At 65.6% G+C, this 164,687-nt stretch carries 150 protein-coding genes and 7 tRNA genes; 92 read left to right on the top strand and 65 right to left on the bottom strand.

What is annotated here, in order from left to right:
- From B447_RS04190 to B447_RS04180, 3 genes are all read right to left on the bottom strand, one after another.
- A partial coding sequence (locus B447_RS04190) for an acetyl-CoA carboxylase biotin carboxyl carrier protein subunit (RefSeq protein WP_002936835.1) occupies nucleotides 1–313 on the bottom strand: 313 nt, incomplete at its 3' end.
- A 20-nt stretch (nucleotides 314–333) separates the two neighbouring features.
- Nucleotides 334–3,015: a pyruvate dehydrogenase (acetyl-transferring), homodimeric type gene (gene aceE / locus B447_RS04185; RefSeq protein ID WP_002936832.1), complete on the bottom strand. Its 2,682-nt coding sequence runs from the start codon at nucleotides 3,013–3,015 to the stop codon at nucleotides 334–336.
- Between the two features lie 172 nt (nucleotides 3,016–3,187).
- Complete coding sequence (locus B447_RS04180) at nucleotides 3,188–4,465, bottom strand: ABC transporter substrate-binding protein (RefSeq protein ID WP_037982304.1); 1,278 nt, start codon at nucleotides 4,463–4,465, stop codon at nucleotides 3,188–3,190.
- Nucleotides 4,466–4,657: 192 nt separating this feature from the next.
- Here B447_RS04180 and B447_RS04175 point away from each other — a divergent pair, with 192 nt between their 5' ends.
- The 12 genes from B447_RS04175 (at nucleotide 4,658) to arfB (ending at nucleotide 15,701) form a co-directional block, all read left to right on the top strand.
- The gene (locus B447_RS04175; protein ID WP_002926692.1) at nucleotides 4,658–7,363 is read left to right on the top strand and encodes a PAS domain-containing sensor histidine kinase; all 2,706 of its coding nucleotides are present in this window, start codon (nucleotides 4,658–4,660) and stop codon (nucleotides 7,361–7,363) included.
- Nucleotides 7,338–7,973: a response regulator transcription factor gene (locus tag B447_RS04170; protein WP_002926691.1), complete on the top strand. Its 636-nt coding sequence runs from the start codon at nucleotides 7,338–7,340 to the stop codon at nucleotides 7,971–7,973. The genes B447_RS04175 and B447_RS04170 overlap by 26 nt, the downstream gene beginning before the upstream one ends.
- Before the next feature lie 132 nt (nucleotides 7,974–8,105).
- Nucleotides 8,106–9,848 (top strand): potassium/proton antiporter, encoded by a 1,743-nt coding sequence (locus B447_RS04165; protein ID WP_002926689.1) that lies wholly within the window; start codon nucleotides 8,106–8,108, stop codon nucleotides 9,846–9,848.
- A gap of 95 nt (nucleotides 9,849–9,943) precedes the next feature.
- A complete protein-coding gene (folD, locus tag B447_RS04160) occupies nucleotides 9,944–10,810 on the top strand; it encodes a bifunctional methylenetetrahydrofolate dehydrogenase/methenyltetrahydrofolate cyclohydrolase FolD (protein WP_002936826.1) in 867 nt (288 codons plus the stop codon).
- Between the two features lie 10 nt (nucleotides 10,811–10,820).
- Nucleotides 10,821–11,312, top strand: coding sequence for a 5-(carboxyamino)imidazole ribonucleotide mutase (gene purE, locus B447_RS04155; RefSeq protein WP_002926686.1), 492 nt, complete (start codon nucleotides 10,821–10,823; stop codon nucleotides 11,310–11,312).
- A 10-nt stretch (nucleotides 11,313–11,322) separates the two neighbouring features.
- Nucleotides 11,323–12,477 (top strand): 5-(carboxyamino)imidazole ribonucleotide synthase, encoded by a 1,155-nt coding sequence (locus tag B447_RS04150; RefSeq protein WP_002936823.1) that lies wholly within the window; start codon nucleotides 11,323–11,325, stop codon nucleotides 12,475–12,477.
- Between the two features lie 11 nt (nucleotides 12,478–12,488).
- Nucleotides 12,489–13,610 (top strand): L-threonylcarbamoyladenylate synthase, encoded by a 1,122-nt coding sequence (locus B447_RS04145; RefSeq protein ID WP_002936820.1) that lies wholly within the window; start codon nucleotides 12,489–12,491, stop codon nucleotides 13,608–13,610.
- Between the two features lie 109 nt (nucleotides 13,611–13,719).
- Nucleotides 13,720–13,795 (top strand) — tRNA-Ala (locus tag B447_RS04140).
- A gap of 243 nt (nucleotides 13,796–14,038) precedes the next feature.
- Entirely contained in the window at nucleotides 14,039–14,251 is a 213-nt protein-coding gene (locus tag B447_RS04135) for a FitA-like ribbon-helix-helix domain-containing protein (RefSeq protein WP_002936817.1), read from the top strand.
- Nucleotides 14,251–14,676 carry a type II toxin-antitoxin system VapC family toxin gene (locus B447_RS04130; RefSeq protein WP_002936815.1) on the top strand — a complete coding sequence of 142 codons (426 nt, stop codon included), beginning with the start codon at nucleotides 14,251–14,253 and terminating at the stop codon, nucleotides 14,674–14,676. The genes B447_RS04135 and B447_RS04130 overlap by 1 nt, the downstream gene beginning before the upstream one ends.
- Before the next feature lie 366 nt (nucleotides 14,677–15,042).
- Nucleotides 15,043–15,300 (top strand): hypothetical protein, encoded by a 258-nt coding sequence (locus B447_RS04125; RefSeq protein WP_002936809.1) that lies wholly within the window; start codon nucleotides 15,043–15,045, stop codon nucleotides 15,298–15,300.
- Complete coding sequence (gene arfB / locus B447_RS04120; protein ID WP_002936807.1) at nucleotides 15,297–15,701, top strand: alternative ribosome rescue aminoacyl-tRNA hydrolase ArfB; 405 nt, start codon at nucleotides 15,297–15,299, stop codon at nucleotides 15,699–15,701. Before B447_RS04125 ends, arfB begins: the two co-directional genes overlap by 4 nt.
- 136 nt (nucleotides 15,702–15,837) lie before the next feature.
- Here arfB and thpD read toward each other — a convergent pair whose 3' ends face one another.
- From thpD to B447_RS04095, 5 genes are all read right to left on the bottom strand, one after another.
- Nucleotides 15,838–16,830: an ectoine hydroxylase gene (gene thpD / locus B447_RS04115; RefSeq protein WP_232431520.1), complete on the bottom strand. Its 993-nt coding sequence runs from the start codon at nucleotides 16,828–16,830 to the stop codon at nucleotides 15,838–15,840.
- Nucleotides 16,831–16,846: 16 nt separating this feature from the next.
- Entirely contained in the window at nucleotides 16,847–17,236 is a 390-nt protein-coding gene (locus tag B447_RS04110; RefSeq protein WP_002936796.1) for an ectoine synthase, read from the bottom strand.
- Between the two features lie 82 nt (nucleotides 17,237–17,318).
- Nucleotides 17,319–18,602: a diaminobutyrate--2-oxoglutarate transaminase gene (gene ectB / locus B447_RS04105; protein ID WP_002936795.1), complete on the bottom strand. Its 1,284-nt coding sequence runs from the start codon at nucleotides 18,600–18,602 to the stop codon at nucleotides 17,319–17,321.
- Nucleotides 18,603–18,704: 102 nt separating this feature from the next.
- On the bottom strand, nucleotides 18,705–19,337 hold the full coding sequence (gene ectA, locus B447_RS04100) for a diaminobutyrate acetyltransferase (RefSeq protein ID WP_002936794.1): 633 nt from the start codon (nucleotides 19,335–19,337) through the stop codon (nucleotides 18,705–18,707).
- 497 nt (nucleotides 19,338–19,834) lie between these two features.
- Nucleotides 19,835–20,719 (bottom strand): pirin family protein, encoded by an 885-nt coding sequence (locus tag B447_RS04095; protein ID WP_002936793.1) that lies wholly within the window; start codon nucleotides 20,717–20,719, stop codon nucleotides 19,835–19,837.
- Nucleotides 20,720–20,932: 213 nt separating this feature from the next.
- Here B447_RS04095 and B447_RS04090 point away from each other — a divergent pair, with 213 nt between their 5' ends.
- The 4 genes from B447_RS04090 (at nucleotide 20,933) to B447_RS04075 (ending at nucleotide 23,976) form a co-directional block, all read left to right on the top strand.
- Nucleotides 20,933–21,553 carry a 3'-5' exonuclease gene (locus tag B447_RS04090; protein ID WP_002936791.1) on the top strand — a complete coding sequence of 207 codons (621 nt, stop codon included), beginning with the start codon at nucleotides 20,933–20,935 and terminating at the stop codon, nucleotides 21,551–21,553.
- Between the two features lie 306 nt (nucleotides 21,554–21,859).
- Nucleotides 21,860–23,098 (top strand): tyrosine--tRNA ligase, encoded by a 1,239-nt coding sequence (gene tyrS, locus B447_RS04085; RefSeq protein ID WP_002936787.1) that lies wholly within the window; start codon nucleotides 21,860–21,862, stop codon nucleotides 23,096–23,098.
- A 128-nt stretch (nucleotides 23,099–23,226) separates the two neighbouring features.
- Nucleotides 23,227–23,562, top strand: a complete 336-nt coding sequence (locus B447_RS04080) for a hypothetical protein (RefSeq protein ID WP_002936783.1) — start codon at nucleotides 23,227–23,229, stop codon at nucleotides 23,560–23,562.
- An 84-nt stretch (nucleotides 23,563–23,646) separates the two neighbouring features.
- The gene (locus B447_RS04075; RefSeq protein ID WP_002936776.1) at nucleotides 23,647–23,976 is read left to right on the top strand and encodes a DUF5710 domain-containing protein; all 330 of its coding nucleotides are present in this window, start codon (nucleotides 23,647–23,649) and stop codon (nucleotides 23,974–23,976) included.
- 72 nt (nucleotides 23,977–24,048) lie between these two features.
- Here B447_RS04075 and B447_RS04070 read toward each other — a convergent pair whose 3' ends face one another.
- Entirely contained in the window at nucleotides 24,049–25,017 is a 969-nt protein-coding gene (locus tag B447_RS04070) for a DMT family transporter (protein ID WP_002936771.1), read from the bottom strand.
- An 82-nt stretch (nucleotides 25,018–25,099) separates the two neighbouring features.
- Nucleotides 25,100–25,927 carry an AraC family transcriptional regulator gene (locus B447_RS04065; protein ID WP_002936770.1) on the bottom strand — a complete coding sequence of 276 codons (828 nt, stop codon included), beginning with the start codon at nucleotides 25,925–25,927 and terminating at the stop codon, nucleotides 25,100–25,102.
- Between the two features lie 193 nt (nucleotides 25,928–26,120).
- On the opposite strand from B447_RS04065, the gene B447_RS04060 reads away from it, so the two are divergent.
- Nucleotides 26,121–26,492, top strand: coding sequence for an H-NS family nucleoid-associated regulatory protein (locus B447_RS04060; protein ID WP_002936768.1), 372 nt, complete (start codon nucleotides 26,121–26,123; stop codon nucleotides 26,490–26,492).
- A gap of 63 nt (nucleotides 26,493–26,555) precedes the next feature.
- Here the strand turns inward: B447_RS04060 and B447_RS04055 are convergent, their stop codons facing one another.
- Nucleotides 26,556–28,415 carry a GGDEF domain-containing protein gene (locus B447_RS04055; RefSeq protein ID WP_002936766.1) on the bottom strand — a complete coding sequence of 620 codons (1,860 nt, stop codon included), beginning with the start codon at nucleotides 28,413–28,415 and terminating at the stop codon, nucleotides 26,556–26,558.
- Between the two features lie 129 nt (nucleotides 28,416–28,544).
- On the bottom strand, nucleotides 28,545–28,880 hold the full coding sequence (locus B447_RS04050; protein WP_002926637.1) for a hypothetical protein: 336 nt from the start codon (nucleotides 28,878–28,880) through the stop codon (nucleotides 28,545–28,547).
- A gap of 240 nt (nucleotides 28,881–29,120) precedes the next feature.
- Between B447_RS04050 and B447_RS04045 the strand changes: the two genes are divergently transcribed.
- Nucleotides 29,121–29,549 (top strand): ProQ/FINO family protein, encoded by a 429-nt coding sequence (locus tag B447_RS04045; RefSeq protein WP_002926635.1) that lies wholly within the window; start codon nucleotides 29,121–29,123, stop codon nucleotides 29,547–29,549.
- 15 nt (nucleotides 29,550–29,564) lie between these two features.
- Here the strand turns inward: B447_RS04045 and B447_RS22700 are convergent, their stop codons facing one another.
- Nucleotides 29,565–29,723, bottom strand: a complete 159-nt coding sequence (locus B447_RS22700) for a hypothetical protein (protein ID WP_198291742.1) — start codon at nucleotides 29,721–29,723, stop codon at nucleotides 29,565–29,567.
- Nucleotides 29,724–29,833: 110 nt separating this feature from the next.
- Between B447_RS22700 and B447_RS04040 the strand changes: the two genes are divergently transcribed.
- The 4 genes from B447_RS04040 to B447_RS04025 all read left to right on the top strand — a co-directional run bounded on the left by B447_RS04040 (nucleotide 29,834) and on the right by B447_RS04025 (nucleotide 31,241).
- Nucleotides 29,834–29,909, top strand: a tRNA-Thr gene (locus B447_RS04040).
- A 98-nt stretch (nucleotides 29,910–30,007) separates the two neighbouring features.
- A tRNA-Met gene (locus B447_RS04035) sits at nucleotides 30,008–30,084 on the top strand.
- 87 nt (nucleotides 30,085–30,171) lie between these two features.
- Nucleotides 30,172–30,606, top strand: coding sequence for a YqaA family protein (locus B447_RS04030; protein WP_002926633.1), 435 nt, complete (start codon nucleotides 30,172–30,174; stop codon nucleotides 30,604–30,606).
- A gap of 83 nt (nucleotides 30,607–30,689) precedes the next feature.
- A complete protein-coding gene (locus B447_RS04025; RefSeq protein ID WP_232431518.1) occupies nucleotides 30,690–31,241 on the top strand; it encodes a GrpB family protein in 552 nt (183 codons plus the stop codon).
- 48 nt (nucleotides 31,242–31,289) lie between these two features.
- Here the strand turns inward: B447_RS04025 and B447_RS04020 are convergent, their stop codons facing one another.
- Nucleotides 31,290–32,927, bottom strand: a complete 1,638-nt coding sequence (locus B447_RS04020; RefSeq protein ID WP_002936764.1) for an electron transfer flavoprotein-ubiquinone oxidoreductase — start codon at nucleotides 32,925–32,927, stop codon at nucleotides 31,290–31,292.
- Nucleotides 32,928–33,092: 165 nt separating this feature from the next.
- Here B447_RS04020 and B447_RS04015 point away from each other — a divergent pair, with 165 nt between their 5' ends.
- The 3 genes from B447_RS04015 (at nucleotide 33,093) to B447_RS04005 (ending at nucleotide 36,132) form a co-directional block, all read left to right on the top strand.
- Nucleotides 33,093–33,500: an acyl-CoA thioesterase gene (locus B447_RS04015; RefSeq protein WP_002926627.1), complete on the top strand. Its 408-nt coding sequence runs from the start codon at nucleotides 33,093–33,095 to the stop codon at nucleotides 33,498–33,500.
- A gap of 86 nt (nucleotides 33,501–33,586) precedes the next feature.
- Nucleotides 33,587–35,575, top strand: a complete 1,989-nt coding sequence (locus B447_RS04010; RefSeq protein ID WP_002936763.1) for an acetoacetate--CoA ligase — start codon at nucleotides 33,587–33,589, stop codon at nucleotides 35,573–35,575.
- A gap of 14 nt (nucleotides 35,576–35,589) precedes the next feature.
- A complete protein-coding gene (locus B447_RS04005) occupies nucleotides 35,590–36,132 on the top strand; it encodes a hydrolase (protein ID WP_002936761.1) in 543 nt (180 codons plus the stop codon).
- 88 nt (nucleotides 36,133–36,220) lie between these two features.
- On the opposite strand, the gene B447_RS04000 is transcribed toward B447_RS04005, so the two are convergent.
- On the bottom strand, nucleotides 36,221–37,117 hold the full coding sequence (locus tag B447_RS04000) for a DUF4394 domain-containing protein (protein WP_002936760.1): 897 nt from the start codon (nucleotides 37,115–37,117) through the stop codon (nucleotides 36,221–36,223).
- 69 nt (nucleotides 37,118–37,186) lie between these two features.
- Between B447_RS04000 and B447_RS03995 the strand changes: the two genes are divergently transcribed.
- From B447_RS03995 to ftsB, 7 genes are all read left to right on the top strand, one after another.
- Complete coding sequence (locus tag B447_RS03995) at nucleotides 37,187–37,801, top strand: methylamine utilization protein (protein ID WP_232431510.1); 615 nt, start codon at nucleotides 37,187–37,189, stop codon at nucleotides 37,799–37,801.
- Nucleotides 37,801–40,197: a bifunctional diguanylate cyclase/phosphodiesterase gene (locus B447_RS03990; protein WP_002936756.1), complete on the top strand. Its 2,397-nt coding sequence runs from the start codon at nucleotides 37,801–37,803 to the stop codon at nucleotides 40,195–40,197. The genes B447_RS03995 and B447_RS03990 overlap by 1 nt, the downstream gene beginning before the upstream one ends.
- Nucleotides 40,198–40,362: 165 nt before the next feature.
- Entirely contained in the window at nucleotides 40,363–45,186 is a 4,824-nt protein-coding gene (locus B447_RS03985) for an NAD-glutamate dehydrogenase (RefSeq protein ID WP_002936750.1), read from the top strand.
- A 161-nt stretch (nucleotides 45,187–45,347) separates the two neighbouring features.
- Entirely contained in the window at nucleotides 45,348–46,985 is a 1,638-nt protein-coding gene (locus B447_RS03980) for a CTP synthase (RefSeq protein WP_002926615.1), read from the top strand.
- Between the two features lie 11 nt (nucleotides 46,986–46,996).
- Entirely contained in the window at nucleotides 46,997–47,836 is an 840-nt protein-coding gene (kdsA, locus tag B447_RS03975) for a 3-deoxy-8-phosphooctulonate synthase (protein ID WP_002936749.1), read from the top strand.
- Between the two features lie 156 nt (nucleotides 47,837–47,992).
- Nucleotides 47,993–49,276 carry a phosphopyruvate hydratase gene (gene eno / locus B447_RS03970; protein WP_002926611.1) on the top strand — a complete coding sequence of 428 codons (1,284 nt, stop codon included), beginning with the start codon at nucleotides 47,993–47,995 and terminating at the stop codon, nucleotides 49,274–49,276.
- Nucleotides 49,277–49,459: 183 nt separating this feature from the next.
- Nucleotides 49,460–49,732 carry a cell division protein FtsB gene (ftsB, locus tag B447_RS03965; RefSeq protein WP_002926610.1) on the top strand — a complete coding sequence of 91 codons (273 nt, stop codon included), beginning with the start codon at nucleotides 49,460–49,462 and terminating at the stop codon, nucleotides 49,730–49,732.
- Nucleotides 49,733–49,756: 24 nt separating this feature from the next.
- Here the strand turns inward: ftsB and B447_RS03960 are convergent, their stop codons facing one another.
- The 3 genes from B447_RS03960 to B447_RS03950 form a co-directional block, all read right to left on the bottom strand.
- Nucleotides 49,757–50,365 carry a C40 family peptidase gene (locus tag B447_RS03960; protein ID WP_002936746.1) on the bottom strand — a complete coding sequence of 203 codons (609 nt, stop codon included), beginning with the start codon at nucleotides 50,363–50,365 and terminating at the stop codon, nucleotides 49,757–49,759.
- Between the two features lie 55 nt (nucleotides 50,366–50,420).
- Complete coding sequence (locus B447_RS03955; RefSeq protein ID WP_002936745.1) at nucleotides 50,421–51,212, bottom strand: SIMPL domain-containing protein; 792 nt, start codon at nucleotides 51,210–51,212, stop codon at nucleotides 50,421–50,423.
- A gap of 103 nt (nucleotides 51,213–51,315) precedes the next feature.
- A complete protein-coding gene (locus B447_RS03950; RefSeq protein ID WP_002926605.1) occupies nucleotides 51,316–51,870 on the bottom strand; it encodes a gamma carbonic anhydrase family protein in 555 nt (184 codons plus the stop codon).
- A 175-nt stretch (nucleotides 51,871–52,045) separates the two neighbouring features.
- Between B447_RS03950 and B447_RS03945 the strand changes: the two genes are divergently transcribed.
- The 4 genes from B447_RS03945 to B447_RS03930 all read left to right on the top strand — a co-directional run bounded on the left by B447_RS03945 (nucleotide 52,046) and on the right by B447_RS03930 (nucleotide 55,371).
- Nucleotides 52,046–52,891 carry a 23S rRNA (adenine(2030)-N(6))-methyltransferase RlmJ gene (locus tag B447_RS03945; protein ID WP_002926603.1) on the top strand — a complete coding sequence of 282 codons (846 nt, stop codon included), beginning with the start codon at nucleotides 52,046–52,048 and terminating at the stop codon, nucleotides 52,889–52,891.
- A 7-nt stretch (nucleotides 52,892–52,898) separates the two neighbouring features.
- The gene (locus B447_RS03940; RefSeq protein WP_002936742.1) at nucleotides 52,899–53,267 is read left to right on the top strand and encodes a nucleotide pyrophosphohydrolase; all 369 of its coding nucleotides are present in this window, start codon (nucleotides 52,899–52,901) and stop codon (nucleotides 53,265–53,267) included.
- 126 nt (nucleotides 53,268–53,393) lie between these two features.
- Nucleotides 53,394–54,974 (top strand): inorganic phosphate transporter, encoded by a 1,581-nt coding sequence (locus B447_RS03935; protein ID WP_002936740.1) that lies wholly within the window; start codon nucleotides 53,394–53,396, stop codon nucleotides 54,972–54,974.
- A 55-nt stretch (nucleotides 54,975–55,029) separates the two neighbouring features.
- Nucleotides 55,030–55,371, top strand: a complete 342-nt coding sequence (locus tag B447_RS03930) for a DUF3301 domain-containing protein (RefSeq protein WP_037982297.1) — start codon at nucleotides 55,030–55,032, stop codon at nucleotides 55,369–55,371.
- A 16-nt stretch (nucleotides 55,372–55,387) separates the two neighbouring features.
- Here the strand turns inward: B447_RS03930 and folE are convergent, their stop codons facing one another.
- The 3 genes from folE to fabI form a co-directional block, all read right to left on the bottom strand.
- Entirely contained in the window at nucleotides 55,388–56,026 is a 639-nt protein-coding gene (folE, locus tag B447_RS03925) for a GTP cyclohydrolase I FolE (RefSeq protein ID WP_002926595.1), read from the bottom strand.
- Nucleotides 56,027–56,099: 73 nt separating this feature from the next.
- Nucleotides 56,100–56,696, bottom strand: coding sequence for a hypothetical protein (locus B447_RS03920; protein WP_002926593.1), 597 nt, complete (start codon nucleotides 56,694–56,696; stop codon nucleotides 56,100–56,102).
- Nucleotides 56,697–56,711: 15 nt separating this feature from the next.
- Nucleotides 56,712–57,491: an enoyl-ACP reductase FabI gene (fabI, locus tag B447_RS03915; RefSeq protein WP_002936728.1), complete on the bottom strand. Its 780-nt coding sequence runs from the start codon at nucleotides 57,489–57,491 to the stop codon at nucleotides 56,712–56,714.
- Nucleotides 57,492–57,679: 188 nt separating this feature from the next.
- Between fabI and B447_RS03910 the strand changes: the two genes are divergently transcribed.
- From B447_RS03910 to B447_RS03900, 3 genes are all read left to right on the top strand, one after another.
- Nucleotides 57,680–58,189, top strand: a complete 510-nt coding sequence (locus tag B447_RS03910; protein ID WP_002926591.1) for an HAD domain-containing protein — start codon at nucleotides 57,680–57,682, stop codon at nucleotides 58,187–58,189.
- An 87-nt stretch (nucleotides 58,190–58,276) separates the two neighbouring features.
- On the top strand, nucleotides 58,277–59,047 hold the full coding sequence (locus tag B447_RS03905; RefSeq protein ID WP_002926590.1) for a hypothetical protein: 771 nt from the start codon (nucleotides 58,277–58,279) through the stop codon (nucleotides 59,045–59,047).
- Nucleotides 59,047–59,586: a YaeQ family protein gene (locus B447_RS03900; protein ID WP_002936725.1), complete on the top strand. Its 540-nt coding sequence runs from the start codon at nucleotides 59,047–59,049 to the stop codon at nucleotides 59,584–59,586. The genes B447_RS03905 and B447_RS03900 overlap by 1 nt, the downstream gene beginning before the upstream one ends.
- A 21-nt stretch (nucleotides 59,587–59,607) precedes the next feature.
- Here B447_RS03900 and B447_RS03895 read toward each other — a convergent pair whose 3' ends face one another.
- The 4 genes from B447_RS03895 to cspE all read right to left on the bottom strand — a co-directional run bounded on the left by B447_RS03895 (nucleotide 59,608) and on the right by cspE (nucleotide 66,198).
- Nucleotides 59,608–62,739: an EAL domain-containing protein gene (locus B447_RS03895; RefSeq protein WP_002936722.1), complete on the bottom strand. Its 3,132-nt coding sequence runs from the start codon at nucleotides 62,737–62,739 to the stop codon at nucleotides 59,608–59,610.
- A gap of 121 nt (nucleotides 62,740–62,860) precedes the next feature.
- Complete coding sequence (locus B447_RS03890; RefSeq protein ID WP_002936719.1) at nucleotides 62,861–63,787, bottom strand: alpha/beta fold hydrolase; 927 nt, start codon at nucleotides 63,785–63,787, stop codon at nucleotides 62,861–62,863.
- Between the two features lie 22 nt (nucleotides 63,788–63,809).
- A complete protein-coding gene (locus tag B447_RS03885) occupies nucleotides 63,810–65,780 on the bottom strand; it encodes a DEAD/DEAH box helicase (RefSeq protein ID WP_002936713.1) in 1,971 nt (656 codons plus the stop codon).
- A gap of 208 nt (nucleotides 65,781–65,988) precedes the next feature.
- Nucleotides 65,989–66,198 (bottom strand): transcription antiterminator/RNA stability regulator CspE, encoded by a 210-nt coding sequence (gene cspE / locus B447_RS03880; RefSeq protein ID WP_002926583.1) that lies wholly within the window; start codon nucleotides 66,196–66,198, stop codon nucleotides 65,989–65,991.
- Between the two features lie 279 nt (nucleotides 66,199–66,477).
- Between cspE and ylqF the strand changes: the two genes are divergently transcribed.
- On the top strand, nucleotides 66,478–67,401 hold the full coding sequence (gene ylqF, locus B447_RS03875; RefSeq protein WP_002926579.1) for a ribosome biogenesis GTPase YlqF: 924 nt from the start codon (nucleotides 66,478–66,480) through the stop codon (nucleotides 67,399–67,401).
- Here ylqF and B447_RS03870 read toward each other — a convergent pair.
- On the bottom strand, nucleotides 67,398–67,955 hold the full coding sequence (locus B447_RS03870) for a YitT family protein (RefSeq protein WP_002936710.1): 558 nt from the start codon (nucleotides 67,953–67,955) through the stop codon (nucleotides 67,398–67,400). The two genes, ylqF and B447_RS03870, sit on opposite strands and share 4 nt — an antisense overlap.
- A gap of 279 nt (nucleotides 67,956–68,234) precedes the next feature.
- On the opposite strand from B447_RS03870, the gene B447_RS03865 reads away from it, so the two are divergent.
- The 14 genes from B447_RS03865 to pnp all read left to right on the top strand — a co-directional run bounded on the left by B447_RS03865 (nucleotide 68,235) and on the right by pnp (nucleotide 83,442).
- Nucleotides 68,235–69,098, top strand: a complete 864-nt coding sequence (locus B447_RS03865) for a 3',5'-nucleoside bisphosphate phosphatase (protein ID WP_198291741.1) — start codon at nucleotides 68,235–68,237, stop codon at nucleotides 69,096–69,098.
- A gap of 91 nt (nucleotides 69,099–69,189) precedes the next feature.
- The gene (locus B447_RS03860) at nucleotides 69,190–69,813 is read left to right on the top strand and encodes an L-threonylcarbamoyladenylate synthase (protein WP_002936701.1); all 624 of its coding nucleotides are present in this window, start codon (nucleotides 69,190–69,192) and stop codon (nucleotides 69,811–69,813) included.
- 27 nt (nucleotides 69,814–69,840) lie between these two features.
- A complete protein-coding gene (locus tag B447_RS03855) occupies nucleotides 69,841–70,500 on the top strand; it encodes a site-2 protease family protein (protein WP_002926570.1) in 660 nt (219 codons plus the stop codon).
- A gap of 5 nt (nucleotides 70,501–70,505) precedes the next feature.
- On the top strand, nucleotides 70,506–71,708 hold the full coding sequence (locus B447_RS03850) for a tryptophan--tRNA ligase (RefSeq protein ID WP_002926569.1): 1,203 nt from the start codon (nucleotides 70,506–70,508) through the stop codon (nucleotides 71,706–71,708).
- A 34-nt stretch (nucleotides 71,709–71,742) separates the two neighbouring features.
- The gene (locus tag B447_RS03845) at nucleotides 71,743–72,573 is read left to right on the top strand and encodes a segregation and condensation protein A (protein WP_002936689.1); all 831 of its coding nucleotides are present in this window, start codon (nucleotides 71,743–71,745) and stop codon (nucleotides 72,571–72,573) included.
- Nucleotides 72,551–73,153 carry an SMC-Scp complex subunit ScpB gene (gene scpB, locus B447_RS03840; RefSeq protein ID WP_002936686.1) on the top strand — a complete coding sequence of 201 codons (603 nt, stop codon included), beginning with the start codon at nucleotides 72,551–72,553 and terminating at the stop codon, nucleotides 73,151–73,153. Before B447_RS03845 ends, scpB begins: the two co-directional genes overlap by 23 nt.
- Nucleotides 73,101–74,240 (top strand): 23S rRNA pseudouridine(2605) synthase RluB, encoded by a 1,140-nt coding sequence (gene rluB, locus B447_RS03835; RefSeq protein ID WP_002936683.1) that lies wholly within the window; start codon nucleotides 73,101–73,103, stop codon nucleotides 74,238–74,240. Before scpB ends, rluB begins: the two co-directional genes overlap by 53 nt.
- A 316-nt stretch (nucleotides 74,241–74,556) precedes the next feature.
- A complete protein-coding gene (rimP, locus tag B447_RS03830) occupies nucleotides 74,557–74,991 on the top strand; it encodes a ribosome maturation factor RimP (protein WP_002926560.1) in 435 nt (144 codons plus the stop codon).
- Between the two features lie 27 nt (nucleotides 74,992–75,018).
- On the top strand, nucleotides 75,019–76,494 hold the full coding sequence (nusA, locus tag B447_RS03825) for a transcription termination factor NusA (RefSeq protein ID WP_002926557.1): 1,476 nt from the start codon (nucleotides 75,019–75,021) through the stop codon (nucleotides 76,492–76,494).
- A 13-nt stretch (nucleotides 76,495–76,507) separates the two neighbouring features.
- Entirely contained in the window at nucleotides 76,508–79,387 is a 2,880-nt protein-coding gene (gene infB / locus B447_RS03820) for a translation initiation factor IF-2 (protein ID WP_002936680.1), read from the top strand.
- A gap of 3 nt (nucleotides 79,388–79,390) precedes the next feature.
- The gene (gene rbfA, locus B447_RS03815; protein ID WP_002936678.1) at nucleotides 79,391–79,831 is read left to right on the top strand and encodes a 30S ribosome-binding factor RbfA; all 441 of its coding nucleotides are present in this window, start codon (nucleotides 79,391–79,393) and stop codon (nucleotides 79,829–79,831) included.
- Nucleotides 79,812–80,792 (top strand): tRNA pseudouridine(55) synthase TruB, encoded by a 981-nt coding sequence (gene truB / locus B447_RS03810; RefSeq protein ID WP_002936677.1) that lies wholly within the window; start codon nucleotides 79,812–79,814, stop codon nucleotides 80,790–80,792. Before rbfA ends, truB begins: the two co-directional genes overlap by 20 nt.
- A gap of 78 nt (nucleotides 80,793–80,870) precedes the next feature.
- Nucleotides 80,871–81,140 carry a 30S ribosomal protein S15 gene (rpsO, locus tag B447_RS03805; protein ID WP_002926549.1) on the top strand — a complete coding sequence of 90 codons (270 nt, stop codon included), beginning with the start codon at nucleotides 80,871–80,873 and terminating at the stop codon, nucleotides 81,138–81,140.
- 202 nt (nucleotides 81,141–81,342) lie between these two features.
- On the top strand, nucleotides 81,343–83,442 hold the full coding sequence (pnp, locus tag B447_RS03800; RefSeq protein WP_002936676.1) for a polyribonucleotide nucleotidyltransferase: 2,100 nt from the start codon (nucleotides 81,343–81,345) through the stop codon (nucleotides 83,440–83,442).
- Between the two features lie 164 nt (nucleotides 83,443–83,606).
- On the opposite strand, the gene dksA is transcribed toward pnp, so the two are convergent.
- Nucleotides 83,607–84,032: an RNA polymerase-binding protein DksA gene (gene dksA, locus B447_RS03795; RefSeq protein ID WP_002926542.1), complete on the bottom strand. Its 426-nt coding sequence runs from the start codon at nucleotides 84,030–84,032 to the stop codon at nucleotides 83,607–83,609.
- A 281-nt stretch (nucleotides 84,033–84,313) separates the two neighbouring features.
- On the opposite strand from dksA, the gene tpiA reads away from it, so the two are divergent.
- The 18 genes from tpiA to B447_RS03705 all read left to right on the top strand — a co-directional run bounded on the left by tpiA (nucleotide 84,314) and on the right by B447_RS03705 (nucleotide 101,000).
- Nucleotides 84,314–85,051, top strand: a complete 738-nt coding sequence (tpiA, locus tag B447_RS03790; protein ID WP_002936672.1) for a triose-phosphate isomerase — start codon at nucleotides 84,314–84,316, stop codon at nucleotides 85,049–85,051.
- A gap of 42 nt (nucleotides 85,052–85,093) precedes the next feature.
- On the top strand, nucleotides 85,094–85,444 hold the full coding sequence (gene secG / locus B447_RS03785; RefSeq protein ID WP_002926533.1) for a preprotein translocase subunit SecG: 351 nt from the start codon (nucleotides 85,094–85,096) through the stop codon (nucleotides 85,442–85,444).
- 66 nt (nucleotides 85,445–85,510) lie between these two features.
- Nucleotides 85,511–85,595 (top strand) — tRNA-Leu (locus B447_RS03780).
- A 104-nt stretch (nucleotides 85,596–85,699) separates the two neighbouring features.
- A complete protein-coding gene (ndhC, locus tag B447_RS22425; RefSeq protein WP_002936657.1) occupies nucleotides 85,700–86,074 on the top strand; it encodes an NADH-quinone oxidoreductase subunit A in 375 nt (124 codons plus the stop codon).
- A gap of 3 nt (nucleotides 86,075–86,077) precedes the next feature.
- Nucleotides 86,078–86,554: a NuoB/complex I 20 kDa subunit family protein gene (locus B447_RS22420; RefSeq protein ID WP_002926530.1), complete on the top strand. Its 477-nt coding sequence runs from the start codon at nucleotides 86,078–86,080 to the stop codon at nucleotides 86,552–86,554.
- A 14-nt stretch (nucleotides 86,555–86,568) separates the two neighbouring features.
- Nucleotides 86,569–87,174 carry an NADH-quinone oxidoreductase subunit C gene (locus B447_RS03765; protein ID WP_002936654.1) on the top strand — a complete coding sequence of 202 codons (606 nt, stop codon included), beginning with the start codon at nucleotides 86,569–86,571 and terminating at the stop codon, nucleotides 87,172–87,174.
- Nucleotides 87,167–88,420, top strand: coding sequence for an NADH-quinone oxidoreductase subunit D (locus tag B447_RS03760; protein WP_002936650.1), 1,254 nt, complete (start codon nucleotides 87,167–87,169; stop codon nucleotides 88,418–88,420). The genes B447_RS03765 and B447_RS03760 overlap by 8 nt, the downstream gene beginning before the upstream one ends.
- Nucleotides 88,421–88,511: 91 nt before the next feature.
- Nucleotides 88,512–88,991: an NADH-quinone oxidoreductase subunit NuoE gene (gene nuoE, locus B447_RS03755; protein ID WP_002926519.1), complete on the top strand. Its 480-nt coding sequence runs from the start codon at nucleotides 88,512–88,514 to the stop codon at nucleotides 88,989–88,991.
- An 11-nt stretch (nucleotides 88,992–89,002) separates the two neighbouring features.
- On the top strand, nucleotides 89,003–90,307 hold the full coding sequence (gene nuoF, locus B447_RS03750; protein ID WP_002926517.1) for an NADH-quinone oxidoreductase subunit NuoF: 1,305 nt from the start codon (nucleotides 89,003–89,005) through the stop codon (nucleotides 90,305–90,307).
- A complete protein-coding gene (nuoG, locus tag B447_RS03745; protein WP_002936648.1) occupies nucleotides 90,301–92,640 on the top strand; it encodes an NADH-quinone oxidoreductase subunit NuoG in 2,340 nt (779 codons plus the stop codon). Before nuoF ends, nuoG begins: the two co-directional genes overlap by 7 nt.
- On the top strand, nucleotides 92,640–93,689 hold the full coding sequence (gene nuoH, locus B447_RS03740) for an NADH-quinone oxidoreductase subunit NuoH (protein WP_037982292.1): 1,050 nt from the start codon (nucleotides 92,640–92,642) through the stop codon (nucleotides 93,687–93,689). Before nuoG ends, nuoH begins: the two co-directional genes overlap by 1 nt.
- A gap of 7 nt (nucleotides 93,690–93,696) precedes the next feature.
- Nucleotides 93,697–94,182, top strand: coding sequence for an NADH-quinone oxidoreductase subunit NuoI (nuoI, locus tag B447_RS03735; protein WP_002936645.1), 486 nt, complete (start codon nucleotides 93,697–93,699; stop codon nucleotides 94,180–94,182).
- A gap of 33 nt (nucleotides 94,183–94,215) precedes the next feature.
- Entirely contained in the window at nucleotides 94,216–94,821 is a 606-nt protein-coding gene (locus tag B447_RS03730; RefSeq protein WP_002936642.1) for an NADH-quinone oxidoreductase subunit J, read from the top strand.
- A 58-nt stretch (nucleotides 94,822–94,879) separates the two neighbouring features.
- The gene (nuoK, locus tag B447_RS03725) at nucleotides 94,880–95,185 is read left to right on the top strand and encodes an NADH-quinone oxidoreductase subunit NuoK (RefSeq protein ID WP_002926502.1); all 306 of its coding nucleotides are present in this window, start codon (nucleotides 94,880–94,882) and stop codon (nucleotides 95,183–95,185) included.
- 12 nt (nucleotides 95,186–95,197) lie between these two features.
- Nucleotides 95,198–97,234 carry an NADH-quinone oxidoreductase subunit L gene (gene nuoL, locus B447_RS03720; RefSeq protein WP_002936634.1) on the top strand — a complete coding sequence of 679 codons (2,037 nt, stop codon included), beginning with the start codon at nucleotides 95,198–95,200 and terminating at the stop codon, nucleotides 97,232–97,234.
- Between the two features lie 86 nt (nucleotides 97,235–97,320).
- Entirely contained in the window at nucleotides 97,321–98,802 is a 1,482-nt protein-coding gene (locus B447_RS03715) for an NADH-quinone oxidoreductase subunit M (protein WP_002926498.1), read from the top strand.
- 50 nt (nucleotides 98,803–98,852) lie between these two features.
- Nucleotides 98,853–100,322, top strand: a complete 1,470-nt coding sequence (gene nuoN, locus B447_RS03710) for an NADH-quinone oxidoreductase subunit NuoN (protein ID WP_002936631.1) — start codon at nucleotides 98,853–98,855, stop codon at nucleotides 100,320–100,322.
- 111 nt (nucleotides 100,323–100,433) lie between these two features.
- Complete coding sequence (locus B447_RS03705) at nucleotides 100,434–101,000, top strand: NUDIX domain-containing protein (protein ID WP_002936628.1); 567 nt, start codon at nucleotides 100,434–100,436, stop codon at nucleotides 100,998–101,000.
- A 13-nt stretch (nucleotides 101,001–101,013) separates the two neighbouring features.
- Here the strand turns inward: B447_RS03705 and B447_RS03700 are convergent, their stop codons facing one another.
- Entirely contained in the window at nucleotides 101,014–102,231 is a 1,218-nt protein-coding gene (locus B447_RS03700; protein WP_002936625.1) for a GNAT family N-acetyltransferase, read from the bottom strand.
- 197 nt (nucleotides 102,232–102,428) lie between these two features.
- Here B447_RS03700 and B447_RS03695 point away from each other — a divergent pair, with 197 nt between their 5' ends.
- Together B447_RS03695 and B447_RS03690 are read left to right on the top strand one after the other, a co-directional pair.
- On the top strand, nucleotides 102,429–104,057 hold the full coding sequence (locus B447_RS03695; protein WP_002926492.1) for an NAD+ synthase: 1,629 nt from the start codon (nucleotides 102,429–102,431) through the stop codon (nucleotides 104,055–104,057).
- Between the two features lie 17 nt (nucleotides 104,058–104,074).
- Complete coding sequence (locus tag B447_RS03690) at nucleotides 104,075–104,413, top strand: P-II family nitrogen regulator (protein WP_002926491.1); 339 nt, start codon at nucleotides 104,075–104,077, stop codon at nucleotides 104,411–104,413.
- A gap of 4 nt (nucleotides 104,414–104,417) precedes the next feature.
- Here the strand turns inward: B447_RS03690 and B447_RS03685 are convergent, their stop codons facing one another.
- Together B447_RS03685 and trxB are read right to left on the bottom strand one after the other, a co-directional pair.
- Nucleotides 104,418–105,491 (bottom strand): Smr/MutS family protein, encoded by a 1,074-nt coding sequence (locus B447_RS03685; protein ID WP_002936624.1) that lies wholly within the window; start codon nucleotides 105,489–105,491, stop codon nucleotides 104,418–104,420.
- Between the two features lie 18 nt (nucleotides 105,492–105,509).
- Nucleotides 105,510–106,463 (bottom strand): thioredoxin-disulfide reductase, encoded by a 954-nt coding sequence (gene trxB, locus B447_RS03680; RefSeq protein ID WP_002926473.1) that lies wholly within the window; start codon nucleotides 106,461–106,463, stop codon nucleotides 105,510–105,512.
- Between the two features lie 228 nt (nucleotides 106,464–106,691).
- On the opposite strand from trxB, the gene B447_RS03675 reads away from it, so the two are divergent.
- From B447_RS03675 to B447_RS03660, 4 genes are all read left to right on the top strand, one after another.
- On the top strand, nucleotides 106,692–107,363 hold the full coding sequence (locus tag B447_RS03675) for a Crp/Fnr family transcriptional regulator (protein WP_002926470.1): 672 nt from the start codon (nucleotides 106,692–106,694) through the stop codon (nucleotides 107,361–107,363).
- Between the two features lie 120 nt (nucleotides 107,364–107,483).
- Nucleotides 107,484–109,772, top strand: a complete 2,289-nt coding sequence (locus B447_RS03670) for a DNA translocase FtsK (protein WP_002926468.1) — start codon at nucleotides 107,484–107,486, stop codon at nucleotides 109,770–109,772.
- On the top strand, nucleotides 109,769–110,455 hold the full coding sequence (lolA, locus tag B447_RS03665) for an outer membrane lipoprotein chaperone LolA (protein WP_037982291.1): 687 nt from the start codon (nucleotides 109,769–109,771) through the stop codon (nucleotides 110,453–110,455). Before B447_RS03670 ends, lolA begins: the two co-directional genes overlap by 4 nt.
- A gap of 70 nt (nucleotides 110,456–110,525) precedes the next feature.
- Nucleotides 110,526–111,950, top strand: coding sequence for a replication-associated recombination protein A (locus B447_RS03660; RefSeq protein WP_002936620.1), 1,425 nt, complete (start codon nucleotides 110,526–110,528; stop codon nucleotides 111,948–111,950).
- Here B447_RS03660 and B447_RS03655 read toward each other — a convergent pair.
- Nucleotides 111,944–112,207, bottom strand: a complete 264-nt coding sequence (locus tag B447_RS03655) for a hypothetical protein (protein WP_002926463.1) — start codon at nucleotides 112,205–112,207, stop codon at nucleotides 111,944–111,946. The genes B447_RS03660 and B447_RS03655 overlap by 7 nt on opposite strands.
- Nucleotides 112,208–112,470: 263 nt before the next feature.
- Between B447_RS03655 and serS the strand changes: the two genes are divergently transcribed.
- On the top strand, nucleotides 112,471–113,763 hold the full coding sequence (gene serS / locus B447_RS03650) for a serine--tRNA ligase (RefSeq protein WP_002936619.1): 1,293 nt from the start codon (nucleotides 112,471–112,473) through the stop codon (nucleotides 113,761–113,763).
- A 35-nt stretch (nucleotides 113,764–113,798) separates the two neighbouring features.
- Here the strand turns inward: serS and B447_RS03645 are convergent, their stop codons facing one another.
- From B447_RS03645 to B447_RS03595, 11 genes are all read right to left on the bottom strand, one after another.
- Complete coding sequence (locus B447_RS03645) at nucleotides 113,799–116,912, bottom strand: efflux RND transporter permease subunit (protein WP_002936617.1); 3,114 nt, start codon at nucleotides 116,910–116,912, stop codon at nucleotides 113,799–113,801.
- On the bottom strand, nucleotides 116,909–118,093 hold the full coding sequence (locus B447_RS03640) for an efflux RND transporter periplasmic adaptor subunit (protein ID WP_002936616.1): 1,185 nt from the start codon (nucleotides 118,091–118,093) through the stop codon (nucleotides 116,909–116,911). The genes B447_RS03645 and B447_RS03640 overlap by 4 nt, the downstream gene beginning before the upstream one ends.
- 105 nt (nucleotides 118,094–118,198) lie before the next feature.
- Nucleotides 118,199–119,212, bottom strand: a complete 1,014-nt coding sequence (locus B447_RS03635) for a DnaJ C-terminal domain-containing protein (protein WP_002936615.1) — start codon at nucleotides 119,210–119,212, stop codon at nucleotides 118,199–118,201.
- 100 nt (nucleotides 119,213–119,312) lie between these two features.
- Nucleotides 119,313–119,389, bottom strand: a tRNA-Arg gene (locus B447_RS03630).
- A 41-nt stretch (nucleotides 119,390–119,430) separates the two neighbouring features.
- Nucleotides 119,431–119,507, bottom strand: a tRNA-Arg gene (locus B447_RS03625).
- A gap of 62 nt (nucleotides 119,508–119,569) precedes the next feature.
- Nucleotides 119,570–119,659: transfer RNA gene (locus B447_RS03620), tRNA-Ser, on the bottom strand.
- Between the two features lie 63 nt (nucleotides 119,660–119,722).
- On the bottom strand, nucleotides 119,723–120,073 hold the full coding sequence (locus B447_RS03615) for a carboxymuconolactone decarboxylase family protein (protein ID WP_002936614.1): 351 nt from the start codon (nucleotides 120,071–120,073) through the stop codon (nucleotides 119,723–119,725).
- A gap of 100 nt (nucleotides 120,074–120,173) precedes the next feature.
- On the bottom strand, nucleotides 120,174–120,989 hold the full coding sequence (gene folE2, locus B447_RS03610; protein ID WP_002926451.1) for a GTP cyclohydrolase FolE2: 816 nt from the start codon (nucleotides 120,987–120,989) through the stop codon (nucleotides 120,174–120,176).
- A gap of 85 nt (nucleotides 120,990–121,074) precedes the next feature.
- Nucleotides 121,075–122,949: a 1-deoxy-D-xylulose-5-phosphate synthase gene (dxs, locus tag B447_RS03605; RefSeq protein ID WP_002936612.1), complete on the bottom strand. Its 1,875-nt coding sequence runs from the start codon at nucleotides 122,947–122,949 to the stop codon at nucleotides 121,075–121,077.
- Between the two features lie 45 nt (nucleotides 122,950–122,994).
- Nucleotides 122,995–123,903: a polyprenyl synthetase family protein gene (locus B447_RS03600; RefSeq protein WP_002926447.1), complete on the bottom strand. Its 909-nt coding sequence runs from the start codon at nucleotides 123,901–123,903 to the stop codon at nucleotides 122,995–122,997.
- Entirely contained in the window at nucleotides 123,900–124,157 is a 258-nt protein-coding gene (locus B447_RS03595; protein ID WP_002936610.1) for an exodeoxyribonuclease VII small subunit, read from the bottom strand. The genes B447_RS03600 and B447_RS03595 overlap by 4 nt, the downstream gene beginning before the upstream one ends.
- 125 nt (nucleotides 124,158–124,282) lie before the next feature.
- Between B447_RS03595 and B447_RS03590 the strand changes: the two genes are divergently transcribed.
- Nucleotides 124,283–125,389 carry an aromatic ring-hydroxylating oxygenase subunit alpha gene (locus B447_RS03590; RefSeq protein ID WP_002936609.1) on the top strand — a complete coding sequence of 369 codons (1,107 nt, stop codon included), beginning with the start codon at nucleotides 124,283–124,285 and terminating at the stop codon, nucleotides 125,387–125,389.
- Between the two features lie 83 nt (nucleotides 125,390–125,472).
- Here the strand turns inward: B447_RS03590 and ispH are convergent, their stop codons facing one another.
- The 7 genes from ispH to tsaE form a co-directional block, all read right to left on the bottom strand.
- Nucleotides 125,473–126,411, bottom strand: a complete 939-nt coding sequence (gene ispH / locus B447_RS03585) for a 4-hydroxy-3-methylbut-2-enyl diphosphate reductase (protein ID WP_002936607.1) — start codon at nucleotides 126,409–126,411, stop codon at nucleotides 125,473–125,475.
- 38 nt (nucleotides 126,412–126,449) lie between these two features.
- Entirely contained in the window at nucleotides 126,450–126,878 is a 429-nt protein-coding gene (locus B447_RS03580; RefSeq protein ID WP_002926431.1) for an FKBP-type peptidyl-prolyl cis-trans isomerase, read from the bottom strand.
- Nucleotides 126,879–126,898: 20 nt separating this feature from the next.
- The gene (lspA, locus tag B447_RS03575; RefSeq protein WP_002936604.1) at nucleotides 126,899–127,402 is read right to left on the bottom strand and encodes a signal peptidase II; all 504 of its coding nucleotides are present in this window, start codon (nucleotides 127,400–127,402) and stop codon (nucleotides 126,899–126,901) included.
- A 13-nt stretch (nucleotides 127,403–127,415) separates the two neighbouring features.
- Nucleotides 127,416–130,226, bottom strand: coding sequence for an isoleucine--tRNA ligase (gene ileS, locus B447_RS03570; RefSeq protein WP_002936601.1), 2,811 nt, complete (start codon nucleotides 130,224–130,226; stop codon nucleotides 127,416–127,418).
- Between the two features lie 53 nt (nucleotides 130,227–130,279).
- Nucleotides 130,280–131,221 (bottom strand): bifunctional riboflavin kinase/FAD synthetase, encoded by a 942-nt coding sequence (locus B447_RS03565; RefSeq protein ID WP_002936598.1) that lies wholly within the window; start codon nucleotides 131,219–131,221, stop codon nucleotides 130,280–130,282.
- A gap of 106 nt (nucleotides 131,222–131,327) precedes the next feature.
- Nucleotides 131,328–132,725, bottom strand: coding sequence for an N-acetylmuramoyl-L-alanine amidase (locus B447_RS03560; protein ID WP_051018745.1), 1,398 nt, complete (start codon nucleotides 132,723–132,725; stop codon nucleotides 131,328–131,330).
- On the bottom strand, nucleotides 132,665–133,195 hold the full coding sequence (gene tsaE / locus B447_RS03555) for a tRNA (adenosine(37)-N6)-threonylcarbamoyltransferase complex ATPase subunit type 1 TsaE (protein WP_002936594.1): 531 nt from the start codon (nucleotides 133,193–133,195) through the stop codon (nucleotides 132,665–132,667). The genes B447_RS03560 and tsaE overlap by 61 nt, the downstream gene beginning before the upstream one ends.
- A 60-nt stretch (nucleotides 133,196–133,255) precedes the next feature.
- Between tsaE and queG the strand changes: the two genes are divergently transcribed.
- Complete coding sequence (gene queG / locus B447_RS03550; RefSeq protein WP_002936592.1) at nucleotides 133,256–134,359, top strand: tRNA epoxyqueuosine(34) reductase QueG; 1,104 nt, start codon at nucleotides 133,256–133,258, stop codon at nucleotides 134,357–134,359.
- A gap of 80 nt (nucleotides 134,360–134,439) precedes the next feature.
- Nucleotides 134,440–134,652, top strand: a complete 213-nt coding sequence (locus B447_RS03545; RefSeq protein WP_002926420.1) for a SlyX family protein — start codon at nucleotides 134,440–134,442, stop codon at nucleotides 134,650–134,652.
- A gap of 6 nt (nucleotides 134,653–134,658) precedes the next feature.
- Here B447_RS03545 and B447_RS03540 read toward each other — a convergent pair whose 3' ends face one another.
- The gene (locus B447_RS03540) at nucleotides 134,659–134,952 is read right to left on the bottom strand and encodes a cytochrome C oxidase subunit IV family protein (protein ID WP_002926419.1); all 294 of its coding nucleotides are present in this window, start codon (nucleotides 134,950–134,952) and stop codon (nucleotides 134,659–134,661) included.
- 28 nt (nucleotides 134,953–134,980) lie between these two features.
- The gene (locus B447_RS03535) at nucleotides 134,981–135,508 is read right to left on the bottom strand and encodes a cytochrome c oxidase subunit 3 family protein (protein ID WP_037982309.1); all 528 of its coding nucleotides are present in this window, start codon (nucleotides 135,506–135,508) and stop codon (nucleotides 134,981–134,983) included.
- 237 nt (nucleotides 135,509–135,745) lie between these two features.
- Here B447_RS03535 and B447_RS03530 point away from each other — a divergent pair, with 237 nt between their 5' ends.
- A complete protein-coding gene (locus tag B447_RS03530) occupies nucleotides 135,746–136,216 on the top strand; it encodes a CreA family protein (protein ID WP_002926417.1) in 471 nt (156 codons plus the stop codon).
- 35 nt (nucleotides 136,217–136,251) lie between these two features.
- Here B447_RS03530 and B447_RS03525 read toward each other — a convergent pair whose 3' ends face one another.
- The 5 genes from B447_RS03525 to B447_RS03505 all read right to left on the bottom strand — a co-directional run bounded on the left by B447_RS03525 (nucleotide 136,252) and on the right by B447_RS03505 (nucleotide 141,611).
- Entirely contained in the window at nucleotides 136,252–136,521 is a 270-nt protein-coding gene (locus B447_RS03525) for a hypothetical protein (RefSeq protein WP_002926416.1), read from the bottom strand.
- A gap of 189 nt (nucleotides 136,522–136,710) precedes the next feature.
- Complete coding sequence (locus B447_RS03520) at nucleotides 136,711–137,232, bottom strand: DUF3617 domain-containing protein (protein WP_002936587.1); 522 nt, start codon at nucleotides 137,230–137,232, stop codon at nucleotides 136,711–136,713.
- A 470-nt stretch (nucleotides 137,233–137,702) separates the two neighbouring features.
- The gene (locus B447_RS03515) at nucleotides 137,703–138,806 is read right to left on the bottom strand and encodes an ADP-ribosylglycohydrolase family protein (RefSeq protein ID WP_002936586.1); all 1,104 of its coding nucleotides are present in this window, start codon (nucleotides 138,804–138,806) and stop codon (nucleotides 137,703–137,705) included.
- Nucleotides 138,803–140,920, bottom strand: a complete 2,118-nt coding sequence (ovoA, locus tag B447_RS03510; RefSeq protein WP_002936584.1) for a 5-histidylcysteine sulfoxide synthase — start codon at nucleotides 140,918–140,920, stop codon at nucleotides 138,803–138,805. Before ovoA ends, B447_RS03515 begins: the two co-directional genes overlap by 4 nt.
- Before the next feature lie 301 nt (nucleotides 140,921–141,221).
- On the bottom strand, nucleotides 141,222–141,611 hold the full coding sequence (locus B447_RS03505; RefSeq protein WP_002936582.1) for a thioredoxin family protein: 390 nt from the start codon (nucleotides 141,609–141,611) through the stop codon (nucleotides 141,222–141,224).
- Nucleotides 141,612–141,881: 270 nt separating this feature from the next.
- On the opposite strand from B447_RS03505, the gene B447_RS03500 reads away from it, so the two are divergent.
- The 4 genes from B447_RS03500 to B447_RS03485 all read left to right on the top strand — a co-directional run bounded on the left by B447_RS03500 (nucleotide 141,882) and on the right by B447_RS03485 (nucleotide 146,369).
- Entirely contained in the window at nucleotides 141,882–142,265 is a 384-nt protein-coding gene (locus B447_RS03500; RefSeq protein WP_002936577.1) for a DUF2946 family protein, read from the top strand.
- Between the two features lie 215 nt (nucleotides 142,266–142,480).
- Entirely contained in the window at nucleotides 142,481–144,613 is a 2,133-nt protein-coding gene (locus B447_RS03495; protein WP_002936567.1) for a TonB-dependent receptor, read from the top strand.
- Nucleotides 144,613–145,878 (top strand): sialidase family protein, encoded by a 1,266-nt coding sequence (locus tag B447_RS03490; protein WP_002936563.1) that lies wholly within the window; start codon nucleotides 144,613–144,615, stop codon nucleotides 145,876–145,878. Before B447_RS03495 ends, B447_RS03490 begins: the two co-directional genes overlap by 1 nt.
- Nucleotides 145,878–146,369, top strand: coding sequence for a TlpA family protein disulfide reductase (locus tag B447_RS03485; protein WP_002936561.1), 492 nt, complete (start codon nucleotides 145,878–145,880; stop codon nucleotides 146,367–146,369). The genes B447_RS03490 and B447_RS03485 overlap by 1 nt, the downstream gene beginning before the upstream one ends.
- A gap of 22 nt (nucleotides 146,370–146,391) precedes the next feature.
- Here B447_RS03485 and B447_RS03480 read toward each other — a convergent pair whose 3' ends face one another.
- Together B447_RS03480 and B447_RS03475 are read right to left on the bottom strand one after the other, a co-directional pair.
- Nucleotides 146,392–148,371, bottom strand: coding sequence for a peptidase U32 family protein (locus tag B447_RS03480; protein ID WP_002936558.1), 1,980 nt, complete (start codon nucleotides 148,369–148,371; stop codon nucleotides 146,392–146,394).
- 76 nt (nucleotides 148,372–148,447) lie between these two features.
- Nucleotides 148,448–148,798: a VanZ family protein gene (locus tag B447_RS03475; protein ID WP_002926397.1), complete on the bottom strand. Its 351-nt coding sequence runs from the start codon at nucleotides 148,796–148,798 to the stop codon at nucleotides 148,448–148,450.
- Nucleotides 148,799–148,913: 115 nt separating this feature from the next.
- On the opposite strand from B447_RS03475, the gene B447_RS03470 reads away from it, so the two are divergent.
- Complete coding sequence (locus tag B447_RS03470) at nucleotides 148,914–150,068, top strand: PQQ-dependent sugar dehydrogenase (RefSeq protein WP_232431500.1); 1,155 nt, start codon at nucleotides 148,914–148,916, stop codon at nucleotides 150,066–150,068.
- Nucleotides 150,069–150,100: 32 nt separating this feature from the next.
- Here B447_RS03470 and B447_RS03465 read toward each other — a convergent pair whose 3' ends face one another.
- Nucleotides 150,101–152,473 carry a serine/threonine protein kinase gene (locus B447_RS03465; protein ID WP_002936555.1) on the bottom strand — a complete coding sequence of 791 codons (2,373 nt, stop codon included), beginning with the start codon at nucleotides 152,471–152,473 and terminating at the stop codon, nucleotides 150,101–150,103.
- Between the two features lie 174 nt (nucleotides 152,474–152,647).
- Here B447_RS03465 and B447_RS03460 point away from each other — a divergent pair, with 174 nt between their 5' ends.
- Entirely contained in the window at nucleotides 152,648–153,016 is a 369-nt protein-coding gene (locus B447_RS03460) for a diacylglycerol kinase (RefSeq protein WP_002936554.1), read from the top strand.
- Nucleotides 153,017–153,024: 8 nt separating this feature from the next.
- Here the strand turns inward: B447_RS03460 and B447_RS03455 are convergent, their stop codons facing one another.
- Nucleotides 153,025–153,591 (bottom strand): YcbK family protein, encoded by a 567-nt coding sequence (locus tag B447_RS03455; protein WP_002926386.1) that lies wholly within the window; start codon nucleotides 153,589–153,591, stop codon nucleotides 153,025–153,027.
- A 130-nt stretch (nucleotides 153,592–153,721) separates the two neighbouring features.
- On the opposite strand from B447_RS03455, the gene B447_RS03450 reads away from it, so the two are divergent.
- The 3 genes from B447_RS03450 (at nucleotide 153,722) to B447_RS03440 (ending at nucleotide 157,496) form a co-directional block, all read left to right on the top strand.
- Nucleotides 153,722–155,332 (top strand): L,D-transpeptidase family protein, encoded by a 1,611-nt coding sequence (locus tag B447_RS03450; RefSeq protein ID WP_232431494.1) that lies wholly within the window; start codon nucleotides 153,722–153,724, stop codon nucleotides 155,330–155,332.
- A 68-nt stretch (nucleotides 155,333–155,400) separates the two neighbouring features.
- Nucleotides 155,401–156,633, top strand: coding sequence for a glycosyltransferase family 4 protein (locus B447_RS03445; RefSeq protein WP_002936552.1), 1,233 nt, complete (start codon nucleotides 155,401–155,403; stop codon nucleotides 156,631–156,633).
- Complete coding sequence (locus tag B447_RS03440) at nucleotides 156,633–157,496, top strand: UDP-2,3-diacylglucosamine diphosphatase (protein ID WP_002926383.1); 864 nt, start codon at nucleotides 156,633–156,635, stop codon at nucleotides 157,494–157,496. Before B447_RS03445 ends, B447_RS03440 begins: the two co-directional genes overlap by 1 nt.
- A 10-nt stretch (nucleotides 157,497–157,506) precedes the next feature.
- On the opposite strand, the gene B447_RS03435 is transcribed toward B447_RS03440, so the two are convergent.
- From B447_RS03435 to B447_RS03415, 5 genes are all read right to left on the bottom strand, one after another.
- A complete protein-coding gene (locus tag B447_RS03435) occupies nucleotides 157,507–157,776 on the bottom strand; it encodes a hypothetical protein (protein ID WP_002936551.1) in 270 nt (89 codons plus the stop codon).
- Nucleotides 157,773–159,080, bottom strand: coding sequence for an MFS transporter (locus B447_RS03430; protein ID WP_002936533.1), 1,308 nt, complete (start codon nucleotides 159,078–159,080; stop codon nucleotides 157,773–157,775). The genes B447_RS03435 and B447_RS03430 overlap by 4 nt, the downstream gene beginning before the upstream one ends.
- Before the next feature lie 234 nt (nucleotides 159,081–159,314).
- Nucleotides 159,315–160,496 carry an ABC transporter permease gene (locus B447_RS03425; protein WP_002936531.1) on the bottom strand — a complete coding sequence of 394 codons (1,182 nt, stop codon included), beginning with the start codon at nucleotides 160,494–160,496 and terminating at the stop codon, nucleotides 159,315–159,317.
- Between the two features lie 11 nt (nucleotides 160,497–160,507).
- Nucleotides 160,508–163,288 (bottom strand): ribosome-associated ATPase/putative transporter RbbA, encoded by a 2,781-nt coding sequence (rbbA, locus tag B447_RS03420; protein WP_002936526.1) that lies wholly within the window; start codon nucleotides 163,286–163,288, stop codon nucleotides 160,508–160,510.
- Entirely contained in the window at nucleotides 163,285–164,355 is a 1,071-nt protein-coding gene (locus B447_RS03415) for an HlyD family secretion protein (RefSeq protein WP_002936523.1), read from the bottom strand. Before B447_RS03415 ends, rbbA begins: the two co-directional genes overlap by 4 nt.
- Nucleotides 164,356–164,687: the final 332 nt, after the last annotated feature.

Below are 164,687 nucleotides of genomic sequence, written 5' to 3'. Positions count from 1 at the left end.
TTTGCTCCGCGGCGGCGCTTGCGGGGGCTCCCGAAAGGCTCGCGGCGGGCGCCGCTCCTACAGAGGCGGATGCGGCGGATTCGAGCTTGATCAGCACGGTGCCTTCGGCAACCTTGTCGCCGATGCCGACGAGGATTTCCTTGACCACGCCTGCGGCGGACGACGGCACATCCATCGTGGCCTTGTCGGACTCCAGTGTGGCGATCGCGTCGTCGATGGCGATGGTGTCACCGACCTTCACGAACAGTTCGATCACCGGTACGGCGTCGAAGTCGCCGATATCCGGAACCTTCACTTCAATGAGTTGGCTCATGTTCTTGTCTCCTTGCGCGCTCAGACCGACATCGGGTTCGGCTTGGACGGGTCGAGGTTGTACTTGACCATCGCCGCGGCGACCTTGTCGCGGCCGATCACGCCGTCATCGGCCAGCGCCTTCAGCGCAGCCAGCGTGACCCAGTGGCGATCCACCTCGAAGAAGTGGCGCAACTGCTCGCGGGTGTCGGAGCGGCCGAAGCCGTCCGTGCCCAGCGTGACGTAGCTGCGGTCGAGCTGCGAGCGGATCTGCTCGGGGAACATGCGGATGTAGTCGGTGGCGGCGATGACCGGGCCTTCGAAGCCGGCCAGCTTCTGTTGCACGTGGGTCTTCTTCGGCTCTTCCATCGGGTGCAGCAGGTTCCAGCGCTCGATGTCGTGGCCGTTGCGGGCCAGTTCGTTGAAGCTGGGCGCACCCCAGATGTCGGCTTCGACGCCCCAGTCGGCCTTGAGCAGCTCGGCGGCGGCGATCACCTCGCGGAAGATCGTGCCCGAACCCATCAGCTGCACGCGCGGTGCCTTGGCTTCGGCGCCCTTGCGGAACAGGTACAGGCCCTTGAGGATGTCGCTTTCGGCGCCGGCGGGCATCTCGGGATGTTCGTAGTTCTCGTTCATCACCGTGATGTAGTAATAGATGTCCTCCTGCTCGGCGAACATCCGGCGCATGCCGTCCTGCACGACCACCGCGACCTCGTACTGGAAGGTCGGGTCGTAGCTGATGCAGTTCGGGATCATGTTGGCCATCAACAGGCTGTGGCCGTCCTCGTGCTGCAGGCCTTCGCCGTTCAGCGTGGTGCGACCGGCGGTACCGCCGATCATGAAGCCGCGGGTGCGCTGGTCGGCTGCCGCCCAGCACAGGTCCATGGTGCGCTGCAGGCCGAACATCGAATAGAAGATGTAGAACGGCACCATCTGCACGCCATGCACGCTGTAGGCGGTGCCGGCAGCGATCCAGTCAGCCATGGCGCCGGCTTCGTTGATGCCTTCCTGCAGCACCTGGCCGGTCTGGCTTTCCTTGTAGAACATGAGCTGGTCATGGTCTTCCGGCACGTACTTCTGGCCTTCCTGGTTCCAGATGCCGTACTGGCGGAACATGCCTTCCATGCCGAAGGTGCGGCTTTCGTCCGGCACGATCGGCACGATGTGCTTGCCGATCTGCTTGTCCTTGAGCAGCGTGTTCATGATGCGCACGATGGCCATCGTGGTCGACAGCTCGCGGCCTTCGCCCGAGGCCTTCAGCAGCGCGGCAAAGGCATCCAGCGCGGGCACGGCCAGCGGCGCGGCCTTGGTGCGGCGCTGCGGCAGGAAGCCGCCGAGGTCCATGCGGCGCTGCATCATGTACTTGTATTCGGGCGAGCCTTCGTCGAACTTCAGGTAGGGCAGCTCTTCGAGCTTGTCGTCCGGCACCGGCAGGCCGAAGCGGTCGCGGAAGCGGCGGATGGCGTCGACGTCCATCTTCTTCTGCTGGTGCGAGATGTTCATCGCCTCGCCGGCCTGACCCATGCCGAAGCCCTTGATGGTCTTGGCCAGGATCAGCGTGGGCTGGCCCTTGTGCTCGGAGGCGGCCTTGTAGGCGGAGAAGATCTTGAACAGGTCGTGGCCGCCACGGTTCAGGTTCCACACCTGGTCGTCGGTCCAGTCGGCGACCAGGGCGCGCAGCTCGGGGGTGTTGAAGAAGTGCTCGCGCACGTAGGCGCCGTCCTTGGCCTTGAAGGTCTGATACTCGCCGTCGCACAACTCCATCATGCGCTGCTTGAGGATGCCCTTCTTGTCGCGCGCAAAGAGCGCATCCCAGGCCGTGCCCCAGATCACCTTGATGACGTTCCAGCCCGCACCGCGGAAGCCCGATTCGAGCTCCTGGATGATCTTGCCGTTGCCACGTACCGGGCCGTCGAGGCGCTGCAGGTTGCAGTTGATGACGAACACGAGGTTGTCGAGCTTCTCGCGGCCGGCCATGCCGATCGCGCCCAGCGACTCGACCTCGTCGGTCTCGCCGTCACCGAGGAAGGCCCACACCTTGCGCTGCTCGGCGCGCGTGGCGTCGATCATGCCGCGGCTGGCCATGTACTTCATGAAGCGCGCCTGATAGATCGCGCACAGCGGGCCCAGGCCCATCGATACGGTGGGGAACTGCCAGAAGTCGGGCATCAGCCAGGGGTGCGGATAGGACGAGATGCCCTTGCCGCCCACTTCCTGGCGGAAGCTGTCCATCTGCTCTTCGCTCAGGCGGCCGAGCATGAAGGCGCGTGCGTACACACCGGGGACCGAGTGGCCCTGGAAGAAGATCATGTCGCCGTCGTGCTGCTCGGAGGGCGCGTGCCAGAAGTGCGAGAAGCCGACGTCGTAGAGTGCGGCGGCCGAGGCGAACGAGGCGATGTGGCCGCCGACGTTGGTGTTCTTGTTCGCGCGCACGACCATCGCCATCGCGTTCCAGCGGATGTAGGAGTGCAGCTTGATCTCCATGTCCGGATCGCCCGGGTAGGGCGGCTGCTGCTCGGCGGGAATGGTGTTGATGTACTCGGTGGTGGCCGAGTAGGGGATGTTCACCCCTTCCTGGCGCGCGGTGGCGATCAGGGTCTCGATCAGGTAGTGGGCACGCTGCGGGCCTTCGTGTTCGACGACGGCCGCGAGCGCTTCCAGCCATTCCCGCGTTTCCTGGGCATCCGTGTCGGGTTGCTGGAGCGCGTTGCTGATTCCGGTCATGGTTTGTCTCCTCATGACGTTCGGTTGGCGATGACTGCCTGGTAAGGCAGGACGATTTTGCTTGCGAGCGAGACCATGCCGATTGCCGCACGGCCATCTTTTCGAACTATAAAACGGTATTTCGCAATGTGCAATATGATTTCAGAAATTCGGTGAATCAGGCGGTGGCTCCTCATGCTTCGGTTGGAGGGGGCACAATCCGGGGCGCAGCAGGTGGCTCGATTGCCTGCACCACCCGCCCGCCGCGCACCTCGCCGAGCAGGATCTGTCGCGCTGTGCGCAGCGATTCGTGGTTGTCGCGCGAGAACGGTGTGCGGTAGGTCATGACCACGCCGTCGATCTCCTCCCGCAGCGCTTCCAGGGCGGTGCGGATGGATGGCCCCTCAAGGTTGCCGGCCTGCCGGATCGCAGCGGCCAGCAGCAGCATCGAGTCGTAGCCCTGCGCGGCGGCTGGCGGCACGGGAATGCGGTCGCTGCCTGTCGCCTGCACCCAGGCATCGAGAAATGCTTGCTGGCGTGGTGTGCGTGCGCCCTGGATGAAGGTCTGCGGCATGCGCGCCCCCTCTGCATTGCGGCCGGCGATCTCGATGAAGTTCGGCATCGCCAGTGTCCAGCTGCCGATGATCGGCACCGGCCAGTGCATGTCTGCGCGACCGTTTGCGATATGGGCGAGTTCGGGGCCGATGCCGTAGGTGAGCAGGGCCTGGGCGCCGGCGGCGCGGGCGCGCTCCAGCATGGGTTTCATGTCCGTCTGCCGCAACTGGAAGCGTTCCAGCGCCACCGCTGCGATCCCGCGTTGCGCCAGCGCGGCCACCAGGTCCTGGCTGCCGAGCACGCCGTAGTTGGTGGCGTCATGCAGGATGGCGAGGCGGGTCAGGCCGCGGCGCAGCACGGCCTCCTCGACGATGACCTGAGCCTGTAGCGTGTCGTTGGCCGAGACACGGAAAACGTAGTTGTCCGGGTGTTCCGGGGGCAGGAACTGGCGGGTGATCAGCGAGCCGGTTGCCACCGAGGTGATGACCGGCACGCGTGCAAGCTGGTAGTGGCGCTGACAGGCAAGCGCGACGCCGGTGTTGACGATGCCAAGCCCTGCGACGATGCGGTCGCGGTTGATGAACTCGCGCACGATGCGTGCGCCGAGCGCGTTGCTTGCTTCGTCGTCGCCCTCCAGGAGCTGGATGCGGCGCCCCAGGATGCCCCCCGTGGCGTTGAGCTCGGCTGCGGCGATACGGATGCCGGTGCGCATCGACAGGCCCATTGGTGCGGAGGGGCCGGTAAAGGGGCCTGAGACGCCGATGCGGATGGGTTCGCGCTCACCTCCCGGGGTGCTGCGCAGGGGCGTCGCGGGCGCGGCGGCCAGGCATGCGCCGACGCCCGCCCGACCGAGCGAAAGCAGGACTAGTGCACGGGCGAGAAGGGCGCGCCGCCTTTGCGCGATCGGCAAACTCATGAACTCACTGTAGGCAGTGCGCCTCGGCGGACAAATTGGCGAAAACCCGGACGGTGGCGGCGCAGTCGCGATCCGCCTTGGCGGTTGCAGTGGTGCGCGCAGCGTGGGTAAGGGTTAGACCGGATGACCGCTGGGGCGCCAATCGACAAGAATGCAGGATTCATCCCACGTGCGTTGCACCCGTCCAGTCCCATGCATGCTCCGCCGTCCGACCCCGCGCCGCCACGCTGGTACTGGGCTGTCCCCTATGTTGTCGTGACGCTGTTCGCGGTGTCGATGCTCGCGCTCGTGTGGTTGCTGCAGCAGCGCGAGTCCGATGTCGAACGCGGTGCGTTGGCACGCGACCTGCAATGGACGGAGCAGGCCATCCGTCGGGTGGTGCTCGGGACGGAGGAGTTCCTGGGGCAGCTGGCACGAGACATGGCAGCCGGCACGCTTGAGCACGACGGCTTCCAGCAGCGCGCGAACGAACATCTGGCGGTCAACCCTGCGCTCACCAACATCGCCTGGGTGGGCCGTGACCAGGCGGTGAGGTGGACGGCGCCGTTCGATGCACTCGACTGGCTTGCCGGCGACACGCTGCTCGGGCCGCAGGTGCAGGGCTTTCAGCACAGTGCGCTGTCGTCGCGGCTGACCTACGGGGCGGCGTATCGGAATGCGCGCGGGGACGCCGTGCTCGAGGTCTTCGTGCCCGTGCATCGCCAGGGCGAGTTCTTCGGCGCTCTGGTTGCGGCCTACTCGGTCGAGCGTATGATCAGCCGGCTGGTGCCGGACTGGTTCACCGAGAAGTACCGGCTCGCCGTACTCGATACCGATGGTGTTGCGCTGGCACTCAGTTCTGCGTTGCCGGATCGCGAGCATCATCTTGCGCTCGAGCTCGTTCTCGAGCCGCCACGCAACGGCATGCGCTTGCAGGCCATGGCCTTCAGGCCGGGTGGCGACGTGATGCACGCCTTGCCCGCGGTCATCATCGTTGGCCTGTCGCTGCTTGTGCTCTGGGGTCTCTGGATGCTGCGCGGCCATATGCAGCGCCGCGTCCAGGTGGAGCGCGAGCGCGACCGCTTGTTCAACCTGTCGCTCGATCTGTTGTGTATCGTCGATCTCGAGGGGCGCTTTCGCCGCTGCAATCCGGCTTTCGAGCGCGTGCTCGGGCATGATCCGGCGACGCTGCCCGGCGCCCTGATGATCGATTTCGTGCATGCCGAGGACGTGGCGTCCACACTCGACAACATGCGCCGGCTTGCAGGCGGCGAGCCGGTGAGCTTCGAGAACCGTTGCCGTTGTGCGGACGGCAGCTACAAGTGGCTGGCGTGGAGCGTGAACCCGGTACGTGGCGAGGGCCTGGTGTATGCGGTGGCCCACGACGTGACCGGCCGCAAGGCGGCCGAGGATGCGCTGCGGGCCGAGTCCGCGTTCCGCAAGGCGATGGAGGACTCGGTCGTCACGGGCTTGCGCGCCATCGATCTGAGCGGGCGCATCATCTACGTGAACTCGGCGTTCTGCCGCATGGTCGGCTTCGCGGAGAGCGAGCTGGTCGGCACGGTGGCGCCGTTCCCGTACTGGCCGCCCGAGCAGCTGGCGATCTGCGAGCGCAACCTGGCGATGACGCTGTCCGGGCAGGCGCCGCGCAGCGGTTTCGAGATGCGCATCCAGCGCAAGAATGGCGAGCGCTTCGATGCCCGCTTCTACCTGTCGCCGCTGATCGACCTGACGGGCCGGCAGACCGGCTGGATGGCATCGATCACCGACATTACCGAGCCCAAGCGCGTACGCGCCGCGCTCGAGGCCGCGCATGAGCGCTTCGAGGCGGTGCTCGATGGCCTGGATGCGGCGGTGTTCGTTGCCGATGCCCGCACCGACGAGATCCTGTTCGCCAACCTTGCCTTCAAGCGCATCCACGGTTTCGACGCCGTTGGCCGCACGGTGCGCGGAGTGGCGGTGCCACAGCCCGAGCGCGGTGACTACCGTGTCGATCCGCGCAACCTGGCGCCGGCCGACTTGCCGCGCGAACTCTTCGACGGCGAACTGCAGCACCCGCTGTCGGGGCGCTGGTACCACGTGCGCGAGCAGGCCACGCGCTGGGTCGATGGGCGGGTGGTGCGCATGGGCATTGCCACCGACATCACCGACCGCAAGCAGACGGCGGAGGTGGCCCGTCAGCAGGAAGAGCGCCTGCAGCGCACCTCGCGCCTGATCACCATGGGGGAAATGGCGTCGACGCTGGCGCACGAGCTCAACCAGCCGCTCTCGGCGATCGCCAACTACTGCGCCGGTTCGGTGACCCGCCTGCAAGCGGGCAATGCGAAGCAGGAGGACATCCTGGCGGCAATGCAGAAGGCCAGCTTCCAGGCCGAGCGTGCGGGCAAGATCATCCGCCGCGTGCGCGAGTTCGTTAAGAAGAGCGAGCCGCGGCGCGCGGCCGTGAGCATCGTCGATATCCTCGAAGACGCCATCGGCTTTGCCGATATCGATGCCCGCCGCACCGGCATCCGCATCGTGACGGCTGTCGAACCTGGCCTGCCCGCGGTGTACGCCGACCGGATCATGATCGAGCAGGTGCTGCTCAATCTTGTCCGCAACGGCATCGATGCGATGGCTGACGCGCTTCCCGAACGCCGCGTGCTGACGGTGCGCGTGCGTGGTTGCGGGCCGGGGCAGGTCGAAGTGGCCGTCATCGACCAGGGCCACGGCATCAGCGAGGAGGGGCGCAGCCGCTTGTTTACCCCCTTCTACACGACCAAGGCCGAGGGAATGGGCATGGGGCTGAACATCTGCCGGTCGATCGTCGAGTTCCACGATGGCCGCTTGATTGTCGACGACAACCCCGAAGGCGGTACCATATTCTCCTTTATCCTGCCCACGGAGATCGCGAGTGAGCGAGTTGCCCGCAGCGCCTGACCAGATTGTCCACATCGTCGATGACGACGAGGCCTTGCGCGATTCGCTCGTCTGGATGCTCGAGGCCAATGGCTACCACGTGGTCGCCTACGAGTCGGCCGAGTCCTTCCTTGCGGCATGCGACCCCGACATGACCGGCTGCATCGTGCTGGACGTGCGCATGCCAGGCATGAGCGGCCTGGAACTGTTCGAGGAACTGGGGCGTCGCCGCTGTGGCTTGCCGGTGGTGTTCATTACCGGCCATGGCGACGTGCCGATGGCGGTGTCGGCGCTCAAGAAGGGGGCAGTCGATTTCATCGAGAAGCCCTTCGGCGAGCGCGACATGCTGCGTCTTGTCGAGCAGTGCCTGCAGCTCGAGCGCGACAGCCGCGGCAAGCGCCGTCTCGAGGCCGATACCTCGCGTCGGCTGCAGCACCTGACTCAGCGCGAGCGCGAGGTGCTCGAGCTGATCATCGTCGGCAAGCTCAACAAGCAGATCGCCGACGTGCTCGGGATCAGCATCAAGACGGTCGAGGTCCATCGCGCGCGCGTGATGGAAAAGATGGGGGTCAACTCGCTCGCCGAGCTTGTCCAGCACGTTGTCTCGGTAGATTCTTTGGCTCCGCGCTGAACTCTGCGTTGAGAGGCTGCTCAAAGCAGCCCCCGAGATGGTGCGCATAATGACATGCGAGTGATGTCTGCGGCTCGCTGGCCGTAGCCTCTTGGCCGACCCCCATACATAACTTAACCACTGGCTGTCCGAATGACCGGCATCAACGCACTCTTCCTGCTCACCGGCCTGCTGCTGTTCATCAGCGTTCTGGCCAGCACCGTGTCGGCTCGCCTCGGCCTGCCGCTGCTGCTGCTGTTCCTGGGGGTGGGGATGCTGGCCGGCGAGGATGGGCCGGGCGGGATCGTCTTCGAGGACTTCTTCTTTGCGTCGATGATCGGACAGGCGGCGCTTGCCGTCATCCTGCTCGATGGCGGCCTGCGCACGCGGGTCAGCAGTTTCCGGGTCGCGCTCAAGCCGGCGGCGGTGCTGGCGACCTGGGGGGTGGTTGGCACGGCGGCACTGCTTGGCGTCTTCGCGACCTGGCTGCTCGATGTGGATTGGCGCCTGGGCTTGCTGCTTGCGGCCATCGTGGGTTCGACCGATGCGGCTGCGGTGTTCGCGTTGCTGCGCAATAGCGGCGTACGCCTCAACGAACGCGTGCAGGCAACGCTCGAGATCGAGTCCGGCGCCAACGATCCGATGGCGATCCTGCTCGTGACCGCCCTGGTCGGCATGTTGCTGCAGCCGGAGTCGGCCAGCGTCGGTGGTTTCGCCTGGTTGCTGACGACCCAGCTTGGGCTCGGCGCGGTACTGGGTCTGGCCGGGGGCTGGGTGCTGTCGCGCTTGATGGCTCGACTCAGTCTCCCCGAGGGGCTGTATGCGCTGCTGATCCTGTCTGGTGGCATGCTCGTCTTTGCGGCGACCAACCTGCTCAACGGCAGCGGCTTCCTGGCTGTCTATCTCGCTGGGGTCGTGGTCGGCAATCGGCGCAGCCACGCTACCGAGCACGTGCTGCGTGTCATGGACGGCCTGGCCTGGCTCGCGCAGGCGGGCATGTTCGTGGTGCTGGGAATGCTGGTGGTGCCGTCCGAACTGCTCGATCACGCATGGGAGTCGGTGGCAATGGCCGTCTTCCTGATGCTGGTGGCGCGCCCGCTGGCGGTTGCCATTGGTTTGTGGCCGTTCCGTTACAAGCGCAACGAGCTTGCGTATGTAAGCTGGGTTGGCCTGCGCGGTGCGGTGCCGGTCGTGCTGGCGATCTTCCCTGTGGTGATGGGGGTGCCGGATTCGCGCCTGCTGTTCGATGTCGCCTTTGCGGTCGTGTTGCTGTCATTGCTGGTGCAGGGGGCGACGGTGCCGATGGCGGCGCGCTGGCTCAAGGTGGAAGTGCCGCCGCGCGATGAGCCGCGCGACAAGCGCGAGGTGTGGGTCGATGAGGAGGCTGCGGTCGACCTGCTGGAGTACCGCGTCGCTGCAGGCTCGCGTGCCGAGGGCAGGCATCCGGACGAGGTCGCCGACGACTTCGAGGGCATCGGTGTGCGCTGCGTTGCACTCGTGCGCAGCGGGCATCTGCACCGGCTCACCCTGGATACGCGCATGATCCCGGGTGATTCCGTGTGGTTCGTCGCACCCGACGAACTGGCCGAGCGCATCGCCAGGGTGTTCGGGGGCACGGGCGGCGAACTGTCGGCCAATGCCAGCTTCTTCGGCGAGTTCGTCGTCGATCCGTCCTGCCTGGCGAGCGATCTGGCCGATGCCTATGGGCTCGACATCGGCGCCGACGAGCGCGTGAAACCGGTGGGCACTTTGCTCGAGCACCGCCTTGGCCGCGCCGCCGTGGTCGGCGACCGGGTGCAGATCGGCGCCTTCACGCTGACCGTGCGCGAGATGACGGACAAGGGCGTGATCACCGCAATCGGCCTCAAATGCCCCGCGCTGGGCCTGATACGCTGAGAAGCCAGCGCACTCGCCAGTCCGAAGACGCTGGGCAGGCGAGCGCGGGCGGCGCGTGATGCTGTAAAATCCCCGGTTTTTTAGGGGCTCTACCGATGACCGCTCGCATCATCGACGGCAACGCGCTCTCGGCGCAGGTTCGTGGCGAAATCGCTGAACGCGCTGCAGCATTGACGGCGCGTGGTGTGCAACCTTGCCTGGCGGTCATTCTGGTAGGAGGGGATCCGGCCTCCGCAGTCTATGTGCGTAACAAGGTTGCGGGTTGCGAGAAGGCCGGCATCCGCTCGCTGCGCTTCGATTACCCCGAAACGGCCACCCAGGACGAGGTGATGGCCAGGCTCGCCGAACTCAACGCCGACCCGTCGGTGCACGGCATTCTCGTGCAGCTGCCGCTGCCCAGGCATCTGGATGAGACGGCCGTGCTCGAAGCGATCGATATCAAGAAGGATGTCGATGGCTTCCATGCGGAGAACGTTGGCCGCCTGTCGCAGAACCGCGAAGCCTTCATTCCCTGCACGCCGCATGGCGTCATGAAGATGCTCGAGAGCACCGGCACGACAGTGCAGGGCGCAGAGGCCGTGGTGATCGGACGTTCGAACATCGTCGGCAAGCCGATGGCGATGCTGCTGACCAACGCTGGTGCCACTGTCACCGTCTGCCACTCGAGGACGAAGGATCTGGCCTTCCACACCCGCCGCGCCGACATCCTGGTCGCGGCCATCGGCAAGCCGCGCTTCGTCACTGGCGACATGGTCAAGCCTGGCGCCACCGTCATCGACGTCGGCATCAATCGCCTGCAGGACGGCCCCGACGCCGGCAAGCTGTGCGGCGACGTGGATTTCGACTCGGCCAAGACCGTGGCCGGTGCCATCACCCCGGTGCCGGGCGGCGTGGGCCCGATGACGATCACCATGCTGCTCGAGAACACCGTGATTTCCGCCGAGCGCGCCGCTGGCAAATAAGGACAGTGAGATGAGCGAAACCAAACCCGTCGTCGGCATCATCATGGGCTCCAACTCCGACTGGCCCACGATGAAGGCGGCTGCAAAGATGCTGGAAGACTTCGGCGTGGCCTACGAGGCCAAGGTCGTCTCCGCCCACCGCACGCCCGACCTGATGTTCGAGTACGCCGAGGCCGCGCGCGGCCGCGGGCTCAAGGCCATCATCGCCGGCGCGGGCGGCGCGGCCCACCTGCCGGGCATGGTTGCGGCCAAGACCACGCTGCCGGTGCTCGGTGTGCCGGTGCAGTCGAAGGCGCTGTCGGGGCAGGATTCGCTGCTCTCCATCGTGCAGATGCCCAAGGGCATCCCGGTCGCCACCTTCGCCATCGGCGAGGCGGGCGCAGCCAATGCCGGTCTGTTCGCGGTGGCGCTGCTCGCGGTCGAGGACGCCGTGCTGGCGCAGAAACTTGCCGACTTCCGTGCCCGCCAGACCCAGGCGGTGCTCGACATGACCCTGGATTGAGAGCCGCATCATGATCCTCCCGCCTGCCACCCTTGGCATGCTCGGCGGCGGCCAGCTCGGCCGCTTTTTCGTTTCGGCCGCGCACGAGCTGGGCTACAAGGTCTGGGTGCTCGACCCCGACCCTCACAGCCCGGCCGGCCTCGTCGCCGACCGCCATCTGGTCGCCGCCTACGACGACTATGTTGCGCTCGACACCCTCGGCAACGAATGCGCTGCGGTGACCACCGAGTTCGAGAACGTCCCCGCCGACACCCTGGACTACCTGACCAAGTTCATCCCGGTGCACCCGGCGGCGAGCGCGGTGGCGGTATGCCAGAACCGCATCGCCGAGAAGAGCTTCCTGGCCGACAACGGCTTGCCGCACGGCCCCTTTGCCGCAATCCGCAGCGAGGACGACATCCGCAATGCCAACGCCGGCCTGTTCCCCGCCGTGCTCAAGGTGGCGCGCTTCGGCTACGACGGCAAGGGCCAGGCCCGCGTCGCCGACCGCGACGAGGCAGTGGCCGCCTTCCAGCACTTCAAGGGCGAACCCTGCGTGCTGGAGAAGATGCTGACGCTGGACTTTGAGGTGTCGGTGGTGCTGGCGCGTGACGAGGCGGGTAACGTGCGCTGCTTCCCGACCGGCGAGAACCGCCACCGCAACGGCATCCTCGACGTCACCATCGCGCCGGCGCAGGCGTCGGCCTGTCTGAGGGACAACGCCCAGGAAATCGCCGAGCGCATCGCCGACAAGCTCGGTTACGTCGGCACGCTCGGGGTGGAGTTCTTCGTATGTCGTGGCGAGCTGTTCGTCAACGAGATGGCGCCGCGCCCGCACAACAGCGGCCACCACACCATCGACGCCTGTGATGTCAGCCAGTACGAACAACAGGTGAGGGCGCTGTGCGGCTTGCCGCTGGCCACGCCGCGCCAGCATTCCGCGGCGGTCATGGTCAATCTGCTTGGCGAGCTGTGGTACGAGGACGGCAAGGGCCACGGCACCTACCGCGAGCCCGACTGGTCGGTGCTGCATGCCGTGCCCGGCCTGCGCCTGCACCTGTACGGCAAGCATCACGCCCGCCCGGGGCGCAAGATGGGCCACTTCGTGGTGACGGGGGCCAATGCCGAGGCCGTACTCGGGCACGCCCTCGCCGCACGTGCCGCGATCGGCATCCGCGACGAGTGAGCACGGGGCCGATGACCACGTCCGGGGCTGGGCCGCGCGGCCGTATCGAGTCCGCCACGGCGGCGTCGATTGCCGAGGCTGTCGCGCTGCTGCGCGCAGGTGACATCGTCGGCATGCCGACGGAAACCGTCTATGGCCTGGCGGCCGATGCGCTCGACGTGCAGGCCGTCGGCAGGATCTTCGCCGCCAAGGGACGCCCCGCCGATCATCCGCTGATCGTGCATCTGCCCTCGGCCGATCACCTGCCGCAATGGGCTGCTGCGATCCCCAAGGATGCGCTCGCGCTCGCGCGTGCGTTCTGGCCCGGCCCGCTGACCTTGATCCTCAAGCGTTCGCCGGACGTGCCCGATGAGGTCACCGGTGGCCAGGACACGGTCGGCCTGCGCGTACCCTCGCACCCTGTGGCGCTTGCGCTGCTGCGTGCTTTCGACGGCGGTCTGGCTGCGCCCAGCGCCAACCGTTTCGGCCGCATCAGCCCGACCACCGCGGCACATGTGCGCGAAGAGCTGGGCGAACGTGTGGCCATGATCCTAGATGGTGGCGCCTGCGAGGTCGGCATCGAATCCACCATTCTGGACTTCTCGCGCGATGTGCCGGAGATCTTGCGCCCAGGGGCGATCGGCCCCGAGGAGATCGCGCGCGTCATCGGCCGCCGGCCGCGGGTGCGGGGTGAGGCCCTACCGGAGGCCGATGAGACGGCTGCCGGGCATGAACGTGCAGGTGCTGCAGCTGTCGTGGGCAATGACGTGGTTGCGCCTGCCTCAGCCGATGCCGCCAAGCCCGCCCCGCGAGTCTCTGGCGCGCTCGCCGCCCACTACGCTCCGCGCACCCCGCTGCGCCTGGTCGAACCCGCGCTGCTCGCCGACGAAGCCGCCGCACTCGCCGGCGAGGGCAGTCGCGTCGCCGTGCTCGCCCACTCCACGCCCGACCCGCGCGATGCCCGCCTGACCTGGCGCAGCCTGCCGGTCGAACCTGCCGCCTACGCCCAGGGCCTGTACGCCAGCCTGCGCGCGCTCGACGCCGTCGGCGCCGATTTCATCCTGATCGAGGCGCTGCCCGGCGGTCCCGGGTGGCGCGCTGTCGCCGACCGCCTTGGCCGCGCGGCAGTTGGCTCTGGCGGCGCCGAGACGTAGGCGCGAGCCCGCTCCGCCGGTCGCGGCGGAAAGGTCGTGGAGCCCCCATGGGAAGCAGGGATGGGGCTTCCATTTAGATCGTCCGCTCTCTATAATGCCGGCTCTTCTAGGGCCGATAGCTCAGCTGGGAGAGCGCTGCGTTCGCAATGCAGAGGTCGGGAGTTCGATCCTCCTTCGGTCCACCAAAATTCAGCGCCCAACTGCTCTCAGTTGGGCGTTTTCATTTGTGCTTCCCGCATGACTGAGCTACCTAGTATGGGTTCGGTGAGCTAAAGCGTGACGTACGGGGACACGGAGTGCGGCTACATTTTCTTCCCCTCGCGTTTGTAAGTGATTTCAGCGTCCTGACGAACCTGTGGCCTTGATGGTGATTGCAATGATTGCGGTATTCGCTACAATGCAATCATTGCAATCATCAGGAGAGCGCGATGGCGACTAATCTTGTCGTTCGTAACATCGACCCTTCGGTCGCGCAGGCTTTGAAAGAGGCTGCGGCGCGGCACGGTCGAAGCGCTGAGGCGGAGCATCGGGAAATCCTGCGGGCAGCGCTTGCGCGACCTGCGCGGCGGAGCTTCAAAGACGTTCTGGCCAGCATGCCGGACGTGGGTGCCGATGAAGACTTCAACCTCAGGCAGGGCTGATGTACCTGCTCGACACCAACATCATCAGCGAGCTGCGAAAAGGTGGGCGTGCCGATCCGGGCGTGACCGCCTTTTTCGCCACCCTGGCCGCGGAGGACATCTATCTGTCGGTCCTGACAATCGGTGAGATTCGCCGGGGCCTAGAGAACATCCGTAACCGCGGTGACCGCGAGCAGGCCGCGCGACTCGAAGCCTGGCTGGATATGGTGGTCGCTGACTATGCAGACCGTATTCTGGGCTTTGACCTCGACTGTGCTCAGCTCTGGGGCCGACTGATGTCACCGAGTCCTCAGCATCCCATCGACAAGCAGATTGCAGCCATCGCCCTCATCTACGACCTAACCGTCGTTACGCGCAACACGGAAGACTTCAAGTCGACCGGGGTGCGGTGCATCAATCCGTTTAGCCCGCCCTTGGTGACCTGAGAGGCGAGCGGCCGCGTTCCACTCGCCTCGGTGCCTAGCCTCAGGAGCGCCGAGAATCGGGAACCCTGCTCGTCGGCAGACCTTCGGGAGTGGTGTCTCATGCCACCGAGTGCCGAGAACGGCAAAAAGTGCCTGAGGTTCCGCGAGATTCTTTTGGCCACGAATTGCTTTATTTCGTGCTGTTTGGCCAAGAAATGCTTTTCTGGCTGCAGCGGACGGCTGGAAGAGGCGTCCGTACGAACAGGCGTGATTGCCGAAGCGGATACCTGCCGCGAGTCGTCACGCCTTGGCTGATCGAGGCGGGTTGGGGGAGCGGCTCCTCATGTGATCGGTGAGTAGCGGACCTTCACCAACGGCCGCATCGTCGTGGCGGGCGGTAAGGCGCAGCGAGGCGAACAGAAGCGGGCCGACTACCTGCCGTACTTCTGTCGCGATTTTCCGCTTGCCGTGGTCGAGGCAAAGGACGCAGGGCTGCCCGCGGAGACAGGGGTGCAGCAGACGCGTGAATACGCGGAGATCCTCGGGCTCAAGTTCGCGTCGTTGCGCCTGTCGCCGATCGGAATCATGATGCTTCGGATCTGCAGCGACTGCCTTCCGAATGACCTTATCCTGCCCGAGCGATGACCTCCCGCTTCCCCCTTTCTCCTGACGAAATCGAGATCACCGCGATTCGCGCGCAAGGCGCGGGCGGACAGAACGTCAACAAGGTGTCGAACGCCGTGCATTTGCGCTTCGACATCACGGCATCGAGCCTTCCGGAGGACATCCGCGCGCGACTGCTCGCCCTGCACGACCATCGGATCAGCAAGGAAGGCGTGGTGATCATCAAGGCGCAGAAGTTTCGCAGCCTGGAGAAGAACCGCACCGAGGCGCTGCGCCGGCTGGAAGAGTTGATCGAGCGTGTCGCGACGCCCCCGAAGGCGCGCCGTGCGACCCGGCCGACGCGTGCGTCGGTCACCCGCAGGCTGGAGGGGAAGGCGCAGCGGGCGTCGATCAAGGCCGCGCGCGGAAGGGTGAGCGACTGATCGGCTTGTCCCGTCGAGGCTCAGTCAGTGTCCCGCATCAATCAGCGTCCAGCAGGCGTGCGCACTCGTCCATCATCGAGCGCGCCAATTCCAACGCCGGCTTGCCTTTCGGCATCACCGATGCAAACGCGGCGCTTCAGGCTGGCGTGAGAGCCCTGGCCTCCGCGTCGCACGGGTCGCCCCCGTCAGTCCCTTGCCCCACGGGGGTGAAGTCCTCCCGTTCGGCGATGAAGTTGGGACGTGGCTCCAGTCCACAGAAGGGGGCGACTGGCGTGTTGTTCACGCTGTTGAACACCATGAACAGGTTGCTGCGCGGCAAGGGGGTGATGTTCGAGCTGGATCCGTGCATCACGTTGCACTCGAAGAAGGTGACCGCGCCCGCTGGGCCCGTCGGCGCGACGATGCCGAAGTCCTCGACCAGCCGACTCAGGCTGGTCTCGTCCGGCACGCCGATGTCCTGCTGCCTGAGCGAGGCCTTGTAGTGGTTCTCGGGGGTGGCGCCCACGCAGCGCACATAGCGATGGTGGGAGCCGGGGATGATCATCAGCGGGCCGTTGTGCGGCGTGTTGGCCGTGAGCGCGATCGAGCAACTCACCATGCGCATGGCGGGGATGCCGTCCTCCACGTGCCAGGTCTCGAAGTCGGAATGCCAGTAGAATTCCTTGCCCCGAAAGCCGCCCTTGTAGTTCACGCGCGACTGGTGGATGTACACCTTGCTGCCGAGCAGCTGCTCGGCGATCGCAACCAACCTGGGATGGTTAGCCAGGCGTGCGAGCACTGCGCTGCTGCGATGCACGGCGAAGATCGAGCGCAACTCCCGGCTGCCGGGCTCGATGACTGCCTCATCGAGGTCCTTGACCGATTCATCGGTGCGCAGGCGCGCCAGCTCATTCAGGCAGTCCTGCACCTCGCCGGCATCGAGCAATTGATCGAAGTGCAGATAGCCGTTCTCTTCGTAGAAACGCAGCGCTTCGGCGTTCAGCGGCCCCGCAGTGGCATGCGGGTAGGTCACCGGATCCAGGCGCGGGCCGATCTGCGGCTCGGGGTCGAAGCGCGAGGGGTAGCGGTCATCTGCGCGCGGACGCGTCAGCGTGGGGCGGGCGGCGTTCATGCCGGTCATGCTCATCATTGCCTTGCCCATCCACTCAGTCGGCGAGCGCGTAAGCGCCGGTCTGGTCATGCACCTCGCGCCCGGTCAGCGGCGGATTGAACACGCACACCATGCGCATGTGGCGGCCCTTGTTGGCGCGCAGGACATGGCGGTCGTGCTGGTTCAGGCAGTACAGGGTGCCGGGGCGGATGGCGTGGGTCACGCCGGTGGCAAGGTCGATGATCTCGCCTTCGCCTTCGATGCAGTACACCGTCTCGAAGTGGTTCCGGTACTCGAACTCATGCTCGGTGCCGGGCTTGATGATGGTGTCGTTGATGGAATAGCCGACGCCAGCATCCTTGTAGATCAGGCGACGGCTGTTCCAGCCTTCGGTATCCACGTCAGCGACGGTGCCGATGACGTCGTCCAGGTGCTTCACGATCATTGGGGTGTCCTCGCATGTAGGGTGTGCCCCGCCTTTAAGGGGGCGCGGGAGGTGAAAGAAGGGGGCAGGGCTGCCGGTAGCCTCAGGCCGCGGCTTCGATCGCCGGCGAGGCGTTGTCGACGCTCAGGGCTTCGCGCAAGCCGGCTTCGATCACATCCAGACCGTGCCGCAGTTCTTCCTCGGCGATGGTCAGGCTCGGGAGCAGCTTGAGCACCTGGTCGTCGATGCCCGCGGTCTCGATGATCAGCCCGCGCTTGAAGCACGCCTGTGAGATGCGCGCAGCCAGTTGCGTGTCATCGAACTCGATGCCCCAGATCAACCCGCGCCCGCGCACCCGCGCACCGGGAGCATGCTTTGCGACGATGTCGGTCAGGCGCTTTTCGACCAGCCCGGCCTTGCGTGCCACATCCTCTGCGAGCAAGCCGTCCTGCCAGAACCTGAGCGCGGCAGTGGCGGTGACGAAGGCCGGGTTGTGTCCGCGGAAGGTGCCGTTGTGCTCGCCCGGCGCCCATTGGTCGAGTTCGGGCTTGATCAGCACCAGCGCCAGCGGCAGGCCATAGCCGGACAAGGACTTGGACAGCGTGACGATGTCAGGCACGATCCCTGCGTCCTCGAAGCTGAAGAAGGCTCCGGTGCGGCCGCAGCCGACCTGGATGTCGTCGACGATGAGCAGAACGCCGTGTTCTTCGGTGATGCGGCGCAGACGCTGAAGCCACTCGATGCTGGCGACGTTCACGCCACCCTCGGCCTGCACGGTCTCAACGATGACCGCGGCAGGCTTGTCCATCCCGCTGCCCTCGTCCTTGAGCAGCGCCTCGAAGTAGTCGAGCGTGTCCGTGCCTTCGCCAAGATAGCCATCGAACGGAACGGAGGCGGTGTGGCCGAGCGGCACGCCGGCACCGGCGCGCTTGAACCCGTTTCCGGTCACCGCCAGCGCGCCCAGCGTCATGCCGTGGAAGGCATTGGTGAAGCCGACCACCTGCTCGCGTCCGGTCACCTTGCGCGCCAGCTTGAGCGCAGCTTCGACCGCATTGGTGCCGGTCGGCCCGGGAAACTGGAACTTGTAGCGCAGGCCCCGCGGTTGCAGGATGACGTCGTTGAAGCGGGCGATGAAGGCTTGCTTCGCCTCGGTGTACATGTCCAGCGAGTGCGTAATGCCGTCGCGCATCAGGTAGGCCAGCAGGGCCTGCTTGATCTTGTCGGGGTTGTGACCGTAGTTCAGCACGCCCGCGCCGCAGAAGAAGTCGAGGTAGCGGCGGCCCTCGGCGTCTATCATCCACGCGCCCTTGGCGCTGGTGAACATCGCGGGAAAGCTGCGGCAGTAGCCGCGGACTTCGGATTCGTACTGTTCGAATGTGTTCATCATGAGATAGCTCCTCTGGTCGAAATGGGCGGGTCTGCGCTCGATATAGGACGAGCGACATCCGGGCGCTCGCGCCTGCGAGTGCCCTGTACGGCACGAAGCCGGTCAGACCGGAATGGGGTTCTCGAGCTGGGACTGAACGCCGCGGGCGGGCGTATGGCGCGCAATCGGACCCACGCGCAGCATCGGCTCGGCGGGGTGGCCTGATGGAAACAGGTCGGCGGTGAAGTGGGGGGTCACCTGGCAGCCGGTGTCATGTTCGCGCGCCAGGCGTTGGAACAGGGCACGCGAGGCCTTGTTGTCGTCCGCTACCGTGGCTGTCACCCAGCGGCAGCGGGCGTTGGCCGGCAGGCTCAACCATTGCTGCAGCAGCTGCAGGCCGAGGCCCTGGCCGCGCTGCTCGGGCAGCACCCCCACCTGCCAGACGAAGGCGGTGTCGGCCTCGCGCGGCGGATGAAAGCCGATGACGGCGCCGACGATGCGGCCGTCCTGCTCGGCCACAAGGCAGGTGTCGCCGAAGTCGGCGGCGAACAGAACGTAGAAATAGACCGAATTCGGCTCCAGCGTGCCGGTGGACTGGACGAATTGCCAGAGAGCGGTGCCATCGCTCGGGCGCGTGCTACGGAAACGGATGCGAGATTGGGGGGCGGAGCGGATGGGCGAAGGCGTGTCGGTACGGTTCATGTCGTGGGTTGTTCTGGTGGCATGCCGCACCCACAGCGGGGTGAAGTGCGACATGTCAGACCACGTCAGCGCCTTGGGGCGGGCACCGCGGTCGGTCGGCCCAGGTGAGGGCCCTCAAAAAACTCAAGCGACGCATTGGCCGTTGAACGATCGCCCGCTGCACGGCATGAATGGCCGATCAATCGGCCCCTTGAGCAGCGGGAGGGATTTAGTGCATTTGCGCAAATCCTTTTTTACCTTACCTGAGCATCCCGTTCACATCAAGCCTGCGATGTCGGGCGAATGCAGTCGCTGGACCAGGGCATGGAATCGGTGGCCGTCGGCTGCGAATATCGGCCAGTCCGTGGCAAGTGATGCCCGCAAGCTCCGTCCGAGCCTGTCGCGCTTGTCCCCAGCCGATGGGGACAGGGTTGTGGGAGGAGTTGTGGATAACCCGGCTGAGCCGTTGAAACTCGGCCTGATTCGAGCACTGCCCAATTTTTGAGCGACACCAGAGATCGAGGGCCCGTCGACGTCGGCGGTGTCGTGCCTGCGGCTGAGTCCGAGTGTGGTCAACTGCCGTTTCGCCACGGCAGGGGCGGTGCAACGAGTCGCGGTGCCTGGCCGTCGCCGATCGTTCCGAATCGGGCGGCTCCTTGTTCCCACTCGGTCTGTGCCTGCGCGATGTCTTCCTTGCTGAAGCCCACAAAATTCCACCACATCAGCACTGGTTCCTCGAACGGCTCGCCCCCCAGGAACAGCACCCGAGCGCCTGCGGGTAGCGCAAGCTGAAGTTCGCTGCGTCCCTTGCCGAGGTAGGCGAGTTCGTCCGCGCTGATGGTTTCGCCGTCGACCATTGCGTCGCCAACGAGGGGCATCAGGCCGTACTCGAAACCGGGGTCCAGTTGGAGCGTGATGTTGCTGGTGCTGTCGCAGGCGATGTCGATGCCGACCAGCGGGGAGTGGATGCGCGCCGCTGCGGTTCGCTCACCGTAGCGGCCGGCGAGCAGGGTCAGTTCTGCGCTGCCTTCGCGCCAGTGCGGCAGTTCGGCGTAGTGCTCGAAGGCGGGCGGGCAATCCTTGTGTTCCGGCGGCAGGGCGATCCACAGCTGTGCCGCGTGCAGCCGCTCGCCGTCATGCAGCGAATCCTCGGTATGGGCGATGCCGTGCCCAGCGGTCATCAGATTGACCTGGCCAGGGCGGATGATCTGCTCGTTGCCCAGGCTGTCGCGGTGCAGGACCTCGCCCTCGATCAGCCAGGTGAAGGTCTGCAGGGCGATGTGCGGGTGCGCGCCGACGTGCATGCCTTTGCCGGGCTCGAACTGCACTGGGCCGGCGTGATCGAGGAAGCACCACGCGCCAATCATGCGCTGCTGGCGATTGGGGAGCGCACGGCGCACGAGCATGCCGTCGCCGAGGTCGGCGCTGCGCGGTTGGATGCGGACGATCGGATTCATGGTCGGTGTCCTTGATGGTGAGCCTGCCGAGCGCTGGCGAAAATTCTAACCGCCGAAGTGATGCCGGCGCTTGGCTGATGTGCGAGTCGATGCAATGTGCTGTCTTGGCGGGTTGCGCTGGACTGCTCCGGCAGTGCTTACTCTGCCTATAATCCGGCCCGGTCGCCAAGGTGCGCATGCCCTCATGCGCCGCGGCCTGAAAAGGTGCTGAGCATGGAAGCGGTGGCAGTGATTGATTTCGAGACCACGGGGTTGTCGCCCGCACAGGGTGACCGCGCCACGGAGATCGCAGCGGTCATCGTGGAGGATGGGCGTGTGGTCGATCGCTACCAGAGTCTGATGAACGCAGGAGTGCGGATTCCGGCCTACATCGAGGCGCTGACCGGTATCACGAACGCGATGATCCGCAGCGCGCCGGCGGCGGGCGAGGTCATGCGCGAGGTGTCCGATTTCGTCGGCAACATGCCGATCGTCGCCCACAACGCCTCGTTCGACGCCAAGTTCTGGGATGCGGAGCTGGCGCGCATCGAGCGCAGCAGGGAGCAGGACTTCGTATGCTCGCTGCTGCTGTCGCGGCGTCTGCTGCCCGCTGCACCCAGCCATAAGCTGGGCGTGCTGGTCCAGTACGCCAACTTGCCGGTTGCGGGGCGCTACCACCGTGCGCTGGCCGATGCCGAGATGGCGGCGAGCCTGCTGCTTAGGCTGGAGGATGAACTGCGGCTTCGCCATCAGGTGCCAAGGGTGTCGGTCGATCTGCTGCGGCAGATCCAGCGCACGTCGAAGGCGCAGCTGCCTAGATGCCTGGCGGCTGCCCGCGGCAAGACCAGCGGCTGACGGGCGGTGCTGGCGCGGGCTGGAGACCGGGCGGCTTGAGCAGGCTGCCATGACCTAGCGGTCGGCGCATGCGCGCGCGGCGGCGGCCAAGAGCCCTCGCGACTGCTCGGCCCGCCTCCCCAGGCGATGCAAACCTTGATACGATGCAACCATGCTCCGCAGCAATCTCGTTTCCCGCGTTCGTTATTACGGCTACCGCTTACCACGGCGGTAGCGGCGCGCGCGCCCAGTCCGCCCGAGGCGGACTGGTTGAGCTGATTGGCGGTCTCCCTCGGGCTATTTGCCCCGTCCTCATCAGGAGACCCCATGCATCACGATACTTTCGACGTCTTCCACCTTCTGGAAGAGCGCGGCTTCATCCATCAATGCACCGACGCCGACGGCCTGCGTAGAGCGCTGGCCAGTGGGGCGCGCAGCATCTATCTCGGGTTCGACGGTACAGCAGACAGCCTGCACGTTGGCCATCTGCAGGGCCTGATGCTGATGCGCTGGATGCAGCGCGCAGGGCATCGGCCAATACTGTTGATGGGCGGTGCCACGACTCGTATCGGCGATCCGAGCTTCAGGGACACGAGCCGGCCGATGCTCGACGCGGCGACCATTGCGGCCAACTTTCGCGGAATCAGCACGGCCTTCACCCGGTACTTGCGGATGGACGACAGCGCCGACGGCGCGCTCGTGGTCGACAACGCGGAATGGCTCGATGGGCTCGGCTACCTGGATTTTCTTGGCCGGGTGGGACGGCATTTCAGCGTGAATCGGCTGTTGAGCTTCGACGCTGTGCGCACCCGCCTGGCGCATTCGCTGAGCTTCCAGGAGTTCGGCTATACCTTGCTGCAGGCGTTCGACTTCACTCAGTTGGCTGAACGCTACGGCTGCACGATCCAGGTCGGTGGCGCCGACCAGTGGGCGAACATCATCAACGGTGTAGAGCTCTCACGGCGGCAAGGCGGAGGCGAACTGTTCGGGCTGACGATGCCGTTGCTGGTGACTGCGGACGGACGCAAGATGGGCAAGTCTGCCGCGGGTGCGGTGTGGCTCAACGCTGACCGGCTGGCACCGTTCGAGTTCTGGCAGTTCTGGCGCAATGTGGATGACCGCGATGTTGGCCGCTTCCTCGCGCTGTTCACCGAGCTCCCCATGACCGAGGTTCGACGCCTGGGGGGGCTGCAGGGTGCAGAACTGAATGAGGCGAAAGTCCTTCTCGCCACGGAGGCGACGCGGCTTGCGCACGGCGATGGTGCTGCCGAGCGCGCCGCAAGGACCGCTGCGGGGCTTTTTGGTGGCGGTGAAAGCGACGACGGGCTCGCTACCCTGGTCGTCGATCCGGTCCGCGTCAGCGCTGGACTTACGCTTGCCGAGCTTGCGGTGGAGGGTGGGCTGACGCCGTCCCGCAGTGCTGCCCGGAGACTGGCGGCTGGAGGCGGTTTGCGCCTGGACGGCATCCAGGTCACGAATGCGGATCTGCCTTTGCCCTCGGCCGCAGGTGAGTGGCGCCTGGCCGCCGGACGCAAGCAGCACCTGCGTATCGTCGTGTCGGCCTAGCAGACGGGGTCGAGCCTGTCCTTGGTTGTTGCGCGCAGCGCTGAGGACGGGCTTGAGCTGTCGCAAGTTGCTGACGCGTTGGTCGGTGCATGATGCGGGAACAACGAGGTTTGCGAATGAGGTCGTCTATGAAACGCGTGGCAGTCATCGTGCTTGGCATTTGGGTTTGCCTGTCGGCGGGCGTTGTCCGGGCAGAAACCCCGCCGGAGCCTGCGGCAAGGACAAGCACGCAGGTGCCCGTTCAACAGAGTGGGCAAGAGACCAAGGATGGCGTGGGTGCGATGCAGGCCAGCCCGGACAATCGGGCCTCCTTGTTGTCGATCGTGCTCGTTGCCGGGGTGATGATCGTGGTGGGAAGAGCGGCCATTGCCTTCGCCAAGAACAAGATGGACGCGGAGTTGCTGGCTGCCAAGGCACAGGCCGATCTCGATCAGGCGGACCGGGACGCGCAGGCAAAGGGGTGACTGGCGCTGTGCCTGGATGCAAGAGTGATACCCGGCCCGGCGCGCCTATAATGCGCCCCCTGTCATGAATACAGTGATGCCGCCATGCGCCACAACCTGAAGGTTCCGTTCGCAGAGAAGGACGAGGCGAAGAGGCTGGGTGCGCGCTGGGATGCTGCGCGCAAGCTCTGGTACCTTGGCGACGGCGTCGATGTGGCGCCGTTCTTGCGCTGGCAGCCGACGCCCCACGACGCATCGTCTCCGCCACCGTCGCCTGTGCCGCGCCGTGATCCGGCTTCATCTCGGACGCAGGAGGGCAAGGTGCAGGTAGGCAGCCGCTATGTTGCGCTGCCGCGGGTGTGTGACTGCCTGCCTTGGGACGACTGCGAGAAGTGCCGCTTGCAGACGTGGCCCGAACCCCAGCGCGGGCGTTGAGCGGGACAAGGCTGTTGCGTCGCCGAGTACGCGTGCAGCGGCGATAGACGCTTGCGCAGGGTGGATCAATGGCTACCGCCGCGGTTCGCTGCTGACCCTGCGAACCGGCTTGATCCGCAGTGCGGACAGGACGCCGGCGAGGACGAGGCCAATGCCGGTCAGCGTCAGGGCGTCCGGCCACTGCTCCTTCCAGATGAATGCATAGGTCAGTGCCGCGAGCATCTCGAAGACGATGAGTTGCCCCACCACTGCGGTCGGCATGCGCTGGCTGGCTTCGTTCCAGCACAGGGTGCCGAGCCAGGATGCGAACAGGCCGATGCTCACCATCAGGCCAATGAACACCTCCGGACGTGGGCCGAAGGGCATGGGCATGGGGTTGCCATCGATGATGAGCCAGGCCCAGAAGCCGATGTATCCGGTCAAGGCCAGCGGCAGGGTGACGAGGCCCTGCGCCGTTGCCCAAGCGCGCGGGTTGCGATCCGGATGCGCACGCAGCCAGTCGGCGTTACGCAGCGGGTACCAGGTCCAGCAGGCGACGGCGCCGATGGCAAGCGCGGCGCCGCTCAGGTAGCGCGTGTTGCCGTCGCTGCCTTGCGCGGCGAGCGCGGACATTTCCACCTGATTCACACAAGCCAGGCCTAGGGCGATGAGGATGAGCGCTGGCCCAAGCCGCGGCCAGGGCAGCATGCCGTCGCGCTCGCGGTTGCGCCAGTTGGCGCTGATGGCGATGACCACCGGCAGGGTGCCGATGATCATGGTGGGCAGCGGGGCGCCTGCACGCTGGATGGCACTTGCAAGAAACAGGTAATAGAGCAGGTTGCCGATGAGTGCGAGCTTGAGCGCCTCGATCCAGTCGCTGCGGTGGAGACGGCCCAGTTCGCCGCGGTCGAGCCAGGCCAGGGGCAGGGCGATCAGCCCGAAGGCGAGGTAGCGCCCGAACGACTGCAGGGCCGCCGGATAGTCGGGCAACAGCAGTGGGCCGACGAACACCAGACCCCAAAGCATGCCCGCCGCAAGCGCGAATCCGATACCCACCCACATGAAACGTGCTCCCGATGACGATGCGGGAGTTTCATCGCCCGCCCTGATGCGTGTCTTGTACCATCTTGCGCCTGCCGGGGGCTCAGGGCCGAACCTGGCGCTGGTAACGTGCGGGGGTGACACCGTAGCGGCGCGCGAAGGCGCGTGTCAGGTGGGCCTGATCGGCGAGGCCGACGTCAGCCGCCACCTCGGCAGGTGCTTTGCCGGCAGCCAGGCCTTGCTTGGCCTCGAACAGGCGGAGTGCCATCAACATCTGCTGCGGGGTGACATGGTGCTGATCCCGGAAGCAGCGCAGGAAATGAAAAGGGCTGAGTCCGGCGACGCTTGCGAGCGCCTCGAGCGTTATGCGCTCGCCCAGATGCGCGCGCATGTAGTCGATGACGCGGTTGAAGCAGTGGGCTTTTTCGGCGCGCGCCGGCGCAGGCGAGCGGGCATGGGGCTGCAGCTCGCGTACGAGCAGCAACAGCAGGCTGTCGATGGCGAGTGGGTCGGCCTCCCGCCACAGTGCATGAAGCAGTGCGGTGAGGCGACGCGCGCGTACAGGGTCGTCGTCCACGACGGCACTCGAGAACCACCACTGCGTGTCGCCGCTTGCTCGCGCCAGAAGGTCCGGATCGATGTAGATCATGCTGTAGGCCCAACCCTGCTCGGTTTCGGCGCGGCCCGTGTGCAGTGCGTCGGGGTTCATCAGCACAATGGAGCCGGGAGCCGCGAGGTGATCCGAGCCGGCGAGACGAAAGCGCTCGACCCCATGCTCGATGACGCCGAAGCCATACGCCTCATGGGTATGGGCGTCGAAGTGGTGGCGAACGATATGGGCGCGATACAGCTCGATGCCCGCTCTGCCCGGTGGACGGCGGAACTCGGCCTTGTCTGTGATGTGTTCGAAGTGTTCGGGGACGCCTTGCATGGGAGTCGTCAGGGCCGGGAGGCACGGGCCTGAAGTCTAGCCGCATGCCCTGTGTTTGCGGGGGGGAGGATGGTGGCGCGGTAGGCCGCGGCTGACTGCTGCGGGGTCTGATGCGATTGGGCGCGGTAACCCACTGCCCGAGAACGGGGTGCGCCGAGTATGATGGCGACCCCGTCTTCCGAAGAGCTTTCCAATGTCGATCGACCTGACCGAGCACTCCCTGCAAGAGTTGGAGGCCATGCTTGTCGAGGTCTGCAATGAGATCTCGGTTCGCGAGGAGCGTGCCCGGTGCGATGAAGCCGTCGTGGAGGTCGTGCCTGAGCCTGTCGTGCCGCCCGAGTCGACCCAGGGGGGCGAAGAGCTTGCTTCACCAGCACAGCCAGCCAGCGTCGCCGAAGAGGTGACGATTCGCTATGTGCATCCGGCCAGTCGTTCCCTGTGCTGGTCCGGCGAGGGCGCGGCGCCGGAGTGGGTAACGGCCTATCTCGCGCATGGCGGATCCTGGAGTGCGATGGAGAACGCGGCCGAGCAGCTGCTGCGCAGCCGGCCGAGACGAAAGTTCTAAACCAGTGGTGCTGAGGTAGAGGAACTGGGGCAGGGGCGCTGAGGCGACCCGTCAGGCACGCGCTCAGCTCCCCATGATTCCTTTTTCGGTGGGCGCCGGCGCTACCACGACACGATTGCGACCTGCCTGCTTGGCTTGGTACATGGCGCCGTCGGCGCGATCGAGCGCGACCTCGAATGCTTCTCCCGGCAAGAGCGGGGTCACGCCGGCGCTGAAAGTGATGACGACCTTCTGGTGGTCGGCCATGAAGAACTCCCGCGTCAGTTCGCGCTGCAGGCGCACGAGCGCCTGATAGGCCTCATCGTCCGAGGTTTCCGGGAGCAGGATCACGAACTCCTCGCCGCCGAAGCGCGCGAGCACGTCCTGCGGGCGCAGGTGCTGTCTGACGATGCGCGACAGGTGGACGAGGGCGTCGTCGCCCACCTTGTGGCCGAGGCTGTCATTGAGCTTCTTGAAGTGATCGATGTCGAGCAGGGCCACGGCTAGTCGCGTGCCACGGCGCACTGCCCGTGCGGCCTCCTTCTGGAACATCTCGTCCAGGCCTCGGCGGTTGAGGGCACCGGTGAGCTGGTCGTGGCGCATGAGCCGGCTCGACTCATCGAGTTCGGCCTGCAGGGCGGTGATACGCGCCTGTGCGGCGCTGGCCTCCTCGCGTGCGGCGAGCAGTTCGCTGCGTGATCGGCGCGCCTCGTCCTGCATGCTGCGGGTTTCCTGCATGACCTCGTCGAGCAAGGGGCCGATCTCCGCGATACTGCCAGCCTGGGCGATGCGTTGGGCGCAGGTGCCGATGCGGTCGTGGTAGGTGCCTGTGCTCTCGGAGAAGCGCGCCAGCTGGTCGACGAAGCCCGCCAGCATGTCGCGCAGGTGGCGTTGGCTGGCAACCAGGTTGCTCTTGAGCTGACCTTGCTTGGAGATCAGTTCGCGCAGACGCTGTCCTGCGTCGTCTATCTTGCGGGCGTCGAGTTTGCTCTCGGTGATCTCGCGCAGCATCTCGACCTGGCCGCTGAGCCAGGCGTCGTCGAGGACGAGGTCATCGATGTTGCGAAGGAGCAGGCGGAGCAATTCGAGCAGGCCGCTGCGCACTTCGGCGTCGTCGGCGGCGGTGATCTCGATCTCGTGCGTGAGCTTGCGCAGACGGTCGCGCAGTTGGGTGAGTGCTGGGGTATCGAGCTGTTCGCCGAGTTCTGATGCGATCGATCTCGCCTCGGCGGCCAGATCGGCGTGTTCGGTCAGCAGGGCGGGGATGGCCTGGTGCAGGCTCAGCTCGAGCAACTCGCGTACAGCGTCCAGGTGTCCAGGTCTGGACTCGTCGTGGGCCGATACGGGGTCCGCCTGCTCGAGCGGATGTGGTGCGTTCGCCGCTGGGATGGATGCGAGGGGGCGAGCCGAGGGGCGCTCCTGGGCAAACGCGTCCTGAGTGCCGTGCATGCTGTCAGCGTCGGAGTCGGTTCCGGCCTGGGTCCAGCCGCGCAGAAGCCCCTGCAGGCGGCTGTAAAGCGTGGCGGCGTCCGAGGCGTTGAGTACCCGGTCCAGCGCCTCGCGCTTGCGTGCAGTCGTCCAGCCGTTCTGGCGCGCTTCCCACTGGCGGACCAGATTTGCGATGACCTCGTTCCAGGCCGGTTGCTCGGACTGCTTCAGGCCGTCCAGGTAGCGCTCCAGGGCTGCGTCTGCCGCCTTGGCGTCGTTCTCCGCGAGCGCCTGATCGAGCTGGCGCAGTTGTCGCTGGCGTTCTGGCGTATCCCGTGGGAGGCGACGGGCGATCCTACGCAGATCGGACTCGGGGGGGGCATCCTCCGAGGTGCTGGTGCCTGCGATTTCGTGATAGAGCTTGCGGTAGTTGTCGGGCGTCGGAGCAACGCGCCGCATCGCCAGCTGGCGTAGAGTCTCACGGGCGATTTCGGACGGGTTGCCATTCGTGGTCATGTCGAGGAGGGCCTGAGCTGCGCAAGGATGCAGCCCGATTATAGGCTCGCCTGGATATCACGAGCGAGCCGGTGGTGAGCCTCTTTCGAGCGCGAGCAGGCTTTTGTCTGTTTCCTGTGTTTCGGGGCCTCAGCGTGGGTGGTTTTCGTCTGGAAGGTCGTATCGGTCTGCGATATACGCCGGTCCCTTCATGACGAAGACGATGGTGCACCCAATGGCTAGGGTGAGCATGACCGTCCAGTGCAGCACGACTGCCGCGATCACCCAGATGTCGATCATCTGCAAGGCACGGGCGGTTTCGATGCTGGTGTCACCCCACCACAACAGCCTGGCCAGCAGGGATGCGGCGATACAGCCCATCGTTCCGGCAAGCGTAACCATGGGTAGACGGCGCAGTATGGCGCGCTCTACGCCGGCAGGGGCAGTCTGTGAGCCGGGCAACCGTTTCCAGCGCTTGAGCGTCATGATGGTGGTCCTCGCGGTGATGGTGGTTCAGCTGTTGCAAATGCGTCGCAGGGGCAGGTCGATGCAGCGGGCGGGCGGACTGCTTCAATCGCGACGCGTTAGAATGCAAGCTTTGCGGTGTGAAGCGGGCCTGTCGTCGGCTCACTCCGCTCCGCTTACCTGCACGCGTGTATAGACGCGTGCCGCTTATTCCGAGTTCTCAAACTGATGACTTCTGCGCAAACACCCCCCGCCACCACGATGCCCGAGACCGGGCTGGACGCCACGCCCGCCCAAGCGAAGCCCGGCATCGAGCCACGTGCGATGATCAAGCGCCTCGAGGCGGAGTGTGCCGCATTTCGTGACTGCAAGCCGCTCGCGCTGCGCATTGACAACGCGATTCTCGAGCGTTTCCCTGAGTTCGAACGCAAGGTGCTGCGTGTCGCGTTGAGGATGCATACGGCCTCGACGCGTTACCTCAAGGCGGTTGAGCGCAGCGCACAGCGCTTCGATCTGGATGGCAACCCGGCGGGCGAGGTCACCGACGAGCAGCGCGCGCACGCTGCGCAATTGCTCAAGGAGCGGTTTGCGGCGGTTGCCAAGCAGCAGCGCGAGAAGCGCGAGGCTGAAGAGGCTGAGCGGCGCAAACAGGAAAAGCTGCAGCAACTGATGAGCAAGTTTGGCCGTTGAGTGTGCCGCCCAGGCCTAGCCTGGGTCGTGGTCGGCAGTGCCAGCTCGTGCGAGCCAGGCCGCCGCAGTCGCCGCAACCGACACGGCGAGCCCGCCGCCGATGTGACCAGTGCCGATCATCAGCCCCGAGATCAAGCCGAGAGCCAAGAGTGCGCGCGTACCAATCGTTGCCATGATCCATGCTCCTCGTTGTTTGTTTTGAATACTGTATATTTAAACAGTTGTTGGCGCAAGCGCCCAACAGCAGCGTTGCGGCTGCGCTTGGGCTATAATCCGCGTCCGTTGCCGGCATAGCTCAGTTGGTAGAGCAGCTGATTTGTAATCAGAAGGTCGTGGGTTCGATTCCTATTGCCGGCACCAAGTCTTTCCTGCAGTCGCGGCTTACACGGTCAGAAGTTTTGCAGCGCAAAAAAACTTTGACTTTCCTGCAGCGATTGTTTATAGTTCTGTTTCTCCGACGCGGGGTGGAGCAGTCTGGCAGCTCGTCGGGCTCATAACCCGAAGGTCGCAGGTTCAAATCCTGCCCCCGCAACCAAACAAACAAAAAGGCCCACGTCCGCGTGGGCCTTTTTGTTTGTGTTTCCGATATCAGGGGCCGGCATACAAGCCGGCCAAGCCTTTCATGCTGTCCGCTGCCTACATCGGCTTGTTCGTTGCCGCCTTTGGCGCGGCCACACTGTTACCGCTGCAATCCGAGGCGGTGCTCGTCGGCTTGTTGGTCAATGCGGCTCATCCGCCGTGGGCGCTGGTTATCGTTGCCAGTGCCGGTAATGTCCTGGGCTCTGTCGTCAACTGGCTGCTGGGTCGCTACCTCGAGCGCTGGCGTGCGTATCGCTGGTTTCCGGTGCGTTCAGATCAGCTCGAGAAGGCCCAGGCGCGCTACCATCGCTATGGCCGCTGGTCGCTGCTCCTGAGTTGGGTGCCCGTCATCGGGGACCCGCTTACAGTACTCGCCGGGGTAATGCGAGAGCCGCTGTGGAGCTTCGTTCTCATCGTCGCCGTGGCGAAGGCGGGGCGCTATATCTTTATCGCTGCGCTTACGTTGGGTTTACGGTGAGCCTTGGCGAGTACGCTTGACGGACGATGTAACACGCAGGAGGTTGGCCAGCGATGGCTGGGTACTTGCGGCAACCAGAACATGTGTCCCGCGCGCTTGGCGAGCGTATCGAGATCGTGCCTTACGATCCCGGCTGGCCGCGCGCGTTCGAGGAGGAGGCTGCGCGGCTGCGGGCCTGCCTGCCACCAGACATGATTGGGCGTATCGAGCATTTCGGCAGCACCGCGGTGCCGGGGCTGCATGCCAAGCCTATCGTCGATATGCTGGTGGAGGTGCGTTCGATGAGCGACGTTGCGCAGCATATTGCGCCGCTATTGCAGGCGCAGGGCTGCGAGTTCTTCTGGCGGGCGAGCCAGCCGGGTTTGCCCGGCATCGAGTACGCGTGGTTCATTCGCCGTGATGCCAGCGGACGGCGCACGCACCACATTCACTTCCTTGAGAGGGGGTCTTCGGAATGGGAGCGCCTGCTGTTTCGCGACTACCTGCGCGCGCATCCCGAGGCTGCGAGGGAGTACGGTGCGCTCAAATGCCGCATCGCTGCCGCCTGCCCGGACGATCGCAGGGCTTACGCGCAAGCCAAGGGTGATTTCATCGCCCGCATCATGCGTGCGGCGAGGGCGGGGCGGGAGGGCTGAATCGATACCGGCAGAGGGCGCGCTGTCGTGCCCTCTGCCGGTGTGGTCTTACATCCCTTGGTAGATCGGTCCTTCGCCGCCCTGCGGCACGACCCAGTTGATGTTCTGGGTCGGGTCCTTGATGTCGCAGGTCTTGCAGTGCACACAGTTCTGGGCGTTGATCTGCAGGCGCGGCCCAGCCTCCTCATTGACGATCTCATACACCCCGGCCGGGCAGTAGCGCTGCTCGGGGGCGTCGTACCTGGCCAGGTTGATTGCGATCGGCACCGCGCCGTCCTTCAACTGCAGGTGGCAGGGCTGCTCTTCCTCGTGGTTGGTGTTGGACAGGAACACCGAGGACAGGCGATCGAAGGTGAGCACGCCGTCGGGCTTGGGGTAATTGATCTTCGCGCAGTCGGCCGCCGGCTTGAGCTTGTCATGGTCGGCGCTGTTGCGCAGCGTCCACGGCGCCTTGCCGCGGAACACCACCTGGTCGATGCCGAACAGCAGCGAACCCAGGTACAGGCCCTTCTTCATGTAGGGCTTGAAGTTGCGCGTCTTGTGCAACTCGGCGTACAGCCAGGAGTCGCGGAAGGCGGCCGGGTAGGCGGTGAGCGCGTCGCGCTCGCGTTCCTTGGCGAGCGCCTCGAAGGCGGCCTCGGCGGCGAGCATGCCCGACTTGATCGCGGCGTGGCTGCCCTTGATGCGCGCGGCGTTGAGAAAGCCCGCATCGTCGCCGATCAGCGCGCCGCCCGGGAAGATTAGCCGCGGCAGGCTCTGCAGGCCGCCGGCGGCAATGGCGCGCGCGCCGTAGGCCAGGCGCTTGCCGCCTTCGAGATACTTGCGGATCTCGGGGTGCGTCTTGTAGCGCTGCATCTCCTCGAAGGGCGACAGGTGCGGGTTCTCGTAGTTGAGGCCGACCACGTAGCCCACCGCCACCAGGTTGTCCTCGAGGTGATAGACGAAGCCACCGCCGTAGGTGGCGTTGTCCATCGGCCAGCCGGCGGTGTGCACCACCAGGCCGGGGCGATGGTTCTCGGGCCTGACCTCCCACAGCTCCTTGATGCCGATGCCGTAGGTCTGCGGGTCGGCGCCCTCGCGCAGATTGAACTTCGCCTCGAGCTGCTTGCCCAGATGGCCGCGACAGCCTTCGGCAAAGAGCGTGTACTTGGCGTGCAGCTCCATGCCCGGCTGGTGGTGCGGGCCGGGCGTGCCGTCACGGTTCAGGCCCATGTCGCCAGTGGCCACGCCCTTGACCGCGCCTTTTTCATCGAACAGGATCTCGGCGCCGGCAAAGCCGGGATAGACCTCGACGCCGGCCGCCTCGGCCTGCTCGCCGAGCCATTTCACCACATTGCCCAGGCGCACGATGTAGTTGCCGTGGTTCACGAAACAGTCGGGCAGCAGGCCGTTGGGGGCCTGGCGAGCCCCGGTCTCGGACAGGAACAGCACGCGGTCTTCGGTGACCTCGGTGTTGAGCGGGGCGCCCTGTTCCTTCCAGTCGGGGATGAGCTCGGTGAGCGCCTTGGGGTCCATCACCGCGCCCGACAGGATGTGGGCACCGATCTCGGCGGCCTTCTCGATCAGGCACACCGACAGCTCCTGGCCCTTGGCCGTGGCGAGCTGTTTCAAGCGGATCGCTGCCGCCAGCCCGGCCGGGCCGCCGCCGACGATCAGCACGTCGAATTCCATCGATTCTCTTTCCATCCTGTTCTCCTGTTCCCGTGTGGGAGGTGGCGCCCCTCTTGTGTGGCGATTGTATACCCTTGCGCTTATGCAGACGGCTGGCCCGCAGTCTGCACAACATACGGATGCGTATGTTACATTAGCTCGCTGCACATACAACAGCAAACTACAACAGGAGACTGCGGCATGAACGAACGTGCGAAGCTCATCCATACCAGCCGGATCCCCGTGCGCTGGGGCGACATGGACGCCTACGGCCACGTTAACAACACGGTATATTTCCGCTACTTCGAACAGACGCGCGTTGAATGGCTCGAGGCCATGGGATGTCGGGTCAGCGTCGAAGAGGCCGTCGGGCCGGTGATCATCAATGCCAGCTGCACTTTCCTGGCGCCGGTGAACTACCCGGCAACCGTCGTCATCAAGATGTATGCCGGTGAGCCAGGGCGCTCCAGCGTGATGACCTGGTACGAGTTGTTTGTCGAGGGCGAGGACAGGCTCTATGCCGAAGGGGCGGCAAAGACGGTGTGGATGGACACCCGCAGCGGCAAGTCGTCGCCGATGCCCGATTTCGTTCGTGCCGTGTTCGAATAGCGAACGCGCTGATTCAATCGTCACAAAAACAAACGGGCGCGCCGTCGGGCAGTCGGCGGAGCGTCGATTGATGGAGAGGAGACAACGTGAATTCTGCTGAACAGAGCCCGCTGTGGACACCGTCGCCCGAGCGCGTCGCTGCCGCCAACGTGACCGCTTTTCGCCTGGCCGCCGAGCAGCGCTGGGGCGTGAGCCTGCCTGACTATGAGGCCTTGTATGCCTGGTCGGTGGCGCACCCGGAGCAGTTCTGGGTGAGCGTCTGGGAGGGTGACGGCATCGGTGGTGGCGTCATCGGCAGCCGTGGCGAGCGCGTGCTCGTGGACGCCGAGCGCATGCCGGGTGCGAAGTGGTTCCCCGATGCGCGATTGAACTTCGCCCGCAACCTGCTGCGTTCGCGCGACGCGCATGACGCGATCGTGTTCTGGGGCGAAGACAGGGTGAAGAACCGCATGAGCCACGGCGAGCTGTATCGCGCTGTGGCCCACTTCGTCGCTGCGTTGCGCGAGATGGGTGTGGGAGAGGGCGATCGTGTTGCCGCCTACATGCCCAACATGCCGGAGACGGTGGTCGCGATGCTTGCCGCGGCGAGCATCGGTGCGATCTTCACCTCGGCCTCGCCGGACTTTGGCGTGCAGGGCGTGCTCGATCGTTTCGGCCAGACCGAGCCCAAGGTGCTCATTGCCTGCGACGGCTACTACTACGGCGGCAAGACGGTGGACGTGCTGGGCAAACTGGGCGAGATCGTTGGCCAGCTGCCTTCGATCAAGCGCGTGGTCGTCGTGCCTTACGTGCACGCCGAGCACGATCTCTCGCACGTGCCGCATGCGCGCATGTACGCCGATTTCATCGCGCCCTACCATTTCGTCGATGACATCGAGTTTGCCGAGCTGCCCTTCGACCACCCGCTCTACATCATGTACTCCTCGGGAACCACTGGCGTGCCCAAGTGCATCGTGCATTGCGCCGGCGGCGCGCTGCTGCAGCACCTGAAGGAGCATCGCCTGCACAGCGACGTGAAGCGCGGCGACCGCGTGTTCTACTTCACGACCTGCGGATGGATGATGTGGAACTGGCTCGTGTCGGCGCTGGCCGCCGAGGCCACGCTGCTGCTCTACGATGGCTCGCCCTTTGCCGGCGATAACCAGATTCTGTTCGATTACGCCGACGCCGAGCACATGACCCACTTCGGTACCTCGGCCAAGTTCATCGACGCCGCGGCGAAGTTTGGCTTGAAACCCAGGGAAACCCACCGGCTCGACACCGTGCGCGCCATGATGAGTACCGGCAGCCCGTTGGTCCCGGAAGGCTTCGAGTACGTCTATCGCGACATCAAGGCCGACCTGCAGCTGTCCTCTATTTCGGGCGGAACCGACATCATCTCCTGCTTCGTGCTTGGTTCTCCCGTGCTTCCGGTGTGGCGCGGCGAGATCCAGTGCCGCGGCCTGGGCATGGCGGTGGATGTGTGGGACGACGATGGCAAGCCGGTGCGCGGCGAGAAGGGCGAGCTGGTGTGCAGCAAGCCGTTCCCGGTGATGCCGATCGGTTTCTGGAACGATGCAGACGGCAGCAAGTACCACGCCGCCTATTTCGATCGCTTCCCCAATGTGTGGTGCCATGGCGACTTCTGCGAAATCACCGCTCATGGCGGGCTGATCATCTACGGCAGGTCGGATGCCACGCTCAACCCGGGCGGGGTGCGCATCGGCACGGCCGAGATCTACCGCCAGGTCGAGAAGTTGCCCGAGGTGGTCGAATCCCTGGTGATTGGCCAGGACTGGCCGCCGCAGAACCCGAACGACGTGCGCGTGGTGCTGTTCGTCAAGCTGCGCGAGGGGCTTGCGCTCGATGATGCGCTCGCCAGGCGCATCCGCCAGACGATCCGCGACAACACCACGCCGCGCCACGTCCCGGCCAAGGTGTTGCAGGTGGCGGACATTCCGCGCACCAAGAGCGGAAAGATCGTCGAACTGGCGGTGCGCAACGTGGTGCATGGGCGCCCGGTCAAGAACCAGGAGGCGCTCGCCAACCCCGAGGCGCTGGCGCATTTCCGCGACCGTGCCGAACTCGCAGACTGAATGGGCAAGCCATCATGCTGATGAACCGTGACAAGTCCGTGCTGTTGATCGTTGATGTGCAGGCCAGGTTGGCGCCCTCCATACATGACAGCGACAAGGTCGCGGCCAGCTGCATCTGGCTCGCCAGTGTTGCCGAGCGCGTTGGCGTGCCGGTGGTGGTCACCGAGCATTTCCCTGCCAAGATCGGAGGCACGCTCGACGCACTGCGGGCGGTTACGCCCGCTGCCGAATATGTCGAAAAGCAATGCTTCTCGGCGCAGGCGGACGGTTGCCTGAAAGGCACTGCGGTCGAGGCGCGTCGGCAGGTGATTGTGTGCGGCACCGAGGCGCATGTCTGCGTACAGCAGACCGCGCTCGATCTGCGCTGGGCGGGGAAGGAAGTCTTTGTCGTGGCTGAGGCCTCGGGGTCGCGCGATCCGGCCAATCGCGACCTGGCCTTTGCACGCATGCGCAGCCATGGTGTCGAGATCGTGTCATGCGAGATGGCGGCCTTCGAGTGGCTCCAGCGAGGTGGTACCGAGCTCTTCCGCGAGATCAACCGCGACTTCATCCGCTGACATTGAGCGGCAGCGCCGTTCGCGGCGCTGATCCACGAGCTGGAGCAGAATACGCGGGGGACGGCTCAGGCCGTCCCCCGCGCTCGTTTCAGGGCTCGATGGCCATCCCACGGAGGCGTTCGCCGCTGCCTACCGGGCCGAGCACACGCGCCGCACCGGTGCCGAGGTCGATGTGATGGAGCGTGGCTGCAGGCATGGTGGTGGAGGTCAGTACCGCGAGCGCGGTGTTGCTGACGTCAGAGATGTCGAAGTGCGCATCTTCGATGCCCTCCACGCCGAGTTGGCCCACGGTATGAAGCTGACCGCTGTTCGGCGAAACGACGGGCTGGGTGCCCTCGATAGAGCCCTGGCGAACCAAGCTCGCACGCCCCGCGTCAATGGCGAAGTTGGTGGTGAGCTTCTCATCCTGCTGATTGTAGGTATATGCCGCGGCGATCACGTATGCGGGCTTTTCTGCGGCAGGGTCACCCGCAGCGTACGCGAGGCGGCCGTCGGCCTGGAGGCCGTCCTGATCGGGAGAAAAATCGACCAGGGTGCCGGTTTCCGGATGCGCACGCAGGTTCTGACCGGCGTCGGAGACGATGCGAATGCGGTCGGCAGCCGGGTTGAAGTCGAAGCCGAAGCGTTTTCCTTCGAGGGCGAGCGCGAAGACTTGCGTGCCGACCGGGGTTAGGGTGCCGGTTTCCACGTCGACCGTGAATAGCCGACCCGATGAGCCCAGTGCGTACATCACGCCGTAGGCGACCCGGTAGTCGATGCCCAGGATGCTCTCATCGCTGCCGAGGCCGACCAGCTTCACGCTGCGGATGATTTTATGCGGTTCGGCCGCTGAAACCGCGATAAGCTCATGCGACTCCGTGACGGCATGGATCCTGATTCTCTCCAGTTCGGCGGCGGCGTCTGCAGGCGAGGCAAGGCCGACCGCTAGCGCGGCGGTAAGCAGCGCATTGAGCGGCAGGTGGCGTGGCAGCTTGGGCTGGGGCATGGGCATTCCTCTCGGGGCGGGCTGGGCTTCGTGGATGAGCAAAGATAGGACAGCATGCGGATTTCGTACGTGATCGATTTGGCAGCCAGACGCGGGATGATCCTCGCTGCGATTGGCTGCATCGTTCCGGCGCCGGCGGCGCTCGCGGACAGCCTCACCGTCAGGGTTGTCGATGAGCACGGTGCTGCGTTGCAGGACGTGGCGATGGCGCTCAAGCCCTTGGTGGGCGTACCGGCCATGCGGGTTGCAGAGTTCGAGATCGTGCAGCGGGACAAGCGCTTCATCCCGCTGATGACCGCGGTGCCGACGGGCGCCTCGATACGGTTTCCCAACCACGACACGGTGCGCCATCACGTCTATTCGTTCTCGCCGGCGAAGACCTTCGAACTCAAGCTCTATCTCGGCACGCCTGCAGCGCCGGTTGTGTTCGACAAGCCTGGCGTGGTCGTGATGGGCTGCAACATTCATGATCACATGGTGGCCTACGTGGTGGTGTTCGATTCGCCGTGGGTCGGTGTCAGTGACGAAGCTGGCGAATTGCGCCTGCAGGGCGTGCCTGCTGGCGACTACAGGCTCGAGTACTGGCACCCGCGCTGGGTCGGTGCCGACAATTCGGTCGCCGGTACGCCGGTGCGTATCGATGGTGATGCGCGCTTTGCCCTCGTCGTCGGGGCGCAACCCTGATGCGATTCGGCTTCCGGCGCCTGCAATGGCGGATTGCCGCCTGGACGGCGATGATCCTGCTGTCGGTCCAGATTGGCGGCCTGTTCCTGTTCGAGCATGTTGGGCGCAGCAGTGCGCTGCAGGAGGTCAAGGTGCAACTCGACACCGGCGACCGCGTGCTCGATCGCCTGCTCGAACAGCGCAGCGCCCAGTTGGCGCAGGCGGCGCGAGTGCTCGCGGCCGACTTCGGCTTCCGTGAGGCTGTGCTGACCGGTGACGCCGACACTGCAGCCTCTGCGCTCGAGAACCACGGCTCCAGGATCGGTGCCAGCCTGATGTTGCTCACTGGGCTGGATGGCCGCGCGCTCGCCGCTCATCCCGCTGGGGGCGACGCGTTTGCGCAGCGCCTTGCGCGCTTCATCGCCGATGCGCAGGCGCGTGGCGCAGCGACGGGTTTCCAGGTCGTGGGCGACAGCGTTTTCCAGTTGGTCGTGGTGCCGGTCATGGCGCCGGTGCCGGTCGCCTGGGTGGCGATCGGTTTCGTCGTAGACGAGGCGCTTGTGCACGACCTCAAGCGGGTAATCGGGCTAGACGTGAGTCTGGTGCGCGGTCGTGAGCTTGAGGCAGCGCTGGTGGCCAGTACCCTGCCGACAGACGTCGACGCTGCGCAACTGCTTGCCGATGCGGGGCGTGGCATGCTTGTCGGCGGCTTCGAGTACGCCGGCCTGGTGCGCGACCTCGATCCACTTGCCAGCGAGCGTGTCTTCGCCGTGCTCCAGGTCTCGCTCGAGCGTGCGCTCGAACCCTGGGAGCGGCTCTATCGCGAGTGGTCCGGGCTGACGGTCGCAGCTACTGTCGCCATGCTGCTGGCCAGCATGTGGATGGGGCGCACGATCGCGTCGCCGGTGACCCGGCTTGCCGAGTTCGCCCGGCGCGTCCGTGTCGGCGAGTATGCCGCCCCGCCCATGGTGCGGCGCGAGGACGAGATTGGCCGACTCGCCACGGCCTTCGCCCTGATGACGGAGGCCATCGCCAGCCGCGAGGCGCGCATCTCCGAGCTGGCCTACCGTGACGTGCTGACGGGGCTGCCCAATAGGGTGCAGTTCGTCGAGTCGCTCGATCGCTTCGTGCGCAGCTTCGGGGAGCGTGGTGAGCGTCTTGCCGTGCTGACCCTGGATATCGACCGCTTCAAGCTCATCAACGATTCCCTGGGCCACGATCTGGGCGACCAGGTGCTGCAGGAGGTCGGTCGTCGCCTGCAGCATGCAGGCATGCGCCGGCGCGACCTCGCGCAAGGCCTGCAGGACGAGGCCAACGCATGCGCGCGGCTGGGCGGGGACGAATTTGCGGTTCTCGTGCCCGGGGCGGACGCCGTGGCTGCCAGGGTTGTGGCCGAGCGTATCGCTGCCTTGCTCGAAGCGCCGATGAACGTGCAGGGACAGCTGGTCGATGTGCGTGCGAGCATCGGTATCGCCCTCTACCCCGATCATGGCAACGACGCCGGCGAGTTGATGCGGGGCGCGGATGTCGCCATGTACAAGGCCAAGCAGGCCCATGCCGGTCATGCCATATACGACCCGGCGCATCATGGCCGCAATGCCGCCCGCCTGTCCTTGCTCACAGAGTTGCGCCAGGCCGTCGAGGGCGATGAACTGGTGCTCTACTACCAGCCCAAGCACGCCTTCCGCTCGTCAGCCATGCTCAGTGTGGAGGCGCTCGTGCGCTGGGTTCATCCCAAGCGTGGCTTCGTGCCGCCGATGGAGTTCATCCCGTTTGCCGAACAGACCGGCTATATCAGGGCGATCACGCTGTGGGTGCTCGAACGCGCAGTGCGCCAATGCGCAGCGTGGCGGCGCGCGGGGAGGGCAGTGCATGTCGGCCTCAATCTCTCGGCTCGCGACTTGCTGCATCCTGAACTGCCGGATCAGTTCCGCGCCATGCTTGAGCATCACGGCTGCGAGGCGCGCTGGATAACGCTCGAGATCACCGAAAGCGCGGTGCTGGACGATCCGCGCAAGGCGCTGGCAACGCTCGAGCGCCTGCACGCCACCGGCTGCCAGCTTTCGATCGACGACTACGGTACGGGTTACTCATCACTCTCCTATCTGCGTCAGATGCCGGTCCAGGAGCTCAAGATCGACCGCAGTTTCGTCATGAATCTCACCACCCGGCCTGGCGATGAGCTGATCGTGCGCTCTACGATCGAGCTCGCGCACAGTCTGGGGCTGGTGGTGACGGCTGAGGGTGTGGAAACCGAGGAGATCCTCGTGCGTTTGGGCGAGCTCGGTTGTGATCTGGCGCAGGGCTATTTCGTCTCCAGACCGGTTGATGCCGCAGGGCTCGAGGCCTGGATGGACCATTCGCCTTGGGCGCGTGGCGACCATCCGTCCGGCACTGAGCCGACGAATTGCGCGTGACCCGCAGGTCTCCCACCTAGGGAAAACGTGGCTTAACCTTTTGCTTCCGTTGGCATAGCCTCGGCCTTTGTCCTACGGCGCAGCGAAACGGAACACCGGCACGCCTGCCGTTGTACTCCGGCCATGGCCTTCGCTGCGTCCAGTCCAATGAGCGGGGGGATAGACATGGAAAAGCGCGAGCAGAGCAGGCTGGGCGGATTGATCGACGCGGTCGTCGAGCAGATCGATGCCCGCCTGCCAGCGGATCAGGCCGCGGCGGTAGGCACCTTTGCGGCGCGCTTCTTTGCGCAGGTGGATCCGGACGATCTCGAGGACCTGCCGCTCGCCGACCTCTACGGCGCGGTGCTCAGCCAGTGGCACTTCATTTCCCAGCGCACCGGGGGCAGCAGGGTGCGGGTATCGAACCCGCGACTCGATGAGCAGGGCTGGGAATGCCCGCACACGGTAATCGAGATTGTCGGTGAGGACATGCCCTTCCTGGTGGACTCGATCACCATGGAGGTGGCGCGCCAGGGGCTGACGCTGCATCTCATCATTCATCCGGTCATGAACATCCAGCGCGATGCGCAGGGGCGACTGCAGCACGTGCGCGAACGTGGTGAGCAGGATGAGGGCGCATGTCTGGAATCGATCATGCACCTCGAGGTGGACCGGCGCAGCGACCCGGCGGACCTCAGTGCGCTGCAGCAGGGTTTGGAGCATGTCCTGGCCGACGTCCGCGCTGCAGTCGGCGACTGGCCGGCGATGCGTAGCCGCCTGGGCGAAATCATTGACGGGCTGGCCGCTTGCCCGGCAAGCGTGGACGCTGCCGAGGTCGATGAGGTGCGCGCATTCCTCGAGTGGCTCGCTGCGGACAATTTCGTGCTTCTCGGGTGCCGCGATTACAGCCTCGTGGGCGGTGACGACGGCCATGAACTGCATGTGGTGGCAGGTTCGGGGCTGGGGCTGCTCCATGGAGACGGCGAGGAAGGCGCCTCGCGCTCGTTCGCCGCACTGCCTCCACAGTTGCGCGCGCAGGCGCACCTGCCCAAGCTGCTCACACTGACCAAGTCCAACTCGCGCTCGACTGTGCATCGACCGGGTTACCTCGACTTCATCGGCATCAAGGCCTTCGACGCCGAGGGGCGGGTGACGGGCGAGAGGCGGGTCATCGGGCTGCTGGCGTCCACCGCTTACAGCAGCAGCCCCCGGCAGATCCCGCTGCTGCGGCGCAAGATCGACGCGGTGTTCGAGCGTGCCGGCCTGCTACCCGGCGGCCATGCGGCCAAGGCATTGATGACCTTGCTCGAGCGCTACCCGCGCGACGAACTGTTCCAGATCTCGCCCGACGAGCTCTACAGCCACGCAATGGGCATCCTGCGCCTGGGAGAGCGCCTGCGCACCCGCCTGTTCGTGCGTTGCGACCCCTTCGCGCGCTATGTGTCCTGCCTGATCTACGTGCCGCGCGAGCACTACAACACCGATCAGCGCAAGCGCATGCAGGCGGTGCTCACCGAGGCCTTCAACGGCGTGTCGTCCGAGTTCGACGTGCAGTTCTCCGACTCGGCGCTGGCGCGCATCCTGATCACGGTGCGCACCCCCGACGGCAACATCCCGCCCTTTGACACCAGGGAGCTCGAGCAGCGCCTGATCCGTGCCTCGAGGCGCTGGGAGGACGAACTCCAGCAGGCGCTTGTCGAACAGTGCGGCGAGGAGCGCGGGCTGGCACTGATGCGCCGCTACGGTCCGGGCTTCCCGGCCGGATACCGTGAGGACTACTCGCCGCGCATGGCAGTGTTCGACATCGAGCAGATCGAGGCCCTGGCCGACGGCGATGCACTCGGGCTCAACCTCTACGTTCCGCTCGAGGCGCCGGTAGGCCGCCTCAACCTGCGCCTGTACCGCCTGGACGGTCCGGTTCCGCTGTCACAGAGCCTGCCCATGCTCGAGCGTATGGGCGTCAAGGTGATGGACGAGCGCCCGTCCGAAATCGAACGCCAGGACGGGCGCACGGTCTGGCTGCACGATTTCGGCCTTAACTACGTTGGCGCCGAGCGCCTGGATATCCATGTCGTACGCCCGCTGTTCCAGGACGCTTTCCTGCGCGTCTGGCGGGGAGAGGTCGAGAACGACGACTTCAATCGCCTTGTCCTGCTCGCCGGGCTGTCGTGGCGTGAAGTTGCCGTCCTGAGGGCCTACGCTAAGTACATGCGACAGGCCGCATTCACTTTCAGTCTCGCTTACATGGAGCAGACGCTTGCCGCCTATCCGCAACTTGCACGCGCCCTGTTCGAGTTGTTCCGCATGCGCTTCGACCCGGTCGCGACAGCTGACCGAGATGAGCGCTGCGCTGCGCAGGTCGCCGCCATCGAGACCGGCCTGGCCAGTGTCGCCAACCTCGATGAGGACCGTATCCTGCGCCAGTTCCTGGCGATGATCCTGGCCACGCTGCGCACGAACTGGTTCCACCGCGGCACGGATGGGCAGCCCAAGTCCTACACCTCGTTCAAGCTGTTGCCGGCCAGGATTCCCAACCTGCCGCAGCCGTTGCCGATGTTCGAGATCTTCGTGTACTCGCCCCGCTTCGAGGGCGTGCACCTGCGTGGCGGCAAGGTGGCGCGCGGCGGCCTGCGCTGGTCGGACCGCATGGAGGACTTCCGCACCGAGATCCTCGGTTTGGTCAAGGCGCAGATCGTCAAGAACGCGGTGATCGTGCCAGTGGGGTCCAAGGGCGGCTTCGTGGTCAAGTGCCCGCCGGCCGAGGGCGGGCGGGAGGCGCTGGTGGCCGAGGGGGTGGCCTGCTACCGCAACTTCCTGCGCGGCCTGCTCGATGTCACCGACAACCTGGTGCAGGGCCAGGTCGTACCGCCGGCCGAGGTGGTGCGCCACGATGAGGATGACCCTTACCTGGTGGTCGCGGCCGACAAGGGTACGGCCACATTTTCCGACTACGCCAACGAGGTTGCGGCCGAATACGGCTTCTGGTTGGGCGATGCCTTTGCTTCCGGCGGCTCGGTGGGTTACGACCACAAGAAGATGGGCATCACCGCGCGCGGCGCCTGGGAGGCTGTCAAGCGCCACTTCCGCGAGATGGGGCGGAACATCCAGGAGGAGCCGTTCACGGTGGCCGGCATCGGCGACATGTCGGGCGACGTGTTCGGCAACGGCATGCTGCTGTCCCGGCAGATCCGCTTGGTCGCCGCCTTCGACCATCGCCACATCTTCATCGATCCCGATCCAGACCCCGCGCAGGGCTGGCAGGAGCGCGCACGCCTGTTTGCGCTGCCACGCTCGAGCTGGGACGACTACGACAGGGCGTTGATCTCGGCCGGTGGCGGCGTCTGGCCGCGCAGCGCGAAGTCGATCCGTCTCACCGAGCAGATGCGCACGGCGCTCGACGTGCAGGCCGAGAGCCTGACCCCGACCGAGCTCATCCGCGCCATCCTCTGCGCACCGCTCGACCTGCTCTACAACGGCGGGATTGGCACCTACATCAAGGCTGCCGGCGAGTCCGATGCGTCGGTCGGCGACCGCGCCAACGATGCGGTACGCGTCAACGGGGGCGATCTGCGCGTCAAGGTCTTCGGCGAGGGCGGTAACCTGGGGGCGACCCAGCTCGGCCGCATCGAGTTCGCCCTCGGTGGCGGGCGGGTCAATACCGACGCCATCGACAACTCGGGCGGGGTGGATTGCTCCGATCACGAGGTCAATATCAAGATCCTGCTCGGCGGCGTGGTTGCCGAGGGCGAACTCACCCTCAAGCAGCGTAACCAGTTGCTCGCCGACATGACCGAAGAGGTCGCCGCGCTGGTGCTGCGCGACAACTACGCGCAGACACAGATCCTGTCGGTGACGCGCAGCCGTGGCGCGGCGCTGATCGACGAACAGGCGGACTTCATGCGCCGCCTGAGCCACGCCGGCAGGCTCAACCGCAAGCTCGAGTTCCTGCCCATGGATGAGGCGCTGCAGGAGCGCAAGGCCAACCGCATCGGCCTGGTCACGCCCGAGCTGGCGGTGCTGCTGGCGTACAGCAAGATCGAGCTCTACGACGAGGTGCTCGCCTCCGACGTGCCCGAGGATCCGTACATCCGTACCGCGCTCGAACGCTACTTCCCCGTGCCGCTGCGTGAGCGCTTCGGTGCGCAGATCCAGGCCCACCCGCTGCGGCGCGAGATCATCTCGACGCACGTCGTCAACAGCATGATCAATCGTGTCGGCCCGACCTTCGTCAGCCGGCTCAAGGCCGAGCTGGGCGCTTGCGCGCCCGACATCGTGCGTGCCTACATGGCGACGCGGGAGGTGTTCGGCCTGGTCACGCTGTGGAGCGATATAGAGGCGCTGGACAATCGCATCCCCAACACGGTGCAGATCGAGCTGATCAACGAGTCCGAGCGCCTGGTTCAGCGCGGCACGCTCTGGTTCCTGCGCCATCGCCAGTGGCTGGTCGATCTGCAGGCGACGCTGGCGCACTTCTCGCCGGGCGTGGCGACGCTCGCCGGCGGGCTGGCCGGCTACGTCGGCAGCGCCTACCGCAGCGAGCTGGAGGCGTCGATCGAGCGCAAGCAGGAGCAGGGCGTTCCCATGGATCTCGCCTGCCGTGTCGCTGCGCTCGACGAACTCTACTCGGCACTGGACCTGGTCGAGGTCGCGGTCGAGAGTGGACGCGAGGAGGCGGTGGTGGCGCGGGTGTATTTCGGCCTGGGTGGAGAGCTGGATCTGCACTGGCTGGGGGGGCAGATCTCGGCCCTCAATGCCGATACACGCTGGCAGACCCTGGCGCGCGGGGCCTTGCGCGGTGATCTTTCCGCGCTCGCGCGTGCGCTTGCCAGCGACGCGCTGCGGCTCGCCCCCGATGAGCAGGAGGTTGCCACGATCATCGCCGCCTGGCAGGCCAAGAACGCAATCCCGCTCGAGCGCTACCGCCACCTGGTCGCCGAGGTGCACGCCGCACCCAGCATCGACATGGCCATGTTGTCGGTGTTGCTGCGCGAGTTGCGTGGCATGAGCTGATCGGAGGCCACCGGCCGCGCATGCGGCCGGTGGCGCGGTGGCGGCTGCACGCCCAGACCAGCATGCAGTGCTTCGTGCGATTGTCCCCTGTCGAGTGCGCCGCCTGCTGACGCGGTTCGGGTGCATCGGTTATCATCGCGCTTTCCCGCAGCACATCTCCCATGACCAAATACGTCTTCGTTACCGGCGGTGTCGTGTCCTCCCTGGGCAAAGGCATCGCGGCCGCCTCATTGGGGGCGATCCTCGAGTCCCGTGGCATCAAGGTCACGCACCTCAAGCTGGACCCCTACATCAACGTCGATCCGGGCACCATGAGCCCGTTCCAGCACGGCGAAGTCTTCGTCACCGAAGACGGCGCGGAAACCGACCTCGACCTCGGCCATTACGAGCGCTTCACCAGCGCCAAGATGAGCAAGCGCAACAACTTCACCACCGGCCAGATTTACGAGTCGGTGCTCAAGAAGGAGCGTCGCGGCGAGTACCTGGGCAAGACCGTGCAGGTCATCCCGCACATCACCGACGAGATCAAGGCCTACGTCAAGCGCGGTGCCGAGGGTGCCGACGTGGCGATCGTCGAGGTCGGCGGCACGGTGGGCGACATCGAGTCGCTGCCCTTCCTTGAGGCCATCCGCCAGATGGGCTTCGAGGAAGGCCGCCATGGCACGTGCTTCATCCACCTGACGCTGCTGCCTTACATCCCGACCGCCGGTGAGCTCAAGACCAAGCCGACCCAGCACTCGGTCAAGGAGCTGCGCGAAATCGGCATCCAGCCCGACATCCTGTTGTGCCGCGCCGACCGTTCGATCCCGGTCGATGAGCGGCGCAAGATCGCGCTGTTCTGCAACGTGATGCCGGAGGCGGTCATCGAGTGCCTGGATGCCGACTCGATCTACAAGATCCCCGGCATGCTGCACGACCAGATGCTCGACCAGATCGTCTGCCACAAGCTCGACATCCTCGCCCGTGCGGCCGACCTGTCGGTGTGGGAGAAGCTCATCCACGCACTCGAGAACCCGAAGCAGACTGTCAACGTCGGCTTCGTCGGCAAGTACGTCGATCTCACCGAGTCCTACAAATCGTTGATCGAGGCGCTCAATCACGCCGGCATGCACACCGAGTCGAAGGTGAAGATCCACTACATCGACTCCGAGGACATCGAGCGCGATGGCTGCAGCGTGCTCAAGGCCATGGACGCCATCCTGGTGCCGGGCGGCTTCGGCAAGCGGGGTACCGAGGGCAAGATCGCTGCGATCCGCTATGCGCGCGAGAACAAGGTGCCCTATCTGGGTATCTGCCTCGGCATGCAGCTCGCGGTGGTGGAATTCGCCCGCGACGTGGCGGGCCTGGAGGGTGCGCACTCGACCGAGTTCGAGCGCGACACCAAGCACCCTGTCATCGGCTTGATCACCGAGTGGAAGGATCGCAGCGGCAAGATCGAGAAGCGCAGCGAGGAATCCGACCTCGGCGGCACGATGCGCCTCGGTGGCCAGGTCTGCCAGCTCAAGGAAGGTACGCTGGCACGCGACATCTACGGCGCGGCTGAGATCATGGAGCGCCACCGCCACCGTTACGAAGTCAACAATACCTTGCTCGCCAAGCTCGAGGACAAGGGGCTGGTGGTGTCGGGCCGTGCTCCCGTCACCGATCTGTGCGAGATGGTCGAGTTGCCCGCCGACGTCCACCCCTGGTTCGTCGGCTGCCAGTTCCACCCCGAATTCACCTCCAACCCGCGCAAGGGCCATCCGCTGTTTACCGCCTACGTCAAGGCGGCAATCGCGCGCAAGCAGGCCGCGGCCTGAAGGAGCGAAGCATGAACCTCTGCGGTTTCGAAGTCGGGCTCGACAAGCCGGTGTTCCTGATCTCCGGCCCCTGCGTGGCCGAGTCCGAGCAGATGTGCCTGGACATCGCCGGCCAGATGAAGGAGATCTGTGGCGAGTTGGGCATTCCCTACATCTTCAAGGCGTCCTACGACAAGGCCAACCGCAGCTCGGGCAAGAGCTTCCGCGGCCACGGCATGGACGCTGGCCTGAAGATGCTCGAAGCGGTCAAGAAGCAGCTCGGCCTGCCGGTGTTGACTGACGTGCACACGATCGAGGAGATTCCGGTCGTTGCATCGGTGGTCGACGTCCTGCAGACGCCAGCCTTCCTGTGCCGCCAGACCGATTTCATCCACGCCGTAGCTGCCAGCGGCAAGCCGGTGAATATCAAGAAGGGCCAGTTTCTCGCCCCGGGCGACATGAAGAACGTCGCCGACAAGGCGCGCGAGGCCAATGGCGGTGCAGACACCATCATGGTGTGCGAGCGCGGCGCCTCCTTCGGCTACAACAACCTCGTCTCCGACATGCGCTCGCTGGCCATCATGCGCGACACCGGCTGCCCGGTCGTGTTCGATGCCACCCACTCGGTGCAACTGCCCGGCGGGCAGGGAACGGCTTCCGGTGGCCAGCGCGAGTTCGTGCCGGTGCTCGCGCGCGCCGCGGTGGCGGTGGGCGTGGCGGGTCTTTTCATGGAGACCCATCCGGACCCGGCCAAGGCCTTGTCCGATGGCCCCAACGCGTGGCCGCTGCCGAAGATGAAGGCACTGCTCAGCGTGCTGAAGGACATCGACTCCCTGGTCAAGCGCCAGGGTTTCCTGGAAACCGCTCTTTGAGAACAGGTCTGGAGGGCGTGCGGTATCGCACTTGCTGATGCGGGCTATCGCGCGGTGGTGCCCACGAGGCACCGTTTGCGCGGCAGCATGTGCAGCCCGTGATCAGCGCCCTCTGCCGATCGTACCGAGTATCCCCGTACTGCAACAGGACAAAACATGAGTGCAATCGTTGATGTGATCGCCCGCGAGATTCTGGACTCCCGCGGTAACCCTACGGTCGAAGCCGACGTGCTGCTGGAATCCGGCGTGATGGGCCGCGCTGCGGTGCCGTCGGGCGCCTCCACCGGTTCGCGTGAAGCGATCGAACTGCGTGACGGCGACAAGTCGCGTTTCCTCGGCAAGGGCGTGCTGCGCGCGGTCGAGAACGTGAACACCGAGATCGCCGAGGCGATCATCGGGCTTGACGCCGAGGAGCAGGCCTTCATCGACCGCACCCTGATCGAGCTCGACGGCACCGAGAACAAGTCGCGCCTGGGCGCCAACGCCATGCTGGCGGTGTCGATGGCGGTGGCCAAGGCCGCCGCCGAAGAGGCCGGCCTGCCGCTGTACCGCTACTTCGGCGGTTCGAGCCCGATGGTGATGCCGGTGCCGATGATGAACGTCATCAACGGTGGCGAGCACGCCAACAACAGCCTGGATATCCAGGAATGCATGATCATGCCCGTCAGCATGGGCAGTTACCGCGAGGCGCTGCGCTGCGGCGCCGAGATCTTCCAGCATCTGAAGAAGATCGTCGATGCCAAGGGCTACCCCACCACGGTCGGCGACGAGGGCGGCTTCGCCCCCAACGTTTCCGGTACCGAGGAGGCGCTCAACCTGATCCAGGAGGCCATCGTCGCCGCTGGCTACGTACCGGGCCAGGACGTGCTGCTGGCGCTCGACTGCGCCGCCAGCGAGTTCTACAAGGACGGCAAGTACGAGCTCAAGGGTGAAGGCCTGTCGCTGAGCGCCGAGGGTTTCACCGACTACCTCGAGACCCTGTGCGACAAGTTCCCGATCGTGTCGATCGAGGACGCAATGGCCGAGGGCGACTGGAACGGCTGGAAGATCCTGACCGAGCGTCTTGGCAAGCGTGTGCAGCTGGTGGGCGACGATCTTTTCGTCACCAACACCAAGATCCTCGCCCAGGGCATCGAGCAGGGCGTGGCCAACTCGATCCTGATCAAGATCAACCAGATCGGCACGCTGACCGAGACCTTCGCCGCCGTCGAGATGGCCAAGCTCGCCGGCTACACCGCGGTGATCTCGCACCGCTCGGGCGAGACTGACGACTCGACCATTGCCGACATCGCCGTCGGCCTGCGCGCGATGCAGATCAAGACCGGCTCGCTGAGCCGTTCGGACCGCATCTCGAAGTACAACCAGCTGCTGCGCATCGAGGAAGATCTCGGCGACACCGCCAGCTACCCGGGCAAGCGCGCCTTCTACAACCTGCGCTGAGCAGGTGGCTGACGATGCCGGCGGCGAGTCCGCCGGCTTTTTCATGCGCGCCGGCCGCGGCCGCCCGCATCCTGCGGCAGCGGCCGCGATGCGCCCGATGTTGCATCCATCACGGTCTTCGTTCCGGCCCCCGTTCTCGCAGCCCATCGTGCGTTCCTTCCCGACCTACCGACTCCTTTACCGATGCGCTGGCCGATCCTGATCCTGATCGCACTCGTGGTCCTGCTTCAGTATCCGCTGTGGCTGGGCAAAGGAGGGTGGCTGCAGGTCTGGGAGACCGATCGCCAGCTGCAAGCGCAGCGCGAGGAGAATCTGCGCCTCGAGCAGCGAAATGCCAGCCTCGAGGCCGAGGTCAATGACCTGAAGTCGGGCAACGAGGCGATCGAGGAGCGTGCGCGCTTCGAACTCGGTCTGACCAAGCCCGGCGAAATCTACGTGCACACGCCGCGGCGCTGATGCGCCCGGTGTGGCGGGTGTGCGTCAGCAGCCGGTCACAGCGCAAGCCGGCGCGTCGCTGCGGGCGAGGCGGTCGGGCCCTGAGACGAGTGTGCGCGCACCGTCCACCCGCGCCGCGAAGTAGCGGTTGTCCATTCTGTCCACCCGTACCCGGCCCCGGCTTGAGGGGGCATGGATGAAGCGCCCGTCACCGATGTAGACGCCCATGTGCGAATGGCGGCGCTGCATGGTGTTGAAGAAAACAAGGTCGCCCGGCTGCAATTGACCGAGTGCGATGGGGCGGGTGCTGTCGGCGATCTGCGCCGCGTTGTGGGGCAGGCGATGGCCGCTGATGTTCTCGACGATGTAGGCGACCATGCCGCTGCAATCCAGACCGGCTTCCGGATTGCGTCCGCCGAACTGGTAGCCGGTGTCGAGCAGGCCAAGGGCGAACAGGACCATTTCGCGCGCCTGTTCGTCGTCAGCGAGCGTGAAGAAGCGTGCGTCGGGTACGCTGGGCCGCTGTGGAGCCTGGGCGGCGGGCGGCGGTTTGGTGGACGTGCCGCAGCCTGCAAGTGCGGCTGCGACAACGGTCATGACGGCTAGCGTCGCAGCGCGCAGGCGCGATGCAGGGCGGGACAAGGTGGCTTGCATGGCGCAAAGATACGCCACAGCCTTGCACCGGGTCCAGCCCAGTTCACGGAATGCCTCAGTCGAGGAGCTCGATCTTTCCGTTCACGTTGATCGAGACGAGGCTCTCGCCGCCCTCCATCGGTGCTGGCGCGGCGTCGGCGAGCATCGCGGCGGCGCGCATGCGTGGCATCACCGGAGGGTAGTGGCCGCTGTCGCCGATCGACAGGCTGGCAATCCGGTAGCGCTTGCCAAAGCTGTTGGCGATCAGTGCGGCGCGGCGCTCGAAGGCACGCAGGGCTGCCACCGTGGCCTCGTCGACCGCGGCCATGCGGGTGTCCGGTGCGGGCTGCATGCTCAGCTGCGAGAGCGCAAGACTGCCCTGAAGGGTGCCGACGAGTTCTGACATCGCCCCCAGATTACGGCTCTCGAGATGGATCTCCGAGCGCATCCGCCACGACTCGATACGGCCTTGTCCGTCCTTTGCGTAGACCGGCCAGGTCGATACGTTGCCCGACTTGCTGGTGACGTCGGCATGTGCGCTGGCTGTCTGCAGGGCCGCGGCTATGTGGCGATTGACCTCGCGTGCCACCGCGCCGGGGTTGGGGCCGTGGTGCTCGGCGTACAGCACTGCCACCGCAAGGTCGTTGGCCGCCGGCTGGCTGGCCTCAGCCGAGAATTCGATGATCTGCGCGCGCCCTGTGCCGTCCGCTTCACTTGCGAGGGCTGCTGTGCCTGCCAGCGTCAGGGTGGCTGCGAGCAGGCCGCCGAGAGCGAGGCGTGCGAGTTCGGGCAGGCTGGCAGGCCGAACGGCTACGGAGCGGGCAGGGGCGGCAATGTGCCCGCTGGGGGAGAGGGGGCTGGGGCGCATGAGGCAATCTCCTTCTGATGCATTGTCAGTCCGGCGCGCACGATGCCGGCCGGTTGCACGCATTCTGTCAGGATGCGCTGCAGCCTGCAGCCCCCAGGACGTTTCAGGGCGTTGCCGGGGCGATCACGCTGGCCGGGTCGATCGCGCACAGCGCTTGTCCGTAAAGACGCGCGTTATCGACATAGTGCTGGGCGTTCCAGGCGAGATGCTCGACTTCGGCGTCGGTCAGGGTACGGATCACGCGTCCGGGTGAGCCGACGACGAGCGAGCGGTCGGGAATGACCTTGCCTTCGGGGATGAGTGCATTGGCACCGATGATGCAATTGCGCCCGATCACCGCCTTGTTGAGGATGACGGCGTTGATGCCGATCAGGCTGCCGTCGCCGATGGTGCAGCCGTGCAGCATCGCCATGTGGCCGACGGTGACGCCGCTGCCGATGGTGAGCGGTACGCCCTCGTCGTTGTGCAGTACCGAGCCGTCCTGGATGTTGGTGTCGTCGCCGATGGTGATCGGGTCGTTGTCACCGCGCAGTACGACGTTGTACCAGATGTTGACGTTGCGGCCCGCGGTCACGGCGCCGATCACCGTGGCATTGTGGGCGATCCAGCTGCCGGCTCCGAAACGCGGCTTGCGATCGCCCAGGGCATAGATGCTCATGCTTGTTCTCGCTATGTATGTCTCCAGCCGGGTGATCACGGCTGTCGGGGGGCGCATCATAGCAAGGGCACTGCAGCATGCAAACCTCCTTATCTGCTCGATGTTGCTGATCCAGCGAGGATTTTGTCCGTTCTGCGGGGGGTGCTAGGATGCGTGCCGCAAACGGAAGACCTTCATGCTCAGTTATCGTCACGCCTTTCATGCGGGCAATCACGCCGATGTGCTCAAGCACACCGTGCTGCTCGAACTGCTCGCCTACTACAACCGCAAGGACAAGCCCTGGATCTACATCGACACCCATGCCGGCGGAGGTTGCTACGCGCTTGAAAGCGAGCAGGCGGGCAAGACTGCAGAATTCGGCGAGGGCATCGGCCGACTGTGGGCGCGAGATGACCTGCCCGCGCCGCTTGCCGCCTATGTGGCCGCGGTCGGGCAGTTCAATCCGCATGGACGCCTGCTGTTCTATCCCGGCTCTCCGGCCCTCGCCATGACGCAGGCGCGGGCGCAGGATCGACTGCGACTGTTCGAGCTTCATCCGGCCGATTTCGAGTCCTTGCAGCGTACCTTCGATCGTGAGCAGGAGCGTGTGCAGGTGCGTCGCGCAGACGGATTCGGCGCACTCAAGGGGCTGTTGCCACCGCCATCGCGGCGGGCAGTGGTGCTGATCGATCCCCCCTACGAGGTCAAGGACGACTACCGCCGGGTGGTCGATACCCTGCGCGATGCACTGCGTCGCTTCCCGACCGGCACCTTTGCGGTGTGGTACCCCATGCTCTCGCGGACCGAGGCGCGCATGCTGCCCGAGCGCTTGGCCGAGCTTGGTGCGGAGAGCTGGCTTGACGTACGGTTGGCCGTGCGCAGTCCAGCCCGTGATGGTTTCGGCATGTTCGGCAGTGGCCTCTACGTGGTGAATCCACCGTGGCTGCTGCCCGAACGCCTGGAGAAGACGCTGCCCTGGTTGGTCGAGCATCTTGGGCAGGACGAAGGTGCCGGATTCGACCTCGAGCACCACATCGAGTGAGTTGAAGATGGACGACACAGCTGTCCGACCCGACTCACTGCTCGAACTGCGCGAGGCCCTGCGCCGGTTTGCCGCTGACCGTGACTGGGAGCCGTTCCACACCCCAAAGAATCTCGCCATGGCGCTGGCGGGCGAGGCGGGTGAGGTGATCGAGCACTTCCAGTGGCTCACCGCCGAGCAGTCGAGCGCGCTGCCTGCTCCTGTGCGCGCGGAGGTGGCGCATGAACTCGCCGACGTACTGCTCTACCTGGTGAGGTTGGCCGACGTGCTCGATATCGATCTAGCCGATGCTGCGCGGGCCAAGATGGCGATCAATGCCGATCGCTATCCTGTGGCGCGTGCGCGCGGCAGCGCGAAGAAATACGACGAACTCTGAGCGCGGTTTGGCTCGTGGTCGCCGTGGTGGAGCCAGGGCGCTCATCGTCCCAGCAGAAGTTCCGATTGGGGCGCTGCAAATTTTCTGAAACAATACGGCCTTTACAGTATTCGGGGTTGTCCGGTTGTGGACCTGAAGCACATCAGCGATATCGAGAAGGCAGCTTACCAAGGGCGGGGTGAGGTGTTCCGCCTTGGCATGGGCGTGCTGTTCATCGTCGGCGTCATGTTGTATTCCGCCATGCGCGGAGGCGGTGAAGGCAGCCTTACGCTGGTGGTGGCGGCGATGATCGGCGGCTACATGGCGATGAACATCGGCGCCAACGACGTTGCCAACAACGTCGGCCCGGCAGTGGGCTCGAAGGCGCTCACGCTCGCCGGCGCCCTCGTCATTGCCGCAATCTTCGAGGCGGCGGGCGCACTCATCGCCGGTGGCGAGGTGGTGAGCACCATCCGCGGCGGCATCATCAACCCCGACCTGATCGCCGATTCGGACACCTTCGTGTGGATCATGCTCGCAGCCCTGCTCGCGGGTGCCATGTGGCTCAATATCGCCACCGCGGTGGGGGCGCCGGTGTCGACCACTCACTCCATCGTAGGCGCGGTGCTGGGCGCAGGCATGGCAGCCGCAGGGCCCGGGATCGTGGCCTGGGGCACGATGGGCAACATCGCCGCAAGCTGGGTAGTGTCGCCGCTGCTGGGCGCGCTCTTTGCCGCCGGCTTCCTGTATCTGGTCAAGCGCAGCATCACCTACCAGACCGACATGGCCGCGGCGGCGCGGCGCATGGTGCCGCTGCTGGTAGGCTTCATGGCCTGGACGTTCTCGACCTATCTCATCCTCAAGGGGTTGAACAAGGTCTGGAAGGTTGGCTTCACCGGGGCCGTGATCTACGGACTGTTGGTGGGTATCGCCGTGTTCCTGCTGGTGCGTTACGTGTTGCGTGGTCGGCAGGGCATCGTCGCCAACACCAAGCAGAGCGTCAACAAGCTGTTTACGGTGCCACTCATTTTCGCAGCCGCGCTGTTGAGCTTTGCCCACGGCTCGAACGACGTCGCCAATGCCGTGGGGCCATTGGCTGCGATCGTCGATGTGGTCAGTTCGGGTGGTGAGTTCCACAAGGCAGCAGCCATTCCGACCTGGGTGATGATGGTCGGTGCGCTGGGGATCGCGCTTGGTCTGGCGCTGTTCGGGCCCAAGGTCATCCGCACCGTCGGCTCCGAGATCACCGAGCTCGACCAGATGCGGGCCTACTGCATTGCAATGGCGGCGACGATCACGGTCATCATCGCCAGCCAGTTCGGCCTGCCGGTGAGTTCGACGCATATCGCAGTGGGTGGCGTGTTCGGCGTTGGCTTCCTGCGCGAGTATCTCAAGAGCAACTACGACCGCATGCTCGCCGAGATCAAGGCTCACCATCCGGAGGGGGACCTGGCAGCGATCGAAGCATTCGTGCAGCGTTTCGAGAAGGCATCGGTCGAGGAGAAGGGCGCAATGCTGGCAGATCTCAAGGAGCGCTCGAAGGCCGCGCAGGATCCGGCCCATTTCTCCAAGGGTGAGCGCAAGGGACTCAAGAAGGTCTATCGCCGGGAGCTGGTCAAGCGTTCGCAGCTGTTGCGCATCGCCGCGGCCTGGGTCATCACGGTGCCAGCTTCGGGTCTGATGGCTGCGATCCTGTTCTTCACCATCCGCGGCATGATGCTGCAATGAGTCGCATGCTCAGCTTTCGTCTGTTGCGCGCTGCGCTCACCGTCTTCGTGCGCCCGTGACCTTAGCCGAGTTGAGTGCAGCCCTGGTGCTGGCCGGACTGGTCTGGTTCTGGTTCGATAGCCTCAAGGCGCGCGAAGCGGGGATCGAGGCGGCGCGGCGCGCATGTTTGCGCGAGGGCGTGCAGTTCCTCGACGAGACTGTGGTCGGCCGGGGGGTGCGCTTTGCGCGTAACGAGCAGGGGCATGCGGTGCTGCGTCGTGCGTTCGAGTTCGAGTACTCGCCGAGCGGCGATGACCGCTATCCGGGTGCGGTGGTGCTCGAAGGGCGAGACGTGGTGCTGGTGGATGTCAGCGCGCACCGCCTCGCGCGCCGCGCCACGGTGATCGATCTGCGCTGAAGGCGCGCTTGGCGCTTCAGGTTCGCCCGCTGTCGATGGCGCGCAGGAATTCGCTGCGCGCCTGTGCCGAGCTCTCGAATGCACCGGCGAAAGCCTGTGTCACGACCCGCTCGTCGCCGCGGCGGTCTTCGCCCAGAAGCAGGCAGAGCTGCTCCGCTTCGATGACGCAGGCCGCACCGGCCGCCTTCCCATGCGTCATCAAGGCATCGGCAATGTCACGCGTCATCCACTCCTGGTAAGTGAAACGGTGGCCGATCGCGTCGACGAGGCGGGCGATGCGGCCGAAGCCGTGCAGCCGCCCGCCTGGCAGGTAGGCCACATGGGCGAGGCCGCGGAAGGGGACGAGGTGGTGGGGGCAAACGCCGTGAACGGCAATGCCGCGTATGACCACCATGTCGCGTCGCGGATCCTCGAAGCCGTCGCCGAGCACCTCGGCAGGGTCCAGGTCATAGCCGCCGAGCAGCCGCTTTTGCCACAGTTCGCGCACGCGTGTTGCAGTACGCCCGGTGTGGGCCGTATCGGGCGCTACGCCGCAGGCCTGCAGCAGGGCCGTGACGGCGCGTTCGAAGGCGTCGGGGTCGAAGGTGCCGCTGCGCGCGATGCCGATGGAGGCCGGGCGCGGGGCGGGAGTGTGGTCGTGATCGTGGTCGTGCATGCGTGAGTCCGCTGCGATGCGTCCTTGCATCGGAGACCCGATGATACGCGCAAGCGCGCGCCGTGGAGACCGTTCAGGCGATGAAGACCGGATCGGAGAAGACCAGCGTTCCGTCCTTGCGCATCATCAGGTTGTTGGTGTTGAGGATGTCCGGCAGTACCTGATACGCCTCGACGAAGTCGGACAGGGCTTTGAGCGCCTGCTGCATGCTGTCGCTCATGGCAAGCGGATTGACGGTCAGATGGTACAGGGCGATGCGCCCCATGTCGTTGCCCAGTCTGCTCCATTGTTCGCAAGCCGACCAGTAGAAATCGATCAGGCGCTTGGCGAGCTCCGCAGCGGGCGAGCCGTCGTCGAGCGGGTAGAGCTTCTCCATCTCGATCAGGTGCAGCGGATAACCTGAAGCGGCTCGGCCGATGATGCCGTGGTCGGCGTGGACGATGGGGAAGTGCTGACCGCTCGGGCGATCCTCCGCGGTGTAGAGGAAATAGTCCGCTGGAGAGCTGCAGACCTTGTACACGCGCTCGCCGTCACCCTTGTCCAGGACGATGGAGTACTCGCCACGACCGATCTCGCGCTTGCCGTCGAGCAGCGGATGCGCCGGCACCGGATCGGGCAGCAGGATCTGCTGCCGTCCCAGTCGGATTCTGGCCGCCTCGAGATCGATCATGGCCCCTCCAAGTGCTTACGCCATGATGTTATAGCCGGCGTCGACGAAATGCACGCCACCGGTTACCAGGCGACCGGCATCGGACACCAGGAAGGCCGTGAGCGCGCCGATGTCCTCGGGGGTGACGAGTGCATGCATGGGTGCGCGCTCGACGGCGGCGGCCATCAGCCCGTCGAAGCCGGCGATACCCGATGCGGCACGGGTCATCAGCGGTCCGGGCGACACCGCGTTGACCCGGATTCCCTTGGCGCCGAGCTCCGCAGCCATGTAGCGTGTAGCCGCTTCCAGTGCCGCCTTGCACAGACCCATCACACCGTAGTTGGGGATGACTTTCTCCGAGCCGAGGTAGGTCATCGTCACCAACGAGCCGCCGCCGGCTTTTTCGAGCAAGGGTTCGGCCTTCTTGGCGAGGCGGACGAAGGAGTGCGTGGATACGTCCATCGCCAGCGCAAAGCCGTCGGGCGAGGAATCAACGACGCGCCCATGCAGATCGTCGCGCTTGGCGAAGGCCATGCTGTGGATGGCAAAGTCGAGCTTGCCGTGACGGGCGTCGATCTCGGCGAACACGGCGTCCATGGTGTCGGGGCGGGTGACGTCGAGCAGGAACACATCCTCGACACCGAGCCGGTGCACAATGGGCTCGATGAACGCGCGCGTCTTGTCGTTCTGGTAGGTGATGATGAGTTTGGCGCCGGCCTGGGCGCAGGCCTCGGCAACGCCGGTGGAAATCGACTTCTCGTTGGCGATGCCGGTGATCAGGCCGATCTTGCCTTCCAGGTTGATGAGTGGGGTCATGGTGAAGTCCTCGGTTCCGGTTTTGTGTTGTTGCACTGCAACAGTGCGCCACGTTGAGCATACTTTACACTGGAAATATGACTTTCCGTGACATTCGATACAGGCGCTTGCAGCATGCAATGAAGTATATTCCGCATTGCAGCATCCATGGATAGCGGACCCGGGCTCAGTCCCGCGGGGAGTGCAGAATGACACGCAGAGCTTATATTTTCACCGACTTCGACGGGGTTACCCACCCCTGGGGCGAAGTTGAGGATTTCCGCTGCCTGCCGCTGATCGAGGGGGTTGTGCGGGAGTATCCCGAGTCGCGCATCGTCATCGCGTCCGACTGGCGCATGCTGTTCTCGATGCAGAAGCTGCTGGCGCGCTTTTCGTCAGACGTTCATCCGCAGATCGCCGGCGCCACGCCGCACATGCTGCCCAAGAATGGCGCCGAACTGCACGGCTTGCGGGAACGTGAGGCGATGATCTGGCTGAGCCAGCATGAGCCGAACCTGCGTGATGTGGCCTGGTGTGCGATCGATGATGCGCCCGGCAATTGGTCTACGCGGTCGCGGCTGATCCTGACCGACTTCAAGCGCGGCTTTACCGCCGAGGATGCGGATGCACTGCGCCGGATGCTCGAGGGCTTCCGCAGCGGCAACACGCAGCTGCGAGACACTGACCCCCCTTCGTTCTGGGAGCGCAGCATCGCGTGACCGCGCGTGTGCTGGTTCGGCGGAGGTTTGCCTCGCTTGCCCAGCGCCGTCACAATAGGCGCCCGCAAAATTCAACCGAGATATCCGATGCCCAGTTCGCAGACCCCGTTGCCGAGTGACCCGCTGGCGGCGCTTGTCGATGGAGAAGCCCAGCGCCGGGCGGCCCACCTGGCACAGGAGGCTTTTGCGCGTGTTTTTCGCCTGAGCGTGGCTGAGCCAGATGACGTGCGCCGCCGCGGTGTGGAACAACTTCGCGGCGAACTGGCCGAGTGGGCGGGCCAGGCTGCGGACGACGAGGCGCGCGCGCTGCGTCTGGCCTTGCTGCTGGCAGGCATGGATCAGTGGGGGCTGGCGTGGACGCAGGCCTTCGAGTTGGTGGCGATACCCGGTCTGACGGAACTCATCGGTGCCTTGCGCACCGGGCTCGATGCGCAGGCGGAGGCCCGCTTCCTGCGCCATTTCGAGTCGATAGGCGCCGCTGAGCAGAACGTCATCGACTTCAAGGTGGAATTGCGCCGTGCGCTGCATCTGGCGCTGTGGCACTCGTCGATTGCCACCGAGAGCCGTGAAGAGGCCTTGCGGCTCTCCTCACGCCTTGGCGGCATGCTGCTGGCGCTTGCGCGCGAGATGCCGATTGCCGGCTGGCGACTGGTGGCCGATGCCGTCGCCTTCATCCAGATTCGCTGCCTGGCCGACAGTCTGGCTGTCGAGGGCATTGGGCAGGAGGCCACACAGGCCCTGTTTGCCGCGCTGGCACGCGAACTGCCGAAGGACGTGAGCGATCTCGTCATGGCGCACGCTACGCGTGCGGTGATTGCATGGCAGCATGCGCAGCGCGGGCCGGAGCAGGTGCACTGATGGCGCTCAAGGCAACCATCTTCAAGGCCGAGATCCAGATCGCCGACATGGACCGCGGCCATTACGCAGACTATGCGCTGACCCTGGCGCGCCACCCCTCCGAAACGGACGAGCGCATGATGGTGCGCCTGCTCGCTTTTGCGCTGCACGCGGACCCCGCTCTGGTTTTTGGCAAGGGCCTGTGCGTCGATGACGAGCCGGATCTGTGGCAGAAGGATCTGACCGGCGTCATCGAGCGCTGGATCGATGTCGGGCAACCGGATGAGCGTTGGGTGCGCAAGGCTTGCGGTCGCGCACGCGAGGTCGTCGTACTTGCCTATGGCCGGGCGCTGGAGGTGTGGTGGAGCGGCGTGCGCGCCAAGCTCGAGCGCCAGGCGGGACTGCATGTGATCGAACTGGGCCGCGAGCAGACGGCGGAGTTGGCGCGTATGGCCGAGCGCACGATGCGCCTGCAGTTCACGATCCAGGAGGGGCAGGTCCTGATCACCAACGGTCGTGACTCTGTCGTGGTCGAGCCGCGCCGGCTGCTCGGTGTCTGAAACGCCCCGGCAGCGTCTGCCCTAGGTTTCCACCGGCGTCGCGCCGTACCACGACACCCAGCCCATCACGTGCTCCGCAGGCATTGGGCGGGCAATGCCGAAACCCTGCCCGAGCCGACAGCCCAGTGCGGCCAGTGCAGCAGCATGGGCGGGGGTTTCGACGCCTTCCGCAATTGCTTCGCGGCCGAACGCGCTGGCAAGCTGGATGACGCCCTCGACGATCGCTCGGTCCTCGGCGTCGTCGAGCATGTCGATCACGAAGCTGTGGTCGATCTTGAGCTGATCGACCGGCAATTGGCGGAAATGCTTGAGTGACGCGTAGCCCGTGCCGAAGTCGTCGAGCGCGAGGCGAACGCCCAGGCCGCGACAGGCGCGCAGGACTTCGAGTGCGGACGTCATGTCGTCGAGTGCGGCTGACTCCAGGATCTCGAGCTTGAGCATGGCCGCGGTCAGGCTGGGCTGGCAGGCAAGCGCTGCGCGTACCGAATCGACGAATCCCGCCTGCTGCAGCTGGTTGGCGCTGACGTTGATGCTGACCGATACGTCGAGCCCGGCCTCGCGCCAGCGCGCGAGCGCGGCCAGTGCCTGGTCCAGCACCCATTTGCCGATGTCGATCTCCAGTTCGCTTCCCTCCGCATCGGCCAGAAACTGAGCGGGCGATAGCATGCCACGCGTCGGATGGCGCCAGCGCAGCAAGGCTTCTGCGCCCACCATGCGTGCGCTTTGCATGTCGACCTGGGGCTGGAACAGGAGCAGGAGTTCGCCGTCGCGCAGCGCTTCGGCCAGGCGGGCATGGCGTGCCCGTCTTTCCGCGAGTCCTTGCTCGATCGAGGTGTCGAAGTGCTGGATACAGTTGCGGCCGCGCTGCTTGGCACGGTACATCGCCTGGTCGGCGTGGCGCAGGAGGGTGTCGGGGTCGGCATCGTCCTCAGGGAAGAGGGTGACGCCGATACTTGCCGAGACGCAAACCCAGTCCTGTTCGATCTGTATCGGCTGGCGGATCGTATCGAGGATGCGCTTGAGCACTGCATCGCCATCCACATCCTCGAGAAGCAGTACGAACTCGTCGCCACCAAGACGGGCAACCGTGTCGCTGGCGCGCAGCAGGCCATTGAGGCGGTCGACGATCTCGACCAGCAGGCGATCGCCCGCCTCGTGGCCGTAGCGGTCGTTGACCGGCTTGAAACCGTCGAGGTCGATCACGCAGACGCCGAGCGTCTTGCCGGTGCGGTGCGCGTGGGCGATTGCCTGGCGGAGGCGGTCGTCCAGCAGGCGGCGGTTGGGCGCGCCGGTGAGCGGGTCGAAGTAGGCGATGCGGTTGAGCTCCTCCTCGTGGAGCTTGAGATGGCTGATGTCCGAGAACAGCCCGACGTGGTGCATGAGCCGCCCGTTCTCGTCACGTACGCGGCTGATCGACAGCATTTCGGCAAAGTCGCTGCCATCCTTGCGCAGGTTCCAGAGCTCTCCTTGCCAGTGGTCGTTCTCCTCCAGGGAGGCCCACATGTTGCGGTAGAACTCGCGCCCCTGGCGCCCGGAGCCGAGGACGGCGGGGTTGCGCCCCAGGACCTCCTCGCGGCTGTAGCCGGTGATGCGGGTAAAGGCCGGATTGATGTCGATGATGCAGTTGTTGGCGTCGGTGATCAGGATCGCTTCGTAGCAACTGGCGAACACACTGGCGGCGAGGCGCAGTCGCTCCTCGTCCTGCTTGCGTGCGCTGATGTCGAGCTGGGCGCCCGTCAGCAAGAGGGGAGCGCCGTGTAATGAGCGCTGCACGACATGGCCGCGGTCGTGCACCCAGATCCAGTGCCCTGCGCAGTGGCGCAGGCGCAGGTCCTGCTCATAGAAGGGCGACTCGCCGCGGAGATGCTGGTCGAGCGCTGCCTGGGCGCGAGCGAGGTCGTCCGGGTGCACCAGCTCGCGCCACTGGGCGCGATTCATCGTCGTGCGTCCTTCCTCGGCGAAGCCCATCATGCGGGTCCAGCGTGCGTCCATCACGTAGCGATCATGCCTGAGATCGAGCTCCCAGCTGGCCGCGCCGGTGGCTTCGACCACATTGCACAGGTGATGGTGTTCGAGGTCGATCTGTTCGGCGAGCGCGCTCGCCTTGCGATGGGCCCGTGAAAGCTGGGCATTGCGCTGCGTGAGCCTCGCCAGCAACAGCAGGATGGTGACAACGGCCAGGCTGAACACGAAGATCCAGACCTGAAAGCGCGCCCACACATCGCTCCAGGTGAAGCTTGGAGCGTGATCGAAGGGTGGCAGGCGAAGCTCGCGCAGCAAGGTCTCCACGCCCGAGTAGTCGGCTGGGATCGTGAAGCCGTGTATCCCCGCGGCATGAGCTGCCGGGTGGTCGGGGGGCAGCAGCAGCGCATGTGACGCGATCAACCTGATAGCGGCCTCGTCGGCATGTGGCAGTGCAACCAGCGGCCACTCGGGGTAAAGGCGTGTCGAGGTGGCGAATGGAAAGCCCGGTAGCGATTCTGCCGGGATGCGGTTCAGGATCTTCAGTGTGTCGAGGCCCTTGTGGCCTTCACGTGCCAGCTCCTCGAGCAGTCCTGTGCGGACGAAGCCGGCATCTGCACGGCCCGCGATCACCGCATCGATCACGCTGTCCTGGAACTGGTCGAGCGTACGGATGTGCAGGGCGCTGGTCCGGATGCCCGCTGCCTTGAGTTCGGCGAGCTGGGCGGCATAGGTGCCGAGGAAGTTCGCGCTGGTGGTGGCGATCCGGCGTCCTTCGAGGTCCTGGATGCCCGTCAGGTCGTCACGATCGGCGTGTGCGACGATGACGCCGCCGAAGCGATTGACCGCTTGCTCGCCGTGGCGACCAACGAGGGTGGCGATTGCGCCCGACAGCGCGTTGCCGCCGCGCAGTGCGACGAAGTGCGATGGGTTGGTGAGGACGAGGTCGAGTTCCTCACGCGCCAGGGCCTCGTGCATCTCGCCTTCGTCCAGCGCCCGCAGGCGTACGCTGTGGTCCGGCAGCCTCTCGTCGAGATACTGCGCGAACGGCGTCCATGCGGCCTCGACGACGGGCTTCGGGCGTATCGCAAAGACGCCAATGGTGAGTTCCTGCGCGCCGAGTACGGGCCCGGATGCAGCGCATGCGGCAAGCACCAGGCTCCAGAGGCGGATCGACAGGCAACTCTTCATGGGTGTCCGAGGCGTCGCGCCTGGTCTGGCGCAGGAGGAGGGGGTAAAGGGGACGAGCGGCGGCACGGCCGTTCCGCCCGGGGCGTAGAGCTTACTGCGGTATAGCCCATTTTGGGGAGTTCTAGCGCAATGGCCGGGGCTGTGCCCTCGGCAGTGGGGCGAGCACGGCTCCGTCTGCCATCAGGAAATTCCTTACCGCATGTGCGCTGCGCTCGGGGTCTTCCTGCATGAAGCAGTGACCACCGGGCAGCTCAGTGCGCTGGACGGCCGCGTTCGAAGATTCCCAGCGCAGGATGGCGCGTCGTGCAAACGGAAAGGTTGCTCGACCATGCACAACCAGCGTGGGCGTGGTGATGTGCGCGAGCGCAGGCCACAGCCGGCGCGGATAGGAGCTGAAGATCTCCGCTTCGCGCGCTGGTGTGCACTTGAGTTCGACTCCGCCGCCTGGCAGGTCGCGCAGCGCATGCTCGACGTAAGCCTGCAGTGCGTCCGCATGCCAGCCGCGAAACATGCCGCGACCATGAAGGTTGGCGCGTGCCGCGTCGCGGTCGGGCCAGTGATGGCGTCGTTTGCGCGCACGCTGGGCGAGTGCGTTGCGGCCATACAGGCCGACGACGTCGGACAGGGCCATCAGGCCGATCATTGCGGGGGGAAACAGGACGGGATCGAGCAGTACAGCGCGCGCGAACGCGTGCGGTGCGCGCGCGAGCATGAGGCAGCTGATGACGCTGCCGAAGCTGTGTCCGACGGCATGCGCGGGGACATCGCCGAACACGCCGCGTCGTGCGTTCCAGGCCTCCAGGCTGAGCTCTGCCGTCCTATTCCAGCCCAGGAAGCGTCCGCCATGATCGCTGTCGCCATGGCCCTGGACATCTGACAGGAACAGATCGAAATGCGCGGCCAGGCATTGCAGCATGGGCGCATACACCATGCCGCAATAGCCGTTGCCATGCACGAAGTGAAGCACCGGCCGCCCGCTGGGCGGGCTGTGCAGTCCGCGCAGCGTGAAGCCCGACGAGGCGTGATGCGACCAGGGTAGGAGTTCCATGCTGCGGTGCGGATGGGCCGGCTCAGTCCGGACGTCGCTTCTTGCCGCCCGCTGCAGGGGTGTGCGGCCGACCGCCGGGGCGGTTGTCGTGCTGCAGGCGATCGCCGCGCGGCTTGCTCCAGGCCGGCTTGCCTTCGCCGTATGCGGGCTTTGCACGCGGGTTGCGCGGCGCGGCATCGTTTGGCCTGCGTTCGCCTTGCCAGCTGGTGTCCTCTCGCATGGGGCGGCGCCGTTCGGGCATCGTGGCGGCTTCGGCTGCACTCAAGGCACGGATGTTCAGTGCCATCTGGCGCACGCGGGTGCGCTTGAGCGTGCCGAGCAGATCATCCGGCAGGTTCGCGGGCAGCTCGACCGTGGAGAAGTCGTCGAAGAGGTGGATCTGGCCGATGTACTTGCCTTCGATACCGCCTTCGTTGGCGATCGCACCGACGATCTCCTTGGGGCTGGCGCCGTGGGCGCGACCAACCTCGATGCGGTAGCGGACCAGCGCGCCATCTGCAAAGGCGCGGCGGCGGGCGAGGATCTCGTCGCGATTGGGGCGTTGGGTGCGTTCGCGTGGCGCACCGGTCGTAAAGTGCTCGGCTCTCGGGGCGCGGCCTTCGAAGCTGGTGGGGGCGGTAGCGATTTCCCAGCCGCGTCCGGACTGCTCGAGCTGCAGCGGGCGGTCGCGCTGCGCGAGCAGCGTCAGTGCTGCGGCAACCTCGTGGATATCGAGCTCGTTCTCTTCGATCAGGTCGTTGACGATGCCCATGAAGAAGCCGAGGTCCTCGCCGCCGATGGCATCCACGACCTGGCGCTTGAACTGCGCCACGCGCAGGTTGGTCACTTCTTCGTTGCTGGGCAGCGCGATCGGTGTGATCGGCTGGCGCGTGGCCCGCTCGATCATCTTCAGCATGCGTGTTTCGCGCGGCGCAACGAACAGGATCGCTACCCCCTCGCGGCCGGCGCGGCCGGTACGGCCGATGCGGTGTACATAGGCCTCGGTGTCGTACGGGATGTCGTAGTTGATGACGTGCGAGACGCGCGGCACATCGATGCCGCGTGCGGCGACGTCGGTGGCAATGACGATGTCCAGCGCGCCATTCTTGAGCTGCTCGATGACCCGTTCGCGCAGTCCCTGGGTCATGTCGCCATTGAGCGCCGCGGCTGCGTAGCCGCGTGCGGCGAGCTTGTCGGCGAGCTCTTCCGTTGCGATCTTGGTGCGCACGAAGACGATGGCGGCGTCGAAGCTTTCCTCGGCGTCGAGGATGCGGGTGAGGGCATCGAGCTTGTCGACGCCGCGCACCAGCCAGTAACGCTGGCTGATCTTGGAGACGGTCGCGGTCGCGGCGCGGATCTTGATCTCCTGCGGTTCGCGCAGGTGGCGGCGGGCGACGTCGCGGATGACGTTCGGCATGGTTGCCGAGAACAGCGCTGTCTGGCGCGCCTCCGGTGTGTGTTCGAGGATCCACTCGACGTCGTCGATGAAGCCCATGCGCAGCATCTCGTCGGCCTCGTCGAGGACGATGGCCTTGAGCGCATCGAGCTTGAGGCTCTCGCGCTCGAGATGGTCCATTACCCGCCCCGGCGTGCCGACGATGATGTGGGCGCCGCGCGACAACTGGCGCAACTGCACCACCATGCTCTGGCCGCCGTAGATCGGCAGCACGTGGAAGCCCTTGAGGTGATGGGCATACTTGGCGAAGGCTTCCGCCACCTGGATCGCCAGTTCGCGCGTGGGGGTGAGCACCAGCACCTGGGGACGGGCGTCGGCAAGGTCGAGCTTGGCGAGCATGGGCAGCGCGAAGGCGGCCGTCTTGCCAGTGCCGGTCTGGGCCTCGCCGAGGATGTCGCGGCCGGCCAGCAGTTGCGGGATGCAGGCGGCCTGGATGGGCGACGGCGTTTCATAACCGACCTCGGCCAGCGCCGACAGGAGGGGCGCGGGCAGGTCGAGATCGGCGAAGCGCAGGGTCGCCTCGGGGCTGGCGGATTCGGGGAGGGCAGAGTCGGTCATGGCTGTCGGGCCGCGGAGGCGGCGGTGTGCAGCAGCGCTGCGAAGTCGCGATTATCGGCGATTCTGGCGCTGCGAACGAAAAAGCGGCTCGTGGCCGCAGTGGGGCGAACCGGGGAGGTCACGGTTGGCACCCGGCGCCGGAAAAGCAAAAACGCGGCGCAAGGCCGCGTTTCGGGTGCATCGAGTGACGTCGGCGACGTCGCTTCGATTACAGCGGGCGGATGTTGGCCGCCTGCAGGCCCTTCGGGCCGGTCTTGACTTCGAATTCGACGCGCTGGTTTTCGGCCAGGCTCTTGAAACCCTTGCTCTGGATTTCGGAGAAGTGGGCGAACAGGTCGTCGCCGCCGCCTTCAGGAGTGATGAAGCCGAAGCCCTTGGCGTCGTTGAACCATTTCACGGTACCGGTTTGAGTGCTCATTTTGCGTTCCATATGAAGAATTGCGGGCTTGCGCCCCGGAGATGCAGGAACGATCAAGAAACGTAATCAGGAGGCATCAAACCGACACGCGTTCTCTTGGAACTCGCTGGGCAACCACCAGAACAACCACTGCTTGAATCGACTGCGAACGGCACGATACACGGTTTTTCGCGGATGCGTGAATTTATTTTGAGTTGCGCCGAAAGTGGCCGATGTCTTGTTCGCGCCAGTGGGTGTGCGGTGGGATAATCTGTGCTTCTCCTGATCTACGGAACTCCCATGCCCATCCAGTGGTTCCCGGGGCACATGGCGTCGGCGCGCAAGAAGGCGGCCGAGGCAATGGCTGCCATCGATGTCGTCATCGAGGTGACCGACGCGCGCCTGCCGGAAGCGAGCAGCAACCCGATGATCGCCGAGCTGCGGCGGTTTCGTAATCGTCCCTGCCTGAAGTTGCTCAACAAGTCCGACCTTGCCGATCCGGAGGTGACGCGGGCCTGGATGGCGTTCTACAACCGCCAGCCCGGGGTCAGGGCCGTTGCGATTTCGGCCAAGAGTGCGGCGGATGTCGCACGCATTCCGACGCTCTGCCGTGAGCTTGCGCCCCATCGCGACGACGGCACCAAGCCCCTGCGCATGATGATCATGGGCATACCCAATGTGGGCAAGTCGACGCTGATGAACGCTCTGCTCAAGCGCAAGGTGGCCAAGGTCGGCGATGAGCCGGCCGTGACCAAGCACCAGCAGACGCTCGATCTGGGGCCGGGCATGACGCTGACCGACACACCGGGGATGATGTGGCCGAAGATCGATTACGACGCGGATGGCTACATGCTCGCGGCCAGCCATGCGATTGGCCGCAACGCCGTCATCGACGAGGAGGTGGCTGCCTTTCTCGGCGAGATCCTGTTGGCGCGCTATGCCGACAGGCTGGCTGCGCGCTACCGGCTCGAGCGTGCAGCGGTTGCCACACTCGATGGTCCGGCGCTGGTCGAGGCGGTCGGTCGCCGGCGCGGTTGTCTCGTCAAGGGCGGTGGGCTGGACCTCGAGAAGGCGGCGCAGATCCTGCTGCAGGACTATCGAGACGGGGCGCTGGGACGCATCAGTCTGGAATCGCCCGACAGCAGGGAGGCCATGATTGCAGCGGCGATCGCCGCACGGGCGCTGGCCGAGGTGGGTGATGCGGCTGGCGGGGAGGCGGGCTAGATCCCGAAGTAACGGTCCGGGCGGTGATTGACTGCGATGACGAGATTGACCGCTGCGGCAGCCAGGATGGAGAGCGCAATCTTGTCTATGCTCAGCGCGAGCAACCCGAGCGTCATGATCAGTATGTCGGCCACCATCTGCACCGAACCCGCGCGCCAGCCGCGGCGCTTCTGCAGGTAGAGGCCGAGAATGGTGACGCCTCCCAGGCTGGCGCCATGGCGGATGAGGATCAGGATCCCGGTGCCCGCGAGCAGCCCTGCCATGATGCTTGCAAAGACCGGGTTGAGCACGTCGAAGCTCACCAGCAATGGGAGCGTCTCGGTATACAGGGCCAGTACGGCGACGGCGCAGAAGGTCTTGATCGTGAATGCCAGGCCGAGTGCGCGCAGCCCAAAGGCATAGAAGGGCAGGTTCAGGATCACGAGCGACACGCCCAGCGGCCAGTCGGCAAGGTAGTGCATGAGAAAGGACAGGCCGGTGGTGCCGCCAGTGAGCAGCGAGCTCTCGCGGAACATCACAAGGGCGAGGGCCACGAACAGGCAGCCTGTGAGCACCCCCTGCACGTCCTCGAAAAGCGTGTGGGTGGTGGGTTTTGGGCCAGGGGTACGCGAGCTGTCAGGCGGGGACGACGGTAGGGGCTGTGGTGGCGTGGGAGGCGGGTTGATCATGGCGGCGGTCCTTCGTGCAGGCGACGATGATACGACCAGGTGCAGGGATCGTGCGCTGTCGAGCCCGAACCCCTGCGCTTTGCGACCTGCTTTGCGACCCTTTGGCGCGTCGTGACGATGGCGCTTTGCTATGATGCAGGGCCGACCGTTTCCTGCTTCCCCTTGATGACCCCTTCGCACCCAGCATCGCCACACGCCATCAACGCCGACCTGCATTGTCACTCGACGGTGTCGGACGGCTGGCTGGACCCGGAGGATGTGGTGCTGCGCGCGCTCGCAAATGGCGTGGACCTGCTTGCGCTGACCGATCACGACGAGCTTGGTGGCATTGACGCTGCGGCGCGGGTCGCTTCGGCGCACGGCTTGCGCTTTGTTGCCGGGGTGGAGATTTCCGTGTCGTTTGCGGGCGAGACCATTCACATCGTCGGCCTTGGTGTGGATCACCGTCATCCCGTGCTGGTCGATGGGCTCGCGCAGCTGCGGGCAGGTCGCGACGCAAGGGCGAAGCGCATTGGCGAGGCGCTCGAGCGCGTGGGTATTCGTGATGCGCTGGCGGGTGCCCACCGCTTTGCCCGCAATCCTGCCCTGGTCAGCCGCGCGCACTTCGCCCGTCATCTGGTGGCCGCCGGCGTCATGCCCGATGTCAAGACCGTATTTGACCACTACCTGGTGCGGGGCAAGCCCGGCTTTGTCGACCATGCCTGGGCCAGGCTCGAGGATGCGGTGGGCTGGATTCGTGCTGCGGGTGGTATTGCGGTGGTCGCTCACCCGGCGCGCTACCGGCTGTCGGGCGCCGATCTCGAGCGCCTGTTCGATTGCTTCATCGCAGCCGGGGGCGAAGCGGTCGAGGTTGTTTCCGGGGCGCATACCGAGGACGAGATGCGGCGCTTTGCCAGTCTTGCCCGTCGCCGTGGCTTGCTTGCATCCCGCGCCTCGGACTTTCATGGCGCAGCCGAGAGCGCTGTTGACCTGGGGTGCTGCAATCCCTTGCCGGCCGATCTGCAGCCGGTGTGGTCGCGGCTTATGTAGGCTCGTCAGTAGCGCGCCGCCAGCGCATTCAACCGGGAGGCGGTCCTGCCGACCCCCTGCCGACCCATATCGAGCACTCTACGACAAGCACATGGCACAGTTCTTCTCCCTTCATCCCGAGCAACCTCAGGCGCGCCTGATCCGCCAGGCGGCCGAGATCATCCGCCGCGGCGGGCTGGTCGTGCTGCCGACCGACTCGGCCTATGCCCTCGTCTGCCAGATGGGCGATGCGGGGCTGCTCGAACGCATCCGTCGTCTGCGTGGCGTCGACGAGCGTCATCACTTCACGCTTATGTGCCGCGACCTGTCGGAGATCGGCACCTATGCGCGCGTTGACAATGGCCAGTACCGCTTGCTCAAGGCCACCACGCCAGGCCCCTATACCTTCATTCTCGAAGGGACCAAGGAGTTGCCGCGGCGCGTTCTGCATCCGAAGCGCAAGACGATCGGTCTGCGCGTGCCCGAGCATGCCGTCGTATCGGCCTTGCTTGCCGAGATCGAAGGGCCGCTGCTCACGTCGACCCTCATCCTGCCGGGCGAAACGCTGCCCATGAGCGATGCCGACGAGATTCGCGAGCGCCTCGAGAAGCAGGTCGAGCTCATCATCGAGGCTGGTTATTGTGGCCCTGAGGCGACGACGGTGATCGACCTCACCTCCGGGGCGCCCGAGCTTGTGCGTGCCGGGCGGGGTGCGCTCGAGCCATTCGGACTTTAGGCCGCCGCGAGGACGATCAAGCATTCCATGGATTCACTGATCCCCATCCTGGCCATCTGGGCACTGCCCGTGCTGCTGGCGATCACCTTGCACGAGGCCGCGCATGGCTACGTTGCGCGTCATTTCGGCGATCCGACCGCCGATCTGGCCGGCCGTATCACGCTCAACCCGCTCAAGCACATCGACCCGGTCGGCACCATTCTCGTGCCTGCGGGCATTCTTGCGCTGACGACGCTGTTCGGGGCGGGTGGCATCCTGTTTGGCTGGGCCAAGCCGGTGCCGGTCAATTTTGGTCGCCTGCGCAATCCCAAGGCCGACATGCTCTGGGTTGCCGCAGCGGGACCTTTCGTGAATCTCCTCATGGCTGTGGCCTGGGGGCTGCTTTTTCGTATTGCGGCAACTTCAGAGCCCGGCGCCTATACCCTGCCGATGCTCAAGATGGCCGACGCCGGCATCCAGATCAATGCCGTGCTGATGGTGCTCAATCTGCTGCCGATTCCGCCTCTCGACGGCGGCCGCATTGCCGTCAGCCTGTTGCCGAATCGGCTTGCCTGGCGCTTTGCACGGCTGGAGCCCTATGGCTTCCCGATCCTGCTTGTGTTGTTGTTCACCGGCATCCTCGGCACCATCCTGTGGCCGCTGATCGCTGGTTTCCGCTACCTGCTCTCAACCGTCCTCGGTTTCTGACCCCCATGTACGCAGAACGCGTTCTTTCAGGCATGCGCCCCAGCGGCAGGCTTCACCTCGGGCACCATCACGGTGTGCTCAAGAACTGGGTGAAGCTGCAGGAGGAGTTTCCCTGCTTCTTCTTCGTCGCCGACTGGCATGCCCTCACCACCCACTACGACAGCCCCGAAGTCATTGCCGACAACGTGTGGACCATGCTTGTCGATTGGCTCGCCGCTGGCGTCGATCCGGCGCAGGCTACCCTCTTCATCCAGTCCCGGGTGCCCGAGCATGCCGAGCTCCACTTGCTGCTGTCGATGATGACGCCGCTCGGCTGGCTCGAGCGCGTTCCGGGCTGGAAGGAGCAGCAGGAGCGTGGCGAGGGTGCCGAGCTGTCGACCTACGGCTTTCTGGGCTATCCGCTGCTGCAGTCTGCGGACATCCTCATCTATCGCGCCGACAAGGTGCCGGTTGGCGAGGATCAGGTGCCGCATGTCGAGATCACCCGCGAGCTCGCCCGCCGGTTCAATCACCTGTACGGCCGCGAGCCCGGCTTCGAGGACAAGGCCCGAGAGGCCGTTCGCAAGCTCGGTGCCAAGCGCGCGCGGCTCTACCATGATCTGCGCACCCGCTTTCAGCAGGATGGCGACGATGAGGCGCTCGAGCAGGCGAAAGCCTTGCTCGACGAGACCCAGAACCTGAGCCTGGGCGATCGCGAGCGCCTTTACGGTTATCTGGAAGGCGGCGGCAAGATGATCCTGGTCGAGCCCGAGGCCTTGCTTGCGCCGGTCTCGCGCATGCCTGGCCTGGATGGGCAGAAGATGTCCAAGGCCTACGGCAATACCATCAACCTGCGCGAGGATGCCGACAGCGTCACGCGCAAGGTGCGCACGATGCAGACCGATCCGGCGCGCATGCGGCGTACCGATCCGGGCGAGCCCGAGCGCTGCCCGGTGTGGCAACTGCACATGATCTACTCGAACGAGGACACTCTGGCGTGGGCGCAGCGTGGTTGCCGTAGTGCCTCGATCGGCTGCCTCGAGTGCAAGCAACCCGTCCTTGAAGCGATCCTCGAGGAGCAGGAGGGGCTGCACGAGCGCGCCCAGCCCTATCTTGACGATCCTGGCCTCGTTCGCAGCATCGTTGCAGATGGTTGCGAGCGGGCGCGCAAGCTCGCGCAGGAAACCATGCGCGATGTGCGTGAGGCGATGGGCCTGGATTACGGCTGATGGCGGCGCCGGGTTCCCGCGAGCGTGAGCGGCCATGAACCTGGCGCTCGATCTCGCGCCTGTCGAGGCGCAGGATGTTCTCGATTCGGTGGCGCGCATTTATGGCGAGCCCCTGCTCGAACTGCCCAAAGACCTGTATATTCCGCCCGACGCACTGCAGGTGTTCCTGGATGCGTTCGAAGGGCCGCTGGATCTGCTGCTGTACCTGATCCGCAAAGCGAATCTCGATGTCCTCGATATTCCGATGGCGCCGCTCACCGCACAGTACCTCGAGTACGTCGAAGCCATGCGGCAGAGCAACCTCGAGCTCGCAGCCGAGTACCTGTTGATGGCGGCGGTGTTGCTCGAGATCAAGTCGCGCATGCTGCTGCCGAGGCCGCCGCGAGAGGGGGCCGAGGAAGCGGATCCGCGCGCGGAACTGGTGCGCCGGCTGGTCGAGTACGAGCAGATGAAGATCGCCGCGCTGCGCCTCGATGCGATGCCTCGCGTGGAGCGCGATTTCGAGTGGGTCGGCGTGTTCGTCGCCGAGAAGCTTGTCGAGCGCCAACCCGAGGTCAGTCTGCATGATCTGCAGCTGGCCTGGCTGCGCATCATGAAGAAGGCGCGCCTGAACCAGCACCACCGAGTTGGGCGGGAGCAGCCTTCCGTGCGCGAGCACATGACGGCAATCCTGCGCAGGCTGGGCGATGGGGGCTTCGTGGTGTTCGATGCGCTGTTCGATACCGCACTCGGGGCGGCGGGGCTGGTGGTCAGCTTTCTTGCCGTGCTCGAGCTGGTCAAGGAGAGGTTGGTCGAAGTGACTCAGAATGAGGCGTTTGCGCCGATCTACGTGAAATTGGCCGATGGAACGCGAAGCGACGCCTGAGGCCTGGTTGCGAGTGGTCGAGGCAGCCTTGCTGGCCGCTACTGCGCCGTTGTCCGTGGCCAGCCTGAGGCGCCTGTTCGACGACGATCCCGGCCCGGATCTCGTGCGCAGGCTGCTTGATGCGCTGCGCGAGGAATGGGTGGCGGCTGATCGCGGCGTGGAGCTGGTGCAGCTCGCCAGCGGTTGGCGCTTCCAGACGCGGCCGCAGTATCAGGTCTATCTCGACCGCCTGAAGGATGAAAAGCCGCCGCGCTACTCGCGGGCGGTGATGGAAACGCTGGCGATCATTGCATACCGGCAGCCCGTGACGCGTGGCGACATTGAAGACATACGCGGGGTGGCGGTGTCGCCGAACATACTGAAAACACTCGAGTCGCGCGGTTGGGTCGATGTTGTCGGCCAGCGCGATACGCCCGGCCGGCCGGCCTTGTTCGCCACCACCCGGCGCTTCCTCGATGACATGGGGCTGCGCAGCCTGACCGAGCTGCCGGCGCTGGCCGAAATCGAGAAAATTATGGATCTAGTCGATGTCTCGCAAACCGAACAGGCCCCTGCGGCCGCCCACGAAGAAGAAGTCTGACGCCATCGAGATCCTCGATCGCGACCCGCGTGCCGATCGCCGCGCGGCGCGGGACGAGGAGGCGCAGCCGAGCGCGCCGGATGCGCACCTGAATGCGGACCCGCGCGGTGCGCGGCGCGCGCGTCCGGAGAGTGGGCGCGGCTCTCGTCGTCCGGACGATCCTGCGCGCAGGGCGGATGCGCACCAGACTGCCCTTGGTCAGCCTCAGCGCGGCGAACGAGCGCCACGTGGTGGTGTGTCGGGGCGGGCGCGCAATGCGCCGACCACGCTGACCGAGCCCGAGCGGCTGCAGAAGGTTCTGGCTCAGGCCGGGGTCGCGTCGCGTCGCGAGATCGAGGACTGGGTGCTGGCCGGCCGGATTTCGGTGAACGGCTTGCCGGCAGCACTTGGGCAGAAGATCGGTCCCGGCGATCGCGTCAAGGTCAATGGCAAGCTGGTGCCGCTGCGCTTTTCCCAGCGTAGTCCGCGCGTGCTCATCTACCACAAGCCCGAGGGTGAAATCGTTTCGCGCGATGATCCAGAAGGCCGGCCGACCGTATTCGAGCGCCTGCCGTTGCTACGCAAGGGGCGCTGGCTGGCGGTGGGGCGGCTGGACTTCAATACTTCCGGCTTGTTGCTATTTACCAACGACGGCGATCTGGCCAACCGCCTGATGCATCCGCGCTACGAACTCGAGCGCGAGTACGCGGTGCGGGTGCTCGGTGAGCTGACAGAAGAGCAGGCGCAGTCGTTGTGCGAGGGCATTCAGCTCGAAGACGGGCTGGCTAAATTCAACCAGCTGCGCGCCGAGGGCGGCGAGGGTGCCAATCATTGGTATCGGGTGACGATCTCGGAGGGCCGCAATCGCGAGGTGCGTCGCATGTTCGAGGCGGTCGGCCTGACCGTGAGTCGCCTGATGCGGGTCCGCTACGGTAGCGTTGAGTTGCCGGCGCGTCTCAAGCGGGGTATGTGGATGGAGATGCCGGAGGCCGATGCCTGCCGTCTTGCCGGCGTCCCCGTGCCGCAGAGTCGCGAGAGTGACGAGCGTGCCAAACGCCCGGTGAAGCTCCATCGCACGCAGCCGCGTGGCGGGGCGAAGGAGCGTTGAGCGAAACGCCGGTCGCGTTACGCGCTTTCGCCCGGTGTTCGGAAGGGCGCTGCCCGGTGCAGACCTCGTTTCACGACGGTTTGCCCGCGCGGCGCTTTGGCGCTATACTCTCGCGGCTTTGATGGATAGGTTTCCGATTGTGCGCCAGTCGTTTGCTTCGGGCGTGTTGGTCGGATGGTGGCCGTCCGTCTTGCGGTTGTGACCAGCGGTGTATTTCCTGCAGGAGCAATTGTTTGATGGGCGTTTCGCCCATTTTTTATTTGTGGCGCCGGTTATGGCGTCCATGAAGAGTGAGTAGAAGGGGCTGGGAGGCGCAATGCGTACCGATGTCGAGCAACTGATCGAGCAGGTGGTGACGGGTCTTGGATACGAGCTCGTGGATGTCGAGTTCTCTCCCAAGGGGCGTCTGCTGCGCATCTTTCTCGATATCGAGCGCGGCATCACGGTCGATGACTGCGCGACCGTCAGCAACCAGCTCCAGCGCGTGTTCGAGGTCGAGAACGTTGACTATGACCGGCTCGAGGTGTCCTCGCCGGGTCTTGACCGTCCGCTCAAGAAGCTGGCCGATTTCGAACGTTTCGCCGGCGAGCAGGCGCAGGTGCGACTGACGCTGCCGATCGGCAATCAACGTAATTTTGTCGGCGTGATCGAGGGTGTGCGTGACGGTGCAGTGGCGCTGCGCACCGAGAAGGGCGAGGTCATGCTGCCCTTCGGCGACATCGAGAAAGCACGTCTGGTACCCCAATTTTGAGACTGTGGATGTGGAGGTTTTACTGAAATGAGCCGCGAGATCCTGCTGCTTGTGGATGCCCTGGCGCGCGAGAAGAATGTCGCCCGGGACATCGTTTTTTCCGCGCTCGAAACCGCCTTGGCCTCTGCGACCAAGAAACGCATCCACGATGATGCCGACGTGGTGGTGTCGATCGACCGCGACTCGGGTGACTACACGTCGACGCGTCGCTGGCTGGTGATGCTTGATGAGGAGGTCACCAACGATGAGGCCGAGATGGGCATCATCGATGCGCGCGAGCTGCGCGCCGATGTGCAGATCGGCGACTACATCGAAGAGGAGCTCGAGCCCATCGACTTCGGTCGTATTGGTGCGCAGGCTGCCAAGCAGGTCATCCTGCAGCGCATCCGCGATGCCGAGCGCGAGCAGGTGCTCAACGACTTCCTCGATCGCAAGGAATTCCTCGTTTCGGGTTCGATCAAGCGCATGGAGCGTGGTAGCGCGATCATCGAGGTCGGTCGCATGGAAGCCGTGCTGCCGCGCGACCAGCAGATTCCGCGCGAGAACCTGCGCGTGGGCGATCGCGTCAAGGCCTTCCTGCTGCGCATCGATCGCGGCGCCCGCGGTCCGCAACTGGTGTTGTCGCGCACCGCGCCCGAGTTCCTGATGAAGCTGTTCGAGCTCGAAGTGCCCGAGATCGAAGATGGTCTGCTCGAGCTCAAGGCTTGCGCCCGCGACCCCGGCCTGCGTGCCAAGATCGCGGTCAAGTCCAACGATCAGCGCATCGATCCGATCGGTACCTGCGTGGGCCTGCGCGGCTCGCGCGTGACCGCGGTGCGCAACGAGGTCGGCGGCGAGCAGGTCGACATCATCGTGTGGTCGTCCGATCCGGCGCAGTTCGTGGTCGCTGCGCTGCAGCCTGCCGAAGTCGTGTCGATCGTCGTAGATGAAGAGGCGCATGCCATGGATGTGGTGGTGGACGAGAACAACCTCGCCATCGCCATTGGCCGCAACGGCCAGAACGTGAAGCTGGCGTCCGAACTCACCGGGTGGACGATCAACCTGATGAGCGAGCAGGAGTCGGCCGAAAAGACGGCGCAGGAGCAGCAGGGGCTGCGCGCGCTGTTCATGGAGAAACTGGATGTGGACGAAGAACTCGCCGACATCCTGATCGAGGAGGGTTTCTCTTCGCTCGAGGAAGTGGCCTACGTGCCGCTGGCCGAGATGCTGGAGATCGAAGCCTTCGACGAGGATACGGTCAACGAGCTGCGCAATCGCGCACGTAACGTGCTGCTGACCGAGGCCATCGTCACCGAGGAGCAGCTCGAGAACGTAGCCGATGATCTGCTCAATCTGGACGGCATGGAGAAGTCCCTTGCCGCCAAACTTGCCCAGCAGGGCATTCGTACCCGCGACGACCTGGCTGACCTTGCGGTCGACGAGCTGGTCGAGATGGCTGGGATCGACGAAGAAAGAGCCAAGGCGCTGATATCCGTTGCGCGCGCCCATTGGTTCGAAGAATGATGGGAGGGCAGTAATGGAACAGATGAGCGTGACCCAGTTTGCCGGCGAACTGAAGATGCCGGCCGCGGTGCTGCTCGAGCAGTTGAAGCGCGCGGGCGTGGATAAGACCGGCCCGAGCGACCTGCTTACCGAACAGGACAAGGCGAAGCTTCTGGAGTACCTGCGCCGTTCGCATGGTGATACCCAGCCCAAGGGCAAGATCACCCTGACGCGCAAGCAGACGACCGAGATCCGTGCGACCGACTCCACCGGTCGTGCACGTACCGTTCAGGTCGAGGTGCGCAAGAAGCGCACCTTCGTCAAGCGTGACGAACTGGCTGGCGATCAGCATGGCGAGGCGGCCGAACAGGTTGCTGCGGCCGAGGCGCTGCATGTCGAGGCGGTGGTCAGCGACGAACAGCCGGTGGTAGAGCCGGTTGCGGAAGCTATGGTCGCGAGTGTCGAGGTCGAGGTTGAGGCCCCGGCGCCTGTCGCCGAGCCCGAGCCCGTCGTGGAAGCGGTCGCCGAGCAGGTTGAGGTGCAGGCTGTCGAGCAGCCCGCGGCACCTCCGCAGGCGATCGAATCGCGCCCTGCTGCTGCTCCGGCGCGTGCGACCGCAGCGGCGGAAGTCAAGCCCGAGCCGGTCGCGCCGGCAGCACCGGTCGTGACTACTGTGTTGAGCAAGCCATTGCCGTTGTCCGAGATTCTGAGCGAGGAAGAAATCGCCGCGCGCAAGCGCGACGAGGATCGCCAGCGCGCCCTGAAAGAGCGCCAGGCTGCCGATCTGCGCGCCCGTCAGGAGCGCGAGGCCGCTGCGCGAGCGGCCGCCGATGCGCGCAAGGCTGAGGAAGAGGCGCGCTTGCGCGCAGAGCAGCAGAAGAAGGAAGAGGCTGCCAAGCCTGCCAAGACGACCACGGGTACGCTGCACCGTCCCGCCAAGACCGAAGACAAGCCCGCTGCACGCGACGCTCGGCGCGGTGCGCCGGCGCCTGCCCGCGAGGCTGAAGGCGCAGGCAAGCGCCGCGGTGGTCTCAAGACGCGCGGCGAGGTGGGGGCGACTGCAGGCAGCAACTGGCGTGGGGCTGGCAAGGGTGGTGGGCGTCATGGCCGCAACCAGCATGACGACCGTACCTCCTTCCAGGCGCCGGTCGAGCCGATCGTGCGCGAAGTCCACGTGCCCGAGACCATCACTGTTGCCGATCTCGCCCACAAGATGGCGATCAAGGCGACCGAGGTGATCAAGGCGCTGATGAAGATGGGTTCGATGGTCACCATCAACCAGGTGCTGGACCAGGAAACGGCGATGATCATCGTCGAGGAAATGGGCCACAAGGCGCTGGCGGCCAAGCTCGACGATCCGGATGCCTTCCTGGAGGACAGCGAGGACCACAAGGACGCTGAGATCCTGCCGCGCGCGCCGGTGGTCACCGTCATGGGTCACGTCGATCACGGCAAGACTTCGCTGCTCGACTACATTCGTACTGCCAAGGTCGCTGCCGGCGAGTTCGGCGGCATCACCCAGCATATCGGCGCGTATCACGTCGAGACGGCGCGTGGCATGGTCACCTTCCTGGATACTCCGGGTCACGAGGCCTTCACGGCGATGCGTGCGCGCGGTGCGAAGGCGACCGACATCGTCATCCTGGTGGTGGCAGCCGATGACGGCGTGATGCCGCAGACGCGCGAGGCGATCCATCACGCAAAGGCGGCGGGCGTGCCGCTGGTGGTGGCGATCAACAAGATCGACAAGCCCGATGCCAATCCCGAGCGCGTCACGCAGGAGTTGATTGCCGAAGAGGTCATCCCCGAGGCTTACGGTGGCGACACGATGTTCGTGCCGGTGTCGGCCAAGAAGGGTACTGGCATTGACGAGTTGCTTGAGGCCGTGCTGTTGCAGGCCGAGGTGCTTGAGCTGACTGCAGCGGTCGATGCGCCGGCCAAGGGCCTGATCATCGAAGCACGTCTGGACAAGGGCCGTGGCCCGGTGGCTTCGCTGCTGGTGCAGTCGGGTACGCTGCGCAAGGGTGACGTGCTGCTGGCCGGGGCGACCTTCGGCCGTATCCGCGCCATGCTCGACGAGAACGGCAAGCAGATCGATCAGGCAGGTCCGTCCATTCCGGTCGAGATCCTCGGTCTGTCCGATGTGCCCGCGGCGGGCGACGAGGCGATTGCGCTTGCCGACGAGAAGAAGGCGCGCGAGATCGCGCTCTTCCGCCAGGGCAAGTTCCGCGACGTCAAGCTTGCCAAGCAGCAGGCTGCCAAGCTCGAGAACATGTTCGAGCAGATGGCCGAAGGCGAGGTCAAGACCCTGCCGCTCATCATCAAGGCCGACGTCCAAGGCTCGCAGGAAGCGCTGGTTCAGTCGCTGCAGAAGCTGTCCACCGACGAGGTCCGCGTCAATGTCATCCATGCCGCCGTGGGTGCGATCAGCGAGTCCGACGTCAACCTGGCGCAGGCTTCGGGCGCCGTCATCATCGGCTTCAATACCCGTGCCGATGCCGGTGCGCGCAAGCTCGCCGAGAGCTTCGACGTCGACATCCGCTACTACAACATCATCTACGACGCAGTCGATGAAGTGAAGGCGGCGCTGTCGGGCATGCTGGCACCCGAGAAGCGCGAGGAGGTCACCGGCCTGGTCGAGATCCGCCAGGTGTTCACGATCTCCAAGGTCGGCTCCATCGCGGGTTGCTACGTGCTGGAAGGCCTGGTCAGGCGCGGCTCGCACGTTCGCCTGCTGCGCAACCACACGGTGCTGTGGACCGGCGAGCTCGAGTCGCTCAAGCGCTTCAAGGACGACGTCAAGGAAGTCAAGTTCGGGTACGAGTGCGGCCTGCAGCTGCGCAACTACAACGACATCAAGGAAGGCGACCAGCTCGAAGTGTTCGAGATCAAGGAAGTGGCGAGGACCCTGTAAGCGATGCCCAAGGAGTATTCCCGCAGCCAGCGCGTGGTGGAGCAGATCCGCCGCGAGCTGGCCGAGCTGATCAGGCTGGAGGTGAAGGATCCGCGCGTCGGCTTCATCACCCTCACCGATGTCGAAATCACCCCCGACTACGCCCACGCCAAGGTGTTCTTCACCAGCATGACCGGTGAAGGAGACGTGCCCGAGATCCAGCAGGGTTTGCGGCGTGCGAGCGGATTCCTGCGTCGCGAGCTGGGTCGCCGTATCCGCATTCACACCATTCCCGAGTTGCACTTCCACTATGACCGCTCGGTCGAGGAGGGCTCGCGCCTGTCCCAGCTGATCGATGCGGTGGTGAAGGAAGACGAATCGCGCCACCAGGACGCGCCCTCTGCCGACGAAACGGGCGGCGAGCACGCTGCTGGCAAGGACGACGATGACAAATCCCGCGCCTGAGGCGGCGCGGGCGCAGTCGGCGAAGCGCTCGAGACCGCCGCAGCGCAAGATCATCCGCCGCGCGGTCGATGGCGTGCTGCTGCTCGACAAGCCGCAGGGCATGAGTTCGAACGGCGCGTTGCAGGCGGCGCGTCGCCTGCTCAACGCCGCCAAGGCAGGCCACACCGGCACGCTGGATCCGATGGCGAGCGGCTTGCTGCCGCTCACCTTTGGTGAGGCGACGAAGTTCTCGCAGATGCTGCTTGACGCCGACAAGACCTACGAAGCGGTGGTGCAACTCGGCGTCGAGACCGATAGTGGCGATGCCGAGGGCAAGGTGCTGGCCACCCATCCGGTTGCCATAGAGCGCGCCGCCCTTGAGGTGGTGCTCGAGCGCTTTCGCGGCGAGATCGAGCAGGTGCCACCGATGTATTCGGCCCTCAAGCGTGACGGCAAGGCGCTCTACGAGTACGCGCGACAGGGCATCGAGATCGAGCGCGAAGCGCGTCGGGTCATGATCCACGCGTTGGAGTTGCTCGACTTCGCCGGAGAGCGGTTTTCGATCCGGGTGCATTGCAGCAAGGGAACCTATATCCGTAGCCTGGCGATGGATATCGGCGCTGCGCTTGGTTGTGGGGCACATCTGGCCGGACTGCGGCGTACCGCAATTGGTGCTTTCCAGTTGGCGGCCGCTGTCTCGCTCGAGTGCCTCGAGGCGGCCGGGGAGGGTGGGCGCGATGCCTTGCTTGCACCGGCCGACGCTCTCGTGGCCGATTTCCCGATGCTGCAACTCGACGCCGAGGCGGCACGCGGGCTGTTGCAGGGGCGCGTGCTCGCGCTGCCGGGCGCCGTGCCTGGGGCGAAGGTACGCGCCTACGGCCCGGGCGGTTTTCTCGGTCTGGCGCAATGGCAGGACGACGGGCGTCTCGCGGCGCGCCGCCTGATTGCTACCGGTGGCCTGGCCGACGACGCATGCGCATGAATTTGATTGAGTTTATGGTGCCGCTATGGGTATAATCCGCGGCTTCTGATTGGCAGAAAAACACGAGTAAAGACACACATGGCTCTTGACACCGCATCCAAGTCGCAGATCGTCTCCGACTTTCAGCGCGCCCAAGGCGACACCGGTTCTCCGGAAGTCCAGGTTGCGCTCCTGACCGCCCGCATCAACGGGCTTGCCCCCCACTTCAAGGCTCACGGCAAGGATCATCACTCCCGTCGTGGCCTGCTGAAGATGGTCAGCCAGCGTCGCAAGCTGCTGGACTACCTGAAGGGCCGTAACGCCGATAGCTATCGCAATCTGATCGAGCGTCTGGGCCTGCGCAAGTAATTGCCGTCCGTGACGAGCTACACAGCGCCGATCAGGGCGAAGTAAGCCAGCAAAGCCGGTGCGTGCCCCTGCGGCCGCGCCGGCTTTTTGCCATCTGGCCCCGCTGTGCCGGCTGCACGTCCGTGGCATCGAGTCCTCCTGTCCGGGCGGGCCGCCACAAGCAGTTGTAGTTCGCTGCATCAACCGAATAAAGGAAATCACCTTGCCTACCGCAATCAAGAAAACCTTCGCCTATGGCGCCCACACCGTCACCCTCGAGACCGGCGAAGTCGCACGCCAGGCTGGCGGTGCCGTCATTGTCAACATGGACGAGACCGTGGTTCTCGCCACCGTTGTCGGCGCCAAGGAAGCGCGTCCGGGCCAGGACTTCTTCCCGCTTACCGTCGATTACGTCGAGAAGTTCTACGCTGCCGGCCGAATCCCGGGTGGCTTCTTCAAGCGCGAAGGCCGTCCGAGCGAGAAGGAGATCCTCACCTCGCGCCTGATCGATCGCCCCATTCGTCCGCTCTTCCCCGACGGCTTCATGAACGAAGTCCAGGTCATCGTGACCGTGCTGTCGCTGAATCCCGAGATCGACTCCGACATCCCGGCGATGATCGGCGCCTCGGCCGCGCTCGCGATCTCCGGCCTGCCATTCAACGGCCCGGTCGGCGCCGCCCGCGTGGGTTATCTGGATGGCCGCTACGTCCTCAACCCCACCGCATCCGAACTGCAGAGCAGCCAGATGAATCTGGTGGTTGCCGGTACGCAGACCGCGGTGCTGATGGTTGAGTCCGAGGCGCAGGAATTGCCCGAGGATGTGATGCTGGGCGCGGTGGTGTTCGGTCACGAGCAGATGCAGACCGCGATCAACGCGATCAACGAGCTCGTCGAAGTTGCCGGCAAGCCCGAGTGGGATTGGCAGGCGCCGCCTGCGAACGAGGCGCTGATCGCCAAGGTCGGCGAACTGGCGAAGGCTGAGATGGAGGAGGCCTTCCGCATCACCAGCAAGCAGGATCGTTCTGCCCGCCTGGCAGAGATCCGCAAGCGTGTGATCGCCCAGCTTACCGAGGGCGTGGAGGGTGCTCCTTCGGTCAACGAAATCAAGGATATCTTCTTCAATCTCGAGTCCGGGATCGTCCGTAGCCGCATCCTCAACGGCGAGCCGCGCATCGACGGTCGCGACACCCGCACGGTCCGCCCGATCGAGATCCGTACCGGCGTGCTGCCGCGTACTCACGGCTCGGCGCTGTTCACGCGTGGCGAGACGCAAGCCCTGGTGGTCGCCACCCTGGGTACCGGTCGTGACGAGCAGATCATCGACGCCATCGCTGGCGAGTACAAGGAGCGCTTCCTGCTCCACTACAACTTCCCGCCGTTCTGCACGGGCGAGACCGGCCGCTTCGGCGTGACCAAGCGCCGCGAAGTGGGCCATGGCCGCCTGGCCAAGCGTTCGCTGGTCGCCATGCTGCCCAAGGCGGAGGAGTTCTCGTACACCGTGCGCGTGGTTTCCGAGATCACCGAATCCAACGGTTCCTCCTCGATGGCTTCGGTGTGCGGTGGTTCGCTTGCCATGATGGATGCCGGTGTGCCGCTCAAGAACCACGTTGCCGGCATCGCCATGGGCCTGATCAAGGATGGCAACCGCTTCGCGGTGCTGACCGACATCCTGGGCGACGAGGATCACCTCGGCGACATGGACTTCAAGGTCGCCGGTACCGAGAACGGTATCACCGGCCTGCAGATGGACATCAAGATCCAGGGCATCACCAAGGAGATCATGCACGCCGCGCTGGAGCAGGCCAAGGAAGGCCGCCTGCACATCCTCGGCTTGATGCAGCAGTCCCTCAGCAGCAGCCGTGGCGAGGTGTCCGAGTACGCGCCGCGCATGATCAACATGAAGATCAACCCCGAGAAGATCCGCGACGTGATCGGCAAGGGCGGTGCAGTGATCCGCGCGCTGCAGGAGGAGACCGGTACCGTGATCGAAATCGAGGACGACGGCTCGATCAAGATCTCGTCGGTGAGTGCCGAGGGTGCGCAGGTCGCCAAGGCCAAGATCGAGGCGATCACTGCCGAGGTCGAGGTTGGCAAGATCTACGAGGGTCCGGTCGTGCGCCTGCTCGACTTCGGCGCCATCGTGAACATCATGCCCGGTCGCGACGGCCTGCTGCATGTGTCGCAGATCGCCAATGAGCGCGTCAACAACGTCTCCGACTACGTCAAGGAAGGTCAGGTCGTACGCGTGAAGGTGCTCGAGACCGACGAGCGCGGCAAGATCCGCCTCAGCATGAAGGCGTTGCTGGGCGAGAACGCAGGCTGAGCCCGTGCGGCGACTTGATGTCGCCGTAATGCGGTCGCTTCGGAACGACAAAGGACGCCAAGGCGTCCTTTGTCGTTTGCGGGCCGAGCTCTTGGAACCGCTACTGGCGATGCAAAAGGGCGCCATTGGCGCCCTTTTGCATCGTCGTCTGTCGTGAGACTGGCTTACTTGGCGACCTGGCGCTCGCGCATTTCTTCCAGGGTCTTGCAGTCGATGCACATCGTCGCGGTGGGGCGGGCCTCGAGGCGTTTTAGGCCGATTTCGACGCCACAGCTGTCGCAGTAGCCGTACTCGCCGTCCTCGATGCGTCCGAGCGCCTCGTCGATCTTCTTGATGAGCTTGCGTTCGCGGTCACGGTTGCGCAGCTCCAGTGCAATGTCGGATTCCTGGCTTGCGCGGTCGTTCGGGTCGGCGAAGACGGTGGCCTCGTCCTGCATCGTGTGCACCGTGCGCTCGATATCCCCCATCAGCTCGCCCTTGAGCGAGCTCAGGATTTCGCGGAAGTGGCCCAGCTGCTTCTCGCTCATGTATTCCTCGCCGGCAGCGGGTACGTAAGGCGGGAATTGCTTGTGCAGTGTTTCTTCGGCCATGACTCAACTTCCGTGGATGATTGAAGGATAGGCCCGACTTAATAGCAGAATCGGCTTTCAGCAGCAAGCGTGCGGGCGTTGCCTGGGTGGCATCCTTTGCCAAGTTGTCGTGCGCGGCGGGGGCTTGATGCCCTGCGGCGCGGGGTGCCAGTGGGCCAGGGCGGCGGTGTCCCTGCCCGATGAGTCACGAGCGTGCGCAAGTCCTTGGCGGTGTGCATTTGCGGCGGACCTCTGGGCCGTCCTATAATCCTACGGTTTAGCTAACTGGATTTCTCTGTCCCATGATCCGACTCGTCGCCGGCAACTGGAAGATGAATGGCAGCCTGGCCGCCAATCGCGAATTGCTGGACGGTATCCGCAGTGTCGAAGGGGTAGAGCTTGCTGTATGCGTGCCCTATCCTTACCTTGCTCAGCTTGCGCAGCGGCCGGCGGGGCTTGAACTGGGGGCGCAGGATGTCAGCGAGCATGCCGAAGGGGCGTTCACCGGTGAGGTCAGTGCGTCGATGCTGGCCGAATTTGGTTGCCGCTATGTGATCGTTGGTCATTCCGAGCGCAGGGCTTTTTTTGGCGAGGATGATCTCGTTGTCGGCCGCAAGGCGCTTGCGGCGCTGGGGGCTGGTCTGGTCCCCATCGTTTGCGTTGGTGAGACGCTCGCCGAGCGCGACGCCGGCGCTGCCCTGGCGGTCGTGGGGCGGCAGCTTGCGGCAGTGCGCGATGTGGTCGGTCCCGAGGCCATGGCCGGGGTCGTCATCGCCTACGAGCCGGTGTGGGCGATTGGTACCGGGCGCTCGGCGACGTCCGCGCAGGTGGGGGAAGTGCATGGGGCGATCCGTCGCTGGCTCGAGGACGGAGGTGTGGCTGCCGCAGGTGTGCGCATACTCTATGGGGGGAGCGTCAAGCCGGCGAATGCGGCTGAGATCTTCGCCGTTCCGGATGTCGATGGTGGTTTGATCGGTGGCGCTTCGCTCGCCGCCGCTGATTTCATGGCGATCTGTCGTGCCGCCGCTGCGGTCTGCTGATCATTTGTTCTTGTTCGAGTTTTTGTCTTTTCAGGGTTCGTGATGGGTAATTATCTATTCTCCGTGGTGCTCACGGTTCATGTGCTGGTCGGGCTTGGCGTGATCGGTCTCGTTCTTGTGCAGCACGGCAAAGGGGCTGACATGGGGGCGGCGTTCGGTAGTGGTTCGTCCGGCAGTCTGTTCGGATCGTCGGGGTCGGCGAACTTCCTCAGTCGTACGACTGCGATGCTCGCCACGGTGTTCTTTCTCACCAGTCTGGGCTTGAGCTACCTCGCCAGCAACAAGCCTGCTGCGCCTTCCAGCGTGATGGAGGGGGTGCAGGTCGCGCCGGCTGTGGATCCGGTCCCGAGCGTGCCGGCCGATACCTCGCCCGCGCAGTCGATCCCGAAATAAAAGTAGGGTGGGCTCTTTGCGCAGTGCGTAAAAACCCTTATAATTTTTTGGCTGTCTGAACAGCGCGCCGACGTGGTGAAATTGGTAGACACGCTATCTTGAGGGGGTAGTGGCGAAAGCCGTATGAGTTCGAGTCTCATCGTCGGCACCATATTCAGGTAACGCCCGCAGTTGCGGGCGTTTCCATGCAGAGCAGCCAAAACAATAACGACGACGCGGTCTTGCAGTCGTCCAACGCAATGGGGGTTTCTGAACATGCTGGAAAGCTATTTTCCCGTATTGATGTTCATGCTCGTTGGGCTTGGTTTCGGGCTTGCTCCTGTCATTCTCGGGCGACTTCTCGCTCCCTATCGTCCTGATAGCGAAAAAAACTCCCCGTACGAATGCGGCTTCGAGGCGTTTGAAGACGCCCGCATGAAGTTCGATGTTCGCTACTACCTGATCGCCATTCTTTTCATCCTGTTCGATCTCGAGATCGCCTTCCTGTTTCCGTGGGCGACCGTTTTTCAGGAGTTCATCGCCGCTGGTGAGATCGCCTGGTTCGTTTTCGGTTCGGTGATGGTCTTTCTCGCGGTTTTGGTCATCGGTTATATCGTCGAGTGGAAGAACGGCGCACTCGACTGGGAGTAATGCATGAGCATTGAGGGCGTCTTTCGCGAAGGGTTTGTAACCACTTCGCTCGATGCGGTCATCAACTGGACGCGTACCGGTTCGCTTTGGCCCATGACTTTCGGTCTGGCCTGTTGCGCGGTGGAGATGATCCACGCCGGCTGTTCCCGTTACGATCTTGATCGCTTCGGGGTGGTGTTCAGGCCCAGTCCGCGCCAGTCCGATCTGATGATCGTGGCGGGTACCTTGTGCAACAAGATGGCGCCGGCGCTGCGCAAGGTCTACGACCAGATGTCCGAGCCGCGCTGGGTCATCTCGATGGGCTCCTGTGCCAATGGTGGTGGCTATTACCACTACTCCTATTCGGTCGTCCGTGGCTGTGATCGCATCGTTCCGGTCGATGTGTATGTGCCGGGCTGTCCGCCCACCGCCGAGGCGCTGATCTACGGCATTCTTCAGCTTCAAAACAAGATCAAGCGCACGAATACGATCGCGCGCTGACGGGTGTCATAGACATGAGTGCCAAGCTTGAACGCCTGAGCCAGACCTTGCGCGATGTATTCGGCGACTCCCTCAAGTCGCTGCTCGTCGATCGCGCAGAGCTCACCATCGAGGTCGCCGCTGGCGACTACCTGCGCATTGCGCGCACCTTGCGTGATCATCCCGATCTGCACTTCGAGCAGTTGATCGATGTTTCCGGTGTCGATTACTCGACCTTCGGCAATGGGGCATGGGAGGGCGCGCGTTTTGCCTCAGTGGCGCATCTCACCTCGATCCGCCACAACTGGCGACTGCGTCTGCGTGTCTTTGCGGAAGACGAGAGTTTTCCAGTGGTCGATTCGGTGGCCGATGTCTGGGCGAGTGCTAACTGGTATGAGCGCGAGTCCTTCGATCTCTACGGCATCCTGTATGCCGGCCACCCCGATCTGCGCCGCATCCTCACCGATTACGGTTTTGTCGGACATCCCTTCCGCAAGGATTTCCCGATTTCGGGTTACGTCGAGATGCGCTACGACCCGGAGCAGGGCAGGGTCGTCTATCAGCCGGTGACCATCGAGCCGCGCGAGAACACGCCGCGCATCGTGCGCGAAGAGAACTACGGGGACGTCGGCCATGGCTGAGATCCGCAACTACACAATCAACTTTGGCCCTCAGCATCCGTCCGCGCACGGTGTGCTGCGTCTCGTGCTCGAACTCGACGGTGAAGTCGTAGAGCGTGCCGACCCGCATATCGGGCTGCTGCATCGCGGCACGGAGAAGTTGGCCGAAACCCGGACTTGGGTGCAGTCGGTTCCGTACATGGATCGTCTCGACTATGTGTCGATGATGTGCAACGAGCACGCCTACTGCATGGCCATCGAGAAGCTACTCGGTGTGCAGGTTCCGGAGCGTGCCCAGTACATCCGTGTGATGTTCGACGAGATTACGCGCGTCCTGAATCACCTGCTCAATATCGGCACGCACGCGCTCGATATCGGTGCGATGACGATGGTGCTGTACACCTTCCGCGAGCGCGAAGACCTGATGGACGCCTACGAGGCGGTGTCGGGTGCGCGCATGCATGCAGCGTACTATCGTCCGGGCGGCGTCTACCGTGACCTGCCCGACCGCATGCCGAAGTACGAGGTGAACAAATTCAAGAACGAGAAGACGGTCAAGGAACTCAACGCCGCTCGCGAAGGCTCCTTGCTGGACTTCCTCGAGGACTTCACCAATCGTTTCCCCACCTATTGCGACGAGTACGAGACCCTGCTGACCGACAACCGGATCTGGAAGCAGCGTACCGTGGGCATCGGCGTGGTGTCGCCCGAACAGGCCTTGACCTGGGGTTTCACCGGTCCGATGTTGCGCGGGTCGGGAATCGCCTGGGACTTGCGCAAGAAGCAGCCCTACGAAGTCTACGACCGCATGGATTTCGACATTCCCGTCGGCAAGAACGGCGACTGCTACGACCGTTACCTTTGTCGCATGGAAGAGATGCGCCAGTCGAATCGCATCATCAAGCAGTGCATCGATTGGCTGCGCAAGAACCCCGGCCCGGTCATCACCGACAACCACAAGGTTGCGCCGCCCTCGCGCGAAAGCATGAAGTCGAACATGGAGGAGTTGATCCATCACTTCAAGCTCTTCACTGAAGGCATGCATGTACCCAAGGGCGAAGTCTACGCCGCGGTCGAGCACCCCAAGGGCGAGTTCGGCGTATATGCGGTGTCCGACGGCGCCAACAAGCCCTACCGCCTGAAGCTGCGTGCGCCGGGCTTTGCGCATCTCGCTGCGATGGATGAGCTTGCGCGTGGCCACATGATTGCCGACGTCGTGGCCATCATCGGCACCATGGATGTGGTGTTCGGCGAGATCGATCGCTGACCGAGTCGGCGCACGCAGGAAATTGACCGATGCCGCAAGGCATCGCAGGACCAAACAAGAATCGGCAGGCTATCCGGAAGATCAAGACGACATGCTGAGCCAGGAATCGCTGCAACAGATCGATCGAGAGATCGCCAAGTATCCGCCCGAACAGAAGCAATCGGCCGTGATGGCCGCGCTGCGGATCGCTCAGGTCGAGAAGGGCTGGCTGCCCAAGGAGCTGATCGAGTTCGTCGCCCGTTATCTCGAGATGCCGCCGATCGCCGCCTACGAGGTGGCGAGCTTCTACAACATGTATGACCTTGAGCCGGTCGGTCGCCACAAGATCACCGTGTGCACGAACCTGCCCTGTGCGCTGTCGGGCGGCGTCCATGCGGCTGACTACATAAAGCACAAGCTGGGCATCGGCTTCAATGAGACCACGCCTGACGGCAAGTTCACGCTCAAGGAAGGCGAGTGCATGGGCGCCTGTGGTGACGCCCCGGTGCTGCTGGTGAATAACCATCACATGTGCAGCTGGATGACCACCGACAAGATCGACCAGATGCTGGCCGAGCTGGACAAGAAATGAGCACGCAAGGAATGATCCTCGCCGGCTGTGACGGCGACCGCACCTGGCGGCTCCAGGACTATGTCGCGCGCGGCGGTTATGCCGCACTCAGGAAGATCATCGCGGAGAAGGTCTCGCAGGACGCCATCATCGGCGAACTCAAGGCCTCGGTGCTCCGCGGTCGCGGCGGTGCGGGTTTTCCGACCGGTCTGAAGTGGAGCTTCATGCCGCGCTCTTTCCCAGGTGACAAGTACCTCGCCTGCAATTCCGACGAGGGCGAGCCCGGGACCTTCAAGGACCGCGACATCCTGCGCTACAACCCGCATTCGGTCATCGAAGGCATGGCAATCGCCGCCTATGCGATGGGTGCGGCGCGCGGCTACAACTATATCCACGGCGAGATCTTCGAGGTCTATTCGCGCTTCGAGGAGGCGCTCGAGGAAGCGCGTGCGGCCGGCTTCATCGGCCAGAACATCCTTGGCAGCGATTTCTCGTTCGAGCTCTTCGCGCATCACGGCTACGGCGCTTACATCTGTGGTGAGGAAACGGCGCTGCTCGAATCGATCGAGGGCAAGAAGGGGCAGCCGCGCTTCAAGCCGCCGTTCCCGGCGAGCTATGGCCTCTATGGCAAGCCGACCACGATCAACAACACTGAAACCTTCGCCTCCGTGCCGTTCATCATGAACATGGGCGGCGAGGCTTTCCTCGGTCTGGGCAAGCCCAACAACGGCGGCATGAAGCTGTTTTCGGTGTCCGGTCACGTCAATCGTCCCGGTAACTACGAGATCCCTCTCGGTACGCCGTTCTCCGAGCTGCTCGAGATGGCCGGTGGCATGCGCGGCGGGCGCAAGATCAAGGCGGTGATCCCTGGCGGCTCCTCGGCGCCGGTGGTGCCGGGCAGCGTCATGATGGACTGCACGATGGACTATGACTCCATCTCGAAGGCGGGCTCGATGCTGGGTTCCGGTGCCGTGATCGTCATGGACGAGACCACCTGCATGGTGAAGGCGCTCGAGCGTCTGTCCTACTTCTACTTCGAGGAATCCTGCGGGCAATGCACACCCTGTCGTGAAGGCACGGGCTGGCTTTATCGCGTGGTGCATCGCATCGAGAACGGTCTTGGCCGTCCAGATGACCTCGATTTGCTCAATTCCGTCACCGCCAACATCATGGGCCGCACCATCTGCGCCCTTGGCGATGCCGCCTCGATGCCGGTGCAGAGCTTCGTCAAGCACTTCGGCAGCGAGTTCGAGTACCACATCGAAAACAAGAAGTGCCTCGTGGCGCCCGAAGTCCAGCGCGCAGGCAGTCAAATTTACGTGAGCCCGTCATGCTAGAGATCGAAATCGACGGCAAGCAGGTACAGGTCAATGATGGCAGCACGGTGATCGAGGCCGCAGCCGTCGCCGGGGCCTATATCCCGCACTTCTGCTATCACAAGAAGCTGTCCATTGCGGCCAACTGCCGCATGTGTCTGGTCCAGGTCGAGAAGGCACCCAAGCCGCTGCCCGCTTGCGCCACGCCCGTGACCAACGGCATGAAGGTGTGGACCCACTCCGAGCTGGCCGTCAAGGCACAGAAGGGCGTGATGGAGTTCCTCTTGATCAACCACCCGCTCGATTGCCCGATCTGCGATCAGGGCGGCGAGTGCCAGTTGCAGGATCTGGCGGTGGGTTACGGTTCGTCCGCTTCGCGCTACCAGGAAGAAAAGCGCGTGGTGTTCAACAAGAATCTGGGCTCGCTCGTGTCGACTGACATGACGCGCTGCATCAACTGTACGCGCTGCGTTCGATTCACCGCCGAGATCGCAGGTGAGATGGAGCTTGGTCAGGCCTTCCGCGGCGAGCATGCAGAGATCATGCCGTTCATCGAGAAGACGATCGACTCCGAGCTGTCGGGCAACATCATCGATCTTTGTCCGGTCGGCGCGCTGACCTCGAAGCCGTTCCGCTTTGCCGCCCGTACCTGGGAGTTGTCGCGGCGCAAGTCGGTGAGCCCGCACGACGCCCTCGGCGCGAACCTGATCGTCCAGACCAAGCACGACGTGGTCAAGCGCGTGCTTCCGCTCGAGAACGAAGACGTCAATGAATGCTGGCTGTCGGACAAGGATCGCTTCTCGTACGAGGCCTTGACTGCTCCGGAGCGCCTGAGCACACCGCTGATCCGCCTGGGCGGGCAATGGAAGCAGGTCGATTGGCAGGCCGCGCTCGAGTTCGCTGCGAGTGGCCTGCGTGGCATTGCCCAGGATCACGGCGCGTCGGCGATCGGCGCGCTGGCCTCACCGCACGCGACGCTGGAAGAACTCTTCCTGCTGCAGAAGCTTGTGCGCGGACTCGGCTCGAACAACGTTGATTTCCGCCTGCGCCAAGCCGATTTCCGTGCCGATGGCAAGCGAGACGGGGCGCCTTGGCTGGGCATGAAGATCGCGGAGGTCAAGGATCTCACCCGCCTGCTCGTGGTGGGCAGCTTCCTGCGCAAAGATGCGCCGCTGCTCGCGCAGCGTGTGCGTCAGGCGGCCAAGAAGGGACTGCAGGTGAGCGCCATCGGACCCAATGCCGAGGATTGGTTGCTGCCTGTGCGCAACCGCGCGCTGGTGGCGCCGTCGGCAATGGTTGCCATGCTTGGGCAAGTGGTCGTCGCGCTGGCGCAGGAGAAGGGCACCGACGTCAGTGTCAGCTTGCTCGGCAAGCTGCCGGCAGAGGTATCGGGCGAGGCGCGCGCCATTGCCCAGAGCCTCGCTTCGGGGCGCAAGGTTGCGGTGTGGCTGGGCAGCCTCGCAGCCCAGCATGCGCGAGCCAGCGAGATCCAGACGCTGGCCCAGGAAATTGCGCGACTCTCGGCGGGCTGCTTCGGCTTCATCGGTGAGGCTGCGAACAGTGTTGGCGGCTACCTCGCCGGGGCGGTCCCGGGGGCCGACGGCCTCAACGCTGCTGCAATGATCGCGCAGCCACGCAAGGCATACATGGTCTTCGGCGCCGAGCCGGAACTTGATTTCGCCAATCCCTCGGCGACGGTCGCGGCGCTGCGTTCGGCCCAACTGGTGATCGGCTTCTCGGCCTTCGACTCAGCCTCGTTGCGCGACCTGTGCGACGTCATCCTTCCGGTTGCGCCTTTTACCGAAACCTCTGGCACCTTCGTCAACTGCGAAGGCCGGGCGCAGAGCTTCGTTGCCGTCAGCAAGCCGCTCGGTGAGACGCGTCCGGGCTGGAAAGTCCTGCGAGTGCTCGGCAACCTGCTGGCGCTCGAGGGGTTCGGCTACAACGATTCCGAAGCCGTGCGCAGCGAGGCTTTGCCTGCTGACGTCGGCAATGCGCTTGGTAACGGCGTCGAAGGCGTCGTCGTGTCGTGCGCTGCTGCGAGTGCTGGCGCGCTTGAGCGTGTCGCCGACGTACCCATTCACTTTGCCGATCCGATCGTGCGCCGCGCACCGTCGCTACAGAAGACGCGTGACGCTGCCGCGCCGGTGGCGCGAATTTCGCCGGCCACGCTTGCAGCGCTTGGCCTGAGTGCAGGTGACAAGGTCAGGGTCGTGCAGGGGGGCGGTGCCGCCGTGCTGGTCGCGCAGCCCGACGAGGCGCTTGCTGCTGGTTGTGTGCGCGTCGCCAGCGCTCATCCCTCGACCGCCTCGCTCGGTGCCATGAGCGGTGAACTCAGCGTGGAGCGTGCCTGATGGAAGCGATGCTGCAACCCATTGCCGATTTTTTCGGTCCGAGCTGGATTGCGATCTGGACCCTGGTGAAGATCATTGCGATCATCGCGCCGCTGATGATCTGCGTGGCATACCTGACGCTGGCCGAACGCAAGGTCATCGGCTACATGCAGGTTCGCATCGGCCCCAACCGGGTCGGCCCCAAGGGCCTGCTGCAGCCGCTCGCCGACGGCGTCAAGCTGCTGTTCAAGGAGATCATCGTTCCGAGCGGCTCCAACAAGGGCCTTTTCATCCTCGGGCCGATCCTCGCCCTTGCGCCGTCGCTGGCGGCGTGGGCGGTGATTCCCTTCGATGACGGCCTTGTGCTCGCCAACGTCAATGCGGGCCTGCTCTTCATCCTCGCAATTACCTCCCTGGAGGTCTACGGGGTGATCGTGGCAGGCTGGGCTTCGAACTCGAAGTACCCCTTCCTGGGGGCGATGCGGGCATCTGCGCAGATGGTGTCGTACGAGGTGTCGATGGGCTTTGCGCTGATCTGCGTGCTGCTGATTTCGGCCAGCCTCAACCTGAGCGACATCGTGACCTCGCAAGGTGCCGGCCGTTTCGCCGACATGGGGCTGGGCTTCCTGTCTTGGAACTGGCTGCCGCTGTTCCCGATGTTCGTTGTGTACCTGATCTCCGGCATCGCGGAGACCAACCGTGCGCCCTTCGACGTGGTCGAAGGCGAGGCGGAAGTCGTGGCCGGCCACATGGTCGAGTACTCGGGCATGACCTTCGCGCTGTTCTTCCTCGCCGAATACGCCAACATGATCCTGGTCTCGATCCTGACCTCGATCCTGTTCCTCGGTGGCTGGCTGTCGCCGGTCGGCTTCCTGCCCGACGGCTTCCACTGGCTGGCGCTGAAGACGGCTGCAATCCTGTTCATCTTCCTGTGGGCGCGTGCCACCTTCCCGCGTTTCCGCTACGACCACATCATGCGTCTGGGTTGGAAGGTGTTCATCCCGGTCACCCTGGTGTGGGTGTTTGTGGTGGCGGTGTGGATGATGTCGCCGCTGTCGATCTGGAGTTGAGAAGACCATGGGTGCCAAGGATTTCATCGGCAGTCTGTTCCTGAAGGAACTCGTCAAGGGCATGGCCCTGACCGGCCGCCACTTCTTCCAGCGCAAGATCACCGTCCAGTTCCCGGAGGAGAAGACGCCGCAGAGCAACCGCTTCCGCGGACTGCACGCCCTGCGCCGCTATCCGAACGGTGAGGAGCGCTGCATCGCATGCAAGCTGTGCGAGGCGATTTGCCCGGCGATGGCGATCACCATCGAGTCCGATCAGCGTGACGACGGTTCGCGCCGCACGACGCGCTACGACATCGACCTCACGAAGTGCATCTTCTGCGGCTTCTGCGAAGAAGCCTGTCCGGTCGATGCGATCGTCGAGACGCGTGTTCTGGAGTATCACGGCGAGAAGCGCGGCGATCTCTACTACACCAAGCAGATGCTGTTGGCGGTGGGGGATCGACACGAGTCCCAGATCGCAGCCGACCGCGAACAGGACGCCAAGTACCGCTAAGGGGAGGGCGCTCAGGCGCCACGAGTCAAGAACATGGAATTCAAGACCTTCGTCTTCTACTTTCTCGCCGTGATCATGGTGCTCGCGGCGCTGAGGGTGATCACCGCTCGCAACCCGGTGCATGCCGCGTTGTTCCTGGTGCTGACCTTCTTCAACGCGGGCGGGATCTGGTTGCTGCTGCAGGCCGAGTTCCTCGCCATCGTACTGGTCATGGTCTACGTCGGGGCCGTCATGGTGCTGTTCCTGTTCGTGGTGATGATGCTCGACATCAACCTCGACCGCATCCGCGAAGGGTTCTGGAGCTATCTCCCGGTGGGCGCCCTTGTCGGCATCCTGATGCTGGTCGAGATGGTGATGGTGCTGGGCGGTTCGTACTTTGGCCTCGAAGCCATGCCGGCGCCGGCAGCGGCCGCGGAGTCGTACAGCAATACGCGCGAACTCGGCCGGGTGCTCTACACCGACTACGTCTATCCGTTCGAGCTTGCATCGCTGGTGCTGCTGGTGGCCATGGTTGCCGCAGTGGCATTGACGTTGCGCAAACGCAAGGGCCTCAAGTCCATCCCGCCGTCCGAGCAGGTCGCCGTCAAGCGCGAGGGCCGTGTCGAGCTGGTGAAGATGCAGGCCGAGAAAGAAGACTGAACCAGCACGCGAACAAGAAACGCGCCGGTATGGAGCCGGCGCGATCAGGGAGTCACAGATGCTTTCGCTTTCCCATTTCCTCATCCTGGGCGCGATCCTGTTCGCGATCAGCGTGGTCGGGATCTTCCTCAACCGGAAGAACCTGATCGTGCTGCTGATGGCCATCGAGCTCATGCTGCTCTCGGTCAACATGAACTTCGTCGCCTTCTCTCACTACCTGGGAGACATCGCAGGCCAGGTCTTCGTTTTCTTCATCCTCACCGTGGCAGCGGCCGAGTCCGCGATCGGCCTGGCGATCCTGATCGTCATGTTCCGCAGCATGCGCACGATCCATGTGGATGACCTCGACAGCCTCAAGGGTTAAGGAAGCGTCACGATGACGGACATGCAGACTCTCTATCTCCTCGTGCCGCTGGCGCCGCTGGCCGGTGCCATCCTCGCCGGCCTGTTCGGCAAGCAGATCGGTCGCGCGGGCTCACACATCGTCACCATCCTCGGTGTGGCGGTCGCCTTCGTCGCCTCGGTGGTGATCTACCAGGACGTTGCGGCGGGCAATACCTTCAACGGCACGGTCTACACCTGGATGGTGTCGGGCGGGATCAGCTTCGAGGTCGGGTTCCTGATCGATTCGCTGACCGTGATGATGATGCTGGTGGTCACCTTCGTCTCGCTGATGGTGCACATCTACACCATCGGCTACATGTCGGAAGATCCCGGCTACCAGCGCTTCTTCAGCTACATCTCGCTGTTCACCTTCTCGATGCTGATGCTGGTGATGTCCAACAACTTCCTGCAGCTGTTCTTCGGCTGGGAAGCGGTCGGCCTCGTCTCCTATCTGCTCATCGGCTTCTGGTACGAGCGGCCGACGGCCATCTACGCCAACATGAAGGCCTTCCTGGTGAACCGTGTCGGCGACTTCGGCTTCCTGCTCGGCATCGGCCTCATCGCCGCCTACACCGGCAGCCTCAACTACGCCGAAGTGTTCGCCCAGGCCGACCAGCTTGCCGCCACCGAGATGGCCGGCACCGGCTGGCCGCTGATCACCGCGATCTGCATCTGTCTTTTCATTGGCGCGATGGGCAAGTCGGCCCAGGTGCCGCTGCATGTCTGGCTGCCCGACTCGATGGAAGGCCCGACCCCGATCTCGGCGCTGATCCACGCGGCAACCATGGTTACCGCCGGCATCTTCATGGTGGCGCGCATGTCGCCGCTGTTCGAACTGTCCGATGGCGCGCTGTCCTTCGTCCTCGTCATCGGCGCAACCACCGCACTGTTCATGGGCTTCCTCGGTATCGTCCAGAACGACATCAAGCGCGTGGTGGCGTACTCGACACTGTCGCAGCTCGGCTACATGACGGTGGCGCTCGGCGTTTCGGCCTATTCGGCGGCGGTGTTCCACCTGATGACGCACGCCTTCTTCAAGGCGCTGCTGTTCCTTGGCGCCGGCTCGGTCATCATCGGCATGCACCACGACCAGGACATGCGCAACATGGGCGGCCTGCGCAAGTACATGCCGATCACCTGGATCACGTCCTTGCTGGGTTCGCTGGCGCTGATCGGCTTCCCGCTGTTCTCCGGTTTCTACTCCAAGGACTCGATCATCGAGGCGGTCCATGCCTCGACCATCCCGGGTGCGGGCTACGCCCTGTTCTGCGTGCTGCTGGGCGTGTTCGTGACCGCGTTCTACTCCTTCCGCATGTACTTCCTCGTCTTCCACGGCGAGGAGCGTTTCGGCAAGGCGCATCACGCGCATGACGCTCACCACGGTGACGCGCACGGCGACGACCACGCTCATGATGACCACGGCGACCATCACCACGGTCTGGCGCCGGGCCAGAAACCGCACGAGTCGCCCTGGGTGGTGACCCTGCCGCTGGTGCTGCTGGCGATCCCCTCGGTGCTGATCGGCTTCTTCACCATCGAGCCGATGCTGTTCGGTGAGTGGTTCAAGGGCGTGATCTTCGTCGGTGACAACCACGTTGGCCTGAAGGAGCTCGAAGCGTCCTTCCATGGTCCGGTGGCGATGGCGATCCACGGTCTGCAGACGGCGCCGTTCTGGCTCGCGATCGGTGGGGTGGCGCTGTCGTGGTTCTTCTACATGAAGCGTCCGGATATCCCGGCTGCCATCCAGCGTACCTTCAAGCCGATCCACAGCCTGCTCGAGAACAAGTACTTCTTCGACCGCTTCAACGAGATCTTCTTTGCCGGTGGCGCGCGTGCGCTCGGCAAGGGCTTGTGGAAGGCGGGCGACCAGGGGCTGATCGACGGTGTGGCGGTGAATGGCTCGGCCAGGCTGGTGGGCTGGATCGCGCAGATGTCGCGCCTGTTCCAGACGGGTCACCTGTACCAGTACGCCTTCATGATGATCATCGGCGTGTTCATCCTGCTCACCTACTGGATCAACCGCGGCTGATGCCCGGTGCAGATCAAGCACGCCCACTTTGATACACATAACAAGATCGAACGCGTCGTTCGCGACGCACTGAACGGAAAGCAACGATGACGGACATTCCTCTCCTCAGTCTGGCGATCTGGATCCCGATTATCGGGGGCCTGCTGGTGCTGGCGACCGGCTCGGATCGCAATGCCCCGCTGGCGCGCATGCTCGCCTTCGCGGTCGCGGTGGCTGGCTTCGTCGTCACCATTCCGCTCTACACCGGCTTTGATGCGACCACGAGCGCCATGCAGTTCGTCGAGATGACGTCCTGGGTGCCGCGCTTCAACATCAACTACCACCTCGGGGTCGATGGCCTGTCGGTGTTGTTCGTGATCCTCAACGCCTTCATCACCATCCTGGTGGTGATGGCGGGCTGGCAGGTGATCCAGGACAAGGTTGCGCAGTACATGGCCGCCTTCCTGATCATGTCGGGCCTCATGAACGGCATCTTCTCGGCGCTCGACGGCGTGCTGTTCTACGTGTTCTTCGAGGCTTCGCTGATCCCCCTCTATCTCGTCATCGGTATCTGGGGCGGCGCCAACCGCGTCTATGCGGCAATCAAGTTCTTCCTCTACACGCTGCTCGGCTCGCTGCTGATGCTGATCGCGCTGCTCTACCTGTTCATGCAGTCCGGTGGCAGCTTCAGCATCCTCGACTGGCACCAGCTGCCGCTGCCGATCGAGCCGCAGATCCTGATCTTCCTCGCCTTCCTCGTCGCCTTCGGGGTCAAGGTGCCGATGTGGCCGGTGCACACCTGGCTGCCCGACGCTCACGTCGAGGCGCCCACCGGTGGCTCGGTGGTGCTGGCCGCGATCGGCCTCAAGCTCGGTGCCTATGGCTTCCTGCGTTTCTCGCTGCCGATCGTGCCCGATGCGGCGCAGCAGCTGGCGCCGCTGATGATCACGCTGTCGCTGATCGCCGTGGTGTATATCGGCTTCGTCGCCCTGGTTCAGGCTGACATGAAGAAGCTTGTGGCTTACTCGTCGATTTCGCACATGGGTTTCGTCACCCTGGGCTTCTTCATCTTCAACCCGCTCGGCGTCGAAGGTGCCCTCGTGCAGATGATCTCCCACGGCTTCGTCTCGGGTGCGATGTTCCTTTGCATCGGCGTGCTCTACGACCGCATGCACTCGCGCCAGATCGCCGACTACGGCGGTGTGGTCAACACGATGCCCAAGTTTGCGGCCTTCTTCATGCTGTTCGCGATGGCCAACTCCGGCCTGCCGGCTACCTCCGGCTTCGTCGGTGAGTTCATGGTCGTGCTGGGTGCGGTGCAGTTCAACTTCTGGATCGGCTTCGTGGCGGCCACCACGCTGATCCTCGGCGCCGCGTATTCGCTGTGGATGTACAAGCGCGTCGTGTTCGGCAAGGTGGCAAACAAGCACGTGGCCGAGCTCGAGGACATCAACGGGCGCGAGTTTGCCTTCCTCGCGATCCTGGCGTTCTGCGTGCTTGCGATGGGCCTGTACCCGTTCCCCTTCACCGAAGTGATGCATGCCTCGGTCAACGAACTCCTGCGGCATGTTGCCGTGAGCAAGCTCTGAGCGCCGTTCAGCGCAAGCGCCCGAGAGACTCTTAACGGACTGGTCAGAAGATGAATTTCGTCGTCCCCGACTTCTACCCCGCAGCGGCCGAGATCTTCGTTGCCGTGATGGCCCTGGTGATCATGCTCGCGAGCACGTTCGCGCGCAGCATTGCCCGTGGGCTGAGCTACCACCTCACACAGGCGACGCTGATCGCGGCGGCCTTCATCACCATCTTCACGATGGAAGGCGAGGTGGTCTACACCTTCAGCAACCTGTTCATCAGCGACCTGATGGGCGACTTCCTGAAGCTGATGATCTACTTCTCGACCGCAGTTGCGTTGCTCTACGGCCGCGCCTATCTCGGTGACCGCAAGATCGACAAGCCCGAGTTCTACCTGCTCGCCTTGCTGATGACGCTCGGCATGATGGTGATGGTGACCGCCAACCACATGCTGCCGATGTATATCGGCCTCGAGATGATGTCGCTGGCGCTGTACACCATGGTCGCCTTTGATCGCGACTCCCCGCGTGCAACCGAGGCGGCAATGAAGTACTTCGTCCTCGGCGCGCTGGCCTCCGGTCTGCTGCTGTACGGCATGTCGATGGTGTACGGCGCGACCGGGTCGCTCGAGTTCTCCGCCATCGCGCAGGCGATCTATAACCAGTCGGCCAACCAGACGGTTCTGATGTTTGGCCTGGTGTTCCTGGTCGCGGGTATCTGCTTCAAGCTCGGCGTGGTGCCTTTCCACATGTGGGTGCCAGACGTCTATCAGGGTGCGCCGACCGCCGTGACCCTGATCATCGCCAGCGCGCCCAAGCTCGCCGCGTTCGCGATGGCGGTTCGCCTGCTGATCTGGGCGCTGTTCGACATCGCCCACGAGTGGCAACTGATGCTGATGATGGTGGCGGCGGCGTCGATCGTGCTCGGCAACCTGGCGGCGATCGCGCAGCAGAACATCAAGCGCATGCTGGCGTACTCCGGTATCTCGCACATGGGCTTCGTGCTGCTCGGCCTGCTCGCCGGCGTGGTGGATGGCGACCGTCACTTCGCCCTCAACGCCTACAGCTCGGCGATGTTCTATGCTGTGTCGTACGTGATCATGAGCCTCGCTTCCTTCGGCATGGTCATCCTGCTGTCGCGTGCCGGCTTCGAAGCCGAGAACATCGACGATTTCAAGGGTCTCAACAGACGCAGCCCGTGGTATGCGCTGATGATGCTGTTCGTCATGTTCTCGATGGCGGGCGTGCCATTCTTCATTGGCTTCTTCGCCAAGTTGTCGGTGCTGCAGGCAGTGGTGGCAGCAGGTTACTTCTGGCTGGCGGTGCTGGCTGTCGTCATGTCGGTGATCGGCGCCTTCTACTACCTGCGCGTGGTCAAGCTGATGTACTTCGACGAACCGGTCGATGTGTCGCCGATCCATGCTCCGGCAGAGGTTCGCGTCATGTTGTCGGTCAATGGCCTTGCCATTGCAGCGCTGGGGCTCGCGCCGCAGATGTTGATGTCGCTGTGCGCATATGCGCTGCTCGGTTCGCTCTGAATCGAGCATGGTTGACGGGGCCGGGCGCAGACCGCTGTTCTTGCGCCCAGGCGCGTATGCGCGGGAATCTGACTCGGCATGCGGCGTCGCTCAGGGGAGCGGGGTGAGACGATGAGCGACCCCAACCGCGATCCGCTGGCGGAGCGTACGGCGGCCAGCGAGCAGGTCTTCGATGGCGTCATGCTCAAGGTCTGGCGCGACGCGGTAGTTCTGCCCGATGGCTCGAAAGGGGTGCGCGAGTACATTCGCCACCCCGGCGCGGTGGTGGTGGTCGCCTTGCTTGACGATGACCGCTTGATTTTCGAGCGCCAGTTCCGCTATCCGCTCGGGCGCGCATTCCTGGAGCTACCGGCGGGCAAGATTGATGCGGGCGAGGATATCCGCGCCTGCGCGATCCGGGAGTTGCGGGAAGAAACGGGATTCGAGGCCCGCACTTGGCAACATGTGGGCGTGATGCATCCGTGCATCGGCTACTCCGACGAGCGCATCGAGATCTTCCTCGCCTCCGGGCTGACGCACGTCGGCCATGCCTTGGACGATGGCGAGTTTCTCGAGGTGCTCGAGCTTCCCGTTCGCGAGGTCGAGGCCTTGATCCGAAGTGGCGAGATTACGGACGCCAAGACCATCACCGCGTTCTATCGTGCCTTGCCTTTCATCGGGGCTGCAGCGCGTACCTGAAGCTGCAAGGTGATCAGTCCGTGGCCTCGCGGCGAAAGGGCAGGCGCTCGTTCAGTTCATCCACGTATGCGTTCATGCCCTTGCGCTCGCGAGTCAGGTAGTCGTCGACCGCCCTGCTGAAACGCGTATCCGCAAGCCAGTGCGCAGATCTCGTGCGCACGGGAAGCAGGCCTCGGGACAGCTTGTGCTCGCCTTGCGCGCCGCCCTCGAAACGCTCCAGACCCTTCTGTATGCAGTACTCGATGGCCTGGTAGTAGCACAGTTCGAAATGCAGGAAGGGCAGGTGCTCGAGCGCGCCCCAGTAGCGACCGTACAGCGCACGCTGGTCGCACAGGAAGAAGCTGGCGGCAATATCCTGGCCATCACGCGTTGCGATCAGCAGGCGTACGGAGTCGGGCATGCGTCGGGCAAGCTCGCGGAAGAAGGGCGCGCCGAGGTAGGGTGTTGACCGATGCAAGGCATAGGTGATGCTGTAGCAACGGTGAAAGAAGTCCCACTCCGCCGGACTCGCCTGGTGTCCGTCAAGCCAGCGCAGTTCGAGGCCATGGGCCGCCGCTCGCCGCCGCTCCTGGCGAATCTTCTTGCGTTTGTCGTGGTTGAGACTGGCGAGGAAGTCATCGAAGTCTCTCCAGCGTGATTGCGTGGTGGCGGTGGCGGCCGTTCTTGCCTCAGCCTCGTTGCGCCAGTGGAACTGCACGCCGTCCCGGATCATGAGTCCCGCGTTTTCGAGCAGTGGCAGTTCGTCTTCGGCGGGGAACAGAAGGTGGAACGAGGACATCGGGCTCGAGCGTACGGCTTCGAGGACGGACTCGAGCAGCGCCGCGCGGTCGGTGGTCGTGAGACCGAGCAGGCGGGGCCCGGAGATGGGCGTGAAAGGCAATGCCGCTAGCCATTTCGGGTAGTACTCGAGACCGTGGCGCTGGTAGGCCTCCGCCCATGCCCAGTCGAAGACGTACTCGCCATAGGAGTGCGACTTCAGGTAAAGGGGCATGGCCGCGACCAGTTGTCCGCTGCGCCAGAGTGTGGCGTGTGCGGGCGCCCAGCCGCTACGTCCACCCACGCAGCCGGTGTGCTCGAGTGCGTCCAGGAAGGCATGGCGCAGGCAGGGGGGTGCGCTTGCCGAGCTGGCTTGAACCAAGGCGTCCCAGCGCCCGGCTTCGATTTCGCCGATGGTGGTGACGAAATGCAGCCCGTCCGTATGTTCGGCAAGCTGTGTGCAGGCCTTGTTCATCGTGCTTGGGTTCCTCGCTTGCCTCATTCTTGTGCAGTGCGGCGATTCGCTTGCGCGTCATCGACTTGCGCACTTCACCCAGGATTTATCCACAGGCTTTCCAACACGAACTGTGGGTGATCGGACTCGGTTGCGGCAGGCTGAGAAGGCATTACTTCGCCTCTCCGCAGCATCGCCGAAGCGGTATAGTTCCGCCCATGAATGCTACCGTCCGAACCTCAGTCTCGATCGCCGTCGCACAGTTCAATCCGACCGTCGGCGATTTGATCGGCAACGCCGAACTTATCATCGATGCCATTGCGCGCGCGCGCGCGCAAGGTGCCGATATCCTTCTGACGCCCGAGCTGGCGCTCTCGGGCTATCCACCCGAGGACCTGCTGCTGCGGCCCGACTTCTATCGCGCCTGCGAACGCGAGACGCAACGTATCGCTGACGCCGCGGGGGAACTCGTCGTCGTCCTCGGCCATCCCGTCGAGGAGGGGGTGCAGCGCTACAATGCCGCGTCCGTACTGAGTGGCGGCAGGGTGCAGGCGCGCTATTACAAGAGCCTTCTGCCCAATTACGAGGTATTCGACGAGGAACGCTACTTCGAGGCGGGCGGTGCGCCCTGCCTGTTCGAATGCAAGGGGGTGCGTTTCGGTGTGAATATCTGCGCAGATGTGTGGGAAAGCGGTCCTGCCGAGGCTGCGCAGGCAGCGGGTGCCGAGGTCTTGCTGGCGCTCAATGCCTCGCCCTATCACATGAACAAGCAGGTTCAGCGCATCGAGGTTCTGCGCGACCGTGTGCGCGAGACCGGGCTCCCCGTACTGTATTGCAACATGGTGGGCGGGCAGGACGAGCTGGTGTTTGACGGTGCGTCCTTCGCGCTCGATGGTGACGGCACCCTGGGCTACCAGGCGGGCAGCTTTGTGGATCACCTCGATGTCGTGCGGTTTGAGCAGGGCCGTTGGCACAGTGACGTCCGGGTGCCGCCGCGCGTCCTCGAAGCCGAAGTGTACGAAGCGCTCAAGGTGGGCGTGCGCGATTACCTCGGCAAGAACCGCTTCCCATCGGCAGTGATCGGGCTTTCGGGCGGTATCGACTCGGCACTGACGCTGGCGATTGCAGTCGATGCGCTCGGCGCCGATCGTGTGCGTGCGGTGATGATGCCCTCACCCTATACGGCACAGATGAGCCTGGACGACTCGCGCGAGATGGTGCGCCGGCTTGGCGTGCGTTACGACGAGATTGCGATCGAACCGGCAATGAAGGTGTTTGCCGACCTGCTCGAGCCTCAGTTTGCCGGCCTTGCTGCGGACACCACCGAGGAGAACCTTCAGAGCCGTATCCGCGGCATGATCCTGATGGCGCTGTCGAACAAGACCGGGGCGATCGTGCTTACCACGGGCAACAAGAGCGAGATGGCCACCGGTTATGCGACGCTCTATGGCGACATGGCGGGTGGCTTCGCCGTGCTCAAGGATCTCTACAAGACCTTCGTGTTCAGGCTTTCGAACTGGCGCAACACGCTTGGCGAGGTGATCCCGCAAAACATCATCGACCGTCCGCCCTCAGCCGAGCTCAAGCCCGATCAGAAGGATCAGGATAGCCTGCCCCCCTACGAGGTGCTCGACGCCATCATCGAGGCCTATATGGAGCGCGATGAGTCGCCGCGCCAGATTATCGCCGCTGGCCTTCCCGAGGCCGAGGTGCGGCGCACGGTGGCGATGCTCAAGCGTAACGAGTACAAGCGCCGCCAGGCCCCGGTAGGCATCCGTGTCACCCCGCGCGGCTTCGGCAGGGACTGGCGTTATCCGATAACATCGCGCTACCAGGACGAGTTCTAGAACAAGGAGTGCAGTGGATGAAGAAGATCGAGGCGATCATCAAGCCGTTCAAGCTGGATGAAGTGCGCGAAGGGCTGTCCGAGGTCGGCATCACCGGCCTGACCGTGACCGAGGTGAAGGGTTTCGGCCGTCAGAAGGGCCATACCGAGCTGTACCGCGGGGCGGAATACGTGGTTGATTTCCTCCCCAAGATCAAGGTCGAGGTCGTGCTTGCCGACGATATCGTCGAGCAGGCCGTCGAGGCCATCGTCAAGGCTGCGCACACGGGGAAGATCGGCGACGGCAAGATTTTCGTCACCCCGGTCGAACAGGTTGTCCGCATCCGCACCGGCGAGATCAACGAGGCGGCAATCTGAACGTTCAGCGCGGGTTGGCGTTCTGCGCGCGCAGCAGCACGAGCAGCGCGCCACCCCCGCCGTCATGCGGCCCCGCCTGACAGAAGGCCAGGATCTCCTCGCGCTGGGCGAGCCAGCCGCGCGACAGCTGCTTGAGAATCGACACCTTTCCGGGTGAGCCGTGGCCCTTGCCGTGGATCACGCGGATGCAGCGCAGCCCCTGATTCAGGCTGTCATGGAGGAAGTGCGCGAGTGCGCTGCGCGCCTCGTCCCGCGTCAGCCCATGCAGGTCGATCTGAGCCTGCAGGACCCACCGCCCACGCCTAAGGTCGGTCAGTACCCGGCGTGGCAGGCCGCTGCGCAGGAAAGCGGCCTCGTCGCCCATGTCCAGGCGGTCCTCGAAGCTGAGGGGGGCAGCCAACGATTCATCGAGCGCGGCGCGTTCGTCCGCTTCACGCTTGACGGGGGCGGGCGGCGGAGCGGGGCGCTGGAGCTCGACGCGGTTGCGCGTGTCGATGGGTCGTGCGTGTCCGACCACAGTGCGGAACAGGCTGGCCGGATCGCGCAGGTCGGCGTCGGCCGGCAGCACGATTGCGTCTGGGCGTTGCACCGCCGTGGCTGTTTCCGTGCCTGGGTTGCGGGCTTGCCGTCGGGGCGCATCGATCTCTGCACGTCCGCTGTCGCGCAGCGGCACGACGCCTGCGTAGGCCGCCAGTAGTGGATCCTGGTCCGCTCGCGGGCGGGCGGGTACAGGCGCCTCGTCCTCGGCCTGCAGCGTACGCCGCACCGGGGCTGGACGCGGCGGAACGAGTTCGGCGCGGTTGTCCCCGCGTATCGGCCTGGTTGAGCCTACCGTACGGCGAAACAGCGCGAGCTCGTCCGCATCGGGTGAGGCGGCAAGGTCGGCGCGGCCTTCGGTCTTTTGGGCGGGCGCCACGGTGTGCCGGATGCGCTTGCCGGGCTGGACCGGTGGTGCATCCGTGGTGCTGGCGTCGGCCGCGCGAAGCAGGCGGCGCAACTCGCCAAGATCGCCCGCTGACCCGCCGCGCGCGTCCTTGCCGTTTTCCGGTGCTGTGGATCGTTGGCGAGTGCGGGCCATGCGGGTCAGCGGCTGCGCTCAGGCGCCGAGCGTATCGAGGTAGCGTTCGGCATCCAGGGCGGCCATGCAGCCGGTGCCGGCGGAGGTGACGGCCTGGCGGTAGATGTGATCCTGTACGTCGCCAGCCGCGAACACCCCGGGGATGCTGGTCTGTGTGGCGTTGCCATTGCGGCCTCCCTGGGTGACGAGGTAGCCACCTTCCATTTCGAGCTGGCCCGCGAAGATGTCGGTGTTCGGCTTGTGGCCGATCGCGATGAATACCCCCTGCAAGGCCACCTCGCGCGCCGAGCCGGTATTGACGTCCTTGATGCGCATGCCGGTGACGCCGCTGTTGTCGCCAAGGATCTCGTCGAGCGTGGCGTTGAGGGCGAGTTCGATCTTGCCGGCAGCGACCTTTTCCATGAGCTTGTCGATCATGATCTTCTCGGCGCGGAACTTCTCGCGGCGATGGACCAGCGTCACCTTGCGCGCGATGTTGGCCAGGTAGAGCGCCTCCTCGACCGCGGTGTTGCCGCCGCCGACGACTGCGACATCCTGGTTGCGGTAGAAGAAACCGTCGCAGGTTGCGCACGCCGACACGCCACGGCCGGCGAACTTCTCTTCCGAGGGCAGGCCGAGGTACTTTGCCGTCGCACCGGTCGCGATGATGAGCGCGTCGCAGGTGTATTCGCCAGCGTCACCAATCAGGCGGAAGGGCTTTTCGCCGAGCTTAACGGTATGGATGTGATCGAAGATCATCTCGGTGTTGAAGCGTTCCGCATGCTTCTGGAAGCGCGCCATGAGGTCGGGGCCGAGCACGCCGTCGGCGTCTGCAGGCCAGTTGTCGACCTCCGTCGTGGTCATCAGCTGGCCGCCTTGGGCAATGCCGGTGATCAGCACCGGGCTGAGGTTGGCGCGGGCTGCATAGACGGCCGCGGTATAGCCGGCGGGGCCGGAGCCAAGAATGAGCAGGCGGGCGTGTTTCGTGGTCATGAGGGACATTCCAGCGGGTTGCAGATGAGGGCGCGATTATAGCCGACCCCCCGGCATGCCGCGGCGATGGGGCCGATAGCAAGCGTGAATCGGCGCCTGCGTCACGCTGCAGACAGCGGGTGCGCCGTGACAGATTTCACGATGCGCGGATTTGGCTGCCGACAATCGTATAAACTCATGAGAAATGTCGTTGACTGGACGACCTTCCCCGTGTTCACCGGAGCCAGCATGTCCCAGCCCACCGCCGTGTCCGTCGTTGCCCTGAAGACTTTCTCGCTTTTCCAGGGTTTGTCCGATGAGGTCCTGAGCAGCGTTGCGCGCGTCTCGATGATGCGCCGGTTTCCGCGCGGGCAGGCCGTGGTGTGTGCCGGCGACCGCTCCGACTACGTGTACCTGGTGCTGACCGGCAGCCTGAAAGTCGTGGTGAGCGACGAGGATGGCCGTGAGGTCATCCTGTCGATTCTCGGCCAAGGCGAGTTGTTCGGCGAAATGGGGATGTTCGAGGAGCGTCCGCGCTCGGCCTCGGTGATCGCCGTGGTGCCCTCCGATCTTGTGCTCATCGCCAAGCAGGATTTCCGTCGCCTGATGCAGGACAGCTTCGACGTCTCGTGGCGCATCATGTGCAACCTGGCCGAACGCCTGCGCAATGCCGACCGCAAGATCGAGAGCCTGGCGCTGATGGACGTCTATGGTCGTGTCGCACGCCTGCTGCTCGAAATGTCCGAGGACGTCGGGGGGCGCGCCGTGGTCGTGCGCAAGGTCTCCAAGCAGGACATTGCGAAGATGATTGGCGCGTCGCGCGAGATGGTCAGCCGCGTCATGAAGGATCTCGGGCAGCAAGGGCTCATCGAGGAAAGCGCCGAGGGTATCGTGCTCAAGGAGCGCCTCGGCGACGTCTGATCCCGTGTGCCGTCCTTTGTGAGCAGCCGCAACATCGGGAACGAGCTGCGAGACCTTCCCGTATAATCCGGGCGTCGTACCACTATGGCCGTCCGGCGCTCCCGATCGGCCCTCATTCCAATGCTGTCGCGCTCCTCGCCTCGTTCCCAGCCGCTGCCCGAAAAGATCTCGCTCCTGCTCCAGGAGGCGCGCTGGCTCATCCTGGGCGTCATGTCGCTGTATGTCGGGCTGATCCTGGTCGGATACAGCGAGTCCGACCCGGGCTGGTCGCATGCCGCCGAGGTGACCCGGGTTGCGAACCCGGGTGGCCGTTTCGGTGCCTGGCTCGCCGACCTTCTGCTGTATCTGTTCGGCGTGTCGTCCTGGTGGTGGGTGGTCTTCCTTGGATACAGCTTGCTGTGGGGTTTCCGGCGGCTGAGGAATCGTCTCGAGCTCGATCACCGCTCCTTCATCTTCGTCATGATGGGCTTCTTCGTCGTGCTGTTGACCAGTAGCGCGCTGGAGTTCCTGCGCTTTCACTCCCACGGAGCGGCGGTGCCGCTGGAGCCTGGCGGGCTGATCGGCATGGAGCTCGGCTCGCTCATGCAGCGCTACTTCGGCTTCACAGGTGGCACGCTGATGCTGCTCACCCTGCTTGCCTGCGGCCTGTCGCTGTTTACCGGCGTGTCTTGGCTGACCGTCGTCGAGCGGGTAGGCCTGTGGCTTGAGCATGCTGTCGTCTCGAGCCAGGCGGCGTGGCAGCGCTGGCAGGATCGGAAGGTCGGCCGTGAGATCGCCCAGAAGCGAGAAGCAGTGGTCGAGACCCGCCGCCGCAAGACCGAGAAGGTCGCGGCGCCGCCGCTGCGTATCGAGCCAGCCGTCGTGGCGGTGCAGAAATCGGAACGTGTCGAGAAAGAGCGCCAGCAGACGCTCTTTGCTGACAGCGGCGAAGGCGGTATTCCGCCGGTTGCGCTGCTCGATCCGGCAAGTGGCGGTGTCGAGCCGCCGTCGCCGGAGTCGCTCGAGTTCACCTCTCGCGTGATCGAGAACAAGCTCGCCGATTTCGGTGTCGAGGTGAAGGTGCTGGCGGCCTATCCGGGGCCGGTGATTACCCGTTACGAGATCGAACCCGCAACCGGTGTCAAGGGTAGCCAGGTGGTCAACCTCGCCAAGGATCTCGCGCGCGCGCTGTCGCTGGTGTCGATCCGAGTTGTCGAGACCGTGCCGGGCAAGTCCTGCATGGCACTCGAGTTGCCCAATCCCAAGCGCCAGACGGTGCGGCTGTCCGAGATCATTGGCTCCAAGGTGTATCAGGACGCGCATTCGCCACTCACCGTCGTGCTTGGCAAGGATATCGGCGGCCAGCCCGTGGTGGCCGACCTCGCCAAGATGCCCCACCTGCTGGTGGCCGGCACCACCGGGTCGGGCAAGTCGGTCGGTATCAACGCGATGATCCTGTCGCTGCTCTACAAGAGCGAGCCCGAGCGCGTGCGCCTGATCATGGTCGACCCGAAGATGCTCGAGCTGTCGATCTACGAGGGCATCCCGCATCTGCTCGCGCCGGTGGTGACCGACATGAAGCATGCAGCCAACGCGCTCAACTGGTGCGTGACCGAGATGGACAAGCGCTACAAGCTGATGGCAGCGGTGGGCGTGCGCAACCTTGCGGGATTCAACAAGGCCGTGCAGGAAGCGCGCAAGGCGGAGAAGCCGCTCACCAACCCGTTCTCGATCAGCCCGGAGAACCCAGAGCCGCTCGAGCCGCTGCCCTACATCGTCGTCGTGGTCGACGAACTGGCCGACCTGATGATGGTGGTGGGCAAGAAGGTGGAGGAGCTCATTGCGCGCCTGGCGCAAAAGGCGCGTGCGGCGGGCATTCACCTGATCCTGGCTACCCAGCGCCCGTCGGTGGATGTGATCACCGGCCTGATCAAGGCCAACGTGCCTACCCGTATCGCTTTCCAGGTGTCGAGCAAGATCGACTCGCGCACCATCCTGGACCAGATGGGCGCCGAGACGCTGCTCGGCATGGGTGACATGCTCTACCTGGCGCCGGGCACCGGCCTGCCTGTGCGCGTGCATGGTGCCTTCGTCGCGGACGACGAGGTGCATAAGGTCGTCGACCACCTCAAGAAGAGTGGGCCGCCGGATTACGTCGAAGGCATCCTGGCGGCTGCCGAAGACGACCTTGAGGCGGCGCTCGGTGGTGGTGACGGCGGCGATGACGAGGCGGACCCGCTCTACGACCAGGCCGTGGAAGTGGTCATCAAGACCCGCAGGCCATCGATTTCGCTGGTGCAGCGTCACTTGCGCATCGGTTACAACCGCGCTGCGCGCCTGATCGAGCAGATGGAGCGTGCCGGCCTCGTGTCGGCGATGGGCAGCAATGGCAACCGGGAAGTGATCGTCCCGGCCAAGGAGGGCGAATGAGATTTTCCGGACTGCGCGTTGGCGCATTGGGGCGCGGGGCGAGCATGATCGTGTTGCTGACCACGGCAGCACTTGCACAGGCCGCGGACGGTGTCGCTCAACTGCGCAGTTTCGTCGCCGAGGTGCGCAGCGCCGAGGGCGAGTTCGAGCAGGTGGTGAGCGCACGCTCCGGGCGTCGGCCGCAGCAGGCGGCGGGCAGCTTCGCCTACGCACGGCCGGGGAAGTTCCACTGGGAGTATGTCCAGCCCTACCGGCAAGTGCTGGTTGGCGATGGCAGCGCCTTGTGGACCTGGGATCCCGATCTCAATCAGGTCACCGTGCGCGCGATCGGCGACGCGCTGGGGGCGACGCCTGCCGCCATCCTGTTCGGTAGCGGCGAGCTCGACGACAGTTTCGAGCTGGGCGACGGCGGTGTGCATGACGGGGTCGCCTGGGTCGATGCACGCCCCTTGCGCAGCGACAGTGGTTTCGAGGCCTTGCGCATCGGCATGGCCGACGGCCAACTGCGTGAGATGGAAATGCGCGACAACTTTGGCCAGACGACCTCGATCCGTTTCACTCGGCTGCGTACGAATCCTGTGCTTGCCGACGACCGTTTCCGCTTCAGCGTGCCCGCTGGTGCCGACCTGATCGGCGAGGCACCCGCGGAGGCAGCCGGCAGGCAGGGGGCGGCACCGCGTTGATCACCCGTCGAGCGTGCACACGGGGGATGCACGCCACCCCGGTGGCGCTACCTATTCGCTGAGGATGCCGATGGCCGACCTGTTCGACACCATTGAGCCGCCACGCGTGCCGCTCGCTGAGCGCATGCGCCCGCGCAGCCTGGACGAGGTGGCAGGCCAGGCTCACCTGCTGGGGCCGGGCAAGCCGCTGCGGCTTGCTTTCGAGTCCGGTCGTCCGCACTCGATGATCCTGTGGGGGCCGCCGGGGGTGGGCAAGACGACGCTTGCGCGCTTGATGGCGCTGGGCTTCGATGCCGAATTCATTGCCTTGTCGGCGGTGTTCTCCGGGGTCAAGGAGATCCGTGAAGCGATCCAGCAGGCGCAGGCTGCCAAGGCCCGTGGCCGCCACACCCTGCTGTTTGTCGATGAGGTGCATCGTTTCAACAAGGGTCAGCAGGACGCCTTCCTGCCATACGTCGAGCAAGGTCTGGTCACCTTCATCGGCGCCACGACCGAGAACCCGTCCTTCGAGGTCAATTCGGCACTGCTGTCGCGAGCAGCCGTCTATGTGCTCGAGGCTCTCGATGCGGAGGCAATGGAGAGGCTGTTCGAGCGCGCGCGTACGTTGGCCTGCCCGGAACTCGATTTCGAGCCTGCAGCGCGCGAACGCCTGATCGGCTTTGCCGATGGTGACGCGCGGCGGTTGATGAACCTGATCGAGCAGTTGCAGGTCGCCGCCGAGACGGCGGGCCTGGGCGCGGTGACGCCAGCCTTTGTCGACCAGGCGCTGGCACGCAACCTGCGCCGGTTCGACAAGGGTGGCGAGGCCTTCTATGACCAGATCTCGGCCCTGCACAAGTCCGTGCGCGGCTCGGATCCGGACGCATCGCTCTACTGGTTGTGTCGGATGCTGGACGGCGGTGCCGATCCGCTCTACCTGGGGCGCAGGTTGATCCGCATGGCGGTCGAAGACATTGGCCTGGCTGACCCGCGCGCGCTGGAGATGGCGCTCAGTGCGGTAGCTACCTATGAGCGTCTGGGCTCGCCGGAGGGAGAGCTCGCGCTCGCACAGGCAACGATCTTCCTCGCCTGTGCGGCAAAGTCGAATGCGGCGTACAAGGCCTATAACGCTGCGCGCGCCTTTGTAGCCAAGGATGCATCCCGGCCTGTCCCCCTGCACCTGCGCAATGCACCCACCAAGCTCATGAAGTCGCTCGACTACGGCAAGGCCTATCGCTATGCCCATGACGAGCCCGATGCCTACGCTGCCGGCGAACGATATCTCCCCGATGGGATGGATCCGCCCGGCTGGTACCAGCCCACGCCGCGTGGCATGGAAGGCCGGATAGCCGAGAAGCTTGCACGCCTGCGCGATCTCGACGCTGCTGCGCAATCGGCCGTCGGTACACGCCCGGAGCATGGCGTGAAACGGGCTGATCGAGCGATGTCCGTTTCACGCCACGGCCCGCATGGATCAGGCGATGTGGGCGATCAGGGCGACGAGGGGGCTCAGTGAGGCAGGGGGTGGTCGGCCATGAAGCGCTCGCAGACCTTGGCTGCGCGGCGCGCCTTTTCGACATCGCCGCGCGCGTTTGCGCGCTCGATCAGTTCGACCATGAACTGGGTCAGCACCATCACACCTTCTGGGGTCTGCACGAGGCCACATACCACCTGGGCCGCTGCGACGTCGGGTATGTCCTCGTGTTCGGCGATCAGGGCGACCTCGTCATCGGTTACGTCGCAATAGTCAAGGCAGTCACGAATCGATAGCATGCCGTACTCCTCCAAGGTTGTGCCGTCTGGCGCGGCTTGGTTTCTCTTACAAGGTTAATTGACCGGCTGCGTTTTGCAAGTTCAATTTACGTAGCGTCAACTTCTCAAGTTATTGATTGGAAAAACTAATTTTTGCACTGCGACATTAGTTCAGTGCGCCGTGAAAAGTCTTGATTAGCTTGGTGTTAAAGCGCTTTCCGTGTGATGGAACGTGAGCTTTCGTCGCCATGCAGCTGATTACAGAAACAAACAGGAATTGCCCGATGCTCGATATCCAGCTTCTCCGCAACCAGATCGACAGTGTTGCCGCCCGCCTTGCCACACGCGGCCTCGTCCTTGACGTAGCCGGCTTCCAGGCCCTTGAGGACGAACGCAAGGCCTTGCAGACCCGTACGCAGGAACTACAGGCCCGGCGCAACGCGCTCTCCAAACAGATCGGCATGCTCAAGGGCAAGGGCGAGGACGCGACGGCGGTCATGGCCGAGGTCGGTCAGCTCGGCGAGGAGCTCAAAGCCTGCGAGCAGGCGCTTCCCGGACTGCTCGAACGCATCAACGACTTCGCCTCGCGCCTGCCGAACCTGCCTCAGGCCGATGTGCCGGTGGGAGAGGACGAGTCCGGCAACGTCGAAGTCCGGCGCTGGGGCAATCCGCGCCAGTTCGACTTCGAGCTGCGCGACCATGTAGACCTCGGTGCGCCGCTCGGCCTCGAGTTCGACACCGGCGCCAGGCTGTCGGGGTCGCGCTTTGCCTTCCTGCGCGGTCCGATCGCGCGCCTGCATCGCGCCCTCGCACAGTTCATGCTGGATACGCACACGCTCGAGCACGGCTACACCGAGTGCTACACGCCCTACATCGTCAATCGCGAGGCGCTTTACGGTACCGGCCAGTTGCCCAAGTTCAAGGAGGATCTGTTCTGGGTGCTGCGCGGAGGTGACGAGGAGGGGCTGGAGCAGTACCTGATCCCAACCGCCGAGATCACGCTCACAAACAGCGTGCGCGAGGAGGTGCTGACGCTCGACCAATTGCCCATCCGCCTGACTGCGCACAGCCCGTGCTTCCGTTCCGAGGCGGGCAGTGGCGGGCGCGACGTGCGCGGCATGATCCGCCAGCACCAGTTCGACAAGGTGGAAATGGTGCAGATCGTCGAGCCGGCCAAGAGCGACGAGGCGCTCGAGCAGATGGTCGGTCATGCCGAAGCCATCCTGAAGAAGCTCGAGCTGCCCTACCGTGTCATCACTCTGTGCACCGGCGACATGGGCTTCTCGGCAGCAAGGACCTACGACCTCGAGGTCTGGCTACCGGCCCAGAATACCTATCGCGAGATCTCGAGCTGCTCGAACTGCGAGGCCTTCCAGGCGCGGCGCATGCAGGCGCGCTTCAAGAACGCCCAGGGCAAGAACGAACTGGTGCATACGCTCAATGGTTCGGGCCTGGCCGTGGGGCGCACCCTGGTGGCGGTGCTCGAGAACCACCAGCAGGCTGATGGCTCGATCCTTATCCCGGCCGCGCTGCGCCCCTACATGGGCGGTGTCGAGCGCATCGAAGCGCCGCTCTGACAGCGATCCGCACTACGGCCCGCGCCAGCGCCCATTCAGGCGGCTGCCGCGGGGCGCACGTTGCGGCGTGCGCTCCAGTCGTGGAAGCTCTCCAGCAGCGACAGCAGCGCCGGCACGAAGAACAGCACCAGCAGGGCGGAGAAGCCTAGCCCGAAGGCAATCGAGGTCGCCATCGGGATCAGGAACTGGGCCTGCAGCGAGCGCTCGAAGAGCAACGGCGTCAGCCCGCCGATGGTGGTGAGCGAGGTCAGCAGTACGGCGCGTAGCCGGCCACAGGACGCGCCGACCAGGGCGTCCTGCAGGGCGGCTCCCTTGTGGTGCAATTCCTTGAACAGCGTCACCAGGATGATCGAGTTGTTCACCACGATGCCGGCCAGGCCGAACAAGCCGAACATCGACAGGATGGTGAGATCGATGTCGAGCAGCCAGTGGCCGAAGATGGCGCCGGCGAGTCCGAGCGGGATGGCGGACATCACCACCAGCGGCCAGCTCCAGGACGAGAACGACCACACCAGCACCAGGTAGATCAAGCCGAGCCCGATCACCAGCCCGGTCTGCATATCCGCCATGGTTTCGCGCTGGTCGGCCGAGCGCCCTTCGAAGCTGTACTCGATGCCATAGCGGGCAGCCAGGCCCGGAAGGGCGTCGCGGGCCAGTTCGGCCTGAATCGCATTCGCGTTGTTCACCTCGCTATCGACTGCGCCCGACACCTCCACCGCGAGCCGCCCCTGGGCATGGCGCAGGGCCTCGAAGCCCCGCCTTGACTCCCAGCTCGCTACCGTCCCGAGCGGGGCGAAACGGCCGTCAGGCAGGCTGACGGTGATGCGATCGAAGACGTCGAGCCGGCTGCGTTCGTCACGCGGAAGCATGACGCGGACCTCGAGTTCGTCGCGGCCGACCTGAACGAGTTGGGCGAGCGCACCATCGAAGGCGGCGCGCAGCTGGCGACCCAGGCTCTCGGTGGTGAGGCCGAGCGCTTCGCCTGCCGGGGTGAGTCGATAGACCAACTGCTCGCGGCCGAAGGGCATGTCGTCCTCGGTCTCGCTCACCCCCGGCAGGCTCTTGAGGGTTTCCGCAAGCTCCAGTGCCGCGCGCTTGAGCGCATCGGCATCGTCGCCGGTGAGGCGGATGTTCAGGTCGCGGCCGGGTGGACCGGACTGGCGGGCCGTGAAAGTAAGCAGTTCGAGGCCGGCAACCGGGGGCAGCTTGGCGCGCCAGGCGGCGAGGAAGCGCTCGTTGCGCACTTCCCGTGTGTCGGGCGGGGTGAGCTCGACCATGATGCCGGCGAGCTGATCGCCGCGTGCGCTCGAGCCCGCACCGCTGCTGATCGTGCCGCCCAGGCGCGCGACGGCCGTCTGCACCAGACCGCCGCCCAATTCCGCCTCGGCCTCGAACAGTGCGCGCTCGAGTTCGTTCAGGAAGGCTTCGGTGTGCTGGCGCGGCGTCCCGGCGACGAAGGTGGCGTTGGCGAACACCACTTGGCCCTCGGGGGAGGGGAAGAACACGAAGCCGATCCGTCCGCCGGCGATCAGGCCGACAGCCATCACCATCAAGCCGATACTGAGCGCGACCGTGGTGCCGCGCCAGGCCAGGCTGAGTTCGACCAGGCGGCGGAAGCGGCCGTCGCGAAAGCCGGCGAAGGCGCGGTCGAGCCGCTCGCGCAGACGGGAGTGGTGCAGCCCGGCCTCGCCGGCGAGCGCCATGCGCAGGTGGGCCGGCAGGATCAGGAAGCTCTCCAGCAGCGAGGCGATGATGACCATGATCATCACGAACGGAATGTCGCCAAGGATGTTGCCGATGATGCCGCCCACCATCATCAGGGGCAGGAAGGCGGCTACCGTGGTCAGCGACGCCGCCACCACCGGCCACAGCATCCGCCGTGCTCCGCCCAGCGCGGCCTGCGTCGGGCCTTCTCCCATCTGGCGGTGAGTGTCGGCGTCCTCGCTGACCACGATGGCGTCATCGACGATGATGCCCAGCGCCATGATGAGCGCGAACAGGCTCATCATGTTGATCGTGCCACCGAACGCGAACATCAGCCCGAGCGTGGCGAGGAAGGCGGTCGGAATGCCGATCATCACCCACAGCGCCACGCGTGCGGGGAGGAAGAAATAGAGCACCGCGACCACGAGCAGCAGCCCGGAAAGGCCGTTGCTCACGAGCAGGCCGATGCGGTCGCTGATCAGCTGCCATTGCGCATCGAACACTTCGAGCTGCACGCTCGGTGGCAGGGTGGGGCGGGTCTTCGCCAGCCAGTCGTCGAGCACGCGTGCAGCCTTGAGCGAATGTCCGCTCTCGCTGCGCTGCAATTGCAACTCGACCACGCTGTCGCCGCGCTCGAACAACGCGAGTTCGTTGCCGCGGGGCTCGCGAGTGAGGGTAGCAATCTCGCCCAGGCGGACCACACCGTCCTGATCGCTCAGCACCGGCAGGTTGGCGAAGGCCTCGGCGCTTCGGCGCTGCTCCAGGCCGCGTATCTCTCGTGCGCCGTCGATCTCGCCGGCAATGCCCGCTGGCACGTCGCGTGCGAGCTGACCGATCCGCTCGCCGACCTCGACAAGGGACAGTCCCAGGCTCTCGAGTGCCGCCGAGGGCACCTCGATTGCAATGCGTTCTTCCGGCAGGCCGGTGATGGTGACGCGGTCTATGCCGGCGGCCAGCAGCTCGCTCTCGAACCGCCGCACCCAGGGCCGCAGCTCGTCTACGCTGTTGCCTCGTACCAGCAGGCGGGCGATCGGCTCATAGCGCGAGATGCGGCTGACCTCGGGGGTCTCGGCGTCGCGCGGCAGGTTGCGGAATTCATCTACGCGCTGGCGCACCTGGTCCAGCGCGAGCAGCGCGTCCGTCCCCTCGTTGAGCTCCAGTGTGATGCTCGAGATGCCTTGGGCAGACGTGGAGCTCATGCGCTTGAGGCCGTCGACCGTCTTCAGGCGTTCCTCCAGCGGCGTGGTGATCCCTGTTTCGACATCCTCGGCCGAGGCACCGGTCCAGATCACCCGCACCGAGATCACATCGAGCTCGAAGCTGGGGAAGAACTGCACGTTCATGCGTGTCAGGCCGATACCGCCCAGTACGAAGGCGAGCAACATCAGCACATTGGCCGCCACCTTGTGGCCAGCCAGCATCTGCAGGACGCTGCTGTGCTTCATTGTGCCGTCCGTTCGACCACAGCCACGGCGAGGCCGTCGATGGCATGGGGCAGGTGGGTACTCAGAACCTGCATGCCGTTCGCGAGCGCGTCCCCACGCACGAGCAACTGAACCTGATCACCGCTTCGAAGCTCGCCGGCACGCGTGATGTTCAGCCCCCGCAGTCGCCCATTCTCGATCAGGTAGAGGCGGTCCCCACCATGCAAAGCCGTGGGTGGGATCGCGAAGATGTCGTTGGCCAGCGGGCGATCGAGGACCGCATTGACGAAGGCGCCCACCGGTACCCGGTCGGCATCCTCGATGCGCAGCAGCACATCCACGCCGCGCGCATCGGCCTCACCGCTGATGCGTTCAAGGTGGGCGCGCAACGGGGTGGCGCCGAAATCGGCACGGGCATGCAGGTGCTCGCCGCGGGTGAGCGCTGCGCGCAGTTCCTCGGCGTAGAGCGCCGGTACGCGGGCGCGCAGGTAGAGTGCATCGGACGAATACAGGCTGAGCAGGGTCTGGCCGGCCTGCACCTGGTCGCCCGCAGCGACTTCCACCGTACCGATCCGCGCTGCGAAGGGCGCCACAAGTTCACCGCGCTCGGCGTCGCGCATGGCCTCGGCGAGCTGCGTCTGCAGCTGTGCAAGGCGGGCAGGGTGCTCCGCGATCGCCTGTTGGCGCTGCGTCAGGGCGAGTTGTGCGCGGGCGCGTTCCTCGCGCGCCTGATCCACCGCGCTCTCCGCTCCCAGTCGTGCGTCCTTGAGGCGTTCGAGGCGGGTAAGCCTTGCGTCCGCCAATTGCACAAGGGTGCGCTCCTGTTCGAGGGCCTGCTGGTCGCTGCGATGGCGGATGCGTTCGCGCTCCAGGTCTGCCTTCGCACGTTCGAGGCGCGGGGCGAGGTCACGCGGGTCGAGCCGGGCGAGCACTGCGCCGGCTTCTACGCGGTCGCCGTCACGCACCCGCAGTTCGAGGATGCGGGCACTGACTGGCGCTGCCGCGCGCAAACGGTCGGGCGCCTCGACGCGGCCGTAGAGTACGAGCGTTGGATGCAGCGCTGCGGCCTGCAGCGTGTGGGTCTCGACCTGCCAGACTCTCTCGCGGGTTTCGACGGCAGGTGCGCTTGGACGGGTAGCGCGCAGACCGATGAAACCGGCAACGGCAAGCGCGATGATCAGCAACGGAAGCAAACGGCGCATTCGACAAGGCCTTGGGTGCAGCGGGGCTGCATGTTTATCAGTTTTTGCTAATTATACGGCCGATGGGGCCTGCCGCCGCAGTGCCGGCGTCTGTTTGCGCCAGCGTCAGTCGGTCAGCCAGTCGGCTTCCCAGCGCGCAAGCTCGGGCAGGTGGCGCTCCGCACTGGCGCCGAGTTCGTTGTCGAGCTGCTCGATCAAGGTGCGCACACGCGCGTCGAGTGCTTCGGGCAGCATCGGTATGAACTCGACGATCAGGTCGCCGGCAGTGCGCCCCGCACGTGCCGGGAAACCCGCCCCTTCGACGCGCAACTGGCGGCAATGAGCAAGGCCCGCATCGAGCGTCACGCTACGCATGCCCGCGGGGTGCGGGATGCGCAGGCTGCCGCCGACCAGCATGCGAAGTGCACTGACCGGGCGCTGCACGACGAGGTTCCTGCCTTCGCGGCGGAAGATGCGGTGTGGGCTGAGCCTGACTCTCAGGCGCAGATCGCCACGCGGGTGGCTGGGGTCGGCATGCGGCTCGCCCTCGCCGGCAAGGCGCAGCGTATCGTCGTCAACCAGCCCGGGTGGCAGTGTGACTTCCAGCCAGCGTTCGCCGACCTGCTCGCCACTGCCGCCACAAGCCCTGCACGCGCGCGTGCGCGTATAGCCGCGCCCGTCACAGGCGTCGCAGTGCACGAGCCCCTGCGCAGTGCGCAGGCGCCCCGAGCCATGGCAGAGGGCGCACACCTGGCTGACGCTGACCTCTTCGGTGCCGCTGCCATTGCAATGCGCACAGGGCAGGGGGCTGCGAACGCATATCGCCCTTGCGCCGCCGGCGAAGGCTTCCTCGAAGCTGATCTCGAGCGTTTCCCAGCGGTCGGCGCCGCGCTCCGTTGCCCGTTGCTGCGCGCGCTCGGCCGCCGCGGTCGCGGCCGTTTCGACATCGGCGTCCGTGTCCTCGAGCAAGGCTTCGAGCAGGGCGTCATGCGCACGCCGAAGCGCCTTGAAGTGCTCGACGGCATCCGGAGCGGGATTGCGGTCCGGGTGCCATTGCATCGCCAACTGGCGGAAGGCGCGCTTGATCTGGGCGCGCGAGGCGCCAGGCTGCAGGCCGAGCAGGTGATGGGCGTCGGGCATTTCGGGGCGTATGGGATAAAGGCGACAGCTTAACCGAGCGCCCTTCGGCGCGCAGGAATGAAAAAGGCCCGGTCGATTGACCGGGCCTTTTTCGGCTGTCTGGCGCGCCCGGAAGGATTCGAACCTCCTACCCCCTGGTTCGTAGCCAGGTACTCTATCCAGATGAGCTACGGGCGCGTTGCCGATATCGTTTAGAGCCCGAAGTCGGAAGGCTTGTTTGGCGCGCCCGGAAGGATTCGAACCTCCTACCCCCTGGTTCGTAGCCAGGTACTCTATCCAGATGAGCTACGGGCGCTTTGTGCTGCACTGCGAAGGAGCGGCATTATATCTTTTGCTGCCGCAACTTCAACTGTTTTTTGGCGGAGAGGGTGGGATTCGAACCCACGGTAGGCTCGCACCTACGCCTGATTTCGAGTCAGGTACATTCGACCACTCTGCCACCTCTCCGCTCGAAGGTCGGCATTATAGTGAATCCGCAGAAAAAGTGAACGCTTTTTTTAGCGGACCGCTTCAGGCCGCGCGTGGCAGCATTTCCTCATATGCGCGGACGGCTTCGGCGGCGTACATGAGGGCAGGGCCGCCGCCCATGTAGGTGCATACCCCCAGCGTCTCCATGAACTGCTCGCGGCTCACACCGAGCCGGATCAGCGCCTTGACATGGAAGCCGACGCAGGCGTCGCAGCGCTGGGTGACGGCGATCGCAAGCGCAATCAGTTCCTTCTGCAGCTCGCTCAGCGCGCCGTCCTGCAAGGCGCCCTTGGCCATCGTGCCGAAGCCCTGCATCGTCTCGGGCGTTTCCTTTCGCAGCGTGGCGAGGGCCTTGGACACGTCGGTGGTGATCTGGACAAAGGACTTGGACATTACGTGCATTCCAGTAGTTAATGGAATGCTTATATTAACGTCTTGCGTTTGGGCGTGTCATTGCCCTTGCCGATTGGCCGATCAGGTGTCTTGATCGGCACTACCCGCAGGCGGCAATGCGTTTGTCGCGCTCGATCAGGGCGTAGGCCGAATGGTTGTGGATCGACTCGAAATTCTCCGACTCGACGACGTAGGCGTCGATGCGGGGTTCGCGCTGGAGTTGGGCGGCGACGTCGCGCACCATGTCCTCGACGAATTTCGGGTTGTCGTAGGCACGTTCGGTGACCCACTTCTCGTCAGGCCGCTTGAGCAGGCCGAACAACTCGCACGATGCCTGGGACTCGACCAGCTGGACCATTTCCTCGATCCACAGGTGGTCGTTGAGGACCGCGTTCACGGTGACGTGCGAGCGCTGGTTGTGGGCGCCGTACTCCGAGATCTTCTTCGAACAGGGGCACAGGCTGGTGACAGGCACCACCACCTTCATCGAGAACTCGTAATGGCCACCCTCGCGGATCGAGCCGATAAAGCACACTTCGTAGTCCATCAGGCTCTTCACACCGGACACCGGCGCGGTCTTGTTGATGAAGTACGGGAAGCTCATCTCGACGTGGCCGGTCTCGGCCTCGAGGCGCTCGACCATCGCACGCAGCATGGGCTCGAAGGACTCCACCGAGATCTCGCGCTCGTTGTCGTTGAGGATCTCGACGAAGCGCGACATGTGGGTGCCCTTGAAGTTGTGGGGCAGGCCGACGTACATGTTGAAGCTCGCCACCGTGTGCTGCACGCCGCCCGCCTTGTCGGCGACTTTCACCGGGTGGCGGATCGACTTGATCCCGACCTTGTTGATCGCGATCTGGCGGCTGTCCGCGCTGCTCTGGACGTCGGGCATGGCGAGATCGATGGGGTCGTTCATTGGCGTTTCTCTCGTTTCATGGTGATCGGGCCAGGTGCAAACGAGTTGCACCTGGCCCGAATCTTAGCTTTCCCGACAAAAATGCTCAACTTTTGGTGGTGGCGTCAATGTCCAGGCTGTGCTGGATGCGAGCGAGGATACCGTCGCGGTCGAGTCCGACCGAGGCCAGCAGTTGGGCCTGGTCGCCGTGGTCGATGAAGCGGTCGGGGAGGCCCAGGCGCAGCATGCGTGGTCGCGCTGCCAGGCCGTCGACGACGCGAGCCACTTCGCTGCCGGCGCCGCCGATGAGCGCGTTCTCCTCGAGCGTGACGAGCAGATCGTGGTCGGCGGCCAGGCGCGCAACGAGCGCTTCGTCCAGGGGCTTGATGAAGCGCATGTTGGCGACCGTGGCATCGATCTGCGCGCCCACGTCGAGCGCAACGCCGACCATGCTGCCGAACGCGAGCAGGGCGACGCGCCGGCCTTCGCGCACGACCTCGCCCTTGCCGATCGGGAGCGCCTGCATGCGCGCCTGAGGTGCGACGCCGGTGCCGCCGCCGCGCGGGTAGCGCACCGCCGACGGCCCGGGGTGGCTGACGGCGGTGTACAGCATCTGCCTGCATTCATCCTCGTTGGAGGGCGCCATCACGACCATATTCGGGATGCAGGTGAGATAGGATAGGTCGAATGCGCCGTGGTGGGTGGCGCCATCGGCACCGACCAGGCCTCCGCGGTCGATCGCGAACACCACTTGCAGGTTCTGCAGGGCGACATCGTGGATCAATTGGTCGTAGGCGCGCTGCAGGAAGGTCGAGTAGATCGCCACCACGGGTACGAAGCCCTCGCAGGCCAGCCCGGCGGCGAAGGTGACGGCATGCTGCTCCGCGATACCGACGTCGAAGTAGCGGTCCGGGTGCTCCTGGGCAAAGCGCACCAGGCCCGAGCCTTCCCGCATCGCCGGGGTGATGCCGACGATGCGCGGGTCGGCCTTTGCCATGTCGCACAGCCAGTCGCCGAATACCTGGGTGTAGGTCAGCTTGCCGCCGCCCTTGCCGGTCTCGATGCCCGCCGTGTGGTCGAACTTGGAGACGCCGTGGTAGAGGATGGGGTCGGCTTCGGCGAGCTTGTAGCCCTGGCCCTTGCGCGTGATCACGTGCAGGAACTGCGGACCCTTGAGCTTTCTAAGGTTCTGCAGTGTGGGGATGAGGGCATCGAGGTCGTGGCCGTCGATCGGCCCGTAATAGTGAAAGCCGAACTCTTCGAACAGGGTGCCCGGGCTGATCATGCCCTTGGCGTACTCTTCGACCTTGCGTGCAAGCTCGGCGACCGGCGGTGCGATGCCCAGCACCTTTTCGCCGACTCTGCGCGCGGTGTTGTAGGTCGAGCCCGACAGCATGCGCGCGAGGATCTTGGTCAGCGCGCCAACGGGAGGAGAGATCGACATCTCGTTGTCGTTGAGGATGACCAGCAGGTTCAGGTCGTCCATGTCGCCGGCATTGTTGAGGGCCTCGAAGGCCATCCCGGCGGACATCGCGCCATCGCCGATCACGGCGATCGCGTGGCGGTCCTCCTTGCGCGCCCGTGCTGCGACCGCCATGCCGAGCGCGGCCGAGATCGAGGTCGACGAATGCGCCGTGCCGAAGGTGTCGTACTCGCTTTCGCAGCGGCGCGGGAAGCCGGAGATGCCACCCCAGTGGCGCAGCCCGCCCATCGCCTCGCGGCGGCCGGTAAGCACCTTGTGGCCGTAGGTCTGGTGGCCGACGTCCCAGACGATGCGGTCATGAGGCGTGTTGAACACGTGATGGAGCGCGATCGTCAGCTCGACAGTGCCGAGATTGGACGACAGGTGGCCGCCCGTGCGCGATACCGACTCGATCAGGAAGGCGCGCAGTTCGTCGGCGAGGGTCGTCAGCTCCCTGCGCTCGAGTGCGCGCACGTCGGCGGGGGAGGAGATGCGTTCCAGGTGGGGGTAGGGGGCCATGGGATCCGGCGTTCCTTGCATGTTGTTTCGGGCTTCGCAGCGACTTCAGAAGGCGCGATGCACGATGTAGTCGGCGAGCTGGGACAGGCGGCCGGCGCCCGTACCAAAAGGGGCCAGCGTGCGCTGCGCGTCGGCGAGCATGTCCTCGGCGAGGCGGCGGGCCTCGGTACGGCCGAGCAGGCTCACATAGGTCGGCTTGTCGTTGTCGGCGTCCTTGCCGGCCGTCTTGCCCAGCGTGGCAGTGTCAGCTTCGGCGTCGAGGATGTCGTCGACGACCTGAAACAGCAGCCCGATCACTTTGCCATAGTGGTCCAGGCGGCCAAGGTCTGCCGCCGACAGGCGGCCTCCTGCGCGAGCGCCCAGCAGCACGGCGGCGCGGATCAGTGCGCCGGTCTTGTGTACATGCATGAACTCGAGCTCCTCGCGCGTCAGCTGCACGCCGACCGATGCAAGGTCGATGGCCTGGCCGCCTGCCATGCCGCGCGACCCCGAGGCGAGCGCGAGCTGGGCGAGCATCTCCACCCGCACCGCTGGCTCGAGCCCGGGAATGTTGTCGGCGAGCGTCTGGAAGGCGAGCGTCTGCAGGGCGTCGCCAGCAAGCAGCGCCGTCGCTTCGTCGTACTCGACGTGCACCGTTGGCTTGCCACGGCGCAGCACATCGTCGTCCATGCACGGTAAGTCGTCATGAACGAGCGAGTAGGCATGGATGAGTTCGACCGCACAGGCGACGCGATCCAGGTGGCGGGCGTCTGCGCCGGCGAGTTCGCCTGCCGCATGTGCAAGCAGGGGGCGTACCCGCTTGCCGCCGCCGAGCACCGCGTAGCGCATGGCGGAATGCAGGCGCGCCGGGGCGATCGTGGCCTCGGGCAACACCTCGGCCAGGGCCGTCTCCGTGCGTGCCTGGATGCCTGCCATCCAGTCGCGGAAGTCTCCACCCTTGTGCGTATCGATCATTGTTCGCCCCCGACGGCCTTGGTGCCTGGCGCCCCGGCGTCGAAATCGACCAGGGCATCACCTTCGAGCTGCCGCACGCGCTGTTCGGCGTCGGCAAGCGTGCCCTGACAATAACGCAGCAGGCTTACGCCACGCTGATAGCGCACGAGGGATTCCTCCAGTGGAAGCTTGCCCGCTTCCATCTCCTGGACGATGGCTTCGAGTTCCGAAACCGCGGCTTCGAAGGACTTGGGGGCGGGTGCCGACTTTGGCATGGATGAATATCTGCGCGGCAAAAGTCGGAAAATAACCGATCGCAGGTCTGGCGGTCAAACAACGGCTGGCTTACACTAACTCGTTTATTTTTCCGGATTTCTTGTCCGCAAGAGGAGGTTCGGGGATGTCCGACATCGCTTCCAAGGCTCAATTGGCCCAGGCTGCCTCCCAACTGCCTGTTTCCTGGTACTTCGACGAGAAGGTTTTCGAACTGGAGAAGAAGCTCCTCTTCGATGCCGGTCCGGGGTACGTCGGCCATGAGCTGATGGTTCCCGAGGTCGGCAACTACCGTTCGCTGGAGTGGCTTGACCACGCCAAGCTGCTGTTCCGCACCGAGCGCGGCGTGCACCAGATGTCCAACATCTGCCGCCACCGCCAGGCCATCATGCTGCAGGGCAGTGGCACGACCGAGCACGTCGTCTGCCCGGTTCATCGGTGGACCTACAACCAGCAGGGTGAACTCATCGGCGCTCCACACTTCGCGCAAAAGCCCTGCCTGGGTCTCAAGCGCGACGGTCTGGAGAGCTGGCACGGGCTGCTCTTCAAGGGGCCGCGCTCGGCCAATGAAGACCTGGCCGGCATGAAGGTCGCGCCCCAGCTCGACTTTTCCGGCTACAAGCTCGATCGGGTCGAGATTCATCAGTGCAACTACAACTGGAAGACCTTCATCGAGGTCTATCTCGAGGACTACCACGTCGTGCCCTTCCATCCCGGCCTGGGCAACTTCGTGACCTGCGACGACCTCAGCTGGCAGTTCGGTGACTGGTATTCGGTGCAGCAGGTCGGCATCACCTCCCTCGCCAAGCCGGGCTCGGCCACCTATGCCAAGTGGCACAAGGCGGTACTCGAGTACTACGGCGAGAAGAAGCCTGAGCACGGCGCGATCTGGCTGACCTACTACCCCAACATCATGGTGGAGTGGTATCCGCATGTGCTCGTGGTCAGTACCCTGATCCCGACCGACGTGGACAAGACCACCAACGTCGTGGAGTTCTACTACCCCGAGGATATCGTCGAGTTCGAGCGCGAGTTCGTGGAGGCGGAGCAGGCGGCCTACATGGAAACCGCGATCGAGGACGATGACATCGCAGAGCGTATGGATCGTGGTCGGCTGGCACTGCTCAAGGAAGGCCGCAACGAAGTCGGGCCGTACCAGTCGCCCTTCGAGGACGGCATGCAGCACTTCCACGAGTTCTACCGCCGCATCATGGCGGAACACATCGGCGCCTAGGCGCGACCGGGCCCGATGGCCTCATGAATAAAGCAGAAACCCTCGCTTTGCGGCGAGGGTTTCTGCTTGATGCCTGCCCGCTTTCAGCGTGCGTCCTGCAATTCCCTGGGCAGCGGGAAGGTCACCTTCTCGGGGACGCCGTCGAGATTGCGCACGGCGCCGCCGCTGAGCGCCTTGAGGCGTGCGATGACGTCCTCGACCAGCACCTCCGGCGCCGAGGCGCCTGCCGTAACGCCGATACGGCGCTTGCCTTCGATCCAGGCCGGATCGATGCCGGCCGCGTTGTCCACCAGGTAGGCGGGCACGCCGCGAAGCTCGGCCACTTCGCGCAGGCGGTTGGAGTTGGAGCTGTTCTTCGAGCCCACCACGAACACCACGTCCGCATACGGAGTCATGAACTTCACCGCATCCTGGCGGTTCTGGGTGGCGTAGCAGATGTCGTCCTTCTTCGGGCCGGCGATGTTCGGAAAGCGCGCACGCAGGGCGTTGACGATGGTTGCCGCATCATCGACCGACAGCGTGGTCTGGGTGACATAAGCCAGCAGCTCCGGATTCGCCACTTGCAGCGCGGCGACGTCCTCGGGTGTTTCGACAAGGTGGATGCCGGTCGCGACCTGGCCCATCGTGCCTTCGACCTCGGGGTGGCCCTTGTGGCCGATCATGATGATCTCGCGGCCCTGCTCACGCATGCGGGTGACCTCGATGTGCACCTTGGTGACCAGCGGGCAGGTGGCATCGAACACGCGCAAGCCGCGCTTCTCCGCCTCTTCGCGCACCGCCAGCGACACCCCATGTGCGGAAAAGATCACCGTATTGCCGCTCGGTACCTCATCGAGCTCATCGACGAACACTGCACCCTTGTTGCGCAGATCGTCGACCACGAACTTGTTATGCACGACCTCATGGCGGACATAGATGGGGGCGCCGAAGCGCGTGAGCGCACGCTCTACGATCTCGATCGCGCGTTCCACGCCGGCGCAGAAGCCGCGCGGGTTGGCCAGCAGGATTTCCTTGTCGCTCATTGTTGTCTCTGTGTGGGGCAGGGTGGGGCTTGGTGTGGTCAGAGGATACCGATGACCTCGACCTCGAAGTGGATGTGCTTGCCCGCGAGCGGATGGTTGAAGTCGATGAGCGCCGACTGGTCGTCGATCTCGCGCACCAGGCCGGAGTAGCGCGAGCCGTCGGGCGCGGTGAACTCCATGATGCTCATGGCTTCGATGTCCTCGTCGGGCATGTGCTCACGCTTGACGCGCTCGATCAGCTCGGCGCGGTGGGGGCCGAAGGCATTCTCCGGCTCCAGCTCGAAGATGTGGCGGCTACCGGGCACCAGGCCGACGAGCAGCTTCTCCATGGCCGGCAGCATCTCGCCTGCGCCCAACTGCAGCGTCGCCGGCGTGGCGTTGAAGGTGCTGATCAGTGGTTGGCCGTTGGGCAGCGAGATGCGGTAGTGCAGGGTGACGAGGCTGTTGGCGTCGATGGTCTGGCTCAAGATCGGGCTCCGGGGCTTATTCAAGGCTGCTGCGCATGAGGGCTGCGGAGTTGTCCCCACAGCATCAGCACGACACCGACGGTGATCGCGGAGTCAGCCAGGTTGAACGCCGGCCAGCTCCAGCCGGCGTAATGAAAATGCAGGAAGTCGACGACCGCGCCATGGACGAGTCGGTCGTAAACGTTGCCCAGCGCACCGCCGATGATCAGGGCGAAGGCAGCGGGCAGGATCTTCTCGTGGCGGTGCTGGTACGTCATCACCAGCAGCCAGGCGCTGATCACCAGGGCCAGGATGGTGAAAAACCAGCGCTGCCAGCCCCCGTGGTCGGCCAGGAAGCTGAACGCGGCGCCGGGATTGAATACCAGCACCAGGTCGAAGAAGCTCGTGATCGGGATGACCTGACCGTAATGCAGGTTTGCGAGCACGAGCTGCTTGGTGACCTGGTCGAGCACGCCGACCGCGGCTGCAAGCAGCAGCCACGGCAGCATCAGGAGGAGGGCGCTGCGTGTGCGGGGCGTGGTCATTGTGGCTGAGAGCTCAGGCATGGCTGCGGATTTCGCCTTCGCCGAACAGGTTGCTCACGCAGCGGCCGCACAGGCTAGGATGCTCGGCGTCGCTGCCGACGGAGTCGACGTAGTGCCAGCAGCGCTCGCACTTCTGCGCCCCGCTCGGCGTGGCGACGATGCGCTCGTCGTCAACGCTGTCCACCTCAGACAGGTGTGCGCCCGAGGTCATGGTGACGAAGCGCAGGTCTTCACCCAGGCTGGCCAGTGCGGCGAACTTGTCGGCGGTGAGCGCGAGCTCGAGTTCGGCTTGCAGCGAGGCGCCCACCTTGCCTTCGGTGCGCAGGGCTTCGATCACCTTGAGGCCTTCGCTGCGCACGCTCCGAATGATCTCCCAGCGTGCGATGAGCCCGGCCTCGCCCTCTTGCGCGGGCAGGGCGTGGAAGCTGTGCAGCATCACGCTGTCGGCCTCCTCGCCCGACCGGGCGGGGTTGAGGATGGCCCAGGCTTCCTCGGCAGTGAAGGAAAGGATCGGCGCCATCAGCTTGAGCAGCGTCTGGGTGACGTGCCACAGCGCTGTCTGCGCGGCACGGCGTGGCAGGCTGCCGGCCGCGGTGGTGTACAGGCGGTCCTTGAGGATGTCGAGGTAGAAGGCGCCGAGGTCCTCGGCACAGAACACCTGCAGGGCCTGCACCACGCGGTGGAACTCCATCTTCGCGTAGTCGGCCTCGGCCTGCTGTGCGAGCTGGCGGGTAAAGGCCAGCGCATAGCGGTCGATGTCCATCCACTGCTCGACCGGCACCGCATCGCTGGCGATGTCGAAGTCGGCGGTGTTGGCGAGCAGGAAGCGCAGCGTGTTGCGGATGCGGCGATAGACCTCGATCACGCGGTCAAGGATCTCCTTGGAGATCGACAGCTCGCCCGAGTAGTCGGTGGAGGCGACCCACAGGCGCAGGATCTCGGCGCCGAGCTTGCCGGTGACCTCTTGCGGAACGACCACGTTGCCGAGCGACTTGCTCATCTTGCGCCCGGCGCCATCCACCGCAAAGCCGTGCGTCAGCAGGCTGCGGTACGGTGCATGGCCGTCAATGGCGCAGCCGGTGAGCAGCGATGAATGGAACCAGCCGCGGTGCTGGTCCGAGCCTTCCAGGTACATGTCGGCACGCGGGCCTTCGGGGTGGCCGTCGTTGTGCGAGCCGCGTAGCACGTGCTTGTGCGTGGTGCCGGAGTCGAACCAGACGTCGAGGGTGTCGCTGATCTTGTCGTACTGTGCGGCCTCGGCGCCGAGCAGCTCTGCAGCGTCGAGCTTGAACCAGGCCTCGATGCCTTCCTGCTCCACACGCTTGGCAACCTCTTCCATCAGGTCGACCGTGCGCGGATGCAGCTCGCCGGTCTCCTTGTGCAGGAAGAAGGGGATCGGCACGCCCCAGTTACGCTGGCGCGAGATGCACCAGTCGGGTCGGTTGGCGATCATCGCGTGCAGGCGTGCCTGGCCCCAGCCGGGGTAGAACTTGGTGGCCTCCACGGCGCGTAGTGCGCGCTCGCGCAGCGTCGACCCGTCGGCGGCAGTCCGATCCATGCCGACGAACCACTGCGCGGTCGCGCGATAGACCAGCGGGGTCTTGTGGCGCCAGCAGTGCATGTAGCTATGGGTGATCTTGCCGTGCGACAGCAGCGCGCCGACTTCGGCGAGCTTGTCGACGATGGCGGCGTTGGCCTTCCAGATGTTCATGCCGCCGAAGAAGGGCAGGTCGGGCACGTACTCGCCGCCACCCATCACCAGCGACAGGATCTCCTCGTTGCTGCGGCCATAGGCGCGCCACGAGTTGAAGTCGTCCACGCCGTGAGCGGGGGCCGAATGCACGATGCCGGTGCCGGCGTCCACGCCCACGTAGTCGGCCAGGTACACCGGCGATGCGCGGTCGTAGAAGGGGTGGCGGAACTCGATGCGGTCGAGCGCGGCGCCCTTCGCGGTAGCGACGATGCTGCCCTCGAGCTGATAGCGCTGCAGGGCGGATTCGACCAGTTCCTTGGCGAGCACCAGCAGACGATCACCCACGTCTACCAGCGCGTAGTCGAACTCGGGATGAGCATTGAGTGCCTGGTTGGCGGGGATGGTCCACGGGGTGGTGGTCCAGATCACTGCGGCGGCGGGCTTGTCGAGCTTGGCCAGGCCGAAGGCGGCGGCAAGCTTGCCAGCCTCGGCCGCCGGGAAGGCGACGTCGATCGTCGGTGACTGCTTGTCGGCGTACTCGACCTCCGCCTCGGCCAGCGCCGAGCCGCAGTCGAAGCACCAGTTCACCGGCTTCAAGCCCTTGAAGACGTAGCCGTTCTTCGTCATCTCGGCGAGCGCGCGGATCTCGTTGGCTTCGTTGGCGAAATCCATCGTGCGGTAGGGATTGTCCCAGTCGCCGAGTACGCCCAGACGGATGAAGTCGGCCTTCTGGATCTCGATCTGCTCGGCGGCGTAAGCGCGGCACAGCTCGCGCACCTTGTCCGCAGGCAGGTTCTTGCCGTGGGTGACCTCGACCTTGTGCTCGATCGGCAGGCCGTGGCAGTCCCAGCCCGGCACGTAGGGCGCATCGAAGCCGGCGAGGGTCTTCGAGCGCACGATGATGTCCTTGAGGATCTTGTTCAGCGCATGGCCGATGTGCAGGCTGCCGTTGGCGTAGGGCGGGCCGTCGTGGAGCACGAACTTGGGCCGGCCGGCGCTGGCCTTGCGGATGCGCTGGTAGAGCTTGCTCTTTTGCCAGTCGGCGATCCAGTTCGGCTCGCGCTTGGGCAGGTCGCCGCGCATCGGGAAGGGGGTGTCGGGCAGGTTGAGTGTCTTGCGGTAGTCGGCCATGGCTGGAACTTGACTCTTGTGGGTTCTGTTGGGGGTGCGCAGCCTGGGCGCCGTCAGTCGCGCACCGCGGGGCGGTCTGCAAACCACTGGCGTGCCGCCTCGGAGTCGAGGGCGATCTGGGTCCGCAGGGCGTCGAGCGAGTCGAACTTCTGTTCGCTGCGCAGCTTGTGCAGGAAATGTACGCGAATGTGCGCACCGTAGCAGTTCTGCGACCACTCGAAGAGATGCACCTCGAGCCGGGCGCGGCCGCGCGCCGTTGCGGTAGGCCGTACGCCAATATTGGCGACGCCGAGGATGCGCTCTTCGGCCAGGCCCTCGACACTGACGACATAGACACCGGTCAGTGCGGGCCGGCGGTGCTTCATCTGGATGTTTGCGGTCGGGAAACCCAGCTGGCGGCCCAGCTTGTCGCCGTGGCTGACACGGCCGGCAATGCTGTAGGGGCGGCCGAGCAGGCGTGCGGCGTGGCCGAGGTCGTCTTCGAGGAGCGCATTGCGCACGGCCGAACTCGATACCCGCTCGTCGTCCACGCACAGGGTCGGCATTGACTCGACCCCGAAGCCATGGGTCACGCCCGCCTCCTGAAGCATCGCGAAGCTGCCCTGGCGGCGTGCGCCGAAGCGGAAATCGTCGCCAATGAACAGATGGCGCACGCCCAGTCCGCGCACCAGCGTGTCGTCAATGAAGCTCTGCGCCGACTGTGAGGCCAAGCGTGCGTCGAAGCGGCAGATGTAGGTGCGATCGACGCCTGCGGACTGCAGCAGCATCAGTTTCTCGCGCAGCGAGGCCAGTCGTGCCGGCGCGTCGGCAGGGCTGAAGTACTCTCGCGGATGCGGCTCGAAGGTGAGCACCACCGCCGGCAGGCCGAGTGCACGAGCCTTTCCGGTCAGCAGCGAGAGCAGCGCCTGGTGACCGCGATGCACGCCATCGAAGTTGCCGATGGTGAGCACCGCAGGCGTATCGGCATGCTCGGGAATCCCGCGATGAACCTGCATAAGCGCCTGAAAAAGCCGCAATTATAGCGACAAAGCCCGCGTCTGCGGGCTTCGAGGCCAAGGCGCGGAGCGGACGGTCGAGCGCTGGCGCCGCGTTACCGACGACTCAGTCGAGGCGGGCGACGCGCGTCGGCGTGCTGGGCGCATGCTCCTGGAAGTAGCGCTTTATGCCGCGCATCAGCGCGTTGGCCATCTTTTCCTGGTAGGCCTCGTCGTTGAGCCGGCGCTCTTCCTGCGGGTTGCTGATGAAGGCGGTTTCGACCAGAACGGACGGAATGTCGGGCGCGCGCAGCACGGCAAAGCCGGCCTGCTCTACTTCGGGCTTGTGCAGCCGGTTCACCGTACCGAGCTCGCCAAGCATCGCCCGCCCGAGCTTGAAGCTGTCGTTGATCGTTGCCGTCTGCGACAGGTCGAGCAGGGTGCGGGCAATGTGGCCGTCCTGGCGTGCAAGGTTGACGCCGCCGACGAGGTCGGCGTCGTTTTCCTTCTGCGCCAGCCAGCGTGCGGCCGAGCTCGACGCGCCGCGCTCGGACAGCACATAGACCGAACTGCCATTGGCTTCGGGGCGCACGAAGGCGTCAGCATGGATCGACACGAACAGGTCGGCGCGCACCCGGCGAGCGCGTGCGACGCGTTGATGCAGCGGTACGAAGTAGTCGCCGTCGCGCGTCAGCACTGCACGCATGCCGGGCTCGGCGTCGATCTTGCGCTTGAGGCGGCGCGCGATCGACAGCGTCACGTTCTTCTCGTAGCTGCCGCCGCGCCCGATCGCGCCCGGGTCCTCGCCGCCATGGCCGGGGTCGAGCACCACGGTGTAGAGGCGGTTCGCAGCGGGCTGCTTGGCGGGTTCGCGGCGCGCCGGCTCGCGGCCCTGCGCGCGCGCCACCGGCGTTGCATCCTTGCCGTCCTCGCCCATCGCAGCGTCCATCGGCGAGTCCTTGAGGATCAGCGCCATGAGCGGGTCGTGTTCTTCTGTGGGGTGGAGGTCGAGCACCAGTCGATGGCCGTAGTTGCCGACCGGAGCCAGGGTGAACACCTGCGGATTGATCGGCGCCTTCAGCTCGACAACCACGCGCACCACGCCCGGCCTGTTCTGGCCTGCCCGAATCTGGCGGATGTAGGGGTCGCTGTCGAGCACCTTCGACGGCAGGGACTGCAGCACGCTATCGAGGCGCACGCCTTCGAGGTCGACCACCAGGCGGTCGGGGTCCTGCACCAGCATGTGGCTGAAGCGCAGCGCCGACGCACCTTCGAGGGTGATCCGCGTGTAATCGGGCGAAGGCCACACGCGCACCGCGACGAGGCTGGCCGGTGCGGCGTGGCCCACCGGACTGACCATGAGCGCGAGCGACGCACCTGCGAACTTGAGCAGTTGGCGCCGATTCAGGCCGCGTACGCCGGCCGTGACCGTAGCGACCTCGCGGCCAGCACCGACCTGCCCGATCAATTCGTCCCGGGCGCCGGGCCTGCACCCTGCAATGTGTTCCCCAGTTCGATCACGCATTTCCGCCCCGCATCCGTGTGTCCGCTGATCTCCGCAAAGCGCCCGTCGGCTTCGGTTCGAAGCTGGATTTCGAGGTCGGGGGAGGGGATGTAGGGGGCCGCCTTGTCGGGCCACTCCACGATGCACACGCCCCGTCCTTCGAAGTACTCGTCCAGCCCCGCGTCCAGATATTCTTCGGGCGAATTGAAGCGATAAAAATCAAAGTGATATAAGTCTAATCTAGAAACTACGTAAGGTTCAATCAAGGTGTATGTGGGGCTCTTCACCTTACCCTCGTGGCCGAGGGCGCGCAGCACGCCACGGGTGAGGGTGGTTTTGCCCATGCCGAGGTTGCCCTGCAGCCAGATCCGCAGGCCGGGCGCGAGTGCCGCCGCCAGTGCCGCGCCAAGTGCTTCGGTGTCGGCTTCCGCCGGCAAGTGCGCGTCCAGGCGGGCGCCGCTATCATCGGCAGCTTGATTCAACTCGATCATGGGAACCTCGTGGTGATGGCGTCAGGTCAGGGCAGGGACAGTGTGGCGGGGGCACCGGACATGTCGTCTGCGGCGGGCGCGCAGCCTGCCGCGGTGTCGGGTTGGGGCCCGAGCGACGGGCTTGAATTTGTTGCGCAGATCAGACAGTGGGGGCGGGAGTTCGGCTTCAATGCGATCGGCGTGGGCGGAATCGACCTCACGGATGCCGAGCCGGGGCTGATGGCCTGGGTGGAGGCCGGCTTCCACGGCGACATGGATTATATGGCGCGACACGGCCTCAAGCGCGCGCGCGCAGCCGAGCTGGTGCCCGGTACGGTGCGCGTGATCAGTGCGCGCATGGACTACTGGCCCGCGGCTGCCGACGCCGGCGCGGCGCTTGCCGACCCGCAACGTGCCTATGTGTCGCGTTACGCATTGGGGCGCGACTACCACAAGGTGTTGCGCGCGCGCCTGCAAAAGCTCGCCGAGCGCATTGCCGCTGCCGTGCCGCACCAGTACCGCGTATTCACCGATTCCGCCCCGGTGCTGGAGGTGGAGCACGCCAGCCGCAACGGACTCGGATGGCGCGGCAAACATACCCTGCTGCTCGATCGCTCGGCGGGTTCGTGGTTCTTCCTCGGCGAGATCTTCACCGACCTGCCGCTGCCGGTCGACGAACGGCTCGAGCCGCACTGCGGCCGCTGCACGGCCTGCATCGACGCCTGTCCCACCGGCGCCATCGTCGCGCCCTATCGTGTCGATGCGCGGCGCTGCATCTCCTACCTGACCATCGAGTTGCAGGGCGCCATACCGGAAGCGCTGCGCCCGCAACTCGGCAACCGCATCTACGGCTGTGACGACTGCCAGCTCGCCTGCCCCTGGAACCGCTTCGCCCAACTCAGCTGCGAGCCCGACTTTGCGCCCCGGCATCGCCTCGACAGCGCCACGCTGGTCGAGCTCTTCGCCTGGTCGGCGGCCGACTTTGCCGAGCGCACGGCGGGCAGTCCGATCTACCGTATCGGCCACGAGCGTTGGTTGCGCAACATTGCCGTGGCCTTGGGCAATGCGCCGACCACCGCCGCTGTCCTCGCTGCCCTGCAGGCACGCGCGCAGGACGACAGCGCCATCGTGCGCGAGCATGTGGCCTGGGCACTGGATCGCCATGGCGGGGCGACGAGCGGCTAGAATCCGCGGCCCTCTCGTCTGTGGCCCTCTCGTCTGCAGTCCTCTTGTCTGCAACCCCCTCCCAGGAACCGCCGCGCCTCATGGAACAACACCTCGAACACCGCCTCGAGAAGCTCGAGACCAAGCTGATGGCTGCCGAGGATCTGCTCGACGAACTCAACCGCACGGTATGGCGGCAGCAGCAGGCGCTGGAACTGCAGCGCGAGCAGCTGCGCCAGCTTGCCCAGCAGGTCAAGACCATCCAGCCCGGCAACCCGCTGCGCCCCGAGGACGAGGTGCCGCCGCACTGGTAGAGGGCGTCAGGGTATGAGCGCGCCGGTTAGGCGGGCGAGGGTGTCGCCAAACGCGCTGGTCAGTACCACCAGCAGGGGCATCCCGTAGGCGAATGCGTACACTGCCAGCCTGATGCGCTGGTGCGCGCTGCGCAGCTCCAGAAAGTGGTCGCACACCAGCCGCAGCTTGACCGCCATGACCACGGCGACCATCACGGCAACGCCCAAGCCGGCATCTGCCCGTCCGCCCAGGCCGGCCCCTGCCACGCTCAGCAGCACCAGCAGCAGCCACGCCAGGTCGACCTTGCGTGTTTCGCTCATTGTCTCGGTCCCTTGGTCGGCATTGGGCTCATCGCAGCACATAGAACAGCGGGAAGATCATCAGCCACAGGATGTCCGTCGCGTGCCAGTAGCAGGCAAAGGCTTCCAGGCCACCATGCTCGGCCACCGTGTAGGCGCCCCCGGCGGTGCGTGCCATCACCCACAGCATGCCCAGCAGTCCCCAGAACACATGTACCAGGTGGGTGAAGGTGAGGTAGTAGTAGGTCACCACGAACACCCCGGCGTTGCTGTCCAGCCCGTGGCTGAAGTTCCAGCGCAGTTCGAGGATCTTGATCAAGGGGTAGCCCAGCCCGAACACGAAACCGGCCAGCAACCAGCGCAGGCAGGCCGGCTTGCGCCCGGCGCGCATCGCATGCAGCGCGCGCGCCACGCACCAGCCACTGGTGAGCAGCATCAGCGTGTACCCGGTGCCTGCAGCAAGCGACAAGCGTCCCGGCCCGGCCTCGAATGCGTCCGGGTTGTGTGCGCGGGCGATGAAATACACCGCGAACAGCAGCGCGAACTCGGTCAGCTCGCAGAAGATGCCCACCCACATGGCCTTGCTGCCGGGGATGCGGCCGGCAACTGGTGCGGTGTGGTCAGAACGATCGGGGAAAGCGAGGGCGGCAGGCACGGCAGGGGCTCGGAGCAGGGTGAGGCGGCGCCAGGGCAACACGCCCCAGGCAGGATCACCAACTGATACGCTCAACGCTACCGCGCTGCCTTGATCCAGGGTAAATCCTCGCAGCCGGTGCCATACTGGCGGCCCGCGCCAAAACCGGAGTCCAGACTCGTGAAGATCATTTCCCTGCTTGCTCTCGGAGCCGTCCTGCTGGCGCCGCTGGCGCAGGCCGAAACCGTCGGTAGCGTCGACACCGCCTTCAAGCTCATCGGTCGGAACCACCAGGTCGTCGTCGAGGTGTTCGATGATCCGAAGGTGAAAGGCGTGTCCTGCTACGTATCGCGCGCCCGCACGGGCGGCGTGAAGGGCACGCTGGGCCTGGCGGAAGACACTGCCGACGCCTCGGTGGCCTGCCGGCAAGTGGGCGAGATCTCGTTCGCCGAGCCGCTGCGCAGGCAGGAGGAGGTGTTCTCGCAGAGCGCGTCGATCCTGTTCAAGAAGATCCGCATCGTGCGCATGGTCGACAGCGCACGCAACACGCTGGTCTATCTCGTTTACAGCGACAAGCTGATCGACGGCAGCCCGCAGAACAACGTCACCGCGGTGCCTGTCCCGCAGGCCGTCGCCATTCCCGTGCGCTGAGCGCGCCGCGCGCGCGGCACACGGGCTGCCGCGCTTCAGGCCGCCGCCACCTCGGCGAGGCTGCACTTGGTGACGCCGAATTCGGTACGCACCAGCAAGGGGTAGCTCGCGCCGCTGAAACGGCCGAAGTGGCCGATGTTATAGCCGACTACGCAGCCGGCGATGTGGCCGATGCGCACACGCCGGCCGACACGGTAGCCAGCGCGGATCGCACGGTTGACGGCGTGCTCGACGCTGCCATGCCAGGGGTGAGGGCAGTTGCCGCTGCGTTTGCCCTCGATTACGGAGAGGGGCTGAGTGCTCATGATGACCTCTGTCAGGGGCCTGGGGATTGGGCCTTCAAGACCCGTAACGGCCCGCCTCGGGCGGGCTTGATGCACTTTCCCGCAGTCCCTTGCGTGCAGCAGTGACGCCCGTCACGGCGCGGCGCAATCACTCCGCCTACGGCGCACTGCCGCTACCCGGTCGTGACCAGGCTCACACCCGCCGCTGGCTCAGCGCGCGCACTGCGCGGCCAGCCACCGCCCCTCGGTCTCGACGTCGAGATCGCCGCGCGTCGAGCGCATGGTCACGCGCGTGGTGAAGTGCTCCGCGGAGTGAACGCGTGCGCGGAAGTTGCCGGTTGCGCTCGGTCCGGTGCAGCTCAGCGTGCCCGTCACCGTGTTGCCCTGCCTGGTCACGTCGCTGAGCACGCAATTGCCCTCCACCTTGCCGGAGAAAACGTTGTCCTGGCGAGCCTGCTCAGGCGTGATGCAGGTGCGCGCCGTACCGTCCGCGCCCAGGCTGACACCCCGCTGCGCCATCTGCTGCTCGACGATGCGGCGGGTGTCGGCAGGCAGGTTCTTGAGCTGCTGCTGCAACTGCGCCATGTGCGCTGACATGTCCGGCAGGCCGCCCACACTCAGGTGGGTGGAGCGGAACTCCCACAGCCCGGGGCGGATGTTGTCCACGGCGTGGGAGGAGAGCGGGAGGCTGGCGAGCGCGAGGGCAAGCAGGGCGAACCGGTGGGACGTCATGACGGGGCTTCCTGGGAGGTTGCGGTTGGGCGAAGGCCGGATTATCGCTGGCGAGCACGGAGTATTTCCGTGGCTTTGTGCAAGCAGGTGTGCGCTTACTGCCCTGAGGTGAGGCCGATCCAGGACAGCATCCCGGTTACCGCGGAAGCCCCGCCCCACCAAAGCAGTATCACCGAGGCGACCGCCGCCAGCGTGGCCAGGTAGCCGCCCAGCAACATCAGTCCGTCGCGCAGACGCAGCCCCCAGGATTGGCTCGCCGGGCGAGGATGAGGAGCACCGGGACTGCGTCATCGAGCGTTGGGACTACACACCCGATGCGCAGGGTTTCGTCCGTGCGGCCCTCACCCGGCTCGCTCCGGAGCGAGCCTGAGCTCAGGCGGCGGCGAGCGCTGTTCCACGGCGGCTGCCCGGCGCTAGAGCGCGCAAGGTCGAAATCTGCACGGACGGCTGTGCAGAATTCGCAATCCGACTCAGTCCGTGTCCACCTGCACTGCGACGCGCTGCACGATCGCCCGCAGCGCTGCGCTGTCCGCCAAACCCGTAATGAAGCGCTGCGGGATGCGGCTAAAGCCGACCTGCGCCCCCACCAGCGCCCCCGTCAGCATCGCCCGCGCCAGGTTCTGTCCGCCGCCATTCACCGCGTGCAGCACCGCGGACTCGAAGTCGTCGGCAAAGCGCGCCGCCAGGTAATAGGCGGCGGGGAACTGGTGGTACACCGCGCACGGCATGCCATACACCAGCGACACCTTCCACGCCGGCTCGATACGTACGTCTGGGTCGAGCGCTGCGCGCGCGATTGAGGATTGCGTGAGCAGCGCATCCGGCGAGGGGAAGCGGCCGGCGGTCGGGACCTCGACACTGCCGGGCCTCGGCGCCTGCAGGTTTCCAGAGGTGACGGTGTGGAAGGGCAGTGCGCCGGACTTCACCCGCGCCATCAGCTTGACCGAGATCGCCGCATCGAGTGCATGGCCCTCGACCAGCATGCCGAGCACCGCGCCGAAGGCCACCGTCATCGCCACCACGGTGCCGTCGGTCTGGGTGAGCACGGTGTTGCGGGTGACGGCATCCGCCAGCGCCGCCGGGTCGAGCGCGTAGCGCACCGCGATCGCCAGCGTGCGCTCGGCGGCCTCGGTGGTATCGGCATTGCCGGCGACCTGGCCCCAGGGCAGGCCCTGCTGCATGCGCTTGCGCCAGGCTTCGCGGATCGACTGGCTGGTATAGCCGCCGGGGCCGTGCATCGGCGTGCCGTCAATCTGCGGGAAGAACACCTCGTCCATCCGGCGGCAGAAGTCGGCCTCGTCATAGCTGCCACGCTCGGCCAGCGATTCCAGCGTCAGACGCAGCAGCACGCCCGCCTGCGAGGATTCGCCCGCCTTCATGCCCGCGAGGTAGTGGTCGGGCATCGGCGCAGTGTAGTCGGAGATCCACGCGCCGTAGCGCGTACGCAGCGCGTCGAGGTCGTAGTACCAGTGTGGCCCCAGCGCCAGTGCGTCGCCGATGAAGGCGCCCATCAGCGCGCCGGCGGCGCGGTCGGCGAGGGGCGCAGGGTCGGCGCGGTTGTCGACCGCGCTCATGTGCGCTTTCGCCAGATGGTCAGCTCCGACAGGGTGTGCTGGTGTTTGCGCCGCGTCTCGCGGATCACGAAGGGCACGGCTTGCGGCCCCTGCACCAACTCGAAGTCGGCGGCGAGCAGTTCCTTCAGGCCGTCGAGCGTGGTGAAGGACTCGCCGTCCTTCTTGAAGCCACCGATCCACTCCTCGCGCTTGGTGTGTTCTTCCAGCCAGGTGTAGGGCGAGGCGAGCAGCAGCAGGCCGCCGGGGTTGAGGCGCCGCGGCACATCGGCGAGGAAGCGGCGCGGGCTGTACAGGCGGTCGATGAGGTTGGCGGCGAGGATGAGGTCGAAGCCGGTGAACACCTCCTTGAGGTTGCAGGCGTCGCCCTGCCAGAACTCGACGCGGCCGGCGGTCTCGGCCAGGCCCAGCGCGTCGAGCCGGCGCTCGTGGTAGCTCACCAGCGCGCCCTCGTCGGGCATGGTGTAGCGCAGCGCACCGGTCTCGGCGAGCCTGGCGCCGGCCTGGATGAAGCGCGCCGAGAAGTCGATGCCGACCACGCGCTCGAAGGCGCGCGCGAGTTCGAAGCTGGCGCGGCCAGTGGCGCAGCCGAGGTCCAGCGCGCGGCCGAACTGGCCGTTGCCGAAGCGACGCAGGGCGCTGATCGCGATGTCGGCGAGCGCCTTCGGGAAGTTGGGTACGCCGAAGGCCTCGTCGCCGTAGTGGAACTCGGCGTACTGCGACAGCAGCGCATCGGTCTCGTAGGTCGAGGACGGATTGAGCGCGGGGGCGTCGCTGACGATGTAGCGGAAACCCGCGTGCTGGAAGAAGTGGCGGCGGAAGGCGTAGCGCGCGGCGTGGCGCGACTCGTTACCGGCCGAGATCCAGCTGCCGCCCTTGATGATGGCATGGCGGTCGTCGAAGGTCGGCGTGGTGAAGTCGTCGTAGATCGGGTGCACGTCGAAGCCGTCGAAGGGATAGGTCGGCGTCTCGCACCACTGCCACGCGTTGCCCACCACGTCGAACAGTTCGCCGTGCGCGAAGCGGGTCACCGGGCAGCTCGAGGCCCAGTGGTCGAGATGCAGGTTGGCCTTGGCCGGGGCGTCGTGCGGCACGTCGGCGAGGTCGGCGTGGTCGTAGAGGCGGTTCCATTCGTCCTCGGTGGGCAGGCGCACCGGCTGACCGTTCTCGCGCGCCTTCCAGCGGCAGAAGGCGCGCGCCTCCAGGCAATTGACCTCCACCGGCCAGTCCCAGCACATCGGCACTTCTTCGGTCATCAGGCGCAGCTTCCAGCCGGCGGCGTCGGGTACCCAGAAGGTCGGGTGTTCGGCACGCGCAAAGCGCTTCCAGCCCAGGCCTTCCTCGTCCCACACGCTATCGTCGGCATAGCCGCCGGCTTCGACGAAGTCGAGGTATTCGCGGTTGGTGACCAGGCGGCGCGCCGCCCGGAAGGCCGGTACCTCGGCGCGATGGGTACCGTATTCGTTGTCCCAGCCGTAGATCGGCTCGTCGAAGCTGCGGCCGAGCTGCACGACGCCGGCGGGGATGTCGACCAGGGTGTTGGCGGGCGGCTCGCCGTGCTCGGCGCAGGGCTGCCAGGCGGGGTGGGGCTTCACGTAGTGCAGCGCGTGCTGGCGCATCAGCACTGACGAGGTTTCGAGGTGGATGCGCTCGTGCTCGATGCCCATCACCACCGCCCAGAACGGATCCTTCCAGCCGATCGGCAGCGTGAAGGGTGTCTCCCGGATCACCCGGTCGACCACCGCCCGCACCTTGTTCCGGTACGCGGCGACCTCGGCCACCGTGGGCCAGTCGTAGCGGGTGTCGTCGAGGTCGTCCCAGCTCATCTCGTCGACGCCGACTGCGAACATCGATTCCAGGCGCGGATCGATGCGCTGCTCGATCAGGCCGGCGAGCAGGAGCTTGTTGATGAAGAAGGTCGCGGTGTGGCCGAAGTAGAAGATCAGCGGGTGACGCAGGCTGATCGGCTTCTTGTAGTAGGCCTCGTCACAGGCCAGTACCTCGAACAGCGACTCGTAGCGGTCGAAGGTGGCGTGGAAGTAGTGCAGCAGCTCGGCGCGCTTGGCTTCGACGTCCTGGCCGGCGAGCAGCGGGGTGCGGGGGAAGAGGGCGTTCATGGTCGGCATCCGCGAGGCGATGCATGGGACTGTGCAAGATCGCGGGCGCGGGATCAAGGGCGGCTGGGGTGGGGGAGGTGAGGGACAGGCGGGGTGCGGGCGAGTGCTTTTGCGTGGAAGCGGCGCCCGCCGCGAGGGTTTGAAGGCGATCGGCGTTGGGGGGGCGATGAAAAGCTCGCGGCGGGCGCCGCTCCTACCGGAAACCGCCGCGCGCGTCCCCCGCGTGGGAGCGGCGCCAGCCGCGAGTCTTTTACGACCCTTTCGGCGCCCGCCCACGCGCCCGAACGCGCCCGAACGCGCCTCAGCGGCTCAGCCGGGCGCCAAGCTCGCGCACCGCGCTTGGAATGACGCTGGGGGTGGCAGTGGGGGGGGTGGAGGACTGCGCGAGACGCGCCAGCAGTCGTGTCACCACCGCCTCGATGGGGAGTGAGGCGCCGAAGTGCAGGGGCTGGCCCGCCTTGAAGACGGCCAATGTGGGGAAGTCGTCCACGTCGATATCGCCCACGAGTTCGGCATCGTCCTCGATGTCGGCCCAGGCAAAGACGATCTCGGGATGGGCCAGGGCGATGCGGGTGAGCACCGCCTGGAAGTCACGGCAGGTGCCGCACCAGTTGGCGCACAGGGCCATCACGACCAGAGGGGCGTCGTTCAGGCGGGGGTGGTTGGGCAGTTGTTGTGCAGGTGTCAGCATGTTGCGCCTACGGTGTGTCGATGGCAGCGCGGCGCGCGCGTTGTCCTGGGGCCGGATCGTGGCGCTTGTGCGGGGAGCGTAGCTTACCCCTTGCCTTGGCGGCATGTCGCGTAGACACTGCCGTCGCTGCTGCGCTCGACCCGTGGCGATCATCCCATGCGGGCACTGGCCCTGCGGCTTGATTGCGGTCAATCAGGGTTTCGGTTCGAGCCGCTAGAGTTCCGTTTCGCCTGTTACCGCCTGGCCACTGGGCCGGCCCTCGCACCTACCATGCGCCTGACACGCTCTGCCCGTTCGCTTGCCGCCTGGATCGCGATGTTCGCGATGCTGTTGGCTGCGCTCGCGCCGACGCTGTCGCAGGCGGCCTATCGCGCTTCTGGTGATGCGCGCTGGCTCGAGATCTGCACCGCCGCGGGCATGCGCTACGTCGCTGTCGACACAGCGCCGCAGGACCCGGCCGACGAGCTAGCACGCACCGCTGGCGGGTGCGTGTTCTGCAGCCTCTTCGCAAGCGCGCTGCCGGCAGCATGGGGAGGCGCAGACCTACCGTCGGCGCAGGGCGAGGACATCAGCCCTGCCTTCAGCCTCCATCCGCCGCGGCCCCGCCCGCCCTGGGTCGTCTCCTCTCCGCGCGCACCGCCCGCCGTGGCCTGAGCCCTCCGCAAGTTGCTGGTTTCGCCTTGCCCGCGTGCGTTGCCGCCGCCGGTGGGCGCGGCTTGTGCGCATGCGTCTGGGCCTTGTCTATTCAGCTGCCGCATCCCAATCGTTTTTTTTGGCTGCGCCGATGCGCAGGCCATACCGATGCCGCTCGCAGGCCTTGCCGCCATGCGCCGTGCCCGCCTGCGCCGCGCGTAGAACAGGAGTGATTCGTGAAACACAAACAACTTGCCATCCTCATTGCTGCCCTTGGTGCTTCGGTTGCGACTGCCGCGGAGACCGTGCCCGTGCTCGGCGAAGTCAGCGTCACCGCCACGCGCGAGGCGCGTCCCGTCGGTGAGACGCCCGCCACCGTGTCCGCGGTCAAGGAGTCGACCCTCGCCACGGCCCGCCCGGCGCACCCGAAGGAAGTCCTCAACCAGGTCCCGGGTGTTTGGATCAGCAACCTGTCGGGCGAAGGGCATTCCACCTCGATCCGCCAGCCGCTGACGACTGCCGCGGTCTATCTCTACCTTGAAGACGGCATCCCGACGCGCTCGACCGGGTTCTTCAACCACAACGCGCTGTACGAGATCAATGTGCCGCAGTCGGGGGGCCTGGAAGTATCAAAAGGGCCGGGCAGCGCCCTTTATGGTTCGGATGCGATCGGCGGTACGGTCAACGTGCTGACGCGCAACCCGCCCACCGGGCCAGCGTTCGAACTTGGTGGCGAGGTCGGCTCGCATGGCTGGCGTCGCGCGCTGGCGAGCGGTGGTAATGCGCACGGCGACGATGCCTGGCGCGCCAGCCTCAACTTCACCCATAGCGACGGCTGGCAGCACGACGCCGGCTATGACCGCCGCGCCGGCACCTTGCGCTGGGATCGCGCGCTCGCCGACGATGCGATGCTGAAGACGGTCGTTTCGTTCTCCACGGTCGACCAGCAGCACGTCGGCAACCTGAACGAGGCCGAGTTCCGCGCCGCGCCGCGTACCAACAACATTCCGTTCTCGTTCCGCAAGGTCGATGCGTTCCGCGTGTCCACCGCCTTCGAGCGCGAGACCGAGACGACGCTGCTGTCGGTGACGCCGTATTTCCGCGACAACAGCATGAGGATCATCCCGAGCTGGACGGTCAGCTACGATCCGAACCAGTATGTCACCAAGAACCAGTCCTTCGGCTTCCTCAGCAAGTACCGCATGGACTTCGCGCCCATGCGCGCGCGTCTCATCGTCGGCCTCGACGTGGACTACAGCCCCGGTTCGCGCGATGAGGACTCGATTGCGCTGATGCGCACTACCAACGCCCTCGGCGGCACGACCTACGGCCTCAATCGTGCGGTGGCACCGGTACAGATCTACCACTACGACGTCACCTTCCGCGGCATCTCGCCCTACCTCCATGGTGAGATCTCGCCGACCGAGCGGCTGCGCCTCACTGCCGGCTTGCGCTACGACGACATGCGGTACGACTACACCAACAAGATGAATGGCGGTGCGGCCGGGGCGACGCAGGGGGTTGCGGGGGCCTTCCCCGGCAACGGCTGGTACGGCCATGCCGCCAGCGCCAAGGTTGGCTACAGCCGCGTAAGCCCAAAGCTGGGCGCGACCTGGGCATTCTCCGAGCACCTGAATGGCTTCGTCGCCTACAGCAACGCCTTCCGTGCGCCGTCCGAAGGCCAGGTCTTCCGCGGCAGTCGTGAGTCGAGCGCTGCGCGCGCGCAAGCGCAGGCGGAGTCGCTGCTGAAGCTCAAGCCCGTCGTCGTCGATAGCTTCGAGACCGGTCTGCGTGGCAGTGCAGAGGGCGTCAGCTACGAATTGTCGGTCTATCACATGACGAAGAAGGACGACATCGTCAGCTATCAGGATCCGGTTACCAACCAGCGCACCGCCGTCAATGCCGGCAAGACCTTGCACCGAGGTATCGAGATGGGCCTCGGTCTGGCGCTGGCCAGCGATTGGCGGCTCGATGCCAGCCTGTCTTACGCCAAGCACTCCTACGAAACCTGGGTAGTGTCCGGTACGGCGGACTACAGTGGGAAGGAAATGGAAAGCGCGCCGCGGCTGCTCGCCAACACACGCCTGAGCTACGCGCCATCGGCGATGAACGGTGGCCGGGTGCAGCTCGAATGGGTCAACCTCGGCAGCTACTGGCGCGACGCCGCCAACACCAGCAAGTATGGCGGCCACGATCTCTTCAACCTGCGCGCCAACTATCCGTTTGCCAAGGGCTTCGAGGCTTACGCCAGCGTCTCCAACCTGTTCGACCACCGCCACGCCGAGACCTCTGGGCTGTCCAGCGGCAATGCCACCTACACTGCCGGGCTGCCGCGTACGGTTTACCTTGGATTGCAGGCCAAATGGTAATGACGATGACAATGCGCCCGCGCTCGGTCAGCGCGGGCGACGATGCCGGAGAGGGCATGATGGGACGACTATTCATGTGTTGTAAGCGCTACCTGATGGGTGCAGCGCTCGTCCTCGGTGTGGTCGGCGCGGCAGCCGCCCATGGCGATCACGCTGGCGCCGCCAAGGCTGCACCGACAAAGGCGGCGCGGCCCGAACTGGGCACCAGCGCCGCGATTGCGGCCGACGGCAGCTGGTACGCGGTTGCGACGCGAGGTGGCCACGTCGTGCTCCACCGCAGCACCGATGGCGGCCTGCGCTGGCACGAGGCAGCAGTGGTCAACCCCGTTCCGGAGGCGGTAGCGGCCGATGGCGAGAACCGGCCGCAGCTGGTCATTACTGCCGATGGTGCGGTGCTGGTGTCGTGGGCGCGCCGCTTCGAGGAGCGCTTCACGGGCGACGTGCGCTTCGCTCGCGCCGCCGACGGCGTGCATTTCGATGCACCGGTCACCGTACACCGTGACCGTAGCATCGTCGGTCACAGCTTCAATGTGATGCGAATGATGCGAGACGGTCGCCTTGTCATCGCCTGGATCGACGGCCGCGAAAGCGCAGCGGCCAAGCGTTCGGGGGAAGACTACCGAGGCTCGGCGATCTATGCGGCGGTGTCCGACGATGCCGGGCGCAGCTTCCGGCCCGAAACCAAGGTGGTGGACTACAGTTGCCAGTGCTGCAGGCTGGCGCTGGCCGAGGATGTCGATGGCACGCCGCTGCTGCTCTGGCGTCACGTCTTCGAGCCCAACGAGCGTGACCATGCGCTTGTCCGTCTCGACGTCGAGCACGGCGGCGCGGCCGTCCCCGAACGCGCCACCTTTGACCGCTGGCGCATCGATGCCTGCCCGCACCATGGCCCCTCGCTCGTGGTGGCCGCCGACGGCACGCGTCACGCGGTGTGGTTCAACGAGCGCGAGGGCGAGGGCAGGGTGTTCTACGGACGCCTTGCCGATGGCCGCGTCGAGGGCCAGCGCACGGTGGGCGGGCAGCGTGCGGCGCATGCCGACATCGCGCTGGCTGGCGCACGGATCGCGGTGGTGTGGAAGGAGTTCGACGGCGAGCGCACCCGGCTCCTGGCGGAACTGTCCGATGACGGCGGGCACAGCTTCCACACCCAGGTGTTGGCCAGTACCGCGGGGGCGTCGGATCAGCCGCGCGTGCTGAGCCAGGGCGACGCCTTGTTCGTGTTCTGGCGCACCGCAGACGAAGGCATGAAGGGGTATGCGCTGTGATGAAGACGATCCGCATCCTGTTTGCGCTGCTGCTGTGCGGCGGGGCCGTGTCCGGTGCTGCGGTGGCGGCCGATACCGCACAGGGCTTCACCCGCCTCGACGCCGCGGGCGCGCGTGAGCTTGTCGCGCCCGCCACGCACCGTGTGCCGACGATCATCGCGCTATGGTCGGCCGAGTGCGTGCATTGCAAGAAGAACCTTGCATTGTTTGCGGCGATGTCACGCGCCGCTGCAGGCCCGCGTCTCGTCACGATCGCGGTGGAGCCGGACGATCCACAACTGGGTGAGATCCTCGACCGCTTCGGCGTCCCCGGTGCACGCTTCGCCTACGGCGACGAGGCGCCCGAGCGCCTGGCCTTTGCCATCGACCCGGACTGGCGTGGCGAGTTGCCGCGGACGCTGTTCTTCGATGGTCGCGGCGGGCTCAAGGCGGTGTCGGGCATTGTCGATGAGGCGCGCACGCGTGCGCTGCTGGGTTTGGGCCGCCCTTAGCCTGCCGTTGATCAGGTCTCGGTCAGCCCTGAACCGGTAGCGCCGCGCCCTGGCCCGGCTTGCTTGGGAAAAAGCTCACCTTCTGCGCGACCACCGTGTCGCGCATTTTCGCGATGTGGGGCTTCATTCCGCCGACGACGTGCATCTCGCAACGCTTGCAGTCGAAGCGCAGGGTCAGCGTCTCGTTGCCATTGACCAGCTGCATCGGGTCGGGGCGGATGCCTTTCACTTCCTTCGGGCACAGGTTGAAGCTGTAGCGCAGGCAGTGCTTGGTGATCATCAGCGAGACGTCGTCGGTCTCCTGGTTCTCCTCGAAGGCGGCGTCGATGAGCTTGACGCCGTGCGTGGCGTAGAAGGCACGCGCCTTGTCGTTCGAGACGTTGGCAAGGTAGCTCAGCGCGTCCTGCGGATAGGGGACGGGCGGCTCCACCGGTGCGGCGCGTGGCGGGCGGGCGTAGGCCAGCAGCCTTGCGTGCTCCAGGCGCTCGACGGCTTCGCGGCGCAGGGCGTTGAGCTGGCTCGCGGGCAGGAAGGGGGGCGCCGGCAGGTCGATGAGGATGTCGCCGGCCACGAAGTCGGTGTTGCCCAGCTTGGCGATGTGTTCGCGCAGGGTGGCGAGCGCGCGCTCGGCGTTCTGCGCCGGCGCGAAGGCTGTCGTAAGGCTTGCGCTCGCGCGCACGCCGTCCTCGTCTACAAGTGTCAGCACGAAGCCGTCCGCAGTCGCTGCGAACTGCGCATCGACCGCAATGCGGCGCTCGGCGGACTTCTTCTCGAGTGCACGCTCGAATTCGTGGTCGTGGTTGCGGAACAGCGAGGTGCCGGGCACCAGGTCGGAAGGTAGCGGCTCGGAAGGGAAGATGCGATCAATACCTTCGCCGCCGCCGTTGGCTTCGGCACGATTCACCCGCAGGCCGGTGAGCTCGCCCTTCGGCGTGTACCAGGTGAGGCCGTCGGCGTTGTGGATTGGCGAGACGCGCTCGACGTCGAAGAACTTGCGCCCCTTGGTGTCGATCTTCTTCACGCGGCCGATCGGCTCGCCGACGAACTTGGGCGACTCGAAGGCCTCAATGCCGTGGCGGCGGTCGTTGGTGAAGTAGTCGGTGTAGCCGCGGTTGAAGGTCTTGTCGGCCTGCGGGGTGAACAGGAAGGTGGTGCGACCGCTCGAGGCGCGGCGGTACGCGGGGCCATCGGCATCCGGGTGCTCGATGATCTCGTCGAGCAGCGTGCGGTAATGCGCGGTGATGTTCTTGACGTAGGCGAGGTCCTTGTAGCGGCCCTCGATCTTGAACGAACTGACTCCCGCGGCGGCCAGCGCGCGCAGGTTGGCGCTCTGGTTGTTGTCCTTCATCGACAGCATGTGCTGGTTGCTGGCGACGGTGTTGCCGTCCTTGTCCTTGAGGTCGTAGGGCAGTCGACAGGCCTGCGAACATTCGCCGCGGTTGGCGCTGCGCCCGGTGTGGGCGTGGCTGATGTAGCACTGGCCGGAGAAGGCCACGCAAAGCGCGCCGTGCACGAAGTACTCGAGCTGGCAGGTGGTGGCTGCGGCGATCTTCTTCACCTCGGCGAGCGACAGCTCGCGCGCCAGCACGATCTGCGAGAAACCCACGTCCTGCAGGAAGCGCGCCTTGCTGGCGTCGCGGATGTCGGTCTGGGTGCTGGCGTGGAGCTGGATGGGCGGCAGGTCGAGCTCGAGCAGGCCCATGTCCTGCACGATCAGGGCGTCGACGCCGGCGTCATACAGTTCCCAGATCAGCTTGCGCGCCGGTTCGAGTTCGGCATCGAACAGGATGGTGTTGGTGGCGACGAAGATCTGCGCGTGGTAGCGGTGGGCGTGCTGCACCAGGCGCGCGATGTCTGCTACCGAGTTGTCCGCGGACGAGCGCGCACCAAAGGCAGGGCCGCCGATGTAGACCGCGTCCGCGCCATGGTTGATGGCCTCGATGCCGAAGTCGGCGGTCTTGGCCGGGGCGAGGAGTTCGAGGGTGTGGCGGTCGGTGCTCATCGGCGTCTGGATTGCGCAAGCGCTTGATCGGAAAGGCCGCGATGATAACAAGGCGCGCGCCGCCCGTGTGCCTGGCTCAGCCGCGCAGGCGTCGGCGTCGGGCAAGGGCGAACGGCACCAGCACGAGCAGCCCCACTGCATCCGCCACCCAGTCCCAGGGGTCGCCGAAGCGGTGCGCGGTCATCGACTGTGCGAACTCCATCGCTGCACCGTACAGGAGCAGGCCCACGGCGATGGTGACCGGCCGTTCGGGCCAGGCGGCGAGGGCTAGCAGGGCAAGCACTGCGAACAGCACCGCGTGCTCGATCTTGTCCTGCCAGGACACCAGCTTGGCCACCTCGGGGGCGGGCAGCAAGGCCATCCAGAACACGGCGAGCAGCACGAGCACGAACAGCAGGCGCAGGGTCTTGCGAACGGATGAGGGCATGCGAAGTCCTAGTGACGCGTTTTGTCGCTTGAATTGTTGATGTCGGGCCGCTGCCGCATGGCGTTGGCCGGGCCGCAGATGCGATGCTGCGGCCACTACACCGGGGAGCCTGAAGATGCCGAAATCGAACAGAAGTTTCCGTCCATTGCTGCTTGCGTCCATGCTGGCGTCCTCCGTACTGCTCTCTGGGACGACGTTTGCGCGTGACGTGGTGGTGCGCACCGAGACCGGTAACGTCAAGGTGACCGAGTTTGCCACCGGCCTCGATACGCCGTGGTCGATCGCCTTCCTGCCCGACGGCCGCATGCTCGTGACCGAGCGCCCGGGCCGCATGCGCGTGGTCGGTACCGACGGCAGCCTGTCGGCCCCCATCGCCGGGGTGCCTGCGGTGCACGCGCGCGGCCAGGGCGGCCTGCTCGACGTGGTGCCGAGCTCGAGCTTCGCGCAGGACGGGCTGATCGTGTTCTCCTACGCCGAGCCGACGCAGCGCGGCGCGCGCACCGCGGTGGCGCGCGCACGCCTCGACCTCGAGCGACTCGAACTGCGCGAGGTGCAGCGGATCTTCGCGCAGAACGAGGACCCCTCCGGCAACCAGCATTTCGGCTCGCGCCTGGTCTTCGCTGCCGACGGCACGCTGTTCGTGACCCTGGGCGACCGTGGCGGTGCGCGCGAGCGGGCGCAGGCGCTCGACAGCCACATCGGCAAGGTCGTGCGCATCGCGCTCGACGGCAGCGTGCCGCCTGACAACCCCTTCGTCGGCCGTGCAGGCGTGCTGCCCGAGATCTGGTCCTACGGTCACCGCAACATCCAGGGCGCGGCGCTGCATCCGCAGACGGGCGAACTGTGGACCCACGAGCACGGTCCGCAGGGCGGCGACGAGATCAACCGTGCGTTGCCCGGGCTGAACTATGGCTGGCCCGAGGTCACCTACGGCCGCGAGTACGTCACCGGGCGCAAGATCGGCCAGGGCAGCAGCCGTGATGACGTCGAGCCGCCGCTGCTGCAATGGACGCCCTCGATCGCACCGTCGGGGATGAGCTTCTATACCGGCGAGCGTTTCCCGCAATGGAAGGGGAATGTGCTGGTCGGCGCGCTGCGCTACCAGCTGGTGGCCCGTCTGGTGCTCGATGGCAACGAGGTCCGCCACGAAGAGCGCCTGCTGGCCGAACTCGGCCGTCGCATCCGCGACGTGCGCCAGGGGCCGGACGGCTATGTGTGGGTCGTCGACGAGAGCGAGGGCCGCATCCTGCGCCTTGAGCCCGCGCAGTAGGCCGGCGGCCCCATGCATGGCTGCGTGCGCTTTCAGCCGGCCTGCTTGATGGCCAGCACGGCCTGGTTGCGCAGCGTGCGCAGCAGGGCAAGCTCCTGCTCGCTGATCTCGATCTCGCCCGCGCGCTCCTTGTCGGCATAGATCATCGCCACCGGGCGGCCCTTGATCGTGAGCGGGAACAGCACGAAGGTGTGCGACGGTACCGACTTGCGATACCAGTCGGGCACATGGGCGGCGATCTTCGGATCGTCGATGTCCGAAATCAGGATGTCGGCGCCTTTTGCCGTGGCGGCATTGAAGACGTTGTCGGGATGGGCCGACAGGCTGAAGCGGACCTGGCGGGCCAGTTCGGCGACGCCCGGCCCGAAGCCGAAGCGGCCCGTCATCGCATTCGTGCGCGGGTCGCGGATGCACAGCAGCACGCGCTTGAAGCCCATTGCCCGGTACATGGTCTCGAGGATGATGCGCAGCACGTCGTTGAGCTTGAAGTCCTCGACCAGGGTGTTGCTGATGTCCTGGATGCCGGCGCTGAGTACGGCTTGCGCATCCGCGGCCTTGCGCCCTTCCTCGGTGGCTTGCGCGGGCGTGCTCTGTTCGAGCAGGGCGGCGACCGGCAGGCCGGTATCGGTGAGCGTGGCGGGAGCAGGCGCACCGTCGACGAGCTGGCGCAGCTGGCGGCCGATACGGGTGTTCGCCATGCTGACCTTGATGGTGGAGGCGAAGGCCTCGATCTCCTCGGCCGCCGCATGCATCAGTTCGCGCGCCGCCTGCGCCCCGACCGGAACCGCGTCGGCGAAGCGCGCCGATAGCGCTTGCAGCGCCTTGTCGCGCTCGTCCGCTGGCAGCAGCGCCACCGCGTCGCAGTATTCGTTGGCACAGGCTGCCAGCGCACGCAGGCGTTCCTCGGTGGTGGCGGGGCGGCGCACCGGGCCATCCTCGATGTGGCGCATGCTGTCCTGGATCAGCTCCGGGAAGCCCCAGTGCCGGGCCAGGGCAATACCGAGGGCCTCGAAGCCGGTGCCCAGCACGCGCTGGGCCGCAGCCTCTTCCTTGCAGCCCTGCTGCTGCATCAGGCGGCGGATGTCCTCGCTCTCCTCGGGGAAGTAGAACTGGCACAGCAGGCGGCCAAGGTTGTGGAACACGGTGCAGATGTAGACCTGCTCGCCGTCGCGCAGGCGCAGATGCGCCGCCAGCTCGCGGCCGAACAGGCCGGCCAGACAGGCGCGCAGGAACTCCTCCTTGAGCTGGGCCGCGTTGGCCTTGTTCTGCAGGTGCTCGAACAGCAGCACGGTGATCGCGATGTTGCGCACGGTGTCGAAGCCGAGCACCACGATCGCACGCGAGATGGTGCTGATCTGGCCGCCGCCGGCCGGTCGGTAATGGGCCGAGTTGACCAGGCGCAGCAGCTTGTTGGTGAGCGAGAAGTCACGCAGGATCAGCGCCGACAAGGTACCGATGGTTTCCGATTCGCTCGACGCGATGCGGTTGATCGCGGCTACCGATTCCGACAGGGCGGGGAAGTCGCCGCGGTGCTTCATGCGTCGGAGCAGAAAGTCGAGCGCAGCGGGTTGCCCGTCTTCGGTCACGGGGTCGGCGGTGGTGGCGGGGGGCTGCAGCCACGCCTGCAGTGCCAGGCGGAACGCGTTGGCATCGGCGTAGCGTGCCTGCGGGTCGAGCGCTGCCGCGCGCAAGGCGATGGCGGCCAGCTGTTCGTCGATCGGTGCACCGTCGGCCGGTACGGTGACGGCAGTGGTGCGTGCGAGTTCGAGCAGCTTGGCCGGGTCGGTCTCGCGATGAACCGGGCGGCCGGCCAGCATCCACAACAGCAGTACGCCCGCGGCGTATACGTCGTTGCGCGGGCTCAGTTCGCGGCGCTCGATGTACTCGGGCGCGATGAAACCCGGTGTGCCCGATAGCCCCTGGCGCGCCTTCGGGTCATCGACATGACGGGCAATGCCGAAGTCCATCACGCGCGATCTGCCCGCGGCGTCGATCAGCACGTTGCTCGGCTTGAGGTCGCGGTGGATGACGCCCTGTGCGTGTGCCTCGGCCAGCGCAGTGAGGACGTCGACCATCATCGGCACGGCCTCGGCGGCCGGTATCGCGCCGCGGCGGCGCATCAGCGCGGCAAGGCTCTCGCCGGGGACGTACTCGAACACCAGGTAGAGGTCGCCGTCCTCCTCGCCCGCCTCGAACACAGGCACGATGCCCGGGTGGCGCAGCCGGCTCACCGAGCGCGCTTCGGCCAGCAGCGCGGCGTTCTGCTTGCGCTCGGCGGCCGCGAAATGAAGGGTCTTGACCGCGACCTCGCGTTCAAGCTGAGGGTCCCAGGCGAGATAGACGATGCTCTGCGCACCGCGCCCAAGTTCGCGCCTGATCTCGAAGCGACCGATGCTGCTGCTCATGATTTGACCGCTGCCGGTTGATGAAGGCCCGGCGATGAATCCAGTCGATCCGGTGCGCGGGTGCGCAACGCTAATTCAGAACCGTACGCTCGTCCAGCCCTGCACACAACACGGCTGGTAACGTGTTTCGTGTCATCATCGCGACCCTTATTCAGCCAGGATGAAGACACCGCGATGGAGAGCCCTTTCAAAGGCAAGACCGGCCTGCGTCGGATCTGGAACGCCTTTCACTATTCGCTGGACGGGTTGCGTGCCGCCTATCGCCACGAGGACGCCTTTCGCCAGGAGGTCTTGCTGACGCTGGTGGCGCTGCCGCTGGCCCTGTGGCTGGGCGATTCGGCGCTCGAGCGCGCGCTGATGATCGGCAGCGTGTTGCTGGTGCTGATCGTGGAACTGCTGAACTCAGCGATCGAGGCGACTGTCGACCGGGTGTCGCTCGAACGTCACCAGCTCGCCAAGCGGGCGAAGGATATCGGCAGCGCTGCGGTGCTGATCGCACTCATCAACGCCGCCGTCGTGTGGGGGCTGGTGCTGCTGGGCTGATACGGGGCTCAGGCCTTGCGCGGGCCCCAGCTGCGCACCGGGCCGGTGTCGATGTGCACGAAGTCGGAGCCGGGATAGTAGCCGACGCCGCCCACGCCCAGGGCAAGTGCGGCGTCGCGCAAGCGGGCGGTATCGACACCGACGAGGCGGATGTCGATCGCCTTGCCATCCATGTGCAGGCTGCGTTTGGCCACGCCGCCACCGCCGGTCTTGCGCAGGGCGTTGTTGGTTGCCGGCGAGCGGTATCCCGAGATGATCTCGAAGGTGTCGCCGCCGCAGGCTATGCTCAGGGCGTGAAGGATGTCATAGAGCTTGGGATCCATCCGGGTAGACTCGCCCGAACGGTGGTCACGCAACAGCCAGTTGATGCGTTGCAGGGCAGGCTCGATGTAACCGTTTGCGTTCCGGTAGACCAGGCTGAGCCGCTCGTCGGTATGGGTATGCCGAAAGCCGAGCTGGCGGTCGTGCCGGGCGGCATGTGCGGCATTGACTGAAAGGCCCAGCGGCAGGGCGGCGAGGCCTTTGAGGAACAGGCGGCGGCGCGGCGCGGCGTGATCGCGGGAAATCTTCGACATGAACAATAACCAGTCCAAACAAGCACTTGAAGGCGGCATCCTAAACGATGTCGGGCTGCGTTTGGGCAAAAGTTTTGTAACCTGTACGCTGCTTCTCGGCTTGACCTGGGGCTTGCCGCTGGGCGCGGCAATGGATTCCCCGGATACGGGCCGGGGCGGTGTGGCGCAGCCGGCCGATGCCGGCGCGGCGGTCGGCGCCGAGCTCGAGCGTCTGCTCAGCCTGCGACCGGCGACGACGGACGAGACGGTTGCACTGTTCTATCTGGGGCGCGCCTACCGCCCGGTCTGGAACGACAGCGTGCGCACACGTGCGCTGATTGCGGCGGTGGAAGGCGCGGCTGCGCATGGTCTGGCGCCGGGCAGCTTCCCCCTGAATGCGCTGCGCCATGCGGGGGACGCCGAACCGGCTGTGCTGTCGGCCACACAGCAGGCCGAACGCGAACTGCTGCTCAGCGACACGCTGGCCCGCTTGCTGCGCCAGATCCGCTATGGCGTGCTGGACCCGCGGCAGCTCTACCGCGACTGGAACTTCACCCCGATGCCCGGTCCTCACCAGCGCGCTACCGAGCTTGCAGCGGTGTTGCGCGCCGACGACCTTGGCGCCGCGATTGCGCTGCAGGCACCCGAGCCTGCGCTCTACCGCGCGTTGCAGCAGGCGCTCGTGCATTACCAGGCGCGCATCGGCGACGACTGGCCGCGTGTCCCGGCGGGCGCGACCCTGCGACCCGGCGAGCGCAACCCACGGGTGGCTGCGCTGCGGGCGCGGCTGCAGGCCGAGGGCGGCCCCGAACGCGTCCACCTCGAACGCGCCGGCGCAGACCTCGGCACAACGCCCGACCCCGCGTACTACGACGAGGCGCTGGCCGAGGCGGTCAAGGGTTTCCAGCGCCGTCATGGCATGGACGACGATGCGGCCGTCGGCCGGCAGACGCTTGCCGCGCTCAACACCACCCCGGCGCAGCGGGTCGAGCAGGTTCGCGCCAACCTCGAGCGCCTGCGCTGGGTGGCGTCCGACCTCCAGGGCGACCGCCTGCTGGTCGATATCACCGGTTATCGCGCCGAGCTCCGCCTGGGCGGCGAAACGCTTTGGTCAGCGCGCGTGATCGTCGGCAAACCGACACGCAGGACGCCGTCGCTGCGCGACAAGGTGGTGAACCTGGTCTTCAACCCCAAGTGGGTGGTGCCGCCGACCATCCTGCGTGAGGACGTGATTCCAGCCGTCGCGCGCGGCACGGACTACCTCGACAAGCATCGCTTGAGCATCTTCGATCGGGACGGCGAGGCTGTGGACCCGGCCGAAATCGACTGGTCCGGCGCACGCAGCGGCGGATTCCCCTATCGCGTCGTTCAGGCGTCAGGGGCAGATGGCTCGCTCGGCCGCATCAAGTTCTCGCTGTCGAACCCGTACTCGATCTATCTGCACGACACCAACGCGCGTTCGCTCTTCGGGCGCTCGGAGCGGGCGCTCAGTTCCGGCTGCGTGCGTGTCGAGCAGCCCGAAGCGCTCGCAATGCTGCTGCTCGACAACCCGCAGCGCTGGAGTGCGGAAGCCTTGCAGCAGGCGCTCGACAGCGGTCGCACGCAGACCCAGCGCGTCGGCCGTGATGTGACCGTATTGCTGCACTACACCACGGCAGGCCTCAACGCGGACGGCACACTGCAGCTGCGCAACGACATCTACGGTCACGACCGCACGGTCGTCGCCGCGCTCGATGCCGCAGCGCGTGCAGGCATGCATTGATCCGTCGTCATCATCCGGCAATGCACGCTTAACCGTGCTGACTTGTGCGCCGCCTATGCTGCGGTGCCATGAGAACGCTCGACTTCACGACCGAAGAGCTCTGCCAGTCGCCCCGGCTGCGCGTGGCCCTCGTCACCGAGACCTGGCCGCCCGAGGTGAACGGCGTGGCGATGACCCTGAAACGCATGGTCGACGGGCTCATCGCCCGCGGCCACAGCGTGCAGTTGGTGCGCCCGCGGCAGACGCCGGCCGATACGGCGATGTCGACTGGCGGGCTGCAGGAGGTGCTGTCGCGCGGGCTGCGCCTGCCGCGCTACGACGGCCTCAAGCTCGGCCTGCCGGCGCGCTCGCGCCTGGTGCGCGAGTGGTCGCGCCAGCGCCCCGACCTGGTGCACGTGGCAACCGAAGGGCCGCTGGGGTGGACCGCCGTTACCGCCGCCAACAAGCTGCGCCTGCCGGTGACCTCGGACTTCCACACCAACTTCGACCACTACAGCACGCATTACGGCGTGGGCTGGCTGCGCCAGCCGGTGGCCGCCTACCTGCGCCGCTTCCATAACCGCACCGCCGCCACCTACGTACCTACCGCTGCGCTGGCGCGCAACCTGGGCGACCAGGGCTATGAGCGCGTGGAGGTGATCTCGCGCGGGGTCGATACGCGCCTGTACTCACCCGCGCGCCGCAGCGAGGACTTGCGCCGGCAGTGGGGCGTGGGGCCCGATGCACTGGCGGTGGTCTGCGTCGGCCGGATCGCCGCGGAGAAGAACCTCGGCCTCGCCTTGCGCGCATTCGCTGCGATCCGCCAGCAGCGGCCGGACGCCCGCATGGTGCTGGTCGGCGACGGCCCGATGCGGGCGGGCATCGCGCGCGAGCACCCCGACGTGGTGCAGGCGGGCATGCGCCACGGCGAGGATCTCGCCGCCCATTACGCCTCCGGCGACCTGTTCCTGTTCCCCAGCCTGACCGAGACCTTCGGCAACGTCACCCTCGAGGCCATGGCCAGCGGCCTGTGCGTGCTGGCCTACGACTATGCGGCAGCCGCCGAAGTCATTGCCGACCTGGGCAACGGCGCCGTGGTGCGCTGCGGCGACGAGCAGGGCTTCGTCGAGCGCGCGCTGCAACTCGCGCTGGCCGACACCCTGCGCGCCGAGCTGGGCGTGCAGGCCCGCCAGACCGCGATCGGTATCGACTGGGAGGCGGTCAACGACCACTTTTCCGCGGCGCTGCTGCGGGCGTGGGAAGGGCACAGGCGGGCCAAAGTGCCTGCAACGGATCTGCGAGCACGGGAGGTACAAGGCTGATGAAGCGCGTACGCACCATCTTCATATCGGACGTCCACCTCGGCACGCGGGCCTGCCAGGCCGACAGCCTGCTTGCCTTCCTTAAGGAGCATGAGTCCGAATATCTCTACCTGATCGGCGACATCGTCGATTTCTGGGCGATGAACCGCAGCGTGCAATGGGCGCCGGCACACAACACCGTGGTGCAGAAGGTGCTGCGCCGGGCGCGCCACGGCTGCAAGGTCTTCTTCATCCCGGGCAACCACGATGAGGCCCTGCGGGAATACGCCGGCGTCGCCTTCGGCGACATCCGCGTCGAAACCGAGTGGATCCACGAGACCCTGGACGGACGCCGCTACTGGCTCGTGCATGGCGATGAGTACGATCAGGTGACGCGCCACCATCGCTGGGTCGCGGTACTGGGCGACGTCGGCTACAACACGCTGGTCCGGCTCAACCTGCTGTTGTCGAAGGCGCGCCGCCTGCTGCGCCGGCCGGGCTACTGGTCGCTTGCCGGCTACGCCAAGCAGAAGGTGAAGAAGGCGGTGAGCTTCATCTTCGACTTCGAGGATGCCGTCGCCCATGCGGCGCAACAACGCGGTGTGGACGGTGTGGTGTGCGGCCACATCCACTGGCCCGCCGACCGCCGCATCGGCAAGATCCGCTACCTCAACTGTGGCGACTGGGTCGACACCTGCAGCGCGGTGGTCGAGCACTACGATGGCCGCCTCGAGGTCGTGAATTGGGGCGTCACCCGCGGCGACGGCGAGCAGGCGCCGGTGCTTCTTGAGGCCCGCCCGCTGCCAGAGTCCAGGCCGGCGGCCCGGCCTGCGCCGAAGCCGATCGCACAGCCCGAGCGGATCTACCTCACGCCCGACATCTGAGCCGCGTGCCTCAGTTGCGCGCGTCCTTGTCGCGCTCGTCCGTGCATGGTGATTCGCCCGCGGGCGCGCGCATCAGATCGATCATCAGGCGCATGCCGAGCAGGGCGTTGCCGAGCGCGAACAGGGCGATCACTGCCATCGCCAGCGGCACCAGCGGATAGGTTCGCAGGACCCAGGCCAGCACGGCCGACAGCAGGTTGAGGACGATCATCAGCCAGAAGCGGCCGTCGCGCGGGCGATACAGCCGCGACAGCCTGTAATGGGCGCCAGCCCTGCTCATTGGGTGCGCCCTTCGACGCTTGTCTGGCCTCCGACTGCAGCCAGCCGGCCGCGGCGCACCATGACCAGCACGACCACGGCGAGCACGACTTCGATGGCGCCGATGCAGACGAAAACGGCAGGGTAGGGCGCAGCCAGGACCAACCCGAACACGGCCAGCAGGGCGCTGCTCAGCAGCGGGCCGGCGGCGAAGCCGAGCGAGCCCGCCATGTTGAAGGCGGCGAGCGCGCTCGCGCGGCAGTCCTCGCCGCCATACTGCGCTGCGAGCACGAGCGAGGGCGCGTACATCAGCGCCGCGATCACGCCGCCGACGGCCATCGCGGTCATGATCGACTCCCCTGGCAGGAAGCCGAGCACGGCAAGGAAGATGCCATACAGCACGCTGCCGCTCACCATCATCGCCAGCGGGTTCCAATGCCGCGACAGGTGCCCGGCCGGATAGGTGAGCAGCGAGAACGGCACCAGGAAGGCCGCCATCGCCAGGCCGATCTGGCGTGCATCGAAACCGATGACCAGGCCGAGGTAGAGCGACAGCGTAGACACGATGAAGCCCACCGTCAGCCGGTCGGCAAACGAGAACGCCAGCGGCACCAGCAACTGTTGCCGGCTGCGCAGGGTATGCACGATCTCGGCCATGGCCAGGCGCGGGCGCTGTCGTGTCGCGTCCGCGTCGCGCAGGTACATGAAGCCGGCGACGGCGAGCAGGATCGACAATACGCCGCCACCGATCGGCACCCACAGGGGGTTGATGCCGCCGATGAAGCCGCCCAGCGGCGCGCCGCTGGCCACACCGAGGCTGATCGAGGCCCCGACCGCGCCCATGCGCGCCCCCAGCCCCGCCTTGCCGGCGCTGTCGGCGCCCAGGGCCATCAGCAGCGACAGTGCCGACATGTGCGCGAAGCCCTCCACGAAGCGCAGCCCGAGCAGCAGCCCGTAGGTCTCCGCACGTGCGTAGGCCCAGGCGATGCCGAGCAGGGTGGCGCCGTTGAGCAGCAGCGCCAGCACCGCGAGCGCCTTGCGACGGCCGAGGCGGTCCGACAGCAGACCTGCGATCGGCGCGCCGATCAGGGCGCCGATCATGTTGATCGACATGAACAGGTGGCTGGCAAACTGGCCCAGGCCGGGAAAACGTTGAGCGGTGAAGTCGGGCAGCACCGGCACCATGGCTGTGACCGGCAGCATCAGCCCGTAGAGCAGCAGCAGGGGCAGGTTGGAAGCGTCGAGGGGCAGGCGGGGCATGAAGGTGCGGTCAGCGAGCGGGCGCCGGTGGGTGCGAAGCCGACAAAATACCAGCGAATCGCACATCGGGGGCTGCAGCGCGGGGTTCCGGGTAGGCGCGGCGATAGCCGCGAGCTTTTCGTCGGCTCATCCCGGCGCTGTCGCCTTCAACCCCTCGCGGCTTGCGCCGCTCCTACGGGAGGGCGGCAGCGCGGGGGGCTGCGTAGGAGCGGCGCCAGCCGCGAGCTTTTCATCGGCCCATCCCGGCGCTGTCGCCTTCGACCCCTCGCGGCTCGCGCCGCTCCTACGGCGTGGGCGGGGTCAGCCTTGCATCTTGCCGATGGTGTGGCGCAGGCGGGTGTGGGCGAGGGTGAAGAAGAAGCCGCCGATGAGCGCGACCATCAGGAACTGCGGCCACACCACGTCGAACCCGGCGCCGCGGAATAGCACACCCTGGGCGAGGCTGACGTAGTGGGTCGTGGGGGTGAAGGCCATCAGCGTGCTGACGAGCTCGGGCATGCTTTCGCGCGGCGTGAGCGCGCCCGACAGGATCTGCAGCGGCAGCAGCACCAGGATCGCCATCAGCCCGAACTGGGGCATGTTGCGTGCCAGCGTACCCATGAAGATGCCGATGGAGGTCGCTGCGAACAGATAGAGCAGGGTGCCGAAGGCGAACAGCAGCGCCGACCCTGGCACGGCCACCCCGAGCACACCCTTGACGACGATCTGCAGCGACAGCGCGGACGCGAGCAGCACCACCGCGCCCATCGCCCATACCTTGGAGAGCATGATCTCGAGTGGCGTGACCGGCATCACCAGCAGGTGTTCGATGGTGCCGTGTTCGCGCTCGCGGATCAGGGCGGCGCCGGTGAGGAGGATGCCGAGCAGGGTGATGTTGTTGATGATCGAGGTGACCGCGGCGAACCAGCTCTGGCTGAGGTTGGGATTGAACAGCGCGCGCGGCACGAGCTCGACCGGCTGCGGAGCGGCCGTACGGTAGCGCAGTACGAAGGCACGGATCTCGTCGTTGACGATGCTCTGGATATAGCCGGTGCCGGTCTGTGCCTGGCTCTGGCGGGTGGCGTCCACATTGAGCTGGAGGGCTGGCGCACGTCCTGCGAGGACGTCGCGCTGGAAGTTGGGCGGGATGTCGAGCACGAAGGTGTGGCGGCCGGCGTCCATGCCCTTGTCCATCTCGCCCAGCTCGATCAGATCCGGCGCGATGAACTGCGGCGGCTGCAGCGCGGCGACGATGCGTGTCGACAGCTGCGAGCGGTCCTCGTCGACAACGGCGATTGCGGCGCGGTGCAGGCTCTCCGGCTTGGCGCGCGCATCGGCGTACACCGAGACCGAGAACATGAAGACGATGAGGAACAGCATCGTCCAGTCGCCGAGCAGGCTGTGGAACTCCTTGATGCCGAGGTGCCAGGTGTTGTGGGCCAGGCTGCGCCCGCGCCTGCGGGCGGGGGCGTGCGCAGCGGCATGCGTGTTGTGGTCGTTCATCGGCGGTCCCCCTAGCGTGCCTGCTTGCGCAACAGCAGCACCGCGCCGAGCGTGAGCACCGGAACGGCGATCAGCAAGGGCAGGAAGGCCGCCCACAGGTCGCCGAATTCGAGCGCCTTGGCGAAGGTGCCGCGGCTGATGTTGAGGAAGTGGCTGGTGGGATAGATGGCGCCGATGAAGGCGCCGCCGCCTTCGAGCGAGGACACGGGGTCGAGCATGCCGGAGAACTGGATCGCCGGCAGCAGGGTGCCGATCGAGGTTCCGGCCATGGCGGCCACCTGGCTGTCGGTGAGGGTGGACATGAGCAGGCCGAGGCCGGTCGTCGCGGTGACATAGAGCAGCGCGCCGAGCACGATCGTCGCCAGGCTGCCCTTGAACGGCACGTCGAATACGGTCACCGCGATCGCGAACAGCAGCGCGAAGTTGAACATGGACAGCGCGATATAGGGCAGCTGCTTGCCGAGCAGGAACTCGAGCTTGGTCACCGGGGTGGTGTAGACGTTGAGGATGGAGCCGAGCTCCTTCTCGCGCACGACGCCCAGCGCGGTCAGCATGGAGGGGATGAACACCAGCAGCAGCGGGATGACCGCCGGCACGATGGCGACCACGCTCAGCATGTCCGGGTTGTAGCGGTAGCGCACCGCGATGTCGGCAAGCGGGGTGGGCGGCGTACCGGTGGCGGCGCTTACCGCTTCGCTCAGTGTCTGGGTGTGCAGGCCGACGACGTAGGCGCGCGCAACCTCGGCCCGCATCGGCATCGAGCCGTCCAGCCACAATCCGATCTGCGGCGCCTGGCCGCGATCGAGGTCGCGGCCGAAGCCGGGCGGGATCTCCAGCGCCATGGCAAGCTCGCCCGCGCGCATGCGGCGGTCGATGTCGGCGTGGCTTTGCAGCGGCGCCTGTTCGCTGAAGTAGCGCGAGCCGGCGATGTTGAGGGTGTAGCGCTCGCTCGCTACGCTGCGGTCGTGGTCGAGCACGGCATAGTTGAGCCGCTCCACGTCCATGCTGATGCCGAAGCCCATCACCAGCATGAGCAGCACGGTGCCGAGCAGGGCCAGAGTCAGGCGGAAGGGGTCGCGCTGCAGTTCGGTCGCCTCGCGTGCGCTGAAGCTGAGCAGGCGGGCGAGGCTGAAGCGCGCAGCCCGGGGCATTGGCGCCGCTGCAGGGGCGTCGGCCTCGGGTACGTCGGCTTGAGGTACGTCGGCTTCAGGTACGTCGTGCGCATGGCCGGCCGCAGCCGGGGCGCGCAGCTGCACGCCGCTGGCTTCGGCCAGGTAGGCGACGAAGGCATCTTCGAGGTTGTCAGCGCCGCGTTGCGCCACCAGCGCGGCGGGGGCGTCGCTCGCCAGGATGCGCCCGGCGTGCATCAGCGAGATGCGGTCGCAGCGCTGGGCCTCGTTCATGAAGTGGGTGGTGATGAAGACCGTTACGCCGTCCTTGCGCGAGAGGTCGATGATCAGCGCCCAGAAGCGGTCGCGCGCCACCGGGTCGACGCCCGAGGTGGGCTCGTCGAGGATCAGCACGTCGGGGCGGTGGAGCACGGCGACGGCCAGCTGCAGGCGCTGGCGGATACCGAGCGGCAGGGCGTCGGGCAGCATGTCCATGACCGGGCCGAGCTCGAAGCGCTCTGCCAGTTCTGCGATGCGGGCCTCGCCCTCGGCCGGCGGCAGGTCGAACAGGCGGGCGTGCAGGGCCAGGTTGCGTCGTACCGACAGTTCGCCGTACAGCGAGAAGGCCTGGGACATGTAGCCCACTCGGCGCCGGGTGTCGATGTTGCGTGCGTCGAGGACCTCGCCGAGCAGGCGCGCCTCGCCCCGGGTGGGCGGCAACAGGCCGGTGAGCATCTTCATGGTGGTCGACTTGCCGCAGCCGTTCGAACCCAGGAAGCCGAAGATCTCGCCGCGGCGTACCTCCAGATTGACGTCGTCGACGGCGACGAAGTCGCCAAAGCGCATCTGCAGGCCGCGCGCAGCGATGACCACCTCGCCGGCCTGCAGCGGTGGTATCACCAGCGTGCTGTGCCCGCTGCGGCGCTCGGCCGGCAGCAGGGCGAGAAAGGCTGCCTCCAGGCTGTCGGTGGCGGTGCGCGTGCGCAGCGCGTGCGGCGTACCGGTCGCCAGCACACGCCCCGCGTCGACCGCAACCAGCCAGTCGTAGCGCTCGGCCTCCTCCATGTAGGCGGTGGCGACCAGTACGCTCATGTGTGGCCGCTGCTGGCGGATCTCGTCGATCAGTTCCCAGAACTGTCGGCGCGAGAGGGGATCGACGCCGGTCGTCGGCTCGTCGAGGATGAGCAGGTCGGGATCATGGATGAGCGCGCAGCACAGGCCGAGCTTCTGCTTCATGCCGCCCGACAGCTTGTTGGCGGGCCGCTCGGCGAAGTCGGCCATGCCGGTGGCGGCGAGCAGGGCCTTGATGCGGCCTGCGCGCTCGGCACGCGACTGCCCGAACAGGCGACCGAAGAAGTCGATGTTCTCGAACACCGACAGTGTGGGGTAGAGGTTCTTGCCCAGGCCCTGCGGCATGTAGGCGATGCGCGGGCAGACGGCGGCGCGGTGGTGCGCTTGTGCCATGTCGCCGCCCAGCACCTCCACCCGGCCCGCCTGGATCTTGCGGGCGCCGGCGATCAGGCCGAGCCAGGTGGACTTGCCCACGCCGTCCGGGCCGATGAAGCCGACCATGCAACCGGCCGGGACGTCCAGGTCGACGCCATCGGCAGCGAGGGTGTCGCCGTAACGATGTTCGACGCCGCGCAGGCGGACGACCGGCGCGGCGCTGCCGGTCGCGGTCACGGCAGCCTCACCTGCAGCGCGTCGGGCCAGGCGCGGGCGTCGTCGAGGCGGACGTGCGCCATCCCCGGCAGGCCGGTCTTGACCTGTTCAGGGTATTGGCGCAGCAGCGCGGGGTCGACTCTCGCCTTGACGCGGAACACCATCTTCTGGCGTTCGCTCTGGGTCTCCACCGTCTTCGGGGTGAACTGCGCGACGCTGGCGACGTAGGACACCTGGGCCGGGATCACGAGGTGGGGGGCCGCGTCGAGGACGATGCGCACCTCGGTGCCCATCGCCACCCGCCCGGCCGCCATCTCGGGCAGGAAGAAGCTCATGTACACGTCGGTGATGTCGATCAGGCTCACCACCTTGCCGCCGCCGCCCACCACCTCGCCCGGCTGCACCACGCGGTACTGCACGCGGCCGTCGCGGGGTGCGCGCAGGGTGGCGTCGTCGATCTCGGTGCGCAGGCGGGCGACCACCGCCTCGGCGGCGGCGATGCCGGCCTCGGCCTGGGCGACGTGGGCACGCGCGGCGTCGGTCGCGGCGCTGGCGGCGGCGATCTGTGCCTGCGCGGCGCGAACGTTGGCCTCGGCGTTGCGTACGCGCGCGGCCTGATCGTCGGCAATCTGCTCGGAGGTGGCGCGCTCGGCCAGCAGCGCTTGCGAGCGTGCGCTGGTACGGCGGGCAAGATCGAGCTCGGAGCGGCGCTGGACCAGTACGGCCTCGGCCATCGCAACGTCGGCCTCGCGCTGCGCGACCATGGCGATCGCAGTCTGACGCGCGCTGCGGGCGTTGGCGACCTCTGCGAGGGCCTGGGCATGCTGGGCCTCGAGCGACTTCACGTCCATGCGGGCGACGATGTCGCCGGCACGGACAAAGTCGCCTTCGTTGACCAGGATGTCGTCGACCCGGCCCGCCGCGCGCGTTGCGACATCGACCTGAGTGGCTTCGATACGGCCGTTGCCACGCACGAAGCCGTCCTGCTCGGCCGGCGGTCTCGACAGCAGCCAGGCCGTGACGGCCGTGGCAAGGAGGAGGGCAGCGACGCCGCCGCGGATGATCGTGGTGCGGGTCTGGGGGGACATGGTGGCGGTCCTGTTTCGGCTTGAAGACGATGCGCTTGCGTGTGCCCGGGCGGTGTTCGCCCGATGGTGCCGCAGCCAGGAGGGCTGCCTGGCAGCCTGTAGTAGAATCGCCCGACGTATTCGCCTGGCGGCAACGCCCTGTCAGGTCGCGGTTTGCGAGAAGCCGCGCAAAGGCAGTGTGGATAGGGCCTGCAAGCGTTCGGGTCATTATGCCATGTCCTTGTTGCGGGCGAATTGCCGGGGTGGTCGACAGGCGAAAAGGCTCGCGGCTGGCGACGCTCCCACTGGGGCTGCAGCGTGCGCGGTCTTGCCGTAGGAGCGGCGCCAGCCGC

The organism is Thauera sp. 27, from assembly GCF_000310125.2.
Lineage (GTDB): Bacteria > Pseudomonadota > Gammaproteobacteria > Burkholderiales > Rhodocyclaceae > Thauera > Thauera mechernichensis.
Note: the sequence above shows the minus strand (reverse complement) of the source record. Positions and strands in the feature narration are given on the sequence as shown.

What these genes read in the sequence shown, in the direction of transcription:
- aceE (WP_002936832.1), bottom strand. Translation starts at nt 3,015, where the DNA reads ATGACCGGAATCAGCAACGCGCTCCAGCAACCCGACACGGATGCCCAG.
- B447_RS04180 (WP_037982304.1), bottom strand. Translation starts at nt 4,465, where the DNA reads ATGAGTTTGCCGATCGCGCAAAGGCGGCGCGCCCTTCTCGCCCGTGCA.
- B447_RS04175 (WP_002926692.1), top strand. Translation starts at nt 4,658, where the DNA reads ATGCATGCTCCGCCGTCCGACCCCGCGCCGCCACGCTGGTACTGGGCT.
- B447_RS04165 (WP_002926689.1), top strand. Translation starts at nt 8,106, where the DNA reads ATGACCGGCATCAACGCACTCTTCCTGCTCACCGGCCTGCTGCTGTTC.
- folD (WP_002936826.1), top strand. Translation starts at nt 9,944, where the DNA reads ATGACCGCTCGCATCATCGACGGCAACGCGCTCTCGGCGCAGGTTCGT.
- purE (WP_002926686.1), top strand. Translation starts at nt 10,821, where the DNA reads ATGAGCGAAACCAAACCCGTCGTCGGCATCATCATGGGCTCCAACTCC.
- B447_RS04150 (WP_002936823.1), top strand. Translation starts at nt 11,323, where the DNA reads ATGATCCTCCCGCCTGCCACCCTTGGCATGCTCGGCGGCGGCCAGCTC.
- B447_RS04145 (WP_002936820.1), top strand. Translation starts at nt 12,489, where the DNA reads ATGACCACGTCCGGGGCTGGGCCGCGCGGCCGTATCGAGTCCGCCACG.
- B447_RS04135 (WP_002936817.1), top strand. Translation starts at nt 14,039, where the DNA reads ATGGCGACTAATCTTGTCGTTCGTAACATCGACCCTTCGGTCGCGCAG.
- B447_RS04130 (WP_002936815.1), top strand. Translation starts at nt 14,251, where the DNA reads ATGTACCTGCTCGACACCAACATCATCAGCGAGCTGCGAAAAGGTGGG.
- arfB (WP_002936807.1), top strand. Translation starts at nt 15,297, where the DNA reads ATGACCTCCCGCTTCCCCCTTTCTCCTGACGAAATCGAGATCACCGCG.
- thpD (WP_232431520.1), bottom strand. Translation starts at nt 16,830, where the DNA reads ATGATGAGCATGACCGGCATGAACGCCGCCCGCCCCACGCTGACGCGT.
- B447_RS04110 (WP_002936796.1), bottom strand. Translation starts at nt 17,236, where the DNA reads ATGATCGTGAAGCACCTGGACGACGTCATCGGCACCGTCGCTGACGTG.
- ectB (WP_002936795.1), bottom strand. Translation starts at nt 18,602, where the DNA reads ATGATGAACACATTCGAACAGTACGAATCCGAAGTCCGCGGCTACTGC.
- ectA (WP_002936794.1), bottom strand. Translation starts at nt 19,337, where the DNA reads ATGTCGCACTTCACCCCGCTGTGGGTGCGGCATGCCACCAGAACAACC.
- B447_RS04095 (WP_002936793.1), bottom strand. Translation starts at nt 20,719, where the DNA reads ATGAATCCGATCGTCCGCATCCAACCGCGCAGCGCCGACCTCGGCGAC.
- B447_RS04090 (WP_002936791.1), top strand. Translation starts at nt 20,933, where the DNA reads ATGGAAGCGGTGGCAGTGATTGATTTCGAGACCACGGGGTTGTCGCCC.
- tyrS (WP_002936787.1), top strand. Translation starts at nt 21,860, where the DNA reads ATGCATCACGATACTTTCGACGTCTTCCACCTTCTGGAAGAGCGCGGC.
- B447_RS04080 (WP_002936783.1), top strand. Translation starts at nt 23,227, where the DNA reads ATGAAACGCGTGGCAGTCATCGTGCTTGGCATTTGGGTTTGCCTGTCG.
- B447_RS04075 (WP_002936776.1), top strand. Translation starts at nt 23,647, where the DNA reads ATGCGCCACAACCTGAAGGTTCCGTTCGCAGAGAAGGACGAGGCGAAG.
- B447_RS04070 (WP_002936771.1), bottom strand. Translation starts at nt 25,017, where the DNA reads ATGTGGGTGGGTATCGGATTCGCGCTTGCGGCGGGCATGCTTTGGGGT.
- B447_RS04065 (WP_002936770.1), bottom strand. Translation starts at nt 25,927, where the DNA reads ATGCAAGGCGTCCCCGAACACTTCGAACACATCACAGACAAGGCCGAG.
- B447_RS04060 (WP_002936768.1), top strand. Translation starts at nt 26,121, where the DNA reads ATGTCGATCGACCTGACCGAGCACTCCCTGCAAGAGTTGGAGGCCATG.
- B447_RS04055 (WP_002936766.1), bottom strand. Translation starts at nt 28,415, where the DNA reads ATGACCACGAATGGCAACCCGTCCGAAATCGCCCGTGAGACTCTACGC.
- B447_RS04050 (WP_002926637.1), bottom strand. Translation starts at nt 28,880, where the DNA reads ATGACGCTCAAGCGCTGGAAACGGTTGCCCGGCTCACAGACTGCCCCT.
- B447_RS04045 (WP_002926635.1), top strand. Translation starts at nt 29,121, where the DNA reads ATGCCCGAGACCGGGCTGGACGCCACGCCCGCCCAAGCGAAGCCCGGC.
- B447_RS22700 (WP_198291742.1), bottom strand. Translation starts at nt 29,723, where the DNA reads ATGGCAACGATTGGTACGCGCGCACTCTTGGCTCTCGGCTTGATCTCG.
- B447_RS04030 (WP_002926633.1), top strand. Translation starts at nt 30,172, where the DNA reads ATGCTGTCCGCTGCCTACATCGGCTTGTTCGTTGCCGCCTTTGGCGCG.
- B447_RS04020 (WP_002936764.1), bottom strand. Translation starts at nt 32,927, where the DNA reads ATGGAAAGAGAATCGATGGAATTCGACGTGCTGATCGTCGGCGGCGGC.
- B447_RS04015 (WP_002926627.1), top strand. Translation starts at nt 33,093, where the DNA reads ATGAACGAACGTGCGAAGCTCATCCATACCAGCCGGATCCCCGTGCGC.
- B447_RS04005 (WP_002936761.1), top strand. Translation starts at nt 35,590, where the DNA reads ATGCTGATGAACCGTGACAAGTCCGTGCTGTTGATCGTTGATGTGCAG.
- B447_RS04000 (WP_002936760.1), bottom strand. Translation starts at nt 37,117, where the DNA reads ATGCCCCAGCCCAAGCTGCCACGCCACCTGCCGCTCAATGCGCTGCTT.
- B447_RS03990 (WP_002936756.1), top strand. Translation starts at nt 37,801, where the DNA reads ATGCGATTCGGCTTCCGGCGCCTGCAATGGCGGATTGCCGCCTGGACG.
- B447_RS03985 (WP_002936750.1), top strand. Translation starts at nt 40,363, where the DNA reads ATGGAAAAGCGCGAGCAGAGCAGGCTGGGCGGATTGATCGACGCGGTC.
- B447_RS03980 (WP_002926615.1), top strand. Translation starts at nt 45,348, where the DNA reads ATGACCAAATACGTCTTCGTTACCGGCGGTGTCGTGTCCTCCCTGGGC.
- kdsA (WP_002936749.1), top strand. Translation starts at nt 46,997, where the DNA reads ATGAACCTCTGCGGTTTCGAAGTCGGGCTCGACAAGCCGGTGTTCCTG.
- eno (WP_002926611.1), top strand. Translation starts at nt 47,993, where the DNA reads ATGAGTGCAATCGTTGATGTGATCGCCCGCGAGATTCTGGACTCCCGC.
- ftsB (WP_002926610.1), top strand. Translation starts at nt 49,460, where the DNA reads ATGCGCTGGCCGATCCTGATCCTGATCGCACTCGTGGTCCTGCTTCAG.
- B447_RS03960 (WP_002936746.1), bottom strand. Translation starts at nt 50,365, where the DNA reads ATGCAAGCCACCTTGTCCCGCCCTGCATCGCGCCTGCGCGCTGCGACG.
- B447_RS03955 (WP_002936745.1), bottom strand. Translation starts at nt 51,212, where the DNA reads ATGCGCCCCAGCCCCCTCTCCCCCAGCGGGCACATTGCCGCCCCTGCC.
- B447_RS03950 (WP_002926605.1), bottom strand. Translation starts at nt 51,870, where the DNA reads ATGAGCATCTATGCCCTGGGCGATCGCAAGCCGCGTTTCGGAGCCGGC.
- B447_RS03945 (WP_002926603.1), top strand. Translation starts at nt 52,046, where the DNA reads ATGCTCAGTTATCGTCACGCCTTTCATGCGGGCAATCACGCCGATGTG.
- B447_RS03940 (WP_002936742.1), top strand. Translation starts at nt 52,899, where the DNA reads ATGGACGACACAGCTGTCCGACCCGACTCACTGCTCGAACTGCGCGAG.
- folE (WP_002926595.1), bottom strand. Translation starts at nt 56,026, where the DNA reads ATGCACGACCACGATCACGACCACACTCCCGCCCCGCGCCCGGCCTCC.
- B447_RS03920 (WP_002926593.1), bottom strand. Translation starts at nt 56,696, where the DNA reads ATGATCGATCTCGAGGCGGCCAGAATCCGACTGGGACGGCAGCAGATC.
- fabI (WP_002936728.1), bottom strand. Translation starts at nt 57,491, where the DNA reads ATGACCCCACTCATCAACCTGGAAGGCAAGATCGGCCTGATCACCGGC.
- B447_RS03910 (WP_002926591.1), top strand. Translation starts at nt 57,680, where the DNA reads ATGACACGCAGAGCTTATATTTTCACCGACTTCGACGGGGTTACCCAC.
- B447_RS03905 (WP_002926590.1), top strand. Translation starts at nt 58,277, where the DNA reads ATGCCCAGTTCGCAGACCCCGTTGCCGAGTGACCCGCTGGCGGCGCTT.
- B447_RS03900 (WP_002936725.1), top strand. Translation starts at nt 59,047, where the DNA reads ATGGCGCTCAAGGCAACCATCTTCAAGGCCGAGATCCAGATCGCCGAC.
- B447_RS03895 (WP_002936722.1), bottom strand. Translation starts at nt 62,739, where the DNA reads ATGAAGAGTTGCCTGTCGATCCGCCTCTGGAGCCTGGTGCTTGCCGCA.
- B447_RS03890 (WP_002936719.1), bottom strand. Translation starts at nt 63,787, where the DNA reads ATGGAACTCCTACCCTGGTCGCATCACGCCTCGTCGGGCTTCACGCTG.
- B447_RS03885 (WP_002936713.1), bottom strand. Translation starts at nt 65,780, where the DNA reads ATGACCGACTCTGCCCTCCCCGAATCCGCCAGCCCCGAGGCGACCCTG.
- cspE (WP_002926583.1), bottom strand. Translation starts at nt 66,198, where the DNA reads ATGAGCACTCAAACCGGTACCGTGAAATGGTTCAACGACGCCAAGGGC.
- ylqF (WP_002926579.1), top strand. Translation starts at nt 66,478, where the DNA reads ATGCCCATCCAGTGGTTCCCGGGGCACATGGCGTCGGCGCGCAAGAAG.
- B447_RS03865 (WP_198291741.1), top strand. Translation starts at nt 68,235, where the DNA reads ATGACCCCTTCGCACCCAGCATCGCCACACGCCATCAACGCCGACCTG.
- B447_RS03860 (WP_002936701.1), top strand. Translation starts at nt 69,190, where the DNA reads ATGGCACAGTTCTTCTCCCTTCATCCCGAGCAACCTCAGGCGCGCCTG.
- B447_RS03855 (WP_002926570.1), top strand. Translation starts at nt 69,841, where the DNA reads ATGGATTCACTGATCCCCATCCTGGCCATCTGGGCACTGCCCGTGCTG.
- B447_RS03850 (WP_002926569.1), top strand. Translation starts at nt 70,506, where the DNA reads ATGTACGCAGAACGCGTTCTTTCAGGCATGCGCCCCAGCGGCAGGCTT.
- B447_RS03845 (WP_002936689.1), top strand. Translation starts at nt 71,743, where the DNA reads ATGAACCTGGCGCTCGATCTCGCGCCTGTCGAGGCGCAGGATGTTCTC.
- scpB (WP_002936686.1), top strand. Translation starts at nt 72,551, where the DNA reads ATGGAACGCGAAGCGACGCCTGAGGCCTGGTTGCGAGTGGTCGAGGCA.
- rluB (WP_002936683.1), top strand. Translation starts at nt 73,101, where the DNA reads ATGTCTCGCAAACCGAACAGGCCCCTGCGGCCGCCCACGAAGAAGAAG.
- rimP (WP_002926560.1), top strand. Translation starts at nt 74,557, where the DNA reads ATGCGTACCGATGTCGAGCAACTGATCGAGCAGGTGGTGACGGGTCTT.
- nusA (WP_002926557.1), top strand. Translation starts at nt 75,019, where the DNA reads ATGAGCCGCGAGATCCTGCTGCTTGTGGATGCCCTGGCGCGCGAGAAG.
- infB (WP_002936680.1), top strand. Translation starts at nt 76,508, where the DNA reads ATGGAACAGATGAGCGTGACCCAGTTTGCCGGCGAACTGAAGATGCCG.
- rbfA (WP_002936678.1), top strand. Translation starts at nt 79,391, where the DNA reads ATGCCCAAGGAGTATTCCCGCAGCCAGCGCGTGGTGGAGCAGATCCGC.
- truB (WP_002936677.1), top strand. Translation starts at nt 79,812, where the DNA reads ATGACAAATCCCGCGCCTGAGGCGGCGCGGGCGCAGTCGGCGAAGCGC.
- rpsO (WP_002926549.1), top strand. Translation starts at nt 80,871, where the DNA reads ATGGCTCTTGACACCGCATCCAAGTCGCAGATCGTCTCCGACTTTCAG.
- dksA (WP_002926542.1), bottom strand. Translation starts at nt 84,032, where the DNA reads ATGGCCGAAGAAACACTGCACAAGCAATTCCCGCCTTACGTACCCGCT.
- tpiA (WP_002936672.1), top strand. Translation starts at nt 84,314, where the DNA reads ATGATCCGACTCGTCGCCGGCAACTGGAAGATGAATGGCAGCCTGGCC.
- secG (WP_002926533.1), top strand. Translation starts at nt 85,094, where the DNA reads ATGGGTAATTATCTATTCTCCGTGGTGCTCACGGTTCATGTGCTGGTC.
- ndhC (WP_002936657.1), top strand. Translation starts at nt 85,700, where the DNA reads ATGCTGGAAAGCTATTTTCCCGTATTGATGTTCATGCTCGTTGGGCTT.
- B447_RS22420 (WP_002926530.1), top strand. Translation starts at nt 86,078, where the DNA reads ATGAGCATTGAGGGCGTCTTTCGCGAAGGGTTTGTAACCACTTCGCTC.
- B447_RS03765 (WP_002936654.1), top strand. Translation starts at nt 86,569, where the DNA reads ATGAGTGCCAAGCTTGAACGCCTGAGCCAGACCTTGCGCGATGTATTC.
- B447_RS03760 (WP_002936650.1), top strand. Translation starts at nt 87,167, where the DNA reads ATGGCTGAGATCCGCAACTACACAATCAACTTTGGCCCTCAGCATCCG.
- nuoE (WP_002926519.1), top strand. Translation starts at nt 88,512, where the DNA reads ATGCTGAGCCAGGAATCGCTGCAACAGATCGATCGAGAGATCGCCAAG.
- nuoF (WP_002926517.1), top strand. Translation starts at nt 89,003, where the DNA reads ATGATCCTCGCCGGCTGTGACGGCGACCGCACCTGGCGGCTCCAGGAC.
- nuoG (WP_002936648.1), top strand. Translation starts at nt 90,301, where the DNA reads ATGCTAGAGATCGAAATCGACGGCAAGCAGGTACAGGTCAATGATGGC.
- nuoH (WP_037982292.1), top strand. Translation starts at nt 92,640, where the DNA reads ATGGAAGCGATGCTGCAACCCATTGCCGATTTTTTCGGTCCGAGCTGG.
- nuoI (WP_002936645.1), top strand. Translation starts at nt 93,697, where the DNA reads ATGGGTGCCAAGGATTTCATCGGCAGTCTGTTCCTGAAGGAACTCGTC.
- B447_RS03730 (WP_002936642.1), top strand. Translation starts at nt 94,216, where the DNA reads ATGGAATTCAAGACCTTCGTCTTCTACTTTCTCGCCGTGATCATGGTG.
- nuoK (WP_002926502.1), top strand. Translation starts at nt 94,880, where the DNA reads ATGCTTTCGCTTTCCCATTTCCTCATCCTGGGCGCGATCCTGTTCGCG.
- nuoL (WP_002936634.1), top strand. Translation starts at nt 95,198, where the DNA reads ATGACGGACATGCAGACTCTCTATCTCCTCGTGCCGCTGGCGCCGCTG.
- B447_RS03715 (WP_002926498.1), top strand. Translation starts at nt 97,321, where the DNA reads ATGACGGACATTCCTCTCCTCAGTCTGGCGATCTGGATCCCGATTATC.
- nuoN (WP_002936631.1), top strand. Translation starts at nt 98,853, where the DNA reads ATGAATTTCGTCGTCCCCGACTTCTACCCCGCAGCGGCCGAGATCTTC.
- B447_RS03705 (WP_002936628.1), top strand. Translation starts at nt 100,434, where the DNA reads ATGAGCGACCCCAACCGCGATCCGCTGGCGGAGCGTACGGCGGCCAGC.
- B447_RS03700 (WP_002936625.1), bottom strand. Translation starts at nt 102,231, where the DNA reads ATGAACAAGGCCTGCACACAGCTTGCCGAACATACGGACGGGCTGCAT.
- B447_RS03695 (WP_002926492.1), top strand. Translation starts at nt 102,429, where the DNA reads ATGAATGCTACCGTCCGAACCTCAGTCTCGATCGCCGTCGCACAGTTC.
- B447_RS03690 (WP_002926491.1), top strand. Translation starts at nt 104,075, where the DNA reads ATGAAGAAGATCGAGGCGATCATCAAGCCGTTCAAGCTGGATGAAGTG.
- B447_RS03685 (WP_002936624.1), bottom strand. Translation starts at nt 105,491, where the DNA reads ATGGCCCGCACTCGCCAACGATCCACAGCACCGGAAAACGGCAAGGAC.
- trxB (WP_002926473.1), bottom strand. Translation starts at nt 106,463, where the DNA reads ATGACCACGAAACACGCCCGCCTGCTCATTCTTGGCTCCGGCCCCGCC.
- B447_RS03675 (WP_002926470.1), top strand. Translation starts at nt 106,692, where the DNA reads ATGTCCCAGCCCACCGCCGTGTCCGTCGTTGCCCTGAAGACTTTCTCG.
- B447_RS03670 (WP_002926468.1), top strand. Translation starts at nt 107,484, where the DNA reads ATGCTGTCGCGCTCCTCGCCTCGTTCCCAGCCGCTGCCCGAAAAGATC.
- lolA (WP_037982291.1), top strand. Translation starts at nt 109,769, where the DNA reads ATGAGATTTTCCGGACTGCGCGTTGGCGCATTGGGGCGCGGGGCGAGC.
- B447_RS03660 (WP_002936620.1), top strand. Translation starts at nt 110,526, where the DNA reads ATGGCCGACCTGTTCGACACCATTGAGCCGCCACGCGTGCCGCTCGCT.
- B447_RS03655 (WP_002926463.1), bottom strand. Translation starts at nt 112,207, where the DNA reads ATGCTATCGATTCGTGACTGCCTTGACTATTGCGACGTAACCGATGAC.
- serS (WP_002936619.1), top strand. Translation starts at nt 112,471, where the DNA reads ATGCTCGATATCCAGCTTCTCCGCAACCAGATCGACAGTGTTGCCGCC.
- B447_RS03645 (WP_002936617.1), bottom strand. Translation starts at nt 116,912, where the DNA reads ATGAAGCACAGCAGCGTCCTGCAGATGCTGGCTGGCCACAAGGTGGCG.
- B447_RS03640 (WP_002936616.1), bottom strand. Translation starts at nt 118,093, where the DNA reads ATGCGCCGTTTGCTTCCGTTGCTGATCATCGCGCTTGCCGTTGCCGGT.
- B447_RS03635 (WP_002936615.1), bottom strand. Translation starts at nt 119,212, where the DNA reads ATGCCCGACGCCCATCACCTGCTCGGCCTGCAGCCTGGCGCCTCGCGC.
- B447_RS03615 (WP_002936614.1), bottom strand. Translation starts at nt 120,073, where the DNA reads ATGTCCAAGTCCTTTGTCCAGATCACCACCGACGTGTCCAAGGCCCTC.
- folE2 (WP_002926451.1), bottom strand. Translation starts at nt 120,989, where the DNA reads ATGAACGACCCCATCGATCTCGCCATGCCCGACGTCCAGAGCAGCGCG.
- dxs (WP_002936612.1), bottom strand. Translation starts at nt 122,949, where the DNA reads ATGGCCCCCTACCCCCACCTGGAACGCATCTCCTCCCCCGCCGACGTG.
- B447_RS03600 (WP_002926447.1), bottom strand. Translation starts at nt 123,903, where the DNA reads ATGATCGATACGCACAAGGGTGGAGACTTCCGCGACTGGATGGCAGGC.
- B447_RS03595 (WP_002936610.1), bottom strand. Translation starts at nt 124,157, where the DNA reads ATGCCAAAGTCGGCACCCGCCCCCAAGTCCTTCGAAGCCGCGGTTTCG.
- B447_RS03590 (WP_002936609.1), top strand. Translation starts at nt 124,283, where the DNA reads ATGTCCGACATCGCTTCCAAGGCTCAATTGGCCCAGGCTGCCTCCCAA.
- ispH (WP_002936607.1), bottom strand. Translation starts at nt 126,411, where the DNA reads ATGAGCGACAAGGAAATCCTGCTGGCCAACCCGCGCGGCTTCTGCGCC.
- lspA (WP_002936604.1), bottom strand. Translation starts at nt 127,402, where the DNA reads ATGACCACGCCCCGCACACGCAGCGCCCTCCTCCTGATGCTGCCGTGG.
- ileS (WP_002936601.1), bottom strand. Translation starts at nt 130,226, where the DNA reads ATGGCCGACTACCGCAAGACACTCAACCTGCCCGACACCCCCTTCCCG.
- B447_RS03565 (WP_002936598.1), bottom strand. Translation starts at nt 131,221, where the DNA reads ATGCAGGTTCATCGCGGGATTCCCGAGCATGCCGATACGCCTGCGGTG.
- B447_RS03560 (WP_051018745.1), bottom strand. Translation starts at nt 132,725, where the DNA reads ATGCGTGATCGAACTGGGGAACACATTGCAGGGTGCAGGCCCGGCGCC.
- tsaE (WP_002936594.1), bottom strand. Translation starts at nt 133,195, where the DNA reads ATGATCGAGTTGAATCAAGCTGCCGATGATAGCGGCGCCCGCCTGGAC.
- queG (WP_002936592.1), top strand. Translation starts at nt 133,256, where the DNA reads ATGTCGTCTGCGGCGGGCGCGCAGCCTGCCGCGGTGTCGGGTTGGGGC.
- B447_RS03545 (WP_002926420.1), top strand. Translation starts at nt 134,440, where the DNA reads ATGGAACAACACCTCGAACACCGCCTCGAGAAGCTCGAGACCAAGCTG.
- B447_RS03540 (WP_002926419.1), bottom strand. Translation starts at nt 134,952, where the DNA reads ATGAGCGAAACACGCAAGGTCGACCTGGCGTGGCTGCTGCTGGTGCTG.
- B447_RS03535 (WP_037982309.1), bottom strand. Translation starts at nt 135,508, where the DNA reads ATGTGGGTGGGCATCTTCTGCGAGCTGACCGAGTTCGCGCTGCTGTTC.
- B447_RS03525 (WP_002926416.1), bottom strand. Translation starts at nt 136,521, where the DNA reads ATGAGCACTCAGCCCCTCTCCGTAATCGAGGGCAAACGCAGCGGCAAC.
- B447_RS03520 (WP_002936587.1), bottom strand. Translation starts at nt 137,232, where the DNA reads ATGACGTCCCACCGGTTCGCCCTGCTTGCCCTCGCGCTCGCCAGCCTC.
- B447_RS03515 (WP_002936586.1), bottom strand. Translation starts at nt 138,806, where the DNA reads ATGAGCGCGGTCGACAACCGCGCCGACCCTGCGCCCCTCGCCGACCGC.
- ovoA (WP_002936584.1), bottom strand. Translation starts at nt 140,920, where the DNA reads ATGAACGCCCTCTTCCCCCGCACCCCGCTGCTCGCCGGCCAGGACGTC.
- B447_RS03505 (WP_002936582.1), bottom strand. Translation starts at nt 141,611, where the DNA reads ATGCTGACACCTGCACAACAACTGCCCAACCACCCCCGCCTGAACGAC.
- B447_RS03500 (WP_002936577.1), top strand. Translation starts at nt 141,882, where the DNA reads ATGCGCCTGACACGCTCTGCCCGTTCGCTTGCCGCCTGGATCGCGATG.
- B447_RS03490 (WP_002936563.1), top strand. Translation starts at nt 144,613, where the DNA reads ATGACGATGACAATGCGCCCGCGCTCGGTCAGCGCGGGCGACGATGCC.
- B447_RS03485 (WP_002936561.1), top strand. Translation starts at nt 145,878, where the DNA reads ATGAAGACGATCCGCATCCTGTTTGCGCTGCTGCTGTGCGGCGGGGCC.
- B447_RS03480 (WP_002936558.1), bottom strand. Translation starts at nt 148,371, where the DNA reads ATGAGCACCGACCGCCACACCCTCGAACTCCTCGCCCCGGCCAAGACC.
- B447_RS03475 (WP_002926397.1), bottom strand. Translation starts at nt 148,798, where the DNA reads ATGCCCTCATCCGTTCGCAAGACCCTGCGCCTGCTGTTCGTGCTCGTG.
- B447_RS03470 (WP_232431500.1), top strand. Translation starts at nt 148,914, where the DNA reads ATGCCGAAATCGAACAGAAGTTTCCGTCCATTGCTGCTTGCGTCCATG.
- B447_RS03465 (WP_002936555.1), bottom strand. Translation starts at nt 152,473, where the DNA reads ATGAGCAGCAGCATCGGTCGCTTCGAGATCAGGCGCGAACTTGGGCGC.
- B447_RS03460 (WP_002936554.1), top strand. Translation starts at nt 152,648, where the DNA reads ATGGAGAGCCCTTTCAAAGGCAAGACCGGCCTGCGTCGGATCTGGAAC.
- B447_RS03455 (WP_002926386.1), bottom strand. Translation starts at nt 153,591, where the DNA reads ATGTCGAAGATTTCCCGCGATCACGCCGCGCCGCGCCGCCGCCTGTTC.
- B447_RS03450 (WP_232431494.1), top strand. Translation starts at nt 153,722, where the DNA reads ATGGATTCCCCGGATACGGGCCGGGGCGGTGTGGCGCAGCCGGCCGAT.
- B447_RS03445 (WP_002936552.1), top strand. Translation starts at nt 155,401, where the DNA reads ATGAGAACGCTCGACTTCACGACCGAAGAGCTCTGCCAGTCGCCCCGG.
- B447_RS03440 (WP_002926383.1), top strand. Translation starts at nt 156,633, where the DNA reads ATGAAGCGCGTACGCACCATCTTCATATCGGACGTCCACCTCGGCACG.
- B447_RS03435 (WP_002936551.1), bottom strand. Translation starts at nt 157,776, where the DNA reads ATGAGCAGGGCTGGCGCCCATTACAGGCTGTCGCGGCTGTATCGCCCG.
- B447_RS03430 (WP_002936533.1), bottom strand. Translation starts at nt 159,080, where the DNA reads ATGTGCGATTCGCTGGTATTTTGTCGGCTTCGCACCCACCGGCGCCCG.
- B447_RS03425 (WP_002936531.1), bottom strand. Translation starts at nt 160,496, where the DNA reads ATGAACGACCACAACACGCATGCCGCTGCGCACGCCCCCGCCCGCAGG.
- B447_RS03415 (WP_002936523.1), bottom strand. Translation starts at nt 164,355, where the DNA reads ATGTCCCCCCAGACCCGCACCACGATCATCCGCGGCGGCGTCGCTGCC.